The following is a 196,593-nucleotide window of genomic DNA, read 5'->3' as shown; positions in this document are numbered from 1 at the left end:
CAACAATATCATGCATCGGAAAACCGATCGCAAACGGCCTAAGGTGGTTATTGCGGCGGGGCTCACCTCTTCCCATCCCGAACAGAGAAGTTAAGCCCGCCTGCGCAGATGGTACTGCAATTTGTGGGAGAGTATGTCGCCGCCTTTCTTTGAAAACCCTGACTGAATAAGTCGGGGTTTTTTGTTTCCAAGCGGTGCAGTGCAGTCGCGCTATCGTGCTCGTGCCGCCGCCTTTCAAGCGTGAAGATGTGGATTGATGCCCGCACGAACCCCAAACTTGGAACCTTAAACTTCAAACTTCAGCCTTTAAACTTCTAGCCCGCGTGAGGGATGGCAGCGGCATCCTTTTGCGGCGGCGCAGCAAGCCCAAAAGATACAGCAATCGAGAGCAAAGTGCAACTTTGTTCGAAGATATCGAGCGAAGCTCTGCCCGACGGCGTTTCGGCGTACTTCCCGCAACCCACCGACACGAAAACGCCGGCACGCCCAAATTGTTCTTACTAAATGTGTTAACGCACGCAAAAATAATTGGTGCGTATCAAAAAATATTTATATTTGATATGCTAAATAGTTTGTCATGAAAAAACTGTCGTTGCTTTTCGTTTTCTTCTTGTCGGCGTCCATGTACGGGAAAGACCACCAAGGTCCTGGGCCATTTTGGTATAACATCTCAGAGCGGATTTTGACCAGTACGCACCAACTCATTAGTCCGGACGATACGCCTGCAAAGCCTGCCAAGGTCAAACCAAAGGCAAAACCAGTAAAAGTACCGCTCAAATGCCAGCCAAGAGAAGAGAAGAAAATTCTTCCGGCGCCAGTATTCAGCTTAAATTTTAGCAGTTTTTGGAACGACGGAGAGTAAAAGATATAAAAATAAAAAGCGCCAAATAGGCGCTTTTTTTATTTCAGTACGTTTCCTATGGCTTCTACCGTGGTGGCATGATAACCCGATTTTGCCTTGTCGAAAATTCGCCTGGCCCAAGTTTTTCCTTCAGGCGTCTTGGTCATTTCCCGATACAAAGTAGTCAGTGAACCCGTGCGGCTCGTGGCCACCATGAATTGTTCAATGGCGGGATAAGCCGGCTTGTATTGCTGCCTGATGGCAATGGCGAACCATTGGCGCCGGATGACGAAATTTCCTTTCTCCGTAAACTTGAACTCGTTGTCTAACGCCGCCATTTCTGCAGCGGTCAAATCTTCAGGCAAATAATCGATGAAATGCTGTCGCTCGTTCGTCGATTTGATTTGCGCTGCCAACCCTGTTACGCCGGTCTTTCGCCAGGAAACCTGAATCGCATCGATGCGTTTGAAATCTTCAGATGTCACTACGGGAATGTTTGCCGGCACGTCTGGCTTATAGATCCAGTCTTCCGCTTTGATTTTATCGGCCAAAGCCTTGTCTCCTTTGATCAAGTGCTCGTTAAAATAGGCTAGGAATTCCTCCGTTGTAATCGACTGGAATGCATGGTCGTTGAAATACTGCGTGATGAATTTGTCGAACGTCTCGCGCCCCACGGCCAGTTCCACCGCCTGTAAAAATGCATACCCTTTTTCATACGGAATGTCACTCAGGGAATCATCAGGGTTGCGCCCGTGCGTGGATACTTTCAACCGTGTGTCTTCATGGCCGCTGCCGTAATCTGACAAGTTATCGGTGAGTACTTTCCGGCTCATGACATCCTGCATTTTTGCTTCGCGTACGCCAAAAACGGCTTCCCCGATTCTGTGCTCAACATATGTTGTAAAACCTTCGTTGAGCCAAACATCATCCCAGGTCGCGTTGGTTACCAGGTTTCCGCTCCAACTGTGTCCCAGTTCATGCGCCAACAAACTCGTCAGCGAACGGTCGCCGGCAATCACTCCAGGCGTCAGGAACGTCAGGTTCGGGTTTTCCATCCCGCCATACGGGAAACTCGGCGGCAACACCAGTACGTCATATCGGCCCCAGCGGTACGGCCCGAATAGTTTCTCGGCTGCGTTTACCATTTTGCCCAGCTCGCCAAACTCCCAGGCAGCTTTGTCCAGCACCGAATGTTCGGCATACACGCCCGTCCTGCCGTCAATTGCCTTAAACCCAACATCGCCTACGGCAATGGCCAGCAAGTAAGAGGAAATCGGTTTTTTCTGTTCAAATGTGTAAACGCCCGTATCATTTTTCACCTGCGGGTTGTCGGCGCTCATCATCGCGAGCAATTCCTTCGGCACGGTCACTTTCGCGTCGTAGGTAAACTTGATCGATGGCGAATCCTGGCACGGCAGCCAAGTCCTGGTCCAGACGCTTTCGCCCTGCGAGAACACAAACGGGTATTTCTTATCGGCTGTTTGCGCGGGTTTCAGCCACTGCAGCGCCACGCCGTCTTTTGTGGTGCGGTAGTAAACCGATACTTTTTTCGTGTCCGGCTTGATTTTTACCCGAACCGCGCGTCCATGGTATTCCACTTTATCGCCCAAACTAAACGTCGTAGGTTGGTTGTCGTCCAGCGTGACTTTCTCAATCTCCAATGCGTTTTCGTCAAACACGATTTCGTTGCCCTTAGATTTGTTGTCAATCGTCCAGATAGCGCAGCCCGAGATCGTTTCGGTGTTGAAATCCACGTTAATGTCCAAACTCAAATGCGTCACTACAGCCTTATCCGGCTCGGCATAGGAATGTTCGTCTTTCACCGCTGCGTGTTCGGTTGTTTCAGCAGTTTCCTTTTTGCATGCAGTCAAAACCAAGACTGCCAATAGGAGAACAAAGGTCTTTTTCATGTGTTTGGGCGTGCCGGCGTTATCGGCACTTTTATTACGTTCAACATTTCCGGAAACGCCGTCGCGCAGAGCTTCGCTCGATATCTTCGAACAAAGTTGCACTTTGCGCTCGATAGTGCTCTATCTTTGCGAAAACCCAAAAGTTTTATTTCGTTGCGCTCCATACAGTTCGGCGGTGCCTCGGGTTCAAATCCTTTGGGGTTTCCCAAAGGATGCCGCTGCCATCGCTCACGCGGGCCGCGGTATAAAAACAAAATCCCGTCGCGAAACGGGATTTTCAATATGTTTAGTCGGCGTTAGGCCAACATCGTTACTGGGTTTTCCAGATACGTCCTGAGTGTTTGCAGGAATTGCGCACCAGTGGCACCGTCAACCGTTCTGTGGTCGCAGGCCAGCGTCACTTTCATGGTGTTGCCCACTACGATTTGTCCGTCTTTCACCACTGGTTTCTGCTCAATCGCCCCGACCGACAAAATCGCCGAGTTCGGTTGGTTGATGATCGAAGTGAATTCAGAAATCCCGAACATGCCCAAGTTAGACACGGTAAAGGTTGATCCTTCCATTTCGGCCGGCTGGATTTTCTTGTTCTTCGCCTTGCCCGCCAAATCCCTAACGTTGCCGCCAATTTGCGTCAGCGTCATCTGGTCGGCAAACTTCAACACCGGAACGAGCAATCCGTCTTCAACGGCTACGGCCACGCCCACATGGATGTGTTTATGCAGCAGCGTCGCGTCTTCTTTCCACGTCGAGTTCACTTTCGGATGTTTACGGAGCGCCATTGCGCAAGCCTTGATTACCATATCGTTGAACGATACTTTCGTCTCCGGCATGGCGTTGATGGCTTCGCGCGCCGTCATGGCATTGTCCATCAGGACTTCAATAGTTAAGTAAAACACCGGCGCCGTTTGCGCAGATTCAGACAAACGTTTCGCAATGACTTTGCGCATCTGGTTGTTCTTGATCTCCTCGGTTTCTTCTTTGCCCACAGGAACATACGGTTTAGCTACAGACGCATCAGTTTTCTGCTCGGCTGGTGCCGCCGCTGCTGGCGCCGCAGTTTGTGCCGCCGTTGGGGTAAAGTTCTCGATGTCGGCGCGTACGATACGGCCGTTTTCGCCAGAGCCTTTTACCTGTGAGATATTGATGCCTTTCTCTTCGGCCATTTTTCTGGCAAGCGGCGAAATGAAAATGCGTTTGCCGTCGGATACGATTTCTTCGTGTTTGTCCTCTGATTTGCCTTCAGCGGGTTGCGCCTCTACTTTTTCAGCCGGAGCCGCGCCGCCTTTCTTGAAATTTTCGGCCACGCCAGTCACATCGGTTCCTTCCGGCCCGACGATGGCGAGTACACTATCCACCGGCGCCGATTGGCCTTCGTTGATGCCAATGAACAACAACGTTCCGGCATTGAACGACTCGAACTCCATCGTCGCTTTGTCGGTCTCGATTTCGGCCAGGATGTCGCCTTCGGCTACTTTGTCGCCTACTTTCTTGAGCCATTTTGCGACCGTTCCTTCGGTCATCGTGTCGCTCAAGCGCGGCATGGTGACAACGGTTACGCCTTTCGGCAAGTCGGCCGATGCAGCGGGAGCGGGTTCTTTTGCTTCGGCTGCCACTTTTGTCTCCTCAGGCTTATCTTCTTCTTTCTTTTCTTCGGCTTTTGGCGCTTCAGCTTTCGGAGCATCGCCTTTAGCTTCGCTCAGTTCGGCTCCGCCTCGGGTCAAAGCGTCGTCAATTTTCTCGCCCGGTTCGCCGATAATGGCCAGCAAAGAATCCACGGCGGCGGTTTGTCCTTCCGGAATCCCAATGTGCAAAAGCGTTCCGGAATTGAATGATTCAAATTCCATCGTGGCCTTGTCGGTCTCGATTTCGGCCAAGATGTCGCCTTCGTTTATTTTGTCCCCAACTTTTTTAAGCCATTTGGCGACCGTGCCTTCTGTCATGGTGTCGCTCAGTCGCGGCATCGTTACGCGTGTTGCCATAGATTATAATTTATGAGGGATGAAAGGATAGTTTGGTTCTTCGTAAACCACATCGTAGAGTTGTTGCGCCTCCGGGAACGGTGATTCCTCGGCGAATTTTTCACATTCGTCCACGAGATTTTTCACGCGCTCGTCCATGGCTTCAATCTCCGCGTCGCTGGCGTAGTTGTTTTCTTTGATGATATCGAGCACTTGTGTAATCGGGTCGATTTTGCGGTATTCCTCCACTTCTTCTTTGGTGCGGTACAATTGCGCATCAGACATCGAATGCCCGCGGTAACGGTAGGTTTTCATTTCCAGGAACGTTGGGCCATCGCCGCGGCGTGCGCGCTCAATGGCTTCATCCATGGCTTCGGCCACTTTTACCGGATTCATACCGTCTACCGGGCCGCAAGGCATTTCATAACCCAAGCCCAATTTCCAGACGTCGGTGTGGTTGGCGGTACGCTCTACCGATGTACCCATGGCGTAGCCGTTGTTTTCGCAGATGAATACCACCGGCAGTTTCCATAACATCGCCATGTTGAATGCTTCGTGCAATGAACCTTGACGTGCGGCACCATCGCCGAAATAAGTTAGCGTTACGCCGTCGCGTCCAAAATATTTATCGCCAAAAGCCATTCCGGCGCCTACCGGGATTTGCGCCCCAACGATGCCGTGCCCGCCGTAAAAGCCGTGTTCTTTTGAGAAAATGTGCATGGAGCCGCCCATTCCTTTTGAAGTTCCGGTGACTTTGCCCAGCAATTCTGCCATGACTTTGCGCGGGTCAACGCCCATGCCTATGGGTTGCACGTGGTTGCGGTAGGCCGTGATCATTTTGTCTTTGCCCAGTTCCATGGCGTGTAAGGCGCCGGCCAGAACCGCTTCTTGGCCGTTGTATAGGTGAAGAAACCCGCGTACTTTTTGTTGGATGTACAGTGCGGCTAGTTTGTCTTCGAATTTTCTCCAAAACAGCATTTCTTCATACCATTTCAGATAAACCTCTTTGGTGATTGGTTTCATCGGTAAATTCTAGTGTTTAAATCGTTTGTGCAACAATGTCGGACGCAAACAGGTTGTTTGTCTGTGGCTTATATTTTCTAACTGTCAGCCAAGAACACAAACAATCGGAGCTCCGGCCTCACAATAGAGCTTCAGGTGTTTGTGTTTCTCACACGCAGATTTGCGAAAAGCAAAAGTAAGACATTTGCCCCGAAGAAATAAAATTTAAAACGGCCTTTTTACAGGAAGTTTTTATCGAAAGTAAACGGCAGCAAATTTTTCAGGGAATCCGATTTATAGACTTTCCCGGTTTCGCCCATGAAATAGATTTCGATGTCGTGATCCTGCTTGAATTCATATTCCGCGATGGACTGCCGGCACGCGCCACAAGGCGGAATCGGAGCCGAAGTAGTGTTCGTGTCCGAAGCGGCCGAAATGGCCATTTTCAGGATTTTGGCTTCCGGGTAAATCGCGCCCGATTGGAACACAGCCACACGTTCGGCGCACAACCCAGACGGATACGCCGCATTTTCCTGGTTTGAACCCAAAACGGTTTTCCCGTTGTCGAGCATCAAGGCTGCACCCACACGGAATTTCGAATACGGCGCGTAGGCTTTCTTGCGGATGGAGATGGCTTGATCCATCAATTCCAGAACGTCTGCCGGAAGTGCGTCCTTGGCATCAAAAACCGAAAAAGAAGTTTGAAGTGTAATTTCTTTCATGTTACCGACGGCGGAAAAAAAATCCAAACTTCAGTTGAAATTTGGATTTTCTTTTTACGCTTTATAATGATTAGTATTGGTCAAATTTTTCACCGAAGTTAAACGTCAACGAGAATCGGAGTGTGTTCTCCAGCGGGTTTTTCACCTGCGAGGCCGAGAACAGATACGACACATCTACTTTCACGATGTTGTATTTGAAACCGGCGCCCAGCGAGAAGAATTTCCTTGCGCCTTTTTCCGGACTTTCATTGAAATAACCCAAACGGAACGCAAACGAATCCTGATACAAGTATTCCGCGCCAACCGAGTAGGTGAACTCCTTCAACTCTTCGCTGAAACCGTCCTGGGCATCATTGAATGATTTGAAAATGCCCGAAACCCATCCGATACTGCGGTATTCTTCGTTGTTGCGTGCGCGTTGTTCGAGGTCTGTGATGTCTTCGTCGTCGTCAAAATCTCCATCGCCATTGGTGTCAACCGCCGGGTCGGGCGTTTGTGGCGAAGGCACGAGCAATTTATCGAATTCAATGCCCAAAGACACTTTGTTGTATTCGTCGAAGATGAAATCAAAACCGCCACCCAGTCGCATCTGGGCCGGTAGGAAGTTTGCGTTGTCATCGGTGCCTGCAGCGTCATACTTGATTTTAGGTCCCAAGTTCTGGAAGTTGAAACCTGCCCTCCAACGGCCGTTGAAATCGCTGTAGGCCACTTCTTCAGACTGGTAATAACCTGCAATGTCCACGGCAAAAGAACTTGCCGGTTTGGCATCGCCGGTAGCATCCGGAATGCGCAGGTTAGACCTGATGTAGCGCGCACCGACGGCCATCGAGAAAACTTCACTCAATTGCAGGGCGTACGAGCCGTCAACAGCCAATTCATTCGGTTTTACGACATTTGGCGGGTCGTCGAAATTCTGGCGCAATTCAATCTCGCCCAATCCGAAATAACGGAGACTTCCGGCAAATGCACTCCTGCCATCGGCACCAAATCTTTTGTAGTAGGTTACCTGCCCGAGGGAAATGTCGTTCACCAAATCAGTCAGATAAGGTGTGTAGCTTACCGAAGCGCCTTGCCCGTCCAGCGCGAAAGCGTATTTGGCCGGGTTGTATTGTTGCGAATAAGCGTCGGGCGCAGTGGCCACGCCTTGATCTGCCATACCGGCAGAACGTGCGTCGGCAGCCACCAGCAGGAACGGAACTCCTGTAGTAATGACGCGGTCTTGGGCTTGGGAAATCTGGAAAACAATCAGGCAGAGAAATACTATCGAGAACTTTTTCATGAATTTTTTTACAAACGAATAATTAAACAAATATAGTACTTTATTAAAGGATTACAAGTTTCTCGTACTTTTCAGATTGCACGCCCGTAGCCGCGGAACGTACGGTAAGCTTGTAAACGTAAACGCCTTTCCCGATGCGGTCGCCAAAATCGTCTTTGCCGTCCCAGGTGATTTCTCTCGAGAGAAAACCTTCGGTAGTCACGGTTTGGTTCTTGGTCCAAACCACTTTTCCGGTCACGGTCAAGACCTGGACTTGCACTTCCAACGGTTCAAACGGGCGGTTGTGCGTAAACCAGAACTGTGTATAAGTGGAGAAAGGATTCGGATAATTAAGCACGTTGGTGAGCGTGATGCCTTCGTCACCAACAACCACGAACTGGATTTCGGCCGTAATCGGGTTGTTGTACACATCCCAAGCCTTGAAAGTTATCGTATGCAATCCTTTTTCCAGATTGCGGAACGGGAAACGCACTTTGCCTTTCGTGAAATCGTCAAGTTCGGTTTCGTAATAATCATTCAGGATGTAAGGATTGCTCTCGTCGCCGTCCAGGATTGCCACGATGTCGTGCCCGATGCCACTGGCGGTATTGATGCCGTGTTCGTCTTCCAGGAACGCCAGGAAAATAGGGTTGTCATTGGTGATGCCGCCGTTTACGAAAGTTTGGTCGTTCATGTACAATTTTACGGTCGGGCCAATGTTGTCGGCAACTGCGTTTTGGTTGATGCCGCCTATTTTGATCGTCGTGTCAAAGCCCGTTTTGTCCAGTTGCAGCAAATTCCGTTTTGAATAAAAGCTGATGCGGCCATTCGCGACCGGAATCCTGATGTCGCGCGGCACGACGAATCCGAACTCAAATTGGCCATTGCTCACCGAAGCGTTGCCGCGGAAAATCGTTTCGCCCAATGTCGTAAAATTGATTGGGTCTGCGAATCCGTCGTTGTTGAGCGTTTGGCGCGTCACCGGTTTGTCGAAGATGTTCACGGCCAATTCACCATTATACGTTGGCAGCGGGTTGTCGTTTTCATCGGTGACTTCGCCGGAAAGCTTCACGAAAGCCAGTGATTGTAAATCGTCGATTGGGCCGGTAACGGGCTGGTCGTTTACTTTCGTCAACCTGATTTTCGGTTTCGGGATGGCGAGTTTCAAAGCCGGATCACCCAAACAAACCACGACGTTAGCGCCTGAATTCGCACTCAAATTCTTGGCTTCACGCAACGCTTCGGCGATGGAAATGTCTGTGCCTGCGGCCACGCCGTACGAAAACAAAAACTGCGCTAGTGTATTGTTGAAGCTCTCAGCCTGTGTTTGGTCAATGGAACGGATCGTCGTCAGCATCGAAATGGCGCCGCCGCGCGGGTTCCAATAGGTGTATTCGCCCGCGGTTGGCCTATACGGGTTGTCGAATCGCGAGAATTCGCAAGTAATCGTAATGAACAACGGATAACGGTACCGGTTCTGTAGGTTTTGCCCGTCAGACTTTTCCCAGATGCGTTCGCCGGAAAGCCCATCTTCGCCGCCGTGCCCGAGATAGTTGAAAACCAACGCGCCTTTTTCGAAGGCATTGAAAATATCCTGACGTGCTTTCGGGTAGCGGTTGCCGCCCGCAGAGGTTTCCTGTTCGTAAGAATCGAGCAATATTTTTTCGGCGTTAATGAACGGTTTTTGTGCCACGATAACGTCGGCCAACGCATTTTGCTTGGTTTGCAAGGTCCAATCCGGTTCTTTGTCCGAGTCGTCGGAAATCATCACGATGTTGTTACGCCAGCTTCCGTACGATTTGATGTCGTGGTAATCGATGACTTTGTCTACAAGCTCATCCGCTTCATTGGCGTCATTGGCAATCATCCGGCCTACTGCTATATCGGTGCCGCCAAAATCAGTATTCAATGTGCCGTTGGCGCTGAAATAATCAATCCGGCCTTCTTCTGGATCCATCAATCCGAAGAAATCATCCGAACAAAATGAAATCTGACCGATGGTGTAACTGAAAATGGCCTGATAGATCGGGACAAGGTTGGTGTTGTTCGGGATGCGATCCTTGAAATCGAACGATGCATCGCCAAACAAATTCAGGTATTTCACGCGCGCAGAAGGCGTGGAAGCATTTTCATAGACATACTTTACGAAGTTCCTGATGGCGCCGATGTCTTGTTTGCCGGAGCCAAATTCCTCGTAGATGTTGTCGAGTTTTACGGTTTTTACGTTCATGCCGCCGGCGTACGTGCGCCAGAAGTTGGCGAGTTTTTCAGCTTGGGTGTAAAGTGATGTCGGCGTGACGATGATGTAATCGATGTCCTCGAAATTGCCTTGCGCGTTATTGAAAATCGTGCCCTTTAAATCCTGATTGGCCACGCGCGACTTTGATTCCTTGGACGGCGAATAATAATCGGACTGATCAACAGCGATGTATTTGCGGAGTTCGCCGAGCGGCGCTTTAAAAGAGAAGCTGGCCTGTCCATTATTTTCGGTTTTGGTGACGTTGTAAATGTCTGTGATGTCCCAAACCTGCTTGATGCCCGCTGCATTGGTGACCTGGTATTGCCCGATGCCGGACAACGTCGCCGAATTGTCCAACTGGAACCGGAACTGTTTGCCGTACCCGGTAAGTTGCCTTTTGGCGCGAAGGATAATATAATCGAGATAGCCTTTCGAGGTCGGGACGCCGCCGTTGTTGTAGGACACGGAAACCGTCACGTTTTCGGCTGCCGGAAACGAGCTCGTCGTGGGCAAAGCGCCGCCAATGGCTTCGGTGCCAGAGTTGGCAATCAGCGCCGGAATGGAAATCGTGCCTACGTTTTGTGAATTGGCCTGAAAGGTAAAAGTGGTGGCGGCGAATGCCGCAGATGCCGCTACAGCACTGATTTTAATGGGTTGCGACGTGTCAATGTTCGGGAATTTGAAATCGAATTCCTGTTGGTCTTCAATCCCGAACTGCTCGCCAAACCAACGTCTGCCCAAACGCACGATATTGACCAAATCTTTTTCATGGTATTGGTAATCGTCGAAAGTGGTGATGTTGATATCGGCCGGGCTGCCTTCGAGCGGGTCCATCGGCTGGATGCGTTTGCCATCGGAACCTTTGTTGGTCACATAATAATAGGAACGGTCTGCGTAAAGGTTGTTGTGCGTTTGGCTGTCGGCGTTCCAGTTGTCCATGCCTTCGGCGTAAAATAGGATGTAGTCTTCGGAATCAAAAACGCCGTCGCCTTCTCCAATGAATTGAATGGCATTTTCCTCTGGATCCATCGGATAGTAGACGTCATTGGCCAATGGTGCCATGCGTCCGCCATTGCCGTAAATCTTGATTTTACGCGGATCGACAGAAGTGTTCATCCCCAATGATTGCAGGAAACTTTTGGAAATTTTATAGACGCCGGATTTTTCAACGTAAAAACGATACACATCGCCCGAAGCAAAAAGGGAATTGGAAATCGAAGATACGTTATTAAAAAGTGGCGTTGGGCGGGAAGCCGACGGATTCAGGCTGTACGCAAAAGATTTTACCCGTTTGATGCTGTTGCCGTCCTTAATAATAGGCGAAAACGTGATGTGGGCGAACATCCTGCCGCGCGCACGTACCGTTTTTACTTTGGCGTTGATTTCTTGCGGCAATGCAGAAACCTTGAGATCGCCGACTTGCGCCTGCTGTATTGGTTCGTAGGAAATGTTGGTAATCTGAAGCGCGTTGGCATCAACCGCTTGTGTAACCGGTGTTTTTATGGAAAAAAAAACCGTCCGGGAATGGACGTCCACATTGAAGTTCTCTGGATTGAACTGCGGTACGGTCAGCTTGAAATCGCCGAAATTGACCGATGCATTGTCTCGCCATTCCACGACAACATTGCCCGACTGTTGAGCGGAAATGATTATCGAGAAAAGGAGTGCGAACGAGTATAGCAGTTTTTTCATCGGATTATAAACGCAACTACGCGTGAAATATTACGGGCGTAAAAATAATTTATTTAGCCCAAAGCCATATAATAATAGTTTTAAAAAACCGTTCTGTAGGAACTTGCGCCCGTCGCAAAAGGACTAGAAAGTATATTTTGTAAAAAAGATGTTGCGGTTTAACGGTTAATTGTTATATTGCGCCTCGAAAATTTTATTACCTACTAGAAGTATGAAAGTAACGAAATTAATGACTATCAAGCTGTTACTGTGTGTCGCTGTAGTGGCAGGTTTTTCCTCTTGTGGCAAGAAATCAAGCGGAAAAAGTTCTTCCAGGGCAACCGGTTGGAAGATTAACGATAGCAAAGGTGGTTTTCAGTACGCCTCAAAGTTTAAGAAACAGGCTACCGGCCCCGGGCTTGTATTCGTAGAAGGCGGTACATTTACCATGGGTAAGGTACAGGACGATGTGATGCACGATTGGAACAACACGCCAAATCAGCAGCACGTTCAGTCGTTCTACATGGACGAAACCGAAGTGACCAACCTGATGTACATGGAATACCTCGATTGGTTGAAAAGGGTTTTCCCGCCAGACCAAGAAAACTACAAAAACATCTACGAAGGTGCTTCTCCTGATACACTTGTTTGGAGAAACCGTTTGGGTTATAACGAAACCATGACCAACAACTATTTGCGTCACCCGGCTTATGCTGAGTATCCTGTCGTTGGTGTAAACTGGATTCAGGCCGTTGAATTCTCAAAATGGCGTACAGACCGCGTGAACGAGAAAACCCTCGAAGATCAGAAATACTTGAAAAAAGATTCTCACTTGGCTGATTCGGCTGAGGGAACATTCAGTACAGATACTTACTTGGCCGCGCCAACACAAGCTTTCGGTTCTAAAAACGAAGAGTTGGTGTTGAAGAAAGGCAAAGGCCGTTCGGCTTCTAAGAAAGGTTCAGCCGCTCCGGCCGGAGATCCGGGCGCCGGTTCAGGTTCTGCAACTGCCACAAACGGCAACAGCCCTAAAAATGTTTATGCCCAAAGAACTTCTGGTTTGATTTTGCCAGAGTACAGGCTTCCAACCGAAGCAGAATGGGAATATGCCGCTGCTGCCGATATCGGTCAGCGCCAATACAATGCTTACAAAGGGCAAAAGAAATATCCTTGGTCTGGTAGCTATACCCGTTCGGGCAAGCGTCAGGTTCGTGGTGACCAATTGGCCAACTTCAAACAAGGTAAAGGTGATTACGGCGGTATTGCAGGCTGGTCAGATGACGGTGCCGACATCACCAACAAAGTTAAATCTTACCCAGCCAATGACTTCGGTTTGTATGATATGGCTGGCAACGTAGCCGAATGGGTTGCTGACGTTTACCGTCCGATCGTGGACGACGAAGCGAACGACTTCAACTACTACAGGGGTAACGTTTACATGAAGAACAAAATCGGCGAAGACGGAAAAGTTGAAATCGTAACCGCCGAAAACCAGAAGTTCGATACTTTGGCCAACGGTAAAATCATGGCTAGGAATTTCCCTGGCGAGATTGCTCAGGTTCCGGTGGATGAGAATGAAACGTATTTGCGTCAGAATTTCGATAAGTCAGACAACCGTAACTACCGTGATGGTGACAAGCAATCTACCAGATATTTCAAGTTTGGTGACGCCGAAGAAGACGTATCTAAAATGAAAGACAACCAAAGGATGTATGACTCGCCTAAACACAACGTCTCAACAGACAGTTTGGGCAATATGGTCCGCAAGTTCGATAAATCAAGCAAAAGGACAACTTTGGTGAACGACGACGTTCGCGTGTACAAAGGTGGTTCTTGGAGAGATCGTGCTTACTGGTTGGATCCGGCCCAGAGAAGGTATTTCCCGCAGGATATGGCCACAGACTATATCGGTTTCCGTTGCGCAATGTCTAGGGTTGGTCCTAAATCTGAGAAAAAGAAAAGAGCAAGAAACTAATTTGCATCATAATTTAAGTAAAGCCCTATTTTTAGGGCTTTATTTTTTTGCCGTAACTTTAGCCGCGGTTATTCTTTTCAATGTAACCTAATATTATTGATTTTATGGAAATCAAGGCCATCCACGATGCATTTCTGACATGCTCTGGTATTTCTACCGACACACGGAAAATACAACCGAAGTCAATGTTCGTTGCCATCAAGGGCGAGCGGTTCGATGCAAACACTTTCGCTGCCGAAGCATTGGAGAAAGGCGCGTCGTACGTGGTCATCGACAACAAAGACTATTACATTGACCCGCGTACCATTTTAGTTCGCGACAGTCTGGAAGCCTTACAGGAATTGGCGCGGTACCACAGAAATTATTTGAAGCTGCCCATTATAGCCCTTACGGGAAGCAACGGGAAAACCACGACCAAAGAACTGATTCACGCCGTATTGAAACAGAAATTCAATGCAAAGGCCACCGTCGGCAACCTGAACAACCATATTGGCGTACCGTTGACCTTGCTTTCCTTTACAAACGAAACTGAAATCGGTATCGTGGAAATGGGCGCAAACCATCAGAAGGAAATCGAATTTTTGTGCACGATTGCAACGCCTGATTACGGCTACATCACCAATTTCGGGAAAGCACACTTGGAAGGTTTCGGCGGCACCGAAGGCGTCATTAAGGGAAAGAGCGAGTTGTACGGCTATCTCGGTGCGAATAATAAAATGGCCTTCATCAATCTGAACGATGCCATCCAGGCCGAAAAAGGCCAGTCGCTCAGGAGGTATGAGTTTGGCGTGCAACAGCCCAAAGCGGCCGTAAACATTGCACAAGTTTCAGCCAAACCATTCGTTGAAGTTTCCTTTGATGGCGTGACCATTGCGTCCAAACTCATCGGGTTGTACAACGCCAGCAACATCAATGCGGCCATTGCCATCGGGAAGTATTTCGATATCTCGAACGAGAAAATCAAGCAAGCCATTGAAAGTTATACGCCCGAAAACAACCGCTCGCAAATCCTGCACAAAGGCGGGAATGAAATCATCCTCGACGCTTACAACGCCAATCCGAGCAGCATGGCCGTGGCCATCGAGAATTTCCTTCAGCTTGACAAGCCGAACAAAATAGCCATTCTGGGTGACATGTTCGAACTCGGGTCGGAAAGCGCTGCCGAGCATAAAGCGCTGGTTACTTCCGTGGCCGATGTCGATGATGTTGATTTTATCTTCATCGGAAGGGAATTTTCAAACAACAGTCTGGAGCGGGAACATTTTACTTTTTATGAATCTTTCGACGCCCTGGCGGAATTCCTCGACGCGCATCCATTGTCCGGCAAGACGATGCTTATTAAAGGGTCGCGCGGTATGGCGTTGGAGCGCGTGTTGGATCATTTAACGTAACATCGTTTCATCTCGGTTGCTTGCCTTTTTCCGGCCGATTATCCTACTGCAAGCATTTTGTTGTGGTGTTGTACGGCCAACGAAAACGTTTTTTTAGCGGAAAGGACAAATTTGTATGGTTTTTATCATCGCCTATCGCGACCGCAGTCCGTAAACTAAACTTAACTTTCATCACATTGAAATTACAGGCAATCCGTGCCTTTGTTTCTGCTGATGAATATGAAGAAACTGCTATCTTTTATTTTCCTGTTGACTGCTGTCGGTGCTCATGCCCAACTGGGTTTTTGTCCCGGAAGCAAAGGCGAGCCGTTGTTTACGGAAAACTTTGGCAATGGCACCACGTATGGCCCGGCCTTGCCCGCGGGTGTCACGACCTACGCGTTTGTGACCGGCGCACCAAATGACGGACAATACACCGTTCATAACAATTCCTATCAGTACACGACGTGGCACAATGCGCTCGATCACACACCCGACGCCACCAACGGCCCGAACGGCAAGATGCTGCTGATGAATGCCAATGCGGTCACTTCGGGTGACTTTTACAAGAAAACCGTAACGGGTTTGTGCGTCAACACGACTTTTGAATTTTCGGCTTGGGTGATGAACGTATACAATCCCAGCAGTAATTACTGCGGTGCCGGCCAGATCCCGATTAACGTGCGGTTTGAAATCTGGAACGCCGCCGAGACCATTTTGCTCGGTTCGGGTAACACAGGGAATATTTTCGGGACGCCAACACCGCTATGGCAGCAGTTCGCATTGGTTTTTACGACCGTGAGCGAAACCTCGGTGGTGTTGAAGATGAAAAACAATGGCGTGGGCGGCTGCGGCAACGATTTGGCCATCGACGACATTTCGTTTAGCGCATGCGGCGATGTGACTACCGTTTCAAGCCCGTCTGTAACCGGCGATACCTTTACGACCTGCACCAACCCCGTGTCGTTGCAGCTTCAGGCCGCCACGGCGAGTGCGGTGCCTTATTTTTACCAATGGCAAACCAGTACGGACGGCGTTTCTTGGACTGATGTGGTTGGCGCAACGGCGTCCAGTTATACCACGCCCAACATCGGTTCACTGACATACTACCGCGTAAAAGCCGCGCAGGATGTCGCCAATTTGTCGAATGTGTTCTGCTCGACCGCTTCAAACGTCTTTACGATTTCCATCCTGTCTTCGCCCGGCGCGGCGGTCAGCAATGGCAATGTGACGATTTGCAGCGACGAAACCATTCCGGCATTGTCGGTGGTCAGCCAGCCGCAAACCAGTGTCAGTTGGTACAGCGCGGCGGCCGGTGGCACATTGTTACAGGCCAACAGCACGTCTTACACGCCCACGGCGCCGGGAATTTTTTACGCCGAAATGTACAACGTCGTTACGGGTTGTATCGCCAGCCCGAGAACGCCTGTACAATTGAACGTGGTGCCGTTGCCCGACGCAACCATCAGCGGCACAGCAACCATTTGCGGCGGCAATACGGCGGTCATCAGTTTTACGGGCACGCCGAACGCCACCGTTACTTTTTCGGATGGCACGACCAATCAAACCGTGACGTTGAACGCTGTGGGGTCAGCCAGTTTTACCACGCCGGTCTTGACTGCGACCACTACTTACACGATGCTCGATGTCGCATCGGCAGTATTGGGCACTTGTGTCCGTAACAAAAACGATTCGGTGACCGTTACCGTGAACAATTCGGCAACGGCCGCTATATCTATCGCATCTTCCGTTTGTGCCGGAAGCGCGGTCACGCTCAACTTTACGGGAACGCCCAACGCTACGGTAACCTATTCTGATGGCAGTGGCAACCAAACCGTAAATTTGAACGCTTCTGGAACGGCATCGGTCGTTTTTCCTAATATCACCGCGACGGCCACTTTTACTTTGGTCCAAGTAAGTGTTGGTGGCGTCTGTACACAGTCTTTATCGCAATCGGTCACGGTGAATGTCGTGACTTCGCCGACGGCTTCAATCAATGCAAATCCGTCGACGGTATGTGAAAACCAAACAAGTACGATTGCGTTTACGGGTACGCCGAATGCCGTCGTCACTTATAAAATCAACGAGGGCGGCAACCAAACCGCGACTTTAAATGCTTCTGGGTTGGCTAGTTTTACCACATCGCCGTTGGCATCGAACAGCACGTTCACCTTGGTCAGCGTGGCTTTGGGCGCGTGCAGCAATACCATCAACACGACGGCAACGGTTTCTGTAAACGGCTTGCCGACGGCTTCCATTGCGAGCAATTCGCCCGTGTGCAGCGGCAATCCTGCTACAATTACATTTACGGGAACACCCAACGCGACTGTGGATTATACGGCAGGAACGACGGCGCAATCCGTTACATTGGATGCATCGGGTACGGCGTCGGTCACGATTCCAAATGTGACGTCGCCGACAGTTTACACGCTCATTGGCGTCACATCTTCGGGCATTGGCGGTTGTTCTCAGACCTTGTCGCAATCGGTGAGCATTTCGGCCGTCACATTGCCTACTGCGTCTATCGCTGCCAGCGCGTCGTCAGTCTGCGCAAACCAAACCGCGACACTCACATTCACGGGTACGCCGAATGCCGTAGTGACCTATCTTGACGGAAGCAGCAGCCAAACCGTAACGCTGAACGGATCAGGAAGCGCAGTCGTTGCCACGAACCCATTGACGGCTGGCGTAACTTATCAATTGATGAGCGTTAGTTTATCTGGTTGCAGTCGTCCGCTTTCAGATTTTGTCTCCATTGCCATCAATCCGTCGCCAACGGTCACTTATACAGGAGATTTGGTGTATTGCGAAGGCGAAAACATCAACCTTGCACTGTCGGGTATGGCTGGCGCTACATTTAACTGGACGGCAACCCAAAATGGGGCAAGCGGCGCGACGTCGGGCAACGGAAATCAAATCAACGATGCCATCACGTTAAACGGAAATGCCGCAGGTACGATAACCTATGCGGTGACGCCATCTTTCAACGGCTGCGTCGGAAGTTCGGTCTTGATAACAGTTACAGTGCATCCACTTCCGGTTCCGCAAATCCAGGACGGCGTGATATGCACGAGTAGTATTGCGGCGCCATCCACGCAATTTTACACGCTGGATACAGGTTTGAATCCGGCCAACCATAGTTTTCAATGGTTTTTCGGTACGAGTCCGATTCCGGGCGCGCTGGGCAGCAGCTACAATGCCACGCAAACGGGCAGTTATACGGTGATCGCGACCAATGCGGCAGGTTGCGAGTCTGCATCGGTGACGGCTGTTGTGGGCGAAATGCCGCAAGGAGAAAGCCTGCTCATTGAACAGTCCGAAGCCTTTGCAGACCAACCGCGAATCGTCGTGAACGTTGTGGGCGGCGGCGGGCCTTTTTTATACGCGCTGGACAATGGGCCGTTCCAGTCGTCGAATGTGTTTGTGGATGTTCCGCCGGGAACGCATACCGTGACCGTGATTGACGATTATTGTACTAATTTGTCGGCATCGGTAACACTCATCAATTATCCTAAGTTTTTCACGCCGAATGCGGACGGTTTCAACGATTCTTGGAACATTGACGGTTTGGACGCAATCATCTGGATTTTTGACCGCTACGGCAAGTTGCTCAAACAAATCGGGACAGGCGGTTCTGGCTGGGACGGAACGTACAACGGGCAGCCGATGCCGTCGTCGGATTATTGGTTTGCCGTCGATTATACAGAAAATGGCGCAACTAAAACATTCCGCGCACATTTTGCGCTGAAGCGGTAACGTTGGCATAACATCACCGTTTGGCGACGGTTTTGTGCAAGTTGAGGGTGTAAATGCAAACGTTGTAGTTCTAAAAAAAGGAGAAAAAAACTATACAACAACCATACAGAATTGGCAAAGGTGATTTTAATGGGTTTTGTTAGCCGTTTATTTTGAGCCGTTTATCCGCTATTCCTAGGGATTTACAAATTTTTGGTTGTATAGTTTGTATGACGGCATTGCGAATTGTTTAAATATGTTATTGTTTATTTTAGCTTTTATCAAATTTAATTTTAAAAAAATATAATATGAGAAAAATTACCCTTTTGTTCTTGTTGGTTTTGCTGAACGCTACCTATATGTATGCACAGCCAACGACCAACGCGCCCGTTCCAACCAATGCGCCTACGGATGTGATTTCTATTTACGGCGGCTCGTTCACGAATGTGGCGACGAATTATGATCCGAACTGGGGCCAAACCGGTTTCGGGCAAGTCAACCCGAACTTTGATCCGGGCACGGGAAATTTGGTGTTGGCTTACCCGAACTTCAATTACCAAGGCACCGAACTGACGACGCAGAATGCATCTGGTATGGAATACCTGCACATCGACATCTGGACGTCAAATGCAACCAACGTAAAAGTTTCTCCTATTAATAACGGAACTGGTGTCGCTGAAGTCCTTGTGAATGTGCCGCTGGTACAAAATGGATGGAGCAGCGTTGACCTCCCGAAAAGTGCATTTGTCGGCATGACCTGGGACAGCGTTTTCCAAATCAAGTTCGACGGCCAGGGCGGCGTTTCGCCATCTACCATTTATCTGGACAACATTTATTTCTGGAAGACACCAACCGCGGCAGGCTCAGACGCATCTTTGAGCGATTTGCAAGTAAACGGCACGACGCTTCCGGGCTTTAACACGTCGGTAACAGAATATACGTATGAATTGGTGGTGGGCACCACAACGGTTCCCCAGATTACATCGGCTACAACTACAGATGCGGGCGCGACCATTACTTCAATTACCCAAGCGTCTGGAATTCCGGGTACGGCTTCGGTATTGGTAACTTCAGAAAATGGCACGGTCACAAAGACCTACACCATCAACTTTGCGGCTACTTTCCCTAATGTGGCGCCCATTCCGGGCACGCCAGACAACCAGGTGTTGAGCATTTACAATGATGTTCCGGGCTATACGAATGTTTGGATTCCGAACTACAGCTTTGGGGTGAACTCTGGTACGCCAGATCTCGACTCGACCGATGTAACCAACCAAGCCATCAAGATGAACTTCGCGGTAGCCGGTTGGGGACAAGGAACAAATACCGTGACCGACATCTCTGCTTACCAATGGGTGCATTTCGATTATTTCGCCGATGCGAATTCAAACGAAATCAGGTTCATCATCATCGGCAACAACGGTGGTGTCGTAGAATACAATTATGAATTGCGTACCGAAGGCAGCGACGGCACGCTGGTACAAGGTTCATGGCAAAGTGTAAATGTGCCGTTGAGTTTCTTCGAAGGAAAAGGCTTCAATAAATCGACGTTCTTCCAGTTTAAATTGGGAACAACTTCAGATTTGGTGTCGGACATCGTGTACTTCGACAACATTTATTTCTCGACCGTCGAGCCAACCATTTTGAGCACGCGTGATGTGAACGCTTTGACTTTTAATGCCTATCCAAACCCGACGAAAGACGCATGGAATATCTCGGCAAGCGAAGCCATTTCATCGGTGCAGTTGTTTGACATTACCGGAAAACAGATCCAATTGATCCAACCGAACGATTTGAATGCCGTGATTGATGCTTCGGCGTTGGCCAGCGGGATGTACTTCGCCAATGTCCAAACAAATAGCGGAAGCAAAACCGTAAAATTAGTTAAGAATTAATTCAAGTGAGTTTTGAAAGCAGACTGGTTTCTGAATTACAGTCTGCTTTCTTTTTTGAGTATATGCCCAAATGATATATTCAATGATTGTTTCCTACTGATAATTGTTGATTGCAGATCAGCGCCTTATTGAAAAGTCTCCCGAAAGCGGTTTATCGTCCCCAAGATGAACATGTCATCACGTTTTTCGGCAGCATCGTTTAGACACATTTTGAAGGATAATAAATCCCGCCTGGCGTAGGTCCAGGTACGGGAAGAGGATTTTTACGCTAACCGGAAGGGCAACCTTCCATTAATCAACCCTACAAACCAAGACAATTTTAATTATGGAAACACTAAAAAAACTAGTACTGGTGTTGCTGCTCTTTGCGGCAGTCATTCCCAGTAGTTTTGCCCAAAACACCGAGTGTACGGGCACAACCAACGAAATTTCGCAAGGCAGCGGACTGCCTAATTACAAGTACACGTTTACCACTTCGGGTTCAGATGTAACCGTCGAATTTGAAGTGCTGAGCCCGCTCACCGGCCTGGTGGCCTACGCCTGGACGTTCAACCCTGGATTTCAGGAATTGCCAATGTCAAACGTCGGCGGGCAGAAATTCAGGCGCACGTATTCAGGATTCACGGCAGGTGCAACCTTTACCGTTGCCTGTAAATTTGCTTGGGCTGCCGGCGGCTTCGCTGTGACCAAGAACTTTACCTATACTGTCGGAAATACCTGCGGCGGCGGCGGACTTCCTGCCCCGACTATTGGCGCGCTAAATATGCCGCCTAGAGTATTGGGCGATGCGCCATTTACCATTACACAGCCAACCTCGAACAGTGGTGGCGCGTTCACTTACACCAGCAGCAACACTGGTGTGGCACAAATCAGCGGAAACACCATTACCATTGTAGGCGGCGGTACGTCTACCATTACAGCGAATCAAGCCGCAACGGCGTCTTTCGCTGCCGGAAGTGTCACGGCAAATTTAGTTGTCACTGTTCCAGCCACTACACCAACGGCTGGGCCGCCAACGCCACCGGCCAGAAATCCGTGGGACGTGCTTTCGCAATACGGCGCAGCTTATACCAACCAATCGGGTGTTGTATTCGATAGTTTCGGCGGCAGTACAATTGTCGGCGACGTGACTTTGGGCGACGGAAGCGTCGTAAAGAAATACACCGGTCACAGCTATTCGGGCATTTCCACCAGTGGTGCGATGACCCTGAACGTATCACAGATGACGCATTTGCATATCGATGTGTGGTCACCTGACTTTGTTTCTTTCAAGATTAAACTCGAAGCCGTAAACGGAAGCAACCGCGAATTGGAAGTTCCGTTCGCGAAAGCGCAAGGCACGTGGAATTCGTACGACATTCCGCTCAGCACGTATACTTCTGGCGGCGGCTCTGTTGACCTGTCGAACCTGCGTTGGATTGTTCCCGTTACGTTCAACCCGAACAATACCACTTTGTTTATCACAAACGTTTATTTCTACAGGCCGGCCACTACACAACCACCAACTTTGGGCACGTTCACCGTTCCTGCTAAAAATGTGGGCGATCCGGCATTCCAGTTAACGCCGCCAACATCCAACAGCGGCGGTGCGTGGTCTTACACCAGCAGCAACACCGGCGTGGCCACGATTTCGGGCGACATTTTGACTATCGTGGGCGGCGGAACATCAACCATTACTGCGACCCAAGCAGCCGACGGAAGTTTCGGTCAAGGCGTTGCGACGGCTACATTTACCGCAAGTTTCCCTGCACCGGGCGCATCGCCGGTACCGCCTGCGCGTGATCCGGCAGACGTGGTTTCCATGTTTACGGGAACGCCAACGGTTTATGCCAATGGCGTAACTGCCGTTCGAGCCGATTGGTCTAACGGCGCGGTGACGCTTACCGAGATTCCAAACGGATCGAATACCGCTTTGCAAGTCAACAACATGGGCTGGTTGGGTTATGTGACCAACGGCGCCAATTTCAGTGCGGCGGGCATGACCAAGCTTCACGTGGATATGTATCTGAATACGTCGTTGCCGAGTATGTTCATCTTCCTGCTGTCTAACGGCGACAAGATTTACACGGCCACCAACCTCACAGCGGGATGGAACTCGCTTGATATCGATTTGACCAACTACACCAACGCGGGCGCAGATTTGTCTAGCATCTACGGATTGAAATTCGAATCGAATTCCGCTTCGGGCGCATACCAAATGTATCTGGACAATATTTATTTCTACCGTCCGGCCGGTATCGAGCCAACGCTCAGCAACTTCACCGTTCCTTCAAAAGTGTTCGGCGACCCGGATTTCACGTTGACTGCACCAACGTCAGATAGCCCAGGTGCCTTCACTTACACCAGTAGCAATACCGCGGTGGCTACCATCAGCGGCGACACCGTACACATTGTTGGACCGGGCACGACGACCATTACAGCCAACCAAGCTGCGTCTTCGCCTTATGAACCAGGTTCTATCGCGGCCACATTCGTAGTGGCCAACCCGCCATTGTCTACTCCGGCACCAAATCCACCAGCCAGAAATGATTGGGATGTCAAGTCGGTTTACAGCAACGCTTACACGACACAAGGTTCGCCGGTATGGCAGAATATCGCCGTGACTACCGATGAATTGCTTTCTGGTAACGACACCAAGAAGATGAGCAATTTCCTTATCGAGATTGTCACTTTCGCGCCACAGAATCTTACTGAGATGACCACTTTGCATATGGACGTCTACTCTGAAGATTGCACTGGAATGAACATCTGGCTGTTGAACAACGGCGACCGCAATGCCCAGATTACACTTACGCCAAACCAATGGAACAGCATCGATATCCCGATGTCAACCTATGTCAATTTAGGATTGAACCTCAATGGCGTCAGCTTGCTGAAATTCGAAAGCCTCAATGGCGGCGGAAAAACCGTTTACGTGGACAACATCTATTTCTACAGGCCGGCCACATTGCTACCGCCAACGTTGTCTGACTTCAGCATTCCTGCGAAAGCCTACAACGATCCAGATTTTGTACTGACACCGCCAACGTCCAACAGCAACGGTGCGTTCTCATACACCAGCAGCAATACGGCTGTTGCCACCATCATCGGCGACACTGTTCACATTGTTGGTCCTGGAACATCCACCATCACGGCTACACAAGCGCCATCGGGCAGTTACGGCACGGCCAGCATCACCGCACCATTGGTGGTGAGTTATCCGGCCCCGACCGCTTCACCGGTGCCACCGGCCCGAACCCCTGATCGCGTCGTATCGATGTTTACCGGAAACCCGCCAGTGTATGCCAACGCTTTCAACTTGGTGCAGTCTTCTTGGACAACTGGAACGACGATGACCGAAGTAGCCAACGGAACCAACACTGCGCTCCAACTTGACAACTTCGGCTTCTCTGGATTGATTGACCAAGCCGAGACACGCTTCGACGTATCGGGCATGAGTCATTTGCATATCGACATTTACCTCAATGCGCCACTGAGTTCGAACCCGGCTTTGTCAAGAATCTTCATTTTCCTGTTGGCCAACGGCGACTATTTGTACGAAGCGTCTAATTTGACTGCGGGCTGGAACTCTTTGAGCATCCCGTTGTCTAGCTTCGGCGCCGCCGACCTCACGCAAGTTTGGGGCTTGAAACTGGAGCAGAACACCGCTTCAGGACCGCAGATTTTTGTGGACAATGTGTATTTCAGCAACGAATGCTATCCGTACTACGCGGATGCTGACAATGACGGATACGGCGACCCTGCTGTTTCACAATTGGTGTGCGGCGATGGCGCTCCGGCTCCATCAGGCTATGTGGCCAACAATACAGATTGCGACGACACCAAGAACACCGTTCACCCAGGTGCAGCCGAAGTAGGTTACAACTTGATTGATGACGACTGCGACGGTTTGACCGACGAAGGTTTTACACCGATTACGACCGTCATCCAAGGACCGATGTGTAATGCGATGCTGGCGGCTATCGACAGCCCTATTACAGCGAACATCGTGGCCGGCGCACAAGGCTATCGCTGGAGAGTGACCACCATGAGCGGTCCGTCGGCAGGGCAAGTCCAGACATTGGATACGGCCTTACGCACCATGAGGCTGACACAGTTGGTCAATTATGCGTTCAACACACAGTATAAAATTGAGTTGTCTGTTCGTTACCTTGGTTTCTGGCAGCCGTTTACTGCGTCGGAATGTACCGTGACCACACCTGCAACGGTAACATCGCTCACCAACTGCGCCCAGGTTTTGACGAATCTGTCTGATCCGGTGTACGCCAACCTGGTGCCGTTTGCTACCGGTTATCGTTTCCGGGTAACCGACCCGATCAATCCGGTCAATACACAAACGCTCGATCGTTCCATCCGTGAATTCAAGATGAACCAAATCACGAATTTCGTGGTGCAATACGGCAAGGCTTACAACGTAGAAGTGGCCTTGAAAAATACAGACGGTTCTTACTTGCCATACAGCGGCATCTGTACTGTTACCACGCCAAATTTCCCGACCACATCATTGCAGGATTCGCAGTGCGATAACTATCTCGTGACCAACAACGGCACGCAGATTTACGCGATTTCCTATCCGGGTGCCATTGCCTACGCCTTCCAGATTTCCGGCGGCGGTTTGCTGACACCGATTGAAGTGGTGAGAAGCACGCGTACGTTTACACTCAACGATTTTGCCGGACAACTCTTGCCAGGCGCGACATACAACGTAAAAGTCCGCTTGATTTTCAACATGGCCGATCCTGCCGGACCTTACGGCAAGACCTGTTCTATCGTAACGCCGGGATTGTCGAGGATGAATCAGGACAAAGACCTGTCATTTGACGCAGTGGCTTTCCCGAACCCGTTCGCGGACAGTTTCAGTCTGGAATTGACCACGTCGCTTGACGCGCCAATTGCGGTGAAAGTGTACGACATGACCGGAAGGTTGCTTGAAAACAAAGAGGTAGGCGCGTCTGATATGGGAACGTTTGCTGTAGGTCAAGGTTTCCCATCGGGTGTTTACAATGTCATCGTCAGCCAGGGCGAAGCGGTGAAAACCATCCGGGTGATCAAAAGATAAACTTTGGGTTACTGAAAGCACACCTCTTTAAACGGAGGTGTGCTTTAATTTAAAAGAAAAGCAATGAAAAACTCAAGAACGAAACTAGCCATACTGTTTTTTTTAATTTCAGTTGGGGCGACAGCGCAAGTAGGCGTCGGTACAACAACGCCCGGAGCCACACTTGACGTAACGGCTACCAGCTTGGCAGGCACTACAGTGGACGGTGTTTTGATCCCGAGGGTTTCAAGGCTTCGTGCACAAAGCATGATTGGCACGCCGACCTCCACCTTGATTTACGTAAACGATGTCACCACGGGCACGGCCACTGGAACCACGGTGAACGTAACGGCGGTGGGCTTTTACTTTTTCAATGGTACGGTTTGGGAACGACTGGCCTCGGGCGCCGCAAACGCTTGGAACGTCGTTGGCAACTCAGGCTTGTCTGGAACCACGAATTTCTTGGGTACGACCGACGCGGTTGATGTAGCCTTTAGGCGAAACAACGTCGCATCGGGTAAGATTGGGGCTACCAGTACCGGGTTCGGCGTCAATGCACTTACCGCCGGTGCGGCTACCAATAGTACCGCATTCGGAACCAATGCGCTGGCGCTCACTACGGGTGCCGACAACGTGGCTTTTGGAAATGGCGTGTTGCCACTAGTAACCACCGGAATCCAGAACACAGGCGTGGGCAACGCGGCATTGGCGACCACGACGGGCAGTGCCAATACCGCTGTGGGCTATCAGGCGCTCAACCTGAATGCTGGAGGCAACAACAGCACGGCCGTCGGGTTTCAGGCGCTTACAAGAAACACCGCGAGTAATAATACGGGCGTGGGTTTTCAGGCGCTCGCCAACAACATCGCCGCTACGCAAAATACCGCACTTGGCTTCCAGGCTTTGACAACAGCCAACGGCAGTCGGAATACTTCGGTAGGATATGCCGCTTTGCAACTCAACGCTGCGGGCAATGAGAACACCGCTGTCGGCAATTTTGCGCTGGGCCGCAATCTCGGTTCGGCCAATACGGCAGTTGGGCATGAAGCCATGTTTGGATCAGGCGCTGCTTTTGCCAATACGACGGCAGTAGGCTGGCATGCGCTTTTCGGCAATTCCGGATCGGGCAATACGGCAGTAGGTTACAATGCCTTGCAGGGCAACGGCGCTTCTACGGGAAACACCGCCGTGGGTTCGTCTGCGCTCAACAATGAGACAGGCGCCAACAACACCGCCATTGGTACGTCGGCCGGATTTGAAAACCAGACCGGAACCAACAATACCTATGTGGGTTTTGAGGCTGGGCGTTACAACACCTTCGCAGCCAACAACAATGCATTCATGGGCTATCAGGCCGGGCTTTTCTCGACGGGTTCTTTTAACGTCGCCATCGGTTCGAATACGCTTAAAGCCAATGCGGCAACCGCCAACAACGTTGCCATCGGATACAATGCACTTACGACCAATACAGGAACAGGCAACGTGGCCATCGGTTCTAATGCTGGTGCGCTCGAAACCGGTTCCAACAAGCTGTACATCGACAATTCCAACGCAGACCAGAGCAATGCTTTGATCTACGGCGAATTCAACACCAACATCGCACGTGTCAACGGTACGTTCCAGATCAATAATCCGGCGAACGCCAATGGTTATGCGATGCCGAACGTCCGCGGAACAAACGGTCAAATCCTCCAGACCGACGGCGCAGGCGGAACGAGCTGGGTCACCAATCCGGCAACGACGCTCTCTTTGGTACGCGCGCATCTGTCGGCCAACCAAGTGCTCACCAACGGCGGATGGCAGAAAATCGGGTTCAATACGGAAGTCTTTGATACCGGTAATGAATTCAACACGGCTACCAATCGTTTCACCGCAACAAAGGCGGGCTACTATCGCGTAGAAGCCGCGTTCCATACTGACAACCAGAGCAACACAAACCTGTATTCCATCGGCGTGCAGGTGAACGGCGCGTATTACCAGATGACGGCGCACGACCATTCCGGTTCGGGCAATGTAGAACGCTCGGTAAGTTGCATCGTGCAATTGGCTGTGGGCGGTTATATCGAAGTCTTTGCGGAAAATTTTGTCACCGGGGTAAACCTGGACAGCTACAGTGGCAAAACCGTGCTGGAAATCCAGCAAATACGATAATTTCAAGATTTAGTAATTAGTAGGGAAGTGGTTAGCGGCCGGATTTTTATCTGGTCACTAGCCACTAGCTACTACTACTTTATTATATTGCAACAACTTTCGGCCAACGCCGAGCAACAACAAACTGAATACCCTAGAAATGAAGATCAAATTCGCCCTTATTTGGTTGCTGTTTCCCGTTTTCCTCCTCGCGCAGGAATTGGCGCCCATCGTAAAATACAGCCCGGCCACGTATGGCGCAGGCAACCAGAACTGGATGATTTCGCAGGATGCACAACGGTTCATGTTCTTCGCCAACAACGACGGTTTGCTGGAGTTCAACGGGTCGGCCTGGACGCTGTATCCGTCGCCCAATGAAACCATCATCCGGTCTGTGCAAGTCGTTGGCGATCGCATTTACACGGGTTGTTACATGGAATTCGGATACTGGACCAGGGACGCGAACAACCATTTGAAATACCATTCGCTCAGCGCGAAAATCAAGAGCAAAATCGAGGACGATGAGCAGTTTTGGAACATTTTCCCGTATGAACAGTGGATGATTTTCCAGTCGCTTGACCAAATTCATATTTACGACACCAAGACGGGCCAATTTTCCGTCATCGCGCCCCGAAGCGGCATCCTGAAATCATTCCAGGCGAACGGTTCCATCTATTACCAAGTGCCTGGCGAAGGCTTATTCGAAATCGAGAATGGCAAGGGCAAACTTGTATCGAACCAACCGATGGCCGCCAACAGCAAAATCATTGCGATTTTTGCCACCGATGAAGGACTGCTGTTGCAAACCATGCAGCATGGTTTTTACACGTTAATCAACGGTGTTTTTTCGCCATTCGTAACCGATGTGGACGCGCAGATGGCCACGGGCAGCGTGTACAGTTGCCAGCAATTGTCGGACAAGGGTTTTGCGATAGGCACGATTTCCGACGGCATTTTCATCCTGACGGCCAACGGGAAGCTCCGCTACCACATCACGCAGGACAAAGGATTGAGCAACAACACGGTATTGTCCATCTTTGAAGATGTCGATCAAAACCTCTGGATCGGGCTGGACAACGGGATAAACTGCATCAACCTGCAATCGCCCATCCGGACGTATTCAGACAAAACCGGATCGCTCGGCACGGTTTATACTTCGCTGCTCCACAATGGGAAATTGTACGTCGGGACCAATCAAGGTTTGTTCTGCAAAACCTATTACACGAATGAACCTTTGCAGTTCATTGCCGGGACGAAAGGCCAGGTTTGGTCGCTTTTTGAATACGAAGGCAGTGTGTTCTGCGGCCACAATTCGGGGACGTTTGTCATCGAAAATAATACGGCAACGCCCATTTTCTCGGCTTCGGGCACTTGGGGTTTCGTGAAGATTCCGGGCAAGCCGGATTTGCTGTTGCAAGGCAATTATTATGGTATTTCGGTGCTGCAGAAAGTCGGAAACCAATGGAAATTCAGGAACAAGCTGGCCAAGTTCGATTATTCGGCCAAGCATTTCGAGATTTCCAGCGCGCGCGATATCTATGTGAGCCACGAGTATAAAGGCGTTTTCCGGTTTCATGTGGATGAGAATTTTGCGACTTGTTCTGCCCTGACAACGCTCGATACACCACGCAAAGGCAAGAACGCCAGCCTGATCAAATTTGCCAAGAAGATTTACTACGCCAGCAAAGACGGGATTTTCGTCCTCGACGATGCCAGCAAAACCTTCCGCAGAGACAAAACCCTGAGCGCCGTTTTCGAGAAAGACGAGTACACTTCAGGAAAATTGGTGGCCGACAGCTCCAACAAACTCTGGGTGTTTTCCAAAAACTACATCCATTATTTTACGCTGAGCAAAATCGGGAGCGCGCTCAAGAAAAATACGATCCCGATTCCGTTGTCGTTGACCGGTTCTATGCTCGGATACGAAAACGTGACGCGGTTGTCCAACTCGATTTTCCTGATTGGCACGACCGACGGTTATTATACCATCAACCTCAACGACTTGCGGCTCAAGAACAACGGCGTGTCCATTACAGGTGTCACGATCAACAAACTAGACGAGAAACTGATTAGCTGCCCGGTGAAGCAGGCCGGCGAATTTTCATCGGACGAGAACAACATCATCCTGAATTTCACCGTGCCCGAATACAACAAGTACATTTACACCGAATACCAGTACATTCTCGAAGGTTTTCAGGAGGAATGGAGCAATTGGTCGGCCCGGACAACGGCGAATTTCAAGAACTTGCCGCCTGGCGATTACACGTTCAAAGTGCGGGCGAAGATTGCAAACTCGAACCCGAAAAACTTCGCCACGTACAGTTTTACCATCGCAAAACCGTGGTACGCAACCTATCTGGCGCTGTTCATTTACCTGATATTGCTGGTGTTGCTGGCGCTTTACGTCAACAAAACCTATAAGGAATATTACCGCAAGAAAGAACAGAAGTTGATCGAGGAAAACAACTTGCTCTTGGAAATCAAGGAACTCGAGAACGAGCACCAACTCATGAAACTCAAGAACGAACAACTGTCGAGCGACGTTGATAGCAAGAACCGTGAACTGGCGGCCTCGACGATGAGTTTGATGAAGAAGAATGAACTCCTCGCCCTGATCAAGGACGACTTGAAGCGCACCAGCGGCAACAACGACGACAAGAACATCAAATCCGTCATCAACACGATTGACGAGAACATTTCCGAGGACAATTCCTGGGCGATTTTCAAGGAAGCCTTCAACAATGCTGACAATGACTTTTTGAAGATTGTCAAGCAGGCGCATCCGTCGTTAACACCGAACGATTTGCGCTTGTGCGCGTACCTGCGATTGAATTTGTCGTCCAAGGAAATTGCGCCACTGTTGAACATTTCGGTCCGAAGCGTGGAAGTGAAACGATATCGTTTGCGTAAGAAAATGGATTTGCCGCACGAAACCAGCGTTGTGGAGTACATTCTCTCGATTTAGCCCGCTACAACAACCGCGGTTTTAACCATACATTAACCATACAAATCGGTTTTTCTGCCCGAAGCAAAGCGGGTTACGGTGTCCGTCATTTCGCTTAAGAATACCGTAAACAAAGGTGCTGGAAGAAATTCGCCGGTAACGCCTTTTTGTATAGTTTCTTTAGACGAACCAATTGAATTACAGAAATATAAAAAATGTAGTTTTAGCAAATCGCTAACAATTGCGCGCATTCACCAAATTTCGAATCACACCAAATCAAATAGACTATTCAAATGAGAAAACTGTATTTATTTTTCACCTTTTTTATTTTTTCTTCGGCCGCCGTGGCTCAGGGCAATAGCGTTGTCGTGTCCAATGGCAGCGACGGTTCCAAACTGATCGTGGACGGAAAAGATTTTGTCGTCAACGGCATGAACTGGGACTATTATCCCATCGGCACAAATTACACGTATAGTTTGTGGAACCAGCCGGACGATTTCATCAAGCAGGCACTCGACGAGGAAATGGGATTGCTCAAGAACATGGGCGTAAACACGATCCGGGTCTATGCGGGCATGCCTAAAAAGTGGATTGAATACGTCTATGTAAACCACGGCATTTACACCATGCTCAATCATTCTTTTGGCCGATACGGACTTGATTTGAACGGTGCGTATGTGCCCAATACCGAATATGCTGATCCGCAGGTGCGTGAGTTCCTGTTGGCGGAAGTCAATAAACTGGCCACCGAATACAAAGACACCAAAGGTTTGCTGTTGTTCCTTTTAGGAAACGAGAACAACTATGGTCTCTTCTGGGACGGCGCCGAAACCCAAAACATCCCGATGCCGGAGCGTGTTACCACCAAACGCGCCGTGGCCATGTACAAACTCTTAAACGAGGCTGCGGTTTCCATGAAAAGCATCGACGGCAAACACCCGATTGCCTTCTGTAACGGTGATTTGATGTACCTCGATATCATCAGCCAGGAGTGTAAAGACTTTGACATTTTCGCTACCAACGTGTACCGCGGGAATTCGTTCGGCGATTTGTTCGAGCGTGTTAAGAAAGAGTACGGGAAGCCGGTATTGTTCGCGGAATTCGGCGCCGATTCGTTCAACGCCATCACCAATCAGGAAGACCAAACCTCGCAAGCGTATTATTTGCTTGGCCAATGGAAGGAAATTTACCAGAACACAGCCGGTTTGGGCAAAGCCCAGAATGCCATCGGCGGCTTTACGTTCCAGTTTTCGGACGGCTGGTGGAAATACGGCCAAACCTCAGGTCTGGACGTCCACGACAGCAACGCCTCATGGTCTAACGGCGGTTACATTCGCGATTTCGAGCAAGGCCAGAACAACATGAACGAAGAGTGGTTCGGCATCTGCGCAAAAGGGCCAACCAATGCGAAAGGTTTTTACGAACTGTATCCGCGTGCGGCGTATTACGTCTTGAAGGAAGTTCACAAACTCAATCCGCTTACACCGGGCACATCGGTGACCGCCATCGACAACTATTTCAACAACATCCAAATTACCGATGCCACTTTGCGCGCCCGAGGCGACAAGGCTGCACTCGATGCCCAGAAAGGCGGCATGATCCGGTTCAGCAAGCTCAGGGCGGAATTCACGACCTTCAACACTGGCGGCTCGCTCATCACGACGCCTACCGATCCAAACCCGAACGTTACGGAATTTCCAAACAAACTCGGCTTTGACCACATGCAGAGTTTCTACGTTGGGGTCGAAGGAAATCCTGCACCGAACATGCGCGCGAATGTCGAATTCAACATCCTGGGAAATGTGGCGCTCAACCCGATTGACCAGATTTTCTACGAAAACCGTGGCCGCCCGATTACCGTCGAGAACGACGGTGTAGACCAACGCGTCGATTCCAACAACCGCGTACAAGTCTATAGCGCGAGCTACACCTGGAACCACAGTCATTTCAACCTGACCGGTTTTTACCGTACCGGCCATTACCACTGGGGTTACGAAGGCGATTTCTTCGGATTGTACCCGGAAGCCAACTACGGCCCGAACATCGACACCTATAATGGTATTGCACCATCAGGCTTTGAGATTGAAGGCAAGAAAATCTTCAACGGTTTCAAACTCGCATTCGGCCCACAACTTTGGTGGGGCGCCAACCCGGCCGTTTTGTTGAAATACTCCAAGACCATCGGCAAGTTCGGCGTGACCGGTATTTTCCACGAAGACCTTGAACAACAAACCAACACCGAGAGTTCATTCGCCATCCCGCAACCGAAAACCAGGAAATTCACGCTCGCCATCAACCGCAAAGTCGGCAAGTTCGGTGTTGACGTGGGCGGCATCTGGGCCGGTTCGCCACTCAATGGCCGTCCGTATCAATTCGTCCGTGGCGACGAGGGCAACCAGCAGGTCTATGAAGCCGAAGTCGAATCCAAAGACAATTGGGGCGGCAAGGCAAAAATTACCTACACAGGCGGCAAGTTCAACTGGTATGGGCAAGGTGCGGCGTACGGCTTGGTAGCCAACGGCGGCGGCGATTACACACAAACGTTCACCGGCTGGCGACTCAAGGAAAGCGGCGTGGGCAACAACTACAACTTCCTGACAGGTTTGACCTATTCCATCGGAAAACTTCAGATTGCCCCGAACTTCCTCTACCAAAAACCGCTCGAAGGCCCGATTACCGCCGATGTTCCGGCACCGGGCAGGCCGCGCAACATCTTGGACGATCCGTTCGTGGTGCGCGCCAACCGCGAGCAAACGGCAGGCGAAATCCTATTCACCTACGACCCAACGCCGGGCAGTTGGATGTACAACTGGGACAGTGACCGGACCGAAGACGCAAAATTTGCCATCAGCGCAGGCTTTGTGTACCGTCATTACCCGACATCGCAAGATGCGGCCATCGGTATTTTGGGCGACGGACGTACCACGTTCGCCTTTGACGGCGCGGCTCCGGCCAAAGACCTTTATGAAATCAATGCCCGCATCGTGTCGAAACTCACTAAGGATTTGGGTTTCATCGCGACATTATATACCGGCGATGCCCAGGCCAACGGCAGCGACTCGCGCACCATTCATCGTTACGGGATGGATTTACGCGCCATTTACAGAAAACTCAAACTCACGTCGTTCGTCAGGATCAATGATTGGGGTCCGTATGACTACCACCGCGATTTCAACTTGACGTATCCGCTCCAATTGATGGCCGACCTTTCCACAGAAATCGGCAAACCGGATTGGTTTATCCTGCCGGGCACACGCATCGGCATCCGTGGCACGTGGCGTTCACTCGACCGTTACTCGCCAAGGTATAACCCGACGCAAATCCTCGATCCTTCAGGCCAGTGGGTTCCAGATCCAACAGCCATCGGCTTCCCGAACGGCAACGAATGGGAAATCAGGACGTACATCCATATTAATATCGGTAACTAAAAAAAAATAAAAGAGAAAAAGATGAAAAGATATGCAACATCCAATCTGGTAAAGTTACTGTCCTTGTCGGCCATGGCTTTGGCAGTGTTTAGCTGCGAAAATGAGCCGGAAGACTTTCAGGAAGCCAGTTATTCCAAAAACCCACAAGTCTTTATCGACAATTTCAGCACGGGCTTGAATTACGCGTCATTTGGTGGCGCCGTGGCCAATGCATTCCAGGTCGATAATGAAGTAACTTATAACAATTCGGCGGCATCGATGCGTTTCGATGTCCCGAATGTGAACGATGCATCGGGTGCTTACGCTGGCGGATCTTTCTTCACGACTGTTGGGCGAAACCTGACCGATTACGACGCGCTGACCTTCTGGGCGAAAAGTTCCGTGGCGGCGACCATTGACGTGGTAGGCTTCGGCAACGATTTCGGCGAAAACAAATACCAAGCTTCCATTTCCGGAATGCAGATCAGCACGGTCTGGCGGAAATACATCATTCCAATCCCGGATCCGTCAAAACTGACCGTAGAAAAAGGCATGTTCTTTATTTCTGAAGGTCCAGAAAACGGCAGCGGCTATACGTTCTGGATCGATGAAGTTAAATTCGAGAAATTGGGCACCATCAACCCGCAACAGCCGCAAATCCTGGGCGGTCAAAATGAAGTGCAAACGTCTTATGTGGGCGTTACCAGCACCATCGATGGCTTGGTCTGCGCCTTTAACATGCCAAACGGCATCAACCAGGGCGTAAATGTTACCCCGGCGTATTTCAACTTTACGTCTTCAAACCCTGCGGTGGCTACCGTGGACGAAGTGGGCAATGTCAGCACGATCGGGTCGGGCACAGCAGTCATCACCGCTTCGGTCAATGGCGTGGACGCTTTGGGTTCGTTGACCTTGAACTCTCAGGGCGCGTTCCAACCTGCGCCGCTGCCGACCGCCGATGCAGCGGACGTCATTTCAATTTTCTCCGATGTATATCCGAACGCGCCGGTAAATTATTACAACGGATACTGGCAGCCTTACCAAAACACGCAATCGGCAGATTTTACCGTGAACGGCGACAACGTCTTGAATTACACCAACTTTAATTTCGTAGGCATCGAGTTTTCAACGCCAACCATTGATGCGTCTTTGATGTCGCACTTAAATGTGAGCATTTACATTCCGAACGCCTTGCCGGGTGGCGCGAATTTCCGCGTCCGTCTGGTTGACTTCGGTGCAGACGGTGCTTTTGGCGGCGGAAACGATGTAGGATTCACCCTGACTTTTACCGCGCCGACATTGATTTCGCAAGGTTGGACAAACCTCCACATTCCGCTGGCGAATTTCACCGGATTGCCGAGCAGGGCGCATTTGGGCCAGCTCATTTTTGAAGGCACGAACATCACGAATTTCTACGCAGACAACATTTATTTCGAAAGCGACGGCAGCGTCATCCCGACCACGCCAACAACGGCCGCACCAACGCCGAGTTATCCGGCTGCAAACGTAACATCTATCTTTAGCGACGCCTACACCAATGTGCCGGGTTCAGACTTGACCCCGAATTGGGGCCAGTTAACCACGGCATCACAAGTGTCGATTGCCGGAAACAATACGCTGAAATACGCCGGGTTGAACTACCAAGGCTTGCAGTTGGCCAGCGGCATCGACGTATCGGGTAGGAACTTCCTACACCTCGATTATTACTCCGCGAATTCAACGGCTCTGAATGTGTATCTCATCAGCCCCGGGCCGGTCGAGAAACTTTATGCCTTGACCGTTCCGACGACGGCCGGATGGAACAGCGTTGACATTCCGTTGGCGTCTTTCGCACCGGTAAACCTCACCAACGTCATCCAGTTGAAGTTTGATGGCAGCGGTGATATTTTCCTGGACAACATCTTATTCAGAAATTAATTTTTCCACAAACAACCACCGCTATCCCGGTGAAATGCCGGGATAGTTTTAGAAAATCAAGAACACGATGAATCAATTTTCGACTTTTTATAAAAAACCATTGGCGATGGCCTTGCTGGCCGCGGGCGCTACACTTTTTACCGGATGCGACGAAGAGGAAAAACAAACGGTTTCCAGCCGCAACTGGCAATTGGTATGGAGCGACGAGTTTGAAGGCACGGCCGGAACCTTGCCTGATGCCTCAAAATGGGGTTATGATCTGGGGAACAACGGCGGCTGGGGCAATGCTGAATTGCAGAGTTATACCAACGATCCGGAAAATGTCTCGCTCGACGGTAACGGCAATCTGGTCATCACGGCCAAGAAAGCGGGCAGTTCCTACCGCTCGGCGCGCGTCAAGACACAAGGTAAATTTTCACAGGCGTATGGCCGTTTTGAGGCGCGACTGAAAACACCTTACGGCCCGGGCATCTGGCCAGCATTCTGGATGTTGGGCGACAACATCGGCGAAGTGGGTTGGCCCAATTGCGGGGAAATCGACATCATGGAATTGAAAGGGCAACTGCCTTACGTCATCAACGGAACGGTGCACGGCCCGGGTTATTCTGCGGGCAATGCGATTTCATCGGCGTATGCGTTGCAGAACGACCGCTTTGACCTCGATTACCACATTTTCGCTGTGGAATGGTCTGAAGATCACATCGATTTCTTCTGCGACGGGTACCTGTACAAGCGCATCACCAAGAGCGATGTTCCCGGCGAATGGGTGTACGACCAGCCGTTTTTCATGATCTTAAACGTGGCCGTTGGTGGCAACTACGTTGGTTTCCCGACAGACCAGACGCCATTCCCGCAAAAAATGACCATCGATTACGTTCGCGTGTATCAATAAGCTTTTCGAAAAAGACAACGGCCGCCACCGTGAGCAGCGGCTTGTCATAAATCGCATTACAATGAAAAAAAGTGTATCGCTTCTGATGCTGTTGGCTGCTTTTTCCGGCGTAGCCCAACACAAAGACATTGACCAAAAAGTCGAGGCGCTGTTGGCAAAAATGACACTGGAGGAAAAAGTCGGCCAGCTCAATCAATACTCGGGCGACAATACCGTGACCGGGCCGCTGACCATCAACCCAAACAAGGAGCAAGAAATCAAGGACGGGAAAATCGGGTCGCTGCTCAACATCATGGGCTCGCGATACACGAGGCAGTACCAGGAATTGGCCATGAAATCACGGATGAAAATTCCGTTGCTTTTCGGGCTGGACGTCATCCACGGCTATAAAACCACATTCCCGATTCCGCTAGCAGAAGCCGCGTCCTGGGATTTGGCAGCCATAGAATTGTCTGCACGTGTTGCAGCGCGTGAGTCCGCGTCAAGCGGTATCCATTGGACGTTTGCCCCGATGGTGGATATCTCGCGCGACCCGCGCTGGGGCCGTATCATGGAAGGCGCCGGTGAAGACACGTATCTGGGTTCGGCTATAGCTTATGCCCGCGTCAAAGGTTTCCAGGGCAAAAAGCTGGGCGACCTGGATGCCGTCATGGCGTGCGCGAAACACTTTGCGGCGTATGGAGCAGCTATCGGCGGACGAGATTACAATTCCGTTGAGATGAGCGACCGCACTTTGTGGGAGACGTATCTGCCACCGTTCAAGGCGGCGCTCGATGCAGGTGCCGCGACATTCATGAATTCCTTCAACGACATCAACGGCGTGCCGTCTACGGGCAACAGGCATTTGCAACGCGACATCCTCAAAGGACAGTGGAAATTTACGGGTTTCGTAGTATCAGACTGGACGTCGATCAACGAAATGATTGCGCACGGTTTCAGCGCCGACAAGAAAGATGCGGCGTTTGCGGCCATCACGGCCGGTAGCGACATGGACATGGAAAGCAGCGCCTACCGTGAAAATCTTGCACAACTGGTCGCGGAGGGTAAAGTGCCGGAAGCCATTGTGGACGACGCCGTGCGAAGAATACTCCGCAAGAAATTCGAGCTTGGGCTTTTTGACAATCCATACCGTTTCAGCGACGAAAAGCGCCAGCAGAAAGAACTGAATAATCCCGAAAATGCGAAGGCTGCCCGTGAGGTTGCGGCCAAAAGTATCGTCCTGCTTAAGAACGAAAAGAATATTTTGCCGTTGTCCAAAGGCACCAAAACCATCGCCTTCATCGGGCCAATGGTCAAGCCAAAAAGGGCAAACCACGGTTTCTGGGCCGTTGATGTGAAAGACATCGATTCCACGTACATCGTGTCGCAATGGGAAGGCTTGGAGCGAAAAGTAGGGAAGAACACGAAACTGTTGTACGCACGCGGCTGCGGATTCAACGACACCAGTAAAGCTGGTTTTGCCGAAGCCATCGCCGTGGCCAATCAGGCCGATGTAGTCATCCTGAGCATCGGAGAAAAACACGACATGAGCGGAGAGGCCAAAAGCCGCAGCACGATCAACTTACCCGGCGTTCAGGAAGAACTTGTCAAGGAATTGCAGAAAACCGGAAAGCCCATCGTCATCCTGATTAACGCAGGCAGGCCATTGGTTTTTGACTGGACGGCAGATAACATGCCGACAATCGTTTACACGTGGTGGCTGGGATCGGAAGCTGGCAACGCCATCGCCGACGTATTGTTTGGCGACTACAATCCGTCCGGGAAATTGCCGATGACTTTCCCGAGAAACGAGGGCCAGATTCCGATTTATTACAACCATTTGAATACCGGCCGGCCAGCCAAGAACGAAGACGACCACATTTACGTTTCGGCCTACATCGACCTGAAGAACACGCCGAAATTCCCGTTTGGCTTCGGCTTGAGCTACACGACATTCGCTTACGCAGACTTGAAATTGTCCAAAACGGCCCTGAAACGCAGCGAAACCCTGACAGCTTCGGTCACGATTACCAACACCGGAAAAGTAGCCGGCGAGGAAGTCGTGCAATTGTACCTTCGCGACAAAGTGGCGTCCATCGTGCGGCCGGTAAAAGAGCTGAAAGGTTTCCAAAAAATAAAATTGGCGCCGGGCGAAAGCAAGACGTTGACCTTTACGATTGACGACAACATGCTTGCGTTCTACCATGCAAACCTAGATTTTAAATCCGAAGCCGGACAGTTTGACTTGATGATTGGCGCGTCGTCCGAAGACATTAGGCTCAAATCAGGATTCGAACTCTTGGAAAGCCAAGGCGTCAACAAGGACGAAAGCAATCTGTCGATGCCGAAGCCGTAATAATATGCCCAGCGATTCCGTCGCGGCACCAACAAATAATCAAGCGACACAGATTGATTTCAGGGAAAATCCGTTCAATCTGTGTTTTTCATTTTACGTTTAGTATGGAAAAGATAATAAAGACTTTTTTGACGCTTTTGTTTGCCTCTTCAAGTTTCTCCCAAGTCGATGTCGTGTACAACAACTTAGTTTGGGCCGATGAATTCGACGGAAACGGTCCGGTCAACGCCGCCAATTGGCACCACCAAACCCAACTGCCTTCCGGCGGAAGCTGGTTCAACGGCGAGGTGCAGCACTACACGAACCTTCAGGCGAATTCATTTGTGGATGCCGGCGCGTTACACATCGTCGCCAAGAAACAAACCTACACGGACCAAGGCATCACAAAAGAATACACTTCGGCGCGGCTGAACTCAAAATTTGCCTTCAAATACGGTAGGGTCGATGTGCGTGCGAAAGTGCCCATTGGTGCCGGAACCTGGCCAGCCATCTGGATGTTGGGGCGCAACGTCAACGAAGACGGCGGTTATTTCGATGCCACATACGGCAACACACCGTGGCCGGCTTGCGGTGAAATCGACATCATGGAACATGGGATTTTTCCGTCGCAACCCATCGATTACGTCCAGAGTACGCTGCACACGCCGTCGTCAAACGGGAATTCCGTGAACCACGGCGGCACGATCGCGACAGATTTGCAAAACACCTATCATGTCTATTCCATGAATTGGTCGCCCAACCAAATTACTTTCCTGCTGGACGGCGTGGCCTATTACACGTACAATCCTGCGGATAAAAATGCCAGCACATGGCCTTTCGACGCCGAACAATACGTGCTGCTCAACATTGCCATGGGCGGCATCGCCGGCGGCATTCCATCCAATTTCAACCAAGCGACCATGCAGATCGACTATGTTCGGGTGTATCAAAATACCACTCCGGATACGCAGGCGCCGCTGGATTTTGCGGGTACAGTTGGGAACGTCGGCAGCGACCAAGTCGAGTTATTGCTGCAGGCCGAGGACAATTTCGGCACCGTGGTTTACGAGGTAAGTTACGGCGACACAACGCTTTCGTTCAACCGCACTTCAGGATTGCAGTCCGTCATCATCCCGGATTTGCTCCCGTCCACGAGTTACACGTTCACGGTAACGGCAAAAGACCTGGCCGGGAATCAGGCCGCGAACAACCCGATTGTGCTCAACGCGACCACAACCGCAGATTTGAGTTGCGCCGGTACCGACAATCAGTCCCAGCAAGGCACGTTCGCCATCGGTTACAACTATTCGTTCGAAACCATAGGGAATAATGTCGTGATTACTTTTGAACTCCTCGATACAGGGTTGGTGGGCGTCGTGGGCATTTTGTGGCGCCAATCGCCGTTTGCGGAAATCAACATGGATCAAGTATCCGGGAATGTCTTTACGAAAACCATCACCAACCAGACGCTGGGCGCAACGATTTCCTATGCCGTAAAATTTGCCTATGCGGGCGGGCTGGCCGTGACCAAATATTTTCAGTACGTGGTTGGGAGCAGTTGTGTGCTCGGCACCGAAAACCCATTGTTGCAGCAGTCGTTTGCATTTGAAAATCCTGCCCGCGATACCGTGCACATCCATTCTGTTTCGGCCATCGATAAAATAGCGATATACAACACCTTGGGCGTCTTAGTGGGCGAAGTGAACCATGCCAATGAAATTCCGGTGCGCCATTTATCGAATGGGGTTTACCTTCTGGTCGTGCAATTGGGCAACGAAAAAAGTGTTCGCAAATTGATCATCAGTCAGTAAAGCAAATCATCAGACACAAAAAAAGCCCTGAAACATCGGGGCTTTTTTGATGACTATTGGGCGCGATTGATGTAAATCCAACCCGTTTTGGCCGGCGCATCGGGCAATTCAATGACGTAATAGTACGTGCCGTCGGGCAGTTCGTTGCCGTCATCGGCTTGGCCATACCATTGTTTTTGGTAGTCCGCTTTCGTATAAACGGCCATGCCGTAGCGGTTGTAAATGCGCAACTGCCGCACATTGAAACCTTCCAGATCGAAGTAGTCATTCATCCCGTCGTTGTTGGCAGAAATCCCTTTTTGGATGACGCCGCCGCACGCCGTTGACAGCACATTGATTGTTTCCGACGTGCTGCAGCCGCCTTGCGTAATTACCAATTCATACACACCCGGGCTGTTGACCGCTACCGAAACGTCGCTCCCGATTTGAATGTCATTGGCGTTGAACCAAGCGTAACTGGCATTCGACGCATTTTCCTGCACGGCATTCAACACGAAGGTATTGCCGTCGCATCCGCCGCTAATGCTGAATACCGGAACCGGATTGACGACAATGGTCAAGTTCGTAGGCAAGGCGCATTGGCCGGGCGTTGGCGTAAACGTGTACGTGGTCGTGGCCGTATTGTTCAAGGCCGGTTGCCACGTTCCTGCGAATCCGTTGTTGGACGTCGTGGGCAGCGCGTTGAGAATCGCTCCGGCGCAAATGACCGGCACCGCATCAAAAGCAGCCGCAACAGGTTGGTTGACGACAATGGTCAACGTGGTGGCCGATGCGCATTGGTCGGGTGCAGGCGTGAACGTATAGGTCGTAGTCACCAGATTGTTGAGCGCAGGCTGCCAAATTCCGGCAAATCCATTGTTGGAAGTCGTGGGCAACGCATTCAGATTTTCGCCGGCGCAAATCGCGGGTACGGCGTTGAACGTTGGGGTGGTTGCGGGCGTTACGGTAACGGTGACGGTTTTTTGATAGAAGCAACTGAGCGTTTCCTTAAACGTGATGTCGTCGAGGGCAAAATCGTTGCCACCGCTGGCAAAATTCCGGTTGTAGATCGTGAAAGTGGCCGTTGTATTCGTACCCGAATTCCAGTTGTACGACACTTCGGTCCATAAACAGGTAGTGCCCGGGGCGGTTACTGGCGCGCCTTGTGAGACGCCGTTGATGATGACTTCCAGTTGCGCCGGATTTTCGGGCGCGGCCGAAGCCACGAAATAGGAGAACGTGTATTCGGTATTGGGTGTGACCGCGACTGGATTTTCATTGCTCCAAACGATCACGTTCGCCAACGGAACTGTTGCGCCGTCAAAAACCATCATGTTTCCGTTGCCGGTCGTGTGGTCGGCGCCCGTGCAAAAAGGCGCAAACCAAGCCGCCGGGTTGGTCACGATGCCATACGCGCCCTGAACGCCAAAAGGATTTGGATTTTCCACGTAATTGTATTCGGTGATGAAAGCCACATCGCCCTGCGAAAAATCGCCATTTTCGATGAGATTGATAGGCGATGAAACGCTGCCCGACGTGACGGTATAGGTAGTGGTAACCGCTGGGCTGACGGTCTGGGTGGCGTTGTTGGGGTTGGTGAGCGATGCGTCGGGCGGGCTGGCGGTCCAAGTGTAATTTCCGGTGCCGCCGGTGGCCGAAAGCGTTGTGGATGCGCCCGAACAAATGGTGGCCGCAGGGCTGAGTTGCAAGGCATTTGGCGCCGTCAGGACGATTCCGGTTTGGCTGTAGGTTTCGCCCGTAGCGTCAGACACGCTGATATTGTAAGTTCCTTCGCCCAGCCCGGTGAATATGCCCGTGTTGTTGGATTGGTTGGCCGAGCCCGATAAGACATAAGCCGTGTAGGGCAAAGTTCCGCCGGTAAGGGTCACCGTAATCTTGCCGTCATTGCTGTCTGGGCAAGTCGGGTTCACGGACGCAAATGAACCTTCAAGCGGCAGCCCGCCTTCAGTGATGGAAAAATCGTCAATCGCGAAATCATGCCCGATGGCTTGGCCGTTGTTGGTCTTCAACCGCACCATGACATTGTCGGCGGTGGCCACAAACGAATATTGGATGTTGACCCAGCCTTCCGCCGGAAGCGGTGCCAAAAAGTTTTGGTTGGTCGGATTAATGTTGTTCGCATTCACAAAGAATATCCCGATGTTGGCACGCGTGGCATCCGAAACCACTTCGTTCGAAACGGACTTGATCCAAAAACTGAACACGTAGGTCGTGCCGGCCGTGAATCCGGGAATGGCCCCGCCGGTACTTCCGGTGGTCCAGAAGAATCGGTTGGAAAGCGTCGAGCCGTCAAAAACCAACATATTGCCGGTTCCCGTGGTGTGGTCGCCGCTTGAAATGTATGTTGAATTCATGCTGGCCGGGTCGGTGGTGCGGGCATAAAAACCGGGCGTACTGGTGCCGTTGACCGGGTTGATGACCGTGTAATCGTGCACCAGAAATCCATTCGCGTTCCCACCGCTTTCAAAATCCCCATTGGTCAGGATTTGGGCATGCAGCGGCGCCATCGTCAGTGCCAACAGCAACAACAATCGTTTTGTTTGTCCGTGAAAATAACGTAGAAATCTTTCCATAGCGTAAAAAATGTGAGTATCATAAATGTATCGATACTTTTTTTACGAATGTTGCAGCGCGCAGCTATAAAAACCATACATCCGGCAAATTTCACCACTTTTAAAAACCGCCCAAAAGCCTTGCTGTTATTGTGCTTTGCTTTAGAAACTACTGTTTTGTTGTAGTCATGTTTGGGTAGAAAAATGCGCGACTTTCCGGTTTGACGCCGCTTTCATCGTCTCGTATTGGTTTCCCATTCACGAAGATGTGTAATGTTTATCGGCAAAAAAAAAGCGTCAATACATGACGCTTTCGATTACTTTTTGCTGGCGCAGCAGCCGGCCTTTTTCTCTTTGTCGCAAGACTTTTTCGCGTCTGGCGCACAAGCTTTTTCAGTTTTGGCTTTCTTTTTCTGCTTCGGCGCTTTTTCCTGTGCGTTCATGCCGAGTGAAAAAACCAGCGCCAGTGCCGACGCCAATACAATTGCTTTTTTCATGTTGTAAGATTTAATTATTGTGAAAGGTATAATTTCATGTTGCCTGCAAATTGAACTTGCTCCACGTGTCCCATTTTTAGGTGTTCGGCGGTCATCAAATGCATATGGATAAACGTATCATGATGCGTAAAAATTGCCTGGTGCCTGGTCGAGTAGAAACCAACAATCGTCACTTCTTCCGAGCCCAAATCGTAATTCACCTGCCCGGTATGCGCATCGTCGGGTGACGCAACAGTTTTTCCTTCCGGCAAATTGACGATATGGATGTTTGCTTTTACGATTGGGCCAACCAACTTAAAGACAAAGGGTTGTTCGCGGTTTCCGGCGAGCGTTTGCAAATATTTCTCGAGTGACACATGATCTGTGACCGTTTTGGGAAGATTGTGCGGCCGCCATGAGATAACATTTGCATAAACAAAAAAAGGTGCTTTCACGGCGAAAGTCTCGGTTACTTCCATTTCAGTTCGGGAAACCACCTTTGAGCGATAGGACTTTCCGTCCACGACCATGATTTCACCCGCGAGGTTTTCACATGGTCCCAATCCGTATAAGTGGTTTTTGTTGGATATTGTGTCAAGCGCAATCGTGCCGTAAAGTTGTCCTTTCCACATCACATTTTTCATTGCACCCGATACCCGGACGGTTGTTTGGGCCGATGACGATATCGACACGATAAGACACGATAAGACGACCCAATATGTTCTCACTCTGCGGTTTTGGTCATATTTCCGACGGCGCAACTTACAAAGGAAATTCCTTTGTGCAACAAACTGTTGTGGCCTTTTTCGGGATAACCGAGCTTGGACAATTTCGCCACGATAGTGTCGCGATTGGCGTCGCCCGTCACGGTCACGGTGTCGGTTTCCTTGTCGATGGCCACTTCAGACACATCGTCCATCTTCAGGAGCGCGGTCTTGATGCTGTTCATGCAGCCGCCGCACTTGATGTTTTCGACTTCTATTTTTTGGATCATCGCTTTCTTATTTGATATTTTTCGTCGTATGCCACGGCGTCTTGCAAGGTTGACAACGGGATTTCACGTTCGCTGGCGACCAACACTTCAGAAAAATCGGTGCTGATGCTGGCGTTGGTTACCCCGTCGATGGCCTTGAATTTTTCCGTAATGGTTTGCTGGCAGCCGCTGCACGTGATGCCTTCAAAATGGTACAACGCCACATGCCCATTTTTTTTCCGCAGTGAGAAAATGGCTTCGGCACCCGCGCGTTTGTCCACAGAATTTTGTGCATCGGCCATCATTTCTACGGCAAAAGCGCCGGCAAACAATTGCTTGTATTCACGCACGCTTCCGCCGAACGGCGGCCCGGTTTCGAAGTCGCGGTTGAACAATACGCCGGCCAGCATTCCGTCGTCGGCCAGCAATTGGTGCATTTTCCAGACGTAGCGTTGGCGCAGGCTTGGCGGCAACGCGCAAAAGAAGGTTTGTTCCAGGATGATGTCATACTGGCCGTCGTGTGCGAAGAAATCGCCCAAGACGATGTTGATGGGCTTTCCCGCAAACTTTGCGCGTAAATTTTCCACCAGCGTAGGGGCAATGTCAATCACGGTGACATTCGTAAAGCCTTGTTCCAATAGGTATTCGGCCTCGTAACCGTTGCCACAACCCGGAATAAGGATTTTTGCATTCTTGTGCTGGATGCGGTCGATATGGCTTTGGAGCGGCGGGGAAACCTTGCCCAAATCCCAGCCTGTATCGTTGGCCTGGTACTGGTTGTCCCAGTAGGTTTGGTCTAGCGTGAGATCACAGCTTACCGTACAGCATTTTTCAGGTTCCATGAGTTTTTATTTCTGTTCGCGCGTATCAATTCCGAAAGGGAAATACAACGGACACGTGCCCACGAGCGATGTCAGCACGAAGACCACGGCAATCGCGCCGAAAATCATCGTCTGGGTGGCGTCTATCGTGCCGGTGAAATAGAGTATCGCGACCACAACCGCAAATACCACGCGCATTCCGCGGTCCAGCATTCCCATGTTTTTTTTCATCATCAGTCTTTTTTAGTTGATTTTCTCCAGCACGGTGCCGATGATTTCATCTTTCGACATGACGCCGGATTGCCGCCACAAAGGCTTTCCCGACCGGAACAGCATCATCGTGGGCACGCCGCGCACCTGCATTTGTGCCGCAAGTTGCGGATTTCTATCCACATCAATCTTGATAATTGTCAGGCGCTCGCCCAAACTGTCTTTGACTTGGCTGAGAATGGGCATCAACGTCTGGCATGGGCCGCACCACGTGGCATAAAAGTCAACCAATGTAGGCGTGTCGGAAGCAATCAAGTCGTCGAAGCTGGCCATGCTACCGTTTTTTTTGTTGCACAATCTGATCGACGCGGTTCCACGTGCCGCCATTGATGACATTGTTGAATCCGTTGCGTTCCAAAATCGATTTGGCCTGGCTGCTGCGCATGCCGCTGCGGCAGAACACGACAATTTCAGGTTTTCCCTTGAATTTGACAAGCTGGTTCTGGATTTGGTCCAGCGGAATGTTAACCGAACCTTTTACATGGCCCGACGCGTATTCGCTTGGCGTGCGCACGTCCACCAAAAAGGCATTTTCGCTGATTTGCAATCCGGACGATGCCGAACCGAACAAAGATTTGAGTATTCCGAACATAGTAGGTGTGTAAAGGTTATTGTAAAACTTTGCTCTGACAGACGAAGTCGGTTCTCGGAACGCTGGTTTTTGCGATGGCATTGAAGCCGCCGTCCACTTCGCTGAAATTGTGGTAGCCGCGTGCCTGCAGGATGGACGCCGCCATCATGGAACGATAACCGCCTGCGCAATGCAGGAAGAAATGTTCATCAGGATTGATGTCCTTGATCCAGTCGTTGATGGCCGCCAATGGCCGACTGTAGGCTTCCGCCACATGCTCGGCTTCGTATTCTGAGGGTTTGCGTACGTCGATGACTTTGCTTTCCCCGATTTTCACTTGGTTGGCGAAATCCTCGGCCGTAATCCTGTTCACGGTTTCCGTTTCAAAACCGGCCTGTTGCCACGCTTCGAATCCGCCTTTCAGGTGTCCGATGACGTGGTCAAAACCCACGCGGGCCAAACGGGTCACGGTTTCTTCTTCCAGACCCGGATCGGTCACCAATACAATGGGCTGTTTCACATCGCCGATGAGTGCACCAACCCACGGGGCAAAATCGCCCGAAATCCCGATGTTAACCGATTGAGGAATGTAGCCTTTCGCAAAGTCGCCGCTTTTTCTGGTGTCGAGAATGAGCGCGCCGGTTTCTTCGGCTACAGCCTCGAACTCGTTGGCATGGATGGCGCGAAGCCCGTTGTGGAGTACTTTCTCGAAACTGTCGATGCCCGATTTGTTCATCGCGACATTGGCTCCGAAATACGACGGCGGCGGCAACAATCCGTCGGTGACTTCCTTGATGAACTCGGCTTCGGTCATGTTGGCGCGCAACGCATAGTTGTTGGCTTTTTGTTCGCCGATGGTGGAAACCGTTTCCTTACTCATGTTTTTTCCGCAGGCCGAACCCGCACCGTGCGCCGGATAGACGATGACATCATCGGGCAAGGTCATGATTTTCGTCCGTAGCGAATGGTATAAGGTAGCGGCCAATTGGTCTTGCGTCATGGAAGCGGCTTTCTGCGCCAGATCCGGACGGCCAACATCGCCGATAAACAATGTGTCGCCCGAGAATAAGGCGTGTTCTTTTCCGTTTTCGTCGATCAACAGGTAACTCGTGCTTTCCATGGTATGGCCGGGCGTGTGCAACACCTTTATCTTGATGTCGCCCACGGGAAAGACTTGGTTGTCTTCGGCCGAAATGAAATCGAAATCGGGGTTGGCGTTGGGGCCGTACACCACGGGCGCGCCGGTTTTCCTACTCAGGTCGAGATGCCCAGACACGAAATCTGCGTGGAAATGCGTCTCAAAAATGTATTTCAAAGCGACACCGTCTTTGTCGAGCCGGTCTGTATATGGCTTGGTTTCGCGCAACGGGTCGATGATGGCGGCTTCGCCCCGAGACGTGATGTAGTATGCGCCTTGGGCAAGGCATCCGGTATAAATCTGTTCTATTTTCATCGTTTGTGTTTTGTAGTTGAACTGTTGCAAAGGTACGGCAACGGCTCAGGTTTTATAGTGACAAAAGTTACAAAGAAAAAACGCCACCCGAAAGCAGCGTTTTCCTATGGAACAAATAACCAAAAAAACTATAACAATGTGGTCGGGCAAACGTAATCGGTTTTGGGCAGGCCGGTGTTTTTTAGTCCGGCGAATCCATCGGAAACATCCATGAAATTGTCCCAGCCGCGCTGTTTCAGGATAGAAGCCGCGATCATGCTGCGGTAGCCGCCGGCGCAATGCACGATGAATTTTTTGTCTTTCGGGAATTCGGCGAGATGCGTATTGATTTCATTGAGCGGTACGTTGGTGGCCGCGACGAGGTGTTCAGACGCGTATTCGCTGCGTTTGCGGACATCGAAAATCGGTATCTGTGACAAGTCCATGTGTTCCATTTCCTGTGCCGAAATCCGGTTGACCGTGTCGATTTCAAATCCGGCTTGTTTCCAGGCCTCGAAACCGCCGTCGAGGTAACCGATGGTATGGTCAAACCCGATGCGCGAGAGCCGGATCAAGGCTTCTTCTTCCGTGCCTGGGTCGCATACCAGGAGGATTTCTTGTAGGGTATCGATGACCATTTCGCCAACCCACATCGCGAAAGAACCGTTTAGCGCAATATTGATGCTGTTCGGGATGAAGCCTTTGGCGAAATCTGCGGCGTTTCTCGTATCGAGCACGAGCGCGCGGGTTTCGGTAGCGGCCATTTCAAACGCTTTCGGATTCATTGGTTTTTTGGCTTTTTGCATTACCGCGTCTAGGTTTTCATAGCCTTTGATGTTCATCAGCACATTGGCCGGAAAGTAGCCCGGTGGCGCAGTCAAGCCCGTGAGTACGGCTTTCACGAAATCATCTTCAGACAAGTTCGGATTAAGGGCGTAATTGGTTTGTTTCTGATGGCCCAGCGTATCGGTGGTTTCCTTGCTCATCATTTTGCCGCACGCCGATCCCGCACCATGGTTCGGATACACGATCAAGTCATCGGACAGCGGCATAATTTTCTCGCGCAATGAATGGTACAAATGGCGCGCGAGTTTGTCCTGTGTCAGGTCGGCGATGACGTGCTGGGCCAAATCCGGCCTTCCAACATCGCCAATAAAAAGTGTGTCGCCGGTAATGATGCCGTGCTCGTGGCCATTTTCGTCGATGATCAAATATGTGGTGCTTTCCATGGTGTGGCCGGGCGTATGGATCACTTTCACCTTACAATGCCCGATGTCGAAGATTTGTCCGTCGGTGGCGCAAATGATTTCATAGGCAGGTTTCGCGGTTGGGCCATACACGATTTTCGCGTTGGTCTTATTGGCGAGATCCAGATGTCCGGAAACGAAATCTGCGTGAAAGTGCGTCAGGAATACATATTTGATCTTAGCGTTGTCTTTGAAGGCGCGGTCAATGTACGGTTGGACTTCACGCAGCGGATCAAAAATGGCTGCTTCGCCATTGCTTTCCAGATAATAGGCCGCGTGGGCGATGCATCCGGTATAAATCTGCTCGATTTTCATGGTGAATTCAATTTTAGCGTTTCACGCAAAACTAATGGCATCGTTTGTCCTGATGTGTGACGATTGTCAGGTAAAAATCAGAATTTCATCAGTATTTACAGTATGTGACAAAACTCACAAAGCGAATTTCACAGGCATTTCCTTCGTCCGGAAATAACAAAAAAGCCACCGGAAGGCAACTCTTTTTTTGATGGATCCCACATCAGTTTTTCACGGAAGCATTTTCGCACGCCGAACCCTGATGGTATTTGTCGTCATTGTGGAAGAAAATCGTCAGCCACAACACCCGGGACAGACGCATCAGCCACGGCTGCAGCATGATCAGGAAAACGATGTGTACTGGTAACCAATAGAAGATTTCCTTGTCGCGGAAGCCATAACCCGTAATGAGTGACCACGTGACGAAACTGGTCACGGTAAGCGCGACGGTCACCATGTAACTGATGTAGCCCGTACCATGATAGAATCCAGGTTCCAGCTCGGTGCGTTGCCCGCAAACCGAACATTGTTTGACCATTTTGTTGCCGCTGAAAACGTGATACCATTTATGGACGAACAATTCGCCCTGATGGCAGCGCGGGCATTTCATGGAAAATAAATGTTTTAAGTAAAGAAACATATTGCTCATATTTCCCGCAAAGCTACACCCGCTGCCCGGAAACGAATGTGATAAAAGTTACTAATCCCAAAATTTGAACACCAACGTGTCCACCTGTATTTTTCCGCAATGATAAGGGTTGCGGTTTACGCGCTTTGAGGTGAAAGATATACCGGTAAAAAGCAAAGCAGGGTTGGCTGAAAGACGACCAATTATTTCAGCAGTTCGATGTGGTTTCTGTGGAGTTTCAGTGCGCCGCGTTGCTCCAGCTTCTTGAGCAGGCGCGAAATCACCTCGCGGGAGGTGTTGAGGTCGGTCGCGATTTCTTGATGCGAGAGTTTCAAATCCATGCAGCCACAGGCGTCTTTTTGGCGTTTGAGGTAGAATTCCAGCCGCTCATCCATGGCTTTAAAGGCAATACTGTTGATGACTTCCAAGACTTCCTCGAAACGGCTGCGATACGTATCGATGACAAATTCATACCAACTGCGGTGCTGCATCATCCATTTGTCCATCAGCGGCAGCGGTACCAGGAGCAGTTCGGCATCTTCCACCACTTTGGCCATAATCTGGCTGGTTTCGCGCTTGGTGGCGCAAATCATCGAAATCGCGCAGGCTTGGCCGGGTTGCAGATAATACATGAAAAACTCTCCGCCTTCATCGTCTTCCCGGTAAATCTTGATGCTGCCGCTCATCACCAGTACCGTGTTGTTGATGTACTGACCGGTACGCATGATGACATCGCCCGCCTTGAAAGATTTCTCTGTCGCGTGCGCCGCAATATCATCCACAAGCGCATGGGAAAACGAAGGGAAAAACTTTTTCAGATCTTGTTGCATGGCAAAGGATTTCAACAAAGCTAGCGGATTTTTCCCGATTACGAATAGGATTTCACCACGCAAAAAAACCGCCACTAGGGAATGGCGGTTTTTGGCACTAAGAGCAGAACAAGTAAAGACTAGTTGGCAACAACTATTTTGTTTCTGAAGACGACCTCGTCAATGTTGCTTTCCAGCAAGTAAATCCCTGAAGCCAATCCTTCGATATTGACGGTATCACCGGCAGCCGAAAGTACTTTCCTGCCATTCTGGTCATATACCGTGTTGGTGATTTGGGAATATCCGAACGGAATCGCCAAAGATATCGTTGATCTTGCCGGGTTCGGGTAAATGGCAGGTTTTGCCTGGTCGTTTTCTCCTATTGACAATGTCGTCAACGGCAACTGCACCAGCGGTCCGCCGGCAGGCAGGGCAACCCAGAGCCCGAATGCCGGCCCGTCGCTGTTCTGTGCCGGGTCGAGGAATCCGCTGGCCAATACGGTCAGTGCGGCCCCGTCGAGGTTGAGGGTATCGAGTGGTGCGAGGTAGCTTGCCACGACGGTCGATCCGTCTGCGGTGGCCACGCTCAGGGTGTAGTCAGCAGTAGGCAGCTCGAGGTAGCCTGCGAATTCGGTGTAATCGAGGTTGTCCACGATGGTTCCCGCGCCCACGGCCTGTACGTCCACGGTCGGTGCGTCGGTGGCGCCGTGGAACACGAGTACGTCGGTATTGGTGGAGACGTTCGCGGCCTCACGTGCGGTAGGGTATACGTAGATGTTGAAGGGCTGGTTCGGGGTGTAACCCGATGGGCTCACGATGCCGTTGGCGATGGCGATGTAGGTCTCGCCCGCGGTCAGGGTCTCGGTGAGGTTGTAGATGCCGTCGGCGGATGAGGTGCTGTCGGCAGGCGCCACGTCGATGGAGAGCGGCACACCGGCTGGCACGTCGATGAATGGCGTCGCGTTGCGGAAGGCGAAATCATTAAGGAGCAACACATCGTTCACATAGACGTCCACCTGTGCGGCAGCAAGGTCTGCGGAATTGTGGATGACCTGGAGGCGTGAGGTGATGGTCGCACTAGGCAACTGCACTAGCGGTCCGCCTGCAGGAAGCGCCACCCAGAGCCCGAATGCCGGCCCGTCACTGTTCTGTGTCGGATCGAGGAATCCGCTGGCCAATACGGTGAGCGCGGCCCCGTCGAGGTTCAGGGTATCGAGCGGTGCGAGGTAGCTTGCCACGACGGTCGATCCGTCTGCGGTGGCCACGCTCAGGGTGTAGTCAGCAGTAGGCAGCTCGAGGTAGCCTGCGAATTCGGTGTAATCGAGGTTGTCCACGATGGTTCCCGCGCCCACGGCCTGTACGTCCACGGTCGGTGCGTCGGTGGCGCCGTGGAACACGAGTACGTCGGTATTGGTGGAGACGTTCGCGGCCTCACGTGCGGTAGGGTATACGTAGATGTTGAAGGGCTGGTTCGGGGTGTAACCCGATGGGCTCACGATGCCGTTGGCGATGGCGATGTAGGTCTCGCCCGCGGTCAGGGTCTCGGTGAGGTTGTAGATGCCGTCGGCGGATGAGGTGCTGTCGGCAGGCGCCACGTCGATGGAGAGCGGCACACCGGCTGGCACGTCGATGAATGGCGTCGCGTTGCGGAAGGCGAAATCATTAAGGAGCAACACATCGTTCACATAGACGTCCACCTGTGCGGCAGCAAGGTCTGCGGAATTGTGGATGACCTGGAGGCGTGAGGTGATGGTCGCACTAGGCAACTGCACCAGCGGTCCGCCTGCAGGAAGCGCCACCCAGAGCCCGAATGCCGGCCCGTCGCTGTTCTGTGTCGGGTCGAGGAATCCGCTGGCCAATACGGTCAGTGCGGCCCCGTCGAGGTTGAGGGTATCGAGCGGTGCGAGGTAGCTTGCCACGACGGTGGATCCGTCTGCGGTGGCCACGCTCAGGGTGTAGTCAGCAGTAGTCAGCTCGAGGTATCCGGCGAATTCGGTGTAATCGAGGTTGTCCACGATGGTTCCCGCGCCCACGGCCTGCACGTCCACGGTCGGTGCGTCTGTCGCGCCGTGGAACACGAGTACGTCGGTGTTGGTCGATGCGTTGGCGGCCTCACGTGCGGTAGGGTAGACGTAGATGTTGAAGGGCTGGTTCGGGGTGTAACCCGCCGGGCTCACGATGCCGTTGGCGATGGCGATGTAGGTCTCGCCCGCGGTCAGGGTCTCGGTGAGGTTATAGATGCCGTCGGCCGAGGAATCGCTGTCAGCGGGAGCCACGTCGATGGAGAGCGGCACACCGGCTGGCACGTCGATGAATTGCGTCGCGTTGCGGAAAGCGAAATCATTAAGGAGCAACACATCGTTCACATAGACGTCCACCTGTGCGGCGGCCAGATCCGCCGAGTTGTGGATGACTTGGAGGCGTGCGGTTTGGGCAACGGCCCAGCCGCCACATAAGAGCAGGAGCAGTGCGGTTAGTTGAGTAGTTTTTTTCATGATTTTTTGTTTAATGTTTTATCAAAAATAATAAACAAAATAATCCAATAGAAATTTAACTTACTTAATATCAAATATTTAACTTTTGTGTAAACCTATTCTAAATCGGTATTCTGTCAAAACTGCCGCCATTAAAGCCATAAGCAAATTATTTTTGTTTAATTATTTTTTATTAAAATATAACTGTTGTTAAATATGAGTTAAAGAAAATATACAGATGTAGCTATACTGGGCGTTTCGAACTTTGCACTTAACTTGATACCAGTCATAATTCTCGTCCGTAATTTGATTTACCTTTGATGCTATGAGGAATGCTTCTTACTTTTTACTCGCAGTAATGATGGCCGCCTGTAGCGATGAGAGCCAAAAGGTTCGGGTCACGTCGGGCCAGATTTCGGAATCGGTATATGCATCAGGTGTGGTGAAGGCAGTCAACCAATACCAAGTTTTTTCGCCGGTCACGGGCATCATCGATACCATTTATGTTTCGGAAGGCGATACCATCCCGGCCCATGGTCGTATCTTGTCTGTTGATGCCAACGTGCCAAAATTAAATAAGGACAATGCTGCATTAGCAGCGTCATTTACCGACATCCGCGCCAACACAGGCAAGCTCAAGGAAGCAGAACTCGCCGTATCGCTCAGCAAGAGCAAGATGGCCAACGATTCGCTGATGTATGCCCGGCAAAAACGGTTGTGGCAACAACAGATAGGTTCTAAAGTGGAACTAGAGCAAAAGGCATTGGCCTACGAATCATCGAAAACGGCATACGCCTCCGCCCGGCTGAATTACAACGATTTACAGCGCCAGTTACGGTTCAATGATTCACAATCGCGGAAGAACCTGATGATTTCAGGGCAAATCGCCGATGACTATGTACTGAAAAGTAAAATATTCGGCACGGTATACAGCATCTATAAAGAGAAAGGTGAAATCGTCAATCCGCAGACACCACTCGCCGTGGTTGGTGACGCCGGCAATTTCATCTTAGAAATGCAGGTGGACGAGCACGATATTTTCAAGATACGGAGAGGATTGCCGGTCATCGTATCGTTTGACAGTTATAAAGGACAAGTGTTTGATGCCGTGGTGACGAAAATCGATCCGCTGATGAATGAACGCGGGCGCACATTCAAGGTGGAAGCTTCGCTCCGCAAGCCGCCGGCACGCTTGTATCCGAACATTTCATTCGAGGCCAACATTGTCTTGGCAACGAAGAAAAAGGCGCTATTGGTTCCGCGAAGTTATGTGGCTGGCGATTCTGTCGCCTATCGGAGCAACGGCGATAAAATCCGCGTCAAGACAGGATTGAGAGATTATCGGATGATTGAAATCACCGCAGGTCTTTCTGCAAACGATGAACTGATGCTTCCGCCCGAATGAAATACAAATTACTCCGAAATATTGCATTTTCACTCGTGATGTCGCGTTGGCGGCAAACGGTTGTCGCGGCGGTTGGCGTTACTTTCAGCATCACGATGTTCGTCGCCTTGCTGAGCTTCATGTCGGGACTGAATGACTTGCTCGACGGGCTTATCCTGAACCGAACGCCACACATCAGGCTGTACAACGACATCAAGGCCACCACGCCCCAGCCCATAGACCAATCGGCGCAGTTTTCCGGCCACTATAATTTTATCCATTCCGTCAAGCCTAAAGGAGAACGCCCGGAATTGTACAATGTTTTGGGGATAACTGCTGCACTTAAAAAAGACAAGCGTGTTTTAGGAATAGCGCCCAAAGTCAGTACGCAGGTGTTTTACAATGCCGGTACCATTGACCTGAACGGCACCATCGACGGCGTTGACGTTGAAGCCGAAGACCGTTTGTTCCATTTTTCGGATTATGTGGTTTCGGGCCATTATGCCGATCTGAAGAACACACCCAATAGCATCATGCTGGGGATAGGTGTTGCGCAAAAAATGCTCGTGCAACCCGGCGACGTCGTACAACTCACAACCGCAAAGGGCGAACATGTGCAACTTAAAGTGGTCGGGTTTTTCCAATCGGGCATCCGCGATATAGACAACGTCCAGAGTTATTGCTCGGTGGCCACTACCCAGAAATTACTGGGCGTTTCCGCGAATTACATTACCGATTTACAGGTGAAACTGCGCGACATTGAACTCGCGCCTGCACTTTCCAAGGAGTATCAGTCGCTGTTCGATGTAGACGCCATCGACATCCAGACGGCCAACGCACAGTTTGAAACCGGAAGTTCCATCCGGACATTGATTTCCTATTCGGTTGGGATTACACTTTTAATCGTGGCCGGTTTCGGCATCTACAACATCCTGAACATGATGATTTACGAGAAAATGGATTCGATTGCCATCTTAAAAGCCACCGGATTCTCAGGCCGTGACGTCAAGGCCATTTTCATCATCGCCGCTTCGGCGATTGGCGTTGCCGGCGGACTGCTCGGACTGGTATTTGGACTCGGCGTTTCTGCCCTCATTGACCAGATTCCGTTCAATACCGATTCGCTGCCCGCCGTAAAGACGTACCCAATCATCTATGATTCCAGTATTTACATTATCGGGTTTTCGTTCGCATTCATCACCACGTATTTTGCCGGCTATTTCCCGGCGCGACGGGCCAGTAAGATTGACCCCGTAATCATCATCAGAGGAAAATAATGGCTGAATCAATCTTAAAAGCAGCAAGTATTTCAAAGTATTTCCATGATCCGGTGCAGGTCAAGGTGTTGGATGATGTATCGCTTGAGGTCAAGAAGGGTGAATTTGTGTCGGTTATCGGGAAATCCGGTTGCGGAAAGTCGACCTTATTATATATTCTTTCTACGATGGATACCGATTACACCGGAGAACTCTGGATCGACGGCGAGTTGACGCGCGACAAAAAAGAACACGAACTCGCCCAGATCAGGAACGAAAAAATAGGTTTCGTCTTCCAGTTCCACTACTTGCTCAACGAATTCTCCGTACTCAAAAATGTGATGCTTCCGGGTCTTAAACTGGGTAAGATCAGCGAAGAAGAATTGGAATTCCAAGCCATGGAGAAACTCAAAATCCTTGGGATAGATCGCATGGCGGCCAAGAAAGCCAACCAACTTTCGGGCGGCGAAAAACAACGCGTAGCCATTGCCCGGGCGCTCATCAACAACCCGTTGATTATTATGGCCGACGAACCCACGGGCAACCTCGACCGCCGGAATACCGAAATGGTCTTCGACATCTTCAACGAACTGAGCGGGCAATACGGCCAATCACTTTTGGTGGTTACCCACGACAACGAATTTGCGGGACGTACAGACCGCATCATCGAAATGCTAGACGGGAAAGTGCTGCGGATGTAGGCGTAACCAAATAAAAAAAGCCCGAAAACAGATCGCTTCCGGGCTTAAAAAAAGTGTTGTTTATTTATTTCTTGATGACCTTAAAAGTTTGTGAAGCGTTCTCGGCAGTTACTTTCACCAGGAACATTCCCGCCGGCAGCGCGCTCATATCGATTTGTGCCGATGTAGCGTTTCCGTTTTTCGAGATCAGGCGTTGCCCCGTAATACTGTAAACTTCCACTTGCATCAGGACAGTTGTGTAGTCGATATGCAGCACATCGTTCACCGGGTTCGGGTAAATCATGAACAGGTCGCGGCCGAATTCGCCGGTGCCCAATTCCGTCACCGAAATACAATCAGACGTTACCGTACAATTGCCGTTTGAAACCACAACGTAGTAGTCGCCTGTGACTGTCGGGATGAACGCCTGTCCAGTCTCGCCGGCAATCACCTCGCCGCCGCATGTGTACCAAGTGTAGGTTGCGTCGGATTGGGTTGCGGTAACGATGCCGCCGCTTTGCGTGACTTCCGCGTTTGGTGCCTCATTAACCGTAACGGTTGTTTCGTCCGATACCGCAGAATCACAGTTGCCGTTATTCACGGAAACCGAGTACGATCCTGAATCTGTAACGGTAATCGATGCCGTCGTCGCGCCGTTGGACCAGACGTTTCCGGTCGCCGATGACGAGGTCAAGGTCACGCTTCCACCTTCGCAGAACGTCGTTGCGCCCGAAGCCGTAATCGTAGGCGTGGCCGGCAATGCGTTTACCGTAACGGTTGTGGCAGCGGATACAGCCGACGTACATGTGCCGTTATCGACAGAGACCGAATATGAACCCGCTTCCGATACCGTAATCGATGCCGTCGTCGCGCCGTTTGACCAGACGTTTCCGGTTGCAGATGAAGAGGTCAAGGTCACGCTTCCGCCTGCACAGAAAGTGGTCGCGCCCGAAGCCGTAATCGTTGGCGTTGCCGGCAATGCATTCACGGTGACCGTCGTCGTAGCGGAAACCGCTGAATCACAGTTGCCGTTATTCACGGAAACCGAGTACGATCCTGAATCTGTAACGGTAATCGATGGCGTCGTCGCGCCGTTAGACCAGAGGTTTCCGGTTGGTGATGATGAGGTCAAGGTCACGCTTCCACCTGCGCAGAAAGTGGTTGCACCCGAAGCCGTAATCGTTGGCGTCGCCGGCAATGCATTCACGGTGACAGTCGTCGCGCCCGAAACCGCCGAATCACAGTTGCCGTTATTCACAGAAACAGAATAAGAACCTGCTTCCGTAACGGTAATCGATGGCGTCGTCGCGCCGTTGGACCAGACGTTTCCGGTGGCCGATGATGAAGTCAAAATGACGCTTCCGCCTGCGCAGAAAGTGGTTGCACCCGAAGCCGTAATCGTTGGCGTCGCCGGCAATGCATTCACGGTGACAGTCGTCGCGCCCGAAACCGCCGAATCACAGCTGCCGTTATTCACAGAAACCGAATATGAACCTGCTTCCGTAACGGTAATCGATGGCGTCGTAGCACCGTTTGACCAGACGTTTCCGGTTGGTGATGATGAGGTCAAGGTCACACTTCCGCCTTCGCAGAAAGTCGTCGCGCCAGAAGCGGTAATCGTTGGCGTGGACGGAACAGGATTAACCGTTACGGCAGTTGAAACGGAAGGATTAGAGTTGCAGCTTCCGTTGTTGACGGTTACGAAATATGATCCAGAATCCGTAACGGTAATCGACTGTGTTGTCGCACCGTTGGACCAGACGTTTCCGGTGGCCGATGATGAAGTCAAAATGACGCTTCCGCCTGTGCAGAATGTGGTTGCACCAGAAGCCGTAATCGTTGGCGTAGCTGGCCCAGATGTAATCGATACCACGGTGGGTAACGATGGCGGCGTTGCGCATGTTCCGTCATTGACGGAAACGGTGTACGAACCTGCTTCCGTAACGGTGATCGAAGGCGTTGTGGCACCGGTTGACCAGACGTTTCCGGTTGGTGATGACGAGGTTAAGGTTACACTTCCACCTGCGCAGAATGTGGTTGCACCAGAAGCCGTAATCGTTGGCAAGCTTGTCGTAAAAACAGCGCTGATGGTATGGCTTGTCGTCACATTCGTAAACGTGTACGATGCAATATTGCCTTGCGAAACACCGTCCACAAAGACATTCGCAATGGCGTAACCACAATTCGGCGTAATGGTGTACGACTGGCTTCCATTGGTGGTCACGGTGGTTGTGCCCGATGGCGAAATCGTACCGTTGGTGCCCGCGGCAGCCGAAATCGGAAATCCGCTCACGTTGGTTTCGTCCGCGCCAGGCGTAGGATTGGTCGCGCTTCTCGGTTGGCAATCGATGTCGTCAACGACGCTCGCAATCGGCACTCCGATGCCCTCGATGGTCGGGTTGCTTCCGGCCGTGAGGTGCAAATCGGTTGGCGCGGTAAAAATCGGTTGCACCTCGATTGAATTGGCCTCTTTTGAGGTCAAAGTCTGCCAAGCAGCCAACGTCGCATAACTGGTTCCGACGGTATTTGACAGGCCGCCTGCACGGAAGCCGCCATCCTGAGCGCCAGCACTATAAAAAACGTTGTTGTTTGATATGAGGTTGTTGAACGTCGTGCTCAATGTTCCGAATGCATAAGTCTTCACAGCGCCACCACCTGTAGCGATTTGCGTGGTCGAGACAATGTTGTTCTTCATTTCCACCGATGGGTCAAGCCCCGAGATGGCGATGCCGTAGCTTGGCGATTGGTTTGTTTCAGGTCCGCGATCGCCGTAAAGTGAAATGGAATTGTTGTAGAGTTTGGTCTCGGATGCCACCGCGCCCACGACCCAGATACCAGCTACGTGATAATTGAATTGGGACATTCCCGACACATTGCTGATCATGTTGTTCCGTACAATATTGGGCGTGCCGAACGCTGTCCCGGAAATGGCGATGCCCGCCGAAGAACCGCCCAAATCAACGGTGCTTACCACGCCGGTAATCCAGTTGTTGGCGACCAATGCACCGCTGATGCCGCCGCTGGTGACACTCGGCGAATAGGCTTGGCCCGTTCCGATGGCAAGGCCAACTGTTTCGCTGGAATCAGTCGTCGAGTTGTTGATGTAAACCTTGTTATAGGTGACTTGCGGATTGGTTTCGTTGGAGATGATCACGGCGTATTTGGAAACCTTCTCGGTTCCGGTAGCCGAAATGTCGTTCTGGGTAATGACCAGCCCGGTATTTGGGTTGCTTGTCGTGGACCCGGCCGACCAAATGCCGATACCGGCTTTTTTAACCGCACAGTTTTCCACCCGAGTATTTTGGTTGTTGACCAACGACGGTACTTGGCTGCTGTGTGGAAATACGCGGAACATAATGCCGTATCCGGTGCTTGGCGAAGCCCCGAAAACGTTGACGTTTTTAATCGTGTTGTTATAAGCGCCGTTGGTCGCCGACTGGAACAAGATGCAGGCGGTGTTGGCGCCGGTGTTGTTGACGAACGTCAATTGTCTTATTGACGCGTCGCCACCAATCAGGCAACCCGGGGCATTGGCACCCGCAAGCGATCCGTTGATGGTGATATTGTCGGCGCCTTCAAATCTGATCAGGCCGAGATTTGCGATGCTGTTGCTGATTGATCCAGTTACGGTTCTTGGCGCGCCATAAGGCTGGATCAAAACCGGGTGGTTGCCGGCAATCTGGTTCAGTGCGATATTTCCGGTTTCGCCCGTTAAATCAGAAATGATGTTGATGGTCAGCGGCCCGGAAACGCCTGCAATCCTAGTGTTGATTTGCTGGAAGATGCCGCCAGCGTTTGTCAATGAAGGATAATCGCCACCAGCGCCTACGGTGTAAGTGCCCGACATCGGCGGCAAAACATCCGTAATCGTGAGCGTGGCCGTTTCGCCGTTGGCAATGGTCGTGCCCACCGGATTGGAGAGCGTCAGGCCAACCGTTTCAGCATTGTCGAGTACGAAATCGGCAGCCACCGGAATCGTAAAAGTCTTTGGAGTCATGTCGCCATCGGCCCAAGTCAATGTCCCGGAAGCCGCCGTATAATCCTGTCCTGCGATGGCAGTGCCGTTACTCGTGGCGTAGTTTATCGAAATCGCACCTGTGCTTCCGCCGTTGCGGTTCACGGTGATAACAGCATTCGTGTTTTCAGATGCGGTAAATTGTACGTTGTCAAACGACACGTTGCCGGCCGCACCCGGCGTGGTGTAAAAAAGTTGGATGTTCGGCCGCCCGCCTTCCGGAACGCCGTAGTCATTATCGTCGAAGGGCGATGTCCAGGAATACCAATATTGAGAAGAATTGCTGGGGCCGGGCGACCATCTGAACTGTTTGGCGGTCATTGATTCCGTTATGGCATTTCCCCCGTTTGTCTCCACCAAAACCTGGATGTTGTTGCCGGTATAGGTGACAGGCGTCGTGAATGGAATATTGATCCAGCCGCCGGGCACGAACGCCGTGGATGGCATTGTTCCGGAGTACGCCGGCGAGCCTGTCGGCACTACATTCTGATAAATCATCGAAAAGTAGCTGGTACTGGTGCCGCGATTGCTCACATACACCTTCATGGGTGTATTCTGAGGCGCGGAAACCGACTGCAAGTAATACCGAATGCCCGTAATGGTTGAGCCGGCGGGCATGCCGAGTTCTGCGGCGGTATAGATTGATGCCAACCGCTCATGGTTGTCGTTTACCGACAGCGGCCGGTTGTCCAAGAATGTGTAGGTGTTTCCCGCCGGGATGGTGAGCTGGGAAAACAGTGTCTGGCAGCATAAAAGCAATGCTGCGAAAAGGGAAAATTGCGAAAGCCATGAACGTTCCCGCCTGAAAAGATAATTCTGTTTCAATTTGATTAGTTTAGTTGATTAAGGTTCTAACGTTTATAGAAAAATGGGCCAAACGTACGTAAATATCCTGAGGGTGCTTTCCCTTAGCATGTTAATGTTTTGACTGCTTTTCCTACTTGTTTTGCAAGCCGCTACAGCTCAATTTTTTAGCGCAATGATAGCCATTATGGGCAGTTCAATTTTATTGGATGAACGAGCGTAGGCTTCTGAAGGATTTTCGTCGGGAAGGCAGGGATGAGCGTTTTGTGGTTTTGCGGAACGTCGGGTTTGATTTGAAAAGAAAGGGGTGGAATGGTGGATTGTTGGGGATGTTGCTGGGGTTGCCTTAAAGAGGAAAAGGAGTTGGCTGGATTTTTTTTTGGGTTTAACTCCGCTGCGCTCCGGTGAACCCTGAGCGGTGTAGCCTCCACAACAAAAAGCAAAATCGGTTTCTATGGTGAGATGAGAGGGGTTTACCTCCGCTGCGCTCCGGTGAACCCTGAGTGGTGTAGCCTCCACAACAAAAAGAAAAATCGGTTTACAACCGATTTCTTTTTTGCTTCTCGTCCGTTTACAAAAGCAGAGCTCTTGATACGTCCTAAAAGCAAAAAAGCAGAAATCGAAGATTTCTGCTTTTTGTTGTGGGCGATGAGGGGTTCGAACCCCCGACCCCCTCGGTGTAAACGAGGTGCTCTGAACCAGCTGATTATATAGTTGATACGTGTTAGATGTAGCCTTTTGCAAAAAGTTGTATGCCTAATTGTATGCCTTTTTGATAGCAAATAGTATAATGGATAGATGCTTTTGCATGAACTTGGACGTGCCATAAACGATAATAAATTCTCCTTTCTTTGGGATAGTGGTCATACAATATTGAACCTGTCCAAACTTGTACAATCTGAAATCTTCATCTGTTCTAATCTCTGTGGCTTTGTAATGTACCAGGAAATGGAACAAATCATTAAGCTCATTACCTGTGGATATTTTCATAATCAGGATAACTGCTGTAAGATAATCTCCATTAAAAATCAGTTCAGCTGAATCTGTAGGATAGTTCAGAAAATAATTTAGCTGTTCACCTATATATAAATAACTGTGGTAGCCAGGTAATCTGTCATCAAGAGCATCCAATTCAAACTGCCAGTTCTCATATTGCTTGTCTATTTTGAAAGGAAGATTGAGTTGTTTCATGGGTTGGTATAAAAAAACCACCTTTTAGGTGGCTCAATGATTTATAGGTCATTCTTTGGAAACTGAATCTTTGCAAATAGCTCATCCCATTCTTTAATCTTCTCAGGATAGAGTTTCTGATTGTAATACAAGTCATGGTAGACATCATAGAATTTGATGGAACTATTGAAATCATCTTCCCTTACAGTTACTCCAAAGGACAAGTCTGGAGCTTCAACAACATGAAAAGATTTATCTCCATTAGTATTGAATTCCATATATGCTGAAAAGTAAGCTCCAATTTGATAAAAGATGTGATAGTGCTTAACAACCCAATTCCTTAGCTCTTCATCAAGACAAATAAGATTACAATATTCATCAAAAGCTCTCTGGCATTTTTTTTCAAGTTTATGTAGTTGGGTGGCTTTATCTAACTCTTCCCAAAAATTTATGAATAAACCAAGTTCAGGTCTTTTCGTGCAGTAATCAGGCTTTCTGATGCAATCATAAGGAAGATTCTCTTCTGAACCTTCAAGACATATTTGACAGAGCTTATTATTATTCTTGGAAACATCTTTGTACAAATCTCCATATTTCAAAAGCCACCAGTTGATTTGGTCAATGGAATACCTGTGACCATTGACCAAATTTTGGAGTTCAGAATAAGCTTGATTCAGTTTATTTAGCATCAAAGTAATACTTGGTCAATTGATTTTTAGTTTTTAGAATCAATCTCAATATAAATGCCTTAGTCTCTTGAATGTCCTGACTTTCCAAAATCAAATTGGTTTCCAGATTTTGAACAATTTCCCTTTGCAAGTCACTTTCAATATATGGGATTTTAAGATTCAGCAATTGCAGCTGCATAGGGCTCAGTTGGGAAGTAATCCCTCCTAAGTTTATAACAGATTGGGATATATATTCTATAGAATCAAAATTCTCATCTAAATAGCTTTCTACCAATCTTGAAAATTTCCCTGACTTGAATGCAATTTTTAATTCTTGTGCAATGGCAGCTTTTTCAATTTGTGCGAAACTAAAATTGTTCATTCCAGCTGATTCCATTACCAACTTCTTTACGTCATTTGCCACTTCACAATATTCCTTCAAAATTGAATTCAGTTCATTGCTGATATCTGGGTTGTGGTTTTTTTTCCCATTTGTAGTTTTTTTTTCCTTGTTTCTTGTGGCCAAATAGAAAACACCAGCCAGTAAGAAAAGTGATATTATTGTTATAGTCATAATTTATAAAACTTTAAAGGTATTGCTGTTGAGTTTAGTGTTTTTATGGTTTCCCATAATAGGCCATCATCAAGTACAAATATACTGTATCATTATTGATAACAATAGATTTATCAAATATGACAACTTTTGGCTATTAACAGTTAGCCAAGAAATTGAACAAAAAGGAATTTCAAATAGCACTTGGAAATAGGATAAGACAGCTTAGGGAACAGAAGAATATCTCCCAAACTGAGCTTGCCAACCTTTGTGATATTGAAAGGACTAATATGAACAGGATTGAAGCGGGAAATACCAACCCTTCAAGTTTTCTGCTGTATACAATAGCTTCCAAACTTCAGATTGAAGCCTCGGAACTCTTCAAGTTTTGAAAAATTTTCGCTATTAATACCTATCTGCTGTGATTTACTTAAATTCAAATAAGTGTCAAAAGCGAATAGAAATAGCAGGTTTGAATTCTTGATTGTAAACAACCCAAATTGGAACTGATGTACCTATCCTTTTGTAAATAGATGTAGGGAGAATCTGGAACTTCTCCTAGTTCCAGACTGTTTCCTTATTCTATTGTATAATCCAACAGTAAATTTGGGATATTTTCAGAGCTGGCGTTCATCGGCAAAACTGTAGTAATCACTCTTGGTAATGATTAAATGGTCAATCAGTGTAATGTCCAAGAGATTGCAGGCTTCCTTTAGTTTCCTGGTAATTTGCTTATCAGCTTCACTTGGCTTCAAGTTCCCACTGGGATGATTATGGACTAAAAAGATTCCTGAAGCATGGCATTTAAGGGCAACACTCAGGATAATCCTAACATCAACTACAGTTCCAGTCATACCACCTTTGGAAAGTGGGAAAATCCCCAAAAGGTTATTAGCCCTGTTGACCATAATAACCTTGCTTTCTTCCTGAAACTCGATAATATCCTTATCCCAATTGGACAGAATAAGATTGTAAGTGCTTCTACTGTTGTTCAACACTACACTCTGGCTGTGATTGGTTGAGTATGATACTTTGATTTCTGCTACATCCATGGTAAAATAAATTAAAAAAGAAGAAAAGGCCTGTTCATCCATCAGGACAAACAGGCCTCAACAGGTTTAGGCATGAGCCATTTCATACTTGCCATTCTTGGAGAATGCTTCCATATTGGGTCTGAAGCTCTCATTGACAGGTTGAACAGCAGGTTTGCTCTCCTGAACATAGCTGTACCTGTGGGCAAGGGTAATGATTTCCCCTGTGCTCTGGATGGTGTACTCATAGGGTTCACACTCCACTTTTTCAATTGCCCCTGGCATCTGGGTTCCAATGAGAGCCTTACAGGTCAGCTCATCAAAGGTTGATGGCAGGTTGGCTTTCTTGGCTGTGGCATAGAAATTTCCAGTAGCCTTGCTCTGAACCATTTCAATACCACCCTGAAGTTCAAGGACAAAAAGTGAAGTTCCATCCTCTTTTTGTCTTTCTTTGTAATTGATAATCGTTACCATTTTTTTTGAGTTTTGAATTGAGTTTGCGAAGTCTGTCTGTGTAATTCCTTACAGCTATCACCTTGAAGGATTTTGACTATGACTGACTTAGCACAATGACTATCATTGCTCAGCATGAGTGGGGGTTTTTAGGGTGGCGGGGCCAAGTAGAGGAATTGAAGGTTGAGCTTAATCCACACCATAATAATTCAGCTTGCACTCCTTGGAGATTGGAAGAGCACCAGGAGATGCGAGGAAGGTCAGATTTTCAAGTGCTTGAATTCAAAGAAAGTTGATTGGAGTAGAGAACTCTGAAAGCAGAGCTTAGCTTTTCAAGTACCAGAAAAACAAAAACAATTATTTTAGCTCTGGCAAAGAATCTATCTGCCTAAAGTTAGGTAGGGGATGTTTTGTCAGGAATAAGAGGGGGTGGGTTTCAATAGGGAGATTCACACTTTGGAAATTTTAAAAAAAAAAAATTTTTTTTCAGGTTTTCAGCCTGGATGCAACAGTTAAACCAGAAAAGATACAGTGCAAGAGTTAGACAACTTAAAACAGGAATTTTTAAAAGTTTGGAGTGAAGACAAGGTTAAGGAGATGTCACTTGACCAGTATACGAATCTTGAGAGAGAGAACTCATTTTGTTATTGGTTGGAAAGTAAAACAACTGACTTAGGAAGTATTTGGGGAGGTTCAGCATACAAATTTGGTATTTACAGAAGGAGTGATATTGAAAAAGAGGTTGATGCCATTAATAGAGTTACAGATGGAGAGTATGCTTGGTTTAAAAAATATGGAGAGTCAAAGGAGGAAGCTTTTGATACAGTCAAGTCCATTATAATAGACATTATCAAATTTTCTAAACAAAATAGATTAGATAAAATTGACTCGCTTGATTTGGGATTTGCCTACAAGTGGAAAATAGCCTTTTTATATGGTGAGTACAATTTGGTTAACATCTTTAAATATGAGGGTGTAAAATATGTTGCTGAAGAACTAGGTTTTCCAAAAAAGAAAAAAGCAAAAACCTCTGAGTTACAACAATATTTGATGGAGCAGAAACCCTCACAAGAGGAATATTTCACTTATGCTCATAGATTGTGGAGATTATTTGATGAGCACAGAAAAGGAATTAAGGGTCTAACTTCACAAAAGCAACTGTTTGTAAATTGGCTGATGAAGAACAGGTTGAGTTCAGATATTGCTGAAGATTTAGAACAATTGTCAGATGAAGTGCTTTCACAAGGGTATTTTGATAAGCATATTTATGAATGTGTTGAACTCTCAGATGTTTACCAATTATCATTTCACGCTCCTATAGGAGATAGTTGGGATAATCTTTATGAGCATTACTACACATTTATTCTAACTCAAATCAAAGACAAGACAGGAATAAATCTATTTAGGAACTATGCCTTGGTTACCTTTTCTCAATCAAAAGAGTATGATGATTTCATAAAGAACAATTATTGGTCTGGTTATACTGAAATTTCTAAAAATTATCTCAATACTTTCAGCAAAGGGTCACAACTAGCTATGTATTATCGGGAGAAGAAAAATCCTGAAAACATCAAGGTTGGAGCAATTGGGACTGTAATTGACAATCCAAAAAATGGAATTGATTTAAGAGTTAAATGGAATACTGATTTTGAAAGTTTTTCAGTCAAAATCAATTCAGCTCCAGGGGCATTAAAATTCTTTCAGATTGAACCACAAAAAAATAATGAGCAATTACAAGACATTAAGAGCGTGTTTTACAAAATAAAAGCATCAAATGAACTTATAAAGCAGCCTCTCAATCAAATACTTTTTGGTGCTCCTGGTACTGGTAAAACCTATTTCACCAAAAAAATGGCAGTAGAAATTATTGATAATCTCAATTATGATGAGGCAGACAGGGAATTTATACTTGAAAGATATGATGACCTCTATTCTATTGGGCAAATAAATTTTACAACTTTTCATCAGAGTGTAAGCTATGAAGATTTCATCGAAGGCATTAAACCAGTATTACAAGAACCAGAAGATGAAGAAAGCCTGAAAAATGGGAATTTAGAGTATGAAATCAAGGATGGGATTTTTAAAAGACTTTGTAACTCAGCTAAAGGTATATCTGGCAAAGTAGAAACATCCCAAATTATTGATTTTCAAAACAAGCGTTTCTTCAAAATGAGTTTGGGCGGGAAGCAAAGATTAGATATTCACCAGTGGAGTATTGAAAACAATTTAATTTTTCTTGGCTGGGGAGGTGAAAATGATTTCAGCCATTTAGCCTCAATTAAAGATTGGAGAGATTTCAGGGAAGCTTTTAAAGAGCAGTTTCCAAAATTGATTGAAGATAGCAGATTTGTTATACAGGCTGTGTACTCGTTTCAGAACATGCAGATTGGAGATGTTGTAATTATTTCAAAGGGGAACAAAATTATTGATGCTGTTGGAATTATTGAATCTGACTATTTCTATGATGATTCAAAAGAGTTTGATGTCTTCCACTTTAGAAAAGTCAGATGGTTGGCAACAAACATGGATGCTTCACCAGATTTGTTTATTAACAAAGGTATTTCCCAACAATCTATTTATCAGTTCTACAATGAAGATATTAAGTTAGAATCATTTGTGGAGTATTTCAATGTTCCTGCAAATGACCAGGATTATAAAAGATATGTTTTGATTATTGATGAAATTAATAGGGGAAATGTGTCCTCTATATTCGGAGAATTGATAACTCTCATAGAAAATGATAAGAGGAAAGGAATTAAAGAAATTAATCCAGAATACATTGAAGTAGAACTTCCCTATTCCAACAAGAAATTTTCAGTCCCAGATAACCTCTACATCATAGGCACAATGAATTCAGCTGACAGAAGTGTTGAAGCATTAGACACAGCACTAAGAAGAAGATTCGCTTTTATTGAAATGCAGCCTGACCCTAAAATTTTGCTTACAGAGCATCAATCCCAAGCAATAATAAAACATTCAGATGGTGCAGAAATAAACCTGGCCTCTGTTCTTGAAGCCATTAATCAAAGAATAGAACTCTTAATAGATAAAGACCACCAAATAGGCCATTCCTTCTTTATAAAGGTCAAGTCGTTTGAAGAATTGACTTTGGTTTTCAAGGATAACATTATCCCTCTACTAGAAGAGTATTTCTTTGGAGACTTTGGAAAAATTGGATTAGTGTTGGGAGGTGAGTTTATCAAACAAAAATCTGTATCAGCAAAATTTCCTGCCAACTTTAAGTATGGCGAGGATGGTGATACAAGCTCTTTCTCTGATAAAATAATATATGAATTCACATCAGTAGATAGTTGGACTGCCAGAACTTTCACATCCATATATGAGTAAAAAGAATTTTATACAGGTTTTTGAACATCATAAACTTAAGTATGATGAAAGTTCAGACTTTAAGAAAAGTCATTTTGATGCATTGGTACAATTCAATGAAAAGAATCACAACAGGTACTACACTATTATACATAAAGGAATTTTATTCAATAGCTATGTTGGAGTGATACAGATTGGTGGTTTAACAATTGAGATTTTACCAAAGGCTGATAATCATTCAATACCTGATAAAAGTAAATGGCAGTCTGTATTGTTGAACATGCTCAAAGTGTGCAAACACATTGATATTGACAAAGTTTCAGAAGCCAATCTCAAAAAAAGACAAAACTCTATCTTGGATATTTACTTTGAAATGTTCTTGGATGAAGTTGAAGGATTGATAAACAAAGGTCTAATCAAGAAGTACAGGAGAGTTCAAAGTAACCAATTGGCACTGAAAGGTAAATTGGTTTTTTCAAAAAACTTAAAGAACATCATCCATAAAGAGAGGTTTTTTTGTGAGCATCAAGTTTATGACAAAGACCATCTGGTACACCAAATCATTTTTAAGGCTTTGATGCTGATGAAAGAACTTGTAGGTATGGAGTTGACAGATAGGCTGAACAGGGTGATTTTTGAGTTTCAGGATTTTAAAGAGGTCAGTATAACCCAGACACATTTTACCAAAATCGATTTCAATAGAAAAGTATTGCCTTACCAGAAAGCAGTAGAAATCTCCAAGATGATTATCCTGAACTATTCTCCCAATTTAAATTCTGGTAATCAAAATATGTTGACTTTATTGTTTGACATGAATCAACTCTGGGAAGAGTATGTTTTCAGAATATTAAACAAGCACAAACCAGAAGGTCATTCTGTTTCCTATCAAAACTCGGAGAAGTTTTGGGAATATAAAAAAATCAGACCTGATATTGTGTATAGGGGAACTGAAACCATAGTCATTGATACAAAGTGGAAAATTGTAGAAAACAACAAACCTTCTGATGATGATTTGAAGCAAATGTTTACTTATAATCTTCATTGGGAAGCAGAAAAGAGCATTTTGCTGTATCCAAAAATCAATCAGACTGATAGCCATTTTGGTAGATTCTGGTACAATGATTTGGGTAAGAAATGCAAATTAGCTTATATCAGTTTGTTTGAAGACGCTGTGCTAAAGCCCAATAATGTAATTGCCAAAGAGATTAGAGATAAATTTGAGTTTAATACTATCTTAATCGGTGAAAAAGTGAACTTGAATTAGCCAACTATAAAGCCTATTTTTACCACATATATAAAATTTAGAAATGCCAACATTACACTGGATAGGTAAAGAAAAAGTCATCAACCATCATCAAGATGTTCCCTATAGAATTTTAGACAAACAGTACACTTTCAATAATGATGAAGGTTCAAGTGAAAACAAAATCATTCATGGAGATAACCTTGAAGCACTAAAAAGCCTGTTGCCTGAATATGAAGGCAAGATAAAGTGTATTTACATTGACCCACCATATAATACTGGAAATGAAGGTTGGGTGTATAATGACAATGTTAATGACCCAAAGATTAAAAAATGGCTTCATGAGGTTGTTGGCAAAGAGGGGGAAGATTTAAGTCGTCATGACAAATGGTTGTGTATGATGTACCCCAGGATTAAGTTACTTTCCAAGCTCTTGAATGATGATGGTGCAATTTTTATATCCATTGATGATATGGAAGTGCATTATTTATGTTTGATTTTGGATGAAATATTTGGAAAGCCAAATTTTGTAGCAAATGTTGTCTGGCAAAAAAGAACATCTCCAGATGATAGGGCTACAATTGGAGCTGGCCATGAGCATATTATTATTTACAGCAAGAAGTGGGAAAACTTCAGAAGGAACTTAAATAAACTACCATTAACAAAAAAGCAGACTGCATCTTTCAAAAATCCAGATAATGACCCAAGAGGAGCTTGGGTATCTTCAGACTTTACTGCTCAAGGATTTAGACCAAATCAGATGTATGAGATAACAACCCCAAGTGGGAAAAAGTATTCTCCACCTGAAAGTAGATGTTGGAAAAATATTGAATCAGTTTTTCTTAAAGCCCATGAAGAAGGTAGAATGTGGTATGGCAAAAATGGAGATGGTGTACCTCGTAGAAAGACTTATCTGGCAGAAAGGGAAGGAGTGGCATCTTGGACATGGTGGACAAATGAAGAAGTTGGACACAACCAAGAAGGTAAACAGGAAATCAATTCAATATTTGACTCAGCATCATTGTTTGATACTCCAAAGCCTTCAAGGTTAATTGAGCGCATACTTCACTTATATGTTAATCCTGGAGAAATTATACTTGATTCTTTTGCAGGTTCAGGCACAACTGCTCATGCAGTTCTGAACTTGAATAAAGCTGATGGTGGCAACAGAAAGTTCATCCTGATTGAAATGGAAGAATATGCAGACACCATTACTGCTGAAAGAGTCAAAAGGGTAATCAATGGATATGGAGAAAATAGTAAAGCAGTTGAAGGCACAGGTGGTAATTTCAGCTACTATACTCTGGGAGAAACTGTATTTCTTGAAGATGGTTTCCTGAATGAAAACATTGGAATTGACAAGATTAATGAATATGTCTGGTTCACAGAAACCAGAACTAAATATGAACCACAAACTGAACCTTATTTATTAGGTAAGAAAGAGGGCACAGCTTATTACTTTTTTTATGACAAGGATTCTGGGACAACCCTTGATGAAAGTTTTTTGAGAAAAGTAAAGACTAAAGCTGACCAATACATCATCTATGCTGACAACTGCCTTTTGGATGAAGCCTTAATGCAGAAATACCATATAGTGTTCAAGAAAATACCTCGTGATATTACACGATTTTAAGAATGGAGCTAAAACCTTACCAACAAGATGTGATTAGGGATTTGGAAAATTATCTTTCCTATCTCCAACAATATAATGCTCCAGCCCAGGCATTCAATAATTACTGGAAAGACAAACTGGGTCAGGAGTACAACTCTTTGACCCAAACAGGGATGAGGCCATACAAGGACAACATTCCAGGAAGCATCCATGTGGCTGTCAAAGTGCCTACAGCAGGAGGTAAAACTTTCATTGCCTGTAATGCACTTTATACCATCAATAAGTATTTCAATCAGGGAAATGCCAAAGCAGTTGTTTGGTTAGTGCCCTGGTCAAATCTATTACAGCAGACTTACAACAACTTATCTGACCCAAACCATCCATACAGGGAAAAGCTCAACAGTTTGTTTGGGCATAAGGTAGAGGTGTATCAGAAAGACCAGTTGCTTCAGGGAGCAAACTTCAATCCTACATCAGCTACAGAGCAGCTGAACATCTTTGTGCTCAACTTCAGCAGTCTCAGGATTGACAAGGCCAAGAAAGAGGATAGAAAGATATTTCAGGAAAATGGCGCTTTGGAAGCTTTCAGGGAAACCATATTGGACAAGGATTTGGTCATTGAGGGAACAGATGAAACTGCTCTAATCAATGTCATAAGAAGCCTCAATCCTATTGTGGTTGTAGATGAAAGCCATAATGCTGAAAGTGATTTGAGTGTGGAGATGCTCAAAAACCTGAATCCATCACTGGTGTTGGATTTGACTGCAACTCCAAAGGCAAACAGTAACATCATCAGCTTTGTAAGTGCTTTAAAGCTGAAGCAAGAACACATGGTTAAACTTCCAGTTGTGGTGTACAATCATCATAAGAAAGAAGAAGTAATCAGTAGTGCCCTGCACTTGCAAAGGCAGTTGGAGCTTTTGGCTTTGGAAGAAGAAAAGGTAACTGGAAAATACATCAGACCAATCATTCTGTTCCAAGCCCAATCCAACATCAAGGGCAAGGACAACACTACTTATCAGAAGATAAAGGAACAACTTGTCAAGCTCAAAATACCAGAAGAACAGATAAAGATTAAGGTAAGTGGACTGGATGAACTCAAAGGAGTTAATCTTATGTCCAGAGGTTGCCAAGTCAGATACATCATTACCATCAATGCCCTGAAAGAAGGATGGGATTGCCCAAATGCCTACATTCTGGCTTCATTGGCTGATAAATCTTCTGCTGTAGATGTGGAGCAGATATTGGGCAGGGTTCTTAGACAGCCTTATGTTACCAAGCATGAGCAGACTTTGCTGAACATGTCTTATGTGCTGACAGCATCAGCCAAGTTCAGAGAAACATTGGATAACATTGTCAAAGGATTACAGGATGCAGGATTTAGTAAAGATGATTACTATGCCCATGAGCAACCAGAACAACCAAAGACAGTTAATGAAATTCTGCAAGATGAACTTTTTGGTGATGAACCCAAAAAAGAAACTCAGTCAGATGATGAATTCAATGTAGCTGCTATAGATTTTGACCCAACCCAAAACACAACCCTTGAAAGTTATCAGCAAGGAATGACAAATTCAGTTATCGCTGAGATTACCTCAAAAGCAGAGCAAGAAGGTAAAGCCTTTGAACAAAAAATCAGCAACACAGATATTGATGACAATACTACATACTTATCTGAGCTTATGAATAAAACACCCAAGAAATACCCAATAGAGGGAAGGTTTAAGAAAGTCGCTTCACAGATTTTGCTACCACAGTTCTTTCTGAAAGAAGAAGGAGAATATTCAGGTGGTGTTTTGTTTGAGGAACTGGCAGTTTATGAGAAACTTGTATCTAAAAACAGTCTGCTCAAAGACTTCAAGTTGCTTCAATGTGATACAGCAATCCCTTTTGATGAAATTTCTGCTGAGATATATAGGGTAGATTTTGACACCAACAAAGGAACAGCAGCAGCCAATAAGATTACTGAGAAAGCTAAAGCTATTCTGGTTGAAACTATTTTAACCAAACCACAGGATAGGCAAATCAATGATATAAGTAAGCATATTGTAAGCAAGCTGGGTGATATGACCCCAATCCCTGAGCAAGACCTGACCAAATATGTAGCAAGGGTTTTTGAAGCTCTTTCTCCTGACCAGGTTAGGGATATAGTGAACAATGATTTCATCTACATTCAGAAAATCAAGAATAAGATAAATTCCTTGTCATCTGCCTATGCAAAAGAAGAGTTCAAGAAGCACTTGGACTCTAATAGCATATTCATTAAAGGCAATTTTGGCCTTCCAGATACTATAACTCCATTTGACCCTAGTACACCTATTTCTAAAAGTTTGTATGAACTTGAAGATAAGATGAATGGTTTTGAGCAGAGCATGATTATGGATATTGCTTCATTGGAAAACATCCAGTTCTGGCACAGAAACTTCACCAGAGGCAAAGGCTTCTTTATTAATGGTTATGATGCCAACCATTATCCAGACTTCATTTTGCATACTGAAAAAGGAAACATCATCCTCATCGAAACCAAAGGCGATGACAGAGATAATGATGATAGTAGGGAAAAGAACTGGTTAGGTAAGCTCTGGGCTCAGAAAGCAGGGGATAGTTTTAAGTACTTTATGGTTTTCCAGACTAAAGAAGTTGAGGGATGCTATAATGCAAAGAGTATTATTGAGGTGGTAAAGAAATTATAATTGTTATTTATGAAAGTAAGATTACATATAGAAGATTTGTTCGCCCAGCAACTACTTCATGATGAGATTTTTAAATCATCGTTATCTCTGGTAGTTAATGAAGAAGGTTTTATAACTGAAACTTGGGTAACTAATAATGTTGTCAATAATGATGAGAATACATTCAGAGCCCAAGTCCTTGATATGGTGAGGCAAAACTATTGTAGGTTAAACAATGTGGATGGGAGTTATTTGGATGTGGCTTATGAAGGAGTTTTGCCAACAGCACTTCAGTTTACGGGGCCTATGTATAGATTAGGAAAGTTAGTGAGCATAACTGATTTTGAGAATAATTGACGACTGGGGTTGTTTATAACTCGGCTTAGATGTGTATAAGTTTCAGGCAATAGTGTCTCAAAAATACAAACCTTTGCTAAAATTTTAATTAACAGGTAGTGTTAATTAAAAATATGTATATATTTGCATGGAAATTACATTTGAAGATAGCAACCTGAGGAAGTATGCAAATGATGATAGACTGGCTGTTAAGAAGCTGGGTCAAAGATGTGCAGACTTGTATAAGAGAAGGCTTGATGATTTACAAGCTGCTGCCTCATTGGAAGATGTAAGATATTTACCTGGAAGATTTCATGAGCTTAAAGCAAATAGAAAAGGAAAATGGGCATGTGACTTGGTTCATCCCTACAGGCTTATTTTTACTCCACATGAAAGGCCAATTCCCACAGATGGTGATGGCAAATATATTTGGGCTGAAATCAAGGGTATTGAGATAATCGAGATAGAAGATTACCACTAACTAACCACACATGGCACCTTTAAACCAATACTATCCACAATCAGTTTCACATCCAGGTTTGACCCTGCAAGATATTCTTGAAGAAAGGGAAATGGGTTCTAAAGAGCTTGCAGTAAGAACTGGGAAGCCTGAGAAAACCATTTCTGATGTTCTTAATGGAAAGAGCAGTATAACCCCTGAAATGGCAATACTTTTTGAACAAGTTTTGAAAGTTCCTGGTCAGTTTTGGTTGAACAGGCAAAAAACTTATGATGAGTATTTAGCAAGATTGGATTATCAAAAAACAATTGAAGAAGGATTGGAATGGGCTAAATCATTTCCATATCCTCAAATGGCAAAGTTTAATTGGGTGGAAACCACTTCAAAAAAAGAAGAAAAAGTGGTCAATCTATTTGAGTTTTTTGGAGTTTCTTCATCCAAAGGGTATTATGACTTTTACCATAATCAAAAACTCCTTGTAAACTTCAGGATTTCCCTAAAGAATAATGAAAACTCAGGTGCAATTGCAGCCTGGTTAAGAAGGGGAGAAATACAGGCTAATGAAATTGAAGTAAAAGAATTTGACAAGTCTGGCCTTAAAGAAGCAATACCTACATTAAAGAGAATTATGGCAGAAAATCCTGCTGATTTCTTTGACAGGTTACAGGAGGTTTGTGCAAATGTGGGTGTAAAAGTAGTTCATACACCTTGCTTACCCAAAGCTCCTATTCATGGTTCTACAAGATGGATAAGTGATACTCCATTAGTTCAAATGAGTGGCAGATATAGAAGGAATGACATTTTCTGGTTTACATTCTTTCATGAGATTGGTCACATCCTTTTACATGGAAAGAAATATATATCAATTGAGAACATTGATTATGATGGTGAAAACCAGGAATATGAAAATGAAGCTAATACCTTTTCAGCCAATGTACTTTTAACTGAGAAAGAGGAAAGAGAAATCTTATCAAATCACGACCTAGATAGTGATGATGTTGTTCATTATGCTGAAAAGTTTGGAATTCATCCAGCAATTATCATAGGAAGATTGCAACATAAGGGACTTGTGCCTTTTGGGCTTGGTAATCATTTCTTTGAACCTATTTCCTTATAAGAAGACCAACCCCATATTGCAGGGGTTGGATTTCTCAACTCAAAAACCAATGGTAGTCTCCACTACCAATCAGTGCCTTCTGAATGCCTTTAGTAAAATCAAAAGCATTCACATTCCTATCAAGGAAAGTATCAATGTAACTGGATTTGTTGGCCTGTGTAAAGAGGTTGTACACATTCCATAAGTTCACATCCCCAGTATTAGTTCTACTGAAATCAGCATCTTCATAATAATCCTTTACAACTGTGTTTAAGTGTCCATCTGTAAATGATAGACCAGGAATAGCAGATTTTTCAGCTTTAGGTAAATGCTGATACATCCTTGCCCTGCCCACCATTTGAGCAAACTGTTTTTCAGTCAGGGAATGCGCAGTCAGCATTTTCATCTGTTCCAGGTGCTTTTCAGCTTCATAGCTGTAGATTACAGATGAAATCTTGCTTTGCAATTCCTGATAAGAAGCAACTCTCATATCATCCACCAAGCCATCACTCCAGATACAGAGGTTGCAACAAACCTTGTTTTGGAAGCCTATAAAGAACTTGAACCTTTCCAAAGATTTCTTGTTGTACAGGTTTTCCTGATTGTAGCTTCTGACCCCGCCAATAGTTAAGGCAAGCTCATTTCCATTTATTGATTCCTGAATACCAGGAACACGAATGATAAATGCCATCCTTTCAAAATATTGTGTTCTTTCGCTGTCCAACAGGTCTTTGGCATTCTTATGTATGGCTTCTGGTGTCCTGCCCTTGATTTGGTGGCTCACCCTGATTTCAGGAAGTGAAATGCTCTGCTTTGGAAATGCTTTTGAGATACAATCCTGAGCAATTTCTATAAATTCCTGATGTGCAATAGTTCTTTCATTGTCCTTGCTGAAAACTGGAATCACACATTCATTGGTCAGATTGTGTAACCTTATTTCCTGAGTATTGGCCTCAATGAATGGTTTGTCTTGGAATACAAGTGCAGGCGCTTGGGCATTGCTACCCTGTTGTGGAGTACGTTTAATTGGAATAACAGCATTATCTTGGGATAAATGTGCTTCTCTAACTGGTTGTAACTTCAAGTCAACGTTCATTTTAGATTCAATCGTGTGTAGTGCTTCCATTTGTACTGAATGCTTTAGGGTTTAACAATATTTCATTTGAGGTAATGGTGTCCTTCTGGATTTTGAAATCATATTCCAGAAGCTCTCTCCAAATGCTGTATTGGCTATAGAGCATCTTCAACTGTTCCAAGTTCTTGGCTTCCTTGATTTTTGCTCGTGCTTCCTGAAGATTAGTTCCTGAGTTGCACCAATTCAAAATCTTCTGACCCGTGGCAGGGCTTATTCTGAATTCTGGTTTATCCATGAACGAACCTGTCCTATCTTTACTCGAAACAGCAAAATGTTTGATGTCGAGGTCAAATACAATGGTAAACTCGTAGTCAAGCCCATCTTTCTGCACAGCTTTCAGCCCAACTTTTTCAGGAACATATTTGCCATCTTTTTGATTGAGCACGTAATCCTGTTTGGTTCTCATGGTAGCAATCACATGGGCATCACACTGAAGGATTCTGTCAGTAAAAGTCTTCTGCATGGGAGTTACCTTTGACCAATTGGTAAAGGAGTTTCCTGCAAGTGAGGAATGATAATCAAGCAAGTAATCCCAACAATGGGAAATACTGTCAATAATAATGACTTCCATGCCTGCCCTTTCACAAACATCAATGGCTTTCATATAAATTTCTGGAGTAAATGGTGGACTTAGAGTCAGTACATTGTACTGCCCCAAGTGTGCATAGAGGTCGGCACTTCCATTTTCGGTATCGATAATGGCTACTTTGCTGAAATCTCCGTTTGTCAGCCCTTGAGCCAACAACAAACTACTGTAAGTCTTCCCTGAGCCAGCCGAACCTTGTAGAGCCATCTTGATTTTGGCTCTTTTTCTTTCTGAGTGTCTTAGTTGCATTTTATATACTTTAAGTGGTTAGAGTTCTTTTACTTTCCTGGTCTTTTACATCATAAAAAAACCAACCTCTTGTGGAGATTGGTTTCAATTTTGGTTTTCCATTGGAGAAAACCAGTCAATAAAAGAGAATAGTTTTTTTTTGGTTTATATTAATGATAATAACTAGCAACAGTTTTCCTCCAACGGTTCTATTGCATTCTTGAAGAGCTTTGTCTGAACAAGGCTGGTCTAAGGTATGTAGCAAAGATTTGTTCATAATTCTTTTCCTCATTGGGTTTAAATATTTGCGAAACAAGACCTATGATGGCAGCGGCATTCAGGTCAAAGTAATTTACCTGAAGTGGTCTATCTACAAATGTTTTTCTGACCTCCTTAGTGACTATGCCAAGTTCTATAAATTTCTCCAATATTTTAGTTGCTCTGTCCTTTTTAACCCCAACTTCCTCATAAATTTTTTCTTTTGACCAGTGGAATGGTTTGAATTTAAAATTTTTAAACTTGATTAAAAGTGATTCAAACACCACTCTTTCATCACAAGAAAAGAAATTGCTGTCATACCCTATAAACGAAGTTAGTCGAACTCCAAAAAAAGGTTCGTAATCAATTGGAATAAATTCTAAAGAACTGTGTTTCTCTACTTTTCCAATGTCAATCACACATTTGCTCTGAGGCGTCGGTAAAATTGATTGAGAGCTTGTGATGGAGAATGTTTTTTCTTTGGTTACCTCCAACAAAATGTATTTTTTATCATTACCCATCTCAAAATTCTCAGAATGACTTAAAGTGTGGTCATAAAGCTGAATTTCTTCAAAACCATCAGGCGCTACAATTTCATATCTCTTTTTCCTGTTTCTTTCCTTTGCTCTCTCAGGTTCCAAAGAGATATGCATTGCAATGTCCTCATCGGTCATACTTGGATTTAGTCTCAAAAAGTACTTTCTCAAAAACTCTGGGTCATTTTCACCAACAATATCAGCATAGTCTTCTTTTGTTGGATTTGTCTTGCGGAATTCCTCAATCAATTGGTCATCCTGAATTAAAAATAAATTTTCCATAAATATGAATATTTATAGGTTAAACTGAAGGAGTTCACCTTCAAAATGAATCTAAAAAACTCGATTATTATATAGAAAACTCGAAACCAGTTTAGATTGAGGATTTGCAGATTTCCTCCAACTGATTGCCTACAAAGGTAAACAATCAATGGAAATAAAAGAGCCTACTTCAATTTTTTTTGAAGCAAGCTCATATGTTCGCTGACTTTTTTCTGAACGACCTTAGCGTAATGCTCTTGGGTAATTGAAATTTTGGAATGCCCTAATAGTTCCGAAACAATTTCCATAGGAACATCGTTGTAGAGTAGCACAGTTGTCGCAAAAGTCTTTCTGGCGATGTGGTGTGTCAAATTCTTTTCAATTCCAACAATCTCAGCCACCTCTTTTATGTATGAATTAAATCTTTGGTTGCTGATTACAGGTAGTAGACTTTGATTGTCCTGGTACTTCTCGATAATAAGTTTGGCTTTTGGAAGTAGGGGAAGGGAGAAACTTTTTTGGGTTTTCTGTCTCTGCATCTGAATCCATTGGTTACCATCAAATCCTTTGTTGATGTTTGATGGCTTCAGATTTGCCATTTCAGTGTAAGCTAATCCAGTATAGCAACAGAACACAAACATATCCCTGACCTGTTCCAGTCTTTGCTGAGAAAATGTATGAGTTTCAAGTTTGCTCAGTTCTTCAGGCGTCAGATAAACTACTTCCTTTTTTGGCTTGTGGTTCTTGTGCAAGATGAAAGGGTCTTTGGCCAGATAATCTAATGATATAGCCAGTTTCACCATCTGCCTCAATCTTTGAATGGTTTTATACAAAGTATGTTGCTTGAACTTCTTCTCAGATTTCAGGTAGAACTCAAAATCACTAATGAATGATGCTTTGAGCTTCTTCAATTCAAAATCCCTCCTTTGATAAGTCGTCCAGAGAAATGATTTGACGTGATTCCTAGTCTGGTAAAACTTTGCCACAGATACTTTGGTAGATTCTATTCCAATCAGCTTTTCCTGCTTTTGAATATGGTATTGGAAAACATCAAGTATTGTCCTGTCCTTATCCAGTTTTACACCTGCATACTGGTTATAAATGTCCCTGACATCAAAACCAAGCCCCTGAACCTGTAGAAACAAAAAAGCCTGATTCACTTTATTTGTAATCAGGCTTAGTTCTTTGTTGATGAAAGTATGTTCTTCAGTTGGTGGCTTTGCTAACTGCAATTTGCTGTACCAGTTCTTTGGATTGATGAACAACCCTGTAGCAAATGGTTTTCTTTGTCCTAAGTAGGTAATTCTACAAAGGATTGGGGATAATCCATTTCTATTTTTCCTGGTGCCTGAAATCACAAACAGGATTTTAAAGATGTTGTCATTCATTGTGATTTAATTTTTGGATAGTTTGAGAAATACAATGTAGCCTAATTAAAAATTCATGTAGCCTAATTGGTAGCCTTTTTTCAGGCATACAATAGTGAAGATTGAAAATTGAGATAGAATAGAAGAAAGCCAAGAATGCTTCCCAATCCCTTTACAGAAAGCCATAAAACAAAAAAGACCTTCATTTCTGAAAGTCTTTGTTTTTAAACTTGTGGGCGATGAGGGGTTCGAACCCCCGACCCCCTCGGTGTAAACGAGGTGCTCTGAACCAGCTGAGCTAATCGCCCGAATGCGAGTGCAAATATAAGCCAGTTTTTGGGAACTCCAAATAAAAACGGGAAAAATTATAAAATTTCTGCGACCACAAACGTGCTGCCGCCGATGTATATGAAGTCGTTTTTTGTGGCGTTTGTGCGTGCGGCATCATAAGCGGCTGACACTGACGGATATATTTCTCCGTGTAGGTTGTAGTCTGCAGAAACGGTTTTCAGAATTTCTGCATCCAGTCCGCGAGGGATATTTGGCCTGCAGAAGTAATAGGCCGCATTTTTCGGGAACAAAGGCAAAATGTCGTCGAGGTCTTTGTCGTTTACGACACCCAGCACAATATGCAATTTGTCGTATTTGTGTTTTGCCAACTGGTTCATGACGATTTTAAGCCCGTGGCTGTTGTGCGCGGTATCGGCAATCACGGTCGGGTAGTATTGGAGCTGCTGCCACCGCCCGCGCAATCCGGTATTTTGTACCACGCGTCTCAGTCCATCGGCAAGATGTTCGTTGCCGATGTCAAAAAGCTGCCGCTCCTGCAACACGCGAATGGCTTGGACGACAGTCTTTTTGTTGTGGATTTGATAATCGCCCAAAAGATCGGAACTGAAATCTTCGGTCACCAAATCACTGGCGAAGTAAATATCAGACTTCGTTTCGGCGGCTTTGTTCAGGAACACCGGTTTGGTTTCTTCCAGATATTCGCCGATGACCACCGGAATATTTGGTTTGATGATGCCGGCTTTCTCGGCAGCGATCAGTTCCAATGTGCTGCCGAGGAATTGCATGTGGTCAAAGCCGATGTTGGTGATGACCGACAACAGCGGCGTGATGATATTTGTCGAATCAAGCCTGCCGCCCAAACCGGTCTCGATGATCGCTACGTCAACCTTTTCTGTCGCGAAATAGTCGAACGCCAGCCCAACGGTCATTTCAAAGAAACTGAGTTGGTGCTGTTCAAAAAATGCCTTGTGTTTGTCGATAAAATCAACGATGAATTGCTCCGGGATGTCGCGTCCGTCAATCTTGATGCGCTCGCGGAAATCCTTTAAATGTGGCGAAGTGTAAAGCCCGGTTTTGTAGCCGGCTTCCATGAGCACCGACGCCAACATGTGTGAGGTCGAGCCTTTACCGTTTGTGCCGGCTACGTGGATGCATTTGATGTTGCGCTCCGGATGCCCGAGATAATCCGCTAATACTAAGGTATTCGTCAGGTCTTTTTTATAGGCCGATGCGCCTTGGTGTTGGTACATGGGCAGTTGCCGGAACATCCATTCCACCGTTTCGGAATAGGTCATCAGTCTGTAAGCCTGAAGTTGTATATGATGGTGCCCGTTTGGTTTCCGGAGCCGTTCGGATTGGCGTCAAATGTCGTGTTCATCGCAGCCGCTTTAGCCTGTTGTGCGAGACATGACGCAGGATTTGTCGTGCCACGGTAACCCGGTGCAGCAGCAATCACTTTCCCGGCTGCATTTACGGTAATCTGTACGACGACTTTACCTTGTTCATTGCATTCGTATCTCGGTTGCGGTTTGCTGATGACCTTGCGTCCGGCCAGGTTGTAGTTGCCGACGCCGGTGCCGCGTCCGCTTCCCGAACCGCCACCAGAACCGCTGCCACTTCCCGGACCTTGACCCGTTCCGTTGCCGCTGCCGTCGCCGCCGCCTGTTCCGCCGCCCGAGCCGCCGCCACCGTCATAGCCACGGTTGCCGGTGCTGCCATACGCTTTGCCTTTGTTGCCGCCCACTTTGTCTGAACCGTCACCCGATTGGTCTGTGCCACGCAGCAAATCGTCGAGCGCGCTTTGGGTTGATTTGGCGGGTGTTGGTTTTTTAGGAACCGGTGTTTCCAAAGGTTTGGTTTCCGGTTTTTTCGGTTTCTCGATGGGCTTCTTGATGTCGGCAATCGCGGGTGCGTTATCGCTTTCGTCGGTCAGGATTTCGCTGGCTTCCGCGGGTTTGGCCACGACAGGTTCCGGCGCTTGGCGTACGCTTTCCTTCGATTCGAAATTATCGCCCATGCCCACATCGCTGTCGCCAAAGTTCACCGCAATGTCGCCACCGCCACCGCCACCGCCTTCCAATTGTTGGATGATGGTCGCGTCGTTCTTCAAGTGAAAAATCAACAACAAAATCAACACCCATACGAAAGTGATGGCCGTAAAAAGGAGCGATTTTCTTTCTGCGTCGGTGGTTAAAACTGCCATAGCAAAACGGTTTTAAGTCTTGTGCCCATGATTTTGGGGTCGGGTTTCCGCAAATATAACGGCTTTCGCGCCGAATAATTATGTGTCCGGATTATTTTACCAACAGCTTCAGGGCAATCTCAAAGGCCGCCGCGCTTAGGTTTGTCCTCGAATTGTTGATTTCGTGAACCTTTTCAATCGCGCGTTTGATGGTGTTGGACGTGTCCGAGAAAATCGCCTCGTCGGTCATCGGGACTTTGCGCTCCATGAAATACGCGAAAACACGCGCCATACCGCAGTTTGAGATGAAGTCCGGGATGAGCGATATTTTGCGGTCGGTGTGTTCCATGATTGGGCCGAAGAAGATTTCCTTGTCGGCAAACGGTACATTCGCCCCGCACGAAATCACTTCCAGTCCTGCGCTGATCATCGCATCGACCTGTTCCTTCGTAACCAATCTGGAGGCAGCGCACGGCGTAAAGATCTCGGCACCGATGGTCCATATTTTTTCGTTGAGCTGCGCAAACGGAATCATCTGGCCGGAAACCAGTTTGTTTCCGTCTTTATTAAGGAATAATGTCCTGATTTCCTCGAAACTGAAACCGGTCTCATTGATCAGTCCGCCGTCGCGGTCAATGATGCCTACGATTTTCACGCCCATTTCCGCCAAATAGAATGCCGCCGCCGATCCGACATTTCCAAATCCTTGCACAATCGCACGCTTGCCGGTGACTTCGCCGCCGTAAATCCGGTAGAAATGACGCACCGCTTCGGCCACACCATAACCGGTAATCATGTCGGCCACGGTGTATTTGCGCAACACGTCCGGGGAAAACGCTGGGTTTTCAATCACTTTTACAACGCCCTGACGCAATTGCCCGATGCGGTTGATCTTGTCGGCTTCCGTTGGGCGGAAATGCCCATTGAACACGCCTTCTTGCGGATGCCACACGCCACATTCCTCGGTCATCGGGATGACTTCATGGATTTCATCGACATTCAAATCGCCGCCCGTTCCGTAATAGCTTTTCAACAATGGCGAAACGGCTTTATACCAACGGCGCAACACGTCTTGCTTGCGCGGGTCGGCCGGATCGAAGTTGATGCCTGATTTCGCGCCGCCAATCGCTGGCCCAGACACGGTAAATTTTACTTCCATCGTCTTGGCCAACGACAGCACTTCATTCATGTCGAGCCCTTTTCGCATGCGGGTTCCGCCACCAGCCGCGCCGCCGCGCAGTGAGTTGATTACCGTCCAGCCTTCGGCGTCGGTTTCGGTGTCTTTCCAATGGAATACGATTTCGGGTTGTTTATTTTCGAATTTGTGGAGTAAATCTTTCATCAGGGTGTTTGTTGCGCGGCAAAGATAGTCCATTAAATGAAAAACGCCCGCCCGCAATTTTAAATAAATCGGGCTAAAAGTTTTAAACTTCGGGGCTGTTGTATAATTTCACGGCCTTAACCAAATGACGCCATGTTATTTAATTCGCTGGGTTTCGCACTTTTCTTACCGGTCGTTTTTGTATTGTATTGGTTTGTGTTGCGCGGAAGCTTGAAAGCCCAAAACGTGTTGCTTTTGGTGTCGAGTTACTTTTTTTATGCCTGTTGGGATTGGCGTTTTCTCTTCTTGTTGATTTTCTCAACGATGCTCGACTATTATACCGGGCTTCGGATGTACGATGCCCAGTCCAGATCGGCCAAGAAGTTTTGGTTTTGGCTGAGCATCATTGTCAACCTTGGTTTTCTGAGCGTATTCAAATACTACAATTTCTTCATCAATTCGTTTGCCGAGGCTGCTTCGCATGTTGGCTGGACGGTGAATCCCTATACAATTAAAGTAATTCTGCCCGTCGGGATTTCATTTTATACTTTCCACGGCTTGTCGTACGTCATCGATATTTATTACGACCGCATCAAACCCGAGCGCAATGTCGTGGATTACTCGGTATTCGTGAGTTTTTTTCCGTTGCTCGTGGCGGGGCCAATCGAACGGGCGACGCATTTGTTGCCACAGATTAAGAAACCGCGGCAATTTGACTATGCCCGAGCGGTTGATGGTTTGCGTCAAATCTTGTGGGGTTTGTTCAAGAAAGTCGTCATTGCAGACCAATGCGCGATCATCGTAAACAAGGTTTTCGAATTTCCTGACGATCGCTCAGGAAGTTCATTGGCGGTAGCCGCGGTGCTTTTTGCCTTCCAGATTTACGGCGATTTTTCGGGCTATTCAGACATTGCGCTGGGCACAGCCAGACTGTTTGGCGTAGATTTGTTGCGCAATTTCGCCTTCCCGTATTTTTCGCGTGACATCGCAGAATTCTGGCGCAGGTGGCACATTTCGCTCTCGACCTGGTTCCGCGATTATTTGTACATTCCGCTCGGCGGCAGCAAAGGCGGCACATGGATGAAAGTCCGGAATACTTTCATCATTTTTCTGGTGAGCGGTTTCTGGCACGGCGCGAATTGGACATTCATTATTTGGGGTTTGCTCAACGCCTTGTACATCATGCCGTCGATCATATTCAATACCAACCGCAACAATTTGGGTACGGTAGCCGCAGGACGATTCCTTCCGTCATTTAGTGATGTCGTGGCGATGGGCGTCACTTTCTCGCTTACCGTGTTGGCGTGGATTTTCTTTCGGGCAGATCACGTCTCGGCCGCATTCGAATACATCGGACGGATGTTTTCAAGTTCCTTTTTTTCGATGCCTTATGTGTTACCCAAAGGTTTGGCCGTGTTGGTTGCCATCTTCATGCTCATTGAATGGCTGGGCCGCGAACAGCAATTTGCGATAGCAAAGCTCCCGATGCCGCGCGTGGTAAGGGCAGCGTTCTATTACGTCTTGGTTGTCGCGGTCATTTATTATTCTGGTGCCGAACAACAATTCATTTATTTCCAATTCTGATGAAAAAATTCTTGATCAAACTCAGCTTGTATAGCCTGCCGTTCCTGGTCGCGTTCATCGGCGCGGAAGTATACCTTCGGTTTGCCCAGACGAGCTACACCATAAAGGACGACGGTTTGCGCGAAGGCAAGGCCGAAATCTTGATCCTCGGGAATTCGCACATGAACTACGCCGCAGATCCGAGCCGTTTCTCGATGTATGCTTTCAATGCGTCCAACGTGGCGCAGTCGCTTTATTTCGACAAGCGTATTACATTGAAACACCTCGACCATTTGCCCAAACTGAAATTTGTCCTGATCGGAATGGATTTTCATTCGCTCTCATTCAGCTCGCAGGACAGTCGAGACATTTGGTCGTACCTTGGTTACGGCATCGCTTACAAAGACAGTGTTCCGTTTTCGTCCAAGATTTCGTATGTGTCTGCGCTGACGCCAAAAATTGCATTTGAGTTTGTCAAACGGGGTTATTCGGGAGACTATGACATCGTCAAAGCCGTAGATTTGGATGCTGGTGTGGACTTGTCAAAACCGATTGAAAAAGGCTATGTTTCGTATCCGTCAACCGGCGGTGTGTTAAATTCGGAATTTCACCAACGAACCAGGGCCAAAGCGTTCAATCATATGGTTTGGGCTTGTAAGGAAAGACCAGCCATTATTGCCGATTTAGAAGGGTTTATCGTTGAACTGCAAAAACGTGGCGTGACGCCTATTTTCGTGACCGCACCGTGTTATGCACCATACGTAAAGATGCTCGACGCGCGGTTGATGGCACAGCACCAGCGGGAGATTGACAGGCTTACGGAAAAGTACGGCGTCAAGCATTGGGATTATTTAAACATGCCGCTGCCGGAGAAAGCCTTTCACGATTACGATCATTTGAGTGCGCTCGGGGCGAGGATTTTTTCGGATACGCTCAATCATCGGTTGCAGCGGGATTTCATCTCTCAGCGGTAGATTTCACCTGAACTATGGTCGCGGCTGGCGCCGGTTACGCTCGCCAACACATTGATGTCGCCGCGCAACTTCAATACGCCCAACAGCGCAAAAATCAAGGCTTCTTTGTATTCCAGGGTTTTCGCGTCTGGAATCACCAGTTGCATTTCGGGCAAGTGGAATTGCATCCGTTCCATCAGGAAATCGTGGTATGCGCCGCCGCCGGTGACGAGCATCTTGCCGGTTTTTTGGGGAAGCGCCGCAGCAACCTGGATCGCGACGTGTTCGGTAAATGTCCGGAGGATATCTTCAATCGGGATGTCGTATTCCGAGATGAGCGGCAGCACGGTTTCCCGTACAAATTCGTATCCGAGCGATTTCGGGAACGGCTTTCGGTAGAATTCCAACGCATTTAAATCAGACAAAAGATCAAGATCGACCTGTCCGCTGCGGGCAACGTTTCCTTTGTCATCATAGTCCAGTCCGAGGAAATCGGCATAAAAGTTCAACACCGTATTCACCGGCGAAATATCGAAGGCCACTCGTTTTCCAGCGTCTTCAAAAGACACATTCGAAAACCCGCCCAAATTCAGGCAGTAATTGTAATCGGCGAAGAGCAAACGGTCACCAATCGGGACGAGTGGCGCGCCTTGGCCACCCAGTTTTACATCGGCTACCCGAAAGTCACAAACGACCGTTTCGCCCACGATGGCTGCAATTTCAGGCAAATTCCCGATTTGCAAAGTCAACCCATTTTGCGGCTGGTGCAACACGGTATGGCCGTGCGAACAAACGGCATCGAGGTTTTGAAGTTGGTGCTTTTCGATGAAATCCCGGATGACACCGCCGAGCAATTTTGTGTAATCAAGGTTGATTTGTTTCAGTTCGGCATCGGTAAACGTCACGGCGTGTTTGAGGTTGTGGAACCAGTTGTCGTCATACGCAACGGTTTCGCATTCATGGATGGCGAAAGTCCATTTTTGGCCTCGCAAAGTCAGGGTAATGTGCGCCAAGTCTATACCGTCGAGCGAGGTGCCCGACATGACTCCGATAACGTTGTAGTTTTCTGCCAGCATCAGTGTGAATAAGAACCAAAAGTACTATATTTGACCGCAATTTTAAAAATAACGACCACATGGATTTTAATTTGACCGAAGAGCATTTGATGATACAGCAGGCCGCGCGTGATTTTGCGCAGAATGAACTTTTGCCGGGCGTGATTGAGCGCGACGAGCATTCCAAGTTTCCGGCCGAGCAGGTAAAGATGATGGCCGATCTGGGCTTCTTGGGCATGATGGTCGACCCGAAATATGGCGGTGCCGGACTTGATTCTGTCTCGTATGTATTGGCCATGACCGAAATTGCAAAGGTCGATGCTTCGGCAGCGGTAATCATGTCTGTGAACAACTCATTGGTGTGTGCCGGCATGGAAAAATACTGCAGCGAAGAGCAAAAAATGAAATACCTCGTGCCGCTGGCCAAAGGCGAAGTCATCGGCGCATTTTGTTTGTCGGAGCCGGAAGCCGGTTCAGATGCGACATCACAGAAAACTACGGCCATAGACAAAGGCGACTATTATTTGCTGAACGGTACCAAAAACTGGATTACCAATGGCAGTACGGCCTCAACCTACTTGGTCATGGCGCAAACCGATATCGAAAAAGGCCACAAAGGCATCAACGCATTCATCGTAGAAAAAGGCTGGCCGGGTTTTGAAATCGGGCCGAAGGAAAAGAAAATGGGCATCCGCGGATCTGACACGCATTCGCTGATGTTCACCGACGTTAAAGTACCGAAGGAAAACCGCATCGGCGCCGATGGTTTTGGTTTCAGTTTCGCGATGAATGTCTTGAACGGCGGCCGTATCGGGATTGCCTCACAAGCCTTGGGCATTGCCACCGGCGCGTATGAACTCGCATTGAAATATTCCAAGGAGCGCAAGGCTTTCGGCAAGGAAATTTTCCACCATCAGGCCATCGCATTTAAGTTGGCCGATATGTTCGTGAAAATCACCGCTGCCAAATTGTTGGTCATGAAAGCCGCTTGCGAGAAAGACGAAGGCAAAGACATTTCACATTCGGGCGCGATGGCGAAACTGTACGCTTCGGAAGTGGCGCTCGAAGTAGCCAATGAAGCCGTCCAAATCCACGGCGGAAACGGCTACGTAGCCGAATATCACGTAGAACGCATGATGCGCGACGCAAAGATCACCCAGATTTACGAAGGCACGTCCGAAATCCAGCGCATCGTCATTTCTCGCGGATTGTAAATATACGATTGAAAATCAGCATAAAGTCCGGTGATTGCATCGGACTTTTTTTATTATTTTTATCGGCGAAGTTCGGTCGTCTCTCAATCCTACGCGTCCGAATCAATCCATCGAAAAATACCGGATGTACGAAGAACTCAAATATTGGTACTTGCGCGATCACAAACTTTTTCGCGCGTTGAGTTTTAGCCAAATCAAGCAACTGTGCATCATCGTTGGGTTCAAGAAAGCCAAGAAAGGCGAGATCATCTATTTCTCGCAATCTGAAGTGCCGCGGATTTTCCTGCTCAAACGCGGCAACATCAAGATCGTTTCCGTGGACGACGAGGGCAACGAAACCATCAAGGACATCATCCGCAAAGGCGATTTGTTCGGGCAACTCGAACTGGAGCCCGACAAGGAAGTCAACGAATACGCGAAAGTGCTCACTGATGAGGTTTCCATCTGTAGTTTCCTGATGTCGGACTTCGAGGATTTATTGCTCCGCAACCCAAACCTTGCCTTGTCGTACACTAAATTCGTTGGCCTACGTATGAAACGCATCCGGAACAACTACGCCAATCTCGTATCCAAAGACGCCAAAAGCAGGCTGCACGGTTTTTTGAAAGATTGGGTCGAGAGTGAAGGCGTCGTATCGGGCAACAGTGCCACCATCGAAAATTACCTTACGCAACACGACATCGCGCAAATCATTTGCACCTCGCGCCAGACGGCAACACAACTCCTGAACGATCTGGAAACTTCCGGCGTCATTGTGTACAACCGCAAGGAAATCCAAATTCCGGATTTGACCAAACTGTAAATTGCATCGAACTGTCGCATACCCGACAACGCGCTCTGTAGCACCAAAATACATTTGTCGAAATTTAAAACCATTTCAGTATGAAACTTCGTAATGTATTTGTGGCCGCCGTGTTGTTTTTATCGGTATCGGCCATCGCACAACAGGCCAAACGACTGGCGCATTTTAATGTAGAGAACAAAGTCGGCATTCAGGGTTATGATCCGGTGGCGTATTTCAAACAAGGAAAAGCGGTGAAAGGGAAGAAAGAATTTTCGGCATCATACCAAGGCATCGTGTATTATTTCGCGAATGAAACAGACAAGGCGGCGTTCCTGAAAAACCCGACGGCCTATGAACCGCAATACGGCGGCTGGTGCGCGTTTGCGATGGGCGATTACGGCGAAAAAGTAGAGATTGATCCGGAAACATTCAAGATCGTGGACGGGAAGTTATACCTGTTCTACAACAAATTCCTGAACAACACGCTCAAGAGTTGGAACAAGAACGAAGCAAAACTGAAGAAGAACGCCGATGCCAATTGGGAAAAACTCACCAGATAATGAAAACGAACATTTTTTCATGGCTGCTCAGAATAACTGCGGCAGTCATCTTTTTACAGACTTTATTTTTTAAATTTACGGCCAGCGAAGAATCGGTGTATATCTTTTCGACGCTGGGCATGGAACCGTTCGGGCGCATTGGTTCGGGCGTGGCAGAATTGGTTGCCGCGATTTTGCTTTTGGTGCCGCGTACAACCCTTTACGGTGCATTGCTCGGATTGGGCATCATGGCCGGTGCCATTGCTTCGCACTTGTTCGTATTGGGCATTGAAGTGAAGGCCGACGGCGGATTGTTGTTTGTCTTGGCCGTCGTATCGTTTGTATGCTGTGCGATTCTGGCGTACCTGAATAAAAAAGATTTACCTTTTAACCTGTCGTAATATGTTGTTGCCATCGGTAGAAAAATGCCTTGACGAATTATCCGGATTGCTGGGGCAACTCACCAATGAAACGTACGCGAAACCCTGCCCTGCGCTGAGCCATGCCAGCATCGGCGAACATACGCGCCACATTCTGGAAATGTTTCAGGGATTACTCAATAGCTATGCGTCGGGCGAAGTGAACTATGACAACCGACGCCGTGACCTGTTGTTGCAGACCGATACGGCGTGCGCGCTATCGGCTATTGCGTCGGTCAAGATGGCGCTCGGGAAGCCCGATAGAAAAATTACGCTCCGGCAAGTCATCGATGGCGAAGAACTGTCCATCGAAAGCAACTACTACCGCGAGTTATTGTATAATCTGGAACATTGCATCCACCATCAGGCGCTCATCAAAGTCGCGGTGCTGCAATGCGATGACGTGCTTCTTGGCGAGGAATTCGGCGTGGCGCGCTCCACGATCGAGTACCGAAAACAATGTGCACAGTAACCTTCGTAAAATCTGGCGAAAGAACCATCATCACCTCCAACCGCGATGAGCAAGTCCTGCGTCAGGCCGTAGAACCACGCAACCATTTGATCAACGACAAAGTCATTGTTTATCCGAAAGATCCGCAGGCCGGCGGCACTTGGTACGCCATAGACGAACGCGCGAATGTTCTGGTACTATTGAACGGCGCGGCCGAAAAACACCAGTGGAATCCGCCGTATCGCAAAAGCCGCGGGCTGATCTTGCTGGACATTATCAGCGCAGCATCGCCTTGGCAACAATGGGGCAGTATTGACCTTGAGGACATCGAACCCTTTACGCTCGTGCTGTTCGAGTCCGGCAAACTCTACCAGTTGCGCTGGGACGGACATGAAAAACAAGCCGTGCAACTCGACGCCAACAGCAACCACATTTGGTCTTCATCGACGTTGTATCCGAAGGAAATCCGGGAAAAACGCGAGCAATGGTTCGCCAATTTCATGCGGTTCAACAGCGAGCCGACCGGAAAGGATATGTACCATTTTCACCATTATACCGAATCGGGCGACACGCAGAACGGATTGGTCATCAACCGGAACAATTTCCTGAAAACACTCAGCATTACCCAAACCGTCATCCACGACAACAAGGTCAAAATGAACTACCATGATTTGGTGCAGCACAAAGATTACGTCCATTCCTTCGTGATCGTATGAGGTTGTTCTTCCACAAGTTGACGCACTGGGAATACTGGCCTTTTTTCCCGATTTATTTTCCGGTGATTTTGCAATGGATTTATTTTTCGGTGAAAGCCCGTTCCATATTTTTCTTCAACGCCGCCAACCCAACCATCAAAAATGGCGGTTTCATGGCCGAGAGCAAAAAGGCGATTTACGATTTGATCCCGTCGCAGTATTACCCCAAGACGGAACTGATCACAGAAAAGATGTCGCTGGCCGATGCGGTTTCAATCATGGAGAAATCCGGCTTTCAATTTCCGTTGATTTGTAAACCGGACATTGGGTTGCGCGGGTCAGCTGTCAAGAAAATCGAGACGATGGATGACTTTGCGGACTATCATACCAAAGCCGATTTTGATTTTTTGATCCAGGATTTGATTCCGTACGAGCACGAATTCGGTATTTTTTACGTGCGGTATCCGGGCGAACCGAAAGGCCGGATCACGGGCATCGTAGGCAAGGAATTCTTGGTCGTGACCGGCGATGGCGTGTCAAGCATCGAATCGTTGCTGGCGAAAAACCCACGGTTTGCGTTGCAGCTTCCGGCGTTGCGCAAAGAGTATGGCAGCCAATTGCGGAACGTGTTGCCCGATGGCGAAAAGCGGAACCTCGTACCGTACGGCAACCATGCGCGCGGGGCGAAGTTTATCGACGAATCACACCGCATTACCCAAAAACTAACAGATATGATCGACGCGATTTGCCGACAGGTGCCGCAATTTTACTTCGGTCGGCTCGATGTCATGTACCGCCGTTTCGAAGAACTCGAACGCGGCGAACACTTCCAAATCGTGGAGCTCAACGGCGCCGCTTCGGAGCCCACGCACATATACGATCCGAAACATTCCATTTTCTTCGCTTGGAAGGAATTGCTGCGCCACAACCGCTATCTTTACGAGATCAGCCGTGCCAATAAAGAAAATGGTGCGTCCTATTTGCCGTACCGCGAGGGCATGACTCAATACCGCATCCATTTGTCGCACAGTAAAAAAATCGTTGCTTTCTGATGAACATCCTCAAACACATAAGCGTGGGTTTTCTGGTGAGTTTCATCGGGTCGTTGCCCTTGGGCTACCTGAATGTGGTCGGGCTGGCGGTATATCCATTGGGTTTTGATTTGCTCTTCTGTTATATGATGGGCGTGGTTTCCATCGAAGCGATCACGGTGTTCCTGACGCTGATTTTCGCCGAGAAATTGGCCAAACGAAATCGACTGATGCGCTTCATCGAAGGCTTTTCGGTGCTGTTCATGTTTGTGCTCGCCGTTATTTTCTATCTCGGTGCGTCCGGGAAACAAGAGCATTTTGACGCGGTAAAAGTGGGTACTATGGCATCGGCGTATGTATTGGGCGTCAGTTTGAGTGCGTTGAATTTCCTGCAACTTCCGTTCTGGACGGGCTGGAATCTATACCTGGTCAATAAAAAATACGTTGAACCCACATCGGGCAACCGGATGGCATACGTCATCGGTACCGCCGTGGGAACTTTTTGCGGCATGCTGGCGTTCATTTTTTTGCTGGCGCAATTGCAGGAACAATATTTTTCGGGCGGTGTCATGTATCTGCTGGCGTTGGGTTTCGCGGTCATCGGTGCCATACAGGCGTGGAAATACTACCGCAAATACCACAGGCCGAAACAACTTCCGTATCTTTAGCGCATGAAGAACATCATCATCACCGGAACCTCGCGCGGCATCGGGCTTGAGTTGGCGTTGCTTTTCGCCCAGGCCGGCCACAACGTACTGGCGGTTTCCCGTAAAATTCCACAAGCGTTGTTGGGGAATCAAAACATCACCTGTTTGCCCGTAGATCTGGCCGATGAAAACAGCCTGACGCAAGTCGAGGATTTTCTTGCCGGCTGGAAACACGTCGATGCCATTGTCCACAACGCCGGAACACTCATTCACCGTCCGTTCTTTAAAACCACTACCGCCGATTTTGAGCACGTGTATCGCGTTAACGTTTTTGGCGTGGCCGCACTCACCAGGATTTGTCTGCCATACTTGAAGAAAGGCAGTCATGTGGTGGGCATTTCCAGCATGGGCGGCATTCAAGGCAGCATGAAATTCGCGGGTTTGTCGGCGTACAGTTCGAGCAAAGGCGCGCTGATTACGCTCATGGAATTGCTGGCCGAAGAATACAAGGAAACCGGGATTGCGTTCAATGTCCTGGCTTTGGGTGCGGTGCAAACCGAGATGCTCGCTGAAGCCTTTCCGGAGTATCAAGCGCCGGTATCGGCCAAGGAAATGGCCAGTTACATCTACGATTTCACGTTGACCGGAGGCAAATTCCACAACGGGAAAATCATCCAGGTTTCCTCTTCCACGCCATAGTCGTTTCGTTCAGTCAATTGTCAATTAAATGTCTTCCGTCCTCGAAAAATACCTTCCCGAACACGCCGTAAAGCCGGTTTTCCAGCTCATCGTTGACCATCAGGTGCACCTGAAAATCGTCAACGAACGCGTGACGCGGCACGGCGATTATCGGTCGTCGGCCGGGAAACACGAGATTACCGTAAACGCCAACTTGAACAAATACCGTTTCCTGATGACGCTCATCCACGAGATTGCGCATCTGGTGGCTTTTGAAAAATATGGGCGGAATATCAAACCGCACGGCAACGAATGGAAGTATGTATTCCAGCAACTGATGGTGCCGTATATCAGGCCAGAGATTTTCCCGAATCATTTACTGCCATTATTGGCGCGGCATTTCAGGAATCCTTCTGCGAGTAGCGATACCGATACCACATTGTCTTTGGCGCTCAAGCAGTACGATCCGGCCAACGACAAACACTATGTTTTTGAAGTGCCGTACGGCGGTTTGTTCCGGATCAAGAACGGGAAAATCTTCCGCAAGGGCGCACAACGCACCAAACGTTTTGAGTGTGAGGAAGTCGCGACACGTAAAGTGTATTTGTTCAATCCGAACGCGGAAGTTGAACTACTGCCGGGATGAATCTTTACCCAATAGTTCTGTGTTAATAAAAGCGCAAATTCTGTAATAATTAACAGGCGATGCTATAAACGTGCGGGCGCGGCCCGGGTTTAGTTTTGGAAAAAAACAAAATGCCAGACCATTTGCCGTCCATCGTCCAAAAAATGTTGCGCCACGAACACGTCCTAGATAGGATGTCAGTCGCCAAGGAAATTTTCCAGTCGCTTGAAAGCGACATCGATGATTTCGGCCCGATTGAGAAAGTCCTGAAAAAACACTTTATTTCCCGGTTGAAGGTTTGCGCCTTGCACCGCGACGCAGCCCAGACGGCCATCGTAATCCTGCTGGCGAATTTCTATGTGAAGAACTACCAGGATTTCATTGACGATTTCCCGGCGGCGGCTTAAACCTGCAAGGTTTTCAAAACCTTGCAGGTTTTCCCCACAGAAACCGGCATCCAAAATCTCTTTTAACTTTTCAAGAACGCGGTTTATCACTATCTTTCGGGCACCAAAAATGAACTATGGATAAGAATTATTATGCCATCATCATGGCCGGCGGCGTCGGTTCCAGATTCTGGCCGGTGTCAACCGCAGATTTCCCCAAGCAATTCCACGACATGCTCGGCGCTGGGCAAACGCTCATCCAAAAGACGTTTTCGCGCCTCTCTCAATTGGTTCCGGCCGAAAACATCCTGGTGCTCACCAACGAAAAATACAACGACATCGTGTTGGCGCAATTGCCACAAATCAAACAAGAGCAAGTCTTACTCGAACCGGCCATGCGCAACACCGCGCCATGCATTTTGTACGCGGCCCTGAAAATCAGAAAACAAAACCCCGATGCGGTCATGGTCGTTGCGCCGTCAGATCACTGGATCGAAGACGAAAACGCTTTTGCGGCAGACCTCAAAAAATGTTTCGATTATTGCGGCAGCCACGACGCGCTACTCACACTCGGCATCAAACCCACGTTCCCGAACACCGGTTTCGGCTATATCGAGTTTGATAAGTCCGACGCCAATACCATCAAGAAAGTCAATCAGTTCCGCGAAAAACCGGACTATGAAACCGCAAAATCATTTCTTGAAAGCGGCAATTTCCTCTGGAACGGCGGTATTTTCATTTGGAGCGCGCAGGCCATCACCAAGGCTTTCGAGCAGTTCCAGCCGCAAATGAATGCGTTGTTCGAGCAAGGTTACGACAGCTACAACACACCGGCAGAACCGTCGTTCATTTCACAACATTACGCCGAAGCCGAAAATATTTCCATCGACTACGCCGTCATGGAAAAAGCCCAAAATGTCTACGTTTTGCCCGCATCTTTTGACTGGAACGACCTCGGTACCTGGGGTTCACTCCACGAGAAACTCGACAAGGATGACAGCAACAACGCAGTGGTCAACGCCACGGTCATCCTCGAGAACGCGGCCAACAACATCATCCGCGCCGAAGGCACCAAACTCATCATCATCGACGGCCTGAACGACTACATCATCGTCGATAAGGACGATGTTTTGCTCATCTATCCGAAAGGAAAAGAGCAGGAAATCAAAGGCATTGTCGCGCGCATGAACGCCTAAATCTGTCCGCGATCATAAAATAGTGCATGCTTTCCCGGCATGCATTTTTTTTTGGGCGTTGCGCATGGCGCCGGGCTGTTCGCTCATAGTCCTCGCTGCCGCTGCGGGCTATCCGCTGCCATCCCTAACGCAACCCTACATTTTCGACCCTCATTGTCAATTATCAACTGTCAATTGTCCATTGAAAAGCAACCTAAGTGTTAAAATCGCGTCTAGGCTAAAACCAACCAAATGAACCCACGTGTCACCCGAAGCCATTTTGGCCTGAAACTCCTGTTTTTATTCTTGTTCTTTCTCGCCTCGACGATCGCGCGTGCCACATTACCTGATTTTACGTTAACCGTTGGCCAAACCAACGAAACCTGTGCGGGCAACGGCAGTTTAACGTTCTCCGTGTCCGGCACCGATCCCAACGCCACGGTCACGTACGCGGTCTATTTGCTCCCGAACACCACAACTTCCATTGCGACCTTGTCAGGCAATACGCTTGGCGGACTTGTCGCCGGAACTTATCGCGTGGTGGCTACACAGGCGCTCGGCTCCGAAAACAACAACCAACAACAAGACGTTACCATCACCAGCAACATCGTTCCGCTCACATACGCCATCGGCAGCCAGGACGCCATTTGCGGCAACGACGGAAAAATGACCGTGAGCATCACGCAAGGCGTCGGTGTATCGTATGAAATTATTTCCGGACCGGTCATCAGGCCATTGCAGTCCTCACCGATTTTTGATTTGCTGCCGCCGGGCAACTACCAAATTCGTGTGTTCAACAACTGTGGCGAAGGCGTGGTACAGAACCATACGGTTGCAGGCTACACCGCCTATTTCAGCATCGCGACGCTCGGAAATACAGATCCGCTATTGCCATCGTGCAACAGCATTACGGTAGGCAACCCGCTTTCTGTTCCGGCCGGAAGCATCATCGCGTGGCCACTGCAAGTGCAATACACCGTATATCCGCCCACCGGCGACCCGATTATTCTTAACAATACGCAGCCATCGGGCAACCCGTTTCAGGGCACGTTGGGCTACGTCATCCCGTTTTACCACAACCAGCAATATTCCTATGACGTCACCGTGACAGACAATTGCGGGAACGTGTTCCATTGCAACAACAACATTGTCAATAAGAAACTGGAAGTAAGCATCACCGCACCGCCAGTGGGTTGCAACGACAAAAAAATCGTGATTTCGGCCAGCAATTACGTCGGGCCTTTCACGGTTAATTTCCTATCTGCGCCTGCAGGTTTCAACCCGTTAACCTACAACGCCGGGCATCCCGGCCCCTTTGATCCGGACGCAACGTATTACAATCCGAACGTGCAACTTTTGCCGGGTGTGTATCAAGTGGAAATCATCGACGCCTGCGACCGAACGGCCATTGGCTCCGTGAATGTGGTGTTTGACAATCCGCCTGCGGGCGTCGCTGCTTTCATCATGATGGGATGTGAATATGGCCAGGGCGCGATTTCCATGGTGAGTACAGGTTCGTCGTTGACTTCGGTAATCATCCAATCTGCACCGTCGGGTTATCCAAATGCACTTCCGGACGATGTCAGCGAATTCCTGGTAGACGGTGTGTTGTACATGAATTCTTTGGCGAACGGATTGTACACCGTCCGGACCGTTGATGCCTGCAACAACATCCGCACTACGGTGGTCAATTTGCTGCCGTATAATGTTGTTACAAATGATGTAGACGTAGTTCCGGCGTGCAACTCCTTTGGCGTCGATTTAAATTATGACGACACCGCATTACAAACGCAATATTTCTGGCTCCAACAGCAAAATGCCGCAGGGTTGTGGGTACATCCGCAAACGGGTTTTGCCGGTGGCGCGCAGGTTAACGCGGTAAATGCCATTTCGCTGACCAACGGGGCCGTCACACCGAACCTACAGTTTACAGGACATTTCCGCGTGGTCGTCACGTTTCAGGTCTATGGCAACGGCACCGCGACCATGGTCAATTGCATGCGCGTCCTCGATGAATTCGATTATTCGGGCGGTCCGGAAATTACCTCCGTCGATTCGTTTTCGTGTTCGCCGACGGCCGCAGATGTTGTGGTGACAGCCACGGGTGTCGGGCCATTGACCTACCGCATCACCACGCAGAACGGCAGCCCGTTTCTGGTCAACAACGGCAACAATCCACTGTTTACAGGCTTGACACCGGCCATTTATAATTTTCAGGTGGAAGATGTATGCGGCAACATCCTCAACCGCATCTTCGACGTCACCACGCCGCTGGCGCTCGCCATCACGCCCAACGGATTTTGTGAAGGCCAGCAAGGCACGCTCACCATTACGCTGTTGCCGTTCCTGCAATACGAATGGTACAAAGGCACCGACACGGCAACCATTCTCAGTACGAGCAATGTGCTTACATTTCCGGCTTACAACAGCACGACCGATGCCGGCGTGTATTCCGTGCATCTGATTTACCCGAACACGAATTCGTGTATTGACCAAACCATCAGTTTTACCTTGTCACCGAACCTCGCCAACCCGGAAGCCGGAACCGGCAGCGCCACGGTATATTGCGGCACGCAGGGCAACATTGATCTGTTTACTTTGCTTTCGGGTTCGTATGATGATTTCGGCACCTGGACGCAAACTTCCGGCGTGGGCAGTGCGCTTTCGGGTAGTGTTTTCAACTCCGATGCGGCCGGATCGGGGCAATATGTATTCACTTACACAGTAAACGGGCTTTGCGATTTTGTAGATACGGCCACGGTGGCCATTACGGTCAATGCCATTCCGCCTACGCCGGTTCCGTTCCTGGAGCAGGAATTGTGCACCAACCAGCCATTGTTGCTGCTTGCCACGACGGTTCCAAACGCCATTTACACTTGGACTGGCCCGAACGGTTTCACCTCGAACGACCAAAATCCCATCATCCAAAACCCAACGCCGGCCATCAGCGGTACGTATTCGGTGAAAGTCACGGTGAACGGTTGTGAATCAGGTACGGCTACGCTCGATGTCACCGTACTGCCGATTCCGGAATTTACTGTGGACGCGGGTTGCGACGGGAACGACTTTGTGCTGTCGGCGACGGCGGTTGATCCAGACATTGATTTGTCTTTGTACACTTTTTCATGGACTGGCCCAGAAGGTTATTCGGCGGTTGGCCCGCGGCAAGTGATCAACGGTATGCCCGGCGGAACTTACGCTGTTACCATCAGCGCGACCGGCGTTTGCCCTTTTTCCGGTTCGGTCACCATAGAAGGCACGCGTTGCGGCATCCCGAAAGGTGTTTCGCCCAACAACGACGGCGACAATGACAACTGGGATTTGTCTGGGTTCGATATTGAAACCGTCCAGATTTTCAACCGATATGGCATGGAAGTCTATGACCGCGCGCGTTACATTGATGAATGGTACGGCCAGGATAAAAAAGGACGGATGCTGCCTACTGCAACATACTATTATTTGGTGAAATTGACTTCGGGCGAGGCCAAAAGCGGCTGGGTGTATTTGAACCGAGAATATTAAAGGTTGTGTTCCTTGCGCACGGCGTCGCGCACTTTGCGGAACAGGTCAGACGAATACACGAATTCCACGATGGCTTCATTGTCGGTCTTGAAGATTTCGTCTTTGGTGCCTTCCCAAGCTTTCAGGCCATTCTTAAGAAACACGATCTTGTCGCCGATCTGCATCACGGAGTTCATGTCATGCGTGTTGATCACCGTCGTGATGTTGTATTCCTGCGTGATTTCCTGAATGAGCTCGTCCATGAGCATGGCCGTGTTCGGGTCTAGCCCAGAGTTAGGTTCGTCGCAAAACAGGTATTTCGGATTGTTCACGATGGCACGCGCAATGGCCACGCGTTTCTGCATACCGCCCGAGATTTCAGAAGGCATTTTGTGGTGCGCGTTTACGAGATTCACGCGTTGCAGGACAAAATCCACGCGCTCTTTCATCTGCGCCTTGGTCTGGTTGGTGAACATCCTCAGCGGAAAGCCCACGTTTTCTTCCACGGTCATCGAATCGAACAACGCGCTGCCTTGGAACACCATGCCTATTTCCGTCCGGATTTCCCGTTTTTCTTCTTTGGAAAGTTCCGAATAAATCCTGCCGTCAAACGAAATCGTCCCGGAATCCGGCTGGTGAATGCCAAGCAAAGTCTTGAGCATGACGGTTTTTCCGGAACCCGATTGCCCGATGATGAGGTTGGTTTTTCCGGCCTCGAACGTCGCCGAAATACCTTTTAGGACTTCGTGCCCGTCAAACGATTTCCGGATGTCTTTCACTTCAATCATGACGACAACAGCATTTGGGTTAAGATGTAATTCAGCAAAATAATCGTCACCGACGTCCAGACGAATGACACCGTGGCCGCTTTGCCCACTTCGAGCGCGCCGCCTTTCATATAATAACCGTGGAACGACGGAATCGTAGCCAGCACAAGTGCGAACACGAATGTCTTGATGAACGCATACGCAATGTGGAACGGAATGAACTCCATCTGCAAACCGCCAATGAACTCGTTGCTCGCCGAAAAGCCGCCATAAACGCCCGCAATCCAGCCGCCCAGAATCCCGAGGAACATGGCAATGCCAATGACGAACGGGTAGAGCAGGAGCGCGATGAGTTTCGGGAAAACCAGATAATTCAAGGAATTAACGCCCATGACTTCGAGCGCGTCGATCTGTTCGGTCACGCGCATCGTACCGATGGACGACGTAATGAACGAACCCATTTTTCCGGCCATGATGATCGAGATGAATGTAGGCGCAAATTCCAAAATGACAGACTGCCGCGTGGCAAACCCGATCAAATATTTCGGGATCAGCGGATTGGTCAAATTCAGCGCGGTCTGGATGGCCACAACGCCGCCCACGAAGAACGAGATGAACGCCACAATGCCCAAAGATTCAATAATCAGGCTGTCGATTTCCTTGAGAATCAGCCCGCGCATCACAGACCATTTCACCGGGCTGCGGAAAATTTCTTTCCACATCAAGAAATACCGGCCGATCTGGCGTAAATAGCGAATGAGCATCATGGGCGTTGAATATGCGCAAAAGTAACGATTCCTTTAGAGTTTACCGTTTGGCCTTTAGAGTTTTTTAATTTTTTTGGCGTTGCGCGTTGCGCCGGGCTGTCCGCACTCGCATTTGTAAACCCCAAAGGTTTTAAAAACCTTTGGGGTTTACAAAGCGCTCAAACAATGCTTCCATCCCTAACGCGGGTATTTGCTCACCGGAAAATTTTCTCCTTCATTTTCTGCCAGCGGTACCGCCTGATGAATTTGGCCTGTTCGTCGGTGACGAGCATCGGTTTCCGCGCCGATTTTGCCTTAAAAAAACCGGTCATGTAATCCAGGAACAGCAGCGGTTTCTTCTTCATCATCGCCAGCTTTGCAGATGCAATCGCCGTAATCCAAAAGCCGTAACCCAAGGTGTAAAACGCTTCGCCTTGTTTGTAGCGTGCGGTTTTGTCGTAGCTGGCACCGGTCGGCTTCAGGTGTTTTACTTTCAGTTCGGGCACCGTAACCACTTTCCAGCCATAAAATTTTGCCAGCAATTCATCAACGGTGTCCCAGCCCATGGCCGGTTTGAGTCCGCCAATCTGTTCAAAACATTTTTTACGATAGGCTTTTAGCGCGCCGCGGATGTGGTCTTTGTCCGTCAGGTTTTCCAAAACCCATTCGCCGTTTTTCTCGATGTAGCAAAATCCGCCGGCCATGCCTGCTTTTTCATCGGTCTTAAAAACGTCTACGATGGTCTCGAAGTAATTTTCGGGCAAGATCAAATCGGCATCCAGCTTTACGATGATGTCACAATCGCCTATTGCAGCAAGCCCTTTCTCAAACGCGCGGATGACTTTGCTGCCGGGCAAATGCACCGCTTCAGAAGTGTTTTTTACCAGCGAAATGAACTGAAATTTCTCCGCGAAACGGGTAACGATCTTAGCGGTGTCGTCGGTCGAATTGTCGTCCACGACCACAACCTGCGCAGGCAACAACGACTGCGATGCCAATGATTGTAAGGTGTCTGCAATGAACGCCTGTTCGTTATAGGCCGGGATGATAATGTTAATGCGCATGCCCAAAAGTAAGCGATTTAGTTGACTTGGCGTGCCGCGGAAAATGTGTCACGGAAGGCGTACCCTAAATTCCTGTATATTTGACAAAAAGTTGACAATGAAAAAATTCTACTCGGTCCTGGCGCTACTTTTTTTCGGCTTGGGCTACGGGCAAATCACCAATAATTTGTTGCTGGAATACAAATGCAACGGGAATGCAGATGACAGTTCGGGCAACAATTACAACGCGACGGTCCATGGAGCAACGCTGGCGCCAGACCGCAACGGCAACCCAAATTCAGCCTACTATTTTGACGGCGTAGACGACTATATTGAATTTCCCAACCTGGCCGCGCTAAAGCCGCAACTTCCGGTTTCCTTCGCTTTTTGGGTACGCTATGACAGTACCGACTGGCAAGACCAGACGGTTTTCAGCACTTCGGAAGAAGATGACCGGGCGGCCGGTATTTGGTTCAATTCCACGGCGTCCGGCGCCAAGTTCGCTGTCAATTATGGCGACGGCAGCCAAAGTTACACCAGCGGCACCCGGCGTACATTCGTCGCAGACACGGTGATTGATACCAACAATTGGTACCATTTGGTCGTGGTCGTGAAAGGCCCGACAGATATGCACATCTACGTGAATTGCGACGAATTTCAAGGAAATTACTCCGGAAGTGGCGGCCCGTTGGTATATTCCACTTTCCCTGGCGTGATTGGCCGTCACGACCGCAGCATTGGCGGGCCACCCGATTTTTTCAAAGGTTACATAGATGATTTCAGGTATTGGGACCGGGAAGTTTTGCCCGAAGAAGTTTTCGGATTGTGCCAGACCGTTCCGCCGCCGGTATTCGCCATTAACCAAGGTTGTGCGGGCGATGCCTATTTGCTCACTGCGGTACCGGACCAAACCGTGCCGCCTGGAACGGTGTATTCCTGGACTGGCCCGAACAATTTCACGGCATCGGGCAACCCGATTGACATTACCGGTTTGCCCATCGGTACATACACGGTTACGGCCACACTTCCGGGAAACATTGTAGTGACGCAATCCGTGCAAGTGACCAGCAACACGTTTTGCAACATTCCGAGCTTTACGATCACGCAAGGTTGCGTTGGGGCGGACTATGTACTGACTGTGGTTCCAAACCCATCGGTGCCGCCGCAAATGGTTTTTTCATGGACTGGCCCGGCTGATTTTTCGGCAACGGGCGACAGTATTATCATCACCGGCCTTCCGGCAGGAGACTATGTGCTCACCGTAGATCTGGGCAACGGCTTCAGTGTGACGCAGTCGGTGGCGGTGGCCAATACAATATGTGCATTTCCGTCGTTCACGATCAGTCAAGGTTGTGTAGACGCAGCATATTTACTCAATGTAGTACCAAATCAATCCTTCCCAGATGGAACGGTGTATTCCTGGACTGGCCCGAACAATTTCACGGCATCGGGCAACCCGATTGACATTACCGGTTTGCCCATCGGTACATACACGGTTACGGCCACACTTCCGGGAAACATTGTAGTGACGGAATCCGTGCAAGTGACCAGCAACACGTTTTGCAACATTCCTAGCTTTACGATCACGCAAGGATGCGTTGGGGCAGACTATGTACTGACTGTGGTTCCAGCCCCGTCGGTGCCGCCGCAAATGGTTTTTTCATGGACTGGCCCGGCTGATTTTTCGGCAACGGGCGACAGTATTATCATCACCGGCCTTCCGGCAGGAAACTATGTGCTTACCGTAGATCTGGGCAACGGTTTCAGCGTTACACAGTCGGTCGCGGTGGCCAATACAACTTGTGCGTTGCCATTGTTTACCATCAGCCAGGGCTGTTTCGACGAGAAATACTTGCTCACAGCCACGCCGGTCGCGCCCGATACTTCGGTTTCGACTTACACATGGACGGGCCCCGACAGTTTCTTTGCCATCGGAAATCCCGTAGACATTACGGGCTTGGCGACGGGCACTTATGCTGTAGCCGCGTCATTGCCGGATAACCTAACGGTGACGCAATCGGTGACAGTGGCGGCAACATCCTGCAGAATTCCCAAGGGCATTTCCCCTGACGATGACCAGAACAATACCTTTGACTTGTCGGGCTTCGATGTGAAATGGGTGAAAATCTTCAACCGTTACGGCATGAAAGTCTACGAAATGGACGGTTACGTCAACCAATGGCGCGGGCAAGATGACAGTGGGCATGAATTGCCCGGCGCCACGTATTATTACCAGGTGCAATTGGCCTCAGGCGAAATCAGGACGGGCTGGGTGTACTTGCTTCGACGCAAATAGTAAAATGCAAAACGCAACGGCTTGACGCAAGAAAATGGTATCTTTACCGGTGTTTTTTCAAGATTGGAATGGGCATCGTAAAAAATAGTCTTTATCGGGTAGCATCGGGCGCTTGGCTGCGCTTCTTCAAAAACGAGCCTGTTTTCGGCTACTATCATTTGGTGCGCAACAACAAGGTGCCGCACATCGAACACCTGTACGCGTATAAAAATGTGGCGCAGTTTGTGGCCGATGTTGACTTCCTGAAGGCAAATTATCGCGCCACGACTCCTGCCGAATTGCGTGACGGGCGTGCGGGCAAAAACGTATTTTTGTTGTCTTTTGACGATGGCCTCGAAGAAATTTATTCCGTGGTGTTTCCTATCCTGAAAGCAAAGAATCTCAGGGCGGTATTCTTTATCAACCCGAATTTCGTCGATAATGCAGAAAGTCTTTACAAGCACGATATCAGCGTCATCATCGGTCATTTGAAAGCGCAGGGCTTCAATGCAGCAAATATGGCAATCGTTAAGGAAATACTACCGATAACGTTCCAGTCAAACGAGGAGTTCGCAGCGAAATTCAAACAGTTAAAATTTGCGGATCGCGACAAAGTCAAAGAGATTGCTGTAGCGCTGGGCATTGATATGCGAAGTTATTTGAAGCAACATACGCCATATATTTCAAAGGCGCAAATCAAGGAAATGCTCGATGCCGGGTTTTGGTTTGGTGGCCATACAATGTCGCATCCACCGCTGGGGCAACTCAGTCACGCGGCGCAAAAGGCGGAAATACAACAATCCGTACAATGGCTCAAAGACCATTTCCACATCGATTATTCTTTGTTCGCCTTTCCTTTCACCGATAAAAACATTTCCAGGCGATTGATTGATGAGTTGCTTGCCGAAGACGATCGCCTGCTGATTTTCGGGAATTCAGGCCTGAGACAAGACGTTCATCCACGCATCATTCAACGTTTTTCGCTTGAAAACCCGACGCGCGAAACACCAAAAGTTATCGTCGCGGAACATTTGTACAAAATTTTCAACAAACTCATCGGAAAATATCATATTCGCAGGAAATGAACGAAATTCGGAAAATATACAAAAAGGACATTCCCGCGCTTTTAGATGATGCCGATTTCTGGAGCAGTCCGTTTCTGTCTATCAGCAGGCATAGGCTTTATGCCCACTGGCAAAATCCGGACAGTGATCCAGAAGATATCGCTTTGTTATTGGCTTATGCCGACGGACACATTGCTGGTTATATGGGCGTGTATATCGATAAAATTCTGCTCGACGGCACCCAGCACAAAATAGGATGGTTGTCTACTTGGTGGGTTCATCCAAGAACAAAAGGTACGGGAATAGGGCGCAACATCCTCGATACCATGTATGCCGAAAACAAGGGCAAAATAGGGATTTCACAATTCACGCCCAGCGCCAAACGCGTGTATGACAAGTCGGGCTATTTTTATACGTTAAAGGAAAGCGTCGGAATTAAGGCGGTCCTCAGAAGTGATATGGTGCATCTCGTTCCGGCTTTGTATCCGAAACTAAAATTCCTAAGGCCAGTATGGAAAGTTGCCGATGCGGCCGTAAACGCGCTGTACGGGATCAAGGTGTGGTTCCACAAGCGCGCCCTTGCCCATTCGCTTGCCGGCATCGAAATAGATTATGTCACTACGCTGGATGCCGAAACCGATGCGTTCGTGCAATCGCGCAATAGCAACCATATCGCCAGAAAAAGTAAGGATTTTTACCATTGGATGAAGTCTTGCCGTTGGGTAGAAGACGCGCCGCTGCTGGATTTTACCCAGCGTTCGAAATATGAATTTTCGATGTATGACAAAGGATTCGAATTCTATCTGATGAAAATCGTTTCTAAAGACGCAGTCATAGGGTTCATGGTTTTGCAAAAACGACACAAAACCATGAAAGTACTCTATGTTTATAGCAATCCGGAATATTTCGAAATATTGGCAAACATTATAAAATTACAGGCTATCGAACAAGATATGAATGAAATTATCTGTTACGATAAAGGTATTGTGCCCCATCTAAAATCTTCAGGACTTTTCTTGTACCGACGCAAAAAAGTCAAGCACTCGATTATATCAAAAGTATTCGAAAAGGAAAATTTCGATGATGTTGTGATGAATTTTGGTGACGGCGATTGTAGTTTTGCTTAAGTTTTCTCCGCGTAGACAATATAGTACCGGTTCGTAAACCGTCTCAGCAAAGGCCGCAAACCAAACTTCTTCACTGGGTTGGTCCATTTTTCCCGCGCGATGATGTTCCAGCCGGTTTTCTCGAGCAACCAGTCCAGCTGCCAATCTTCAAATTCGTGATAATGCCTGTCCCACGGGTCGGTTTTGCTGCGGTAGGCCGGCGAAAACCATAGCCGCATCGGGATAGAGATCAGTATTTTTTTAGATTTGACTTGTTGCAGCACGGTATACGGATTGAGCAAATGCTCGAAGATTTCAAACGCCGTCAGCACATCGTAATCATTGTCCTGCAACGCGTGTTGGTCGTTGTCCAAGTCTTCTCCCGTGGTATTGACGACCGAAAATCCTTGCTGTTTCATGATTTTCGAAAACGGGTTCTCGACGCCCAAATCGAGTATTTTCTCGTTTGCGGAAACGTGTTTTTTCATAAAAGCCAGCGTCTTGTTGAATCGCTTGTCAGGATAAACATCTTCGTACATAATGATCGGAAAGTCGCAAAGGTAACGAATCAATACCGGTACACAAACGCATTGATATTCATCCCCGCACCAACGGACGCAAAAATCAGCACATCGCCTTTATGGATTTCTTGGTTTTCCACTTGCCCTTTTACGAGCAAGTCGTACAATGTTGGTACGGTGGCCACGCTCGAATTGCCCAGTTTGTGAATACTCATAGGCATGATGCCTTCGGGCGGTGTTTGGCCATACAGTTTATAGAACCGGTGAATGATGGCTTCGTCCATTTTCTCGTTAGCCTGATGGATGAGCACTTTCTTGATGTCGGAAATGTGGATGCCACTTTTCTCGACGCAGCTTTTCATGGCTTTCGGCACTTCGCTCAACGCAAATTCATAGATTTTCCGGCCGTGCATCTTGATGTAGCGCACATCAGGGTCCAGGTTTTTGTTAAACGAATTCCCAAAGAATAAATAACCTGCTTCGTCGTAGGCAAATGTTGCGCTTTCGTGCGCGAGCAGTCCGTCGTTGTCTGGGCAGGCTTCTATGACCGTTGCGCCCGCGCCATCGGAGTAAATCATGGAATCACGGTCGTGCACATCAACCACGCGCGACAGGGTTTCTGCGCCAATCACCAGACATTTTTTCGCCATACCGGACTTGATGAATGCATTGGCCTGCAACACGCCTTCGATCCAGCCGGGGCAACCAAACAAAATGTCATAGGCGACGCATTTCGGGTTTTTGATGCGCAACTGATGCTTTACGCGTGTCGCCAAACTTGGCAGAATGTCAGACTGGATGGCGTTTGGCCTTACGTCGCCGAAATTGTGCGCCATGATAATGTAGTCCAGCGTTTCGGGATCTACACCGGCATCGTAGATGGCTTTCCTTGCGGCCATGGTGGCGATGTCTGACGTAAACAAATCGTCGGACACGTATCGTCGTTCCTCAATGCCGGTAATGTCCTTGAATTTGCTGATGATGACGTCGTTCAGGTGCGGGAGTTTCTCTCCGTCTTCGGCGAGGAAATCGTGGTTGTTGAAATCAGCGTTACGCATGATGATTTCTGGAACGTAGCTGCCCGAACCGGTGATTTTGATATTCATTGTGGGATTTTCAATAAAGGTACACAAATTTGCCGTTTTGATGTCGGAATGGTTATAATTCACGATTTGTGAAAGTGGTCGGCTTTTTTCTGTTACGTTTTGAGGAATAGTTAATTGCGCGCCATTTTTTTGACTATGTAGGAAAAATAAGTATGTTTGGGCGCTTAAAAAAACAACAGACTATGAAATTATTTTTACCTATTTTGTACCTTTCATTGGCTTTTTCTGCCGCTGCCCAAAATGATGCGTGCACAGACGCCATCGAAATTTTCCCATCCAGCACTTGTCAAGCCGTTTCGGGATCGTTCAACGGTGCTACAATTTCCGGCGACGTCCCAATATGCGCCGACGGTGCCTCGCAAGATGTTTGGTATAAGTTCACCGCAACGCAGCAAATGATGGGCATTACCCTATTCGGAACAGCCGGCGTGAGCAACGGTTTCGAAGTGTATGCCGAGGGTTGCACTGGTAACCGAATCATTTGCCGAAACATAAACAACGCCACGGGTTCCGGAGAGAACATTCAGTTCAACAACTTCACGATCGGGACAGTATACTACATCCGTGTGTTCAATGCGTTTTCTGCGCCCACGACAAATACGTTCAGCTTGTGTCTGCAGGATTTTGCGCCACCGGCCAACGACAACTGCGCCGCGGCCACCGTGTTAACGCCTGCCACAACTTGCAACGCCACCAATTTTACGTTGAGTGGCGCCACGCTCGACGGCCCAACGCCGGTGGGTAGTTGTTCCCCAAATCCGTCGCAGGACGTTTGGTTTTCGTTTACGGCGACAACACAAATGACGGGTATTTCGGTATCAGGAAGCAGCCAGATCAGCGTCGGTTTGCAGGTATACCAAGACAGCTGCAGCGGTGCTTTGTTTGCCTGCCGTAACATGAACGGCGCAAGTAGCGGCGAAACCATTTTGCTGAACACGTTCACCATCGGGCAGACCTACCTTGTTCGCGTCCTTAACGAGTATGCGACACCTCTGAGTACGGCCGATTTCACGATTTGTGTTCAGGAATATCCTGCGCCATCTAATGACTTGTGCGCCAATGCGATTCCTTTGCAAGTGAACCAAAGTTGCGTATCTACAGTCGCGGGTTTTAGTGGCGCGACGCTCGATGGCCCGGTCAGTACGCCTACGTGCAACCCGAATCCGTCGCAGGACATTTGGTATTCCTTCACCGCCACCAACGCCACGATGACCGTGACGATTTTTGGTGCGGCCGGCATCAGCAATGCATTTGAGCTGTATGCGGGTTCTTGCGGCGGCGCTTTTGTAGGTTGCCGGAATGCCAACGGCGATTCCCAAGGAGAGACGTTAACTTTCACTACACTTACGCCTGGAACCGTTTATTTCATTAGGGTTGTGAATGCCTACGCCACGCCTTTATCGGTGGCTTCTTTTGGCGTCTGTGTTGTCGATGCGAACCTTGCCATTCCGGAAACGGATCGTTTGCCGATGTCGCTTTATCCTAATCCATCCTCCGAATTTGTAACGATTGAGATGGCCGATGGCGTTCAGGGGAAAGCGAATTTCTTTAATCTGCTCGGGATGAAAGTCCTTGAAGCCGATACAGGATTTCCAGTAGATGTACGCGGATTGACGGCTGGTATTTACATCGTCGAGGTAAAAAGCGGCAACAAGTCTGGAAACATTCGGTTTGTAAAACAGTAACCACAGCGAAGACTACGTCAATTTAAGCTGCATCACCGTCGCGATAGAAAGCGCACGGGTTTTCATCAATTCCGATTTTTCACCTGAAAACGATTCGTCTATGGTGGCGTTAAAATGGCGCAGCCAAATCTGGAAATGATTGGCCGTAAGCGGTTCAAGCTCGTGCAGATCAACATGGATTTTTAGGACGTTGTTTCGGTAACTTCCGATGTTCAGGATGTTTTGTTCCCAAAAATCGGCCAGGTGCGGCAGGTGTTTTTCGAGGTCAATTTTGGCGACATCGATAAAAATGTAGGCGATCTCAGCATCCGACAATAAGTTGCCGTAGAAGTTCCGCATGATCAGTTCAATGTCTTTTCGGGTGGCGATGTCTGGCTTCACGTCGGATTTTTTGCAAAATTAGTCGAAATTAAGCTGTTAAAAGGTGACAAATGTTTTTTCAAATAGAAAATCCATATATATTTGCCATCCAATAACAGCAAAAATTAAAGACAAAATGAAAAAATTATTAGTGTTGGCCGTGATGCTGGTAACAGCGGTTGTATCTGCCCAGACAGACAAAATCTACAAGCACAACGGCGAAGTAGTGGACGGAAAAGTAATCCGCAACGAAGAGTATGTCATCGTATTCAAGTATGATGGCGAAGATGCTGAAAACTCAATGAGTAAGTATGCCATCGAAAAAATCGTTTACGGCAAAACCGGACGTACTGAAGAAGTTACAGAAAAAATCGTTGTGAACGGCGAAGACGACTGGGAGAAAGTGGTTATTTTCGAAGAGAAAGACTACATCGCAGGCTTGAAAAAAGTAGGTGAAGTTCGCGGAAAAACTGGTTTGATCAATTTCCAGACAGGTAACACCGGAGACAAGAAAGCCGACAAAAAATTGAAAATGGATGCCGCCAAACAAGGCTGTCCGTTCGTGCTGATGACTGCTGACAAGTCAACAGTGGGTGCCAACTCAAACGCTTTGGGTGGTTCACAGAACATCAAAAAAGGTATTGCTTACAAATACTAATTCATACTTGATTGTAAAAGAAAAGCCCCGGAATTTCCGGGGCTTTTTTTATTCGGATTCGTGCCACTCGCTTTTTAACCAAGTTTCAAACCATTGCTCCACGTCAACCCACAAAAAAAATCCCGCGTCAGCGGGATTTTTTTGTGGTCAATTATCCATTGTCAATTAACTCTCCATATACGCTTCAATCGGCGCACACGAGCAAACCAGGTTGCGGTCGCCGTAAGCGTCGTCAACCCGCCGTACCGTTGGCCAGAATTTATTGTCTGAAATATAATCCAGCGGGAACGCGGCCTGTTGACGCGAATACGGGAAGTTCCAGTCATCGGCCGTAAGCATCGCTTGGGTATGCGGCGCGTTTTTCAGGACGTTGTTCTTATCGTCGGCCGATGCCGCTTCAATTTCCTTACGGATCGAAATCATCGCGTCGCAGAAACGGTCGAGTTCTTCCAGGTTTTCCGATTCTGTCGGTTCCACCATCAGCGTGCCGGCTACCGGGAATGACACCGTTGGCGCGTGGAAACCGTAATCCATCAAACGTTTCGCAATGTCCGTCACTTCAATGCCTTTTTCCTTGAACGGACGGCATTCCAGAATCATCTCGTGCGCCGCGCGTCCCATTTCGCCGCTGTACAGCGTGTCGTAATGGCCGGCCAGTCTTTCCTTGATATAGTTTGCGTTCAGGATGGCGTTCTTGGTAGAATCGGTCAAGCCCTCAGCGCCCAGCATCGTGATGTAGCCGTACGAAATCAAGCAAACCAACGCCGAACCCCAAGGTGCAGCCGAAATCGCCGTGATGGCTTGATCGCCGCCGGTTTTGATGATTGGGTTGGTCGGCAAGAACGGCACGAGGTGTTTCGCCACGCAAATCGGGCCAACGCCCGGGCCGCCGCCGCCGTGCGGGATTGCAAATGTTTTGTGCAAATTCAGGTGACAAACGTCGGCGCCAATCGTAGCCGGATTGGTCAGGCCAACCTGTGCGTTCATGTTCGCGCCGTCCATATAGACTTGCCCGCCGTTGTCGTGGATGATTTTCGTGATTTCGATAATGGCCGATTCAAAAACACCGTGTGTGGACGGATAGGTCACCATCAAACACGCGAGGTTGTCTTTGTGTTCAATCGCCTTGGCGCGCAAATCCTCAACGTCGATGTTTCCGTTTTCAGAGGTTTTCGTCACCACAACCTGCATGCCCGCCATGGTCGCAGTAGCCGGATTCGTACCGTGCGCCGATGCCGGAATCAGCGCGATGTTCCGGTGTGAATCGCCGCGTGATTCATGGTACGCACGAATCACCATCAGGCCGGCATATTCGCCTTGTGCACCCGAGTTCGGTTGCAATGTCGTGCCCGCGAACCCGGTCACCACATTGAGTTGTTGCTCGAGTTTCTTCAGCATGGTTTGGTAACCTTGTGCTTGTTCGATGGGCGCAAACGGATGGATGCTGTTCCAGTTGGCCATCGAAAGCGGCAACATTTCGGCCGCCGCATTGAGTTTCATCGTACAGGAACCGAGTGAAATCATCGAATGGTTCAACGCCAAATCCTTACGCTCGAGCATTTTCATGTAACGCATCAAGGCAGTTTCGGAATGGTGTTTATTGAATACGTCGTGCTTCAGGAAGTCTGACGTTCTTTTCAGGTTTTCAGGATAATGCGTTGCCGAAGACAATGCCGTAATGGTGTTACGCGTTTTCCCTGTCGCTTCAGCAAAGATGGACACGATTTGGTTCAAATCTGCGATGGAAGTCGTTTCGTTGACCGAAATCGAAACCGTATCGGCATCAGGGTAAAAGAAATTCACTTCGTGCTTTTCGGCGATGGCTCTCACTTTCGCGGCATCGGCTTTTAAGACGATCGTATCGAAAAACGCCGTGTTGGTCTGGTATACGCCAAGTGTATTGAGCGCGTCGGCCAAGGTCACCGCCGACGCATGAACCGTATCGGCAATGTAATGCAAGCCTTTCGGCCCGTGATATACCGCGTACATACCAGCCATTACGGCCAACAATACCTGAGCGGTACAAATATTCGACGTGGCTTTTTCACGTTTGATGTGCTGCTCGCGTGTCTGCAACGCCATGCGAAGTGCACGGTTTCCGTTGGCATCCACCGTAACACCGATGATGCGGCCCGGCATGGAGCGTTTGTATTCTTCCTTCGTGGCGAAGTAGGCAGCATGCGGTCCGCCGTAACCCATCGGGATGCCGAACCGTTGCGTCGTGCCCAGAACCACATCGGCGCCCATTTCGCCCGGCGGTGTCAGTTTGACCAACGACAAAATATCGGCGGCCACGGCAATCTTGATGTCTTTCGCTTTGGCCGATGCGATGAATTTTCCGTAGTCGAACACTTGCCCGTACTTGCCCGGATACTGCAAAATCGCACCGAAGAAATCGTCCCCGAATGCAAATTCCTCATGGTTGCCTACCACGAGTTCAACCCCGATCGGTGTCGAACGGGTTTGCAGGACAGACAGCGTTTGAGGCAGGATTTCTTCCGAAACGAAAAATTTGTTGACGTTGTTCTTCTTCTGGTCGCGCGTCCTGACGTCGAACAACAACGCCATCGCTTCCGCGGCAGCAGTGCCTTCGTCCAGCAATGATGCGTTCGCGATTTCCATTCCCGTCAATTCAATTACGGTGGTCTGGTAATTCAAAAGCGCTTCCAAACGGCCTTGCGCAATTTCGGCCTGATACGGCGTGTAAGCCGTGTACCAGCCTGGGTTTTCGAAGATGTTGCGCTGTATGGTCGGCGGCACGATGGTCGGGTGATAACCCATGCCGATGTACGATTTGTAGATTTTATTTTGGTTGCCCAGCTGTTGGATGTGGTTCAGATACTCGTATTCGGTCATGGCCGGATCGAGCGCCAACGGTGATTTCAGCCGGATGTCGTCTGGGAAAGTTTCATACACGAGTTGGTCCATCGATGCCACACCAATGGTTTTGAGCATGTGCGTCACATCATGTTCTCTTGGGCCGATGTGTCGCAGGGCAAAAGCGTCTGTTTTCATATAATAGCGAGCGTGTTGTTTTTAGTGCCACAAAAATACTGATTTATCCGCAAAAATCATTGGCCCGAAGGTGTGTTGCGTTGCCATTTTTTCAACCGAAAAGCCATCTTGTTAACAGTTTGCCCGTAACTTTGTAAGATGGGCATTCCGGCAAGACTTCTCGGTTTTTATTTGCGAAGCAGTTTGCATGTGGCGGCGTCTGCATCTTCGCTCACGTTAATGACCCAGCACATGTTCCGGTTGCCGTATGATTGGCCAGTGGTTTTGTTTGTTTTTTGCGGAACGGTCACCGGTTACAACTTCGTCAAATACGATGAGATCGCGCGGGTGAGAAGCGCTGCGGTAAGCAACGAAATCCGTGGAATTGCATGGCTTAGTTTTGTCTGCTTTCTTGGCGCTGCGGTTTGTTTCTTCCAATTTCGCTGGATCACGCAACTGTTGTCTTTGGCCTTGCTGTCCTTGACCGCGCTCTACACGTTGCCGTTTTTCCCGAACAAACGAAATGCACGTAATTGGTCTGGCGTCAAGATTTACATCGTGTCCGTTTGCTGGGTCGGCGTGACGCTCGTGTTGCCACTTGTGGATGCCGGTGTGGCGGTGTCGTCGGATTTTCTGCTGAAATGCGTGCAGCGGTTCTTACTGGTATTCAGTCTGGTGTTGATTTTCGAGATCGTCGATATCGACAAGGATGATCCGCACCTGAAAACCGTACCGCAGGAAATTGGTGTCGGAAAGACGAAAATTCTCGGGGTGATTTTACTCTTGGTATTTTACTTCCTTGAATTTTTCAAGACCAATCGTGACGTGCCGCAGATTTACATCAATATTGTCCTGGTCATAGTTACTGCATTATTCCTGATTTTTGCTAACGAAAAACGGTCAAAATACTATTCGTTGTTTTGGACCGAAAGCATACCCTTGTTATGGCTGCTGCTCGTTTTGGTTTTCGGGTAAATTTATTTGACGGCCGCAAATTGGGTTAAAGATTTTATATATTTAGCGAACTAACGTCAGAACAGCGATATGAAAACAAAACTACTCTTCAGAAATTTTTTCTTTTTAGCTACATTTTTCTTTGTCAGCATTATGTCGGGTCAAGGTTGCTGGACGGCTATCAGCGCTGGCCGGACGCATACCGTCGCAATTAAAGACGACGGCACAATCTGGTCTTGGGGTTCAAATAGCCGGGGCCAATTGGGCGACGGAACAACAATGCAGCATTATTCGCCTGCACAAATCGGCACGGACAGCAACTGGGCAAAAATTGCGTGTGGCGATTACCATACGATTGCAGTCAAGACCGACGGCACGCTGTGGGTTTGGGGCGACAATGGAATCGGACAACTTGGCGGTACGGCGGGGTCTAATATTTTATCGCCTACCCAGATTGGAAACGAGACCAACTGGGCGGAAGTCTCAACCGGAAGACAACATTGCACGGCCTTGAAAACCGACGGAACGCTTTGGGCCTGGGGTATGGGACTGAATGGTGCAATCGGCGACGGTGCAATGGAAGACAGACCCGATCCGGTACAGATTGGCATTGCAACGAATTGGTCGAAAATATACTGCGGTTATTATCATACGTTGGGTATCAGGACAGACGGCACTTTGTGGGCTTGGGGATGGAATGCAAGCGGCCAGCTCGGAATTGGTACTGATGTAGATGAACTTTCTCCGATTCAAGTCGGTACTGATAACGATTGGGTTGACATTTCAGCCGGCAATGCTCATAGTGTCGCACTCAAGAGTAATGGTACCTTATGGGGTTGGGGTTTTAATATTTTGGGACAATTGGGCAACGGGACTACAGACGACGTATGGGTTCCGACACAATCAGGAACACAGACAAATTGGGAAAAAATCGTCAGCGGGCTCGGGCATACTATCGGGCTAAAAACAGATGGTACCATCTGGACCTGCGGACTCAACAATACCGGACAACTTGGTAACGGTACAGTTGATCCGAGCGCGTCCACGCCATACCCTGATTTGACACAGGTCGGGACAGACAACGACTGGCAATTTATTAGCGTTGGTTCGCATTTCGTGCACTGCCTCAAAGATGCGCAAATCTGGTCTTGGGGATCTAACATCAGCGGGCAGTTCGGTAACGGAAGCAATTCGAGCAACCCGAATCCTGAGACCTATCTCAATTGTACAACGTTGTCAATCGCCGAAATTGCGCCGCACACGTTTACGGTCTATCCAAACCCGGCACGCGATGTTATACAAATCATGACGCAAGAGTACACGCTGTTTGATGAAATCATTGTGACCGATGTGTACGGGAAAACCGTTATTACGCAACAACAAACTGCACAGGTAAATACGTCCGGGCTGGTTTCAGGAATGTATATCATCAGGGCTTCGGTGGATGGCAAAACCATGACTGCGAAATTTGTGAAAATGTAATTTGAACCTAATCGAAACTGGCCGGGATTTAGTTCTCGGCCAGTTCTATTATGTCACAGTTCTCATACACAAGCCGCTAACGCGATAGCCAATCGATTTAACTTTTTCCTCCGGTGAAAAATAGGCGAACAATCCGCCGCGGGCTGCCGGAACGGTCGTGAAGAAATTCCACGACATGACGCTCACGAAATCATTTAAGATATCGGCACCGAAAACCAGCGGATAAAATCGCAAAAGCTACGGAATGGCAATGTGCTTTTAAAGATCAAAGGTTATTTGAACAGCGGTTCTGGATTGTATGGCGGTTGCATCATCGCCGCTTCCTTCGCCTTGCGTTTCCCGCGGAAAAAGAAGAACAAATTCACGAACAACATCACGCCCAGATAAATGGAGAATCCACCGATTTTGTAGCTCAGCGCTTCCACCAATTCCCGATTGGTGCCAGTATAGAGGTTCATTTCCAGGATCATCAGCGCAAACCCGATGTTGAGCAGGTAAAACCCGGTTTCGAACAAACGGTTCGTGGCCAACGCAATTTCCTCGCGCCCTTTGAAGATGTCGAGCATGTAAATCTTGCTGTTCTTGAAAAGCGTCCGTGACACGTACAGTGTCAGTAAAATAGCGGTTGGAAGGTAAATGGCGTAGCCGGTAAGCGTGTTTGAAATTTCCATGATAAATGTATTTGGTTATTGAATGATTTTCTTGAGTTGGTACGTGACCAGATAAATGTTCATGTAATGCAGCGCCGAGATGATGCAGACAATCACGGCCGTTTTCACCGAAATGGTTTCCACGAGTTGCTGTACACTGAGTATCGTATCCCATTGAACCAGTGTGATGGCGCAATAGCCGATGTTAAGTAGGTAGTAACCCAACAGTAAGATTTGGTTGGTGCGTTTGCACAAATCTTCGTGGTTCGGGATGAGTTGGGCCACGAAAACATTGCCGTTGCGGTAGCAGATTTTCCCGACCCGAAAGATGATGACGGCTGTTATCAAAAGGTAAATGGCGTAGCCGAAAAGGTTGTAGTCCATGGTTATCGGGTTAGGTTTTCAAAGGCTTTTTCAGGCGTGCCGAATTGGTAAGTGAAGCCGTTTTCCATCAGTCGTTTCGGGACGACGTTGCGGCTTTTCAGGACGAGCTCGGTTTCCGTGCCGATGATTTTCGCCCCGAATTCGAGTAGTTTTTTTCCTATCGGAATTCCGGTCGGAACATGCAACGCACGGCGAAGTGCTTTCATGAAATCTGCGTTGCGGATGGGTTTCGGTGCCACGATGTTCACCACGCCGATAATTTGATGCCGGATGATGAAGTCGACGGCGCGGGCAAAGTCTCTCTCGTGGATCCAACTCACGAATTGCCGTCCGGTGCCTTGCTTGCCGCCCAACCCGAATTTCACGAGGTTTTTAAGCGGAAGGAATGCACCGCCTTTTTTCCCAAGAACGATAGAGGTGCGTAGCGCCGTTTTCAAGGTTTTGGGCGTTTTGGTTCCGAAGAATTCTTTTTCCCATTCCTTGGCCACGTTCATGGAAAAGTCATCGCCGATTTCGCCTGTCGGTTCATCGTTTGTTGTCAGGAAAGAACTTTTATAAATCGTTGCCGTTGAACTGTTCAGCCAGTGTTTCGGCGGATGCTGGCAACACAAGACCGCCATATTCAATACGGCAGTACTGTCTGTCCGTGACCGTAGGATTTCATTTTTATTGGCCTGCGTGTAACGGCAATCCACAGATTTTCCGGCAAGGTTGATCAGCACGTCGGCGTTCTCGAGTTCATGTTCCCAACCGGTCATGGTCTTGGCGTCCCAGTGCACGTAACGGATGTGGCCAACGGTTTTGCGCTCGCCTCTTGTCAGTATGACGATTTCATCAAACTGATTCGTGAAATAGCCAGTCAAGACTTGTCCGAGAAAGCCGGTGCCTGCGGCAATGACGAGTTTAGTCGGTTTCATTTGGAAGGTCTTTTTGGGTGTAGATGATGATACACAGATAGACACAGAGTAGTATAGGCATCAACCAGATCCATTCGGTGCCGTCGGGCAGCGCGGATAAAAGCAGGAAGAACAACAACACGCCGGCGAAATAGATTTTGATGTGTCGGTTTTCGGGATAATCGCCCCAGAAACAAATCGCCGCCACAACTTGCAACAACCCGGTCAGTGTCGTGCTCAGCAAGGCCAGGATAAAGAACCCGGGCCAAATGATGCCCAATACGCCCAGCCCCATCGGGAGGCCGAGCGCCCAGTTATTGATAGACTTGATTGTTTTCATGGCGGTAATGGATTTGCGTTTCACGATACAACACATAGCTGAAATAGACGGCGAGGATTGCAGGCCAATACCACGGAAAACCGTTTTGAGTGTGGCGCAACCCGACGCTGAAGAACAAGAAGACACCCAGCCAATAGAACCAAATCAGGAAGTTGCTTCGGTTGAAAACCCGGTACACGGCAATGGCCATACCCACGAACAATTGATACAAGGCGAGCCACATGGTGGCATATTGTGGCCATTCCCGGTCAATCCATCCCACGTTCGCCAGCAGGAAAGCCAAGGGCGTAACCAGCAATAAGAAATAATTGGTATAAAGGATTGCTTTCATAACTATAGATTTTAAACTTTCAGAAAAAAATGAAACATTTATTTAAATTTTTTTGTCACTTCATCAGTTTGACCACCAGTTTTGCGAGCCAGTTGTCTTTGTATTCGGTAATCTTTTCGAGTGCATTGTCGGCTTGCAGGACAAAGTCATACAGTTTTTTAGTTTGGTCTGAGAAGTGTCGCGCGGCAGCCGAATTTTCTTCCACAACCGATACTTCCTTCAAGATCTTCAGCGCCGGTTTGATCTCGCGCCGGCTGCGTTCCCGGGAAATCTTCACGGCCAGTTCGTCAAGGTCTTTTTCGGCGGTAAAGAACTCGCGGCGTTCGCCCGGTTTGTATTCTTTATACACGATGCCCCAATCCATCAGCGCCCGAAGGTTCATGCTGGCATTGCCGCGCGAGATGTGCAACTCGGCCATGATGTCTTCCATGGAAACCGCATCGTTTGACACCATCAGCAGCGCGTGGATTTGCGCCATCGTCTTATTGATGCCCCATTGCGACCCGAGTGCGCCCCAGGTTTGGATGAATTTCGATCTGGCTTCGTGGTATTGCATGGGTCAAATGTAAAACATTATTTTTAAACTTTCAAAAATAATTGAAAGTTTTTTGACAAAAAAAGGCTGCTTGAAGAAAACAGCCTTATTGATACGGTTACATCAACCCGGCGCGTCGCAACAAGGCATCAGGTTTCGGCTCTTGTCCGCGGAACTTCACATACAATTCCATCGGCAGTTCCGTGCCGCCTTTCGATAAGACATTTTCCTTGAATCGCGCCGCGACTTCGGTATTGAAAATGCCTTTTTCCTTGAAGAATTCAAAGGCGTCGGCATCCAAGACTTCGGCCCATTTGTAGCTGTAATAGCCCGACGAATAACCGCCTTGGAAAATGTGCGAGAACGCCGTGCTCATGCAGTTTTCGGCCACGTCCGGATATAACTTCGTGCTTTCGAATGCCGCTTTCTCAAAGGCTTTTACATCGGTGATATTTGACGGGTCGGCCGCGTGATACGCCATGTCCAATAGCCCGAAACTCAGTTGGCGCATCGTGGCGATGCCTTCCTGGAAACTCGCGCTCGCCTTGATTTTTTCTATGAAATGCTGCGGAATGACCTCGCCGGTTTGGTAATGCTTTGCAAACAACGCCAACGCTTCGGGTTCGTAACACCAGTTTTCCATGACTTGGCTTGGCAACTCCACGAAATCCCAATAGACGGAAGTTCCAGATAAACTCGGATAGGTCGTGTTGGCCAACATGCCATGCAGCGCATGCCCGAATTCGTGGAACAACGTCGTCACTTCCTGAAAAGTCAGCAACGACGGCTTGGTTTCGGTAGGCTTGGTGAAATTGCAGACGATTGAAACATGCGGCCGCTCATTCGTTCCATTCTTCATGAATTGCGGCTTGAACGACGTCATCCAGGCACCGTTGCGTTTGCCCTTACGCGGGAAAAAGTCAGAGTAGAAGATTGCCACGAGTTCACCCTGGAAGTCCAATACTTCAAACGTCTGCACATCTTCGTGGTATTTGTCGATGTCGAACACTTCCATAAAAGTAAGCCCGAACAATTTGTTGGCCACCGTAAACGCGCCTTGTTGTACGTTTTCGAGCTTGAAATACGGTTTGAGCTGTTCGTCGTCGAAATCAAACAACTTCTGCTTGAGTTTCTCCGAATAGTAACCGCCGTCCCATTTTTCGAGATGTTCCAAGCCGTCCAGCGCTTTCGCAAATGCGGTCAGCTCGGTAAATTCCTTCATCGCCGCCGGTTTGGCTTTTTCCAGCAAATCATTCAGGAATGCTTTTACTTTGTCCGGGTTTTGCGCCATGCGTTCTTCCAACACGAAGTGCGCATGAGAATCGTAACCCAGCAATCGGGCGCGATCAAACCGCAGTTTGGCAATTTTCTTCACGATTTCCTGGTTGTCGTTTGCATTGTTGCGGAAGCCTTTTGCGCCGGCGGCAATCGTAATGTCACGACGCAGTGCGCGGTTGTCGGCATACGTCACAAACGGGATGTAGCTCGGATGGTCAAGCGTAAAAATCCAACCGTCTTTCCCTTCACTTTTCGCCAGGTTTGCAGCAGCTTCAATCGTGCCTTCCGGCAAGCCTTTCAGGTCGGCTTCGTCGGTGATGTGCAATTGGTAATCGTTGGTTTCGGCCAGTACATTTTCGCCGAAAGTAAGTTTCAGTTTCGCCAATTCCGTATCGATCTCGCGCAGTTTCGCCTTCTTGTCTTCGGGCAACAACGCGCCGTTACGGGCAAAACCTTTGTATTTTTTATCGAGCAGTGTTGATTGTTCGGTCGTCAATTGCAAAGTGTCTTTTTGATCATAGACTGATTTCACCCGCGCGAACAATTCCTCATTGAGTGAAATGTCGTTGCTGAACGCCGTCAACAAAGGCGACACTTCCTGGGCAATCCGCTGGATTTCATCGTTGGTTTCGGCCGAATTCAGGTTGAAGAAAATATGCGACAGGCGGTCTAATGTTTCGCCCGAATAATCGAGTGCTTCAATCGTGTTTTCGAAGGTCGGCGCGTCTGTGCTGGCGATAATATCATCGATTTCTTTTCGGGCCATCGCAATCGCTTCCTCGAAAGCAGGCTTGAAATCGTCGGTCTTGATTTGCGAAAAAGGTGCGGTGTTGTGTTTGGTTTGGAATTTCTGGGTGAGAATGGTCATTTTAAATGTTCAAAGTTCAAGGTTCAAGGTTGTAGGGCGCTACCCAATACCTTGCACCAAATTATTTTTTAAGATTGTCCGACGCCTTGTTTACCGCATCCTTGAGGTTTTCCTTGTATGCGATGATTTTCGCCTGTACGATTTTATCATGACTGCCGATGATCTGCGCGGCCAAAATACCGGCATTCTTTGCGCCGTTTAATGCAACGGTCGCCACCGGAACGCCGCCGGGCATTTGCAAAATAGACAAGACCGAATCCCAGCCGTCTATGGAATTGCTCGACTTTACCGGAACGCCAATCACAGGAAGCGGAGACATCGAGGCCACCATTCCGGGCAAGTGCGCGGCGCCGCCGGCTCCGGCAATAATCACCGAAATCCCGTTCAAATGTGCCGATTTGCTGAATTCGAACAACTTTTCGGGTGTGCGGTGCGCCGACACGATATCCACTTCGGTGGGCACGCCCAGTTCGTGTAAAATGTCGATGGCGTCTTGCATGACCGGCAGGTCAGACGCGCTTCCCATAATAATCGCTACTTTCATTTAATTGACAATTGACAATTAATAATTGATAATTTTTTTGGCGTTGCCTTCGGCCGGGCTTTACGCGGTGCGCGGCACCTTGCTGCAATCCCTAACGCGAAATCACCCGTATCGTATTCTTTACTTCCTCGGCGATTTTCCTCGCTTTCGAAACGTCTTCATTCACAATCGTGACATGTCCCATTTTCCGAAACGGCCGCGTTTGTTTCTTCCCATAAATGTGCGGTGTCACGCCGTCGATGCCCATGATTTTCTCGATGTTTTCGTAATGCACGTCGCCCGAATGGCCTTCTTCGCCCACAAGGTTTACCATGATGCCGGCCACTTTGCTGTCTGTGTGGCCCAACGGCAAATCCAAAATCGCGCGGATGTGTTGCTCAAATTGCGATGTATAACTGGCTTCAATCGAATAGTGTCCGGAATTGTGCGGGCGCGGCGCGACTTCGTTCACCAAAATCTCATCATCATGCGTCTGGAACATTTCGACGGCCAGCAGGCCTACGTGATTGAATTTCTTCGACACATCAAGCGCGAGTGCGCGGGCTTTTTCGGCCACTGCATCGTCAATGCGCGCCGGGCAAATCACGTATTCCACTTGGTTGGCTTCCGGATGGAATTCCATTTCCACGACCGGATACGTCTTAATCTCGCCAGACGGGTTTCGCGCCACGATCACGGCCAGTTCATTCTTGAAATCGATCATGTCTTCGGCAATGCATTCACCATCAGGTAATCCGTTCAAATCGGCGTCTTTCCGGACCACTTTCACGCCGTTGCCGTCATACCCGAATAGTGTGCTTTTCCAAATAAACGGCAGGTCAATGCGGTCTTGGCTGATGGCGTCGCGCAAACTGTCGAGCGTGTCGAATTTATGGTAGTCGGCCGTCGGGATTTGGTGTTGGCGGTAAAAGTCCTTTTGTGCGCCTTTGTTCTGGATGCGTTTGAGCGTGGCCGGGTCAGGATAGACTTTTACGCCTTCCGAAGCCAGTTGTTCCAAGGCTTGCACGTTGACGTGTTCAATCTCGAAAGTGAGCACGTGCGCTTTTTTGCCGAATTCATAAACGGTATCGAAATCCATCAAATCGCCCTGATAGAATTTGTTGCAGGCGAGTGCGCACGGCGCTTGGTCGCTCGGGTCGAGCACGATGGTCTTGATGTCGAATTTGCGCGTGTCGTAAAGCATCATCTTGCCCAACTGCCCGCCGCCCAATATGCCGAGCGTAAAATCTGAAGAAAAATAATCCATTGTGTTGCTGTTGCCACAAAGATAACCAATTTAACGGTTTTGCAGCGTGTGAAAATTGTCGCAAAATTGCCCTAAAAAACACTTAATCGGAGCGGGAATCTGACGCACTTTGGCTAACTTTAGTCCACTAACCAAATTCCGAGAACATGAAAACCATCCGCAAACAAATCGCGATAGACGCGCCCAAGGAAAACGTCTGGACCGTCTTGCTCGACGACAACTACACCACAGAATGGTACGCCATCTTCAGCGAAGGCACGACCGCAAAGTCAGACTGGATAGAAGGCCACCGCATTGAATTTTCAGACAATTCCAACAACGGCATCTTCGGGAAAATTGCCCGGAAGAAGCCGTATGAAAAACTTTCATTCGTCTACGAAGGCTTTATCATGAACGGCATTGAAGACACCGAAAGCCCAATGGCGAAAGCCTACATCGGTAGCGAAGAAACATACCGCCTGACCGAGGAAGACGGCAAAACGGTTTTGTCTGTTTCCTGCGACATGGACGAAAGCATGTACGATGAAATGTCATCTAAATGGGAAGCCGCACTGCAAAGGATCAGTGAATTGGCCGCAGCGGTGTAAAATAATTCGCAAAGCGCTTGCTTGGCATTAAGTTTAATTCCTAAATTTGCGCTCCTGAATGCCCAAGTGGCGAAATTGGTAGACGCACTGTGTTCAGGTCGCAGCGCCTTCGGGTGTGCTGGTTCGAGTCCAGTCTTGGGCACAAAGCCTTTCCGCAACGCGGAAAGGCTTTTTTTGTGCAGCAGCGCGTCGAAAATTCAATTTTCGTAAGCGTAGCTGCACAAAAAAAGTATTGACGCGCCGCGTCAGTGGTTTTGGGTAAGACCACCCGTTTCTCTGGACCAACGGCGTTAGTCCAGGGCACCGCATTTCCGGCGATTCAGTTGTTTCGCTTTAAACCAATCAGTTTTGCGGATGGACAGGTTTGCGTAGCGTCAATGGCTTTGGGTAAGACCGCCTGTTTCTCTGGATCAACGGCGCTAGTCCTGATAACCGCAGTTTCTGGTTTGGCCGCGTTAGCGATAGCAGTGGAAATCCTTTTGTGTTGTCCCGGCAGGGCAACGCAAAAGATTGAAACGGATAGCGCGGGCCGAAGGCAACGCCCAAAACTACAGAATCATTATTTTACCGAGTACTTTCCGTGCTACCGATTGGTACGCAGGCGAATGATCGGGAAAGCCGTGTTGCAGCACCGGGACGAGTTCTGGATATACCCAGTCCAGTTTTTTGCCGGTTTCGAACAACGTAAAAATAGCGTACGCTTTGGCGGCGACTTTTTCATCTGAAATGACCCACTGAAAACAGGCTTCGGTGATTTGCAGGATTTGTTTTTCCGTCAGAAAATCTGGCACTTGCCGTAGCCGTTTAACGCAGAACATACAGATTTTGGAAATGGACCGCAGCGCGCTGTCATTCTTCCAGCGTAACAGGTTGTCGCAGAATTCGGAAAGCCTGGGCTTGAGCAAGTCGAGGTTTTGTTCGAGCACGAGTTCGAGTGTCCAGCAAGCCTTGAAATGGTTTTTATCTGCGGTGTCGAGCGCGAGTGAAATCAGTTCGTTACCCAAGCCGTGGCGCAGGACAAAAGCGGCATTGTCGTCGCGGCTTTTGCGGTGCGCGGTGCTTTGGGCAATCCGGTTATAAAGCGTTTGTTCCATGGACGTCGCACGGGAAATAAAGCGTAATGGTAGCGCCGGCGTCAGGCATTCCCGAAGCCGAAATGCCGCCTTGGTGCGTCTGCATGATTTTCTTGCACAACGCCAGCCCAACGCCCGAACCTTTGTATTCACCGTGGGCGTGCAGCCGCGTAAAGATATTGAAAATGTTGTCTGCGTATTGCGGTTCGAAACCGATGCCGTTGTCCTGAAAATAAATGGCCCAACACAAACGCCCACGAAGCGCCGGCACCGAAATCGGGTTTTCTGACGCCGTGACAGAAATCGTGGTTTCGCGGTCGGGCGATGCATATTTTAGCGAATTCAGCAATATGTTGGAGAACAGTTGGCGCAGCAAAAACGGGATACCGATGATTTTGGGCAGGCCGTGAAAAGTGAGGCCCGCGTTTTTCTCCCGGATCATTTCCTTGAGGTCGGCCAGCGTGTCTTCGAGAATGGCGTTTAAATCGACGGTTTCAAAAACGGCTTCGGTGTTCTTGATGCGCGTGTATTTCAGGATATCGACCAGCAACGTCTGCATGCGGTGCGCGGAATTCTGGATGCGCGTCAGTCCGTCAAGCACCGAATCTGACAATTGCTCGTCTTCCTTGGAAAGCAGCCGCGACCCGATGAGTTGGATTTTGCGCAGCGGTTCCTGCAAATCGTGCGTGGAAATCCAGTTGATGTTTTCCAGTTCGGCGTTCGTTTCTTTCAGGATTTCATTCAGATTCCGGTACTTTTCCTCTTCGTTGCTCAACAACATCATACTGAGTTGCTTTTGGAGCGAATGTGCATAATTGGCTGCCGTGTTGAGTTCTGGCCTGAGCCAAGGTTTGCTTCGGTCTTTGACGATTTGTTTCCAGAGGTTGAACGAATTTCGCGGATGCAACCCATTGGTGTCGCGGATGATGGCTTTGTTCGGGTCGCCGCCCCAATGCACTTCAGATTGGGTTTCGGGCCGGTACCAGATGATGCTGTTGCCGCCGGAAAGCGAATGACAAATCACCCCGGATACAGTCGAGCATATTTGCCCGATCCCCGGCAGGAAATGGATGAGTTTGTCTGTGTGGAACGCGGCGTCGTTGCTGTAATTCAGGAACCAGTCAGAGAGCAACCGGATGTCTTCGTCTTTGGGCGTAAGGCCATTCTTGTATATGTTCTCGCCGATGCAAATGGATACGCCGGCCGCGTTGCACAACTTGAGCAGTTCGGGGCTGATGGAAATGATCTTAAATGATTCGGCCACCGGCGGCAGGTTGAATCCGGTGAGTTTTTCCAACGCCAGGTTGGCCTTTCGTGCAATTTCGTATTCTTCGTTGGATTGGCGCAGGTCAATCTGCGACGTAATGAATTGCCCTTGGAGTTGTGCGGCCAGTTTGATTTCCGGCGTGAGGTTTTTCGGCGAATAATGGTGGCACGCGATCAAACCCCAGAGTTTCCCGTTGTGGATGAGCGAAATCGTCAATGTAGCGCCAACGCCCATGTTTGCGAGGTATTCTACATGGATGGGCGACGTGCTGCGCAATACCGACAAACTCAGATCGAGGTTTTTGCCCGGAACATCGTCAATGGTATAAATCGGAACCGGTTCGTAATGAATGTCCACAATGAGCCGCAAGAGGTTTTTCAGATACAGCTCTCGCGCCTGCACGGGAATGTCGGTGTGCGGATAGTGCAACCCAAGAAACGGTTCGAGGTCTTCGCGGCAGCTTTCGGCAAACACTTCGCCGTTGTATTCCTGGTCAAAGCGGTACACCATGACACGATCGTACCCTGTAATTTCGCGCGTGCCGTGCGCCACCAACGCACACAATTCCTTGAGCGTGCTGGTGCTGTTCATATAGGAGACGAACTGGATGGTTTGCGTGTACGCATCAACGAGTTTGTCGCGGTCGGGCGCATGAGGTTCGGCCTCGAGAATGTAAACCGATCCGCTCTGGTGGATGCTGCAGCCAAAACATTGCCCATTAAAAGTAAGGCGAAGCGGCGCTGCAGATTGCCGTGAAAGGTCTGCGATGTATGCGGTCAGTGCCGTTTCATTTTCCTGGCCGAATGTTTCCCGGAAGGTTTTCCCGAGCAATTGGTTGTGGCCAATCCCAATGAAATCGGTACAATTTCCAGAGCAGAAGTCAATGGTGAATTCGTCGGTTTTGATGCCGATCAGAAACCCGTGCGGCTGGATACTTCCGGGAATATGGATGGGTTCGTGTTCGCAATTGGTCAGCGTGATGCGGTCGCGGTTGACGATGTCTTTGATGTTCATGGCGGCAACGGTTTTAAGAATGCTGCAAAAAATGTTGGTGAATGGCCGCAAAGGCATGGTTGGCGCCGCGGATGATGTCGTCACTGCAACCTTGCGCCGTCTCATGACGGGCCAGCAATTCCATAAACGATTTCCAGCGCGATCCGGTTTCGGCGCCGTATCCGTGAAAGTAACGTGCGCCACTTTCGTTGTCCATTCGCAAGGCGTTGTGCAGGTTTTTCAAAATCATCCGGCCGCCCAATACCGAACCTTCCATAACATACACGATGCCCATCGCAAAGGCTTCGGACGTATTCTCACCAATGGTGAACACCGGTCGAAAATGTGATTTTGGCGCACCGTAATAGGCCAAATCCTCTAAAATGGACGGCAGTTTTCTGCGTTCTTGCAAGTCTGGAATCAAGCCGCTGACGCGCGGGAAAATGCGGGTTTCTAAGTCGTGCACGGCATCGGCCATGGCGTTCAGGTATGCGGTGTAATCTTCACGGCTGACCGTCGGGGAAACGATCGCTTTAGAAATGGGAAGCTCCTCCAACGCCTGGTGCGCCGGTGCGGTTTTGGTCCTGAGTATGGAAATAAATAATTCGGCCGGGCGCTGTTGGGCCGTCTGGCTGTTTTGCATCATAAATTAAGCGGCGGCGTACAAAAAGTTCTCGCGCGTAGTCCGGAACGATTTCCAGTCTATCGACAGCGTGTATTGGATTGATTTTCTGAAGGATTCGTAGTTTTCTTGTTTCGGCAGGTAAAAAGTGGCACCGAGCGCGAGGGTTTTTTCCACCGTTTTTTCGTCGGAGGAAGTCGAGAAAACCACCACCGGAATGTCGTTGAAATTTGGCCCGCCACGCAACTCGCGCAACACATCGAAACCGTTTTTCCCAGGCATGTTCAAATCCAGGAAAATAATATTGGGCGTGGGCGGCGGATTGTACAAGGCTTCAATCAGGGCATCGCCATGGTCAACCGTGTGCAAGGACACGCCGCTGAGGGTATTGACGACTTCGCTGAAAAAGTATAGGTCTTCTGCATCGTCGTCTGCGTAAAAAATCGTGAGATTAGGATGCATGACGTTTTAATTTTAAGAAGTGTTGAGGTTCAAAATTACGATAACAGCGCTAAAAATTTATGCTCTTTTATGTTAAAAGATGGTGATATCAACGGTTCCAGTGCTTTACCGGAATTTACCAGCGTTTTTTTATTAACGACTGTTTTTGCTTTAAACCTGAACGTCAAACAATTCTTAACAAACCTTGTCAAAATCCCAATTGCCGAACATTTAAAAAAAACACTAATTTTATAAGGGCGCAACGTTTTCCTAATTCCTATATTTGCACATTAAACCCAATCAAGGTGATACGACTTCACGAAAAAGATTTTGTACCGTTCATATCGGCCGAAGAAATAGACTTTGCGATTGCACAAATGGCCGCGCAGGTCGAAGATGATTTTGGAGACGATGTCCCGGTTTTCGTCGGGATTCTCAACGGTTCGTTCATGGTCGTGGCCGACTTCATGAAACATTACAAAGGTTCGTGCGAAGTGAGTTTCATCAAGATGGCATCGTACGAAGGCACGTCGTCAACCGGCGAAGCGAAACAACTCATCGGGCTCAATCAAGACCTTGAAGGCCGTACGGTTGTGGTCATCGAAGACATCGTGGACACCGGACATACCATAGAAACCCTCAAGACATTGTTCAAGGCCCAAAAGGTGAAACACTTGCGTTTTGCGACGTTGTTTTTCAAGCCCGAAGCGTACAAGGCAGACATCAAGCTCGATTACGTCGGCATCCGGATCCCGAATAAGTTCATCGTCGGGTATGGGTTGGATTATGATGGGTTGGGAAGAAATTTACCGGAAGTGTATCAACTCAATGAATAATTAATAATGAATAATTAATAGTTGACGATTCGTCGTTCAACAGTGATTAATCCAACACAATGATAAACATCGTTTTATTCGGAAAACCTGGTGCGGGCAAAGGCACGCAAGCCGAATTTTTGAAAGAGAAATACAACCTCGTGCACTTGTCCACCGGCGACATTTTCCGGGCGAATATGAAAGCGGGCACCGAACTCGGCAACATGGCCAAAGCCATCATTGAACGCGGCGATTTGGTTCCCGATGAAATCACGACCAACATGCTCATCGATGCCGTAAATGAAAATCCGGATGCGAAAGGATTTTTGTTCGACGGTTATCCGCGCACCAACGGCCAGGCCGAAGCGCTCGATGCATTTCTGGAATCAAAAGGCACCGAAGTCACTGCGACCATTGCGCTAGAAGCCGACGACAACATTCTCGTGGCACGTTTGCTCGAACGGGGCAAAACCAGCGGCCGGCCAGACGATCAGGACGAATCCAAAATCCGGAACCGCTATCAGGAATACAACGAAAAAACGGCACCTTTAATAGATTACTACACCAACCAAAATAAATTCTACCCTGTGAACGGGATTGGCGAGATCGCTGATATTACGGAACGACTCAGTGCCGTGATTGACCAGCTCGAGCCGAAGCAAGTATGGAAATAACCATCATTTTATTGCTCATTGTGCTTAACGGCGTGTTCTCGATGTCTGAAATCGCCCTGATTTCGGCACGCAAAAACCGCTTGGAAAATGCAGCCAAGAAAGGCAACGCGGGTGCGCAGACCGCGCTGGAGCTGTCAAACAACCCAACCAAATTCCTGTCAACGGTACAAATCGGGATTACGCTTATCGGGATTTTAACCGGTATTTTTTCGGGCGATACCATTACCAACGACGTGCGGGTTTTCTACGAAAGCTTTGAACAGACCAAGTTGTATGCTGATTCCTTGTCGGTGGCGACCGTGGTCATCATCCTGACATTCTTCTCGCTCGTGCTCGGGGAATTGCTCCCGAAACGCATCGGGTTGAACTATCCAGAGAAAATAGCGAAAGCCGTTGCCGTTCCTATGAAGTATGTGTCGGTCGTGACCGCGCCGTTCATTTGGCTCTTGACGGTTTCCACCGAATTCCTGCTCAAGGTGTTCATGATCAAGCCATCGGCAGAAGGAAAAGTCACCGAAGAAGAAATCAAGGCCATCATCAAGGAAGGCACCGAAGGCGGCGAAGTCCAGGAAATCGAGCAAGACATCGTGGAGCGCGTGTTCCACATCGGTGACCGCAAGGTAAATTCGCTCATGACGCACCGCAAATCCGTGGTGATGTTGCCGCTCAATGCCGACAAGCAACAGGTAAAAGAGTTGATGATGAAGGAATTGCATTCGGTTTACCCGGTGTATGGCGACAATTTCGACGACATCGACGGCGTGGTGAACCTCAAGAATATTTTTGCGCACATCGACGACAAAGATTTCGATCTGGGCAAACTCATGACCGAGCCGCCGTACATCATGGAAACCACAACGGCCTACAAAGCGCTGGAGAATTTCAAGTCGAGCGGCATCCATTACGCGCTGGTTTCAGACGAATACGGCGATTTCCAGGGCATCATTACCCTGAACGACATTTTGGAAGCATTGGTAGGCGACGCGGCCGAATTCTACGCCGAAGATTTCAAGCTCGTCGCGCGGGAAGACGGCACATGGCTCGTGGACGGGCATTATTCGTTGCACGATTTCCTCACGTATTTCGAGTTGGACGAACTCATCAATGACTACGAAGTGACGACGGTTTCGGGCCTGATCATGACCGAATTGTCGTTCATCCCGAAAGAAGGCCAAAAACTGGAATGGAACCGTTTCGAGTTTGAAGTGCTCGACATGGACGGCGCCAAGATCGACAAAGTGATCGTAAAATCGCTTGACAAAAAAGAAGAAGAATAATTTTGGATAGGCATAAGCGGTAAGGTGCAAGGGTAGCGTTAGCGATCCTGCCTAAACCTTGAACCTTAAACCTTAAACCTTGAACCTTACAGAATGACCGAAGGTAACTTTGTAGATTACGTAAAAATATACGTCCAGTCCGGAAAAGGCGGACGCGGTTCCACACACCTGCACCGTGAGAAATTCATTGAAAAAGGCGGCCCTGACGGCGGCGACGGCGGTCGTGGCGGCCATGTGTATCTGGTGGGCAACAAAGAACTCTGGACACTGTTCCATTTGAAATTTGCGCGTCACATCAAAGCCACACACGGCGGCGATGGCGGTTCAGACCGTTCTACCGGTGCCGACGGCGAAGACAAATTCATTGAAGTGCCGCTCGGTACCGTTGTCCGCGACAAGGAAACCAATGAAATCCTGTTCGAAATTACCGAGCACGGGGAAAAGAAAATCGTTGCCCTCGGCGGCAAAGGCGGTTTGGGCAACTGGCATTTCCGCTCATCCACGAATCAAACGCCGCGGTATGCGCAACCGGGTTTGCAGGGCGAAGAAAAAGACATCATCCTGGAATTGAAAGTCTTGGCCGACGTCGGTTTGGTAGGCTTCCCGAATGCCGGAAAATCCACGTTGCTTTCGGTCATGACATCGGCAAAACCCAAAATCGCCGATTATCCGTTTACGACCTTAAAACCCAATTTGGGCATCGTCCAATACCGTGACTTCCGTTCGTTCGTGATGGCCGACATTCCCGGAATCATTGAAGGCGCGGCCGAAGGAAAAGGTTTGGGGCATTACTTCCTGCGCCACATCGAACGCAATTCCACCTTGTTGTTCCTCGTGCCGGCTGATGCGCCGGACATCCGGAAGGAATACGATATTTTGGTCAACGAACTGGAGAAGTACAACCCGGAAATGCTCGACAAGCAACGGTTGTTGGTCATTTCAAAGTCTGACATGCTTGACGACGAACTCAAGGCCGAATTGAAGAAGGAACTCGACAAAACCCTGAAGAAAGTGCCATACTTGTTCATCTCATCTGTCGCGCAACAAGGCTTGGTTGAACTTAAGGACAAGTTGTGGCAAATGCTGAATCCGTAAATCTCTGGAATTGAGGCGTCAAGAAATGGCCGGCAGATTTGTTTTTTAGTTTATCTTCGTAGCGCCAAACAAGATTCCATGCTGTTCAATACCGTAGGCTTTGCCGTTTTCCTGGTCATTGTATTTATACTGTATTGGTTTGTCGCCAATAAAAGCCTCAAGGCGCAGAACATCCTGCTTTTGGTGGCCAGCTATTTCTTCTACGCTTGCTGGGATTGGCGCTTTTTGTTCCTGCTCGTTTTCTCGACGTTACTGGATTATTACACCGGGCTTAAAATGTGCGACGCGCCAGACAAACGCGGCCGCAAGTTTTGGTTCTGGCTCAGCGTAGGCGTAAACCTTGGATTTTTGGGCGTATTCAAGTATTACAATTTCTTCGCGGAGTCGTTTGCAGATGCCGTCGCGAATTTCGGCATACACGTCAGCCCATGGACGTTGCAGGTCATTCTCCCGGTCGGGATTTCGTTTTACACATTTCACGGTTTGTCGTACGTCATCGATATCTACAAAGAACGCATCAAGGCCGAACGCAACTTTATTGACTATTCCGTATTCGTCAGCTTTTTTCCGCTGTTGGTGGCCGGCCCGATTGAGCGCGCCACGCACTTGTTGCCACAAATCCAGCGGCCCCGTTTTTTCGACAACGCCAAAGCCATCGACGGTTTGCGGCAAATCCTTTGGGGCTTGTTCAAAAAAGTCGTCATCGCAGACCAATGCGCCCAGCATGCCAATGAGATTTTCAACAACTCGGGCATGCATTCGGGCAGCGATCTGGTTATGGGCGCGTTGTTCTTTACCTTCCAGATTTACGGCGATTTCTCCGGCTATTCAGACATTGCGCTAGGAACGGCGCGGCTTTTCGGGATGGAACTGCTCCGGAATTTCGCCTTTCCGTACTTCTCTCGGGACATTGCAGAGTTCTGGCGGCGCTGGCACATTTCGCTTTCCACGTGGTTCCGCGATTACTTGTATATTCCGCTCGGCGGCAGCAAAGGCGGCATGTGGATGAAAGTGCGCAACACGTTCATCATTTTCCTGGTGAGCGGTTTCTGGCATGGCGCCAACTGGACGTTCTTGATTTGGGGATTCCTAAATGCGCTTTACATCATGCCGTCCATCGTATTCAATACCAACCGGAACAACCTCGATACCGTGGCGCAAGGAAAATGGCTGCCAAGCGTGCGTGAATTTTTCGCGATGGGCATCACGTTTTCACTCGCGGTGTTGGCGTGGATATTTTTCCGGGCCGAAAGCCTGTCGCACGCCTTGCAGTACATCGGCGGGATTTTTAGCCGTTCGTTGCTTTCCATGCCGACGGTTTTCCCGAAGATATTGCTCGTGCTGATCGCAATATTTATGATCGTTGAATGGTTGGGGCGTGAGCAGCAATACGCCATTGCGAAGTTTGGCCTTTCTTGGCCGCGTCCTGTCCGTTGGGCCGCATATTACCTGATGGTATTTGCGATATTCTACTTCGCCGGATCAAAAGAACAATTCATTTATTTCCAATTCTGATGAAGGGATTCCTCCGAAAAGTGCTTTGGTTTTTCGTGCCGATCATGTTGTTGGCCTGCGTTGCCGACTATGTGCTTTCGGCGAATCTCGCGAAATCGGTGCGGTTGGCGCAGGGCGAATTTTTGGTCTGGCAGGACATTTACAACGGCACCGTCGACGCAGACATCACGATCAATGGCTCGTCGCGCGCGTGGCTCCATTTTGATCCGGCCATCATGGAAAACGGGTTGAATCGGAAGGTTTACAATATCGGAATCGACGGCCACAGTTTTCCGCTACAGGATTTCCGCTATCGGGAATTGGTGAAACACAACCGCCGCCCGAAAGTCATCGTGTATTCGGTGGATATTTTTACGCTGGTAAAACGCGACGAGTTGTACAATTCCATGCAATTCCTGCCGTATATGCTGTGGAACAAAGACATGTACGACATCACGTCAAAGTATCAGGGGTTTTCTGCCTGGGATTCCTGGATTCCGCTGGTGCGATACGCCGGGCAACACGAGGCGCTGGCCAAGGCGGTGTCTATCACGTTGCACGGCGAGCGCGACAAACCCAAGCGTACGAAAGGTTATTTGGGCAACGTCCAATCCTGGAACTCGGATCTGGAAAAAGCGCAGGCCAAAACCAAAACTTTTGAAGTCCATCCGTTGCGGTCTTACCAGAACGCTTTTGAAGATTTTCTCGGCCAATGTAAGAAAAACGGCCAGACAGTTATTCTGGTGTACAGCCCTGAAGAAATCCATGGGCAAAAGTTCATCGGCAACCGCGACCAGGTCATCGCCTTGTACGCTGACATAGCCCGCAGGCATGGGTTACTTTTCCTGGACTACAGCAACGACCCGATGTGTCTGGATAAAAAATACTTCTACAACGCATTGCACATGAACCGCGACGGTTCGGCGTTGTTCACCCAAAAGCTGGTGGACGATCTAAAAAAGGCTGGCGCCGTGAAATAAACCTACCAGAATTTCCACCATTTCTTCTTGACTTCTACGCCAAAGTTACCACGTTTGGCCTGCATGGCGATGAAACAGTCCGTGATGTTAAAATGGATTTGTTTTCCCGAGGCCGTCGTTAACACATCGAGCATCATCCCGTTTCGGTTTGACAGCGACTGCGAAGCGAATTCTTCGTCCAGATACATCATCAAATCGCGTTCATCGCTGATGCGCAACACCACATACGGCTTTTCCAAAGTGCCATCGCCCGATGCCGCCATGCCTTCCAGGATTTGGTGCGCGATGATGTTTTCAGACTGCGCGTCTTTGTCGTTCCCGAGTTGTTTCAGCGCGAAACTCTTCAGCAAATGGCACCGTGCGCTAAGCAACGTATTGGCGTTGTTGTATTGCAAGGCTTCCTCGAATTTTTCGGCATCCAGGAGTTCGTTCAGGTGGTCGATGTCGTCCGAATAGGGGTCATAACCCTCAGTTGCAACGATTTCTTTACGGACGGCCAGATAGTTTTCTGCCGTTGGGTTTTCAATAAGGTTCCGGAATGCGATCATGTGGGATTTTTCGGCTAAGATAGCGATTGACTGCATCTGAACAAACCGATAACGTTTTCGTTTCTTGCGAATCGCGTAAAATGGAGTATATTCGCAGCGCCTGAAGCTTTTTGCCAACATCCTGTAACAAACCGCTTTCCGGGCAGACTACTCAATCCGTATAACTAACTCAAATTACAAATGAAGAAAATCATTTTGTTTTTCATGCTGTGTCTTACAGCGTTCCCGATGCGTGCCGACGAAGGCATGTGGTTTTTGATGTTCATCGAAAGGCTCAACCACCGCGACATGCAAAAAATGGGGCTGCAACTTACCGCAGAGGAAATCTACAGCATCAACAACCACAGCCTCAAGGATGCCATCGTCCAATTCAATGGTGGCTGTACAGCTGAAATTATTTCGAAAGACGGCCTGATCCTGACCAACCACCATTGCGGTTATGACGCCATCGCCGAACTTTCCACCACACAAGACAACCACCTGAAAAACGGCTACTGGGCCGCCGACAAATCAAAGGAACTCAAGCCTAAGAGTCTGTTCGTGCGTTTCTTCGTTCGTATGGACGACGTATCGAAAAGGATTTTGTCTAAAGTAAATCCGTCGATGACCGAAGCCGAGCGCGAAGCGGCCGTCAACAAAGAAATCGCGTTGATTGAAAAAGAGAACAATGAAGGCGGAAAATATGTCGTATCCGTGCGTTCTTTCTTCCAAGGAAATGAATATTACTATTTCGTTTACCAAGATTTCAAGGATGTCCGTTTGGTAGGCACGCCGCCGGAAAGCATCGGTAAATTTGGTGGCGATACAGACAACTGGGAATGGCCGCGCCACACGGGTGACTTCTCGATGTTCCGCGTGTATGCTGACAAAAACGGCAACCCAGCCGACTATTCAAAAGACAACGTGCCGCTCAAGCCGAAGCACTATTTGCCGGTGAGCATGAAAGGCGTGAAGGAAAATGACTTCGCGATGATTTTGGGTTATCCGGGCCGCACCAACCGTTGGATGCCAGCGGGCGGGATTGAGCAGAATGTGAAATTTGCGTATCCAGCTTGGGTTGAAGGTGCCAAAACCGGCATGGACAACATGAAAAAATACATGGATAAAGACGAAGCCGTCAACCTGATGTACGCGTCCAAGTATGCGCAAACGGCGAACTATTGGAAGAACCGTCAGGGCATGATCGACGCGCTGACCAAGTTCCAAACCTCGAAAGCAAAAGCGGGGCAGGAAGCCAAGTTCAACAAATGGGCAAACCAGCCAGCCAACAAAGCCAAATACGGAAATGTTGTGTCTACCATCAACAAGTTTTACGGCATGACCAACGAAAAGGCGCGTCATGACAACTATTTGCAGCAATTGTTGCGCACCAGTTCTTACGGTACCGTGTCGCGTACTTTGGCCAAACCGCTGACGGCATACGCCAAAGCTGATGCTGCCGGACGCAAGGAAATGGCCGCAGACATGAACGAGATGATCGATGAGTTCTTTAAGGAAATCTACATCCCGGCCGAGAAAGACATCTTGAACGCGCAGTTGAAATTGTATTCCACCAAATCAACAGGCTACGCCATTGCGCCGATGGTCGAGAAAATCGGCAAAGACAACAACGGCGACTTCACCAATTACGTGAACGGCATTTTCGAATTGAGTATTTTCTCATCTCCGGCGCGCATGAAGGCATTTTTGGCCGCGCCTAGCGAAGCCATGATTACCGCCGACCCATTGTACCAATTGTCTGATGAATTGCTCAAGCAACTCAATTCAAAGTCGGATGACATCGCGAAGGCGCAGAATGATTTCGGCGCTTCGTTCAGGCTGTTGGTGGAAGGTTTGCGCGAGTCAAAAATCGGAACGATCAAATATCCGGATGCCAACTCGACCTTGCGCCTTACTTACGGTAAAGTGCGTTCGCTTCCGGCCGACAAGCGCAATGACGCCAAAATCAACAACTATACAACCATGGCCGGTATGGTCAAGAAGTACAAAAAAGGCGACCAGGAGTTTGACCTGCCACAGCGCATTTTGGATATGAACGCGACCAAGGATTTTGGTCAGTATGTTGACAAAGACGGCTCCATGCACGTAAACTTCCTTACCGATAACGATATTACGGGCGGAAACTCTGGTTCACCAGTGCTCAACGGCAAAGGCGAATTGATTGGCCTCGCATTCGACGGCAATATCGAAGCCATGGCGGGCGACGTAATCTTCGATTCGAAATTGCAACGTACCATCAACGTGGACATCCGTTACGTACTTTGGATCATCGACAAATTCTCGGGCGCGAAACACATCGTAGACGAGATGACGATCGTGAGATAAGAATTTTATTATTAGTTCAAGTGAAAATCCGCCTCTTGGGGCGGATTTTTTATTTTGGTGGAAATGTAGTTGGTCAATTCATAAGCTTGACGTTTGCCTGTATCCCGTCGCCGTATGTGATCCTGGCCAGATACACGCCCTGGGCATGGTGGAATTCCTCCTGCATGGACTGGCCTGCGGATTTCGGGGCGTAGTTTCCGATCAGTTTTCCCGTGACGTCATACACGGTGACCGATTCGATGTCCCCGCTTGCCCGCACGAAGAGTGTGTTGTCCCTGATGAAGGCACTTGCAGCCTGGGTCAGTTGCTGTCCCGTACCAAGAGCGTTGGCGGTGTAGCGCAAGACGAAGCGCTCGTCGAACTGGCCGGCCTCTGTGCTGAACACATAAGGGCATACCTTCAGGTCGTGGATGACGTTAAGCAGCTTGTCCTCGACGTAGATGTTGTAGTCGTCAAACCACTCGTCGAATCTCGCGATCCTGATGGAGAAATCCCCTGCGGCGGCGGCGCTGTAACCCAGCGGTACCTGGTCTTCCTCATCGAACGGTAGCGAACGCCCTTGGATGACCAGCTTATGCCCCGGCAGTACCGAGTAGAAATTCACGTTGCTCTGGTTCATCGACTCCCCGTCGAAAAGCCCGTCGAAATCCATGGTGGCGTTCTGGACGTATCCCACGAGCAATTGGTTGAAGGCGTTGAGGTTATTGGTCATGTTGAGCCAGATGCGGTGCTTCTCCAGGCTGGCGTCCCCGTCGCTGTTCTCGGGCGAGGAAGCCATGGATCCAGGGCGGAAGAACTGCCCGTTGTTGTTCCTCACGCGCATGGCATTGGTGAACTGCGCATTGCCCCCGCTTCCCGTGGCCAGCACGAAGAAGGACTGCGCCGCGGCGATGTATCCGCCCGGTGCCGCTCCGCCCGATGAGGCCGCGGTCCCGCCGGTGCTGTTCCATGAGGCGTAATCGGAGGAGGTGTAATTCAACACGAAGTCATTGTAGAACGGATCTGGGAATGCCGGTGAGATGGCGCTGTTGTGCGTCCAGAAATAGAGCGTGCCGTAGAACGAGGCGGTGTTGGCCGTGACGAACGGAAGCGCATTGACCGCCGACGGATACGGGTTGCCGATCAGGTTCCATTGGTCGTTGATGGTCGAGCCGTCCGTGCCGTAGGTTATCGGGCAGTTTACGGGCCCGTTGTTCGGCGTCCCGGTGAAGGTGGCCGTGTACGGGGCGAATACGGTCGGGGTGAAGGAATAGGAATTTGGTGCGCGCACGATGTAACCCTTGGTCGGGTCCATGATGGTGGCCACGCTTTCCTGCGCCCAAATGCCGGTTCCGCCGCTGACAGATGGCGTCCAGTGGTAATATTTGTCATACTGGGTGAGGTTCTGCGAGAGCATGCCCAGGGTATAGTTGGAGGCGAGTGTCATCGGGGAGTTCCAGTAGGTGTAATCGAAACGATAGACCGGCGGTGTGGTGCGCTGCATGTTGACGATGCCGGTGTTGGCCACGTTGTCGATCTGCAACAGGCTCGCGTCGTCCTGTATGTTGAATATGCCGCCCGCATTGACGTTGACGATATTGGTCACGGTGAGGTTATTCGCCGAGTTCATCGTCAGGAACCCGCCGCTGAGCACGCGCAGGGAATAGGCGTAGGCGTCATAGGCCGTGCCGGAGATAATCGGGTCGTTGGCCACGTTCGGGATCACGACGCAGTCCAGGTTGGTCGGTACGCCCACCGGTGTCCAGTTGCCGGCTTCGTCCCAATTGGTGTTGACGCTGCCGTTCCAGACTTTGCTTAAATTCACATTTACCGTTGTGCTTTCGGTTTCCCGAACGGTGCTTCCATCGCAAAGGGTGTAGGTCACTTCGGCAGTGTAAACGGTAGTGGCTAAAGGACAGACGTTGATGACATCGGTCGTGCCAATCATCGGGCCGGTGGTGCCTGCACCTTCGTACCATCTGATAGACGTAATCGACGCACCCGACGGGACAAATCGCCAAGCTTCGTTCGTGCTGCTGGATACAGTCCAATCGGCATCTAATCCGTTGCGCCCCGGTGCCACAGTACCAGTGGTTCCGGTCGCATTTTGGATGCCCACGATGGCATTCCCGCTGTTCCAACTCGCGCAAACATTTTTCTCCCGGATGTACACGTCGATGATGTTGGTATTTTCGTACAACACGATCATACCCGTATAAAGTTGTGAATTACAAGACGTGGAGAACATCGGGATGTCGTTCCAGGCAGCTACGAGTGCGCGGCAACCCGTATTCAGGGTAATGAGTTCCCAGCCCACCGTGCCGCCAACCCTCGGGTCGATGTCATGATACACCCCAAAAATGGAATTTAAGGACAGAGTGGCGCTCGGTGCGTTGACGTTAAAACTCCAACTTGAATAACCGCCCGGCGTATTGTTTACGGTATCAAACGTAATGATGCCGTTGGAACTGATTAAGCATTGGTTGTAAGTGTTTCCGTAGAAACAGAAGTTAAAAGGTAAGTTGATGATCGGCGACCACACGTCGTCATTGTTGACGCTTACGGCATTGGCCAAACAGTCATACTGGTAAGGCGGCGCATACGGTATGGATTGTACGGTGTAGCTCGTCGGTTGCCCCAACTGAAGATAAGTCGCTTCTAGGTCTACGCATCCGCCGGATGTACACGAAATAGGTGTAGGATCTGCACCGCCGAGGCCTAATCCGCCAGCCAATACCGATGGACAACCCAAATCCGTGGTGCCGCTTCCGCCACCGCCGCTACATGATGTTTGTGTGGTAACGCAAATCGTGAACGTGCCTTGGTCGCCCGCAATACCGTAATAGCTATATACGCGGACGAAGTAAGTATTGCCGATGGTTAACCCTGTAATCGTTGCCGACTCAACCGAAACGCCAACGGTATCGTCCACGCAGTCGATGCTGGTTAACCCGCCGCAACTGCCGCTGAAAACCTGGAATACCGGATCATATAACGTGCCTGGCGTTACCCTGATGTTGTGTGTGGTGCTGGTCGCTACAAACGAATACCAAACGTCGTCGTCGGCCGTGCCGCTGCAACCAGCCAAGGATTGCGTGGCAGACACGGTTGATCCAGTAGTCGACACTGCACACGATGTAGTCGGGTTTACGGTAAGCCCAATCGCTGAGCCGCAATTGTCGTTGGACAGCGGTACAGGCGTGGTCACGCAAACCGTAAAACTGCCTTGGTCGCCAACAAGCCCAAAATAGCTGTAAACCCTTACAAAATAAGTGACACCTGCGGTCAAGCCGGAAATCGTCTCGGATTCGTTTGAAGTGCCCGTCGTGTTGTCAACGCAACTTAAACTGGTTAGTGTTCCGGCGCAAGTGCCAGAGAAAACTTGGAACACGGCGTCGTAAAGTGTTCCGGGTGTAACCAAAATGGTGTGGGTTGTTCCCGTCGCGACAAACGTAAACCACACGTCGTCATCGGCTGTGCCGAAACAGCCAGCTAGGGACTGGGTTGCACCAACACTTGTGGATGTGGTCGTGGTTGTACAGGTTAAATTCGGGTTGACGGTCAAGGCAGTAGCCGTGCTGCAATTGTCATTTGAAGTTACCGCCGGTGTCGTCACGCAAACCGTAAATGTACCTTGGTTGGTACCGTTGGAATAACTGTGGACACGCACGTAGTAGGTGTTTCCAGTAGTAAGCCCGCCGACGGTAGTGGTCTCGACCGCGCTTCCCACAGAATTGTCAACGCAGGCAAGGCTTGTGAGCGAACCACACGCGCCGCTGAAAATCTGTAACACGACGTCGCTCATCGTTCCCGGTGTCACGGCTATGGTGTGCGCAGAACCTGTCGCTACAAAAGAATACCACACGTCATCATCGGCGGTGCCCGCGCAGCCTGCCTGTGATTGCGAAGCCGAAACGCTGGTTCCAGAAGTGGTTGTCGTGCATGTTGTGGACGGATTTACGGTCAATGCAACAGCACCCGCACAATTGTCGTTTGCTGGTGGCGGCGGCGGCGATGTTACGCATACGGTAAAGGTGCCGCCTGTTGTTCCGGCGCTATACACCCGTACATAGTAAGTGGCGCCGGTGGTAAGTGACGTGAAAGTTGCCGTTTCATTCGCCGTTCCCGTAGTTGCGTTGATGCAACCCAGGCTGGTCAAAGATCCACAGGCGCCGCTGAATAATTCAAAAACGGCATCACTTATCGTCGTGGGCGTTACGGTGACGGCATGCGTGGCGCCGGTCGCTGTGAACGAATACCACACGTCATCATCGGCGGTTCCGCTACAGCCTACCTGAGACTGCGTCGCGCCGAGTGATGTTCCCGATGTTGTAGAAGAGCAGGTCGTGCCGGCATTTACAGTCAGGCTTGTTGCGCCGGCGCAGTTGTCGTTGGACGGCGGTGCGAGTGTCGTAACACAAAGCGTAAACGTGCCCTGATTAGTGCCGTTAGAATAGCTGTGGATGCGTACGAAATAGGTGTTTCCTGCCGTCAGTCCTGAAAGAGTTGTCGTTTCAATTCCGGTGCCCGAAGTGGCATCAACGCAGGCAATACTGGTCAGCGTACCACAACTGCCGCTGAATACTTGTAGTACAACATCGCTAAGTGTTCCCGGTGTTGCGGTCACGATATGGCTGGTTCCGGTAGCTGTGAACGAATACCACACATCATCATCGGCGCCGCTTCCCACACAGGCCGCTTGGGATTGTGTGGCTGACACTGTTGTTCCTGATGTGCTCGTGGTGCAGGTTGTGGTCGGGTTAACCGTGAGTGATACCGCGCCGCCGCAATTGTCGTTCGCCGGGCCTGCCGGAGGTGTCGTTATACACACCGAAAACGTACCTTGGTTCGTGCCATTGGAATAGCTGTGCACGCGCACATAGTAAGTTGCGCCGGTTGTTAAGCCGGTTAGTGTTGTTGTTTCATTGGAAGCACCCGATGAGTTGTCGATACAGGCGATGCTGGCCAGCGTACCGCATCCGCCGCTGAACACTTGCAACACCGCGTCGCTCAAAGTACCCGGTGTGACGGTGACAATATGGCTTGATCCCGTCGCTGTGAAGGAATACCAAACATCGTCATCAGCACCGCTGCCAATGCACGCCGATTGAGATTGTGTGGCGGCAACGGTTGTTCCAGAAGTGCTGGTTGTGCAGGTTGTTGTTGGGTTTACCGTGAGTGATACGGCACCCGCGCAGTCATTGTTGGCTGGTGCGCTCGGCGGCAATGTGATGCAAATGGTGAAGCTTCCGCTCGTTGTGCCGTAACTGTAAACCCGAACGTAATACGTCGTACCGATGCTAAGTCCCGTAGCGTTGATGATTTCCGTTCCGCCGCCGGTTGTCGCGTCTGCGCAATTGATGTTGGCCCCGTTACACGCGCCAGATCGCAAATCGACCACCGCATCAAAACCTGTCAATCCGGCGACCGTAATGGTATGGTTTGTTGCCGATGCCGTAAAAGAATACCACACGTCGTCATCGGCATTGCCCGTAAAACCGCCGCAAGTAATCCCGGCGATGGATTGGGTTGCCCCAACCGTAGTGCCCGATGTAATCGTACAAGAAGCCGCAGGTGTCAGGTTTATAGCGCCCGCACAATCGTCATTGGCAGGCGGCGTGGCCACGGCAATCGACGTGATGTTCATGTTGTTGGCCGTTGAATTCACCACCCGAATGTAGTACGTGACTGTAGCCGTGAGCCCGGTGAGGGTCATGACTTCGGTTTGCCCGCCAGCTGTAGTGTTGGCATTTGCGCAGCCAATCTGGGTCAAAGTTCCGCAAGAGCCAGAATAGCCGTAGAGGACTTGTTGGCGGTTGCTGGTGACACACGTGACCGTGACCGATGCGGTAGTGGCTACGAAACTATACCATCCATCTCTGGAAGTGGCACCGCCTGCGCAACCGGCGGCGATGGTCGGGTCATTCACTGTTGCGTCTGTGATGGATCCTGCTACCCCAGCGCCATTTACTGTCAAAGCGACAGCCGCGCCGCAGTTCGCACCTTGCGCATTACTGCGTTCGGCATGCAGAAAAAAAAAGATCAAAAAGACAAAATAGATGCAGTTGTTGTAGAGATTCTTCATTGATTCAGCGTTCATATAGGGAATGAATCAAATATAAAGAATTAATTTATTTTTCACGATTGTTTAACACTTTTACGCAAATAGTTTTCAACATATATGGCGTTTTATTGGGTAAATACAAAAAGTTTATCGGAATACCTTGAACAATCCGCAAAGGGCAATAAAAAAACCCATCACCAGAAAGGAAATGGGTTTTTGTGTTGAGGGTGAATGGCTTACTTTCCGTTGACCAGTTTTGCGGTGGCCAGTGCGCCGTTCGCCAGTTTGATTTTTGCGAAATACACGCCTTGTGCGGCGTTGAAGTCGGCTTGCAGCATAGTGCTGTTTTGGTCAGGTGTAAATACGGTCACGAGTTTTCCGCTGATGTCGAACACCTGCACTTCTTCAATATCTTGCGACGCTTTCACGGTCAGTCGCTCGTGCTGCACGTACGCGAGCACACCTGCGGACAGGTCGTTATGGCCAACGCCAAGCGATGACGACGTATAGCGCAACACGAACCGGTCATTGTCTGCGCCCGGTTGCGCATTGAACGTGTACGCACTTTCCTTGAGGTTGTGAATGACGTTCAACTGTTTGTCTTCAAGATAGATGTTCTGGTTTTCGAAAAGGCCGTCTACGCGGTCGATTCCGATCGTAAAGGCACGGGCCACGGTGGCGCTGTAACCCAATTGAACCGTATCGGCATCGTTAAACGGCAACGCACGTCCTTGGATGCCCAAAACTTTTCCGGAATTCACAGAATACAATGACACCGCATTTACATTGAAGGTTTCGCCATCGAAACCGCGATCGAACCCATTCGTAGCACCATCGGCGTAACCCACGAGCATCTGGCTGAACGAACCTTGCGTATCGGCCATGTTGAGCCAAATCCTGTGACTTTCAAATTCAGTCGGCGCAGAAGCGTACGGATTGGCCGGCCTGAAGAACACGTTATTGTTTCCGGTTACGCGCATGCTGTTCTTGAATACTGCGTTGCCGTTGCCCAATCCTTTGACGAAGAATCCTTGTCCTGCCCCGATGAAGCCGTTCGGCGGATTGCCGCCATAACCAGAAGGTACGGTGTAAGTGCCGCCCAGTTTGTTGTAGGAAGCATAACCCGCAGGGCTGTAATTGTAAATGAAATTTCCATAGAACGGGTTTGCGAATGCCGTGCTCGGCGGCGCATGGTGTGTCCAGAAATAAATCGTACCGTCAATCAAAGGCACGTTCGCTGGGTCGTTCAGGAACGCGTTGGCGCTCACCGCCGATGGATATGGGTTGCCGATGAGGTTCATTTTATCGTTCGACGTACCAGCGCCCAAACTGCCAATCGCAATCGGGATTTGAATATCGCCGTTATTAGGCGTTCCGGTGAATGTTGCCGTGTAAGGTGCCGTAATCGACGGATTCGTAGAGAAGCTGTTCGGTGCGCGTACAATGTAACCTTTCGTAGGATTCATGATCGTTGCAACGCTTTCCTGGATCCAGTTGCCGTTGCCGCCCGCGTTTGTTGGGTTCCAACTATAATACTTGTCGTACTGCGTATTTGGCGACAAATTGCCGAGTGTGTACGAACCCATGACCATCGGGCTGTTCCAATAGGTATAGTCGAATCGGTACATCGGCTGGGTAATCCGTTTCATATGAACGATTCCGCTGTTGCCGATGTTATTCACCTGCACGAGACTGGCGTTGTTTTCAATTTCGAAATAGCCGCCCGCGTTTACGACCACGGCATCTTCCACGACAAGGCTGTTTGTCGGTTCAATCTCGAGTTCGCCGCCATTGAGCACGGTGATGTTTTTGGCGTAGCCGATGTATCCGCCGCCCATCACGACAGCATCGTTGGAAACGTTCGGGACGACGACACAATGCGCCGATGTCGGGATGCCGTTCGGTGTCCAGTTCGCGGCCACATTCCAGTCTGAACTGACCGATCCGTTCCAAATCTTGGCGAAGCTCGTCACGGTGACGCAATTGCCGATGGCCGTACAAGCCACGCTGTTCATGGTCGATGTCACAATGACGCGATAGTATGTCGTCTGTGCGACTACTGGTGGATCATACGTTGCGCCGTTTGCACCCGGGATGTTGTTCCAACTGCCGCCGCATCCGGTTGTATTGGATTGCCATTGGTACGTCAGTATGCCGCTTCCCGAGGCTGGTGTCGTTACGGTAAATGCATTCGGATCTTCGCCGCAAACCGCTTGGTCGCCGGCAATGACTGAAGCCGTTACATTGTTCACGAATACCGTCACGAAATTAGAAGCCGCCTGGCAGGTCGTTGCGCCAACCGTAGCGAAAGCCACGCGCTGGAAGTATGTCGTTTGCGTGATTGGCCCAGGCGCATCGTAAGTATTTCCGGTTGCTCCCGTGATATCTGTCCAAGGTCCGGATGCACTGATGGTGCTGCTTTGCCACTGGTAGGTCAATCCTGTTCCCGTGGCTGCAGCGGTTTCGGTGAACGCCGTTGGGTCGCCGCCGTTGCAAACCGTACGGTTACCACTGATGGCTCCGCCGGTCACCGCATTGGCCGTAACCGTGATGCAATTGCTGATGGCCGTACAAGCGACGCTGTTGAGTGTCGATGTCGTCACACGTCGGTAATAGGTCGTTTGGGTCAGCCCGGACGGCGCGTCATAAGTTGCGCTGTTCGCTCCCGGAATATTATTCCATGTGACGCTTCCGCAGCCGGTCGTGTTGCTCTGCCATTGGTAACTGAGCGTACCGCTGCCGGTTGCCGGGGTCAGAACGGTAAATGCCGTAGGGTTGTTACCGCACAATACTTCATCCGAACCAACCGTTCCGGCGGTCACGTTGTTGACGGTAATCGTCACGCAGTTGCTGTAATCCTGGCAAGGCGAGCCCGCTAGGGTTGACGTGGCCACCCGTCGGAAATAGGTGGTTTGCGTCAAGCCAGTGACGTTCAATGTAGCGGTGGAACCCGCAATATTGTTCCAAGTGCCACCGCATCCAGTCGTGTTGGACTGCCACGCATAAGTGATTGTGCCGGAACCGGTAGCTACCGCCGCGCTTGAAATCGTTGCGCTGCCGCCGCTGCAAATGGTCTGGTCGCCGGAAATTGTTCCCGGAACAATATTGTTGATTGATACAAGAATTGGCGTTGTATTCATCACCGAACATGGGTTGCCGTTTACGGTGGAAGTCACCTCGCGCACGAACCAAGTATTCTGCGCGATCGGTCCCGGCGCGTCATAGGTTGTTGCGTTCGCACCGAGAATAGGCGTCCACGGTCCGGTCGCACTTGTCGTACTCGAATACCATTGGTAGGTCAAGTTGGTTCCTGTTGCCGCCACGGTTTGGGTGAACGCAGCCGGATCGCCACCCGAGCAAATTGTTTGGCTGGCAGTTACCGTTCCCGGCGTGACCTGCGGTTGTACGGCAATGGTAATCGTAACCGGCGTTCCGGTACACCCGTTAGAGGAAGGAGTTATCGTGTAAGTCACATTTTGTACGGAACCTGTGGTGTTGGTTAATACAAATGGAATCGTAAACGTGCCGCCAGGACTAATGGCCGCCGAAGTACCGCTGTTGGTGGGCGATGTTACATTCACGGTATTGTTTCGTGTCCAAGCAAAAGTCATGTTGGCATCGGTAATATTGCCGCTGACCGTTACGTTCGGGCTGGTGCCGCTGCAAAACGCAGAAGCTGCAACAGGAGATACAATCGTCGCAACCGGCCTCGGACGGATCGTCACGTTAAAGGTTTGCGGGGTGATGCTGCACTGGAACGCACCCGATGGCGGACCAGGATAATCGTAGATGTCAGGCGTGATCGAAATCGGGGTGACAACTGTCGCGTTTGTGTTGTTCTGTGCGGTAAAGTTGAAAGTGGAACTCGACGTCCGCAACCATACGATAAACCAGAAAGCGCCACCTGTTGTGCCCACCGGTCCGCCGGAACCTGGCGTAATGTAGTTTGAGTCCGCCGTCCAGCGGTAACGTACGGCCGCATCGTCTGAGTGGATTGAACTGATACCCGGCGTAAAACTCGTTCCCGGACAAATCGTTCCCGGTGTGCCGGTTAGCGAGAAGGTAAAACCGACATTGTTGACCACTTGAATCAAGACAACATTACTCGTTACCGAGCCGCACACGTTGGTGACCACAACGCGATAGTAATAATTCGGGCCGCCATTGATGGTTCCAGGCGCATATGAAGCGGTATTTCCGCCCACATTCGCCCAGCCTGAAACGCCATCTGTACTGCGTTGCCATTGATAGGTGTAAACACCGCTGCCGCCAGAAACCGGTGTGGTCTGCGTCAAAGGTGCCGGTGTGGAAAACAAGCAAACAGTCTGCGAAGCACCGATGACTGGCGCCACCAATGGTGCATAAACAGTCACCGAAATGGTCGACGTTCTTGTGCAGCCGTTGGGCGCAGTCGCCGTTACCGTGAAGGTCGTGGTTTGGCTTGTCGCCGTATTGTTGGTGAGGTTTCCGCTGATGGGCGAACCAGTTCCGGATGCCGCGATTCCTGTAATGTTTGTCGTGTTGTCACGCGTCCAACTGTAGGTCGTTCCCGGAACATTATTCGTGTTTGAAAGGACAATATTCGTGATGGCCGCGCCACTGCAGATGTTCGGATGTGTGGCAGGCGTCAGCACCAGGAGTGGCGTTGGTTCCACGATTACATCAACAGTCGTCGTCGCTGATGCGCAACCCGAAGCGGTCGCCGTAAACGTAAAGGTCACGGTCTGCGCGGTCGCTGTATTGTTAACCAATGTGCCAGTTACCGTTGCGCCTGTTCCCGAAGCTGCCACGCCGGTGACATTAACCGTGTTGTTCCGTGTCCAGTTGTACGACACGCCCGCGACGTTATTCGGGTTCGATGCGGTGATTGTACCGAAGGGCAGTCCGCCGCATACCGTTTGTGAGGCAGGCGATACGGCAATCGTGGGCTTCGGATTCACCGTAATGGTGAAGGTCGTTATGCTGATGCATCCGTTGGCCATGGCCGTCACGGTAAAAGTTGTGATTTGGGCCGTGTTTGTGTTATTGGTCAGTACGCCCGAAATGATATTGCCGCTGCCAGACGATGGCAGTCCGGTCAGGTTTGTATCGTTGTCGCGCGTCCAAGTGTAAGTTGTTCCAGAAACGCCATTGGATGTTGACAGGTTAACCGATGCAAAACTGGCGTCCGAACAGACGGTTTGCGCTGCAGGTGAAGCAACAGGCAGCGGAATCGGGTTCACGACGACATCGACCGTAATCGGGTCCGAGACGCAATTTTCTTCTGAAACCGCGGTAATCGTGAACGTCGTCGTCTGTGGCGTGCCCAAACTGTGCGTCAAATTCCCTGAAATGATGCTTCCCGTACCTGAGCTCGGAATACCTGTGATGGTTGCAGTATTGTTGCGTGTCCAGTTAAATGAAGTAATACCCGTTACGCCATTTGGATTGCTGATGACAATTGGTGTGATGGCATCACCCGCACAAATAGATTGTGTGGCCGGCGTGCCTGCTGCGTCTGGTTTTGGCTGTACGTTTACGTTGATGATGAAAGTCGTGCCTACACAACTGCCGGAAGTCGCCGTCACGCTATACGTGGCCGTTTGTACCGTGTTGGTTGGGTTGATGAGCGTCTGGTTGAAAGCAGCTTGCCCGGTTTCGGCCGTCCAGCCCGTCAAACCTCCGGTGACCGATGGCGCGCTCCAGGCGTATGTCGTGCCCGCAGGAACAATGTTTCCACCGCCGTCGGTTGGGGTAACGATGGCCGCAGTGCCACTGCATGTGGAGGTAATGGTGTTGATGATACTCGGCACAGGAGCTACGGTTACAACCACTGTAAATGGATTGCCGACGCAATTGCCAGTTGTTCCAGAAGTTGGGGTTACCGTGTATGTAGCGGTCTGTGGCGTGTTGGTCGGATTGCTCAAAGTGCCAGAAATGTTCGGCTGTCCGCTTCCTGCCGCACCGCCGGTCATGCCGCCGGTTACGACAGGAGCTGCCCAGGTATAAGTTGTTCCCGCAGGAACTACGGTTAAGGCATCGGGTACGCCGTTTACAGGGTTGATTGCAAAAGGCAGGTCGCTACAAACCGTTGTGTTTTGTGCGGGAATTTTCGGTTTAAGGTTTACAACCACTTCGGCCAACGTACTGGAAACACCGGTGCAGGCGTTGGTCACGACACAATAGTAATCTGTCGCTGCGTCCGATGTGTAGATCGGGGTAAAGTTCAGGGTGTTTGTCGTCGCGCCCGAGATATTTCCGCCATCCGATACAGGCGTCGCACCCTTGTACCATTGGTAAGTCAGACTTCCGCCAGTGGCCAAAATGGAAAGGCTTACTGGATCGTCGTCGCAAACTGTATTCAAAGCTACGGGTTGGCTTACAATAACAGGCGATTCGTTTACGATTAAAATTGCGTTAGCGGATGTTGCAGCTGAACATGGACTGATCCCCGAAACCACACAGTAATAATTCGCCGAAGCATCGGCCAGTGTCAGTGAACTTACGGTAAGTGTTGGGCTTGTCGCGCCGGAAATCTGGCCGCCGTCGGTAAGCAACGTTATGCCCTTATACCATTGGTAAGTCAATCCAGCGCCTGTCGCGCTTACGGTGAAAGAGGCCGATGTGCCCGTACAAAAGGTCTGCGATGCAGATGGTTGCGATGTGATCGCCACCTGTTCGGTGACGCTTAATGAAGCTGCATTTGAAGTGACCGCCGGTGCACACGTGCCCGTCACGACACAGTGATAATCTGTCGAAACATCGGTGAGATTGACCGGGTTAATGGTCAGTGTAGCCGTGTTCGCGCCCGAAATGTTTCCGCCGTTGGTCAACATCGTCACACCATTATACCATTGGTAGGAAAGCCCGCTGCCTGACGCACTCACGGTAAAACTCGCCGAACTTCCCGAACAAACAGATTGTGAAACGGGATGTGCAATGATAGCTGGCAACGACAAGACCGTGAAAGTTCCCGTAGTCTGGCTGCAGCTGGTGGTAGCGTCTGTGAACGCAAATGTTGTTGTTCCTTCACTTACTGTCGTAATATTACCCGCGTTGTCAATTGTAGCTACAGCTGGGTTGTTACTCGACCATGTTCCGCCGGAAGTCGGTGTCAATTGTGTTGTGCTTCCCAGACATACGGATGATGCACCGCCCAATACAGGCTGTGCGTTCACGTTCACGTTGGTAGAAACGGTCGTGCTGCACCCCGATGTCGTTACGGTATAGGTTATCGTGGCAGTTCCTGGAGCAATACCCGTAACCACGCCGGAGCCGTTTACCGAAGCGAGTAATGGCGATGCCGTGTTCCAGACACCGCCCGGCGTTGCGTCGGACAAGGTTGTGGTTCCGCCTACACAAGCTGCCAACGTTCCAGTAATGGGTTGCACCGATGGCAATGGGGTAATGGTGAAATTGGATGCGCTCGTGGCTGTTCCGCCCGGCGCTGTCACGGAAATTGGGCCAGTTGTGGCACCTGCGGGAACGGTAGCCGTGATTTGCGTTGCGCTCACAACGGTAAATGCCGCCGAAACACCGTTAAAATTGACGGCGGTCGCGCCGGTGAAATTGGTGCCCGTAATGGTAACGGTAGGATTCGTGCCCGCACAGGCGCTGGTCGGGGTGAAATTCGTTATGGTAGGGCCGAGCGTATAAAAGACAGTGATACGGATATAATCTACCGATGCCGTCCGGTTAGAGCCTTGGTTTTGAATCGAGATAGAAGCCCCGAATTGATTCGAGTTGATTTCCGCAGGTGTGAAAGTCAAACCCCACATATCGGTAGCGCCGCCATAAGTAATGACCGTATTGGTCGTGGTCCAGTCGCCGGCCACGGCGTTGTTGTTTCCTTGTATGGTATTGTTCTTAATGAGCCTGACGGCCAAATCGTTGACGCTGTTGCCGCCAAATGTTGAACTGACAAATCGCTCGATCTGCACTTGGATGCCCGTGATGACAGCGGCGCCTGGAATGGTAAAACCATAATCAGTACCATATAAGGTACGACTGGTGTTGGTTCCCGTCAACGCAACCGTTGCATATTGGTTATTGTCCGAGACGATTCGGTTGGTATTGTTCCAAAAAGTCCCGCCGCCCGCGTTGCCGTCGTTGCCCGGATATAACGGACCTTGCGATTGGGCAATCAGTACTTGTGAGAGCATTAAAAGTGTGCTTAAAATCAAGAATGATTTCAAATTTCGACAAACCGGCGGGGTCACTTTTTCCAATGTGTTTTTCAAGTAATTTTTCTCCATGACATGCTCATTTAAAATTGCTTGTAGCTAACACAAATTTATTTCGACCTATACCAAACCGTCCATTTTATAGGTGACTAACCCCAAAACTCGACTAAGTGCATCTTTTGGGAAGTTCTTTAACATAAATTTTCACAAACCCTTGTGTTTACTGGGTTTTTGACAGAATTTTAGGGTGTTTTTGACCGATTTTTTTTGCCTTTCATGGATGTTTTTTCGCCCAAAAATTAAATTGCGGAGAAAAACCGTCGCCAAATTTCTTTACTTTTGGAAATCAAATTCGCCACATGAAAATCGTGTTGTTGCTGGTCTTGTTTTTTGCGATGCCGATGCATGCCCAATCGGACTTTTCGGCGGCCGAAAAAAGCTTCCAAAAAGGGGAGTACCACACGGCGAAAAACCTCTTCGAAAAATACCTTTCCGCACATCCCGACGACCTCAAGACATTGGAATATCTCGGCGACATCCACGGACACCTGAAGCAATGGCAGCCCGCCATGACATACTACGGAAAACTCAGGAAACTCAAGCCAAATGACGCCGATTATCACTATAAATACGGCGGTGTGCTCGGTATGCACGCCAAAGAATGCAACAAATTCAAGGCACTCGGCATGATTGGCGACATCCGCAAATCCTTTGAAAAAGCCATTGCACTCAATCCAAAGCATCTTGAAGCGCGTTGGGCCTTGATTGAATTGTATTTACAGTTGCCGGGAATTGTCGGAGGCAGCGAAAGCAAAGCCCAGAAATATGCCGGTGAATTGCAACAACTTTCGCCCGTGGATGGCTATCTGGCCAAAGGGCACATCGCGGAATATTTCGAGCGCTATACGACGGCCGAAAAATTCTACAAGCAGGCCATCAGTGTAGGCGGTTCGCGGACCACGTACCAGAAATTGGCCGACCTGTATAAAAACAAAATGAACCAACCCGAAAAGGCGCGCGCCACGTGGGCCGAATTCAATCAAAAAAAGAAATAATGCGAACCCATTTCATCGCCATCGGCGGCAGCGCCATGCATAACCTCGCGCTTGCGTTACACCATAAAGGCTATCACGTTACCGGCAGCGACGACGCTATTTTTGAACCCTCGAAATCCAGATTGTCGAAACACGGTTTGCTACCCGAGGAAATGGGTTGGTTTCCGGAAAAAATCACTTCTGAGATTGAGGCCGTTATTTTGGGCATGCATGCGCGTGAAGACAATCCGGAACTGGTCAGGGCGCAGGACCTCGGGCTCAAGATTTATTCCTATCCAGAATTCCTATACGAACAATCCAAAGACAAAACCCGCGTGGTCATTGGCGGTTCGCACGGCAAGACGACAATTACGTCCATGATTCTGCACGTAATGCATTACCACAACATCGATGTCGACTATATGGTTGGCGCGCAACTGGAAGGTTTTGACACGATGGTGCGGCTCACGCAGGATAATGATTTTATCGTACTCGAAGGCGATGAATACTTGTCTTCGCCCACGGACCGTCGCCCGAAATTCCATTTGTATCAGCCCAATATCGCCCTGATTTCGGGCATCGCGTGGGATCATATCAACGTATTCCCGACGTATGAAAATTATGTGGAGCAGTTCGAGATTTTCATCGCGAAGATTACCAACGGCGGCATCTTGGTGTACAACGAAAACGATCCTGAAGTGAAGCGCGTGGCCGAAGCCGCGACCAATCCCATCCGCAAAATCCCGTACAGTACGCCAAGTTATACCGTCTCTGATGGCGTAACGTTGCTCGATACGCCCGAAGGCCCGATGCCCATTGAAGTATTCGGTGCCCACAATTTAAATAACCTTGCCGGCGCGAAATGGATTTGCCAGAACATGGGCGTGGACGAAGCCGATTTCTATGAAGCGATCGCCAGTTTCAAAGGCGCGTCCAAGAGGCTGGAAAAAATCGCTGAAGGAAAGGGCAAGGTCGCGTACAAGGATTTCGCCCACTCGCCGAGTAAAGTGGCGGCCACAACCAAAGCCGTACGCGAACAATATCCAGATCGAAAAACCATCGCATGCCTGGAGTTGCATACATACAGTAGTTTGAATCCGAAGTTTTTGAAAGAGTACGAAGGTGCGCTCGATCACGCAGACGTAGCCGTGGTGTTTTATTCGCCAGACGCTGTCCGGATCAAGAAACTGGACGACATTTCCTATGAGCAGATTGCCGAGTCATTCAAACGCGATGATTTATTGATTTACACCAATTCGGATGATTTCAAGAATTTCCTGTTCAACGCAGATTTAGACAACAGCGCGTTGCTATTGATGAGTTCCGGCAACTATGGCGGACTCGATTTCGATGAGGTGAAAAACCTGATGTAGTTACTCCGCAGACAACTTTCGGCGCAATACGTGGCCATTGGTCGTTGTCAATGCGATGACGTAAATGCCTTTGGCGAGCGTCGAGATGTCTGCGGGGCCGGAAACGTCCTGTTGCAGCGCCAATTTGCCGTCGATGGTATAAATCGAGGCCGTGCGGATGTTGTCGGCGAAAAACAATTGCCCGCTGGCCGGATTCGGATAAAATAAAGTCGATGCCGATGCCGTCTCCGGAAGACCTAGTTCCTCATTTCCGCTGAAGATGCGCGCCAACATAAAATCGTTCGCCGCATAACCGCTCACGAGGATTTGCCCCGTGGATTGCAAGTCCATGTCATAGACACTGACACCGTTGTCGCCCGGGACAACATAATTGGCCTTTCCGTCGTCGCTGAAAGTGGTGTCCAATTCGCCGTTGGCCGTCAACCGGATCAGCCCAAGGTTTCGCTCCGGCGTGGTAAAATAAGAACCGGCCACCAAGATTTTTCCGTCGGGTTGCAGGGTTACGGCGTTGATGTAATCCGTAGAATTGGTCGGGCCATAAAACGTACTGAACTTGCCGTCGCCGCTGAAGGTCGTATCCAGATTTCCTGCCGCATCAAATCGCACCACACCGATATCCTGTGAACCTAGCGATGAATCGGCCACAAGAATAACTTTCCCGTCGGGCTGTACGGCAAGGTCAAACACCGAGTCATTACCGGAGCCGATTTTGGCGAGTGCGCGTCCGTCGGTGCTGAAGGTGTTGTCCAGCGAGCCGTCGGTCAGCAAACGGATGGCGGCGAACCCACAATTATTGACGCCAACCGGATAAGACATGCCGCCAACGATGATTTTTCCATCCGGTGCAATGGCCATCGCCCGCGCGCGGTCATCGCCTTGTACGTTGATGCGCGCCTTTCCGTCCGTGTCGAAAGTCGTATCGAAACTCCCGTCAGGATTGAGCCGGACAATCGCAAAATCATTGGCAGCAGAAGATGCGCCCGTATAACCGGCTATGAGGATTTTTCCGTCGTCTTGAAGTGCTACGGCGTTAGGATGGTTTATGGCGTCGGCGAAATCAAAAACCAACTGCCCGTTACCGTTAAAAGTGGTGTCGAGCGTACCATCGGCATTGAGCCTGGTCGCGCCAACCGCTTGGTCGTTCGTGCTCGACGGGCCATCGATGACACCGATGACGACTATTTTACCGTCGGGCTGTACAGCCACATCATACGGGTAATCGTTCTGAAGACCAAAGTCAACCGAGGAAATACCTGCCACGCCGAATGTGGTATCGGGCGTGCCATCGGGCATGAGACGGATGATGTTGAATTGCGAATAACCGCCAACCATGACGATCCGGTCGTCGGGCATGATGGCGATGTTGGTGCCGCCTTGCAAGTCTTGGGTAATGACAAAACCGCCAACGCCGAAACCCGGGTCAAGTTCGCCGGCTTGCTGGGCTGTCGCGCCGAAGAATGAAATCGCTGCTGTCAGGAAAAGGAAACGCTTCATGGTTTTGGTTTTGAAGCGGTAAAAATACACAAAATCAGGCGTCTAATTATTTTTCGTAACGGTAATGTCCGGTAATCGGGTAGGTGAACAAGCAGTCTTCGAGCACCTGGCCCGAACCCACATTGTGGACGATGAGGTTGCGCTTGCCATCCGCGGATTTCTTGTGCGTGACAATGCCGATGTGCGGCAATTTTCCGTTAATCATCCAGGTCACCAGATCGCCGGTTTTGTAATGCGTTGCGTTATCGGTAACGACGTAACTGGTCCCGAAACGCTTGAAGAACGCCTGTAGGTTGGGCACGCGCCGGTGGTCAATATTAGTGTCGGTTTTTTTCAATCCCCAGATTTTCGGGTATTTAGAGAAGTGCTTCGCCATGTCTTCATGTACTTCTTTTTGCAGGTCGATGCCGAGTTTCCGGTACGCGCGGATGACCACGTCGGTACATACGCCGTGGCCTTTGGGTACATCACCGTTCGGATAAGGAATCTTAAAATACGCGGGGTCGTAAACCACTTCGTCGGCAGTCAAGGATATGGCGGCATCGGACAGTCTTTGGTCAAAGCTCTTTTCAAGTGCGATGCTTCCGACAAAACACAATACGGCAAGAAGGAGCGCTTTCATGTCACGTTTTTCACATAACGCAACAGTCAGCGTATTCATTGCATTTAACGATTGATGCGGCTAAACCGTAATGCGGCCTTGCGGCTGTCGTGTAATTTTCGGCATGTTTGAAAACCATACTTTCCCGATCAACCATTGGTCTGAAGACGACCGTCCGCGCGAAAAATTAATGGGTAAAGGCAAACTCGCCTTGAGCGACGCCGAACTGATCGCCATCCTGATTGGTTCCGGCAGCCGCAACGAAACGGCCGTTTCCCTGAGCAAGCGCATGCTGTCGGCCTCGGGCAACAACCTGAACAACCTAGCCAAATTGTCGCTCAATCAACTCATGGCGTTCAAAGGTATCGGGCAGGCCAAGGCTGTCACCATAGTCGCGGCGTTGGAATTGGGCAGGCGCAGGCGCGAAGCCGAAGCGGCGAATATCGTCAAGATCAAATCAAGCCAGTCGGTTTTTGATTTGATGCAACCTGTAATCGGTGAGTTGCCGCATGAGGAATTCTGGGTTTTATACCTGAACAACGCCAACAAGATTGTGTTTAAGTGGCAACTCAGCAAAGGCGGCCTTACCGGAACAGTCGTCGATGTGAGGATGGCGTTCAAACCGGCTTTCGAGCACGGCGCGACAGGCGTGATTTTGTGTCATAACCATCCGTCGGGTACGTTGACACCCAGCGATGCCGACCGTCAGATTACTCGAAAACTCAAGCTGGCAGGGGAAAACCTTGATATAAAAGTTCTCGACCATTTGATCATCACCGAAAAAAATTATTTTAGCTTTGCAGATGAAGGCATTTTGTAATGATTACCGACGTTTTCTTTGATTTAGACCATACACTTTGGGATTTCGAAAGGAATTCTGCGCTGGCATTCGCGAAGGTTTTTGAGACGCATGGTATTGCGTTGCCGCTCGATGTATTTCTGGCGCATTATGTGCCGCTCAATCTGCAATATTGGGAACGCTACCGGCGGGAAGAAATCACCCAATCCGAGTTGCGTTATGGCCGTCTGAAAGATGCATTTAATCTCATGGGCTATGAAACTTCCGACGAATTGATCCACGCTTTGTCAGCGGCCTACATTACATACCTGCCTGAAAACAATTACCTTTTTGATGGCGCCGTGGACATCTTGTCGTATCTTCACGGAAAATACCGGTTGCACATCATCACCAATGGGTTCGATGAGGTGCAAACGCGGAAGATCGCCAATGCCAACATCGGCCATTTTTTTACCACGGTGACCAATTCGGAAATGGCCGGGGTAAAAAAGCCTCATCCGGATATTTTCCACCACGCCCTAAAACGGGCAAAGGTTGACAAAGAAAATTGTGTTATGATTGGCGACTGTATCGATGCCGATGTGCGCGGCGCCTTAGATTTTGGGATGGACGCAATCTGGTTCTGCGAGCAACCGGAGGGTGTTTCCCAGGTCAAGCATGTGCATCGGTTAACGGATTTAAAAAAATACTTGTGATATGAAAAAGTTCTTGTTTTTTTTCCTGATGACCACGGCCTGTTGGGCGCAGTCCATTGGTCAATACCAGTACGTGATTGTGCCGCGGAAGTTCGATTCGCAGAAAAAGGAAGACCAGTTTGGGCTCAATGAATTGACTAAGTTGTTCTTGGAAAAGAATGGCTACAAGGTTTTTTTCGACACCGATATTTTGCCCGCCGAAGTGTCGGGTGAAAGCTGCAACAAGATTTACGCGAATGTTTTTAGCGACAATACGTTCCGAAAGACGAGGTTGCGCGTTGAAATAAAGGACTGCCGCAACGCCGTGTTATTCGTCTCCTCGTACGGTGAGAGCGATGAAAAAGACAATCGCGTGGCATACAACGTGGCGCTTCGCCAAGCATTCAAATCGTTCGACAAGCCAGAATACCGTTACAATCCACGATTGGCAGTAGCACAGGCTTCAGTTGCGCAACCCGCTGAATCGACACAAAAAAATGAACCCGTTGCCGATGTTGTCAGATCTGCGCCCATTACTGCTGAAGTTTGGAGTGCGCAGGCCATTGCCAATGGTTACCAACTCGTTGACACCACCCCGAAAATCGTTTGGCGCATCTGGCAGACTTCGATGCCGGATGTATATATTGCTCAGGGAGAAAATAAGAATGGTATTCTTTTTAAAAGCGGTGGCCAATGGACACTAGAGTACTATACTGGCGGCACCAAAGTCGTTGAGCGTCCCAATATCAAATTCTAGTAGCGGTATTTGCCTTTCCAGCGGTTTTTAAGGAAGTCGCGGGTGGCGTTTTCGCGGGAGTTGTTCCCCGGTTCGTAAATAGTAGTACCGGAAACCGCCTCGGGCAAAAATTCTTGTTCCGCAAAATTGTTGTCGTAGCTGTGTGCGTATTTATAATCGTCGCCGTAACCGAGTTCTTTCATCAGTTTCGTAGGCGCGTTGCGCAGGTGTAACGGCACGGGCAAATCGCCGGTCTGTCGGACAAGTTGTTGCGCCTTCCCGATGGCTTCGTAGCTGGCATTGCTCTTGGGCGATGTGGCCAGATAAATGGCGCATTGGCTAAGGATGATTCGGCTTTCCGGATAGCCTATCGTGGTCACAGCCTGAAACGTGTTGTTGGCAATGACCAATGCGGTCGGGTTGGCCAGCCCGATGTCTTCGCTGGCCAGGATGAGCATCCGCCTGGCGATGAATTTTACGTCTTCACCGCCTTCAATCATGCGTGCCAGCCAATAAACGGCGCCGTTGGGATCGCTGCCGCGTAATGACTTGATGAATGCGGACACAATGTCGTAATGCTGTTCGCCGGTTTTGTCGTAGAGCACGGTATTTTGCTGGGCCAGCCGCATGACGCGTTCATTGGTGATCTCAACTTTGTCGCCTTCAGACGCGTTAACAACGAGTTCAAAGATGTTGAGGAGTTTGCGTCCGTCACCGCCGGAGAGCCGCAAAAGCGCTTCGGTTTCCTTTAGTTTTATCTTCCGAGTTTTGAGATAGGCGTCCGTCTTGATGGCGCGGTGGAGTAAAGCATCCAGATCTTCGCGCGTAAAAGCGTTGAGGATGTAAACCTGACATCGCGACAGTAACGCCGGAATCACTTCGAAGCTTGGATTTTCGGTTGTCGCCCCGATGAGCGTGACCCAGCCTTTTTCGACGGCGGCCAACAGTGAATCTTGTTGCGATTTACTGAACCGATGGATCTCATCGATGAACAGAATTGGGTTTTTCGCCGTAAACAATCCGCCGCTTTGTTTGGCCTTGTCGATGACGTCACGTATGTCTTTCACGCCAGAATTGATGGCGCTCAAAATGTAGAACGGACGCTTTGATTCTTCGGCTATGATTTGCGCGAGCGTCGTTTTTCCGGTGCCCGGCGGTCCCCAAAAAATGAGTGAAGGAATGAAGCCGCTTTTCAATTGCAAAGTCAACGAGCCGGTTGGGCCAACGAGGTGTTGCTGGCTGATGTAATCTTCCAGTTTCTGCGGTCGGATCCGTTCGGCGAGAGGTGCGTCCATGACGCAAAAGTAATTTTTTAAAAGGGATATTCCTTAATATTTTTTGTTCGCGTCGTTTCCTGATCAACTGACAAAATTTCACTACTTTGTGTTTGGATGCGTTTTTGAGCGGCGCGTTGTCCAAACCATCTTTATGAACGACAATCACTTTAAGTTTTCGCCGCAGGTTATTTTGCTTCCGATGTTTTCGGTGTTGTTGCTTTGGATGGTCTATTGGGTAGAAGTGCGTTACGGAAGCCTTAGCGACTACGGCATTTATCCGCGCGATATTACAGGTTTGCGCGGTGTCGTTTTTAGCCCTTTTCTCCACGGAAGCCTTGAGCATTTGTACAACAACTCGCTCGCACTGGTCGTCTTGTTGGCGGCTTTGGCGTATTTCTATCGGGAACTGGCGTGGAAAATCATCGCCTATGGTATTTTATTGTCTGGATTGATTACTTGGATAATCGGGCGATCTAACTACCACATCGGCGCAAGCGGATTGATTTATGTCTTGGTGAGTTTTATTTTCTTCAAAGGAATCATGACGAAATATTACCGCTTGGTGGCGTTGTCGCTGATGGTCATCATGTTGTATGGAAGCATGGCGTGGTACGTATTTCCCGATGTGGACAATTCTTTGTCTTGGGAAGGACATTTGGCTGGTTTTGTTGCCGGTTTTGCGTTCGCCGTTTACTTCCGCACGCCGGAATACAAAAAGATGATTCGCTATGATTGGGAACGCCCTGACTTTGATCCGTCGCAAGATAAGTTCATGCAGCGGTTCGATGAGAACGGAAACTTCGTAAACCCGCCGCCGCCCGAAACGGAGGAAGAACCTTTGGCGCCGGAGCAACATCCTGTCTTTACGTATCGGTTTATCCCCAAGGAAAAAAGTGGAGGATAGTATTTCTAAACTTCCGTCACTTTATTGACGTTGCCTCACGGCCTCATATAGAAAAGCACCGCAGGCGACAGAGACATTGAGTGAACCGATGTTCCCGAACATAGGCAGTTTTGCCTTTTCATCTACGATTTTAAGTACGGACGGATTGATGCCGCGGTCTTCTGAACCCATAATGATGGCGACCGGTTCAGAAAAAGAAACATCGTACAGCAATTGGTCAGTTTTTTCCGTGGCCGCTACCGTTTTGATACCCGATGCCTGAAGTGTGAAAATCGCATCTTTTATGTGTTCTACCTTGCAAATGGGCATATTGAAAACAGCGCCTGCCGAAGTTTTCACCGTATCTCCATTTACCGGCGCAGCGCCTGACTTTGAAATGATGATGCCGTGAACGCCCGTACATTCTGCGGTACGAATGATGGCGCCAAAATTACGCGCATCGGAAATTTGGTCGAGTATAAGCAATAGCGGTGTTTTGTTGGCCGAATTCAGTTCTTCCAGCAGTATGTCAAGGTCGTAAAAGGCAATAGGGGAAATGGTGGCAACGGCGCCTTGATGGTTATTTGGCGTAAGCCGGTTCAACTTCTCTATAGGGACGAACGCATGGTTGACGTTGTTGCGTTTCAGCGCCGCAAGGAGTTTTTTCATCAAATCGCCCGAGGCTTCTTTCTGTACGAATACTTTGTCTATAGCAGCTCCGGCGTCGATGGCTTCTAAAATGGCACGAATGCCGAAAATCTGGTGTTCTTTTTCCATGGGGCAAAGGTATAAAAAAACCATCCCGTGTTGGGATGGTTTTGTCGTTGATTTAGATAGACTACAATTCGTCTTCCAGGAAGCCTGTGCGTTTGTGGCCACCGAACTTGTAAAAGTTACCTGGATCCCAGTCAAACTCACATTCGAAATAAATACTGTCAACTTGATGGCCACCAAAAGAGGTGCCCGCATTCTTCAGGATTTTTCCGTTTACGATGGTTACTGTACCGCCAAGGTAAAGCTCCAAAGTATTCGGCTCGCTTTCAAAAGTCAAAGCGGAAATGTTCGCTTGCGCTTTTGCTTTGAGTTCAAAGAAAGTGTCATGGTCATCGATCCAGAAGTTTTCATCGTTTGATGAAGCATTATACGTTGACCACAAGTAGTAGTCGCCTCCAAATGCCGGCGTGCCGTCTACGGGGTCTAACCCTACGATGTGCCAGTCACCAGCAAAGTCTTCGGTAGCGGTACCTCCAGCGTCGGGATTTCCACCTTCGTCACATGAGGTGAACGCAACGGCGGTAAACAGACCAAGAAGTAGTGATGATATTTTTAGTTTTCTCATTTTTTAGGTGTTTTTAAAATTCAACCTTTTCCAAGGTCACGTTAAATGTAAAGCCAGCATCCCAGGCACTAACAAAATTGATTGTGCCGCCTTCTGCGTTTACCGTAAATTCTGTGTTGTCAACAACACCGCCAAAAGTACCTACCGTGTAATTCGGAATGGTGAATGAATTCGTTGGAATGTCATTGGCAACGATATCCATAGGCGCTGCATAGGCATTTCCGTATGAACGTCCGATTGCATAGTATCCACCAATACCGTCTGACATGTGATAGTTGTTTCCACCTTCATTCCAGATGAGCACGTACTCTAAATTTTGGTACTGTGCAGAGACAACGCCATTACGGACTACGTTGCCACGGTAAAGCCCCGCGATGCTTGTAGACAGGTCGCCGTTCTCGACAACGATTACGGTTCTTGACGCTTGGCCTGAAAAACCATCTTGGTTTGTGGCGCTGTATGTCACGGCATAAATGTCTTCTACGTTAGTGTCAATAGAAGTTCCGCCGCGGAACTCACCTGAAACGGTAGTTTCGTATGCGATTTCAACACCGCCTTCGGTAACAATAACTCCCGGATCGACAAAAGCGGATCCTTTAGGGACGATAATGACATCATCGCCCAACAGTTCAAAGTTCGGGTAGTTGGTAACCCGCGAAACGTTAGCACTATCTTGCTCTTGGCAAGAAACCATCAAGGCGGCTACACTTAGGAATAAGATTATTTTTTTCATAGTCTCTTTTTTAGTTTGCATCCCACCATACCGGAACGGTAAGTTCGATTAGTGCAGGTGCATTTTGATTTGTTGATTTAACATTCTCTGGGAAAACAAGCCTTTTTGGGAATTCTCCACCGGTTGTTCCGTTTACTGAGTATGCAAACTCTCCTGCAACATAACCAGGATCTGTTTGTGGAACTGGGGAAATTTCAGGATATCCTGTGCGGTTTTGTTCGAAGAACGCCTCGTGGCCATTGCCAGGGAAAGACGAAGCCCATTTCTGAGTGATGATGGCTTTGATTTGATCGGCAAGCGAACCAGCCGATGGATATTCATAAGCGCCACCCGCAGCTACGAACGGAGCGCCATTAAGCCCCCATTTGTCAAAGTTTTCCTGAACACCTGCATCGTAAGCTTCTTTGGCTCCTGCACCCCCGGCATAACGGGCGTAAGCTTCGGCTTGCAGAAACAAACTTTCTTCACGGCTCATGAAATAGACAGGTGTAAGCGGAGACAATTCTACAACAGAAATGGTTGTCTGCCCAACAGTATTGTTGAAGTCACCTTGGTTAAGCGGGTTTCCAGCACGGTAGTACTCCAAGCGACGCGGGTCGTTATTTTCGTCCAGGTACGAGAACATGGTGCGGCTAGCCCTGATATTGGTAGTTGTGTTCAACTGCCTTCTGTCGGTTTCATAGAGCGGATTACTTCGGTCTGGAGCATCCTCAAATTGTGTCATGGCTGCGTCGGTGTTCAAAAAGTCAACACCAGAGTTCAGCAAAGCGGTAATACCACTCTGAGCAGTCGAGGGGCGTGCTTCAGTTTGCCTCATGTAAACCTTGAGCAACAGCGTGTTTGCATATGCAGTCCAGTTGTCCATGTTACCGCCAAAGATAAAGTCATCGTTACCAGGAACTTCGCCTGTAGACGTAGACAAATCTTTGCTCAACGCCAATTGCAAGGCTTCGACCATTTGGTCATATACTTCTTCACCCGAATCAAAATTTGGTTGTAGGAAGTTAGTGTTATTGGCTTGTGAGTAAGGGATGTCTCCATAGAAGTCTGCCATGATTTGCGACGCGTGTGTTTCCAGTACGGTCGTAATCAGGAAATAGTTCCAGTTGCCCTCAGCTTCAGCGCGACGCTTGATGTTTCTGATATCCGACAAAGCATCATACATCGTTGTCCATCCGCCATTGTAGTCCAGGGTTCCGATTGAGTAGTCGTCAATCTCCTTGTACTGGTTAGAGGCGTTACTTTGTGTCCACATCTGTGACCAAAAACCGCCTATCAAAGCATAATATGCACCTTGAGAGCCTGCTATACCAGCAATACCTGCCGGCAATTCAGTCGAGAAAGCAACTCCGTCCGCGGCTAAGTTGTCAGGGTCACGGTTGATGTCAAAATAGTCATCCGAGCATGACGCGATTACTGCGGCGCACGTTAAGATTAAAAATATTTTTTTCATTTTCATTTTTTTTTTAGAATGATAGTTTTAGTATGGCACCGTACGCTCTTTGCGATGGGTTGGCACCAAATTCTCCAAATTCACTGGCAACGTCATTTCCGAAAGTAGAAATTTCTGGATCTACGTAAGGGTTTTCATCTGGTGTCCACAAGAACAGGTTTTTACCGTATACACCCAGCGACAGTTTGGTCAGGCCAAGTTTGTCGGTTATCTTGTCAGAGAAGGTATACGTTAAGTTAAGTTCACGAAGCCTTACGAAAGTCTTGTCAATAACGTGATTTCTTTCAATTGCCGGGTTGTTAGTGGTATTACCATAATAATTGGTGATGTTCTCAAAAGAAATCGGCGTGGTGTTTTCGATGTATTGACCAGGGTTGCTTGGATCTTCCACAACTGAATTAGGGATGATGAACGGATTCCTGTCATTGTAAGTAGACGCGATACTATTACCGGTGAAGTTTATCAACCTGTTGGTATAAGAATACATTTCACCGCCTTGTTTCCAGTCCATGCTGAAGCTCAAGCTCAAATTTTTGTACTTAAAGGTGTTCTGCAAGCCCATTACGAAATCACGCTGTGAGTTTCCGATGGTTTGAACATCATCTGTGACTTCAGCATAGCCCGTGTCAGGATTTGCGATAATTTGTCCGTCAGCAGTGGTTTGTGCTACCAACGACTGGAATACGCCAATTGGCTCACCCTCAATGGCATAAAAGTTTACGCCGTATGCGCTTTGGATAAGGATTTTCTGATCACCGGCCAACTCAACTACTTTATTCATGTTTTTCGTGAACGTGTAAGACAAGTCCCAACGGAAGTCTTTTGTTTTCACTGGTGTCAGGCCCAAAGTAAGTTCGACACCTTTGTTCTCCAAGTCGCCAATGTTTTGCTGCTGGAAGGTAAAGCCTGTCGAAGGATCCAATGGAACTTGTGCGATGAGGTCCTTGGTTTTGCTTAAATAAACCGAAACATCGAATGAGACGCGATTGTTGAAAAGATTACCCTCTAAACCAACTTCCGTTTCGGTTGTGCGTTCTGGTTTTAACTTATCGTTGCCCAGAATGCCACCCAGTTCGAAGTAATTGATGCCGCCCAGTGGCGCTACGATTTGACCAAAATTGGCACCAGCAACAGCAGATGTTAAACTCGAATTCGTCAAGTACGGATCAGTGTCATTGGCAACGCTAGCCATACCAGCACGCAATTTCAAGAAATGTTTACCATTGTCAAGCACAATGCCGCTGATTGAGGCAGATGGATAAAAATACGTGCTGTTGTCCACAGGCAACGTTGAAGTTCTGTCGCTACGACCGCTGAGGGTAAGGAACACACGCTCTTTAAATGAAAATTCAGCCTGAGCATATACACCTAGGTTGCGCGAAAGCACATCGTTCTGCGCAATCACGGGGCGCGTGGCAGTGTTGCTCAATTCATAAAAGTTCGGAATGTCAAGTACCGTAATCCTGTTGAACAACAGGTTGGCTTGCTCTTGCGTGAAGTTGACACCGCCCAATATATTTAAACGCATTGACTCACTGAGCTTTTTGTCCCAAGTCAAATTGAAGAACGTATCGAAACTACCACGTTGAATTCTGCCTTCGGTTACACCGCCAACTACTTCGTTGGCCGCTGCCAGATCTTGTGCCGACCCTGGCTCATAACGCACGATGGCACCGTGGCTCTTAATGACTTCATTTCGGTAGTTACCACCGACTTGCCAAGTTGCAGACAATTCGGGGGTAATGTTGTACACCAAATTCATGTTACCGAAAACGTTGTTACCGGTAATCTTAGTTGCGTTTTCGTTGATGGCCCAATATGGGTTGGCCGCATAAGGAGTAAAGTAATAGCTGGGTGAATTGAATGGATTGTTTGAGTAATCCATCAAGTCAACAATGCTGATGTCGCGCGGAATCTGCATCAAGTCCTGTTGAAGGGTAGAACCTTCGCCGGCGTCATCGCCTTGTCCGGTATTTACGGCATTTTGGTCTTTATTGGTGTAGTTCAGACTGGCGCGTAATTGCAATTTTTTGCCTTTGATGCCGCCATTGATTGCAAATGAACGCTTCAAATATTTATCTGCGGTAGTCGGAATGATACCGTCGCTGTCAAGGTTACTGAATGACAATGAAAAATCAGAGAAATCAGTGCCGCCGCTAATAGTTACCGTGCTCATTGACATCAATCCACGGTCATAAAACTCGCGAAGGTTGTTGTCAAGTGCCACATAAGGCTTGATTTGCTGAGAGTTGTTGTAAACTGTACCCCAAGGGCGAATTTCGCCATTGAAAGCCGGGCCCCAAGAACCGTTTTCGTTACTTGGCCCGAGGCCTGAAGCCAATGCAGAGTAGCCCAAGCCATTCCAGCCTTGTCCGAACTGGTTCTGCATATTGGTAACCCTTGCCACTTCTGATGATTCGATTGAAGTACTAAAATCAACATTTAATTTCGATTGGTTTTTTCCTTTCTTCGTGGTGATGATAAATGCACCATCGCCGGCACGACTACCATAAAGTGCGGTTGCCGCTGCGCCTTTAAGGAATGTAACACTTTCAATCGTGTTTGGGTCAAGGTCGTTGATACCTGTTCCGGCATCATAAGAACGGTTAATCGTCGCGTCTCCGTTAAAAGAATCGTCAATAGGCGTTCCGTCGACAACATACAGCGGCGCGTTAGAACTGGTGATAGAACTGATACCGCGTACAATGATTTTCGCGGAAGCACCAGCTTGCTGTGGTACTGTGATGTCAACACCCGCAATCTTGCCCGAAAGCGATTCAAAAACGTTTGCATTGACTACTTGCGTCAGCTGCTCGTTCTTGAGCGTAGTTGTCGAGTAGCCAAGGGCTTTTTTCTCCCTTTTGATGCCCAGTGCCGTAACGACAACGCCTTCTAGTTCGACTGCGTCGTCAGCCAAGGAAACTTTCATGTTCGCCGATGCAGCAACTTCTTTGTCTTTCATCCCGACGAAACTGAACACCAGTATCTGGCCCGGGTTGGCCGAGATGGTGAACTTTCCGTCAAAATCGGTCTGCACACCGTTTTGCGTGCCTTTCACAAGGACATTCACACCAGGGATTGGCAGTCCGCTCTGGTCCGTAACAACGCCGCTAATATTGGTTTGTGCGAAGGAAACTTGTAGCACGAACAACATCAACAACGTTAAAAATCCATTTAACTTTGTTTTCATTATTTTGAGGTTAGAATTAGTTCATCCAAAATTCATAAAAATTATTTAATAAACCTAAACATAATTCATAAAAATTAAACGTTTGTTAACAATTTGAAGATGTTTGAATTAGAACGTTGCTTTAAAACTAATGTGAACGATTGAATTTGAAAGTTTTACGGTTTGGTCGCCTGTGGAACCGTTGGCATAGACAAGGTTGAAAAGGCCATTTTTGGTGAGCAATCCGAATCCAAATCCGAGTCCGAGCAACGTGTTGTCCTGGTTGCCGCTGTCCAAAATCGTCTCGTCTCGAAAGTAGCCATAGTCTACGATTGTGTGCATGTAAAGTCCGGGCGCAAAAACATACCGGTATTCGGTTAAAAGCGACGTGAACAGGTTGGCTTGGAGGCTATTTTCATTGAATCCGCGAACCGAATTGATCCCGCCAAAGCGATGCAGTTCGCTCACGAGATAGCTGTCACTTTTCAGATAGAAATTCCGGCTTCTCAAGTTGATGATGTTTTTATCGTCCAGATAGATGTTGTGGCTGAGATTGACCTCGGCGAGCCATTGCGTGTCAGAAAGTAATTTTGAATCGCGTTGCCCGACGCCGGCCCGCGCCAAGACGGTCGTTTTCTCCGGGAAAAGAAAATCCTCGGGTTTGAATCGCGTGAATTCCAGCGCAGAAGTAAAGAATTGGTTGTCAAAATCGCTGATGGCAGTGGTGTTCTGGTTTTGGATATCGCTCGATTGCGTCGATTCGTATCCCAAATACAGACGTGTATTGTAGTTGAAAAAATACCCTAGGGCGATTGCTGTCTTGGTGTTCTGGAACGTGCTGTCCTGCTTGAAGATGTTCAGGCTTGCCTTTAACCCGATTGGGCTTCGGAAAACATACGGCAGTTCAATACCTGCGTTGAACGTTGTCTGTTGTTTGCCGTCGCTTTTCCAATACAAAGAGAATTGCTCGCCCGAATTCAGGATGTTCGCCAAAAGTAAGTCCAAATAGCCATTGAACCTGATCTTGCTGGAACCGTCGTCGCTTTCGTCATTCGAAAAGCCGATGAAGCCGTCGAATTTATTGGCCTTGGCTTTCTCCAAATAGACAAATATTTTCGTGGTGTCTTTCGTGAACAGTATTTCCGGATACTTGCTTTGCGATACAAAACGGAATTTCTCGAAATCAGCATGGATTTTCGCCAGCGTTTCCTTGTTGAATACTTTGTTGCGGTACATCCGCCGCACCTGCCGTTTGTGGCCTTCGGGAAACTTGTCGTAGCCGTTGATGACAATGTCGTTTATCTGGCGCGCCTGACCGGGTTCGATGAGAAGCGTTGCCGCCATCGCGCTGCCGCGTCGGTTCAAGTCAATGAGTTTTACTTTTGAGAGTGAGTAACCGTAGTTTTCCAGGCGGTTCAATGCGCTATTTAGGAAAGCCTCGGTTTCAGGGAACGGCAAGGTCAGGGTGTCTTTTTTTTCATTCGGGAATGCGAGTGATTTCGCCTCCGGATTTATACCTATATATATATGTATGACCTCTACGCGCTGGCCGAGCGTGAAAACGTAATGGAACGTACTGTCGTTGGTTTTTTTATTTTCGACGATTTCACTTTCCAGCCAGCCGAGTTTGCGGGTATGTTCCAAAAAGGCTTTTGCTTGGTCTTGCGCTGCCTTGGGCGACGGATGGATTTTGACATATCCGATAGAATCGACGGCTTTCTTTTCTCTCGCGGATGCCGATGTCACCTCAAGATAGAACCGTTGCCCCGACGCGCCCGCGGACACCAGCAACAACAATAAAAAGGCGATTTTTTTCAAGACGATGGAACTACTTCGTAAAGTAACGCAATTTTTTGTGGATTATTCCAGGTGGCTGTTCGGTGGGGATGATTCAACGGGTTGGCGATAAAAATATCGGTTGAAAACTAAATTTTTTGCCCGTTGGGTAGCCATTGAAGCGGTACTTTTTCTGCGAATCGAACAATCGGTCAATCAATAAATTAAGGCGTGGAAAATTTAATCAGTCAGGTATTGGAATAAATAAAAATATACGCTACATTTGCAACCCCGTAAAAAGCGGGATATAATAACGTAAATAAATTTTAGTATTTAATTATGCCAACAATTCAACAATTAGTAAGGACCGGAAGGACTCAGATCACTAAGAAGAGTAAATCGGTTGCTTTGGATTCTTGCCCTCAACGTAGGGGTGTGTGTACGCGTGTTTACACGACTACGCCTAAGAAGCCGAATTCTGCTATGCGTAAAGTAGCAAGGGTTCGTCTGACAAATGGCAATGAAGTGAACGCTTACATCCCAGGTGAAGGACACAATCTCCAAGAGCACTCGATAGTATTAGTGAGGGGTGGAAGGGTTAAAGACTTGCCAGGTGTTCGTTACCACATTGTACGCGGCGCGCTCGACACATCAGGTGTTGCGGGCCGTACACAACGTCGTTCGAAGTACGGAGCAAAACGCCCTAAAGAAGCTAAAAAGTAATTTTTAACCGTCGAACGTCAAACGTCAAACGTCAAACGAAAAACCCAAATTACGGTATCGTTCGACATTCGACATTCGACATTTGACAAACAAGAAAAGACATGAGAAAAAGACAGGCCAAGAAAAGACCGCTTTTACCGGATCCGCGGTTCAATGACCAGCTCGTAACACGTTTTGTAAACAACCTGATGTGGGACGGCAAAAAATCAACTGCTTTCAAAGTGTTCTATGATGCGATTGACATCGTAGAAGCCAAGAAAAACAACGACGAGAAATCGGCTTTGGAAATTTGGAAAGATGCTTTGACCAACGTTATGCCGCACGTAGAAGTGCGTTCGCGTCGCGTAGGTGGTGCTACCTTCCAAATCCCGATGCAAATCCGTCCAGACCGTAAAATTTCTGTTGCGATGAAATGGTTGATCCTTTACGCACGTCGCAGAAACGAAAAGTCAATGGCGCAAAAACTCGCTTCTGAAGTACTGGCTGCGGCCCGTGAAGAAGGTGCTGCAGTGAAAAAGCGTATGGACACGCACAAAATGGCGGAAGCAAATAAAGCATTCTCTCACTTTAGATTCTAATCAGCAATGGCAAGAGATTTAAAATACACTAGGAATATTGGAATTGCTGCTCACATCGACGCCGGTAAGACGACGACGACAGAGCGTATTCTTTTCTATACTGGAAAGTCACACAAAATCGGTGAGGTGCACGATGGTGCTGCAACGATGGACTGGATGGCGCAGGAGCAGGAGCGTGGTATCACCATTACTTCGGCTGCAACAACTTGCGAGTGGAATTTCCCGACCAACCAAGGCAAAGTGACGCCAGAATCACAAGCGTACCACTTTAACATCATCGATACCCCGGGACACGTTGACTTTACCGTAGAGGTAAACCGTTCATTGCGTGTACTCGACGGGTTGGTGTTCTTGTTTTCTGCCGTTGACGGTGTTGAGCCGCAATCAGAAACCAACTGGAGGCTTGCTGACCAGTACCGCGTGCCACGTATGGGCTTCGTGAACAAAATGGACCGTCAAGGTTCAAACTTTTTGGGTGTGTGCCAACAGGTGCGCGATATGTTGAAATCAAACGCTGTAGCCATCACGTTGCCAATCGGCGATGAGGCAGATTTTAAAGGTGTTGTTGACCTTGTGAAAAACCAAGCCATCGTATGGCATGACGAAACACAAGGTGCTACTTTCGACATTGTTGACATCCCAGCCGATATGATTGACGAAGTAAAGCAATACCGCTCCATCTTGATTGAAGCCGTTGCCGATTACGACGAAAACCTGCTCGACAAGTACATGGAAGATGAAAACTCGATCACCGAGGAAGAAATCAACACGGCACTTCGCGCAGCGACTATCGACATGGCCATCATCCCGATGATTGCCGGTTCATCATTCAAAAACAAAGGCGTTCAGTTCATGCTTGACGCAGTTTGTAAATATTTGCCATCGCCACTGGATAAAGAAGGTATCACAGGTATCGATCCTGATGATGCTGATTTGCCAGAAGATGAGCAAACAAAGATCTTGCGTCGTCCAGACGTAAAAGAGCCTTTCGCGGCTTTGGCATTTAAGATTGCTACTGACCCTTATGTTGGTCGTTTGGCGTTCTTCCGTGCGTACTCTGGTCGTTTGGATGCAGGTTCTTACATCTTGAACACGCGTTCAGGAAACAAGGAGCGTATCTCTCGTATTTACCAGATGCACGCCAACAAGCAAAACCCAATCGATTACATCGAAGCAGGTGACATTGGTGCAGCAGTAGGTTTCAAGGATATCAAAACCGGCGACACCATGTGCGACGAGAAACATCCGATCATCCTTGAATCGATGAAGTTCCCTGATCCGGTAATCGGTATCGCTATCGAGCCTAAAACAAAGGCTGACGTAGACAAAATGGGTATGGCTTTGGCAAAATTGGCCGAAGAAGATCCAACATTTACCGTACGTACCGACGAAGCTTCAGGACAAACGATCATCTCTGGTATGGGCGAGCTTCACTTGGACATCTTGGTAGATCGTATGAAGCGTGAGTTCAAAGTGGAAGTAAACCAAGGCGAGCCTCAAGTAGAATACAAAGAAGCCTTTACCAAGTCTGCACAACACCGGGAAGTTTACAAGAAACAATCTGGTGGTCGCGGTAAATTTGGTGACATCGTATTCCGTTTGGAGCCTGCCGACGAAGTAGACGGCAAAGTTCCTGTAGGATTGCAGTTCGTCAACGAAGTAAAAGGCGGTAACGTTCCTAAGGAATTTATCCCGGCTGTTGAAAAAGGTTTCAGGGAAGCTATGAAATCTGGTCCTTTGGCTGGTTATACCGTAGACAGCTTGAAAGTAACCTTGCTTGACGGATCTTACCACCCGGTGGATTCCGATGCACTGTCTTTCGAATTGGCTGCTAAAATGGGTTACAAAGAAGTAGCGAAAGCTGCCGGAGCGGTAATCCTTGAGCCAATCATGAAGATTGAAGTAATCACTCCAGAAGAAAACATGGGTGATATCGTAGGTGACTTGAACCGTCGTCGCGGACAAGTGAATGACATGGGCGACCGTGCCGGTGCAAAAACCATCAAGGCGCACGTGCCACTTTCAGAAATGTTCGGTTATGTAACGACTTTGAGGACGTTGTCTTCAGGCCGTGCCACATCAACCATGGAGTTCTCTCACTACGAGCAGACGCCGTCTAACATTTCAGACGAGGTAATCAAAAAAGCAAAAGGTAACGCTTAATTATTAAGAAAATGAGTCAGAAAATCAGAATAAAACTGAAATCTTACGATCACATGCTGGTGGACAAGTCGTCAGAGAAGATCGTAAAAACCGTAAAGAGTACGGGCGCTGTGGTAACTGGTCCTATTCCGTTGCCAACGCACAAGAAGATTTTTACAGTACTGCGTTCTCCGCACGTCAACAAAAAATCTCGTGAGCAGTTCGAAGTGATGTCTTACAAAAGGCTGATCGACATCTACTCATCTTCTTCAAAAACCATCGACGCACTCATGAAATTGGAGTTGCCAAGTGGTGTTGAAGTAGAAATCAAAGTATAAGTAGACTTTTAGGAGCATAAGTACCGGAATTTCGGTTTCGGTACTTTCCTTTTGTCTTAAACAACCGAATCAAAACGTAGTTGGCATAAGCCAATTATTCATTATTAATTATTAATTATTAATTTCTATGTCTGGGTTAATCGGAAGAAAAATCGGCATGACCAGCATCTTTGACGAGAACGGAAAGAACATTCCTTGTACCGTAATTGAAGCAGGTCCGTGTGTCGTTACCCAAGTCAGAACCAATGAGGTCGACGGGTATGAAGCGTTGCAACTTGGTTTCGATGACAAAAATGAAAAGCACACTACCAAAGCGGCCGCTGGTCACTTTAAAAAAGCAGGTACTGTTGCCAAGAAAAAAGTCGTCGAGCTCCAGTTTGAAAACGAGTACAAATTAGGTGATGTATTGACGGTTGATGTCTTTACAGAAGGCGAATTTGTGGATGTGCAAGGTGTGTCAAAAGGAAAAGGCTTCCAAGGTGTTGTAAAGCGTCACGGCTTCGGCGGTGTTGGCCAGTCAACACACGGTCAGCATAACCGTTTGCGCGCGCCGGGTTCAGTAGGTGCGTCATCTTATCCTTCACGTGTATTCAAAGGAATGCGCATGGCAGGACGTATGGGTGGAGCCAATGTAAAAGTTCAAAACCTTAAAGTGTTGAAAGTGGTAGCCGACAAGAATCTGTTGTTGGTGAAAGGATGTGTTCCTGGTCACAAAAACGCTTACGTAATCGTTCAGAAGTAATGAAAGTAAAAGTTTTAGACATCAACGGAAAAGAAACCGGTCGTTCAGTGGAGCTGAATGATTCAGTTTTCGGTATCGAGCCAAACAACCATGCGGTTTACCTCGATGTAAAACAATACCTGGCCAACCAGCGTCAAGGTACGCACAAAGCAAAAGAGCGTGCCGAAGTAACTGGATCAACCCGTAAGATCAAGAAGCAAAAAGGAACAGGTACAGCGCGTGCAGGTTCTGTGAAGTCGCCGGTTTTCAAAGGCGGTGGTACAATCTTCGGCCCAAGGCCACGCAGCTACTCCTTCAAACTCAACAAGTCTTTGAAGCGTTTGGCCCGTAAATCAGCTTTGTCTCAAAAAGCAAAAGAATCGAATTTGGTCGTTGTTGAAGACTTCGGATTTGAAACACCAAGCACGAAAAAATTCATTAACGTGCTGAAAGCTTTGGGGATAGACACCAAAAAATCATTGTTCGTGTTGGGTGAGTCAAATAAAAATGTATATTTGTCCTCGCGCAATTTGAAGGCTTCTAACGCCGTAAGTAGCTCAGAATTAAATACTTACGCAATTTTGAACGCTAATAATTTAGTGATTTCAGAAGGCGCTTTGGAAGGAATCCAAGAATCTTTAAGCAAATAAGAAAGCGATGAGTATCATTATTAAACCGATTATCACTGAAAAAGTGACCAAAGAAGGAGAGCTTTCTAACCGCTTTGGTTTCGTCGTGAACAAAAAAGCCAACAAGATCCAGATCAAGAATGCCGTTGAGGCAGCTTATGGCGTTTCTGTAGTAGGCGTGAACACGATGAACGTAAGGCCTGACCGCTCAACAAAGTACACTAAGAGCGGCCTGATCCATGGCAAGACCAACGCTATCAAAAAAGCGATTGTTCAAGTGAAGGAAGGCGAGACGATTGATTTTTACAATAACGTTCAATAATTAAGACAGGAAAATGTCAGTCAGAAAATTAAAACCTATTACCCCGGGTCAGCGTTTTAGGGTTGTGAATAGCTTTGACACTATCACGACCGATAAGCCGGAGCGCTCATTGTTAGCACCGAAAAAAAACTCAGGCGGTAGAAATAGTCAAGGAAAAATGACCATGCGTTATACAGGCGGTGGTCACAAACAACGTTACCGTATCATCGATTTCAAAAGGACTAAAGATGGCATCCCTGCTACTGTGAAGTCTATCGAATACGATCCGAACCGTACAGCTTTCATCGCATTGCTGGCCTACGCGGACGGTGCAAAAACGTACATCATTGCCCAAAACGGATTGAAAGTAGGACAGAAACTCGTTTCAGGTCCAGACGCGCAACCGGAAATCGGCAACACCATGCCATTGAGCAAAATTCCACTCGGTACTGTAATTTCTTGCATCGAGCTCCGTCCGGGGCAAGGTGCTGTAATTGCACGTTCGGCTGGTACGTTTGCACAGTTGATGGCAAGGGATGGAAAATACGCGACCATTAAAATGCCTTCAGGTGAGACACGTTTGATCTTGCTTACTTGCTCGGCTACCATTGGTGCGGTATCTAACTCTGATCACCAATTGGTCGTGTCTGGTAAAGCAGGCCGTTCACGTTGGTTGGGCAGAAGGCCAAGAACGAGAGCCGTTGCGATGAACCCAGTCGATCACCCGATGGGTGGTGGTGAAGGACGTTCGTCAGGTGGACATCCGCGTTCAAGAAAAGGCTTGCCAGCTAAAGGTTACCGTACACGTGCCTTGGCAAACCCAAGTAATAAGTATATTGTAGAACGCAGAAAGAAATAATAAGATATGGCACGTTCATTAAAGAAAGGACCTTTTGTTCACTATAAGTTAGAGAAGAAGGTGTTGGAAAACGCCAACAAATCGGTCATCAAGACCTGGTCTCGTGCATCGATGATTACCCCGGATTTCGTGGGTCAAACCATCGCCGTACACAACGGACGCCAGTTCGTTCCTGTGTATGTTACCGAGAACATGGTAGGACATAAATTAGGAGAATTTTCACCGACTCGATCATTCCGTGGTCACGCAGGTGCTAAAAACAAAGGTAAAAAATAAGAAAGATGGGAGTTCGTAAGAGAGAAATGGCAAACGCCATTAAGGAAGCCAACAAGCAGATCGCTTTCGCGAAACTGAACAACTGTCCTACTTCACCTAGGAAGATGCGCCTTGTTGCAGATCTGGTAAGAGGTCAGAAAGTGGAAAAGGCGCTGAACATTTTGCGTTTCAGCACCAAAGAAGCTTCACGTAACCTGGAGAAATTGCTTTTGTCTGCCATCAACAACTGGGAGCAGAAAAATGCAGAAGGCAGCGTTGCTGACGCAGGCTTATTCGTAAAGGAAATCCGTGTGGACGGCGGTATGATGCTAAAAAGGCTTCGTCCTGCACCACAAGGGAGGGCACACAGAATTAGAAAACGTTCTAACCACGTAACCATCGTGTTGGGACAAACAGATAACACTCAAGCAAATTCATAAACATGGGACAGAAGACAAATCCAATTGGAAATCGCCTCGGAATCATCCGCGGCTGGGATTCAAACTGGTATGGTGGAAATGATTACGGTGACAAACTCGCTGAGGATCACAAAATCAGAAAGTACATCCACGCCCGTTTATCGAAAGCGAGTGTTTCAAAAGTAATCATCGAGAGGACTTTGAAGCTTGTAACCGTTACTATCACCACTGCACGTCCGGGAATTATCATCGGAAAAGGCGGCCAGGAGGTAGACAAGCTGAAAGAGGAATTGAAGAAGATTACCGACAAGGAAGTTCAGATCAACATCTTTGAAATCAAAAGACCTGAGCTCGATGCTTTTCTGGTTGCGTCTAGCATCGCACGTCAAATCGAGAGCCGTATTTCTTACAGAAGGGCAATCAAAATGGCCATCGCCGCTTCAATGCGTATGAACGCAGAAGGTGTGAAAGTCATGATTTCCGGACGTTTGAATGGCGCCGAGATGGCACGTTCAGAGAGTTTCAAAGAAGGTCGTATTCCATTGTCAACTTTCAGGGCCGACATCGATTACGCTTTGGCTGAAGCGCATACAACTTACGGTCGTATGGGTATCAAAGTTTGGATCATGAAAGGCGAAGTTTACGGAAAAAGAGACCTTTCCCCACTGGTAGGCATGGACAAAAAACAAGCTGGCCAAGGTGGTGGTAAAGGTGGCGATGCGCCGCGCGGAGAACGCAAAGGCGGATTCAACAAAGACCGCAAACCAGGCGGTGACCGTAAAAGAAAGTAATTTTTAAACTAAAGAAAAATGTTACAGCCTAAAAGGACAAAATACCGTAAGGTACAAAAAGGTAGGATGAAAGGCGTGTCTCAACGTGGCCACGAGCTTTCTAACGGCATGTTCGGAATTAAATCTGTACACGAAACTGGAATGTTCTTGACTTCCCGTCAAATCGAGGCTGCGCGTATCGCTGCGACCCGTTATATGAAAAGGGAAGGTCAACTTTGGATTAAAATTTTCCCGGATAAACCAATCACGAAAAAGCCTCTTGAGGTTCGTATGGGTAAAGGTAAGGGTGCCGTTGAATATTGGGCAGCCGTTGTCAAGCCAGGAAAAATCATGTTTGAAGTAGGTGGTGTGCCGTTGGCCGTTGCGAAGGAAGCTTTGCGTCTTGCTGCACAAAAACTGCCTGTGAAAACCAAGTTCGTCATCGCCAGAGATTTCGAGGCATAATTTAAAGACAGATGAAACAGAAAGAAATGAATGATCTTTCCATCGCACAATTGCAGGAAAAATTGGCCGAAACAAAAAAGGCGTTGACCGATTTAAAAATGGCACATGCTATTTCGCCGATCGAGAACCCGCTTCAGATCAGGACAGTTAGAAGGACAGTTGCAAGACTGGCTACGGAACTAACCAAAAGAGCGCAACAATAATTCTGCTGACAGATGGAAAAAAGAAATTTAAGAAAAGAAAGAATAGGTGTGGTGACTTCCAGCAAAATGGACAAGTCAATCGTGGTTTCTGAAACCCGTAAAGTAAAGCACCCATTGTATGGTAAATTCGTATTGAAAACGAAAAAATACCATGCGCATGACGAGACAAACGACTGCAACGTTGGTGACACCGTACGTATCTCTGAGACACGTCCATTGTCAAAAACCAAGTGCTGGAGACTAGTAGAAATCATTGAAAGAGCTAAGTAATCATGGTACAACAAGAATCAAGACTTAAAGTAGCAGACAACACTGGCGCGAAGGAAGTACTTACGATCCGCGTGTTGGGAGGAACCAAAAGAAGGTATGCCTCAGTTGGAGACAAGATTGTAGTTTCTATCAAAGATGCCACTCCGAACGGAAACGTGAAGAAAGGCGCTGTATCTACAGCCGTGGTAGTGCGTACGAAAAAAGAAGTGCGCCGTGCAGACGGTTCATACATCCGTTTCGATGACAACGCCTGTGTGCTTTTGAACGCACAAGGTGAGATGCGCGGAACCCGTGTATTTGGGCCGGTAGCACGTGAACTTCGCGAGAAGCAGTTCATGAAGATTGTATCACTGGCACCTGAAGTGCTTTAATTTATCAGAGAGATGATCAAGTTGAAAATCAAATCAGGCGACACCGTGAAAATCATCGCGGGCGACCACAAAGGTACAACCGGAACCGTAACACGCGTTTACAAAGAGAAAAACAAAGCCATCGTAGAAGGTGTAAACATGGTGTCTAGGCATACAAAGCCGAGCGCAAAGAACCCACAAGGCGGCATTGTTAAGAAAGAAGCGCCAATCCACATTTCTAACCTTGCCAAGGTTGAAGGAACGGCTAAGCCAGCAGCTAAAACTGCTAAAAAAGAAACCAAGAAAGCTAAATAATCATGGCATATATTCCAAGACTTAAGCAAGAGTACAAAGACCGCGTAGTGTCTGCTCTTAAAGAAGAGTTCGGTTATAAGAACGTAATGCAGGTGCCTAAATTGGAGAAAATCGTTCTCAGCCGTGGTGTTGGTGCAGCTGTTTCAGACAAGAAGCTCATCGACTATGCAGTTGAAGAAATGACAAAAATCACTGGCCAGAAAGCTGTGTCAACCATCTCTAAGAAAGACGTTGCGTCGTTCAAATTGAGGAAAGGCATGCCGATCGGTGCTAAAGTGACTTTGCGTGGCGAGCGTATGTACGAATTCCTCGACCGTTTGGTGACGACTGCTTTGCCAAGGGTTCGTGACTTCGGAGGCATCAAGGCTACAGGCTTTGATGGGCGTGGAAACTACAACCTCGGTGTAACGGAGCAAATCATTTTCCCTGAAATCGACATCGATAAAGTGAACAAGATTTCTGGTATGGACATCACTTTCGTGACTTCCGCATCAACCGACAAAGAAGCACAATCACTGTTGAGAGAATTAGGTTTACCTTTTAAAAAGAACTAAGACATGGCTAAAGAATCAATGAAAGCCCGCGAGGTGAAACGTGCCAAGACGGTTGCAAAATATGCCGAGAAAAGGAAAGCTTTGTTGGAAGCTGGAGATTACGAAGGTTTGCAAAAGTTGCCTAAAAACGCTTCGCCAGTAAGGATGCACAACCGTTGCAAGCTTACCGGAAGGCCGAGAGGTTATATGCGTCAGTTTGGTATTTCACGTGTTACTTTCCGTGAGATGGCCAACCAGGGTTTGATCCCAGGCGTAAAAAAAGCCAGCTGGTAAGCTGGTTATGTCAACAGATAATTGTACATTTGCCGGATTTTTGCCGCGAACGTGCAATTATTTGTTGATTTTCATTAGTGTTTAATGGCTCCAGGTTCAGTGGAAGGGTTCCGCTGAAAACCGTTGCCGCAATTATATAAATATGTATACAGATCCAATCGCGGATTTCTTGACCAGGATTCGCAACGCCGTGGCTGCAAACCACAAGGTTGTTGAGATTCCGGCTTCAAACATGAAGAAAGAAATCACCAAAATCCTCTTCGGTCAAGGCTACATCCTCAGCTACAAGTTCGAAGAAAACGGACCGCAAGGTTCCATCAAGATCGCGCTCAAGTACGACAAAGACACCAAAGAGCCGGTCATCAAAGACTTACAAAGAATCAGTAAACCGGGTTTGCGTAAATACGCAGGTTCTTCCGAAATCCCACGTATCCTTAACGGATTGGGCATTGCCATCGTTTCTACGTCTAAAGGCCTCATGACAGGCAAGCAGGCGAAGCAGCTCAACGTTGGCGGCGAAGTAATCTGTTACGTATACTAATAAAAGATAGGATTATGTCAAGAATAGGTAAAAACCCAATCGCAATCCCGTCAGGCGTCACTGTAGAAGTGGCCAACAATACGGTTACAGTAAAAGGTAAACTGGGCCAACTTTCACAAGATTACAGTGATGTAACAGTTAAAATGGAAGATGGTCAAGTAACAGTAGAGCGCTCTTCAGACGCTAAAGATCAACGTTCAAAGCACGGTCTATACCGCGCCTTGATCGCAAACATGATCACCGGTGTTTCAACAGGCTTCACTAAAGAACTCGAATTGGTAGGTGTAGGTTACAGGGCTTCAAACCAGGGACAAAAACTGGATTTGGCTTTGGGCTTCTCCCACAATATTATTTTAGAAGTGGCTCCGGAAGTGAAACTGGAGACGATTTCTGAAAAAGGTAAGAACCCGATCGTAAAGCTGACTTCGCACGACAAGCAATTGCTCGGCGCTGTAGCTGCGAAAATCCGTGGTTTCCGTAAGCCAGAACCATACAAAGGAAAAGGTGTGAAGTTCGTAGGCGAAGTATTGAGAAGAAAAGCAGGTAAATCAGCTTAATAAGTAAGATTATGTCATTAACTAAATCGGAAAGAAGACAAAGGATCCAGTACAGGATCAGGAAAATCGTCAACGGTACGGCCCAATCTCCAAGGCTCTCTGTTTTCAGGAGTAACAAAGAGATCTACGCCCAGTTGATCGACGATGTGAACGGCGTAACCTTGGCTGCTGCCTCTTCAAGGGAAAAAGGTGTTGATACAAAAGGCACCAACATTGAAGTAGCGGCTGCAGTAGGTAAGTTGATTGCCGAGAAAGCTTTGAAAGCCGGCATCGATACCGTATCGTTCGACCGCGGAGGCTATCTCTACCACGGACGTGTTAAATCATTAGCAGAAGGCGCAAGGGAAGCCGGACTTAAATTCTAAGACTATGTACCACAATTATAAGAATGTAGAAATCGTAAAGCCGAGCGGACTCGAATTGAAAGACCGTTTGGTGGCAGTGAACCGTGTAACCAAAGTAACAAAAGGTGGCCGTGCTTTCGGCTTTTCAGCCATTGTTGTCGTTGGTGACGAGAACGGTGTTGTAGGTCATGGTCTCGGAAAGTCTAAGGACGTTTCTGAAGCAATCGCAAAAGCGGTTGAAGATGCCAAGAAAAACCTCGTGAAGATTCCACTCTCTGGCCAATCTGTGCCGCATGAGCAAAAAGGTAAGTTCGGCGGTGCCCGCGTTTTCCTGATGCCAGCGTCGCACGGTACAGGAGTTATCGCCGGTGGTGCTGTTCGTTCAGTACTCGAGTCGGTAGGTATCCACGATGTATTGTCGAAATCACAAGGGTCATCAAACCCTCACAACGTGGTAAAGGCAACTTTCGATGCTTTACTGCAAATGAGGAGTGCGCACACCATCGCAAAACAGCGCGGTGTATCGCTTGAAAAAGTTTTTAAAGGATAATAACAGGAAATCATGGCTAAATTAATAGTAAAACAAGTTAGGAGTCAAATCAACTGCCCATTGACCCAAAAGAGAGGCCTCGAGGCGCTCGGGTTGCGCAGGATCGGACAGGTTGTTGAGCATGAATCAAATCCTGCTATCCTTGGGATGATTAGAAAAGTCAAACATTTGGTTTCCGTTACGGAATCAAAATAACAAGCTAAGAGATGAATTTAAGTAATTTACAACCGGCTCAAGGTTCCACGCACAACCAAAACAAAAGGGTAGGCCGTGGTGAAGGTTCAGGCAAAGGCGGCACTGCTGCACGTGGCCACAAAGGAGCCAAGTCACGCTCAGGTTACTCTAAGAAGATCGGTTTTGAAGGTGGACAGATGCCGCTCCAGAGGCGTGTGCCGAAGTTCGGTTTTACCAACATCAACCGTAAAGAATACCAAGGTATAAACCTGGATACTTTGCAGACGTTGGTGGACAACGGCATCGTGAAAGATTCAGTCGATATGACAACTTTCGTGGCGAACCGTTTGGCTACAAAGAACGAAATGGTGAAGGTAATGGGTCGTGGCGAATTGAAAGCCAAACTCACCGTTACCGCACATAAATTTACTGCTACCGCAAAGGCTGCTATCGAAGCTGCCGGCGGTGAAGCTGTAACATTGTAATCCCTTTTAATCAGATGAAGAAATTTTTTGAAGGAATTGCCAGTGTTTGGAAAATCGAGGAGCTGCGTAACAAGATCACTTTTACGCTGTTGCTCCTTTTGGTTTACCGTTTTGGTGCACACGTAACGCTTCCGGGCATCGATGCTACCCAATTGAACAGCCTGGCCGGGCAAACCAAACAAGGTATCGGTTCGATCCTTGACATGTTTACCGGTGGTGCGTTCTCAAAAGCGTCGGTATTTGCGTTGGGCATCATGCCGTACATTTCGGCTTCTATCGTGGTGCAGTTGATGGGAATTGCGATTCCATATCTGCAGAAACTCCAGAAAGAAGGCGAGAGCGGCCGTAAAAGGTTGAACCAGATTACGCGTTGGTTGACCATCGTCATCACACTCGTGCAAGGGCCGGGCTACATCTACAACATGTACCGTACATTGCCGTCAAGTGCATTTTTGATGGGCTTCGACTCGTTTTCATTCCTGTTCTCATCGGTGTTGATCCTTACTACGGGAACCATCTTCGCGATGTGGCTGGGTGAGAAAATCACCGACAAAGGCATCGGCAACGGTATTTCACTTTTGATTATGGTCGGAATCTTGGCCAGGTTGCCACAAGCGTTCCTTCAGGAATTTACTTCAACCATCACCAACAACAACGGCGGCCCGATGGTATTGGTAATAGAAGTTACGGTTTGGTTGCTCGTGATCATTGCCTGCGTATTGCTCGTCATGGCCGTTCGTCGTATTCCGGTGCAGTATGCCCGCAGGACAATGACCGGAGATTTCGAACAGGATGCTACAGGCGGTAATCGCCAATGGATTCCGTTGAAACTCAACGCAGCCGGCGTAATGCCAATCATTTTCGCGCAGGCGATTATGTTTATCCCTGCGGCGTTGGCTGGTTTGTCAAAATCGGATGCTTCGCAGACCATTGCCGGTACATTCAGCAATATGTTTGGTTTCTGGTACAATTTCGTGTTTGCATTGCTCATCATCGTTTTCACGTATTTCTATACGGCCATCACGGTTCCGACCAATAAAATGGCAGACGATCTTAAGCGCAGCGGCGGATTCATTCCGGGTACCAAGCCAGGGGTCGAAACAGCCGATTATCTGGATAAAATCATGTCGCTTATCACCTTCCCAGGTTCATTGTTCCTGGCGTTGATCGCTATTTTCCCTGCCATCGTGGTTGGGTTTGGCGTGCAGCAAGCTTGGGCGATGTTCTTCGGCGGCACGTCGTTGATCATTATGGTTGGCGTCGCAATCGATACGATTCAGCAAATCAATTCATACCTGCTCAACAAGCATTACGACGGCTTGATGAAAACAGGGAAGAACCGAAAAGCAGTAGCTTAATATATGGCTAAACAAGCAGCAATAGAGCAGGACGGATCAATCATCGAGGCATTGTCGAATGCAATGTTCCGCGTTGAATTGGAAAACGGTCACATTGTGATTGCACACATCTCCGGAAAAATGCGGATGCACTACATCAAGCTTTTGCCGGGCGATAAAGTGAAACTCGAAATGACGCCCTACGACCTGACAAAAGCACGCATCACGTACAGGTACTAATAACGAATGTAGCGGGGTGAAGGAGTTGCGTCTGTCCGCTCAAAACAAAAATTTAATCGAGATGAAACGAGCATGCGAGTTCCATCTGTCCTTTTAAAAAACAAATAAAGAAACGCCAGATGAAAGTAAGAGCATCAGTTAAGAAAAGAAGCGCCGACTGCGTCATCGTTCGCAGGAAAGGCAGATTATACGTAATCAACAAAAAGAATCCTAGATTTAAACAAAGACAAGGATAATTATGGCAAGAATAGCAGGGGTTGATATCCCAAAAAACAAAAGAGGAGTTATCGCTTTGACCTACATCTTCGGAATTGGTAAAAGCCGCGCCGCTGAAATCCTGGCCAAAGCCGGTGTCAGCGAAGACATGAAAGTGCAAGAATGGAATGACGACCAGATTGGCGCCATCCGTGATGCGGTTTCATACTACAAGATCGAAGGTGAATTGCGTTCTGAGACGTCTTTGAACATCAAACGTTTGATGGACATCGGTTGTTACCGTGGCATCCGTCACCGTTCTGGCTTGCCACTCCGTGGTCAGCGCACCAAGAACAACTCAAGGACTAGGAAAGGTAAGCGTAAAACTGTTGCTAACAAGAAGAAGGCAACCAAATAATAAGTAGAAATGGCTAAAGCAACTGCAAAGAAACGTAAAGTTGTCGTTGAATCGACTGGCGAGGCTCATGTTAGCGCTACGTTCAACAACATCATCATCTCTTTGACCAACAAAAAAGGCGAAGTGATTTCATGGTCGTCGGCTGGTAAAATGGGCTTCCGCGGTTCTAAGAAGAACACGCCGTATGCTGCCCAGATGGCTGCTGAAGATTGTGCAAAAGTAGCCTTGGAGGCCGGACTTAAGAAGGTAAAAGTGTATGTGAAAGGACCGGGTAACGGACGTGAGTCTGCCATCCGTTCATTGCACAACGGCGGTATCGAAGTAACCGAGATCATCGACGTGACACCAATGCCACACAACGGCTGTCGTCCACCGAAGAGACGTCGCGTATAATTAGTTGCTAGTTGTTAGTTGCTAGTTGTTAGAGGATTCTTCTAAAAACTAGCAACTAACAACTAGCAACTTCAAAAAGTAAGTATAACCCGGAGCAGATCAAGATTATCGGAGGATTTGACCTGAATTCATAATCACTGTTCCAAATAAATTAGAAATGGCAAGATATACTGGTCCAAAAACAAGGATTGCCCGTAAATTCGGCGAGGCAATCTTCGGAGACGACAAAGCCTTCGAAAAAAGAAACTATCCGCCAGGCCAACACGGCATGGCAAAAAAGAGAGGTAAAAAATCCGAGTACGCAGTGCAGCTCATGGAGAAGCAAAAAGCGAAATATACTTACGGAATCCTCGAAAAACAATTCCGCGGCCTGTTCGAAAAAGCAGCGGCATCCCGTGGAGTAACCGGTGAAGTACTCATCCAATTGTGCGAGGCACGTCTGGACAATGTAGTTTTCCGTATGGGAATTGCGCCTTCACGTCGCGCTGCCCGTCAAATCGTATCGCACCGTCACATTACCGTGAACGGCGAGTTGGTAAACATTCCGTCTTACCACCTCAAACCCGGCGATAAGGTTGCTGTCCGTGAAAAATCTAAATCTGTTGAAGCCATCGAGCGTTCACTGGCCAACTCTGCACATGTGTATGAGTGGATTACCTGGAACAACGACACCAAAGAAGGTGTGTTCGTTTCAGTTCCTGCCAGGTTGCAGATTCCAGAGAACATCAAGGAGCAACTTATCGTCGAATTGTACAACAAATAATAAGACAGCAGTCACATCATGGCAATATTTAATTTTCAGAAACCCGATAAAGTGATCATGATCGATTCGACAGATTTCGAAGGCAAATTCGAATTCCGTCCACTCGAGCCAGGTTACGGATTAACCGTCGGTAACGCACTTAGAAGAGTTTTGCTTTCTGCATTGGAAGGCTACGCAATCACGTCTGTACGTATCGAAGGAGTAGATCATGAATTTTCCACTATTTCAGGCGTTGTTGAAGATGTAACCGAGATTATCCTGAACTTAAAGCAGGTGCGTTTCAAGCGCCAGATTGAAGATGTGGACAACGAAACCGTTACCATTTCGGTATCGGGCAAAGAGCAACTCACTGCCGGTGATTTCCAAAAGTTCATTTCAGGTTTCCAAGTGCTCAATCCAGAGTTGGTCATCTGCAACATGGACAGCAAAATCAACCTGAATTTCGAATTAACCATCGAAAAAGGCCGTGGTTATGTTCCTGCTGAAGAAAACAAAAAGCAGAACGCCGCCATCGGAACCATTTTTACCGATTCGATCTTTACTCCGGTGAAGAACGTGAAGTATGCCATCGAGAACTTCCGCGTCGAGCAAAAGACCGACTACGAAAAGCTCGTTTTGGAAATCAAGACAGACGGTTCTATCAACCCGAAAGATGCGTTGACAGAAGCGGCAAAAGTACTGATCCACCACTTCATGCTGTTCTCTGACGAAAGGATTACCCTTGAAGCTGACGAAATTGCACAAACCGAATCTTACGACGAGGAATCACTGCACATGCGTCAGTTGTTGAAAACCAAACTCGTTGACATGGATTTGTCAGTTCGCGCCCTCAACTGTTTGAAGGCTGCAGAAGTTGATACCTTGGGCGACTTGGTTTCTTTCAACAAAAACGACCTGATGAAGTTCCGCAACTTCGGTAAAAAGTCACTCACAGAACTCGATGAGTTGGTAGCGGCCAAAAACCTGACCTTCGGAATGGACCTGAGCAAATATAAATTAGATAAAGACTAGTCTGGTACTAGCGAAATTATAGAGTAATGAGACACGGAAAGAAAATCAATCACTTAAGCAGGCAAGCCGGACACAGAAAACTGATGTTGGCCAACATGGCTTGCTCACTGATCGAGCACAAGCGCATCAACACCACTGTAGCCAAAGCGAAAGCCTTGAAAGTTTATGTTGAGCCGCTCATCACGAAATCTAAAGAAGACACGACGCACAACCGTCGTATTGTTTTCTCTTACCTGCGCAACAAGTATGCGGTTACCGATTTGTTCCGCGACGTAGCCGCTAAAATTGGCGACCGTCCGGGCGGATATACCCGCATCATCAAACTGGGCAACCGTTTGGGCGACAACGCCGATATGGCAATGATCGAACTGGTAGACTTCAACGAACTCTACAACGGCGGTAAGAAGGAAGAGAAGAAAGGCAGAAGCCGTCGTAGCAAAGCAAAAACGGGTGCAACTGCAACCGCTGCTCCTAAAGCTGAGGCGCCTGCACCGGTTGTTGAAGAGCCGACTACTGAAGCGCAAGTTGAAGAGACTGCACCAGTTGTTGAGGATACTCCGGCTGTTGAGCCAACCGCTGAAGCACCGGAAGCACCGGCTGCTGACGAAAGTTCAGAAGAAAAGAAAGAAGAATAGTGATTCAACTTTCAACATATCAAGGGACAAGCTTTTAGTTTGTCCCTTTTTTTATTTTTGAAGCGTCAGTTTACGTTCTTGGAGCCCGCGGCTCTCGATACGCTCCGCACTCGAGCCGCCAAATAAACGCCCTTGCCGCAATTTATCAACACCCGTTTTCATAACTAAATTTTCAACAAGCGTTCATTTCAATTAATTTTGCATCACCCGGTTTTACACCACTAACTACATGGCCGGAGCGCCGCGACAGTATGCGTCCGCCAGAAAAACGAATAACAACTACGAATGAAATACAACACAAGACAAAAAGCCATTCTACTGTTGGAGGACGGCACCATTTTCCACGGAAAATCCATCGGGATTGAAGGTACAACCACCGGTGAAGTCTGTTTCAACACCGGCATGACCGGTTATCAGGAAATCTTCACAGACCCGAGTTACTACGGCCAGATCATGGTGGCCACCAACGCGCACATCGGCAATTACGGTGTGAACGAACACGAAACCGAGGCCGACCGCATCATGATTTCAGGCTTGGTCGTCAAGAATTTCTCTTTCCACTATTCGCGGCCTGGCGCATCGGGCAGTTTGGAAGATTATTTCCGCAAACAAAACCTTGTTGCCATTTCCGACGTCGATACACGCGCGCTGGTGAGCTACATCCGCGAGCACGGTGCACAGAATGCCGTTATTTCCACAGACGGAAAGCCCATTGACGAGCTCAAGCAAATACTGAAAGACGTGCCCGATATGGTTGGGTTGGAGCTCGCTTCGGTTGTTTCAACCAAAGAGCCATATTACGTGGGTAACCCAGATGCCAAATATAAAGTAGCCGCGCTCGATTTGGGCATCAAGAAAAACATCCTTCGAAACCTGGTCAAGCGCGATTGTTACGTGAAAGTATTTCCGTTCAATACCAGTTTCGCCGAAATGGCCGAATTTAACCCGGATGGCTATTTCCTTTCCAACGGCCCGGGTGATCCGGAACCCTTGGAAAATGCCCAACAAGTTGCCCGCGATATTTTGGCCCAAGACGCGCCGCTGTTCGGCATTTGTCTCGGCCATCAAGTCATTGGTTTGGCCAACGGCATTTCTACTTATAAGATGTTTAACGGCCACCGCGGCATCAACCATCCCATCGGGAATCTGCTCACGGGCCATGGTGAAATCACCTCGCAGAATCATGGTTTCGCGGTCAACAAAGAAGAGCTTGAGGCGCACCCGGATTTCGAGATCACGCACCTGCACATCAACGACAAGACCGTAGCCGGCATGCGCATGAAGAACAAGAATTGCTTTTCGGTGCAATACCATCCGGAAGCCAGTCCTGGGCCGCACGATGCGAGTTATCTGTTTGACCAGTTCATTGCGAATATGGAAAAATAGTCGAAAGAGGAAAGAAAGACGGCCGACGCGCATTCTCCATTCCGCTGAAATCGTTATCGTTAATAACAAATTCACCAACATCAAAAGATGTTTTCTATTTTTGAAAATCTTAATACGTAATTATTAACGTCTAGTCGCTAACTACTAGCCACTAGCCACTAAAATTCATACACATGAGCATCATTGTAAAAATCCACGCCCGTCAAATTTTTGATTCCCGCGGCAACCCTACCGTAGAAGTAGATGTCATCACAGAAAACGGCGTTCTCGGACGTGCCGCCGTACCATCGGGCGCATCAACCGGTGAACACGAAGCGGTTGAACTGCGTGACGGTGGTAAGGCGTACATGGGTAAAGCCGTGCATAAAGCGGTCAAAAACGTGAACACCAGGATTGCTGAGGAATTGGTCGGGCTATCTGTTTTTGAACAGAACCTGATTGACCAGACGATGATTGAGCTCGATACCACACACAACAAATCCGAACTAGGTGCCAACGCCATTTTGGGTGTATCGTTGGCGGTAGCCAAAGCCGCGGCAAACGAACTTGGCCTGCCATTGTACCGTTACGTGGGCGGCGTTTCAGGCAATACGCTTCCGGTTCCGATGATGAACATCATCAACGGCGGTTCACATTCGGATGCGCCGATTGCCTTCCAGGAATTCATGATCATGCCGGTAAAGGCGAAGTCTTTTACCCAGGCGATGCAAATGGGAACAGAAGTGTTCCATCATTTGAAGAAAGTATTGCATGACCGCGGGCTTTCAACGGCGGTGGGCGATGAAGGCGGTTTTGCTCCTAATCTTGCGGGCGGAACGGAAGACGCACTCGACACCATCAAGAAAGCCGTAGAAAATGCGGGTTACAAATTTGGTGACGAAATCATGATTGCGCTGGATTGCGCCGCTTCTGAATTCTACAAAGACGGCGTATACGACTATACAAAATTCGAAGGCCCGAACGGCAAAAAGCGTTCGTCAGAAGAACAAGCCAACTACTTGGCGGAACTGGCGGCAAATTATCCAATCATTTCTATCGAAGACGGCATGCACGAAGACGACTGGGCCGGCTGGAAATCATTGACGGATAAAATCGGCAGCAAAGTTCAATTGGTAGGCGATGACTTGTTCGTGACCAATGTGCAACGTTTGGCCAAAGGCATCGACACCGGCACGGCGAATTCCATCTTGGTGAAAGTAAACCAAATCGGAACGTTGTCCGAAACCATTGCAGCCGTGAACATGGCGCACAATGCCGGATACACGTCGGTCATGTCGCACCGTTCAGGCGAAACCGAAGACAACACCATTGCCGATTTGGCCGTGGCGCTCAATTGCGGCCAGATCAAGACCGGCTCGGCTTCACGTTCAGACCGTATGGCAAAATACAACCAGTTGCTGCGCATTGAGGAAGAGCTCGGGACAACCGCGTATTTCCCCGGTTTGAAAGCGTTTAAAGTGAATCGGTAAGCGTTTGCCATTTTAAAATCAGGGCCCGTCGGATTTTTTCGTCGGGCTTTTTTTATATTTGGAAAAACAACAGCTATGAGGAAATGGTTACTGCTTTTCGTCTTTATTTCTTGGTCTGGTTACGGCCAGGTTGTCAGTATCCCAGACGCCAATTTTAAGCAACGCCTGGTGAATGCGCATCCGCTCAACGGTACGGCGTATTCGGGCGGTGTAGCCGTTAAGATAGACACCAACAACGACTACGAAATTCAGGTATCGGAAGCAGCAGTCATTGACAGTTTGTTTGTAGGTGCCGCCAGCATCGGAAATCTCTCTGGTATTTCCTCGTTTGCTTCCCTCAAAAAGCTCGACTGTTCCGAAAACAGTTTAACAAGCCTCGACGTGTCGGCACTTACCGGACTCCGGAGCCTAGTCTGCAACAACAATATGATGGCAGCACTGGATATTTCGGCCCTGTCCCATTTGGATTTGCTGAATTGCGCCTGGAACAACATCACATCGCTCGATGTAAGCAATGCAGGAAGCCTTAAGTCACTGAGCTGCGCGAATAACAACCTAACTACAATCAATTTGCTGCCACTGGTATCTATCCGTTTCCTGGACGTAAGCATGAACGATTTTAGCGTAATGGGTACACTGGACGTATCCATGCTAGGCACCTTAAAGACGTTCACGTGTTTCGGTTGCAACCTCTCGGCAATCAACGTGGCAGGGCTGTCGTTGCTTGAAACGCTGGACTGCAGCGGAAATTCTTTGGGCACGGTCAATACCTCCGGACTTACGGCGCTGAAATATTTCGCGTGCAGCGACTCCGACATCACATCGCTCGACCTGACCGGGCTCGACAGCCTTTATGAACTTAATTGCGACAACAACCAACTGACAACGCTGAATGTGTCGGTCGTGCCTAACCTGTACGCGCTGCTTTGCCAATACAATCCGATTACGACCATCGATTTCTCGGCTTCGGTTGGATTGGGCGACCTGTATATTTTTGAGACGCCAATTACCGGCCTTGACGTTTCTCAGTGTCCGGACCTTTTGTCCATTGAATTCGGGTACAATCCGGTGCTTGAGTCGGTCAACCTCAAGAACGGCAATGCCATCCAATTCATCAATTTCGGTGCATTGCCGTCGCTCTTTTCGTTTTGCGCCGATGAGTCAGAAATAGAACTGATCCAGTCAAAAATGGCAGACGCCGGGATCAGTGGCGTTCCGGTTACTTCGTACTGCTCGTTCCATCCGGGAGGCGCGTACAACACCATATCGGGAAACGTTCGGTTGGATATGGGCAATAACGGTTGTGACGATGCAGATGTTAACCTGTCGGGCGTCAAGATTACCATCGCCAGCGAGACCGAAGTAGGCGCCGTATTCACAGGTTCCGACGGATCATATACGATTTACACCCAACAACCCGACCAAGTCATTTCGGCGGTTTTTGAAAATCCTGAATATTACAATGTTTCGGGATCAGTGCCGATCCATTTCGATGACAATGCGTACCACTCGGCCACCGCAGACTTCTGTGCCACCGCAAACGGTCTGTATACCGATGTTGAGGCTGTTCTGGTTCCTTTGATTCCGGCACGTCCTGGTTTTGATGCGACGTATGCCTTGACTTACAGGAATAAGGGCAACCAAACGTTGAGCGGAACGGTCAGTTTCCAGTTTCAGGACAACATACTTGATTTTGTGTCGGCTTCCGTGTTGCCCGATGCGCAGACAACCAACCAACTTGCCTGGAATTATGCCGGCCTGTTACCGTTTGAAACGCGGGTCATCGAGATCACACTGAATGTCAATTCACCGGTTGAAACGCCTGCTGTCAATATTGGGGACGAGCTTAATTTTTCCGCGACAGTCAATCCGGTGGATGGTGATGAAACCCCAATGGACAATACTTTCGGATTAAAGCAAATCGTCGTCGGCTCGTTTGATCCGAACGATAAACACTGCATGCAAGGTGAAGTGGTTTCCACGACGCAAATCGGTAATTTCCTGCATTATGTGATCAACTTTGAGAACACCGGAAATTTCCCGGCCGAGAACGTCGTGATCAAGGATTTGCTCGACGCAGACAAGTTTGATATTTCTTCGTTGCAGGTTTTAAGTTCTTCACACGTCGAAGTGCCAGTACTTACTGGGAATAAATTGGAGTTTTACTTTGAGAACATCAACCTCGTCCCGAACGAGTACGGCTACGTTGCCTATAAAATAAAAACCAAGCCTACACTTACCGCCGGTAGCGTGGTCACGAACAAGGCCAGCATCTATTTTGACTTCAATGTGCCCGTAGTGACCAACACGGCTACCACGACCTTCCAGCAACTGGGCGTTCCGCAATACAATACCGCGTCGGTCAAATTGTTTCCGAACCCGGTGCGCAATGTGGTGCATCTATCGGCTGAAAGTCCGGTTCGGTCTGTTTCCGTGATTGACGGTCAAGGCCGGACGGTGTGGTGTGACGGCGATCGCCATTCATCGGATCCCGGCTTAGAATACGACATTAACTTGCAGTCGCTTTCATCGGGCATCTTCTTTTTGAGAACCGTCACCGACGACGGAACCCATGTTGATAAAATTATCAAGGAGTAAATTCATGACCCGGCCAGTATTTGCGCCGGGTTTTTTATTTGGGACTATAAAAGACCGTTCGCGGTGTACCAACATTCAGAATAAATGTTATATTTGTGTTAAACCACGAATGCTTTGCATCAAGTAAACCGTTGTAAATGAAACGATTACTACTCGCTTTTTCTGTGTTTTTCTCGTTGTTGCTACAGGCGCAAATGCCGGGCAATGACGCGTCGTTACAGCAAGTCGGGCAAGTTCGTTTCGGGTTGGCAGGCAACGATTGCAGCGGACAGTCGATACCGGCTCCGGTTAAACTGCTCATGCAAGCCAACGGAGAAAGTACTGATGTATTCGTAAACCCGCAAACCGGCGTTTACGCTTCCAATCCGGGAAGCCGTACCTTTACGCCGAAACCGGAGAACGACTATTTTACAATATCGCCGGCGTCCATCACGACAAACGTCGGCGCCAACAACCATTCTACTGATTTCTGTCTGACCAAAAACGGCAGTCATCCGGATGCAGAGATTACGGTCGTGCCCGGAAAGCTAGCGGTGTCAGGGGAAACACTTCCGTTGCAAATCTTGGTCAGGAACAAGGGTAACGAGACCATCAGTGGTTTGGCCAAGCTTGTGTTGCCGCGTTTTTATACCACTTTGTTGCAGGCCACACCATCGGCCGATATCGTAGCGAATGAATTGCGTTGGAATTTCAGTGGGCTTAGGCCTTTTGAGACGCGCGTGTTTTCGGTCAATCTGCAAGTTACCGCCAGCGCGGAAGAAATGGCTGGTGAAACGCTGTCATTTTCAGGAAACGTGTTGCTGGACCAGCCAGATGAAACGCCTAATGACAATACGTTTACGTTAAAGTCAGGTGTCGTGGCCTTGTCTGATCAAAATACCAAAACCGTTTTAGAAGGCAACATACTGCCGCCGACGATGATCGGGCAATACCTCAATTACGTGATCAACTTTGTCAACACGACCAATTCTGTGGTGCAGAAAGTTGTCATCAACGATGAAATAGACACCAATAGTTTTGAAATCAGTTCACTCCAGATGGTGAGCATGTCACATCCGGGCATTCCGGTCGTAATCGGTAACAAAGTGGAAGTCTATTTTCAGGAAATTGATTTAGCGCCGGGCGCAAGCGGTCAAGTGACGTTTAAAATCAAGACAAAAGGCACACTTAACGTGGGTTCGACGGTATCCAACAAGGCCAAAATCTACTTCGATTTTAATTTTCCGATTACCACCAACAGCGCTAATACGACCTTCCAGGCGCTGGGTGTTTCCGACCGTGAAGCGCCTAAGGTGAAAATCTATCCGAACCCGACCAACGGCGTCGTCACCGTGGAAGCCAATCAAACCATCGAAGACGTTTTCCTGATGGATGCGCAAGGCCGGAAAGTGGCGGCCATAGCCGGAGAAAGCAATGCGGTGTCTTGTGACTTCTCTTCCTTCGCCACAGGCATCTACTACTTAAAGATTGCTACCGCATCTGGCACATCGACGCAAAAGGTCGTACGCCAATAACTTCGAATTCTAACCGATAACCCGCAAATTCTCATTGACGCCAATCGGAGCAATACGAAACGTTACTTTTGTTTTGTAATTTCACTGCAATGAGAAAGTCGTTTGTCTTGTGTTTTCTGCTCTGCTTTGTGTCGGCGATGGCGCAGCAATCTGTTTCCGACAGTTTGCAGTCGGCGTTGGGAAAGGCCGGAAACGACATCGACCGCGTCCAATTGCTCAATCTAATCGCCGCCGAATACCGCCAGGCCGATCCGGTGAAAATGGCGTCGTTTGCGAACCGGGCGCTGGAGTTGGCCAAAAAAATCAGCCATAAAACCGGTGAGGGCAATGCGCTCCTGAATCTCGGCAATGCCAACATCATCAAAGGCAATTATCCTGAAGCTTTGCGGTATTTCTCCGATGCCCAAGTCCTTTTCGAGGCGGCCGACCAAAGTGACCACAACAATAAAGAAGGTTTGGCCCGAGCGTATGGAAGCATCGGTATTGTGTTTTCCGAACAAAGCAATTATGCCCGCGCCCTGCAGTATCATTTAAAGGCCGTTCGTATGTATGAATCGCTCGGCGATCTCGACCGTTGCGCCCGGCTGTACAACAACATCGGTATCGTTTACAAGTCTCAGGGCGACGCGTTCAAGGCGTTGGAATATTTCCTGAAGTGCCAGAAAATTCAAGTGCGCACCAAAGACAAAACCCTTGGCGTAACACTCACGAACATAGGTAACGTGTACTTGTCGCAAGGCAACCGCGATAAAGCGCTCATGTATTACCAGCAAGCGGAATCGCATTTCGAAAGAAATCCTGACTTCCGCGGCCTGGGTGAATTGTACAACAATCTCGGGCTTTACTATAAAAACATCGGGCAAACAAATCAAGCACAAGCGCAATTTGAACAGGCGCTGGTGGCATTCGGTAAGATTGGCGATAAGTTCGGGGCTTCAGACACGTATGCCTTTCTGGGCGAACTGGCCTTCGACAAAAAACAATACGATGCCGCATTGCAATACACGCAACAGTCTTTGGCATTGGCGCGCGCGCTGAACGTCATGGAGCGTATTCGCGATTCTGAATTGCGGCTCAGCGACATTTACCAAGCGACCAATCGTCCGGCGGAAGCGTTGGCCCATTATCGGTTGTTTTCGGCGGCCAAGGACAGCGTAAGCAATTTCGAGAACATCCGCAACAGCATCCGTGCGGAAATGGATTTCGAATTCGAGAAAAAGCAGGCGTTCCAAAAGAAAGAACAGGAAAAGCGGGAAATCGTCTATCAGGAACAGGCCAAAAGGCACCGGCTCCAAATCGTGTTCATTTCCTTGTTCATTTTGCTGGCCTTCGGAATCTTGTTTCTGATTTACAATAGGTTGCAGCTCAAGAAAACGTTGACGTTGCAGAAAGAACTTGCCGAATACGAGCAAAAGGCGTTGCACTTGCAGATGAACCCACATTTCGTATTCAATTGCTTGGGTTCGATTTCGAGTTTCATCGTCCAGAACGGCACCGATTCGGCCATCAAATACTTGTCGAAATTTTCCAAACTGATGCGGCTTACCTTAGAATACTCCAAGGAATCGCTCATCCCGATCGACAAGGAAATCGAGAGTTTGCAGAACTATCTGGAGCTCGAACAACTGCGTTTCAACCAAGCGTTCACGTTTGTCATCAACAAAAGCCAGGACATTGAAGACGATGCTGCGCTGCCGCCATTACTGCTGCAGCCTTTCGTTGAAAATGCCATCATCCATGGCCTGATCCCAAAAAAGGAAAGCGGCCACATCACGATTGATTTTTCGGTTGACCAAGAAACATTGCTGTGCAAGATAACAGACAACGGCATTGGCATCGATAAGTCGCAGGAACTCAAGGAAAATCTAGTAAAAGTCCACAAATCGATGGCATTGGACATCACGCGGAAACGCCTCGAAATGATGGAATCCTACACGTCTAAAACGGCACAAGTGACTATCGAGGAATTGAAGGACAGCTACGGAAACCCGGCAGGAACCGAGGTTGTGCTGCGGTTGCCGATGCAATACT

At 48.6% G+C, this 196,593-nt stretch carries 162 protein-coding genes, 2 tRNA genes, 1 rRNA gene and 1 pseudogene (1 of these 166 running past the window's edge); 100 read left to right on the top strand and 66 right to left on the bottom strand.

Annotated features, from left to right (window positions below; translation table 11 throughout):
* Nucleotides 1-39: 39 nt before the first annotated feature.
* Nucleotides 40-148 (top strand): 5S ribosomal RNA (gene rrf / locus ACM9J1_RS08285).
* 429 nt (nt 149-577) lie between these two features.
* Nucleotides 578-862 (top strand): hypothetical protein, encoded by a 285-nt coding sequence (locus ACM9J1_RS08280; protein WP_415581564.1) that lies wholly within the window; start codon nt 578-580, stop codon nt 860-862.
* A gap of 38 nt (nt 863-900) precedes the next feature.
* Here ACM9J1_RS08280 and ACM9J1_RS08275 read toward each other — a convergent pair whose 3' ends face one another.
* The 6 genes from ACM9J1_RS08275 to porU form a co-directional block, all read right to left on the bottom strand.
* On the bottom strand, nt 901-2,751 hold the full coding sequence (locus tag ACM9J1_RS08275; RefSeq protein WP_415581563.1) for a M1 family aminopeptidase/hydrolase: 1,851 nt from the start codon (nt 2,749-2,751) through the stop codon (nt 901-903).
* Between the two features lie 296 nt (nt 2,752-3,047).
* Entirely contained in the window at nt 3,048-4,730 is a 1,683-nt protein-coding gene (locus ACM9J1_RS08270; RefSeq protein ID WP_415581562.1) for a pyruvate dehydrogenase complex dihydrolipoamide acetyltransferase, read from the bottom strand.
* A gap of 3 nt (nt 4,731-4,733) precedes the next feature.
* Entirely contained in the window at nt 4,734-5,732 is a 999-nt protein-coding gene (gene pdhA / locus ACM9J1_RS08265) for a pyruvate dehydrogenase (acetyl-transferring) E1 component subunit alpha (RefSeq protein WP_415581561.1), read from the bottom strand.
* Nucleotides 5,733-5,950: 218 nt separating this feature from the next.
* Entirely contained in the window at nt 5,951-6,433 is a 483-nt protein-coding gene (gene cdd, locus ACM9J1_RS08260; RefSeq protein WP_415581560.1) for a cytidine deaminase, read from the bottom strand.
* Nucleotides 6,434-6,503: 70 nt separating this feature from the next.
* The gene (gene porV, locus ACM9J1_RS08255; RefSeq protein ID WP_415581559.1) at nt 6,504-7,712 is read right to left on the bottom strand and encodes a type IX secretion system outer membrane channel protein PorV; all 1,209 of its coding nucleotides are present in this window, start codon (nt 7,710-7,712) and stop codon (nt 6,504-6,506) included.
* A gap of 43 nt (nt 7,713-7,755) precedes the next feature.
* Nucleotides 7,756-11,622, bottom strand: coding sequence for a type IX secretion system sortase PorU (gene porU, locus ACM9J1_RS08250; RefSeq protein ID WP_415581558.1), 3,867 nt, complete (start codon nt 11,620-11,622; stop codon nt 7,756-7,758).
* A 211-nt stretch (nt 11,623-11,833) separates the two neighbouring features.
* Here porU and gldJ point away from each other — a divergent pair, with 211 nt between their 5' ends.
* From gldJ to ACM9J1_RS08190, 12 genes are all read left to right on the top strand, one after another.
* Nucleotides 11,834-13,576 carry a gliding motility lipoprotein GldJ gene (gldJ, locus tag ACM9J1_RS08245; RefSeq protein ID WP_415581557.1) on the top strand — a complete coding sequence of 581 codons (1,743 nt, stop codon included), beginning with the start codon at nt 11,834-11,836 and terminating at the stop codon, nt 13,574-13,576.
* A 104-nt stretch (nt 13,577-13,680) separates the two neighbouring features.
* Nucleotides 13,681-14,967: a UDP-N-acetylmuramoyl-tripeptide--D-alanyl-D-alanine ligase gene (locus ACM9J1_RS08240; RefSeq protein ID WP_415581556.1), complete on the top strand. Its 1,287-nt coding sequence runs from the start codon at nt 13,681-13,683 to the stop codon at nt 14,965-14,967.
* Between the two features lie 219 nt (nt 14,968-15,186).
* Nucleotides 15,187-18,702 (top strand): Ig-like domain-containing protein, encoded by a 3,516-nt coding sequence (locus tag ACM9J1_RS08235; protein WP_415581555.1) that lies wholly within the window; start codon nt 15,187-15,189, stop codon nt 18,700-18,702.
* A gap of 287 nt (nt 18,703-18,989) precedes the next feature.
* Nucleotides 18,990-20,576, top strand: a complete 1,587-nt coding sequence (locus ACM9J1_RS08230) for a T9SS type A sorting domain-containing protein (RefSeq protein WP_415581554.1) — start codon at nt 18,990-18,992, stop codon at nt 20,574-20,576.
* Between the two features lie 325 nt (nt 20,577-20,901).
* Entirely contained in the window at nt 20,902-25,635 is a 4,734-nt protein-coding gene (locus ACM9J1_RS08225; protein ID WP_415581553.1) for a T9SS type A sorting domain-containing protein, read from the top strand.
* Nucleotides 25,636-25,698: 63 nt separating this feature from the next.
* The gene (locus ACM9J1_RS08220; protein WP_415581552.1) at nt 25,699-27,765 is read left to right on the top strand and encodes a hypothetical protein; all 2,067 of its coding nucleotides are present in this window, start codon (nt 25,699-25,701) and stop codon (nt 27,763-27,765) included.
* Between the two features lie 139 nt (nt 27,766-27,904).
* Complete coding sequence (locus ACM9J1_RS08215; protein WP_415581551.1) at nt 27,905-30,709, top strand: helix-turn-helix and ligand-binding sensor domain-containing protein; 2,805 nt, start codon at nt 27,905-27,907, stop codon at nt 30,707-30,709.
* Nucleotides 30,710-30,981: 272 nt separating this feature from the next.
* Nucleotides 30,982-34,116: a glycoside hydrolase 5 family protein gene (locus tag ACM9J1_RS08210; protein WP_415581550.1), complete on the top strand. Its 3,135-nt coding sequence runs from the start codon at nt 30,982-30,984 to the stop codon at nt 34,114-34,116.
* A gap of 21 nt (nt 34,117-34,137) precedes the next feature.
* A complete protein-coding gene (locus ACM9J1_RS08205; protein WP_415581549.1) occupies nt 34,138-36,012 on the top strand; it encodes an Ig-like domain-containing protein in 1,875 nt (624 codons plus the stop codon).
* A 67-nt stretch (nt 36,013-36,079) separates the two neighbouring features.
* A complete protein-coding gene (locus ACM9J1_RS08200; protein WP_415581548.1) occupies nt 36,080-36,904 on the top strand; it encodes a glycoside hydrolase family 16 protein in 825 nt (274 codons plus the stop codon).
* A 61-nt stretch (nt 36,905-36,965) separates the two neighbouring features.
* Nucleotides 36,966-39,239: a beta-glucosidase BglX gene (gene bglX / locus ACM9J1_RS08195; protein ID WP_415581547.1), complete on the top strand. Its 2,274-nt coding sequence runs from the start codon at nt 36,966-36,968 to the stop codon at nt 39,237-39,239.
* Nucleotides 39,240-39,343: 104 nt separating this feature from the next.
* Nucleotides 39,344-41,029, top strand: a complete 1,686-nt coding sequence (locus tag ACM9J1_RS08190; RefSeq protein ID WP_415581546.1) for a family 16 glycosylhydrolase — start codon at nt 39,344-39,346, stop codon at nt 41,027-41,029.
* 53 nt (nt 41,030-41,082) lie between these two features.
* Here the strand turns inward: ACM9J1_RS08190 and ACM9J1_RS08185 are convergent, their stop codons facing one another.
* From ACM9J1_RS08185 to ACM9J1_RS08125, 13 genes are all read right to left on the bottom strand, one after another.
* Entirely contained in the window at nt 41,083-43,602 is a 2,520-nt protein-coding gene (locus ACM9J1_RS08185) for a T9SS type B sorting domain-containing protein (protein ID WP_415581545.1), read from the bottom strand.
* A gap of 296 nt (nt 43,603-43,898) precedes the next feature.
* Nucleotides 43,899-44,078 (bottom strand): hypothetical protein, encoded by a 180-nt coding sequence (locus ACM9J1_RS08180; RefSeq protein ID WP_415581544.1) that lies wholly within the window; start codon nt 44,076-44,078, stop codon nt 43,899-43,901.
* Nucleotides 44,079-44,092: 14 nt separating this feature from the next.
* Nucleotides 44,093-44,785 (bottom strand): acetolactate decarboxylase, encoded by a 693-nt coding sequence (locus ACM9J1_RS08175; protein WP_415581543.1) that lies wholly within the window; start codon nt 44,783-44,785, stop codon nt 44,093-44,095.
* Complete coding sequence (locus ACM9J1_RS08170; RefSeq protein ID WP_415581542.1) at nt 44,782-45,051, bottom strand: heavy-metal-associated domain-containing protein; 270 nt, start codon at nt 45,049-45,051, stop codon at nt 44,782-44,784. The genes ACM9J1_RS08175 and ACM9J1_RS08170 overlap by 4 nt, the downstream gene beginning before the upstream one ends.
* The gene (locus ACM9J1_RS08165; RefSeq protein WP_415581541.1) at nt 45,048-45,872 is read right to left on the bottom strand and encodes a methyltransferase domain-containing protein; all 825 of its coding nucleotides are present in this window, start codon (nt 45,870-45,872) and stop codon (nt 45,048-45,050) included. The genes ACM9J1_RS08170 and ACM9J1_RS08165 overlap by 4 nt, the downstream gene beginning before the upstream one ends.
* 6 nt (nt 45,873-45,878) lie before the next feature.
* Nucleotides 45,879-46,085, bottom strand: coding sequence for a YgaP family membrane protein (locus tag ACM9J1_RS08160; RefSeq protein WP_415581540.1), 207 nt, complete (start codon nt 46,083-46,085; stop codon nt 45,879-45,881).
* Nucleotides 46,086-46,094: 9 nt separating this feature from the next.
* Nucleotides 46,095-46,394: a thioredoxin gene (trxA, locus tag ACM9J1_RS08155; RefSeq protein ID WP_415581539.1), complete on the bottom strand. Its 300-nt coding sequence runs from the start codon at nt 46,392-46,394 to the stop codon at nt 46,095-46,097.
* A gap of 1 nt (nt 46,395) precedes the next feature.
* Nucleotides 46,396-46,713 (bottom strand): rhodanese-like domain-containing protein, encoded by a 318-nt coding sequence (locus ACM9J1_RS08150; RefSeq protein ID WP_415581538.1) that lies wholly within the window; start codon nt 46,711-46,713, stop codon nt 46,396-46,398.
* A 16-nt stretch (nt 46,714-46,729) separates the two neighbouring features.
* Nucleotides 46,730-48,145, bottom strand: coding sequence for an MBL fold metallo-hydrolase (locus ACM9J1_RS08145; protein WP_415581537.1), 1,416 nt, complete (start codon nt 48,143-48,145; stop codon nt 46,730-46,732).
* Between the two features lie 128 nt (nt 48,146-48,273).
* Entirely contained in the window at nt 48,274-49,686 is a 1,413-nt protein-coding gene (locus ACM9J1_RS08140) for an MBL fold metallo-hydrolase (protein WP_415581536.1), read from the bottom strand.
* 202 nt (nt 49,687-49,888) lie between these two features.
* Nucleotides 49,889-50,275 (bottom strand): DUF983 domain-containing protein, encoded by a 387-nt coding sequence (locus tag ACM9J1_RS08135; protein WP_415581535.1) that lies wholly within the window; start codon nt 50,273-50,275, stop codon nt 49,889-49,891.
* Nucleotides 50,276-50,496: 221 nt separating this feature from the next.
* A complete protein-coding gene (locus ACM9J1_RS08130) occupies nt 50,497-51,123 on the bottom strand; it encodes a Crp/Fnr family transcriptional regulator (RefSeq protein ID WP_415581534.1) in 627 nt (208 codons plus the stop codon).
* Between the two features lie 119 nt (nt 51,124-51,242).
* The gene (locus ACM9J1_RS08125) at nt 51,243-53,597 is read right to left on the bottom strand and encodes a DUF4397 domain-containing protein (protein ID WP_415581533.1); all 2,355 of its coding nucleotides are present in this window, start codon (nt 53,595-53,597) and stop codon (nt 51,243-51,245) included.
* Nucleotides 53,598-53,901: 304 nt separating this feature from the next.
* Here ACM9J1_RS08125 and ACM9J1_RS08120 point away from each other — a divergent pair, with 304 nt between their 5' ends.
* From ACM9J1_RS08120 to ACM9J1_RS08110, 3 genes are read left to right on the top strand one after another with little or no spacing between them, the layout of a single operon-like run.
* Nucleotides 53,902-54,981 carry an efflux RND transporter periplasmic adaptor subunit gene (locus ACM9J1_RS08120; protein ID WP_415581532.1) on the top strand — a complete coding sequence of 360 codons (1,080 nt, stop codon included), beginning with the start codon at nt 53,902-53,904 and terminating at the stop codon, nt 54,979-54,981.
* A complete protein-coding gene (locus tag ACM9J1_RS08115) occupies nt 54,978-56,237 on the top strand; it encodes an ABC transporter permease (RefSeq protein ID WP_415581531.1) in 1,260 nt (419 codons plus the stop codon). The genes ACM9J1_RS08120 and ACM9J1_RS08115 overlap by 4 nt, the downstream gene beginning before the upstream one ends.
* Nucleotides 56,237-56,917, top strand: coding sequence for an ABC transporter ATP-binding protein (locus ACM9J1_RS08110; RefSeq protein WP_415581530.1), 681 nt, complete (start codon nt 56,237-56,239; stop codon nt 56,915-56,917). Before ACM9J1_RS08115 ends, ACM9J1_RS08110 begins: the two co-directional genes overlap by 1 nt.
* A 64-nt stretch (nt 56,918-56,981) precedes the next feature.
* Here ACM9J1_RS08110 and ACM9J1_RS08105 read toward each other — a convergent pair whose 3' ends face one another.
* The 4 genes from ACM9J1_RS08105 to ACM9J1_RS08090 all read right to left on the bottom strand — a co-directional run bounded on the left by ACM9J1_RS08105 (nt 56,982) and on the right by ACM9J1_RS08090 (nt 64,127).
* Nucleotides 56,982-61,736, bottom strand: a complete 4,755-nt coding sequence (locus ACM9J1_RS08105) for a beta strand repeat-containing protein (protein ID WP_415581529.1) — start codon at nt 61,734-61,736, stop codon at nt 56,982-56,984.
* 735 nt (nt 61,737-62,471) lie between these two features.
* A complete protein-coding gene (locus tag ACM9J1_RS08100) occupies nt 62,472-62,906 on the bottom strand; it encodes a hypothetical protein (protein WP_415581528.1) in 435 nt (144 codons plus the stop codon).
* 41 nt (nt 62,907-62,947) lie between these two features.
* Nucleotides 62,948-63,574, bottom strand: coding sequence for a hypothetical protein (locus ACM9J1_RS08095; protein ID WP_415581527.1), 627 nt, complete (start codon nt 63,572-63,574; stop codon nt 62,948-62,950).
* Nucleotides 63,564-64,127 (bottom strand): hypothetical protein, encoded by a 564-nt coding sequence (locus tag ACM9J1_RS08090; RefSeq protein WP_415581526.1) that lies wholly within the window; start codon nt 64,125-64,127, stop codon nt 63,564-63,566. Before ACM9J1_RS08090 ends, ACM9J1_RS08095 begins: the two co-directional genes overlap by 11 nt.
* A 155-nt stretch (nt 64,128-64,282) precedes the next feature.
* Between ACM9J1_RS08090 and ACM9J1_RS08085 the strand changes: the two genes are divergently transcribed.
* Nucleotides 64,283-64,498 (top strand): helix-turn-helix domain-containing protein, encoded by a 216-nt coding sequence (locus ACM9J1_RS08085; protein ID WP_415581525.1) that lies wholly within the window; start codon nt 64,283-64,285, stop codon nt 64,496-64,498.
* 225 nt (nt 64,499-64,723) lie between these two features.
* On the opposite strand, the gene ACM9J1_RS08080 is transcribed toward ACM9J1_RS08085, so the two are convergent.
* Nucleotides 64,724-65,158: a JAB domain-containing protein gene (locus ACM9J1_RS08080; RefSeq protein WP_415581524.1), complete on the bottom strand. Its 435-nt coding sequence runs from the start codon at nt 65,156-65,158 to the stop codon at nt 64,724-64,726.
* 66 nt (nt 65,159-65,224) lie between these two features.
* Nucleotides 65,225-65,611 carry a hypothetical protein gene (locus tag ACM9J1_RS08075; RefSeq protein ID WP_415581523.1) on the bottom strand — a complete coding sequence of 129 codons (387 nt, stop codon included), beginning with the start codon at nt 65,609-65,611 and terminating at the stop codon, nt 65,225-65,227.
* 510 nt (nt 65,612-66,121) lie between these two features.
* Between ACM9J1_RS08075 and ACM9J1_RS08070 the strand changes: the two genes are divergently transcribed.
* The 7 genes from ACM9J1_RS08070 (at nt 66,122) to ACM9J1_RS08040 (ending at nt 76,357) form a co-directional block, all read left to right on the top strand.
* Complete coding sequence (locus ACM9J1_RS08070) at nt 66,122-68,938, top strand: AAA family ATPase (RefSeq protein ID WP_415581522.1); 2,817 nt, start codon at nt 66,122-66,124, stop codon at nt 68,936-68,938.
* Nucleotides 68,931-70,181: an McrC family protein gene (locus tag ACM9J1_RS08065; protein WP_415581521.1), complete on the top strand. Its 1,251-nt coding sequence runs from the start codon at nt 68,931-68,933 to the stop codon at nt 70,179-70,181. Before ACM9J1_RS08070 ends, ACM9J1_RS08065 begins: the two co-directional genes overlap by 8 nt.
* 43 nt (nt 70,182-70,224) lie before the next feature.
* Complete coding sequence (locus ACM9J1_RS08060) at nt 70,225-71,793, top strand: site-specific DNA-methyltransferase (RefSeq protein WP_415581520.1); 1,569 nt, start codon at nt 70,225-70,227, stop codon at nt 71,791-71,793.
* Between the two features lie 2 nt (nt 71,794-71,795).
* The gene (locus ACM9J1_RS08055; protein ID WP_415581519.1) at nt 71,796-74,465 is read left to right on the top strand and encodes a DEAD/DEAH box helicase; all 2,670 of its coding nucleotides are present in this window, start codon (nt 71,796-71,798) and stop codon (nt 74,463-74,465) included.
* A gap of 9 nt (nt 74,466-74,474) precedes the next feature.
* Nucleotides 74,475-74,801 carry a hypothetical protein gene (locus ACM9J1_RS08050; RefSeq protein ID WP_415581518.1) on the top strand — a complete coding sequence of 109 codons (327 nt, stop codon included), beginning with the start codon at nt 74,475-74,477 and terminating at the stop codon, nt 74,799-74,801.
* Between the two features lie 127 nt (nt 74,802-74,928).
* Complete coding sequence (locus tag ACM9J1_RS08045) at nt 74,929-75,261, top strand: type II toxin-antitoxin system RelE/ParE family toxin (protein ID WP_415581517.1); 333 nt, start codon at nt 74,929-74,931, stop codon at nt 75,259-75,261.
* Between the two features lie 10 nt (nt 75,262-75,271).
* Entirely contained in the window at nt 75,272-76,357 is a 1,086-nt protein-coding gene (locus ACM9J1_RS08040) for a HigA family addiction module antitoxin (protein ID WP_415581516.1), read from the top strand.
* A 34-nt stretch (nt 76,358-76,391) separates the two neighbouring features.
* Here the strand turns inward: ACM9J1_RS08040 and ACM9J1_RS08035 are convergent, their stop codons facing one another.
* The 8 genes from ACM9J1_RS08035 to ACM9J1_RS08000 all read right to left on the bottom strand — a co-directional run bounded on the left by ACM9J1_RS08035 (nt 76,392) and on the right by ACM9J1_RS08000 (nt 84,522).
* A complete protein-coding gene (locus tag ACM9J1_RS08035) occupies nt 76,392-77,462 on the bottom strand; it encodes a DUF3871 family protein (RefSeq protein WP_415581515.1) in 1,071 nt (356 codons plus the stop codon).
* Nucleotides 77,440-78,306, bottom strand: coding sequence for an AAA family ATPase (locus tag ACM9J1_RS08030; RefSeq protein ID WP_415581514.1), 867 nt, complete (start codon nt 78,304-78,306; stop codon nt 77,440-77,442). The genes ACM9J1_RS08035 and ACM9J1_RS08030 overlap by 23 nt, the downstream gene beginning before the upstream one ends.
* A 188-nt stretch (nt 78,307-78,494) precedes the next feature.
* Nucleotides 78,495-79,361 (bottom strand): hypothetical protein, encoded by an 867-nt coding sequence (locus tag ACM9J1_RS08025; protein WP_415581513.1) that lies wholly within the window; start codon nt 79,359-79,361, stop codon nt 78,495-78,497.
* Between the two features lie 164 nt (nt 79,362-79,525).
* Nucleotides 79,526-80,728, bottom strand: a complete 1,203-nt coding sequence (locus ACM9J1_RS08020) for a site-specific integrase (protein WP_415581512.1) — start codon at nt 80,726-80,728, stop codon at nt 79,526-79,528.
* 212 nt (nt 80,729-80,940) lie between these two features.
* Nucleotides 80,941-81,015: transfer RNA gene (locus tag ACM9J1_RS08015), tRNA-Val, on the bottom strand.
* Between the two features lie 57 nt (nt 81,016-81,072).
* Nucleotides 81,073-82,293, bottom strand: a complete 1,221-nt coding sequence (locus ACM9J1_RS08010; protein ID WP_415581511.1) for a bifunctional folylpolyglutamate synthase/dihydrofolate synthase — start codon at nt 82,291-82,293, stop codon at nt 81,073-81,075.
* Complete coding sequence (locus ACM9J1_RS08005) at nt 82,293-83,201, bottom strand: energy transducer TonB (RefSeq protein WP_415581510.1); 909 nt, start codon at nt 83,199-83,201, stop codon at nt 82,293-82,295. The genes ACM9J1_RS08010 and ACM9J1_RS08005 overlap by 1 nt, the downstream gene beginning before the upstream one ends.
* A 91-nt stretch (nt 83,202-83,292) precedes the next feature.
* Complete coding sequence (locus ACM9J1_RS08000; RefSeq protein ID WP_415581509.1) at nt 83,293-84,522, bottom strand: Glu/Leu/Phe/Val dehydrogenase dimerization domain-containing protein; 1,230 nt, start codon at nt 84,520-84,522, stop codon at nt 83,293-83,295.
* 132 nt (nt 84,523-84,654) lie between these two features.
* Between ACM9J1_RS08000 and ACM9J1_RS07995 the strand changes: the two genes are divergently transcribed.
* Both ACM9J1_RS07995 and ACM9J1_RS07990 read left to right on the top strand, forming a co-directional pair.
* Nucleotides 84,655-86,085, top strand: a complete 1,431-nt coding sequence (locus ACM9J1_RS07995; protein WP_415581508.1) for an MBOAT family O-acyltransferase — start codon at nt 84,655-84,657, stop codon at nt 86,083-86,085.
* A complete protein-coding gene (locus ACM9J1_RS07990) occupies nt 86,085-87,038 on the top strand; it encodes a hypothetical protein (protein WP_415581507.1) in 954 nt (317 codons plus the stop codon). The genes ACM9J1_RS07995 and ACM9J1_RS07990 overlap by 1 nt, the downstream gene beginning before the upstream one ends.
* On the opposite strand, the gene ACM9J1_RS07985 is transcribed toward ACM9J1_RS07990, so the two are convergent.
* Nucleotides 87,029-88,093 (bottom strand): anhydro-N-acetylmuramic acid kinase, encoded by a 1,065-nt coding sequence (locus ACM9J1_RS07985; RefSeq protein WP_415581506.1) that lies wholly within the window; start codon nt 88,091-88,093, stop codon nt 87,029-87,031. The genes ACM9J1_RS07990 and ACM9J1_RS07985 overlap by 10 nt on opposite strands.
* A 59-nt stretch (nt 88,094-88,152) precedes the next feature.
* Here ACM9J1_RS07985 and ACM9J1_RS07980 point away from each other — a divergent pair, with 59 nt between their 5' ends.
* The 13 genes from ACM9J1_RS07980 (at nt 88,153) to ACM9J1_RS07920 (ending at nt 100,238) form a co-directional block, all read left to right on the top strand.
* Nucleotides 88,153-89,286 (top strand): acyl-CoA dehydrogenase, encoded by a 1,134-nt coding sequence (locus tag ACM9J1_RS07980; RefSeq protein WP_415581505.1) that lies wholly within the window; start codon nt 88,153-88,155, stop codon nt 89,284-89,286.
* Nucleotides 89,287-89,410: 124 nt separating this feature from the next.
* Nucleotides 89,411-90,088, top strand: coding sequence for a Crp/Fnr family transcriptional regulator (locus ACM9J1_RS07975; RefSeq protein ID WP_415581504.1), 678 nt, complete (start codon nt 89,411-89,413; stop codon nt 90,086-90,088).
* Between the two features lie 80 nt (nt 90,089-90,168).
* Nucleotides 90,169-90,630 (top strand): YHS domain-containing (seleno)protein, encoded by a 462-nt coding sequence (locus ACM9J1_RS07970; protein WP_415581503.1) that lies wholly within the window; start codon nt 90,169-90,171, stop codon nt 90,628-90,630.
* Entirely contained in the window at nt 90,630-91,010 is a 381-nt protein-coding gene (locus tag ACM9J1_RS07965; protein WP_415581502.1) for a DoxX family protein, read from the top strand. Before ACM9J1_RS07970 ends, ACM9J1_RS07965 begins: the two co-directional genes overlap by 1 nt.
* Before the next feature lies 1 nt (nt 91,011).
* Nucleotides 91,012-91,500, top strand: a complete 489-nt coding sequence (locus ACM9J1_RS07960) for a DinB family protein (protein WP_415581501.1) — start codon at nt 91,012-91,014, stop codon at nt 91,498-91,500.
* The gene (locus ACM9J1_RS07955) at nt 91,488-92,195 is read left to right on the top strand and encodes an NRDE family protein (RefSeq protein WP_415581500.1); all 708 of its coding nucleotides are present in this window, start codon (nt 91,488-91,490) and stop codon (nt 92,193-92,195) included. Before ACM9J1_RS07960 ends, ACM9J1_RS07955 begins: the two co-directional genes overlap by 13 nt.
* Entirely contained in the window at nt 92,192-93,226 is a 1,035-nt protein-coding gene (locus ACM9J1_RS07950; RefSeq protein ID WP_415581499.1) for a D-alanine--D-alanine ligase, read from the top strand. Before ACM9J1_RS07955 ends, ACM9J1_RS07950 begins: the two co-directional genes overlap by 4 nt.
* Nucleotides 93,226-93,873: a hypothetical protein gene (locus tag ACM9J1_RS07945; protein WP_415581498.1), complete on the top strand. Its 648-nt coding sequence runs from the start codon at nt 93,226-93,228 to the stop codon at nt 93,871-93,873. The genes ACM9J1_RS07950 and ACM9J1_RS07945 overlap by 1 nt, the downstream gene beginning before the upstream one ends.
* 3 nt (nt 93,874-93,876) lie before the next feature.
* A complete protein-coding gene (locus tag ACM9J1_RS07940; RefSeq protein WP_415581497.1) occupies nt 93,877-94,551 on the top strand; it encodes an SDR family NAD(P)-dependent oxidoreductase in 675 nt (224 codons plus the stop codon).
* A gap of 28 nt (nt 94,552-94,579) precedes the next feature.
* The gene (locus ACM9J1_RS07935; protein ID WP_415581496.1) at nt 94,580-95,176 is read left to right on the top strand and encodes a SprT-like domain-containing protein; all 597 of its coding nucleotides are present in this window, start codon (nt 94,580-94,582) and stop codon (nt 95,174-95,176) included.
* A gap of 110 nt (nt 95,177-95,286) precedes the next feature.
* Complete coding sequence (locus tag ACM9J1_RS07930; protein ID WP_415581495.1) at nt 95,287-95,562, top strand: hypothetical protein; 276 nt, start codon at nt 95,287-95,289, stop codon at nt 95,560-95,562.
* 116 nt (nt 95,563-95,678) lie between these two features.
* Nucleotides 95,679-96,737, top strand: coding sequence for a mannose-1-phosphate guanylyltransferase (locus ACM9J1_RS07925; RefSeq protein WP_415581494.1), 1,059 nt, complete (start codon nt 95,679-95,681; stop codon nt 96,735-96,737).
* Between the two features lie 231 nt (nt 96,738-96,968).
* Nucleotides 96,969-100,238 (top strand): T9SS type B sorting domain-containing protein, encoded by a 3,270-nt coding sequence (locus ACM9J1_RS07920; RefSeq protein WP_415581493.1) that lies wholly within the window; start codon nt 96,969-96,971, stop codon nt 100,236-100,238.
* Here ACM9J1_RS07920 and ACM9J1_RS07915 read toward each other — a convergent pair.
* The 3 genes from ACM9J1_RS07915 to ACM9J1_RS07905 all read right to left on the bottom strand — a co-directional run bounded on the left by ACM9J1_RS07915 (nt 100,235) and on the right by ACM9J1_RS07905 (nt 102,794).
* Entirely contained in the window at nt 100,235-101,005 is a 771-nt protein-coding gene (locus ACM9J1_RS07915) for an ABC transporter ATP-binding protein (RefSeq protein ID WP_415581492.1), read from the bottom strand. The genes ACM9J1_RS07920 and ACM9J1_RS07915 overlap by 4 nt on opposite strands.
* Nucleotides 101,002-101,751, bottom strand: a complete 750-nt coding sequence (locus ACM9J1_RS07910; protein WP_415581491.1) for an MlaE family ABC transporter permease — start codon at nt 101,749-101,751, stop codon at nt 101,002-101,004. The genes ACM9J1_RS07915 and ACM9J1_RS07910 overlap by 4 nt, the downstream gene beginning before the upstream one ends.
* Nucleotides 101,752-101,945: 194 nt before the next feature.
* On the bottom strand, nt 101,946-102,794 hold the full coding sequence (locus ACM9J1_RS07905; protein ID WP_415581490.1) for a glycosyltransferase family 2 protein: 849 nt from the start codon (nt 102,792-102,794) through the stop codon (nt 101,946-101,948).
* A gap of 97 nt (nt 102,795-102,891) precedes the next feature.
* Here ACM9J1_RS07905 and ACM9J1_RS07900 point away from each other — a divergent pair, with 97 nt between their 5' ends.
* From ACM9J1_RS07900 to ACM9J1_RS07890, 3 genes are all read left to right on the top strand, one after another.
* A complete protein-coding gene (locus ACM9J1_RS07900) occupies nt 102,892-105,069 on the top strand; it encodes a LamG-like jellyroll fold domain-containing protein (RefSeq protein ID WP_415581489.1) in 2,178 nt (725 codons plus the stop codon).
* Between the two features lie 68 nt (nt 105,070-105,137).
* On the top strand, nt 105,138-106,133 hold the full coding sequence (locus tag ACM9J1_RS07895) for a polysaccharide deacetylase family protein (RefSeq protein ID WP_415581488.1): 996 nt from the start codon (nt 105,138-105,140) through the stop codon (nt 106,131-106,133).
* On the top strand, nt 106,130-107,239 hold the full coding sequence (locus ACM9J1_RS07890; protein ID WP_415581487.1) for a GNAT family N-acetyltransferase: 1,110 nt from the start codon (nt 106,130-106,132) through the stop codon (nt 107,237-107,239). Before ACM9J1_RS07895 ends, ACM9J1_RS07890 begins: the two co-directional genes overlap by 4 nt.
* Here the strand turns inward: ACM9J1_RS07890 and ACM9J1_RS07885 are convergent.
* Nucleotides 107,236-107,757, bottom strand: a complete 522-nt coding sequence (locus ACM9J1_RS07885) for a class I SAM-dependent methyltransferase (RefSeq protein WP_415581486.1) — start codon at nt 107,755-107,757, stop codon at nt 107,236-107,238. The two genes, ACM9J1_RS07890 and ACM9J1_RS07885, sit on opposite strands and share 4 nt — an antisense overlap.
* A gap of 29 nt (nt 107,758-107,786) precedes the next feature.
* The gene (locus ACM9J1_RS07880; RefSeq protein WP_415581485.1) at nt 107,787-108,845 is read right to left on the bottom strand and encodes a 3-oxoacyl-ACP synthase III family protein; all 1,059 of its coding nucleotides are present in this window, start codon (nt 108,843-108,845) and stop codon (nt 107,787-107,789) included.
* 182 nt (nt 108,846-109,027) lie between these two features.
* Between ACM9J1_RS07880 and ACM9J1_RS07875 the strand changes: the two genes are divergently transcribed.
* Nucleotides 109,028-110,530: a T9SS type A sorting domain-containing protein gene (locus tag ACM9J1_RS07875; protein ID WP_415581484.1), complete on the top strand. Its 1,503-nt coding sequence runs from the start codon at nt 109,028-109,030 to the stop codon at nt 110,528-110,530.
* A 12-nt stretch (nt 110,531-110,542) separates the two neighbouring features.
* On the opposite strand, the gene ACM9J1_RS07870 is transcribed toward ACM9J1_RS07875, so the two are convergent.
* A complete protein-coding gene (locus tag ACM9J1_RS07870) occupies nt 110,543-110,911 on the bottom strand; it encodes a group III truncated hemoglobin (RefSeq protein WP_415581483.1) in 369 nt (122 codons plus the stop codon).
* 115 nt (nt 110,912-111,026) lie between these two features.
* Between ACM9J1_RS07870 and ACM9J1_RS07865 the strand changes: the two genes are divergently transcribed.
* Entirely contained in the window at nt 111,027-111,548 is a 522-nt protein-coding gene (locus ACM9J1_RS07865; protein WP_415581482.1) for a hypothetical protein, read from the top strand.
* 165 nt (nt 111,549-111,713) lie between these two features.
* Here the strand turns inward: ACM9J1_RS07865 and gcvP are convergent, their stop codons facing one another.
* Entirely contained in the window at nt 111,714-114,563 is a 2,850-nt protein-coding gene (gcvP, locus tag ACM9J1_RS07860; RefSeq protein ID WP_415581481.1) for an aminomethyl-transferring glycine dehydrogenase, read from the bottom strand.
* Between the two features lie 138 nt (nt 114,564-114,701).
* Between gcvP and ACM9J1_RS07855 the strand changes: the two genes are divergently transcribed.
* Nucleotides 114,702-115,517, top strand: a complete 816-nt coding sequence (locus ACM9J1_RS07855; RefSeq protein ID WP_415581480.1) for a UbiA prenyltransferase family protein — start codon at nt 114,702-114,704, stop codon at nt 115,515-115,517.
* A 69-nt stretch (nt 115,518-115,586) separates the two neighbouring features.
* A complete protein-coding gene (locus ACM9J1_RS07850; RefSeq protein WP_415581479.1) occupies nt 115,587-116,978 on the top strand; it encodes an RCC1 domain-containing protein in 1,392 nt (463 codons plus the stop codon).
* A gap of 272 nt (nt 116,979-117,250) precedes the next feature.
* Here ACM9J1_RS07850 and ACM9J1_RS07845 read toward each other — a convergent pair whose 3' ends face one another.
* The 9 genes from ACM9J1_RS07845 to ACM9J1_RS07805 all read right to left on the bottom strand — a co-directional run bounded on the left by ACM9J1_RS07845 (nt 117,251) and on the right by ACM9J1_RS07805 (nt 124,050).
* Nucleotides 117,251-117,649 carry a hypothetical protein gene (locus tag ACM9J1_RS07845; protein ID WP_415581478.1) on the bottom strand — a complete coding sequence of 133 codons (399 nt, stop codon included), beginning with the start codon at nt 117,647-117,649 and terminating at the stop codon, nt 117,251-117,253.
* Between the two features lie 15 nt (nt 117,650-117,664).
* A complete protein-coding gene (locus ACM9J1_RS07840; protein WP_415581477.1) occupies nt 117,665-118,012 on the bottom strand; it encodes a hypothetical protein in 348 nt (115 codons plus the stop codon).
* Between the two features lie 2 nt (nt 118,013-118,014).
* Nucleotides 118,015-118,929: a TIGR01777 family oxidoreductase gene (locus tag ACM9J1_RS07835; protein ID WP_415581476.1), complete on the bottom strand. Its 915-nt coding sequence runs from the start codon at nt 118,927-118,929 to the stop codon at nt 118,015-118,017.
* Nucleotides 118,916-119,248, bottom strand: a complete 333-nt coding sequence (locus tag ACM9J1_RS07830) for a hypothetical protein (protein ID WP_415581475.1) — start codon at nt 119,246-119,248, stop codon at nt 118,916-118,918. The genes ACM9J1_RS07835 and ACM9J1_RS07830 overlap by 14 nt, the downstream gene beginning before the upstream one ends.
* Nucleotides 119,223-119,579 carry a hypothetical protein gene (locus tag ACM9J1_RS07825; protein WP_415581474.1) on the bottom strand — a complete coding sequence of 119 codons (357 nt, stop codon included), beginning with the start codon at nt 119,577-119,579 and terminating at the stop codon, nt 119,223-119,225. The genes ACM9J1_RS07830 and ACM9J1_RS07825 overlap by 26 nt, the downstream gene beginning before the upstream one ends.
* A gap of 55 nt (nt 119,580-119,634) precedes the next feature.
* A complete protein-coding gene (locus ACM9J1_RS07820; protein WP_415581473.1) occupies nt 119,635-120,135 on the bottom strand; it encodes a GbsR/MarR family transcriptional regulator in 501 nt (166 codons plus the stop codon).
* A gap of 97 nt (nt 120,136-120,232) precedes the next feature.
* Nucleotides 120,233-122,260 (bottom strand): M3 family metallopeptidase, encoded by a 2,028-nt coding sequence (locus ACM9J1_RS07815; protein ID WP_415581472.1) that lies wholly within the window; start codon nt 122,258-122,260, stop codon nt 120,233-120,235.
* Nucleotides 122,261-122,321: 61 nt separating this feature from the next.
* A complete protein-coding gene (purE, locus tag ACM9J1_RS07810) occupies nt 122,322-122,804 on the bottom strand; it encodes a 5-(carboxyamino)imidazole ribonucleotide mutase (protein ID WP_415581471.1) in 483 nt (160 codons plus the stop codon).
* A 91-nt stretch (nt 122,805-122,895) separates the two neighbouring features.
* A complete protein-coding gene (locus tag ACM9J1_RS07805) occupies nt 122,896-124,050 on the bottom strand; it encodes a 5-(carboxyamino)imidazole ribonucleotide synthase (protein WP_415581470.1) in 1,155 nt (384 codons plus the stop codon).
* Between the two features lie 146 nt (nt 124,051-124,196).
* Here ACM9J1_RS07805 and ACM9J1_RS07800 point away from each other — a divergent pair, with 146 nt between their 5' ends.
* Both ACM9J1_RS07800 and ACM9J1_RS07795 read left to right on the top strand, forming a co-directional pair.
* Entirely contained in the window at nt 124,197-124,637 is a 441-nt protein-coding gene (locus tag ACM9J1_RS07800; protein ID WP_415581469.1) for an SRPBCC family protein, read from the top strand.
* Nucleotides 124,638-124,697: 60 nt separating this feature from the next.
* Nucleotides 124,698-124,779, top strand: a tRNA-Leu gene (locus tag ACM9J1_RS07795).
* Nucleotides 124,780-125,185: 406 nt separating this feature from the next.
* Here ACM9J1_RS07795 and ACM9J1_RS07790 read toward each other — a convergent pair.
* Genes ACM9J1_RS07790 through ACM9J1_RS07775 form a run of 4 tightly spaced genes read right to left on the bottom strand, consistent with a single transcriptional unit; the run spans nt 125,186 to nt 129,054 of the window.
* Nucleotides 125,186-125,731, bottom strand: coding sequence for a hypothetical protein (locus ACM9J1_RS07790; protein WP_415581468.1), 546 nt, complete (start codon nt 125,729-125,731; stop codon nt 125,186-125,188).
* Nucleotides 125,712-127,991: an ATP-binding protein gene (locus ACM9J1_RS07785; protein WP_415581467.1), complete on the bottom strand. Its 2,280-nt coding sequence runs from the start codon at nt 127,989-127,991 to the stop codon at nt 125,712-125,714. Before ACM9J1_RS07785 ends, ACM9J1_RS07790 begins: the two co-directional genes overlap by 20 nt.
* 13 nt (nt 127,992-128,004) lie before the next feature.
* Nucleotides 128,005-128,616, bottom strand: a complete 612-nt coding sequence (locus ACM9J1_RS07780) for a biliverdin-producing heme oxygenase (RefSeq protein ID WP_415581466.1) — start codon at nt 128,614-128,616, stop codon at nt 128,005-128,007.
* A gap of 3 nt (nt 128,617-128,619) precedes the next feature.
* The gene (locus ACM9J1_RS07775; protein ID WP_415581465.1) at nt 128,620-129,054 is read right to left on the bottom strand and encodes a response regulator; all 435 of its coding nucleotides are present in this window, start codon (nt 129,052-129,054) and stop codon (nt 128,620-128,622) included.
* Here ACM9J1_RS07775 and ACM9J1_RS07770 point away from each other — a divergent pair.
* The 7 genes from ACM9J1_RS07770 to ACM9J1_RS07740 all read left to right on the top strand — a co-directional run bounded on the left by ACM9J1_RS07770 (nt 129,049) and on the right by ACM9J1_RS07740 (nt 135,368).
* Nucleotides 129,049-129,288 carry a hypothetical protein gene (locus ACM9J1_RS07770; protein ID WP_415581464.1) on the top strand — a complete coding sequence of 80 codons (240 nt, stop codon included), beginning with the start codon at nt 129,049-129,051 and terminating at the stop codon, nt 129,286-129,288. The genes ACM9J1_RS07775 and ACM9J1_RS07770 overlap by 6 nt on opposite strands.
* Nucleotides 129,289-129,338: 50 nt before the next feature.
* Nucleotides 129,339-129,869 carry a hypoxanthine phosphoribosyltransferase gene (hpt, locus tag ACM9J1_RS07765; protein ID WP_415581463.1) on the top strand — a complete coding sequence of 177 codons (531 nt, stop codon included), beginning with the start codon at nt 129,339-129,341 and terminating at the stop codon, nt 129,867-129,869.
* A 59-nt stretch (nt 129,870-129,928) separates the two neighbouring features.
* Entirely contained in the window at nt 129,929-130,522 is a 594-nt protein-coding gene (locus ACM9J1_RS07760) for an adenylate kinase (RefSeq protein ID WP_415581462.1), read from the top strand.
* The gene (locus tag ACM9J1_RS07755; protein ID WP_415581461.1) at nt 130,513-131,799 is read left to right on the top strand and encodes a hemolysin family protein; all 1,287 of its coding nucleotides are present in this window, start codon (nt 130,513-130,515) and stop codon (nt 131,797-131,799) included. The genes ACM9J1_RS07760 and ACM9J1_RS07755 overlap by 10 nt, the downstream gene beginning before the upstream one ends.
* Before the next feature lie 93 nt (nt 131,800-131,892).
* Nucleotides 131,893-132,894, top strand: a complete 1,002-nt coding sequence (gene obgE / locus ACM9J1_RS07750) for a GTPase ObgE (RefSeq protein ID WP_415581460.1) — start codon at nt 131,893-131,895, stop codon at nt 132,892-132,894.
* Between the two features lie 78 nt (nt 132,895-132,972).
* Nucleotides 132,973-134,409, top strand: coding sequence for an MBOAT family O-acyltransferase (locus tag ACM9J1_RS07745; RefSeq protein ID WP_415581459.1), 1,437 nt, complete (start codon nt 132,973-132,975; stop codon nt 134,407-134,409).
* The gene (locus ACM9J1_RS07740) at nt 134,409-135,368 is read left to right on the top strand and encodes a hypothetical protein (RefSeq protein WP_415581458.1); all 960 of its coding nucleotides are present in this window, start codon (nt 134,409-134,411) and stop codon (nt 135,366-135,368) included. Before ACM9J1_RS07745 ends, ACM9J1_RS07740 begins: the two co-directional genes overlap by 1 nt.
* A gap of 2 nt (nt 135,369-135,370) precedes the next feature.
* Here ACM9J1_RS07740 and ACM9J1_RS07735 read toward each other — a convergent pair whose 3' ends face one another.
* On the bottom strand, nt 135,371-135,916 hold the full coding sequence (locus ACM9J1_RS07735) for a DUF4919 domain-containing protein (RefSeq protein WP_415581457.1): 546 nt from the start codon (nt 135,914-135,916) through the stop codon (nt 135,371-135,373).
* Nucleotides 135,917-136,096: 180 nt separating this feature from the next.
* On the opposite strand from ACM9J1_RS07735, the gene ACM9J1_RS07730 reads away from it, so the two are divergent.
* Nucleotides 136,097-138,241, top strand: coding sequence for a S46 family peptidase (locus tag ACM9J1_RS07730; RefSeq protein WP_415581456.1), 2,145 nt, complete (start codon nt 136,097-136,099; stop codon nt 138,239-138,241).
* A 73-nt stretch (nt 138,242-138,314) separates the two neighbouring features.
* On the opposite strand, the gene ACM9J1_RS07725 is transcribed toward ACM9J1_RS07730, so the two are convergent.
* Together ACM9J1_RS07725 and ACM9J1_RS07720 are read right to left on the bottom strand one after the other, a co-directional pair.
* Nucleotides 138,315-144,305, bottom strand: a complete 5,991-nt coding sequence (locus tag ACM9J1_RS07725; protein WP_415581455.1) for a hypothetical protein — start codon at nt 144,303-144,305, stop codon at nt 138,315-138,317.
* Nucleotides 144,306-144,520: 215 nt separating this feature from the next.
* Complete coding sequence (locus tag ACM9J1_RS07720; RefSeq protein WP_415581454.1) at nt 144,521-152,518, bottom strand: PKD-like domain-containing protein; 7,998 nt, start codon at nt 152,516-152,518, stop codon at nt 144,521-144,523.
* Nucleotides 152,519-152,805: 287 nt separating this feature from the next.
* Here ACM9J1_RS07720 and ACM9J1_RS07715 point away from each other — a divergent pair, with 287 nt between their 5' ends.
* Together ACM9J1_RS07715 and ACM9J1_RS07710 are read left to right on the top strand one after the other, a co-directional pair.
* Entirely contained in the window at nt 152,806-153,501 is a 696-nt protein-coding gene (locus ACM9J1_RS07715; RefSeq protein WP_415581453.1) for a tetratricopeptide repeat protein, read from the top strand.
* On the top strand, nt 153,501-154,853 hold the full coding sequence (locus ACM9J1_RS07710; RefSeq protein WP_415581452.1) for a UDP-N-acetylmuramate--L-alanine ligase: 1,353 nt from the start codon (nt 153,501-153,503) through the stop codon (nt 154,851-154,853). The genes ACM9J1_RS07715 and ACM9J1_RS07710 overlap by 1 nt, the downstream gene beginning before the upstream one ends.
* Here the strand turns inward: ACM9J1_RS07710 and ACM9J1_RS07705 are convergent, their stop codons facing one another.
* Both ACM9J1_RS07705 and ACM9J1_RS07700 read right to left on the bottom strand, forming a co-directional pair.
* A complete protein-coding gene (locus ACM9J1_RS07705) occupies nt 154,854-156,347 on the bottom strand; it encodes a T9SS type A sorting domain-containing protein (RefSeq protein WP_415581451.1) in 1,494 nt (497 codons plus the stop codon). It lies immediately after the preceding gene.
* A gap of 46 nt (nt 156,348-156,393) precedes the next feature.
* On the bottom strand, nt 156,394-156,969 hold the full coding sequence (locus ACM9J1_RS07700; protein ID WP_415581450.1) for a DUF1287 domain-containing protein: 576 nt from the start codon (nt 156,967-156,969) through the stop codon (nt 156,394-156,396).
* Between the two features lie 103 nt (nt 156,970-157,072).
* Between ACM9J1_RS07700 and radC the strand changes: the two genes are divergently transcribed.
* From radC to ACM9J1_RS07685, 3 genes are read left to right on the top strand one after another with little or no spacing between them, the layout of a single operon-like run.
* Nucleotides 157,073-157,768 carry a RadC family protein gene (gene radC / locus ACM9J1_RS07695; protein WP_415581449.1) on the top strand — a complete coding sequence of 232 codons (696 nt, stop codon included), beginning with the start codon at nt 157,073-157,075 and terminating at the stop codon, nt 157,766-157,768.
* Complete coding sequence (locus tag ACM9J1_RS07690) at nt 157,768-158,442, top strand: YjjG family noncanonical pyrimidine nucleotidase (RefSeq protein WP_415581448.1); 675 nt, start codon at nt 157,768-157,770, stop codon at nt 158,440-158,442. The genes radC and ACM9J1_RS07690 overlap by 1 nt, the downstream gene beginning before the upstream one ends.
* A 1-nt stretch (nt 158,443) precedes the next feature.
* Nucleotides 158,444-159,178 (top strand): hypothetical protein, encoded by a 735-nt coding sequence (locus ACM9J1_RS07685; protein ID WP_415581447.1) that lies wholly within the window; start codon nt 158,444-158,446, stop codon nt 159,176-159,178.
* Here ACM9J1_RS07685 and ACM9J1_RS07680 read toward each other — a convergent pair.
* Nucleotides 159,175-160,452, bottom strand: a complete 1,278-nt coding sequence (locus ACM9J1_RS07680) for a replication-associated recombination protein A (protein ID WP_415581446.1) — start codon at nt 160,450-160,452, stop codon at nt 159,175-159,177. The genes ACM9J1_RS07685 and ACM9J1_RS07680 overlap by 4 nt on opposite strands.
* A 133-nt stretch (nt 160,453-160,585) precedes the next feature.
* Between ACM9J1_RS07680 and ACM9J1_RS07675 the strand changes: the two genes are divergently transcribed.
* Nucleotides 160,586-161,338 carry a rhomboid family intramembrane serine protease gene (locus ACM9J1_RS07675; protein WP_415581445.1) on the top strand — a complete coding sequence of 251 codons (753 nt, stop codon included), beginning with the start codon at nt 160,586-160,588 and terminating at the stop codon, nt 161,336-161,338.
* A 21-nt stretch (nt 161,339-161,359) separates the two neighbouring features.
* Here ACM9J1_RS07675 and rlmB read toward each other — a convergent pair whose 3' ends face one another.
* From rlmB to ACM9J1_RS07645, 6 genes are all read right to left on the bottom strand, one after another.
* A complete protein-coding gene (gene rlmB / locus ACM9J1_RS07670; RefSeq protein WP_415581444.1) occupies nt 161,360-162,094 on the bottom strand; it encodes a 23S rRNA (guanosine(2251)-2'-O)-methyltransferase RlmB in 735 nt (244 codons plus the stop codon).
* Nucleotides 162,095-162,155: 61 nt separating this feature from the next.
* On the bottom strand, nt 162,156-162,656 hold the full coding sequence (locus ACM9J1_RS07665; protein ID WP_415581443.1) for a lipid-binding protein: 501 nt from the start codon (nt 162,654-162,656) through the stop codon (nt 162,156-162,158).
* A gap of 13 nt (nt 162,657-162,669) precedes the next feature.
* The gene (locus tag ACM9J1_RS07660) at nt 162,670-163,389 is read right to left on the bottom strand and encodes an immunoglobulin-like domain-containing protein (protein WP_415581442.1); all 720 of its coding nucleotides are present in this window, start codon (nt 163,387-163,389) and stop codon (nt 162,670-162,672) included.
* A 10-nt stretch (nt 163,390-163,399) separates the two neighbouring features.
* Complete coding sequence (locus tag ACM9J1_RS07655; RefSeq protein WP_415581441.1) at nt 163,400-164,842, bottom strand: SusD/RagB family nutrient-binding outer membrane lipoprotein; 1,443 nt, start codon at nt 164,840-164,842, stop codon at nt 163,400-163,402.
* Between the two features lie 13 nt (nt 164,843-164,855).
* Complete coding sequence (locus tag ACM9J1_RS07650) at nt 164,856-168,032, bottom strand: SusC/RagA family TonB-linked outer membrane protein (RefSeq protein WP_415581440.1); 3,177 nt, start codon at nt 168,030-168,032, stop codon at nt 164,856-164,858.
* A gap of 108 nt (nt 168,033-168,140) precedes the next feature.
* Nucleotides 168,141-169,829, bottom strand: a complete 1,689-nt coding sequence (locus ACM9J1_RS07645; protein WP_415581439.1) for a BamA/TamA family outer membrane protein — start codon at nt 169,827-169,829, stop codon at nt 168,141-168,143.
* Nucleotides 169,830-170,126: 297 nt separating this feature from the next.
* Here ACM9J1_RS07645 and rpsL point away from each other — a divergent pair, with 297 nt between their 5' ends.
* The 37 genes and pseudogenes from rpsL to ACM9J1_RS07460 form a co-directional block, all read left to right on the top strand.
* Entirely contained in the window at nt 170,127-170,510 is a 384-nt protein-coding gene (rpsL, locus tag ACM9J1_RS07640; protein WP_007136570.1) for a 30S ribosomal protein S12, read from the top strand.
* A gap of 101 nt (nt 170,511-170,611) precedes the next feature.
* A complete protein-coding gene (gene rpsG / locus ACM9J1_RS07635) occupies nt 170,612-171,088 on the top strand; it encodes a 30S ribosomal protein S7 (RefSeq protein WP_415581438.1) in 477 nt (158 codons plus the stop codon).
* Between the two features lie 6 nt (nt 171,089-171,094).
* Entirely contained in the window at nt 171,095-173,251 is a 2,157-nt protein-coding gene (gene fusA / locus ACM9J1_RS07630; protein WP_415581437.1) for an elongation factor G, read from the top strand.
* A gap of 11 nt (nt 173,252-173,262) precedes the next feature.
* Nucleotides 173,263-173,568 carry a 30S ribosomal protein S10 gene (gene rpsJ, locus ACM9J1_RS07625; protein ID WP_415581436.1) on the top strand — a complete coding sequence of 102 codons (306 nt, stop codon included), beginning with the start codon at nt 173,263-173,265 and terminating at the stop codon, nt 173,566-173,568.
* A gap of 127 nt (nt 173,569-173,695) precedes the next feature.
* Nucleotides 173,696-174,310 (top strand): 50S ribosomal protein L3, encoded by a 615-nt coding sequence (rplC, locus tag ACM9J1_RS07620; protein WP_415581435.1) that lies wholly within the window; start codon nt 173,696-173,698, stop codon nt 174,308-174,310.
* Nucleotides 174,310-174,939: a 50S ribosomal protein L4 gene (gene rplD / locus ACM9J1_RS07615; RefSeq protein ID WP_415581434.1), complete on the top strand. Its 630-nt coding sequence runs from the start codon at nt 174,310-174,312 to the stop codon at nt 174,937-174,939. Before rplC ends, rplD begins: the two co-directional genes overlap by 1 nt.
* Nucleotides 174,940-174,946: 7 nt before the next feature.
* Complete coding sequence (rplW, locus tag ACM9J1_RS07610) at nt 174,947-175,240, top strand: 50S ribosomal protein L23 (protein WP_415581433.1); 294 nt, start codon at nt 174,947-174,949, stop codon at nt 175,238-175,240.
* Nucleotides 175,241-175,253: 13 nt separating this feature from the next.
* Nucleotides 175,254-176,078 (top strand): 50S ribosomal protein L2, encoded by an 825-nt coding sequence (gene rplB, locus ACM9J1_RS07605; protein WP_415581432.1) that lies wholly within the window; start codon nt 175,254-175,256, stop codon nt 176,076-176,078.
* A gap of 6 nt (nt 176,079-176,084) precedes the next feature.
* Nucleotides 176,085-176,354, top strand: a complete 270-nt coding sequence (gene rpsS / locus ACM9J1_RS07600) for a 30S ribosomal protein S19 (RefSeq protein ID WP_415581431.1) — start codon at nt 176,085-176,087, stop codon at nt 176,352-176,354.
* A 5-nt stretch (nt 176,355-176,359) separates the two neighbouring features.
* Nucleotides 176,360-176,773 carry a 50S ribosomal protein L22 gene (rplV, locus tag ACM9J1_RS07595; protein ID WP_415581430.1) on the top strand — a complete coding sequence of 138 codons (414 nt, stop codon included), beginning with the start codon at nt 176,360-176,362 and terminating at the stop codon, nt 176,771-176,773.
* Between the two features lie 2 nt (nt 176,774-176,775).
* Complete coding sequence (gene rpsC / locus ACM9J1_RS07590; RefSeq protein ID WP_415581429.1) at nt 176,776-177,543, top strand: 30S ribosomal protein S3; 768 nt, start codon at nt 176,776-176,778, stop codon at nt 177,541-177,543.
* 18 nt (nt 177,544-177,561) lie between these two features.
* Nucleotides 177,562-177,987 (top strand): 50S ribosomal protein L16, encoded by a 426-nt coding sequence (gene rplP / locus ACM9J1_RS07585; RefSeq protein ID WP_415581428.1) that lies wholly within the window; start codon nt 177,562-177,564, stop codon nt 177,985-177,987.
* An 11-nt stretch (nt 177,988-177,998) separates the two neighbouring features.
* The gene (gene rpmC, locus ACM9J1_RS07580) at nt 177,999-178,190 is read left to right on the top strand and encodes a 50S ribosomal protein L29 (RefSeq protein ID WP_415581427.1); all 192 of its coding nucleotides are present in this window, start codon (nt 177,999-178,001) and stop codon (nt 178,188-178,190) included.
* A gap of 12 nt (nt 178,191-178,202) precedes the next feature.
* Nucleotides 178,203-178,460 carry a 30S ribosomal protein S17 gene (gene rpsQ, locus ACM9J1_RS07575; RefSeq protein ID WP_415581426.1) on the top strand — a complete coding sequence of 86 codons (258 nt, stop codon included), beginning with the start codon at nt 178,203-178,205 and terminating at the stop codon, nt 178,458-178,460.
* A gap of 2 nt (nt 178,461-178,462) precedes the next feature.
* A complete protein-coding gene (rplN, locus tag ACM9J1_RS07570; protein ID WP_108369288.1) occupies nt 178,463-178,831 on the top strand; it encodes a 50S ribosomal protein L14 in 369 nt (122 codons plus the stop codon).
* 12 nt (nt 178,832-178,843) lie between these two features.
* Entirely contained in the window at nt 178,844-179,125 is a 282-nt protein-coding gene (gene rplX / locus ACM9J1_RS07565; protein WP_415581425.1) for a 50S ribosomal protein L24, read from the top strand.
* Nucleotides 179,126-179,127: 2 nt separating this feature from the next.
* On the top strand, nt 179,128-179,679 hold the full coding sequence (gene rplE / locus ACM9J1_RS07560) for a 50S ribosomal protein L5 (RefSeq protein WP_415581424.1): 552 nt from the start codon (nt 179,128-179,130) through the stop codon (nt 179,677-179,679).
* Between the two features lie 3 nt (nt 179,680-179,682).
* A complete protein-coding gene (gene rpsN, locus ACM9J1_RS07555) occupies nt 179,683-179,952 on the top strand; it encodes a 30S ribosomal protein S14 (protein ID WP_169523144.1) in 270 nt (89 codons plus the stop codon).
* A 142-nt stretch (nt 179,953-180,094) separates the two neighbouring features.
* Nucleotides 180,095-180,493 carry a 30S ribosomal protein S8 gene (gene rpsH / locus ACM9J1_RS07550; protein ID WP_415581423.1) on the top strand — a complete coding sequence of 133 codons (399 nt, stop codon included), beginning with the start codon at nt 180,095-180,097 and terminating at the stop codon, nt 180,491-180,493.
* 14 nt (nt 180,494-180,507) lie between these two features.
* Entirely contained in the window at nt 180,508-181,050 is a 543-nt protein-coding gene (gene rplF / locus ACM9J1_RS07545) for a 50S ribosomal protein L6 (RefSeq protein WP_415581422.1), read from the top strand.
* A gap of 11 nt (nt 181,051-181,061) precedes the next feature.
* Nucleotides 181,062-181,415, top strand: coding sequence for a 50S ribosomal protein L18 (gene rplR, locus ACM9J1_RS07540; RefSeq protein ID WP_415581421.1), 354 nt, complete (start codon nt 181,062-181,064; stop codon nt 181,413-181,415).
* Nucleotides 181,416-181,419: 4 nt separating this feature from the next.
* Nucleotides 181,420-181,944 carry a 30S ribosomal protein S5 gene (gene rpsE, locus ACM9J1_RS07535; RefSeq protein WP_415581420.1) on the top strand — a complete coding sequence of 175 codons (525 nt, stop codon included), beginning with the start codon at nt 181,420-181,422 and terminating at the stop codon, nt 181,942-181,944.
* A gap of 12 nt (nt 181,945-181,956) precedes the next feature.
* Nucleotides 181,957-182,139, top strand: coding sequence for a 50S ribosomal protein L30 (gene rpmD, locus ACM9J1_RS07530; protein WP_415581419.1), 183 nt, complete (start codon nt 181,957-181,959; stop codon nt 182,137-182,139).
* Nucleotides 182,140-182,150: 11 nt separating this feature from the next.
* Entirely contained in the window at nt 182,151-182,603 is a 453-nt protein-coding gene (rplO, locus tag ACM9J1_RS07525) for a 50S ribosomal protein L15 (protein ID WP_415581418.1), read from the top strand.
* A gap of 14 nt (nt 182,604-182,617) precedes the next feature.
* Nucleotides 182,618-183,961, top strand: coding sequence for a preprotein translocase subunit SecY (secY, locus tag ACM9J1_RS07520; protein WP_415581417.1), 1,344 nt, complete (start codon nt 182,618-182,620; stop codon nt 183,959-183,961).
* A gap of 3 nt (nt 183,962-183,964) precedes the next feature.
* Nucleotides 183,965-184,180 (top strand): translation initiation factor IF-1, encoded by a 216-nt coding sequence (gene infA / locus ACM9J1_RS07515; RefSeq protein WP_415581416.1) that lies wholly within the window; start codon nt 183,965-183,967, stop codon nt 184,178-184,180.
* A 119-nt stretch (nt 184,181-184,299) separates the two neighbouring features.
* Entirely contained in the window at nt 184,300-184,416 is a 117-nt protein-coding gene (gene ykgO / locus ACM9J1_RS07510) for a type B 50S ribosomal protein L36 (protein WP_114676954.1), read from the top strand.
* Nucleotides 184,417-184,418: 2 nt separating this feature from the next.
* Nucleotides 184,419-184,793, top strand: a complete 375-nt coding sequence (rpsM, locus tag ACM9J1_RS07505; protein ID WP_415581415.1) for a 30S ribosomal protein S13 — start codon at nt 184,419-184,421, stop codon at nt 184,791-184,793.
* 9 nt (nt 184,794-184,802) lie between these two features.
* On the top strand, nt 184,803-185,186 hold the full coding sequence (gene rpsK, locus ACM9J1_RS07500; protein WP_415581414.1) for a 30S ribosomal protein S11: 384 nt from the start codon (nt 184,803-184,805) through the stop codon (nt 185,184-185,186).
* 157 nt (nt 185,187-185,343) lie between these two features.
* Nucleotides 185,344-185,949, top strand: coding sequence for a 30S ribosomal protein S4 (gene rpsD / locus ACM9J1_RS07495; RefSeq protein WP_415581413.1), 606 nt, complete (start codon nt 185,344-185,346; stop codon nt 185,947-185,949).
* A gap of 18 nt (nt 185,950-185,967) precedes the next feature.
* The gene (locus tag ACM9J1_RS07490; RefSeq protein ID WP_415581412.1) at nt 185,968-186,960 is read left to right on the top strand and encodes a DNA-directed RNA polymerase subunit alpha; all 993 of its coding nucleotides are present in this window, start codon (nt 185,968-185,970) and stop codon (nt 186,958-186,960) included.
* 26 nt (nt 186,961-186,986) lie between these two features.
* Nucleotides 186,987-187,481 (top strand): annotated as a pseudogene (gene rplQ / locus ACM9J1_RS07485) (50S ribosomal protein L17); the annotation flags it as partial.
* Between the two features lie 399 nt (nt 187,482-187,880).
* Entirely contained in the window at nt 187,881-188,981 is a 1,101-nt protein-coding gene (gene carA, locus ACM9J1_RS07480; protein ID WP_415581411.1) for a glutamine-hydrolyzing carbamoyl-phosphate synthase small subunit, read from the top strand.
* Between the two features lie 173 nt (nt 188,982-189,154).
* Nucleotides 189,155-190,450, top strand: a complete 1,296-nt coding sequence (gene eno, locus ACM9J1_RS07475) for a phosphopyruvate hydratase (RefSeq protein WP_415581410.1) — start codon at nt 189,155-189,157, stop codon at nt 190,448-190,450.
* Nucleotides 190,451-190,525: 75 nt separating this feature from the next.
* Nucleotides 190,526-193,048, top strand: a complete 2,523-nt coding sequence (locus ACM9J1_RS07470) for a DUF7619 domain-containing protein (RefSeq protein ID WP_415581409.1) — start codon at nt 190,526-190,528, stop codon at nt 193,046-193,048.
* 137 nt (nt 193,049-193,185) lie between these two features.
* Nucleotides 193,186-194,562: a DUF7619 domain-containing protein gene (locus ACM9J1_RS07465; protein WP_415581408.1), complete on the top strand. Its 1,377-nt coding sequence runs from the start codon at nt 193,186-193,188 to the stop codon at nt 194,560-194,562.
* Nucleotides 194,563-194,651: 89 nt separating this feature from the next.
* Nucleotides 194,652-196,593, top strand: partial view of a tetratricopeptide repeat-containing sensor histidine kinase gene (locus ACM9J1_RS07460; RefSeq protein WP_415581407.1) — the 5' portion only. 11 nt of this gene lie beyond the right edge of the window; the window shows 1,942 of its 1,953 coding nt (coding positions 1-1,942); the start codon lies at nt 194,652-194,654; its stop codon lies beyond the right edge, outside the window.

Origin of the sequence: Flavobacterium longum, from assembly GCF_965137575.1 — a bacterium.
Classification (GTDB): Bacteria; Bacteroidota; Bacteroidia; order Flavobacteriales; family Flavobacteriaceae; genus Flavobacterium; species Flavobacterium longum.
This window is presented reverse-complemented; position numbering and strand designations above follow the sequence as displayed.

Bases quoted from the DNA above. Each gene is read 5' to 3' on its own strand.
- ACM9J1_RS08280 (WP_415581564.1), top strand. From the start codon at position 578: ATGAAAAAACTGTCGTTGCTTTTCGTTTTCTTCTTGTCGGCGTCCATG.
- ACM9J1_RS08275 (WP_415581563.1), bottom strand. From the start codon at position 2,751: ATGAAAAAGACCTTTGTTCTCCTATTGGCAGTCTTGGTTTTGACTGCA.
- ACM9J1_RS08270 (WP_415581562.1), bottom strand. From the start codon at position 4,730: ATGGCAACACGCGTAACGATGCCGCGACTGAGCGACACCATGACAGAA.
- pdhA (WP_415581561.1), bottom strand. From the start codon at position 5,732: ATGAAACCAATCACCAAAGAGGTTTATCTGAAATGGTATGAAGAAATG.
- cdd (WP_415581560.1), bottom strand. From the start codon at position 6,433: ATGAAAGAAATTACACTTCAAACTTCTTTTTCGGTTTTTGATGCCAAG.
- porV (WP_415581559.1), bottom strand. From the start codon at position 7,712: ATGAAAAAGTTCTCGATAGTATTTCTCTGCCTGATTGTTTTCCAGATT.
- porU (WP_415581558.1), bottom strand. From the start codon at position 11,622: ATGAAAAAACTGCTATACTCGTTCGCACTCCTTTTCTCGATAATCATT.
- gldJ (WP_415581557.1), top strand. From the start codon at position 11,834: ATGAAAGTAACGAAATTAATGACTATCAAGCTGTTACTGTGTGTCGCT.
- ACM9J1_RS08240 (WP_415581556.1), top strand. From the start codon at position 13,681: ATGGAAATCAAGGCCATCCACGATGCATTTCTGACATGCTCTGGTATT.
- ACM9J1_RS08235 (WP_415581555.1), top strand. From the start codon at position 15,187: ATGAAGAAACTGCTATCTTTTATTTTCCTGTTGACTGCTGTCGGTGCT.
- ACM9J1_RS08230 (WP_415581554.1), top strand. From the start codon at position 18,990: ATGAGAAAAATTACCCTTTTGTTCTTGTTGGTTTTGCTGAACGCTACC.
- ACM9J1_RS08225 (WP_415581553.1), top strand. From the start codon at position 20,902: ATGGAAACACTAAAAAAACTAGTACTGGTGTTGCTGCTCTTTGCGGCA.
- ACM9J1_RS08220 (WP_415581552.1), top strand. From the start codon at position 25,699: ATGAAAAACTCAAGAACGAAACTAGCCATACTGTTTTTTTTAATTTCA.
- ACM9J1_RS08215 (WP_415581551.1), top strand. From the start codon at position 27,905: ATGAAGATCAAATTCGCCCTTATTTGGTTGCTGTTTCCCGTTTTCCTC.
- ACM9J1_RS08210 (WP_415581550.1), top strand. From the start codon at position 30,982: ATGAGAAAACTGTATTTATTTTTCACCTTTTTTATTTTTTCTTCGGCC.
- ACM9J1_RS08205 (WP_415581549.1), top strand. From the start codon at position 34,138: ATGAAAAGATATGCAACATCCAATCTGGTAAAGTTACTGTCCTTGTCG.
- ACM9J1_RS08200 (WP_415581548.1), top strand. From the start codon at position 36,080: ATGAATCAATTTTCGACTTTTTATAAAAAACCATTGGCGATGGCCTTG.
- bglX (WP_415581547.1), top strand. From the start codon at position 36,966: ATGAAAAAAAGTGTATCGCTTCTGATGCTGTTGGCTGCTTTTTCCGGC.
- ACM9J1_RS08190 (WP_415581546.1), top strand. From the start codon at position 39,344: ATGGAAAAGATAATAAAGACTTTTTTGACGCTTTTGTTTGCCTCTTCA.
- ACM9J1_RS08185 (WP_415581545.1), bottom strand. From the start codon at position 43,602: ATGGAAAGATTTCTACGTTATTTTCACGGACAAACAAAACGATTGTTG.
- ACM9J1_RS08180 (WP_415581544.1), bottom strand. From the start codon at position 44,078: ATGAAAAAAGCAATTGTATTGGCGTCGGCACTGGCGCTGGTTTTTTCA.
- ACM9J1_RS08170 (WP_415581542.1), bottom strand. From the start codon at position 45,051: ATGATCCAAAAAATAGAAGTCGAAAACATCAAGTGCGGCGGCTGCATG.
- ACM9J1_RS08165 (WP_415581541.1), bottom strand. From the start codon at position 45,872: ATGGAACCTGAAAAATGCTGTACGGTAAGCTGTGATCTCACGCTAGAC.
- ACM9J1_RS08160 (WP_415581540.1), bottom strand. From the start codon at position 46,085: ATGATGAAAAAAAACATGGGAATGCTGGACCGCGGAATGCGCGTGGTA.
- trxA (WP_415581539.1), bottom strand. From the start codon at position 46,394: ATGGCCAGCTTCGACGACTTGATTGCTTCCGACACGCCTACATTGGTT.
- ACM9J1_RS08150 (WP_415581538.1), bottom strand. From the start codon at position 46,713: ATGTTCGGAATACTCAAATCTTTGTTCGGTTCGGCATCGTCCGGATTG.
- ACM9J1_RS08145 (WP_415581537.1), bottom strand. From the start codon at position 48,145: ATGAAAATAGAACAGATTTATACCGGATGCCTTGCCCAAGGCGCATAC.
- ACM9J1_RS08140 (WP_415581536.1), bottom strand. From the start codon at position 49,686: ATGAAAATCGAGCAGATTTATACCGGATGCATCGCCCACGCGGCCTAT.
- ACM9J1_RS08135 (WP_415581535.1), bottom strand. From the start codon at position 50,275: ATGAAATGCCCGCGCTGCCATCAGGGCGAATTGTTCGTCCATAAATGG.
- ACM9J1_RS08130 (WP_415581534.1), bottom strand. From the start codon at position 51,123: ATGCAACAAGATCTGAAAAAGTTTTTCCCTTCGTTTTCCCATGCGCTT.
- ACM9J1_RS08125 (WP_415581533.1), bottom strand. From the start codon at position 53,597: ATGAAAAAAACTACTCAACTAACCGCACTGCTCCTGCTCTTATGTGGC.
- ACM9J1_RS08120 (WP_415581532.1), top strand. From the start codon at position 53,902: ATGAGGAATGCTTCTTACTTTTTACTCGCAGTAATGATGGCCGCCTGT.
- ACM9J1_RS08115 (WP_415581531.1), top strand. From the start codon at position 54,978: ATGAAATACAAATTACTCCGAAATATTGCATTTTCACTCGTGATGTCG.
- ACM9J1_RS08110 (WP_415581530.1), top strand. From the start codon at position 56,237: ATGGCTGAATCAATCTTAAAAGCAGCAAGTATTTCAAAGTATTTCCAT.
- ACM9J1_RS08100 (WP_415581528.1), bottom strand. From the start codon at position 62,906: ATGAAACAACTCAATCTTCCTTTCAAAATAGACAAGCAATATGAGAAC.
- ACM9J1_RS08095 (WP_415581527.1), bottom strand. From the start codon at position 63,574: ATGCTAAATAAACTGAATCAAGCTTATTCTGAACTCCAAAATTTGGTC.
- ACM9J1_RS08090 (WP_415581526.1), bottom strand. From the start codon at position 64,127: ATGACTATAACAATAATATCACTTTTCTTACTGGCTGGTGTTTTCTAT.
- ACM9J1_RS08080 (WP_415581524.1), bottom strand. From the start codon at position 65,158: ATGGATGTAGCAGAAATCAAAGTATCATACTCAACCAATCACAGCCAG.
- ACM9J1_RS08075 (WP_415581523.1), bottom strand. From the start codon at position 65,611: ATGGTAACGATTATCAATTACAAAGAAAGACAAAAAGAGGATGGAACT.
- ACM9J1_RS08065 (WP_415581521.1), top strand. From the start codon at position 68,931: ATGAGTAAAAAGAATTTTATACAGGTTTTTGAACATCATAAACTTAAG.
- ACM9J1_RS08060 (WP_415581520.1), top strand. From the start codon at position 70,225: ATGCCAACATTACACTGGATAGGTAAAGAAAAAGTCATCAACCATCAT.
- ACM9J1_RS08055 (WP_415581519.1), top strand. From the start codon at position 71,796: ATGGAGCTAAAACCTTACCAACAAGATGTGATTAGGGATTTGGAAAAT.
- ACM9J1_RS08050 (WP_415581518.1), top strand. From the start codon at position 74,475: ATGAAAGTAAGATTACATATAGAAGATTTGTTCGCCCAGCAACTACTT.
- ACM9J1_RS08045 (WP_415581517.1), top strand. From the start codon at position 74,929: ATGGAAATTACATTTGAAGATAGCAACCTGAGGAAGTATGCAAATGAT.
- ACM9J1_RS08040 (WP_415581516.1), top strand. From the start codon at position 75,272: ATGGCACCTTTAAACCAATACTATCCACAATCAGTTTCACATCCAGGT.
- ACM9J1_RS08035 (WP_415581515.1), bottom strand. From the start codon at position 77,462: ATGGAAGCACTACACACGATTGAATCTAAAATGAACGTTGACTTGAAG.
- ACM9J1_RS08030 (WP_415581514.1), bottom strand. From the start codon at position 78,306: ATGCAACTAAGACACTCAGAAAGAAAAAGAGCCAAAATCAAGATGGCT.
- ACM9J1_RS08025 (WP_415581513.1), bottom strand. From the start codon at position 79,361: ATGGAAAATTTATTTTTAATTCAGGATGACCAATTGATTGAGGAATTC.
- ACM9J1_RS08020 (WP_415581512.1), bottom strand. From the start codon at position 80,728: ATGAATGACAACATCTTTAAAATCCTGTTTGTGATTTCAGGCACCAGG.
- ACM9J1_RS08010 (WP_415581511.1), bottom strand. From the start codon at position 82,293: ATGACCTATTCCGAAACGGTGGAATGGATGTTCCGGCAACTGCCCATG.
- ACM9J1_RS08005 (WP_415581510.1), bottom strand. From the start codon at position 83,201: ATGGCAGTTTTAACCACCGACGCAGAAAGAAAATCGCTCCTTTTTACG.
- ACM9J1_RS08000 (WP_415581509.1), bottom strand. From the start codon at position 84,522: ATGAAAGATTTACTCCACAAATTCGAAAATAAACAACCCGAAATCGTA.
- ACM9J1_RS07995 (WP_415581508.1), top strand. From the start codon at position 84,655: ATGTTATTTAATTCGCTGGGTTTCGCACTTTTCTTACCGGTCGTTTTT.
- ACM9J1_RS07990 (WP_415581507.1), top strand. From the start codon at position 86,085: ATGAAAAAATTCTTGATCAAACTCAGCTTGTATAGCCTGCCGTTCCTG.
- ACM9J1_RS07985 (WP_415581506.1), bottom strand. From the start codon at position 88,093: ATGCTGGCAGAAAACTACAACGTTATCGGAGTCATGTCGGGCACCTCG.
- ACM9J1_RS07980 (WP_415581505.1), top strand. From the start codon at position 88,153: ATGGATTTTAATTTGACCGAAGAGCATTTGATGATACAGCAGGCCGCG.
- ACM9J1_RS07975 (WP_415581504.1), top strand. From the start codon at position 89,411: ATGTACGAAGAACTCAAATATTGGTACTTGCGCGATCACAAACTTTTT.
- ACM9J1_RS07970 (WP_415581503.1), top strand. From the start codon at position 90,169: ATGAAACTTCGTAATGTATTTGTGGCCGCCGTGTTGTTTTTATCGGTA.
- ACM9J1_RS07965 (WP_415581502.1), top strand. From the start codon at position 90,630: ATGAAAACGAACATTTTTTCATGGCTGCTCAGAATAACTGCGGCAGTC.
- ACM9J1_RS07960 (WP_415581501.1), top strand. From the start codon at position 91,012: ATGTTGTTGCCATCGGTAGAAAAATGCCTTGACGAATTATCCGGATTG.
- ACM9J1_RS07955 (WP_415581500.1), top strand. From the start codon at position 91,488: ATGTGCACAGTAACCTTCGTAAAATCTGGCGAAAGAACCATCATCACC.
- ACM9J1_RS07950 (WP_415581499.1), top strand. From the start codon at position 92,192: ATGAGGTTGTTCTTCCACAAGTTGACGCACTGGGAATACTGGCCTTTT.
- ACM9J1_RS07945 (WP_415581498.1), top strand. From the start codon at position 93,226: ATGAACATCCTCAAACACATAAGCGTGGGTTTTCTGGTGAGTTTCATC.
- ACM9J1_RS07940 (WP_415581497.1), top strand. From the start codon at position 93,877: ATGAAGAACATCATCATCACCGGAACCTCGCGCGGCATCGGGCTTGAG.
- ACM9J1_RS07935 (WP_415581496.1), top strand. From the start codon at position 94,580: ATGTCTTCCGTCCTCGAAAAATACCTTCCCGAACACGCCGTAAAGCCG.
- ACM9J1_RS07930 (WP_415581495.1), top strand. From the start codon at position 95,287: ATGCCAGACCATTTGCCGTCCATCGTCCAAAAAATGTTGCGCCACGAA.
- ACM9J1_RS07925 (WP_415581494.1), top strand. From the start codon at position 95,679: ATGGATAAGAATTATTATGCCATCATCATGGCCGGCGGCGTCGGTTCC.
- ACM9J1_RS07920 (WP_415581493.1), top strand. From the start codon at position 96,969: ATGAACCCACGTGTCACCCGAAGCCATTTTGGCCTGAAACTCCTGTTT.
- ACM9J1_RS07915 (WP_415581492.1), bottom strand. From the start codon at position 101,005: ATGATTGAAGTGAAAGACATCCGGAAATCGTTTGACGGGCACGAAGTC.
- ACM9J1_RS07910 (WP_415581491.1), bottom strand. From the start codon at position 101,751: ATGATGCTCATTCGCTATTTACGCCAGATCGGCCGGTATTTCTTGATG.
- ACM9J1_RS07905 (WP_415581490.1), bottom strand. From the start codon at position 102,794: ATGCGCATTAACATTATCATCCCGGCCTATAACGAACAGGCGTTCATT.
- ACM9J1_RS07900 (WP_415581489.1), top strand. From the start codon at position 102,892: ATGAAAAAATTCTACTCGGTCCTGGCGCTACTTTTTTTCGGCTTGGGC.
- ACM9J1_RS07895 (WP_415581488.1), top strand. From the start codon at position 105,138: ATGGGCATCGTAAAAAATAGTCTTTATCGGGTAGCATCGGGCGCTTGG.
- ACM9J1_RS07890 (WP_415581487.1), top strand. From the start codon at position 106,130: ATGAACGAAATTCGGAAAATATACAAAAAGGACATTCCCGCGCTTTTA.
- ACM9J1_RS07885 (WP_415581486.1), bottom strand. From the start codon at position 107,757: ATGTACGAAGATGTTTATCCTGACAAGCGATTCAACAAGACGCTGGCT.
- ACM9J1_RS07880 (WP_415581485.1), bottom strand. From the start codon at position 108,845: ATGAATATCAAAATCACCGGTTCGGGCAGCTACGTTCCAGAAATCATC.
- ACM9J1_RS07875 (WP_415581484.1), top strand. From the start codon at position 109,028: ATGAAATTATTTTTACCTATTTTGTACCTTTCATTGGCTTTTTCTGCC.
- ACM9J1_RS07865 (WP_415581482.1), top strand. From the start codon at position 111,027: ATGAAAAAATTATTAGTGTTGGCCGTGATGCTGGTAACAGCGGTTGTA.
- gcvP (WP_415581481.1), bottom strand. From the start codon at position 114,563: ATGAAAACAGACGCTTTTGCCCTGCGACACATCGGCCCAAGAGAACAT.
- ACM9J1_RS07855 (WP_415581480.1), top strand. From the start codon at position 114,702: ATGGGCATTCCGGCAAGACTTCTCGGTTTTTATTTGCGAAGCAGTTTG.
- ACM9J1_RS07850 (WP_415581479.1), top strand. From the start codon at position 115,587: ATGAAAACAAAACTACTCTTCAGAAATTTTTTCTTTTTAGCTACATTT.
- ACM9J1_RS07845 (WP_415581478.1), bottom strand. From the start codon at position 117,649: ATGGAAATTTCAAACACGCTTACCGGCTACGCCATTTACCTTCCAACC.
- ACM9J1_RS07840 (WP_415581477.1), bottom strand. From the start codon at position 118,012: ATGGACTACAACCTTTTCGGCTACGCCATTTACCTTTTGATAACAGCC.
- ACM9J1_RS07835 (WP_415581476.1), bottom strand. From the start codon at position 118,929: ATGAAACCGACTAAACTCGTCATTGCCGCAGGCACCGGCTTTCTCGGA.
- ACM9J1_RS07830 (WP_415581475.1), bottom strand. From the start codon at position 119,248: ATGAAAACAATCAAGTCTATCAATAACTGGGCGCTCGGCCTCCCGATG.
- ACM9J1_RS07825 (WP_415581474.1), bottom strand. From the start codon at position 119,579: ATGAAAGCAATCCTTTATACCAATTATTTCTTATTGCTGGTTACGCCC.
- ACM9J1_RS07820 (WP_415581473.1), bottom strand. From the start codon at position 120,135: ATGCAATACCACGAAGCCAGATCGAAATTCATCCAAACCTGGGGCGCA.
- ACM9J1_RS07815 (WP_415581472.1), bottom strand. From the start codon at position 122,260: ATGACCATTCTCACCCAGAAATTCCAAACCAAACACAACACCGCACCT.
- purE (WP_415581471.1), bottom strand. From the start codon at position 122,804: ATGAAAGTAGCGATTATTATGGGAAGCGCGTCTGACCTGCCGGTCATG.
- ACM9J1_RS07805 (WP_415581470.1), bottom strand. From the start codon at position 124,050: ATGGATTATTTTTCTTCAGATTTTACGCTCGGCATATTGGGCGGCGGG.
- ACM9J1_RS07800 (WP_415581469.1), top strand. From the start codon at position 124,197: ATGAAAACCATCCGCAAACAAATCGCGATAGACGCGCCCAAGGAAAAC.
- ACM9J1_RS07790 (WP_415581468.1), bottom strand. From the start codon at position 125,731: ATGGAACAAACGCTTTATAACCGGATTGCCCAAAGCACCGCGCACCGC.
- ACM9J1_RS07785 (WP_415581467.1), bottom strand. From the start codon at position 127,991: ATGAACATCAAAGACATCGTCAACCGCGACCGCATCACGCTGACCAAT.
- ACM9J1_RS07780 (WP_415581466.1), bottom strand. From the start codon at position 128,616: ATGATGCAAAACAGCCAGACGGCCCAACAGCGCCCGGCCGAATTATTT.
- ACM9J1_RS07770 (WP_415581464.1), top strand. From the start codon at position 129,049: ATGCATGACGTTTTAATTTTAAGAAGTGTTGAGGTTCAAAATTACGAT.
- ACM9J1_RS07775 (WP_415581465.1), bottom strand. From the start codon at position 129,054: ATGCATCCTAATCTCACGATTTTTTACGCAGACGACGATGCAGAAGAC.
- ACM9J1_RS07760 (WP_415581462.1), top strand. From the start codon at position 129,929: ATGATAAACATCGTTTTATTCGGAAAACCTGGTGCGGGCAAAGGCACG.
- ACM9J1_RS07755 (WP_415581461.1), top strand. From the start codon at position 130,513: ATGGAAATAACCATCATTTTATTGCTCATTGTGCTTAACGGCGTGTTC.
- obgE (WP_415581460.1), top strand. From the start codon at position 131,893: ATGACCGAAGGTAACTTTGTAGATTACGTAAAAATATACGTCCAGTCC.
- ACM9J1_RS07745 (WP_415581459.1), top strand. From the start codon at position 132,973: ATGCTGTTCAATACCGTAGGCTTTGCCGTTTTCCTGGTCATTGTATTT.
- ACM9J1_RS07740 (WP_415581458.1), top strand. From the start codon at position 134,409: ATGAAGGGATTCCTCCGAAAAGTGCTTTGGTTTTTCGTGCCGATCATG.
- ACM9J1_RS07735 (WP_415581457.1), bottom strand. From the start codon at position 135,916: ATGATCGCATTCCGGAACCTTATTGAAAACCCAACGGCAGAAAACTAT.
- ACM9J1_RS07730 (WP_415581456.1), top strand. From the start codon at position 136,097: ATGAAGAAAATCATTTTGTTTTTCATGCTGTGTCTTACAGCGTTCCCG.
- ACM9J1_RS07725 (WP_415581455.1), bottom strand. From the start codon at position 144,305: ATGAAGAATCTCTACAACAACTGCATCTATTTTGTCTTTTTGATCTTT.
- ACM9J1_RS07720 (WP_415581454.1), bottom strand. From the start codon at position 152,518: ATGGAGAAAAATTACTTGAAAAACACATTGGAAAAAGTGACCCCGCCG.
- ACM9J1_RS07715 (WP_415581453.1), top strand. From the start codon at position 152,806: ATGAAAATCGTGTTGTTGCTGGTCTTGTTTTTTGCGATGCCGATGCAT.
- ACM9J1_RS07710 (WP_415581452.1), top strand. From the start codon at position 153,501: ATGCGAACCCATTTCATCGCCATCGGCGGCAGCGCCATGCATAACCTC.
- ACM9J1_RS07705 (WP_415581451.1), bottom strand. From the start codon at position 156,347: ATGAAGCGTTTCCTTTTCCTGACAGCAGCGATTTCATTCTTCGGCGCG.
- ACM9J1_RS07700 (WP_415581450.1), bottom strand. From the start codon at position 156,969: ATGAAAGCGCTCCTTCTTGCCGTATTGTGTTTTGTCGGAAGCATCGCA.
- radC (WP_415581449.1), top strand. From the start codon at position 157,073: ATGTTTGAAAACCATACTTTCCCGATCAACCATTGGTCTGAAGACGAC.
- ACM9J1_RS07690 (WP_415581448.1), top strand. From the start codon at position 157,768: ATGATTACCGACGTTTTCTTTGATTTAGACCATACACTTTGGGATTTC.
- ACM9J1_RS07685 (WP_415581447.1), top strand. From the start codon at position 158,444: ATGAAAAAGTTCTTGTTTTTTTTCCTGATGACCACGGCCTGTTGGGCG.
- ACM9J1_RS07680 (WP_415581446.1), bottom strand. From the start codon at position 160,452: ATGGACGCACCTCTCGCCGAACGGATCCGACCGCAGAAACTGGAAGAT.
- ACM9J1_RS07675 (WP_415581445.1), top strand. From the start codon at position 160,586: ATGAACGACAATCACTTTAAGTTTTCGCCGCAGGTTATTTTGCTTCCG.
- rlmB (WP_415581444.1), bottom strand. From the start codon at position 162,094: ATGGAAAAAGAACACCAGATTTTCGGCATTCGTGCCATTTTAGAAGCC.
- ACM9J1_RS07665 (WP_415581443.1), bottom strand. From the start codon at position 162,656: ATGAGAAAACTAAAAATATCATCACTACTTCTTGGTCTGTTTACCGCC.
- ACM9J1_RS07660 (WP_415581442.1), bottom strand. From the start codon at position 163,389: ATGAAAAAAATAATCTTATTCCTAAGTGTAGCCGCCTTGATGGTTTCT.
- ACM9J1_RS07655 (WP_415581441.1), bottom strand. From the start codon at position 164,842: ATGAAAAAAATATTTTTAATCTTAACGTGCGCCGCAGTAATCGCGTCA.
- ACM9J1_RS07650 (WP_415581440.1), bottom strand. From the start codon at position 168,032: ATGAAAACAAAGTTAAATGGATTTTTAACGTTGTTGATGTTGTTCGTG.
- rpsL (WP_007136570.1), top strand. From the start codon at position 170,127: ATGCCAACAATTCAACAATTAGTAAGGACCGGAAGGACTCAGATCACT.
- rpsG (WP_415581438.1), top strand. From the start codon at position 170,612: ATGAGAAAAAGACAGGCCAAGAAAAGACCGCTTTTACCGGATCCGCGG.
- fusA (WP_415581437.1), top strand. From the start codon at position 171,095: ATGGCAAGAGATTTAAAATACACTAGGAATATTGGAATTGCTGCTCAC.
- rpsJ (WP_415581436.1), top strand. From the start codon at position 173,263: ATGAGTCAGAAAATCAGAATAAAACTGAAATCTTACGATCACATGCTG.
- rplC (WP_415581435.1), top strand. From the start codon at position 173,696: ATGTCTGGGTTAATCGGAAGAAAAATCGGCATGACCAGCATCTTTGAC.
- rplD (WP_415581434.1), top strand. From the start codon at position 174,310: ATGAAAGTAAAAGTTTTAGACATCAACGGAAAAGAAACCGGTCGTTCA.
- rplW (WP_415581433.1), top strand. From the start codon at position 174,947: ATGAGTATCATTATTAAACCGATTATCACTGAAAAAGTGACCAAAGAA.
- rplB (WP_415581432.1), top strand. From the start codon at position 175,254: ATGTCAGTCAGAAAATTAAAACCTATTACCCCGGGTCAGCGTTTTAGG.
- rpsS (WP_415581431.1), top strand. From the start codon at position 176,085: ATGGCACGTTCATTAAAGAAAGGACCTTTTGTTCACTATAAGTTAGAG.
- rplV (WP_415581430.1), top strand. From the start codon at position 176,360: ATGGGAGTTCGTAAGAGAGAAATGGCAAACGCCATTAAGGAAGCCAAC.
- rpsC (WP_415581429.1), top strand. From the start codon at position 176,776: ATGGGACAGAAGACAAATCCAATTGGAAATCGCCTCGGAATCATCCGC.
- rplP (WP_415581428.1), top strand. From the start codon at position 177,562: ATGTTACAGCCTAAAAGGACAAAATACCGTAAGGTACAAAAAGGTAGG.
- rpmC (WP_415581427.1), top strand. From the start codon at position 177,999: ATGAAACAGAAAGAAATGAATGATCTTTCCATCGCACAATTGCAGGAA.
- rpsQ (WP_415581426.1), top strand. From the start codon at position 178,203: ATGGAAAAAAGAAATTTAAGAAAAGAAAGAATAGGTGTGGTGACTTCC.
- rplN (WP_108369288.1), top strand. From the start codon at position 178,463: ATGGTACAACAAGAATCAAGACTTAAAGTAGCAGACAACACTGGCGCG.
- rplX (WP_415581425.1), top strand. From the start codon at position 178,844: ATGATCAAGTTGAAAATCAAATCAGGCGACACCGTGAAAATCATCGCG.
- rplE (WP_415581424.1), top strand. From the start codon at position 179,128: ATGGCATATATTCCAAGACTTAAGCAAGAGTACAAAGACCGCGTAGTG.
- rpsN (WP_169523144.1), top strand. From the start codon at position 179,683: ATGGCTAAAGAATCAATGAAAGCCCGCGAGGTGAAACGTGCCAAGACG.
- rpsH (WP_415581423.1), top strand. From the start codon at position 180,095: ATGTATACAGATCCAATCGCGGATTTCTTGACCAGGATTCGCAACGCC.
- rplF (WP_415581422.1), top strand. From the start codon at position 180,508: ATGTCAAGAATAGGTAAAAACCCAATCGCAATCCCGTCAGGCGTCACT.
- rplR (WP_415581421.1), top strand. From the start codon at position 181,062: ATGTCATTAACTAAATCGGAAAGAAGACAAAGGATCCAGTACAGGATC.
- rpsE (WP_415581420.1), top strand. From the start codon at position 181,420: ATGTACCACAATTATAAGAATGTAGAAATCGTAAAGCCGAGCGGACTC.
- rpmD (WP_415581419.1), top strand. From the start codon at position 181,957: ATGGCTAAATTAATAGTAAAACAAGTTAGGAGTCAAATCAACTGCCCA.
- rplO (WP_415581418.1), top strand. From the start codon at position 182,151: ATGAATTTAAGTAATTTACAACCGGCTCAAGGTTCCACGCACAACCAA.
- secY (WP_415581417.1), top strand. From the start codon at position 182,618: ATGAAGAAATTTTTTGAAGGAATTGCCAGTGTTTGGAAAATCGAGGAG.
- infA (WP_415581416.1), top strand. From the start codon at position 183,965: ATGGCTAAACAAGCAGCAATAGAGCAGGACGGATCAATCATCGAGGCA.
- ykgO (WP_114676954.1), top strand. From the start codon at position 184,300: ATGAAAGTAAGAGCATCAGTTAAGAAAAGAAGCGCCGACTGCGTCATC.
- rpsM (WP_415581415.1), top strand. From the start codon at position 184,419: ATGGCAAGAATAGCAGGGGTTGATATCCCAAAAAACAAAAGAGGAGTT.
- rpsK (WP_415581414.1), top strand. From the start codon at position 184,803: ATGGCTAAAGCAACTGCAAAGAAACGTAAAGTTGTCGTTGAATCGACT.
- rpsD (WP_415581413.1), top strand. From the start codon at position 185,344: ATGGCAAGATATACTGGTCCAAAAACAAGGATTGCCCGTAAATTCGGC.
- ACM9J1_RS07490 (WP_415581412.1), top strand. From the start codon at position 185,968: ATGGCAATATTTAATTTTCAGAAACCCGATAAAGTGATCATGATCGAT.
- carA (WP_415581411.1), top strand. From the start codon at position 187,881: ATGAAATACAACACAAGACAAAAAGCCATTCTACTGTTGGAGGACGGC.
- eno (WP_415581410.1), top strand. From the start codon at position 189,155: ATGAGCATCATTGTAAAAATCCACGCCCGTCAAATTTTTGATTCCCGC.
- ACM9J1_RS07470 (WP_415581409.1), top strand. From the start codon at position 190,526: ATGAGGAAATGGTTACTGCTTTTCGTCTTTATTTCTTGGTCTGGTTAC.
- ACM9J1_RS07465 (WP_415581408.1), top strand. From the start codon at position 193,186: ATGAAACGATTACTACTCGCTTTTTCTGTGTTTTTCTCGTTGTTGCTA.